Raw genomic sequence first — 230,686 nt, forward strand, 5'->3', positions numbered from 1 at the left:
CATCATCAATGCTGCATCAGCCGGTGTTGCAACTCCACCTGCAGCAAAGTTAACCACAGGCAACTTACCAAGCTTCTGAACCTCAACCAATAAATCATGGGCAACACCCAAATTTTTAGCTTCAGCGTACAGCTCATCTTTGGACATATTCTGAACTTTACGGATTTGACCATTGATATGACGCATATGTCTAACGGCTTCAACAATATTCCCTGTTCCTGGTTCACCCTTAGTACGGATCATAGAAGCACCCTCACCGATACGGCGTAAAGCTTCTCCGAGGTCCTTAGCACCACATACGAAAGGAACGGTGAAATCCCATTTATCAATATGGAACACTTCGTCAGCTGGTGTTAGCACTTCACTCTCATCAAGATAATCTACTCCAAGAGATTCCAAGATCTTCGCTTCAACAAAATGACCAATACGAGCTTTCGCCATAACTGGAATCGATACAACTTTCATAACTTCTTCCACAATGGTAGGATCCGCCATACGAGCCACACCACCGGCAGCACGAATATCAGAAGGAACTCGTTCCAAAGCCATGACAGCTGTTGCACCTGCTGCTTCTGCAATTTTAGCTTGTTCTGCATTCATGACGTCCATAATAACGCCACCCTTTTGCATTTCTGCCATACCTCTTTTTACACGCGATGTTCCTGTTTCCATGTTTTCGCCCCCTGAAATATATATGCTCATACCTATCCCTTCCCATACCTCTAATGACTTATGAAGGGATGGATGGTAAATCAATTAACTTCGAATACAAAAGACTATAGTTATTAAAACAAATTCATGATTCCGTCAAACAAATCGACAAACAACTGTTTAATTCCACGGAATAACAAGCGGAACCATCCGCCCTTTTCTACTTCTTCAGCTGTAACCAGATTCACAGTCTTTTCTTGAGCTTCGCTCATACCCTCAATCTTATAGGTATAAGTAATCGTTCCTACCTTCGTACCCTTGGCCAATGGAGCAACAAGTTCTTCAGCATCCATTAGAGTTACCTCAGAGGTAATCGTCGGATTTTGTGTGCCTTTAGGTACCATAAACTGAACATCTAAGTCCGTCACCACAGCAACAGAAGTCTCAACGCCCTTCTTAACAGGAACTGTTTCCGTACCTTCCACCGTTGTTTTAGGAGCAATCACTTGTTGGATCTCGAAGTTATTAAATCCGTAATCAAGGACTTTCTTCGTCTCAACAAAGCGAGCTGCATTTGTCTCTGCCCCCATGACGACACTGATTAAACGCATGCCATCTCGCTCAGCAGTACCTGCGAAACAATTCCCCGCAGCTTCCGTATGACCTGTCTTCAAACCATCTAGCCCTTCGTATGCATAAGCCTTAAAGTTCGTTATATCTTTATTGGCTTCCAACATCCAGTTATAGTTAATGATCGGATTAGTATCACGTTCACGGAATTGGTGCGATTGTATAGCCGTAAACCTTGAGAAATCCGGATGATCTTGAACAATGAACTTCGCAAGAATAGCTGTATCCATCGCTGACATGACCGTTTCCCGATCCTCACTTGGTCTAAATTTTTCTGGCATATCTGCACGACTAAGCCCAGTAGAATTAATAAAAAATGCTGTTGTCATACCCATACGTTCTGCAGTCTCATTCATCATATCGACAAAAGCTGCCTCAGACCCTGCTACTTGTTCAGCTAAAGCGACAGTAGCATCATTAGCTGATCCGACAGCCATTGCTATGTATAGTTCTTCAACGGTATGCTGATCTCCTTCCGCTAAGAATATACGTGATCCAATTGTAGCTGCTGCGTTCTCGCCCACCGTAATGACTTGATCCCAGCTCAACTTTCCTTGTTTCACTTGTTCTGCCACGATATACTCCGTCATCATCTTCGTCATACTCGCAGGTGGTAATGCAACATCACTATTAATAGATAACAGCACTTCACCTGTCGTAGGTTCAATTAATACGGCTGATTTCACCTGCAAACCTAAACTCGCTGCATCTGGAATCTTAATACCTGTAGTTGCAACCTCAGTTGTTGCTGAATTTGAATTTGTTGTTGTAGCTTCTGTTGTCGATATCTCCGCCTCTGCTAATACTACTAGAGGTAGTGACGATGTAATTAACATATTTAATAGTATAACCGAAGCTATACTTTTCTTGACCAATTGACGTTTACTAGATTTTACTGTCTTATGTTTCAATGAATATAAACTCCTCTCTGTCTATGAAAATAGCCCACTTATTCTATTCTAACACAGCGTATAGTTCAAAAAAAGACAGACAGAGCGAAAATCGCCCTGTCTATGTTGGTACATTGTCTTTAAAGTTGGTTATATTGACATTATACCGAATAATTTGGCGCTTCTTTGGTGATTTGTACGTCATGCGGATGGCTTTCTCGAAGCCCTGCACCTGTTATTCTGATGAATTGTGTATCATTACGAAGAACATCTAACGATTCAGCACCACAATACCCCATGCCTGAGCGAAGTCCTCCAACAAGTTGCATAATCGTATCTGAAAGTGGCCCTTTAAACGCTACACGACCTTCAATACCCTCAGGTACTAGCTTCTTATCGTCATCTTGGAAATATCTATCTTTACTTCCTTGCTTCATCGCACTAATAGAACCCATGCCACGGTATACTTTATATTTACGTCCTTGATAAATCTCAGATTCACCTGGACTTTCTTCAGTTCCTGCAAATAGACTTCCCAACATGACAGCATGTCCACCAGCTGCTATAGCCTTTGTAATTTCACCGGAGTATTTAATACCACCATCTGCGATGATAGGAATACCATATTCAGAAGCAACTAAGGCACAATCATAAATCGCAGTAATTTGTGGTACGCCAATACCAGCGATTACACGAGTTGTACAGATTGATCCAGGTCCAATCCCTACCTTAACGCAAGATGCACCAGCTTCAATCAAATCACGAGTAGCTTCGCCTGTCGCCACATTACCTGCAATAATAGTGAGTTCTGGATATAATCCCCGTAATTCACGAACTGCATCAATGATATTAATATGATGTCCATGAGCTGAGTCTATGGTAATAACATCTACGCCAGCTTTCACTAATGCCTCTGTGCGTTCTTTTGTATCTTTAGAAATACCAATCGCTGCACCAACCAAAAGGCGACCTTGCGAATCCTTAGCAGCGTTAGGAAATTGGATTGCTTTTTCAATATCCTTAATTGTGATAAGCCCTTTAAGAATGTCGTTAGAGTCTACCAAAGGTAATTTCTCAATCTTATGTTGTTGTAAAATAACTTCTGCTTGTTGAAGTGTTGTTCCTACTGGAGCAGTTACCAGGCTTTCCTGTGTCATAACTTCACTGATCTTAATGCTATAATCATGGATAAACCGCAAATCACGATTCGTCAAAATACCAACTAATTTCTTATATTCATTCACGATCGGCACACCAGAAATACGGAATTTCGCCATAACTGCTTCTGCATCAGATACTAGATGATCAGGTGTTAGTGAAAAAGGATTAGTAATTACCCCACTCTCAGACCGTTTCACACGATCTACTTCCTCAGCCTGTTGTTCTACCGACATATTCTTGTGAATGATACCTATTCCACCTTCTCTAGCTATCGCAATAGCTAAAGCAGCTTCAGTTACCGTATCCATACCCGCACTAATTAATGGAATATTCAACTTCACATGTTTACTTAGTCTTGTGGACACATCCACTTCCTTCGGCAGAACCTCAGATTTTCGGGGTACTAATAGTACATCATCGAATGTTAAACCCTCTTTACCAAACTTGTCTTCACGCACCTTGTGTAAACCTCCTCTTTTTCATAAATCCAATAAAAAAACCTTATAAATAAAGCAAAAAACGCGTGTTCTGAAAATATATTATTGTCATCTTAACAAAGGGGGTTAGGGCTGTCAAGAAATTCAGTCTGGTTTCCTTTGTATAATAAGATCTATTCTTCCAACCTATATTAATAAGAAAAGAATCGGCTGATACTATAGCAAATTATATCGGTAACTTTAGTAACTTCGTTAAACCAGCAAATCCAACAAATATAGAGCTTTAGTAACTCTGCTACATCCATTAGCTTCAGTTACTTAGGAATTTTGGTGACTCCCCAGTAATCTCGATCTCTCCTTTAATAGTTGCATAAAATACAAATAATCTCATCCATATTGGTTATTTGCTACTTTCAGTTGATAAACCTACATCTAATTTTATGAAATCACTCTATTTTCAGATATATCACGATTTTAAGTGTACAAAGATACAATTACTTATTCCCCACTTATATTTCTTCTACATTAAGTATACTCTGTGCATCTATTTTATGATTCTTCGGTCATTTGTACTCATTCTTCAACATAAAAAACACAAAGAAAAACCACCATTGATCGAAATCAATAGTGGTTCTTATGCTTGGCGACGTCCTACTCTCCCAGGACCCTGCGGTCCAAGTACCATCGGCGCTGGAGGGCTTAACGGTCGTGTTCGGGATGGGTACGTGTGGAACCCCTCCGCTATCGCCACCAAACGTGATTTTTCGAAGCTTACGCTTCTCGAAATCGCTGCGAGAAAATATCAGCCCTTAGAAAGGACATGCAGCTATCAGATGTTTGATCACCTGAAAACTAGATACGAACGAATCTGCATTGAAACACTTGTCTCCGTAGTTCTTCCTTCGATGCAAAGCGTAACGCTTCCGAAGTCAGTTTTCCTACGGAAAACTTTTAGGATAAGCCCTCGACCGATTAGTATTGGTCAGCTCCGTGCATTACTGCACTTCCACCTCCAACCTATCTACCTCGTAGTCTTCAAGGGGTCTTACTAATTGGGAAATCTCATCTTGAGGGGGGCTTCACGCTTAGATGCTTTCAGCGCTTATCCCGTCCGCACGTAGCTACCCAGCTATGCTCCTGGCGGAACAACTGGTACACCAGAGGTGCGTCCATCCCGGTCCTCTCGTACTAAGGACAGCTCCTCTCAAATTTCCTGCGCCCACGACAGATAGGGACCGAACTGTCTCACGACGTTCTGAACCCAGCTCGCGTACCGCTTTAATGGGCGAACAGCCCAACCCTTGGGACCTACTTCAGCCCCAGGATGCGATGAGCCGACATCGAGGTGCCAAACCTCCCCGTCGATGTGGACTCTTGGGGGAGATAAGCCTGTTATCCCCAGGGTAGCTTTTATCCGTTGAGCGATGGCCCTTCCATGCGGTACCACCGGATCACTAAGCCCGACTTTCGTCCCTGCTCGACTTGTAGGTCTCGCAGTCAAGCTCCCTTCTGCCTTTGCACTCTTCGAATGATTTCCAACCATTCTGAGGGAACCTTGGGGCGCCTCCGTTACTCTTTAGGAGGCGACCGCCCCAGTCAAACTGCCCACCTGACACTGTCCCCGAACCGGTTTACGGTCCTAGGTTAGAACCTAGATACGATCAGGGTGGTATCCCAACGGCGCCTCCATAGAAGCTTGCGCTCCTATTTCTCAGGCTCCCACCTATCCTGTACAAATCGTACCCAAATTCAATATCAAGCTGCAGTAAAGCTCCATGGGGTCTTTCCGTCTTGTCGCGGGTAACCTGCATCTTCACAGGTATTAAAATTTCACCGGATCTCTCGTTGAGACAGCGCCCAAATCGTTACGCCATTCGTGCGGGTCAGAATTTACCTGACAAGGAATTTCGCTACCTTAGGACCGTTATAGTTACGGCCGCCGTTTACTGGGGCTTCGGTTCATAGCTTCGGGTTTCCCCTAACCACTCCCCTTAACCTTCCAGCACCGGGCAGGCGTCAGCCCGTATACTTCGCCTTACGGCTTCGCACAGACCTGTGTTTTTGCTAAACAGTCGCTTGGGCCTTTTCACTGCGGCCCCCTCGTGCTATTCACACTACCGGGGCACCCCTTCTCCCGAAGTTACGGGGTCATTTTGCCGAGTTCCTTAACGAGAGTTCTTCCGCGCGCCTTAGAATTCTCTTCTCGCCTACCTGTGTCGGTTTGCGGTACGGGCACCTTCTCCTGGTTAGAGGCTTTTCTTGGCAGTGTGAGATCATGACCTTCGCTACTATAATTTTCGCTCCCCATCACAGCCCAGCCTATTAGTGTGCGGATTTGCCTACACACAAGCCTCACTGCTTAGACGGACTATTCCATCAGTCCGCGTCACTACCCTGCTGCGTCACCCCATTACTCATAACGGATTACGGTGGTACAGGAATTTCAACCTGTTGTCCATCCACTACGCCTTTCGGCCTCGCGTTAGGTCCCGACTTACCCTGAGAGGACGAGCCTTCCTCAGGAAACCTTGGGCTTTCGGCGGATCAGATTCTCACTGATCTTTTCGTTACTTATACCGGCATTCTCACTTGTATAGTGTCCAGCGCTCCTCACGGTACACCTTCAACCTCTATACAACGCTCCCCTACCCCAGATGCGATTAGCATCTAGCCATAGCTTCGGTGGTGTGTTTAGCCCCGTTACATTTTCGGCGCAGAGTCACTCGACCAGTGAGCTATTACGCACTCTTTCAATGGTGGCTGCTTCTAAGCCAACATCCTGGTTGTCTGTGCAACTCCACATCCTTTTCCACTCAACACACACTTGGGGACCTTAGCTGATGGTCTGGGCTGTTTCCCTTTCGACAATGGATCTTAGCACTCACTGTCTGACTCCCGGATATAAGTACATGGCATTCGGAGTTTGACTGAGCTTGGTAACCCTTGCGGGCCCCGCACCCAATCAGTGCTCTACCTCCACGACTCTTCATTCCGAGGCTAGCCCTAAAGCTATTTCGGGGAGAACCAGCTATCTCCGAGTTCGATTGGAATTTCTCCGCTACCCCCACCTCATCCCCGCATTTTTCAACATGCGTGGGTTCGGGCCTCCAGTGCGTGTTACCGCACCTTCACCCTGGACAGGGGTAGATCACTCGGTTTCGGGTCTACGTCCACGTACTATATGTCGCCCTATTCAGACTCGCTTTCGCTGCGGCTCCGGCTTCTCACCTTAACCTTGCACGGGAACGTAACTCGCCGGTTCATTCTACAAAAGGCACGCCATCACCCATAGATAGGGCTCTGACTTTTTGTAAGCACACGGTTTCAGGTTCTATTTCACTCCCCTTCCGGGGTGCTTTTCACCTTTCCCTCACGGTACTGTTTCACTATCGGTCGCTAGGGAGTATTTAGCCTTAGCAGATGGTCCTGCTGGATTCATACGGGGTTTCACGTGCCCCGCACTACTCGGGATACGTCTCGGAGGGAATACATTTTCAGCTACAGGGCTTTTACCTTCTATGCCGGGCCTTTCCAGACCTCTTCGCTTAATATATTCCTTTGTAACTCCATGTGAGACGTCCCACAACCCCAAGGAGCAAGCTCCTTGGTTTGGGCTAATCCGCGTTCGCTCGCCGCTACTGACGGAATCACTATTGTTTTCTCTTCCTCAGGGTACTTAGATGTTTCAGTTCCCCTGGTCTGTCTCTACCCACCCTATGTATTCAGGTGGGAGTGACTGCGTATTACCACAGCCGGGTTTCCCCATTCGGACACCCCCGGATCAAAGCTTGCTTACAGCTCCCCGAGGCAGTTTCGTTGTTCGCCACGTCCTTCATCGACTCCTAGCGCCTAGGCATCCTCCGTGTGCTCTTAGTAGCTTAACCTCAATTTTTCTCAAAGAGAAAATATTGTAGCTACTTTTACACTTTGTTTTGTTAACAAGTAACAAAACGTAAATATAAAAGAATGTTTCAACTTGCAAATTCGTTCGTTATCTAGTTTTCAAGGATCAAGTTCCTACCGCTTGTTCAGCGGAAGAATATCATATCATTTTCTTTCCTCACCAGTCACCCAGTAAGTATTGGAAAAGATATTACTTTGAAAGATTGCTCTTTCAAAACTGAACACGAGTGAGTGTCGACTTTGCATTGCAAAGTCTATTTACGCCGACTTACATCGGACGCTTTGAATGTTTCCGTTGCAGGAAACGATTCTCCATAGAAAGGAGGTGATCCAGCCGCACCTTCCGATACGGCTACCTTGTTACGACTTCACCCCAATCATCTACCCCACCTTCGGCGGCTGGCTCCCTTGCGGGTTACCCCACCGACTTCGGGTGTTGTAAACTCTCGTGGTGTGACGGGCGGTGTGTACAAGACCCGGGAACGTATTCACCGCGGCATGCTGATCCGCGATTACTAGCAATTCCGACTTCATGTAGGCGGGTTGCAGCCTACAATCCGAACTGAGACCAGCTTTGTTGGGATTGGCTCCACCTCGCGGTTTCGCAGCCCGTTGTACTGGCCATTGTAGTACGTGTGTAGCCCAGGTCATAAGGGGCATGATGATTTGACGTCATCCCCACCTTCCTCCGGTTTGTCACCGGCAGTCTGCTTAGAGTGCCCACCATAATGTGCTGGCAACTAAGCATAAGGGTTGCGCTCGTTGCGGGACTTAACCCAACATCTCACGACACGAGCTGACGACAACCATGCACCACCTGTCTCCTCTGTCCCGAAGGCCGCCACTATCTCTAGTGGATTCAGAGGGATGTCAAGACCTGGTAAGGTTCTTCGCGTTGCTTCGAATTAAACCACATACTCCACTGCTTGTGCGGGTCCCCGTCAATTCCTTTGAGTTTCAGTCTTGCGACCGTACTCCCCAGGCGGAGTGCTTAATGTGTTAACTTCGGCACCAAGGGTATCGAAACCCCTAACACCTAGCACTCATCGTTTACGGCGTGGACTACCAGGGTATCTAATCCTGTTTGCTCCCCACGCTTTCGCGCCTCAGCGTCAGTTACAGCCCAGAGAGTCGCCTTCGCCACTGGTGTTCCTCCACATATCTACGCATTTCACCGCTACACGTGGAATTCCACTCTCCTCTTCTGTACTCAAGTCACCCAGTTTTCAGTGCGACCCAGGGTTGAGCCCTGGAATTAAACACCAAACTTAAATGACCGCCTGCGCGCGCTTTACGCCCAATAATTCCGGACAACGCTTGCCCCCTACGTATTACCGCGGCTGCTGGCACGTAGTTAGCCGGGGCTTTCTTCTCAGGTACCGTCACCTTGAGAGCAGTTACTCTCCCAAGCGTTCTTCCCTGGCAACAGAGCTTTACGATCCGAAAACCTTCATCACTCACGCGGCGTTGCTCCGTCAGACTTTCGTCCATTGCGGAAGATTCCCTACTGCTGCCTCCCGTAGGAGTCTGGGCCGTGTCTCAGTCCCAGTGTGGCCGTTCACCCTCTCAGGTCGGCTACGCATCGTCGCCTTGGTGAGCCGTTACCTCACCAACTAGCTAATGCGCCGCAGGCCCATCTGTAAGTGGCAGATCACTCCGCCTTTCAGTGTCTCCCCAGGAGAGGAAACAAGTTATCCGGTATTAGCTACCGTTTCCGGTAGTTATCCCAGTCTTACAGGCAGGTTACCTACGTGTTACTCACCCGTCCGCCGCTAAGTGATTTGAAAGCAAGCTTTCAAATCACTCCGCTCGACTTGCATGTATTAGGCACGCCGCCAGCGTTCGTCCTGAGCCAGGATCAAACTCTCCATATAGGACCAAACGAAGTTTGGTTGACCGTCATTTAATTGATCCATCTCCTTGCAGAGAAGATAATTAAATGGCGATTTAATGAAAAGAGCGATTCGCTCATTTTGAAACAAACTGACGAGAAATTTCTTTCTCTATCAAATGATTTCTCATTTGTTTTGTTCTCACTTTCGTGAAAACCACTCACTCGTTGTTCAGTTTTCAAAGATCAATTTCTTTCGTTCTTCGCCGTTAGTTACTCTCGGCGACAACTTCTATATCATAACATGTCCGGTTCGTTTATGCAAGCTTTATTTTCGTTTAGTGTTTCGAACGAGTATTCCCTTGCCACATCATTTATATACTACTTAAATGACCGGAATAAGAATATACCATGAATAGACTACACAATGCAAGCCTTTTTAAAAAAATAATACCAACCCTCCTTCCTTATACAGAAAGATGAGTTGGTATTTATCGAGTATTACAGATTATTGTTCTTTCAAAGGACGCATATGAGGGAACAGAAGTACATCACGAATGGAAGCCGAATTAGTAAGCAACATTACCAAACGATCAATCCCGATCCCAAGCCCGCCTGTAGGAGGCATACCGTACTCTAGTGCACGAATGAAGTCATCATCCATTTCATGCGCTTCATCATTCCCTTGCTCACGCTCCAATAGTTGAGATTCGAAACGCTGACGCTGATCAATCGGATCATTCAATTCCGTAAAGGCATTAGCATGTTCTCTAGCCACAACAAATAGCTCGAAACGATCTGTAAAGCGTGGATCTTCTTCATTACGCTTAGCTAAAGGTGATATTTCCACAGGGTGACCTGTAATAAATGTTGGTTGAATCAATGTTTCTTCGACGAATTGCTCAAAGAATTCATTTACAATATGACCAAACTTGTTATGAGCTTCAACAGGTACCTTATGTTCTTTTGCCAGATTACGTGCCTCTTCATCTGTCATATGAACACTGAAATCTACACCTGTTACTTCTTTAACTGCATCAACCATAGATACTCGACGCCATGTCGGAGTTAGATCGATCGCTTGACCTTGATAATCTATAACTGTTGTACCCAAGACTTCCTGCGCGATATGAGCAACCATACTTTCCGTTAGATTCATAATATCGTGATAATCAGCGTATGCCTCATAAAGCTCAATCATGGTAAACTCCGGATTATGGCGAGTAGAGACACCCTCGTTACGGTATACACGTCCAATTTCATATACCTTTTCAAGCCCACCCACGATAAGACGCTTCAAATGAAGTTCGATTGCAATACGCATATACATATCCATATCAAGCGCGTTGTGATGCGTCATAAATGGTTTCGCAGCCGCACCACCTGCAATCGTGTGTAATGTTGGTGTTTCCACTTCCAAGTATCCGAGTGAATCCAAATACCGGCGCATGGATTGAATAATACGAGAGCGCATAACAAAAGTTTGCTGTACTTCAGGATTCATCATCAAGTCGACATAACGTTGACGGTAACGTAGTTCCACATCTTTAAGTCCATGGAATTTATCAGGCAATGGATATAAAGATTTAGACAGGATCTCTACATCCTCCACTTTAATTGTGGTCTCACCCGTTTTTGTTTTGAACATTTGACCCTTAACACCAATAATGTCACCAAGATCAAATAATCGGAACGCATTGAATTTCACTTCAGGAACCGAGTCTTGACGTACATATATCTGAATCTTTCCACTAAGATCCTGGATTTGAGCAAAAATAGCCTTACCCATGCCCCGTTTAGCCATAATACGGCCCGCAACACAGACATCTATTGCTTTTTCCTCTAATTCATCATGTGAGAATTGATCATATTCTGCGACCAATTCGCCAGCGTTGTGTGTTCTGTTGTATTTCTTACCAAATGGGTCAAGACCCATTCCTCTAAGCTCGTCCAATTTGTTGTGACGAATCTGTAGCATTTCACTAAGTTCGTTTTCCTGGTTGTTTAACTCTTCCGACATGCAACTTCATCTCCCTCATCTTCACTCAACACTTACCCATCACTTGCAGTAAACGGTTCATCAGCCGATCAAGTGAAACTTATACTTTTTTTATTTTTAAAAAAAAGCTTCCTTTTAGGAAGCCCTTTTAAACAAACCTCTTACATAACTCTTATTTTCTGATATCGACGATCTCATATTGTATAACGCCTGCTGGAACATTGACATCAACAACTGCACCTTTTTGTTTACCTAGAATTGCTTTACCAACTGGACTTTCATTCGATATCTTGTTGTTAAGAGGGTCCGACTCAGCGGTACCTACGATTAAATACTCTAACGTATCACCATATTCTAGATCTTTCACGACTACCGTAGCACCTACACCCACAGAATCCGTATTAATATCGTCATTATTGATGATTCGAGCATTCCGTAGCATTTTCTCAAGAGTAATAACTCTTCCTTCAATAAAGGCCTGTTCATTCTTAGCGTCTTCGTATTCCGAGTTCTCGCTAATATCACCATAACCAATAGCAACCTTTATTCGTTCAGCGATCTCACGACGTTTGACAGACTTAAGTTGCTCTAACTCATTCTCTAACCTCTTGAGACCTTCCTGTGTAAGAATGACTTCTTTATCGCTCATTAAACCGATTCTCCTGTCAATTAATAATTTAAAATGTCCGAGTCAATTTCATAATTACGCAAGGCGATTATGAAATTGACTCCCTTATACTTATAAATGATACTATATGCGGAATCTGAGGAGTCAGAACATCCTCTGCTGCCGTAATTAAGACTAAGTCGAATTTATACTGAAAAAGTATATGGTAACCATTTCAAAAAGTCAATGCAGTTTCACTGGCTAATACGTAAAGATTAATTTGTCTATGCTGTTACAGCTGATAAATCACCATTACTCTCATCTTGCTGATTCAAGGAGTTTACATAATCCTCCAGAATCTTCACCATTTCATCTCGTCTTGTTTCTTCCATAATCTCATCTTTAATTCGAGCTGAACCCTTTAGCCCTTTCAAATACCAAGCTAAGTGTTTACGCATTTCGAGAACTGCATGTTGTTCCCCTCTCATAGCGATCAAACGATCCATATGGAGAATGGCAATTTTAATCTTTTCTTCAGCCGTTGGATCTGCAACCAGTTCACCTGTCTGCAAATATTGAATGGTACTGTATAGCATCCATGGGTTACCAAGCGCTCCGCGACCGATCATAACACCATCACAACCCGTTAACTCCAACATCCGGCGAGCATCTTCAGGTGTTACAACATCCCCATTACCAATGACAGGAATAGATACAGATTGTTTTACTTCTTTAATGATATCCCAATTCGCATGGCCGGTGTATAGTTGTTCTCTCGTTCTTCCATGAACACTCACCGCTTTGCCTCCTGCACGTTCTACAGCTTGGGCATTCTGTACAGCATAGATATGTTCACTATCCCAACCCGTACGCATCTTTACAGTTACAGGTTTATTCACAGCAGCCACTACAGCGGATACCATCTCATAAATTTTATTTGGATCCAGAAGCCAACGCGCCCCTGCATCAATTTTAGTTACTTTTGGAGCAGGACAGCCCATATTAATATCAATAATATCAGCATTTGTCTCGCGATCTACGACTTTGGCTGCTTCAACGAGAGAATCACGGTCTCCCCCAAAAATCTGTAAACTCAATGGCTTTTCCCGTTCGTCTACAAAAAGCATATCATGTGTACGTTTGTTACCATGGACGATAGCCTTGCCACTCACCATCTCCGCACAGACGAGTCCCGCTCCAAATTCTTTAGCTATTAATCGAAAAGCAGGATTACATACACCCGCCATAGGCGCTAGCACGACTTGGTTCTTCATTTCAATATCGCCAATTTTCAGCATGTGATGATCACCCCAAAGTTTTTATTGTATTACTACTTGCGTTACTTCGATAAAAACTAGCTTCGGAAGCATTTACTTAGTTTTTTATTGTGTTACTACTTGCGTTACTTCGATAAAAACTTGCATCGGAAGCATTTACCTAGTTTTTATTGTTTGTGTTACTACTTGTATTACTTAACCAGAAACAATATGGGTAAGGTCTGGGATTGTAATTCCCAACGCATCTACAATTTTGTTTAAAATTTGATCTTCTATATGACGATTACCACGCTCAATTTCTCCTAAAATAACGAGAGACACACCCATTCTTGATGCTAGTTCTTGTTGGGTATATCCCTTTAATTTCCTGAAGGCGCGGATCCGGTTTCCCAATTGTACGTTCTCCATAATTGTATCCCTTCCTTTCCATCCAGTTTCTCGAGTGCTGTCTTAACAATCTTTTGTAGACCAGTGGTTTCTTCAGAGGGTACAATATCGTTCAGTGGTACAAGTACAAAAGCGCGCTCCTCCATACGAGGATGAGGCAGAATAAGGTCTGGTGTTGCTTCAACCCATCCCTGCATCCATAGAAGATCCAAATCTACCGTACGCGGACCCCAATGAATATGACGAACGCGACCTAATTCTTTTTCAATACCTTGCATAACCGTAAGTAGTGCATGAGGATCTAGTTCGGTCTCTATAGCAACCGCCATATTAAGAAAATAAGGTTGATCAACATATCCAACAGGTTCTGTCTCATAAAGATGCGAGGAGCGAAGGACGTTGATTTGATGATGATCGTGAAGACGTTCTACAGCTTCCATTAAAGTGCCCTCTCGGTCACCCAAATTCGCCCCTAAAGCAATATAAGCCTCTGATGGCTCAGAGGTAAAGTGTGGCTTCATGATGGTTTCTCACTTTCTTGTTCTGAACAGCTCCACCGTTACACCTTGAAAGTGAATATCGAACGGAGGATGCGGTTTGGTCACTTTGACCGTCAATGCATAGATACTAGTATAAGTGTCTAATAACGAGGATGCAATAACTTCTCCTAGAGCTTCAATTAATTTAAAAGATTTATTCTCTACAATATCCTTAACCAATTCATGTATCTCAGCATAATTTACTGTCTTGCTTAAGTCATCTTGTTCTCCCGCTTCTCGAAGATCCATCTCAAGTTCTAAATCGATGTAATAGCGTTGTCCAAGCTTTCTCTCTTCCGCAAAAACACCGTGATATCCGTAATACTCCATACGGTGCATAACCATTTTATCCATCTAGTCTATCCCTCCTATTACTATGCGTGAATAATCATCGATTCCGGTGATCCATATAACATCGCGTCACACATCTGAACGGTACGTTTGATCAATGCTACATCATGAACCCTCACAATCTGACATCCTTGCGCTATGCCGAAGGCTACTGTTGCAGCCGTGCCCTCCATAACATCATCTACGGGTAGATCTAAAGCAGTACGTATAAATTTCTTACGAGATGTAGCCAACAATACAGGATATCCTAGATCAGCTAAAGTATCCAGTCCCATCATCACTCGCATATTCTCGGAATAATCTTTTGCGAAACCAATACCAGGATCAAGAATAATATTATTCTGATGCACACCAGCTTTAAGAGCTAGATGGATACTTTCCTTCAAATCTTGAACAACATCCTCCATCAGATTCGTATAATTCCGATCATGGCGGTTATGCATTAGAATAATAGGTACCGAGAGTTCAGCCGCCGTTGCTAACATCTTCGGGTCACCGATTCCTCTCCAGATATCATTGATAATATGTGCTCCTGCTTGGATCGCTTGCCGAGCAACTTCTGCTTTATAGGTGTCTACTGAGAGCGGAATATGTGGTACTTCACGATGGATAGCCTCAATGACGGGGATAATACGTTCCAGTTCTTCTTCTGCCCCAACCTGAGCAGAGCCTGGTCGCGTGGATTCCCCACCTATATCAATAAGATCGGCTCCGTCTTCCATCATTTGTACTGCATGTTGAACAGCGATTTCCGTGTCTGTATATTGTCCACCGTCAGAGAATGAATCCGGCGTTACATTTAAAATACCCATCACAAGCGTGGATTTGCCTAGCTTTAATTCTGTTTCTCCGCAGGAATAAGTTCGATCATAGATTGTTGTCTTCATAGGTGATACCTGCTTTCTGGCGATATAAAGTAAGAAACCTTGTCGTTATTGGACCCACTGTACCGCTACCAATCGTTATACAGGAGCCATCCTCCTCAATAAGCGTTGTCACTGGCACCAACTCTTGAATAGAGTTCGTCATCCATATTTCATCGGCGGTCAACAAATCCGACCATGTATAATAACCTTCCTCATAAGCTAGGCCTTGTTCCATTGCCAACTCTAACACCACTTCTCTAGTAATTCCGGGCAATATTCCAGTATCCACATGGGGAGTATAGAGCATACCTAATCTGGCGAAAAAGATATTACTTACTATTCCCTCAGCCACAATATCCTGTGCATTCAACATCAGTCCTTCTGCTTGATAACTTTTAGCTATAGGATAGGTCGCTAGTTCTCGTTTTGCCAAAATATTATTCATATAATGCAGTGATTTCAGACGGACGGGACCCTCAGGTGTATTCCGGCGTGCATGTAACCTTTGTAATCCTTTCCCGTGAACATAAAGTCCTGGATTAGTCTTAGGTAGTTCCTTGACTGTTAGAATATGATTTGGGTAATTATAATTATCCGCGGGCAATCCTAATATATCCTCACCTGCACTAACCGTATAACGGATATAAGCCTCCCCTAGCCCATTGGCTTTCATTACGCTAAAAATCCATGTAGAGGTAGCTTCTATATCCACTTTATAAGGGATTCCCAGAACGTGGCATCCTGTAGAAAGTCTTTTTAAATGTCTCTCTAATAAAAAGGGAGTCCCTCCGTATGTCCGAAATGTCTCAAACAGTCCCATTCCATATAAGAAGCCATGGTCCATCACAGATACTTTCGCATCCTGTTCCTCAACAATACCGAAATTCATACCTATAAAGTTCATGCCTGTTGTGCTGTAGACTGTTCTAGGAAGTTACGTAGCATCTGATGTCCATAATCTGTGATAATCGATTCCGGATGAAATTGCACACCCTCGATTGCATATTCCTTGTGGCGAAGTCCCATAATCTCGCCTTCTGCCGTCTCCGCTGTGATCTCTAAACAATCTGGTAAGCTCTCACGTTCCACCAACAATGAATGGTATCGAGTTGCAGTAAAAGGCGAAGGTAGACCTTCAAATACAGAGGTGCCATGATGATGAATTGGTGATGTTTTACCATGCATTAAACGTTCTGCACGAACAACATTCCCCCCAAAAGCTTGTCCTATCGCTTGATGACCCAAGCACACACCGAAGATCGGAATTATCCCTTTGAAATTTTCTATCGTCTCTAGACTGATTCCTGCTTCAGTTGGGGTACAAGGACCTGGAGAAATCAAGATATGGTCAGGTGCAAGTTCCTTGATGCCTGCGATATCAATCTCATCATTGCGATATACCTTTACTTCCTGACCTAATTCTCCTAGATACTGAACCAAGTTGTACGTAAAAGAGTCATAGTTATCAAGCACCAATATCATGAAATTTCCTCCTATAAGTTCATTCTATTTACTTGCGGCCGTTTCTTCCTCACTACATAACACTGCCTTAATCATAGCTTTCGCTTTATTGTGGCATTCACGATATTCCCGATATGGATCGGAATCCACTACAATTCCGGCCCCAACTTGAATATATCCTTTACCCTCTATTGCTACCAATGTTCGTATAATAATATTTAATTCCATATTACCATTATAGTCAATCCATCCCATAGACCCCGTGTATGGACCACGACGGACAGGTTCAAGCTCATCAATAATTTCCATTGTCCGAATCTTAGGAGCTCCTGTTATCGTACCTCCCGGAAAAAGAGCTGCAATTACTTCATAAGCATCTTTTCCAGGAGCTAATTTCCCGTCAACTTGGGAGACTAAGTGCATCACATGTGAATAGTATTCGATTGTCATCAGTTCAGGAACATTCACGGATCCATATGCTGCTATACGGCCAATATCATTTCGTTCAAGATCAACTAACATGATATGTTCAGCGCGTTCCTTCTCATTGGATAATAGCTCCGAAGCCATTACTTCGTCTTCATCGTTCGTCTTCCCTCTTCGCCTCGTTCCTGCAATGGGGCGGGCACTTACCTTCTCATCATGTACCTTCACCAGCAATTCAGGTGATCCACTCACAAGAGAGAAGCCTGGTGATCGAAGTAACCCCATATATGGGGAAGGATTCAATATGCGAAGCCATTCATATATTTGCTCTGGTGTAGAATTCAATTCTAGCTCATGCCGAAGCGACAGATTAACTTGAAAGACATCCCCTTGCCGTATATATTCCTGGATACGTTGTACAGCTGTCTCAAAAGACTTCTGTGTAAATTGCGTTGTCATTCCTGGCCACAAGGTTGTAGAAGACTGATCTTTTTGTTGCCATTGATCCCGCTCTTCTAATTCCTCCAACTGGCACAAGCGACGATTACGTTCAGTCTCAGCATTAGAATCTTTATTAGCATCTGCTTCAGTCAACGAAATCCATAGTTGCATCATAGCCGAAGCTTTATCCTCAGCTTCCTTGTACATCGTCTCCAATTGAGAAGGATCTCTATTCTTACACTTATTTAATGGTGTATGGACAGCACAGTAGACGGTCTGATCCTCATGATCATAAATCCATATTTCATTCATTCTCATCCACATATAATCAGGCACTTGTAGCTTATCCTCCGCTATCGAGGGAAGTTTCTCTATAGAACGAACAACATCATAACCAAGGAAACCAACACATCCTCCTATAAAAGGTGGATAGTTCCCCCCCTCCTCGATTGGCATGTGGGGAGTACGATAATCGCTCATCCATTGTTCAATGAGTTCAAGAGGAGCACCACTTACTACATCCATCTCACCAGAAGGGAGTTCCGTAATACTTGCTTCGTCTCCTTTACCCGAAATAATAGAGACCGGATTAAGGGCTAGATAGGTATATCGCCCACCCTTCCCACTTTCCAGTACAACCGTATAAGGTGATGCAGCTTCCCACACACTTGTCCAAGCGAAGGGTAGAGTCTGATTCTTTAACCGCACAAGATAAGGCAGCATGCTCCACTCTTCAGTTGACCAACGTTTCCACTGAGCAAGTGGAGTCAACACATTTCCAACCACCTTATCACCTCTTAAAAGTTATTTAATAGCATTACTTCTTGATATACTTCGTTAAATAACTTGCATCGGAAGCATACGCTTAGTTATTTAATAGCGTTACTTCTTGATATACGCCATATACCGATACTTGAACTTGGTTGTCAGTATACTTTAGATAGAACCCATTTGAAAAGCTTTGATTTCAACAACTAGGAATAGGATATCAAGCGATACTTACGCTTCCCTATATTTCAATAGAAAACCCCCATTGCCAATACCAGCGCAATAGGGGTTTAGCTTATTCGTATATAGTAATAAAGCTCTATTATCCTTCGAAATTATATAGCGGTGTGCTAAGGTAACGTTCACCATTACTAGGAATAATAACGACGATACGTTTGCCTTTACCGAGTTGTTTAGCTACTTTTAGAGCAGCAGACACAGCAGCACCTGATGATATACCAGATAAGATACCTTCTTCTGTAGCTACACGACGTGCAACTTCAAAAGCATCATCATTCTCTATGTGAATGATCTCATCATAAATATCTTGATTGAGAATCTCAGGAATAAAGTTAGCACCAAGTCCTTGAATCTTATGCGGTCCTGGTTTGCCACCAGCTAAGATTGGTGATGATGCAGGCTCAACTGCATAAATCTTAATATCTGGATATTTCGCCTTTAATACTTCACCAGCACCTGAAATCGTTCCGCCTGTACCAATACCTGCAATAAATGCATCCAACGTCCCACCAATGGAATCAATAGCTTCCACGATTTCTGGTCCAGTTGTTTCACGATGGATTTTTACATTGGCTTGGTTCTTAAATTGCTCAGCCATGAAATATCCAGGGTTCTCTTTCACGATGGCTTCAGCCTTAGTAACCGCCCCATTCATACCTTCAGATCCTGGAGTTAGAATAAGTTCAGCACCGTAAGCACGTAATAAGTTACGACGCTCTAAGCTCATAGTTTCAGGCATTACGATAATTGCCTTATATCCTTTTGCAGCAGCTACCATAGCCAAGCCAATTCCTGTGTTACCACTAGTTGCTTCAACGATAGTTCCACCTGGTTTGAGGCTACCATCCTTAATCGCTTCATCTACAATGCTAATAGCGATACGGTCTTTAACACTTGAACCTGGGTTCTGATACTCTAATTTAAGATAGACTTCTGCACTATCTTCAGATACTAGACGATTCAAACGAACAAGTGGTGTTTCTCCGATTAATTCAGTTACATTGTTGACGACTTTTGCCATAAATAAAAACCTCCCTAGGATAATAGATCATAACTATAAAAGTATACTAATGACAGTAAATCTAGCTGTATGAAAAGGAACCAGCATCAGACTGAAGGCATCTTCATAATGAAATCATCTTTCATTCTCGCTTGCCTGGTCTGTACTACCCCTTATATATCCGACTAAACCGGTTGGTATTTCGTACCATCATATTATCAAACCTTTACTCCCCTTGTCAACATAGTATATACAAAAAGAATACTTCACTGACAGTTATCAATAACCGTACGATAAAGTATCCACAATTTAAATAGTATTCAGATCCTATATTTTTAGAAAATTCAAGCCGGAGGAATATAGACCATCAACCTCGCCTCATATTTATCTCTTAAGTTATTCTCCAATTGTGTCAATGGAATCGACTCATTAAGTGCAAGTTGCTTGCGGATAGTCATATGAATGTCTCGTATATCTTCCTGCTCTTCTACGACAATATCCGTCAACTGGATAATAACATAATCATGGTCCCATTCAAACGGACCTGCAATATCATTAATCTTTAGTGAATCCGCTGCGCTCAGCATCTTCTGGGGCAAGAATGGATCATTCCATTCCACTGCGCCAATTCTTCCACCTTTGTCGCGACTTGTAACGTCTGTTGAATACTCCTTGGCCATCTGAGTGAAATCCGCACCATCCTCAAGCTGATCAAGAATATCTTCAGCAGACGCTTGGCTAGCAACCTTAATGATCGATAATTGGAATTGTTTACGTGCTTCAAATTGGTCCTTATTCTCTTCGAAATAGTTATCAATTTCGGCTTCCGTAATATCGATCTCAGATATAGCAATTTCCTGTAGCGTTAATCTATAATGCATTTCTGTCGCAACATCTTCTGGGGAGAGACCCAATTGTGTCTCCATCTCGTAATAGTATGCTTCTTCGGAATCATACCCGATCATATCTCTTTTCAATTCGCTTGCTACTTCTTCGGGAGAGATATCAATAGATAGCGAACTTGCTTCTTCATATACAGCCTTACGGTTCAATATATGAACCAGTATTTCTTGTCCATGCTTTCGCTTAAGCTCTTGCACCCATTCACTTTCGGAAATTTGCTCATCTTGGAAATAAGCTACTATCTTTCTACCTTCTTCCGTCAGCAAAGGGGGATTCAATGGTTTAAGACCACGAAATAAAATCATTCCCCCCATAAAAAGGACGCTTATTACCAAAATTACATTGACTGCCCACAGGGTCCTTTTTCCACTTTCGATCCTCTTCATATCGTTATCTCTACTTTGAGAATTGTTCCATAAATTGTTGAAGCTCTACTTGGTCAAAAGAATAGGCCTCATTACAGAAGTGACATACCACTTCCGCCTTGCCATCTTCTTCAATAATCTGTTGAAGTTCACTTTCCCCAAGACTAATTAATGTTGTTTCCACCCGTTCCTTGGAGCATTGACATTGGAAACGGACATCCATTTCCTCTAGTACTTCAGCATCGGGTAACAACCGATGGAGCATTTCTTCCAATTCCAACCCTTGGTCCATTAGTGAAGTAACCGGAGGAAACGCATTGACAGCCTGCTCAACAGCAGCAATCTCATCATCACTAAGACCTGGCAAGAGCTGAATAATAAATCCGCCTGCTTCCATAACCGCGTTGTCTGTTCCCACCAATACGCCTAAGCCAACAGCCGAAGGTGTCTGTTCTGAAACTGCGAAGTAATAAGTCATATCTTCAGCAATTTCGCCTGAAACAATGGGTGAACTCCCTGTATAGAAGTCTTTCAGTCCTTGATCTTTGATTACATGGACGAATCCAGTCGTTCCAACAGCTCCCGCCACATCAAGCTTACCTTTACTGTTACTTGGCAGATGAACATGCGGATGTGTAACATATCCTCGCACATCCCCTACCGCATTAGACTCGGCAATGACTTGACCAATGGGACCATCACCCTTAATCTGTATGTTTATCTTCTCTTTCCCTTTAAGCATAGCACCCATCATAGCCGCTGCAGTTAGCGTTCTACCCATCGCTGCTGTAGCTGTTGGCCACGTATCATGTCTTTGGCGTAGTTCCTCTACTAAAGTTGTGGTCCGCACCACAAAGGCACGTACATGACCATTCATGGCTGTTCCTCGAATTAAGCGATCTTGTTTGTTGCTCATGTCCTAATGCCTCCTTTTTTTATTTCATTCACTGTCTTATCCATTCGCAATTCATCATTTCTAAGCCTAATATCGCTTATTGATTTCTTTCATAAATTAAACGTAATCCTTCAAGTGTAAGCATCGGATTAACCTCATCGATATATTTTGTCTCGCTCGCAATCAATTCAGCCATTCCACCTGTTGCAATCACTTTCAGTGTTGGAGCATCCATCTCAATCTTAATCCGTTCTACAATACCATCCACTTGCCCAGCGTATCCAAAAATAATACCTGCTTGCATCGCATGTACCGTGTTTCGGCCGATGACCTTTTTAGGTTTCTCCAGCTCAATACGTGGCAACTTAGATGCACGTTGATAAAGTGCTTCTGTAGCAATACCTATGCCAGGAACTATAGCGCCCCCTAGATAATTCCCCTCATGATCAATACAATCAAACGTAGTTGCAGTGCCGAAATCAACCACAACTAGTGGTCCTTTATATTGACTTACCGCAGCCACCGCATTAACGATACGATCCGCACCCACCTCACGTGGATTCTCGTAACGCAAGTTCAATCCCGTTTTGATTCCGGGTCCTACCACCAACGGTGTGATATGAATAAATTTAAGGCACATCTCCTCAAATACGTTCACTAGTGGCGGAACCACAGACGCAATGATAACACCTTCAATTTCATCTACAGCAATATTCGACATACGAAATAAGTTATAAATCATAACTCCGAACTCATCAATCGTTGATTGGCGAGCAGTACTTAGTCGAAAATGATGGGTCAGTTCGCTATTCTTGTAGATGCCAAGCACGATGTTGGTATTCCCTATGTCTACTACAAGAATCATAAAGCCTGACCCTCCTTTTTAGCGTTAAGGTCTAAACTAATATCTAAATTATCGAAGGAATATGTCAATTGTCCTACCGATATAATATCTACTCCACATACAGCAATTCCCCGAATCGTCTCCAAAGAGACGTTGCCAGATGCTTCTATTTTGACATGAGATGCCTTAGAACGGATCATTTCAACAGCCTCATGCATGAGACTATGACTCATATTATCAAGCATGATGATATCAGCCCCAGCTAGAATTGCCTCACTTACCTGCTCCAAGCTCTCCGTCTCCACTTCGATAGTCATCGTATGCGGAATATGCGCACGGGCACGACTAACCGCTTGTTCAATGCTACCTGCACCCTTAATATGATTATCCTTAATCATTACAGCATCATATAAGCCAAATCGATGATTACATCCGCCACCTACACGAACCGCATACTTCTCTAATAACCGATGTCCAGGAGTGGTCTTTCTTGTATCCACAAGTCGAGTAGGCAATCCTTGAAGAGCGACAACGAAAGCGTTCGTCTTCGTCGCGATGCCAGATAACCGCTGCACTAAATTAAGAGCTAATCTTTCACCGGTCAGAATACTATGTGTACTGCCCTCAACTTCTGCAAGAACCGTTCCTTTACTAACAGACTCCCCTTCCTTCACATATGACACAAAGGCTAGGGATGGATCAACAATTTCAAATACTAACTTCGCTAATGGAAGGCCTGCAATAACGCCGTCCGCTTTAGCATGTATAATCCCCTTCGATTGTTCTCCTATAGTAATTGTTGATATTGAAGTCATATCACCTGAACCTACATCTTCTCTCAACCATAGGCGAATCGATTCCACTAAATTTTCATTGTATTTATTAAACATCATCACTGAGTTCCTCCACTATCTCATGCTCACGTTGTTGTAAGAGATGCTTGCGCCAGTGCTGGTCATTCCGTTCTGGATAATCAGATCGATAGTGCGCACCACGACTCTCTTGTCGCGCCAATGCAGCATTCATAATTAGCAACGAACACGTCAGCATATTTGCAAATTCAAATTCTTCTTTCTTACACAATGCTGATTGAAAAATAGGCAACTGACGGCTTAGTTCCTCAATCCCCTTTGTCAACAGTTCTTCATTGCGCCAGAGACCTGCATTTCGAACCATAACCTTTTGTAGCTTCAAACGCCGCTCAATGATCGCCTGCATCGGAACTTCCACCCTTTTATAGTCTACCACGAGTGAACCTCTAGACCAATTCAACGGAGGTAATTCTCGAATTCGCTCCACGATCCGACGACCGAATACAATCGCCTCTGACAGTGAATTACTTGCCAATCGATTCGCACCATGGACGCCCGTTGAAGATGCTTCTCCGCATGCAAATAGCCTAGATAGACTACTTTCACCATTGAGATCCGTCTGTACTCCACCCATCATATAATGGGCGGCTGGAGCGACTGGTATCCAATCGCTCGTCATATCTAATCCATATAGCATACATGTCTCGAAGATCGTCGGGAAGCGATGTTTAATCAACTCTGTAGTCTCATGTGTAATATCCAAATATACAAAAGTAGATTTCGTTTCTTCCATCTCACTAACAATCGCCCGGGCTACGATATCACGAGGAGCCAGTTCAAGTAGCTCATGATATTTGTCCATAAACCGCTCACCCTTGATGTTACGCAGTATTGCACCTTCACCACGTACCGCCTCCGATACTAGAAATCTAGGAGCACCTGGGTAACATAGCGCTGTTGGATGGAACTGAAGGAACTCCATATCCCTAATTTTTGCCCCAGCACGATAAGCCATAGCAATCCCATCTGCCGTTGCCACCTCTGGATTGGTTGTATAGCGATATAATTGTCCAGATCCTCCAGAGCATAGGATAGTCGCATCTCCTTGGACAAAGATACGATTCCCTCCAGGGTCTTGGACAAGTACTCCAACACAGACGCCTTCATCTGTAATCATATCTAGTACAAAGTGATTTTCCCATAATTCAATATTGTCCTTTTTCTTCACTTGCTCAGATAACGCTCTAACTATCTCGAACCCCGTCGCGTCACCGTTTGCATGTAAAATACGTCTGTGACTATGTGCACCCTCCTGTGTAAGGGCTAACTCTCCATCATCTTCATCAAAGGTGGTACCAAGTCGAATAAGTTCCTTAACCCCGTTAGGTCCTTCGTTAACCAGGGCATCCACTGCCGTAGACGAACAAAGACCAGCCCCAGCGAGCAGCGTATCCTGTCGATGGTAGGCTGGTGAATCATCCTCTGAGATCACAGCGGCAATTCCACCTTGTGCATAACGTGTGTTACTCTCCAATAAAGCATTTTTTGTTATCATTAACACTTTACGATCTTTAGCAGCCTTAATTGCAGTAAATAATCCGGCAATACCGGACCCAATCACAATCACATCCGTTTTCACTTTCGGAAGAGCTTCAAGATCGAAGTCTACTAAATAACGTGGAATCATTACGTTGTTCACCTGTCTTAAGAGAAAGAGTAGCGCATGCTACTGGACTTGTAACATGCGCTCTAGGGAAATTCTAGCTTTATCAGCAATCGCCGGAGGAACGTATATTTGTGGCTTCATCGTTTCCAGACATTTCACAAGCTTTTTAAGATTATTAACCTTCATATTAGGGCATACTAAGAACTTAGTAGCGAAATGAAAAGTCTTATCTGGGCTGTCCTTGCGTAGCTGATATCCGGTTCCATCTTCGGTACCTACGATAAACTGTTTCACATCTGACTTTTTACAGTATTCCAGAATTGCTGTCGTACTTCCTACGAAATCTCCCAATTCAACAACTTCTGGTCGACATTCAGGGTGGACAACAAAAGGGGCATCTGGATACTTCGCCTTCATTTCATATACATCTTTAACCGTGAGCATGTCATGTGTATTACAATAACCTTCCCAGATTATCAGCTTCTTGTCTGTATGTTGTTGCACATAATGTCCCAGATTCTTATCGGGAACCCAGATGATTTCATCTGAATCAACAGACTGAATCACTCTAACTGCATTTGCTGAGGTGCAACAAATATCCGTCTCCGCCTTGATCTCTGCAGAAGAGTTAATATATGTAACGACCTTGGCATTGGGGTGTTGCGCTTTTAACTTGCGAAGGCCATCTACATTAACCATATCTGCCATCGGACAGCCTGCTCGTTCATCAGGGATCAATACCGTCTTATTCGGTGCGAGGATCTTTGCGCTTTCTCCCATGAAATGAACACCACAAAACACAATCACTTCAGCATCCGTTTGAGCAGCCTTTTGAGCAAGAAGAAAAGAGTCGCCTCGAAAATCAGCTACTTCTTGTACTTCATCACGTTGATAATAATGGGCTAAAATAATTGCATTACGTTCTTTCTTCAGCTTCATTAGCCGTTCGCGTAATTCTTTATTCTGTTCCGCTTTACGTTCCAATGCGAGAGCTTCCATCATTATTCCCCCTATATGTAACCTTATTTTTATACTTACACGATCATCTGGTTAACGAGTGATATTCTCTTTGTGAAATATCAAGCCGCTTCAGCGCCATCTACTGCTGTTTATCAATTAATTTACACAACGTTCATCACTCTGTCAATCAATCTGGTTGTCTGTCGGTGATTAAGTTACTTATAATATGAACTTAGATATAAAAAAAAGAAGTCCGTATTACACAGCTGTGTAATACGGACTTCTTTATATCGTTCTGGTAAATAATATTGCATTCATTCTCCTTATTTACTATCAGGAGGAGTTCCGCCCTCATTACCAGAATCACTTGGATCTCCCTCAGATGCATCAGGAGTTGTTGTCGTGTTAGGAATATCTCCAGATGGAGTTATATCCTGCTCATCATTCTTAGAAACAATACGAACTTTAACATCGCCAACCGTTTCAATGATTGGTGTGCTGTTCTCAGCCGGAGTTTCTGTCACTTCAGATTGAGTTGGCTTATCTTCTGGAAGGAAACCTACATCAATCAGTTGTTTAATTTGATCAATTTCTAATGTTTCTCTTTCCAATAACGTATTGGCAATGAGATGCATTTCCTTCGTATGTTTGATCAACAAATCTTTACAACGCTCATAGCAGTAGTTGGTGAAATTCTGCATTTCCTGATCAATTTCATAGGCAATAGAGTCGCTATAATTCTGCTCATGTCCGATATCTCTACCAAGGAACACTTGCCCTTGAGAAGTTCCGAACTGCATTGGTCCTAGCTTATCACTCATACCGTATTCCATGATCATGCTACGTACAATACCTGTTGCTTGTTGGAAGTCACTATACGCACCGGTACCAATTTCACCGATAAATATTTCTTCAGCTACCCGACCAGCAAGCAACCCTGTTACTCGATCAAATAATTCCTGTTTCGTAACAAGCATGCGATCTTCCTTCGGAAGCATTATGACATATCCTCCAGCACGTCCGCGAGGGATGATCGTCACTTTATGAACCATATCTGCATGTTCTAAGAAATAACCTGCAATGGTGTGACCCGCTTCATGATAAGCAACAATTCGTTTCTCGCGATCACTGATGACACGGCTACGTTTCTCCGTACCTACAATAACACGATCAATCGCTTCGTCTACTTCAGACATCGTAATATCTTTACGGTTACGACGTGCTGCAATCAGCGCAGATTCATTTAGAAGATTCTCCAAATCTGCACCTGTAAATCCAGTCGTACGTTTAGCTATAACATCTAATTTAACATCATCAGTTATTGGCTTGTTACGTGCATGGACTTTCAATACAGCCTCACGGCCTTTCACATCTGGGCGATCAACCGTAATTTGTCTGTCAAACCGTCCCGGACGTAACAATGCCGGGTCTAATATATCAGCACGGTTGGTTGCAGCAATCATAATGATGCCTTCGTTACCACCAAATCCGTCCATTTCTACGAGCAATTGGTTAAGTGTCTGTTCACGCTCATCATGTCCACCACCAAGACCTGCACCACGTTGACGACCTACAGCGTCAATCTCATCAATAAATATAATACATGGAGCATTCTTCTTCGCATTCTCGAACAAATCGCGAACACGCGAAGCACCAACCCCAACGAACATTTCTACAAAGTCAGAACCTGAGATACTGAAGAAAGGTACACCAGCTTCACCTGCAACTGCCTTAGCTAACAACGTTTTACCTGTACCTGGAGGACCTACTAATAGAACCCCTTTAGGAATACGTGCACCAACAGCAGCAAATTTGCGAGGATCCTTCAAAAAGTCAACAATTTCAACGAGCTCTTGCTTCTCTTCATCAGCACCTGCAACATCTTCAAATGTAACTTTTTTCTTCTCTTCGGTATACAATCGAGCTTTGCTCTTGCCAAAGTTCATCACTTTGCCGCCGCCACCCTGCGATTGATTGAAGATAAAGAAGAAGAGGACAAACATAAGAATCAATGGAATAAACGATGAAAGTAATGTCAGCCAAACACTTTGGCCTTTCATCGGTTCTACTTCAAGACTAAAGCCATTCTTTTCACTTGATTGGATAACTTCCTCCAATGCAAAATCAGTATCAGGAATATAAGTCGTAAAAGTATCAGACTTTTCGCTTGCAACTTCCCTATATTTACCAGTCACTAGATAGGCATAACCGTCAAATTGAGCCTTCATTTCAGCAATATTATTTTCTTTAATCTGCTGGCGTAACTCGTCATATCTAGGGGCGTCAGCAGCTTCCTGACTATTACTGAGGAATTGAACAATGCCCACCACGACTAAAAATAGAATCAAATAAAAACCAGAATTACGGATGAACCGATTCATCCCCTACCTCCTCTCAAGACACTTAAGTTATTTTACCATAGCCAATCAGTCGATCTCAATAGAGGCGAATTTATTAAAGACTATGCCATGGATTTACTGATTAATGAGAATAAATTTCCGGCTTCAATACGCCGACATAGGGTAGATTACGGTATTTCTCTGAGTAATCTAAACCATATCCGACGACGAATGCGTCGGGTATTATAAATCCTGCATAATCTGCCTGTAAATCTACCTTACGACCAGATGGTTTGTCAAATAATGTGACCACACGCGTAGATTTCGCATTCCGATTATTCAACATTTCAATTAGATGACTTAATGTAAGTCCGCTATCGATAATATCTTCTACAATTAATACATCCCGTCCTTCAACAGGAACGTCCAGGTCTTTAATAATTTTAACAACACCTGATGACTTGGTTGATGCACCATAACTAGATACTGCCATGAAGTCGATTTCTAATGGCACGTTGATGGACTTAACTAAATCCGCCATAAAAATAAATGCACCTTTCAGAACACATATAACTAAAGGATTGCGCCCAACGTATTCGGCACTTAATTTCTCTCCAAGTTCTGTAACTTTCTTCTTGATGTCTTCTTCGCTGATGAGTATTTCTAATATATCATTCTGCAACTAACTGAACCCCCTATGTTAAACTATAAGACTACTGCACCTACCCTAACTATTACCCAATTCGTATGCCTATGTATCTTCAAGAGATAAATGAAGAACAGAAGTTGTCTGTTGATGAATCGGAGCGTGGATAGAACGACGTATACCAGGTATCCAAATGATGACATTGTTTCCATCTAGAATCATGGGAATTTGAGTTCGTAAAGATGGTGGAATCTTATCATCGATGAAAATATTCTTCACCTTTTTACTACCATTTAACCCCATAACCTTAATGGTATCCCCATCCTGCCTGCATCGCACAGTCAAAGGAAATACAATTTGATCAGCATCAAACATCGCTTCATACTGTCCTACTTCCATTTTTGACCATGACATCTCAGTTCTTGACTCTATTGAAACTTTCAAGACCTTACCAATTTCACTCACCATATGTTCTGAAACAGCTGTACTCACTTGATATGTATAGCTTAATCGCTGCATATGTGATTTAGATTTAGGCTGAAGAGTCACAACATCATATTCGCGAATACATACATATCCTCCTCCTAGATCTCGACTCCAGGTTGTAGTGAGGCTACTTGTGATCGCTTCGCGAAGGGACTCGACCTTGTTGTAATCGATGATTTCTGAGTCCACTGACATGTAATTTAATATTAGTTTAATCAACCTCCGTTGTAAAGCAACATGTAACCCCAAAAAAGAAGGTACCCCAAAGGTGAACCTTCCGTCGCTTCTCTGCACAAGTTCGAGGAATTTCTCCTCAGCAGCTAGCTCTACATATTCATCCTCTGCTGTCATTACGTTAGATAATTGATTCAAAGACTGAGTAATCTGTCCATTATATTGCCCCAAGTAAGGCAGTATATCCAGACGAATCGCATTCCGTCTATGCTTGGTTTCTAGATTACTCTGGTCAATAACATATTGAAAATTTTCAGTTTCGCAGACTTCCATGAGGTCTGTTTTGTATATACGTAAAAGAGGTCGAATAAGTTCCATATTTTTTATAGTTCTTTTTAATTTCATCCCAACAAGTCCGGATGGCCCACTTCCACGCAACAGATGCAGAAGTACAGTTTCTGCTTGATCATCCGCATGATGAGCTAGTGCGATAGACCGAGAGCCGTACTCTGTAGCTGTTCTCATAAGGAATTCATATCTTTTTACCCGTGCCGCCTCTTCCACACCTTTACCGCTTTCTTTCATATAAGCAGGAACATCAATGGCCTCCATCACGAATGGAATACCCAATCCTTCTGCCATTCTCTGTACCATGACTGCTTCATCGTCCGACTCTATCCGAAGACCATGATGAATATGAGCACATATAAGGTTCAAAGGAGTATGTTTATAAGATATCTCGTGCATGACATGTAAAAGAGCTACAGAATCCGGCCCACCGGAGACTGCAACTATGATGGTATCATGAGGGTTCCATAGACTATTTTCTTTCGCAGTCTGAAGCACATGTTCTACTAAAATGTGCATGCTCATGTCTAGTTGCTCCTTTTCCCACTTTAATTCTTAAATCCGCTTATCTTATTATCGAAGTGCCAAGTAAACTACTCCACATAATAACAAGATAGAAAAGGTAAATGCAAATCTTAACCAATAGGGTGTCTTAATTGTAGGCTGATGTTGAAATGCGGGTTTATTTATTTGTTGTTTCCATAAATCTCGGGCTTGGGTTGATCCTTCAAATTCTCCTCGTATAGCCATCGCCAACCATGAAGCATAAGGTTTAAGCCTATGACTTCGTTGCACAAGTGACAATAGATCTGACTTACTCCGTGTCTGCGGTAAATGCTGAGTGGCGGCCGCTTTCAGTGCGTCCTTGTGAAGTAAGTGAATACAGAGCACGGCAAAAGCAAACAAGTCATAGCCTTCATCGCTAGCCCTAGATCCAGAATTCCAATATCCACGATCATACCACTCAGTAAATTGCTTCACACTGCGACCTATCGTGCTAACTCCACCATAATCTATAAGTTCAACCTCACCATACGCAGATACCATAACATTCTCAGGTTTCAAGTCACCAAATACGAACCCTGATTGATGTAAATCGCGAAGCTTATCTAAGAGTCTTAGACCCACAATTCCTAACCATTCATTGCCTCGCTTTTGGATAAACCAGTGAATAGGCATACCTTCAACATATCGCATAAGATAAAAGGGAATATCACGCGTCTGTGTTGCATAATCATCCACTTCTAACAAATATGGACGATGCGTTATACCTTCTTCTTTATCTTTTTGTTTACGCACTGTCTGCAATGCAGTCAATACATTAATCTCCGATTGTAACTCCAGTGTATCATTACCCATTTTTAGCGCATAATTATCGCGAAAACCATCCTTCTGAACAAGATAAACGGTTCCATTGGCGCCACTTCCGAGTATACGCTGAATCACAAAGCGATTATTCCGCCATTTCCCCTTGACCACCGTGCCCGGTGAGTATTCGGTATTAGACGACGTTGCCACCGATTATCCCTTCTTCCTCATCGGAGTTTCCTCGCCATGTTTGATGTTCATCTAGTGTACCATAACGAAAGAAATCAATCACCTTCATGATCGCAGGCCCTGTCGGTGTCGCTCCCCTCATCTGAATTCGATTAAACAATGACTTTAACTTCCCAAGATCAGAGGTCCAACTTGTATTCATAATGGCGTCCTCACTACTATGGCTTCCCGGATAGTGGAATACAGCTAACTCACTAAACCCTTCCCTAGCTTGTAAACTCAACATCAAATCCCGGATAGCCTCTTCTACAGCAGATAGTTTCGGTTTCATACTTGCACTAGCATCAATAAGCAGGGCTACTTGAAGTGGCGTAGTCTCAGTCAGTTCATCTACGACCTCAACCACTTGTGAACGGCGCATTGGTGACAAGTTCTCAAGCGATGAATCACCTAAAATATGTTGCAACTCTTTATTAACAGCTTGTTGGATACTCTGCATCACCGTTTTACGAGTCATCATTTGTATCGTCTGGGCTAATTTCTGAGTGCCAACAATACGACTAATTCCTCCACCGGCCTTCGCAATCTCAGAAATCTCCAGGCTACCAAAATCACCAATCGCTCCGTAATCTATGACTCCTGCCACATTCACTGTGATTCCTTCCTCCAATGCATGCGCTGCTGCTAGAATGGGGCTCACCCCCATATTGGAACAACCGTCTGTAATCAACATTATTTGCTTCATGTTTAATCACTCTCCCTATGCTTAGTTCCTTCTCTCTATCATTTCCAAGAATGAGAGAATTCAAACCAAGACTTCCAAGAGTATCATGTTATCCATGATCATAAGCGAGTCATATTCCAACTTCTAGCTAGCTTACTGTTCGTGGTCGTTCCATCCGTGTTAGTCCAGGAACATGAAGTGTGGCCCATTGCGGTTGATAACGCTCTACCTTTCCAATCACAACTGTCATATCATCCTGGATTTGATTCTGCTGATAACGAATAACCTTTTCCAATAGACTATCAGCAATATATTGCGGGTCATCACTATCAATCTCTTGAATAATCCTCTTCATCCATAGCTCCTTATTGACAGCATAACCTGGGGCATCATATAGTCCATCTGTCATCATAATAACAATGTCGCCAGCTTGTAATTGAATTGTAACTAAATCTACTTCAATTTCCTGAATAATACCTATCGGAAGATTACTTGCGGAGACAAGAATAACCTCATGGCCTCTTTTTATAAAACTAGGAGTAGAACCAATCTTCATAAATGTTGTTTCAGCCGTATACTGATCGATCAAAGCCATATCCACCGTTGCATATATTTCATCAGGTGATCTAAGAAGAAGAATCGAATTAACAGATTTTATCGCTAATTTCTCATCCATACCAGACTGAAGTAGTTGTTCTAATATATCTAGGGCCGTACTACTCTCTAGTCGTGCACGTTCACCATTGCCCATTCCATCACTTAAAGCGACTGCAAATGTGCCATTGCCTATTTCTACTGTACTAAAGCTGTCTCCTGAGAATATATCTCCACCTTTAGCAGCCCCCGCCACACCAGTTGTTATTTCGAATGTTTTGGCTGAACCGAACACAACAGTCGAAAGTCCATCTCTACTTGTCGATGACTCTTGCATCACAGCAATATGCTCATCTAGAATATTTGAGAGAAGTGGTGCAATAATCTTACGACACTCATCATAGCCCCTTGTATACGCATGTACGATCTCAATCTCTACATGCCCTGAATCGAGATTGACGATATCGATCCCATGAATAGACAATCCCATTCTTTCAAGGGCCTCTCTGATCTCTTCTTCCTGCCTATAGAGAGCTTGACCTCCCCGTTTGATCTCACGTGCCAAATCATCCATCACTTGGGATACTCCTGACAATTGTTCTGCCACTAGATGCCTGCTATCGTATATTTGACGCTTCCATTGCATATCATGTTGATAGAGCTGATACTGCTTCTTCATCACTTCGAGAACATCATTTGTCTTATGGCATATTCGATTCCACTCATGCGGTACCTTGTCTGATGAGAGATCAGGTGTATCTTCAACAGCGCTCATCATTTCTGTCATATATTTATAGGTCTGATAGAATTTCTTATCCCAACAATGTTGGTTCTTGAAACATCCCGCACAAGTCCCCTCTGTGACAGCATTCATGAAATGATCCATTTCTTCCGTACGCTTGCTTACTTCCTCTGTACCCGAGATTTGCCCAAAGCTTTGAGACAATTGCCTAAATACTTGTGAGAACTGTGTCACCCGATCTGCTGTTATATCACGTACCCGCTTGGCATATTCATGCTGAGACTTCGTATGATCCTGTGTCCCTGGTACGTATTTGGAGATTAACGCAATCGAAGCCTTAGGTGTAATCATGAACAGTATAATGGCTACACAAGTCTCCCAAGTAGAAGTCATGACATCTCCTGGCCCGATGAAATAAATTGAAAGAATCGATGAACCTAATAACATTCCGATGGCAACCATGGCACGGCGTCCCTCACGTAACATCCCAGCAAGCATACCGGAGAAAGCGAGCAGACTCATCTGATATATGGCGGATATATCCGCTAAACTTAGAATAAGGCCTGTTATTACTCCGACAGAAGCTCCAAGTGATGCTCCACCTACTAGCGCGAACAATAAAATAAGGTACCGCGAGAGAATATGCTCAATCGATAGAGAATAAACATTCCACCCCACTGCACCCGTCATAACTGATGCTAGTAGAATGATCAAACAAAGGACTTCTTCATTCTTCAACTGATAGTTCTTACTGCGATATGTAAATACAGGAATCGCTTGAATAAAGACCATCGTAAGCACAAAACTTAATACAGCATCAATTGTCACCATGAATAGTGTATACCAGGTAAGCGATGGACCTATAAGACCATGAAACAATTGAATGCAGAAAGTTGAAATGAATACCATCATAGGCGCATAAGATAACTCAGCATGTTCAAAAGCCTGAAGGCCTTTATGAATAAGATAGAAAACAATTATTTCTGCAACAATCAACAACGGTGTTGGAAATGGAGCAAATAGACTACCCGCAATGATCGCGACCGTTACGACAGGAAGATAATCCCTTCTCATGAATGCAATAACTGCAAAGAATGCTAATGCAAAGGGTGATAACTCATCCAAAATCATAGCCTTTCCCAATAAGAATCCCATCATTGCCAACACAATCATCCACTTCTTCGTTGCAATCATATTCATTGTCCCCCGTATAACACGCCCCTGTGTTATACGAGCAACCCACGGTTGGGGTTGGTAAGCTACCTTTGATCCTTCTGCTTTGTGAACACTAGGGAAATCTATTACATTTCTTTTATCCATGATAATAACACCGTCCTTATGAATGTTTGTTGGTACATTATAGAACGGTCTTCACGGATAAGTTTGTCAGAACAGCAGACAACCCTTTAAGAAATTTACGACAAAAAAGCCTCCCCTGCGGAATATCGGACAAGCACTTCAAACCTATAACACATAACGTTTCCGACTCCCATCTTAGATCACATGTGAAACTGAATCGTCAGAAATCTTCCATCATGACCTAGCGATTGAACATGAGAATACTGGAAATGAGTTGGAAGATGTCGCCAAGTTGTTTCAGGCGACAAAAAAACCGTAGAGGCTTTCGCCTACTACGGTCATCTTATATGTTTCACACTTTACATGCGTTTTGCGCCACGTCCACCACGTTTGGATTCCGTATTCTTCTTAATTGACGATGCCCGTTCTTCACTATCTTTTAGGAAGCGTGACACTTTATCCTCGAATGTAGCTTTGTTGACAGGAGGCTTGAATGAACGCCCGCCACGGTCACGATTGAAACCGCCACCGCCACCACCGCCGCCTTCTCTGCCGCCGCCACTAAATCGTTCTCCACCACCGCCACCTTCTCTGCCACCAGTACTACCGCTGCGTTCAGGTCTTGGACTTCTTGCTGGTCTCGATTCAACTGGCTTATCAACAGTTTGCTTGATGGATAGCCCGATCTTGCCGTCCTTGTCAACATTGATCACCTTTACGGTCACAACATCATGAATCTTCAAATGATCATTGACATCCTTAACGTAATTATCAGCGATCTCTGAGATGTGAACTAGACCCGTGACGCCTCCTGACAGATCCACAAACGCTCCAAAGTGCGTTATGCCTGTTACCTTACCTTCTAACTTGGTGCCTACTTCGATTGCCATAGAATAAAATGATCCTCCCTAAAAAAATATACAGCAAAATTCGAAAATCTTGGCTGTGGTGATTTGATTATACATAATGCGCAAAGCAAGGTCAATATTGTAATAACCTATATTTACGCTATATTACGGGCTTGAAATATCCGGACGAATGGGGGTTTCCTCAGGTCTATACAGACCATAATCCTTACGTGCCAGTTGCCCGATATATTCAGGGTCTTGTAACCGATTGACTTCGTATTCTAGTTGTAGAACTGTTTGGTCCGTTTCGGTCTTGGTTGTTTCCTTATTAATCAATTCCATGTTCATATCTGCAATTTGCGATCTTTGATTTATAAGCGTGTATCCCGCCCAACATAAAAAGAGAAGCATAAAGCATATCCACAGGATCAATCGTCTACGCCCGCCTGCATTTTTAATTGATTGTTGCTGACTTGATGCCTGCGAGGCATATTTGCCCATGAGTGAATCCTCCTTATGTCCAGCGATTCCATAAATCAACACAAATCCGCGTCCATTTTTTTATTCTATCTGGCACACCCAGTCTAGATAAGGTCGGTAGAGTAGCCCATTTCAATAGTTTCCAGAAGGGATATAAACATCGTAATACAATTCCTAGGATGAACATGACAATTGACCATATTATACCTAGTAAGCCTACTACCATACGATATAGACTTCTAATCGGTATCCACACCAAAACGATTAATAATCGCTTCAGCAAATACAATACATATTGAACTACCTTTATTAACATTACCACAAAACGCTGTGTAGTAACACTTAAGATTAAAAAATAGCTCCATATTCCTAAAAACAATCCAACAAATGCATAAAATCGCAGTTCTCCTTGGTTACTGATATAGAGCATTCGAAAAACAAATATAGCCATTGCACACCAATATATGAAATCCATTAGATGGATGGTCCATTTAGGAAAACGGAACTGGTTGGACAACACCCGGTAGCTGTCATATGCCAGTCCCATCGTTGTTCCTGAGAATAACATCCACAGTAGTGTTATCCATTGAGCATATGGATTCATTTAAATAACTTACCTAGCATTCCTTTGTTCTTACTATGACTGGATCCGGGATCCAAGTAGACTAAGGAATGTACGAGCCCTTCTATAGAGAGTAGCCCCTCCTCTAAACTAAGGTTCTTGATATGTAAATTCTGACCTTTTATGGTCAAATGTCCGAGATCAGTCTGTAACAGAAACTTCTCACTATCAAAGCTCTCCACATTCTGAACACCTGTCATATGAATCTGCCTACGGTTCTGCATATGAAGATCATGACTTTTCGCTTTACTTTGTTCAATCATGGCATGTACCCCTCCTTATACAGATATCTTATGGTAGGCATGGACACATTAGAACTGGACTTATAAATAAAAGAGCACCTTCTTCACTTAAGAAGAAGGTGCTCTTTTATTTATATTTATTGCCAATCTAGACCGTTATCTCTAACAATTGGCTCTTCCTTAACCAAGGTGTAGAGGCTTGTCGCCTCTTCTTTACGGGTACTCTCGGCGAGCCTTTCAACACGAACTGTAACCAGCTTTTGGCCAAATTGGACCGTAATCTCATCGCCCACTTTTACTGCGCTGCTAGGTTTAGACTCCCGACCATTGATGAGGACCCGACCTTGTTCCGATATATCCTTTGCTACCGTACGCCGTTTAATTAACCTTGATACTTTAAGGAATTTATCTATTCTCATACTTATTTTACGGCTTCTTTAAGTTTATTCCCTGCTTTGAATGCTGGTACAGTAGACTCAGGGATTTCAATTGTATTACCTGTTTGTGGGTTACGTCCTGTACGTCCAGCACGCTTACGAGTTTCGAATGTACCGAATCCGATTAATTGTACTTTATCGCCACTTGCCAATGCGTCTGTAACTTCACCTAGAAAGCCATTTAATACGGATTCAACATCTTTCTTAGTCAACCCGCTTTTTTCAGAAATGTTGTTAATAAGGTCTGTCTTGTTCATTTTTAATTTCCTCCTAAATATATCATTAAAAAGTTATTGGACATCCGTATGGCGGAGTCAGTATCAACGGATACAATCTTGCGCATATCGGAGTTGCACTATATGGGTATTCTTGATTAAGTTTCATATTCCTGCTTTTGCGCTGTAGTTTTTTATATTTTTAACCCGGATTTTGCTATTTATTGACGTTTTGTGACTTTGCCAATACCCAAATGTCTTCCATCTCTTCCAGATTTGCTTCTGTAATCGACCTTCCTCGCTCTTGTAAATATTCTTCAATAAAGTGGAATCTCTGGGTAAATTTCTGATTTGTTCTTGATAGTGCGTCCTCTGGATCGGCGTGAATGAATCGAGCAGCATTGGAGACAGCGAATAATAGATCACCTAACTCTAACACTTGCTCCTCCTGAGTTTGTCCCTGATCAATAGCTTCCCGTAATTCCACTAATTCTTCTTCTATTTTGGCAAACACACCATCGATATGGTCCCAATCGAATCCGACCTTGGCTGCTTTTTTCTGAATTTTATAGGCTTTCATCAATGCTGGTAAATCCCTTGGAATGCCATCTAGAACTGAAGCTTTCTCTGGATTTATTCCTTTGCGAAGTTTCTCTTCAGCTTTCATCTTCTCCCAATTATTCAAGGCAGATTCAGCGTCATTCGCAATGATATCACCAAATACATGCGGATGGCGGAAAATTAACTTATCATTGATACCTTGAATGACATCGTAGACGTTAAAGGTTCCGTTCTCTTCTTCCATCTGTGAATGAAGCAGGATTTGCAACAATAAGTCACCTAATTCTTCCTGCATATGCTCTGGATCATCCTCATCGATGGTCTCAAGCACTTCATATGTCTCTTCAATAAGGTTCTTACGTAATGAAGTATGGGTCTGTTCCCGATCCCATGGACATCCCTGAGGACTTCTTAGAATATCGACAATCTCATGCAGACGTGCAAAAGTACGTTGTCGAAGCTGATCATTGTCATCTCGAGGTATGTACACTAACGAAAGATTACCGAATCCCTCTACGCGATCTAATTCATATAATGGCACATGAACGATGTCCTCTTGCCCTTCTACACCCAAAGCATGTCCTACAGTAACGATATAATCATCCGGGTAGACCTCCATCAGGCTTAACTTCACTTCCGAGGCGGTAAAATGATCATATACTTGTCCGATCAACGTATGTAACTGCGGCTGGATCAACGTATGATTGAGTCCCGAGGCATCTAGTAACTGAAAACCTTCGATCGGATCAAATCCTAGTGCGGTAAAAGCTTCATCTAGGAAACTTTCTCCACCTAATATTTGTAACGTAATTCCATATTCGGGGCAGCGCTCCCGTAGAAGTTGTACCGTAGACTCTGCCACCATTGGATGACCGGGTACGGCATAGACGATCTCTGTTCCCGCTTCACCTTCGCTAGCCTTTTGAATTAATAAGTTGGCAATTGTATCATATACCTCTGGAAAAGAATCATAAGATTCATAGATTTCATCAAATGACTTCAATGTAACATGCCATTCTTCTAGTGTTGACATGACAGGATGATCCTTAGTTCTGACATACACTGTTGAAGCATTCTGTATTATCTTCATAATTCCTACGGTGAGCCGATCGGCATTTCCTGAACCCAGCCCTACAACCGTTAATATGGAGCTCATAACACATCCTCCGTTCTATCTTAATATACCCATATCACTTATTTCTATTGTAGCTTACATCCCTTAACGTAATACGTGTAACTTTTTAAGCCAATTGGCTAAGCCATTTCCAATCTTCGGCAGCATACGAAGTTCTTCTTCACTAATCAGCTTAGTCAGCACAATGAGCACAACAAACACGATGGCGCCTGCTAAGACGCCACTCAGGCTCTCAACCGTGGCGACAAGACGCCCCGGTGGGAGCCTCAGCGAAGCCAGCGCACCACCAGCCGCCCAGTAGGCGGCGCCTGCGGCGCTGGCCATGCCGGCGAGTGTCACCGCCGGCTTCGCAAGTGCAGCACCGGCGCTGGCGCGCAAGCCGGTGCTGCGGGCAAGCAGCGCCACATTGAGCACTGCAGCCAGGCAGTTCGCCACCACGGAAGAGATGGCGGCCCCTGTAATGCCAAACTGCGGCACCAGCAGCAGGTTGAGCACCGTCTTCGCTACGGCTCCGATGAGCAGATGCACCGCTGGTGCCTTCACGATGCCGATGCCTTGCAGCAACGCCGCAGTAATCAGACTCACCGTGCTGAAGACCGCCGTGAAGGCGACCCAACGCATCGTATCTGTGCCTACGGCATCCTGATATAGCATCACGTTGATCGGTTCGGCAAGCACGCATAGCCCAACTGACGCCGCAAGTCCAATAAGCCAGAACCAACGAAGCGATAATGTAATCTGACTCTTCATCAGCATGTGATTGCCTTGGATTCTTGCTTCAGCTAATGCTGGGATGAATAATACAGAAAGCGAGGTTGCAAGCATCGTTATTAATTGAACCAGTGGGATTCCTCGGTTGTAGACTCCGAACTGAACCATTGCCCCGGCATCATGATACCCTTCTGCTTTAAGTAGCCGCGGAAGCGTAAATGTATCGACAATATTCATTAATGGCACAGCCAGGGAAGCTAGGCAGATTGGAATAGCATACACCAACATTCTCTTCAAGAAACGCCAATCACTCTCTCGCTTAAGATCCACCACAGCGCTTGCCGTTGATAGGTTAGCCTCTGCTGTTATTGCTGATTCCTTCAGTAACTTTTGCTGCTTTCCCCTAACACGATACCTTCGCCAGTATATAATCATCACCAATAGCCCTGCAGCACCGCCTACGGACGATCCGAATAGTGCACCTGCTGCAATCTGTTCTGGCTCTGCTTGTATCATCGTCATGTACAAGAGAAGAAGAATCATCGTACCCACACGTACACTCTGTTCTACGATCTGTGAAACGGCCGTAGGGTACATATTCTGATGCCCTTGAAAGAAACCACGAAGTAACGACATTAAAGGAACGAATATAAAGGCTAAAGAGACATACCTAATTCCAGAAACGACATGAGAATTATCAATCCAATTTGCTAGCATTGGAGCACCTATATAGGTAAACACCCCAAATATGACACCTATCGAACCTATTAGTAACGAGGATAATCGAAGTGCTCGTCTACTTTCACTGTCTTGACCCATCACTTCATTCTCTGCTACGAATTTCGATATAGCGATGGGGAATCCAACCATAGCCAATGTAACGGCTAAATAATAAAACGGATAGATCGTATTGTATATACCAAACACAACATCCCCGCCTATATTCTGCAAGGGAATTTTCTGCAATGTACCTATCAATTTGGATAGGATACTTGCTACGCTTAAAATAAACGCTCCTTGTAACATTCTAGCAGCTGTATTGGTTTCCTTCATCCGTTATTCCCTACTTTATAACTTTATTTGAATATGGCTCATTCTATGAATCAATTTCATTATCGCCTATGCAACTTAAATAAGGACTATATATTAATCGGAACAAATTATTCCGTCAATATATAGTTACATCTAAAAGTTTAGCGTAATTATAAAATTGATTCTAGTATAAACGAAAATAGATAGAATGAATGAAAGCCCTGAGACTTACTTTCTATACAACTACACGCAAAAACTCCCGTTGCCACGTTCCATATTTAAGGAACGACAGTTAACGGGAATTCATGATTCATATGTGCTATTGTTCCATTTGTTTACCTAGAAAGGAAGCAGCCGTCTCAGCCATTTTCACTTCCATTTGACCCATCTTTAAAGATTCATCTTTATTCATAAGAATGACCGATCCGATTGGGTCCCCCCCAGATATAATGGGTGCTACCACATAGGATGAAAGTGTCTCCTGATAATCTTTACAGATTTCATAGCTACCTTGATTGGTTTCCAGCAACGTCTTGCGATTATCCATACAATTCTCAACCAGCATTCCAATTTGTTTATCAAGATACTCTTTCTTGGATCCGCCTGCCAACGTTATAAAGGTATCCCGGTCAGAGATGATGGTGGTATGCCCCGTTCCCTCAAATAATGACTCAGCATACTCTTTAGCGAAGTCACCAAGTTCCCCAATAGGTGAGTATTTCTTTAATATAACTTCTCCATCACGGTCAACAAAGATCTCGAGTGGATCACCTTCACGGATTCGCAATGTGCGTCTAATTTCTTTTGGAATAACAACTCTGCCTAGATCATCAATACGACGTACAATTCCAGTAGCTTTCATTTATCATGTTGCCCCACTTTCATAAGAAGATTTTTCGACTACTGTTTCATAGGGGAAAAGGTCAATCCCATTAATAAATGTGATATCTGACCATAGTATTCAACCATTCCCATCTCCTTATGCATGTACAAATTTATTATCATATTGTTGTCTTCAAATGTCATCATTGTTTAAGAAACTACTTGCCAGTATCAGCCGCTGGTGCTTCCTCGGTAGTGTTCGTACTGTCATCCGTTGTTGGTTCAGTCTGCGTATCATCTGTCGTTGTTGCATCCGTATCCGTTTCGGTTCCTGTAGAGTCTTGTCCATTCTCAGGCGTTGTTGTTTCTTCTTCAGTTGTAGCCTCTGGAGATGCTGGCAAATTCACAGATTTAATGAGATCCGGCAATTCATTCGTCATGAATTCATCAATCTTTTTTGACCCAAGTAAGCTTTTAATGGCATCCTTTTGCTCCTGTGTTAATCCGTCGAAAGCAGTCTCTGTACGAGATTCTACCTTCATCACATGATAACCAAAGTCGGTTTCAATGGGTTCACTAATCGTATTCAATGGAAGAGTCAACGCACTTTCTTTGAATGCATCTACCCACTTACCTGCTGGTGTATCCTTGTATAGTCCACCGGTATCTACAGAACCCGGATCATCAGAGTATTCCTTTGCGATCGTTGCGAAGTCAGCTCCACTATCTAACTTCGTCTTTACTTCCTTAGCAATCTTTAACGCATCTTCCATTGTACGTTCTTTACCTTCTGCATCTGTTGTTGAGATTAGGACATGTCTCACCGAAGCTACCGTATAATCCTGTTTCGTTGCCTCGTATTGCGCTTTTACATCCTCATCTTTTATTTTGAGAGTCATATCCTCCATAGAGATCATCACTTGATTCAGGTAGAGCCTCAGATCTTCCTCCGTCAGATTTTGCTCTTTTAACATCGTTTTAAATGGTTCTTCACCAACCATTGCTTTCATTTGTGCAAGCTGATCCTTAGCTGTCTTCTCACCAGTTGTCTTCGCTTCATCACTTGCATTTGCACTTAGATATTCAAACGCCACTTGTTGATTCACAAGATACGTCTTGAAATCCTCCATTTCTGCAAGTTGTGCATACTCTGGTGATAAGAAAACAAGAACATTCTTCTCTGTATTGTACTCCTCTAATGTGATTTCTCCACCCTTATAAGTGGCTACCACATCAGCATTGACCTCATCCTTACCACATGCAGACAACAAAGATAATGCCAATACCCCAACTAACGTCATGGACAATATTTTCCATGGTTTTTTATTTGATAACATCTTGAAGCTCCTCCTTTGATTTGAACGGCTCTCGGATGGCTTCAAGAAATTGTTCTAGAAGTTCCAATAGCTGCTTTTCTTCGAGTCCCTTACCTTTTACGCGAATAGTCATAACAGACTCTTGTTCAAATTGTACACGTCTTTCGAATGAATTTCCAATTCGTACAAGTTCAGATCTATTGACTGCCTTCTCCTGACCCGCATAAAATTTGAGTATTACGTCATCTCCACGCTTCATAATCGATTCGATTCCAAGCATTTTACCGAATAATTTCAACCTTGCCACGGCAAGTAAGCTAACAACAGCCTCCGGTAGTTCTCCGAATCGATCCACTAGCTCATCTTCTAGTTCTACGATCTCATCAAATGAAGTTGTGGCTGCTACCTTCTTATAAATTTCAATCTTTTGAATACTATCGTAAATATAATCCGCGGGCAAATAGGCATCTATTGAAATATCGATCAGTGTATTCCATGCCTTTTCTGGTGCAACTACTTCGCCTAACATCGTTACCTTACGTTTCTGAATTTCTTCAGCGAGCATTTGAGAATACAAATCAAAACCAACTGAAGCAATAAAGCCATGCTGCTCTGCTCCAAGTAAGTTACCCGCTCCACGGATAGATAGATCTCGCATAGCGATCTTGAATCCTGATCCAAGTTCAGTGAATTCTTTGATCGATTGTAGACGCTTCTCTGCTACTTCAGTTAATACCTTATCACGTTGGTAGGTGAAATAAGCATAGGCAATACGATTAGAACGCCCTACACGACCGCGTAGCTGATAGAGCTGGGACAAACCCATTTTGTCAGCGTCATGAACAATCAGTGTATTGACATTGGGAATGTCTACACCTGTCTCGATAATACTTGTACTCACCAAGACGTCAAACTCACCATCTAAGAAATCAAGGATCGTCTTCTCTAGCTCGGATTCATTCATTTGGCCATGTCCAACACCTACTCTGGCATCAGGAACAAGTGCTGTAATCTGGCTTGCAATTTCCTGAATCCCTTGAACTCGATTATAGAGGTAATATACTTGGCCACCCCGAGCAAGTTCCCGTTCTACAGCTTCACGTACAAGCGTGTGGCTATGCTCCACGACATAGGTCTGAACAGGGAATCGATTCTCCGGAGGTGTCTCTATAACTGATAAATCCCGAACTCCTAGCATGGACATATGAAGTGTCCGCGGAATTGGTGTCGCAGTTAACGTAAGCACATCCACATTCGTCTTCAACTTCTTCAATTTTTCCTTGTGGGTAACACCAAATCTTTGCTCTTCATCCACAATCAAAAGCCCCAGGTCCTTAAATATAAGGTCCTGTGATAACAATCGATGTGTGCCGATAATAACATCTACCGTTCCTGACCGAATCCCCTTAATTGCTTCATTCTGTTCCTTACGTGAGCGAAACCGGCTCAATACTTGGATGTTGATTGGATAGCCTGAGAATCTTTCTTTGAATGTCTCGAAATGCTGTTGGGCAAGGATTGTCGTCGGAACGAGTACAGCGACCTGTTTACCCTCAATAGCCGATTTGAAAGCAGCGCGAATAGCGACTTCTGTCTTTCCATATCCAACATCTCCGCAGAGTAGTCTGTCCATTGGCCGCGCTTGTTCCATGTCCTTCTTGATCTCTTCAATTGCTCTCATCTGATCTCGCGTCTCATCATATGGGAACATTTCTTCAAATTCCTGTTGTTCCGCTGCATCCTTCTCAAAAGCATAACCTTGTGTAGATTGTCGCTCTGCATATAATTTGATCAAATCGTCTGCGATATCCTGCACCGTAGAGCGAACTTTGTTCTTAACCCTTACCCAGTCGTTACCGCCAAGCTTATATATCTTTGGTTCCTTATCTTCTGAGCCAACATATTTCTGAATAAGGTCGACCTGCTCGATCGGAACAGATAGCTTATCTCCACCAGCATAAAGAATATGCAAATAATCCTTATGGATGCCGTTGATATCCAAGGTGCCAATGCCCATATATTTACCTATACCGTGATTCTGATGCACAACATAATCGCCAACTTTAAGCTCAGTATAGCTCTTGATGCGCTCAGCATTATCAATATTTTTAGTTAGTTTGCGAACTTTGCGTTGCTTCTGGGAGAACATTTCTCCCTCTGTAATAACAGCTAATTGAATCGATGGTAACTCAAACCCTGTCTGCAAGTTACCTTGTAGCATGATAGGTTCATCAATACCATAATCCAGTAATACGCGACGCATACGCTCCATTCGTTCCTCATTACTGGCTAGCATCATGACACGTACGCCGGACTTTTGCCAACGCTCCATTTCAGATTTAAGAACATTCATCTGACCATGGAAATCCTGCATGCCACGACTGGTAATATTCAGAATGTTCTGAGGCTGGGTATGAGGTACTTGCCGCAGAAAGATAGAGAGGAACAACGTTTGATAGCGACGTTTATATAAAACTTCATCATTATCAATGGATAGATGTAATTGCGGCAACATTTTACCATTCTGCATGAGATGTAAATTCCATTCGGATTCATCCCGTTCAAGTTGCTTGGCCGTTTCTAGCAATCTCGTAGGTTCGTCAAGAACCAGAATCGTATCAACTGGAAGATAATCGAATAGGTGGCATTTCTCCGGGTAGAGTAATGCAATATATTTATAGATTTCTGGGAAATATATATGCTCACGTAACATACTTATCTCGCGCTTCATTTCCTCTTGAAGACGAAGTTTAGCCTGACGATCTGTCATTTTATCAAGTTGTGTATCCAGCAATCCTTCCAATGCCACTGCAGCTTGCTCAAGTCGCATATGATCTGCAATAATCTCCTTGCAAGGCATAATAACTACTTTATTAACTTTATCAATGGATCGTTGATCGGCTGGATCGAATGTCCGGATCGAATCGACCTCATCATCGAATAACTCTACTCGATAAGCGAGTAACGATGTCATCGGATAGAAATCTATAATCCCGCCACGAACACTCATCTCACCTTTGTTCTCCACGCGTTCAACGCGTTCATATCCCAACTCAACCATACGCATAAGCAAAGAATCCAGTTGTATTGTTGCTCCATACTGGATCATTATCTGTGCATTAGCCATCACTTCTGGAGCAGGAAGAAGTCTACGTACACCCGCAAAGGGTGCTACCACAATCCCTGTAAACCCTTGCGCACATTTCATCAAGACATCAATACGTTGTGCAAGCGTCTCTGGACTAGATACAGCTGATTCTGCTGCAACCAGCTCATTTGCTGAATACAGAAGTACCTGATCTGGTGAGAGCGCTTCCTGTAAATCATCCGCCATTTTTTGGGCCGAGAACATATTATGCGTTACGATTAACATTGGACGTTTAACTTCATCATACAGTGAGGCCATCATAATCTGCCTTGCTGATCCAGATAATCCCGAAATGAGTTGTTCTTTCATTCCTATGGATATACCAGAAGTTATGGATTTCAAATCAGGGTCTTTAGCAAACGAATCTATAAGTGCTTGTAACAAAGGTGGCACCTCTCTTATACTTACTTGTGATCTGTTATTTCGTAATATTAAATCTATCTTATCGTCAAAAGAAGCCTCAGCAAACTGCTAAGGCCCTGTAACAACATGAATACATCGCCAATAAGGTCAACGTTAGTCTTACTCTTCACGTTCTCACTGAAGTGGACTACTTAATAAGCTTAATTCGGGGTGGGTTGAGATTGCCTCAGTGCAATAATCACAAGTGACTCTAACCACTACCTCGCCGCTTAAATCATACGTAATTATATCCTGACGTTCTGAAGGGGTCAAGGAATGGAAGCCTAGTTGGAATTCGGATACCATTGATGAATCAATGACTCCTAGCACTGTTTGGCAGTGTCGACAGATGTACTTAATAGCCATTTTATGCCTCCTGAAGTTCAAATATACCCTCAGTATGCCCCGTCGTCATCTCATTTAGCCTCTTACAGGTTATCCATTCTCATGCTCCCATTCATTGAACCGTCTTACCCATTGAACTTGGCCATCGTTTGTTCAAACGAATGAACAAGACTGTATTCAAGCGCATCACAGCTACTATCAATCATCTTAAGCACGTATTCTTTTTCTTTCTTGGGGAAAGTAGACAGCACATAATCTACAATTGCAAAGCCAGGTTCTGGGCGAGAAATCCCCATCCGGATGCGATTGAACGTCTGTGTACCTGTATGTTGAATAATGGATTTAATCCCATTATGTCCTCCTGCACTCCCTTGATATCTCAGTCGGATTTTACCTACTGTCGTATCCAAGTCATCGTACACGACCACCAAATCCTCTAATGCCGCTTTATAATAACTCATAAATGATTGCACCGATTCACCAGAAAGATTCATAAAAGTTAATGGTTTAATAAGGACAACCTTTGTTCCAGCAATGTTTCCCTCGCCGATTAATGCTTTACATTTACTTGGTCCAAACTTAATCCCATGCCTTGCCGCTAAAGCATCTATTGCCATAAAGCCAATATTATGACGCGTCTTATCGTAAGCCGAACCAGGATTCCCAAGTCCTACAATCCATTTCATTGCGTAAGTTATCCTCCATCAGACTTTATTGATATTGCAAAACAATGCACGATAAGGGTTATATTTCCTCGCCCGAGGAGATATAACCCTTTATTTATGCTTAATCTTTACTCTATCTCGAAAAGTTTACTAATCGACAATTCTTCATGAACACGAATGATAGCTTCACCCATCAACGGAGCTACAGACAATACCTTAATTTTGTTGCTCGGGTTCGAATGTGTAATTGGAATCGTATCTGTTACAATAACTTCCTTCAGTGGAGAATTCTCAAGTCGTTCCATTGCTGGTCCTGATAGTACAGCATGTGTACAGCAGGCATAGACTTCCTTCACTCCACCTTCCATCAGAGCATTTGCACCAAGAACAATTGTTCCTGCGGTATCAATGATATCATCGATTAATATCGCCGTCTTACCTTCAATATGACCGATAATATTCATGACCTCACTGACATTCGGCTCAGGACGGCGCTTATCAATTATAGCAAGCGGTGCATTAAGGAAATCAGCTAATTTTCTTGCGCGAACAACTCCACCATGGTCTGGAGAGACCACAACAGGGTTCTCAATCTGCATTGACCGGAAGTATTGGGCTATGATAGGCACACCTAACATATGATCCACAGGGATATCGAAGAATCCTTGGATCTGCATAGCATGTAAATCCATCGTAATTACACGATGGGCCCCAGCCTTCTCAATAAGATTCGCTACAAGTTTCGCTGTAATAGGGTCACGAGAACGAGCCTTACGATCTTGACGTGCGTATCCGTAGTATGGAATAACAACATTGATACTCTTGGCCGAAGCGCGTTTCAATGCGTCAACCATAACCAACAACTCCATCAGATTATCATTCACTGGACCACAAGTAGACTGTACAATGTAGACATGACAGCCTCGAACACTTTCATTCAATTTGACTTGAATTTCTCCATCGCTAAAGCTCGTTGTATGGGAATCCCCCATAGGAATACCGATATAATCGGCAATTTGATTCGCCAGCTTTGGATTAGAATTACAAGTAAATATTTTGAGTTTGGAATCACAATAAGTCATAAAGTAAAAACCCTCCGTGCGGATTCATTGAATTCATGTTAACTAATGATCATTGATCTATTCTTCAACTAGCTGATCTTGTAATCCACTAGGTCCTACAATTGTTTGTTCTTCTTAGCAATAGCCTGATTGCGAATTTTCTCTGCATAACCAGGTTTATTCACCTGACGTTCTCTTCCGATCGCCATTTCATTCTCACCAACAGAATGTGTAATTGTGGAACCCGCTACAATAAAAGCACCCTTACCTACTTTGACAGGAGCAATCAGATTAACATTACTACCAATAAAGGCATCATCTTCAATCTCTGTCACGGATTTATTATACCCATCGTAGTTAACAGTTATTGCACCACAGCCTACATTGACATTCTTCCCGACAGTAGCATCCCCAATGTAACTCAAATGAGACACTTTGGAACCATTATTAATGGTAGCGTTCTTCACTTCGACGAAATCGCCAATCTTCACGTCTTCTCCAAGTATAGACCCTGGGCGCAAATAAGCAAATGGACCAACTGTAGTTCGCTGACCTACTTCAGCATGATCTAGAACCGAATGCTTAACTATTGCATTATTGGAAATAATAGATGAATTAATGTCACTATTAGGTCCGATGACACATTCCTCGCCTATTACGGTACTCCCCTTAATCATTGTACCTGGATACAAAATCGTGTCTGAACCAATTGTAACATCTGCGCCAATAACTGTCGAAGATGGATCTATAATAGTCACACCATTCAACATATGTCGCTTTGCAATTCTTTCTCTCATAAATTGTTCGGCCTCAGAAAGCGCTAATCGATCATTAACACCAATGGATTCGGCTACATCATTCGTAACATATCCGAGAACTGTATCGTTAGCGTTCACCAGAATCCCAATGACATCGGTCAAATAGTATTCTTGTTGTGCATTCTGATTCGTAACTTTCTCAAGTGCAGCAAACAATTTAGCATTATCGAAACAATACGTCCCTGTATTAATCTCGTGTACTGCATCTTCCTCTAGTGTACAATCCTTCTGCTCCACAATCCGTAGCACATTACCATCTTCACCACGAATAACGCGGCCGTATCCCTTAGGATTGTCCATAAGGGCGGTTAATACAGTCGCTGCCGCATGTTGGCTCTCATGTAACTTCACGAGTCCTTCTAGCGTCTCTGGCGTAACTAAGGGCGTATCACCACAGATGACAATGGTAGAGCCCACTTCATTACCAAGTAATGGGGAAGCCTGCTTAACGGCATGACCGGTACCTAATTGCTGTTCTTGAAGAACATATTCAGCAGCGTCACCTAGATAGGATTTTACTGTTTCCGCACCATGGCCAACGATTACAATCACACGTTCACTGTTGACTTGTTGTACGGTATCGAGAACATGTCCCACCATCGGTTTTCCACAAACAGGATGAAGCACTTTGTATAATTTTGATTTCATTCTTTTTCCCTGACCTGCAGCAAGAACTATAGCCATTCTTTTCAAGGGTCTTAACCTCCTGCTCATAAACTCACTACTGAATATATCTCATTCTACGAAAAAAGAAAAGGGAGCCATAGACATGGCTCCCTTTTCTTCAAACCCAATATCAAAACTTAAGCGCCTTCTTCAATCACTTCTTCTTCCTCTTCATTAGCTGCACTTTCATATTCTGCTAATACAGCAGACTGAATCTTCTCCCGAGTACCAGAAGAGATTGGGTGAGCAATGTCTCGGAATTCTCCATCAGGAGTACGTTTGCTTGGCATTGCAACAAACATTCCGTTATTTCCATCAATAACCCGAATGTCATGAACAACAAATTCGTTATCAATGGTAATGGATGCGATTGCTTTCATTCTACCTTCGGAATTTACCCGACGAAGTCTGACATCCGTAATTTGCATGTGTGTGTTCACCACCTTTTTCCATCAGAGACTTGGTGTATAATTCCACACAGCAAACGAAAATCCTTTATTTTTTCAAAGAAAATATCCTAAAATCAGGAATTTTATTAATATTAATATATTTCGACAGACTTCTTCTTTTTTCATTCAGAATTAAACCTAATTTAGTTTAATAATCGACAAAAACTACAGTCTCATCGTAAGTCAGCTTTAATCAAGTAGAAACGGCTATGCCGTCCTTTTTCAAAGACGGCATCCGTTTCAGCGGAAATATAAGGATTCAAGTGAAACTTATATTTCCTTATATTTCAAAAAAATTACCCGGTGTAACAATAATTTGTTTACTCTTGAAATCCACAGTTGTCAATTTAGCAATGGATATATAATCATGGAGTAAGCGTTCTTCATTATCAACAGCTCCCGATTCTACCAATACACCGACTCCCGCTACCTCTGCATCAAATTCAGCTAATAAGTCTACCATACCTTGAATGGTACCGCCCGCCTTCATAAAGTCATCTACAATAAGCACTTTAGATTTATCCTTCAGAGCACGCCGTGACAAAGACATCGTATGAATACTTTTGTGTGAACCTGAAACGTAATTAATGCTTACCGCAGACCCCTCTGTCACTTGATGATCACGACGGACGAGCACTACTGGTAAATTAAGCTGTGCTCCTGTGGCATAAGCTAAAGGAATACCTTTCGTCTCTACAGTCATCACACAATCAATCTCTTTATCAGCAAAAGTCGTTGCAAAAATTTTACCCGCTTCATTCATAAGCGATGGCTCACCCAGTAAATCGGACATATATAAATATCCTCCAGGCAAAATCCGGTCTTTCTGCTCTAGTCGAGCACATAGTTCCTCAGCGAAATGAAGTGCCTTCTCCTTAGTCATCTTAGGAATAAATCTCACTCCACCGGTTGCTCCTGCGAATGTTAGAAGTTCTCCCATGCCTTCGCTCTCAAATACTTCTTTAATAATTGCTAGATCCTCACTTATAGAAGATTTAGCTGCCCCATATCGATCTGCAAACGCCGTTAGAGGAATTAATGTATGTGGTCTGTTTAACAGATATTGCGTCATCTCTACTAATCGTGCACTTCGCTTTAATTTTTTCACAAAATACTCCTCGCCAAATCCGAATATTATACATAAAATATAACATTATTATACGTGTTTACACAAGGGTTGTGAAAATTAGGTCAATAGTCTTACGGCATATACCTCACGACAGAATCCCCGTAATCCATTATATATTCTTGGCACTTTTGATTCTTTTGATACAAGACCGAACACTGTTGGTCCACTTCCTGACATTAACGTACCATCCGCACCTAATCTCATCATTGCTTCCTTCAATTGTTGGACTTCAGGGTGCAACTTCAAGGTAACGTCCTCAAGTACATTACCAAGTTGTTCGCAGACTTCCTGAAAGCTTCCTGATTGGATAGCGGCAATCATATCTGCGGCTGATGGATGCTTCGAGATCTGATCACTCCTCAATCTCGTATACACTTCTTGTGTTGACACATTAATAGGTGGTTTAGCTAATACAACCCAACATTGTGGAGGATTACATATAGAATGTAACACTTCTCCTCTTCCTGTAGCGAGTGCAGTCCCACCAGTTACGCAGAAAGGCACGTCAGAGCCAAGTTCGGCCCCCAACTCTTGTAACTCTATCATCGGAATATTAAGACCCCAGAGACGATTCAGACCCCTAAGGGTGGCTGCTGCATCGCTACTTCCCCCAGCCAATCCTGCTGCTACCGGAATTTTTTTGTCCAAATGAATATGGACACCTCGTTTTACATCATATCGATCCTTAATAAGTCTAGCCGCTTGGAATGCCAGATTCTTCTCATCCAAAGGAATATACCCAACTTGGCTCGATATAATAATTGTATCTCTTGGTAATTCTACCATTTCTAAACGGTCTGCCAGATCAACCATAGTCATCACCATTTCGACCTCGTGATAACCATCCGGACGTTTATGTAATACATCCAGCATCAAGTTTATTTTAGCCGGTGCTTTCTCATAGGTTTTCAAGGCGTTCACCCACCCTTAATTTTTCGCTCATCATAACTTCAAACATTATATCAAACTGTTTCATCCAAGTCATTTAAAAAGGAGACTAACCCCGTTGGGGTTAATCTCCTTTTGATATTCATTATAAATTTGGGTTCCTAGCTGCTGCCTTCTCTGCAAGTTCAATCGCTCGTTTCACCATATTCCCTGCGTCCTTAGCTCTAATTCCACCCCAGCCCTCTTTTTCAACCGTGTCATAGAAACCTAAGTCCTTAGCAAGCTCATTCTTGAGATCCTCTGACATTACACTACGTCGCTTACGGCTCATGATGGCCCTCCTTCTCACAAATGGGGATGAATGACCTTTATAGTATGTACAATTCATCTCTTCTCATTCATCAACAGCTCACGACCATCGCCAGCAGTATTTGTAAAAATAAGGGATAAGCTTCACTTACTCTAAATTCTTATATATAAACAAAAGAACCCTCAATTAAGAAGGGTTCCACTTGTCTTTATAAGATTAATTTATACTTTGATATACTCAAGCTGCATTTCATTGTTATTCTCACAAATCGTAACTTCTACAGCAGAAGTTAGGATATCAGCATAACTGTATGAAACACGTTTAAAAGTTTCTTGTTCTTGATCAAGCTTTACAATAAAAACAGATGGGTACGTCTCTTCCAAAATACCGGTCCGCTCAACAGTCTTGCGGCGACCACCATTGGCACGTAACATAATTTTCTGACCTACATGAGCATCGAGACTATACTTGATCTCTAACAGTGCATTTTTAGCCATGTTTAACGACCACCTCTTTCCTTGTCCAGTATAACGGACTTTTCGGTGATTGTCAAACAAAACATCAATTATATCAGCACCAAAAATATATTGTCAACGATTTTTTTTCGGATTAGTACAAGCCCACAAGATTTCAACAAAAGAAGACCCAGAATCCAAGTAGAAACGGCTATGACGCCCTTTTTCAAAGACGGCATCCGTTTCAGCGGAAATATAAGAAAGTATCAAAAATCATTTTCATAATTACGCAAATCGATTTAGATGCATCGGTGATTATGAAATTGATTCAAGTGAAACTTATACTTTCTTATATTTTGAAAAATAGACTCCGGGCTGTTGCTATTACATCGCAGAAGGTGTTACTTTCAGAGTAGAAAGATCATTCAGACGGGGTAAGCCCATTCGATAACTTCCACGAGACTCAACTCCACCCACACCCTGGCTACCACTAATTGTATTGCTCAACACATCATTCATGTTAATCGTCTCTCGAACGGATGTGAATGCAGCTTTAGCTGCTACGTATACAGGATCCAGCGCATGGATAAGAATTCGACCTGGTGAACTAGCAAAATTAGCTCCCGACTGAAGCAACGCTTCAAAATGAGACTGACAAGCACCTGCTACAATGGTCAAAGAATCCAAATGACGTTCATACTTTCGCGCCACCTGAATGGCAGATACAAAGTTCTGAGAATTCTTATAGCTGCTCAAGCTATGCAGGTCTCGGTTCTGCCTATGCTTTAATACGCCATCATGACCTGTGATTACGACAATATCAGGTTGGACCTGTGGTAATAGACGATATAAGGCATCCGCCATGCCAGACTCCCTAACATAATGTCCCTCTGCAGGCACACGTAGTTGCTCATAGATTCGAAGGCTTTTTTGCAAATAATTGTGATCTCCATCCAAATGAAGTACTTTACCTGGTATTTCAAAGAATGAGACTTCCTGCGCTAGATCTCTTCCTCCGCTTAATTGAGCTTGATGGAGAGCTGACTGCTCCTTGCGTTGCCTTTGAAGCGACGATAAAGACTCGCTGGCTCTTGCTTGCGCCTGCTGGATCTTTTCGCTTACAGGTACAGTTGGTGCTCTCATTAAGTCTTTAAGCGGAGAATCCGCCAATAGTCGGAACTCTGTGCCTTTCAGGATAGCGTAGTCTTGCTGCAATTCTTCAATACGGAACGCTATATCTCCGCCATATGAGCGGCGGACAACCAAGTCGCCCAAATTCATTAGAACATCACCCCTACCTCATGGTATGGGCAATGATCTCTATTGGTTCATATTTTCTTCATATTTAAGCCGTTGGATTACTACTCTACACTTCTCTAAACAATACCCGCTTCATATAACACGTTACTAAGTGTCGCGAATTCCTGTAAGCTAAGTGTCTCTCCGCGTCTTGAAGGTTCTATTCCAGCTTGCACTAACATGGCATCAATTCGCTCGCGTCCTTCGGGAAGCGTATATCTACTCTTCAGGTTATTCGAAATCGTCTTCCGTCTCTGAGTAAATGAGGATCGTACCACATCGAAGAAATGCGCTTCATCCTTTGTCTCAACTGGTGGTTGTTCACGAACAGTTAGACGAATAACTGCTGAATCTACATTTGGCTGAGGAATAAAGACCGTATGTGGTACAGTACAAATCAACTTCGGCACACTGTAATATTGAACCGCAATACTGAGACTTCCATACTCCTTACCACCCGGTGATGCAGCCATACGTTCAGCAACTTCCTTCTGAATCATGACAACAATATGCTCCAATGGAAGCTTCTCTTCCAATAACTTCATCAGAATAGGTGTCGTAACATAATACGGTAGATTAGCTACAACACTTACCTTAGACACATCCTTGAAATTAGATTCAAACAACGCTGGTAAGTCTACATCAAGCACATCTGCTTGTTGGACATGTACATGCGGATATGGCTCCAATACTTCTTCAAGTATAGGAATAAGACGTTTATCAATCTCCACCGCAGTCACAGTACCCGCACTTTGTGCTAGCCTTTCTGTAAGTGCACCAATCCCTGGACCAATTTCTAAAGCCCCTTTGGTGGGATCTAACTCTGCAGCTTCAACAATTTTATTCAGAATATTCTGATCGATGAGGAAGTTCTGACCCAAGCTCTTCTTAAAAGAGAAACCATGGCGTCTAATGATATCCTTCGTTCGTCCTGGTGTAGCAATATTATCTAATTGATTCATCTATTCTTTACCTCCCTCTTCAACTTGGGCGAGGGCACTAATGAATTCATCACGCGTAATTTGAAATATGGCGAGACGTTTCAGAAATTGCTTGCCGTTACAATACCCTATTCCAAGAATATTACCCATTTCCATTCTCCGAGCAGCTGCATTCGGGTGAACTATAAGACCTGCTCCAACAAGATCCTCCATGTCAATTAAACTCTCTGCACCCTCGTAGGATGTATGTACTCGAGCTAAAGCATGTCTTATCGCATCAGGAGATGCATTCTCCACACCAATATCCCCTTTACGAGTCGCATCGGCTTCTGGTATGAAAGCATGCTTACATCCTGGTACTTTATTAGCTATTATTTTGCGAATGCGTTCGCCTGCATGGTCAGGGTCAGTAAAAATAATAACCCCCCTGCGCTTCTGTGCTAATGCAATTCGCTGTATTATTCGTGCATTAATAGCGGAACCGCCTGTCTCAATGGTATCCGCCTCTACCGCCCTCTTAATAGCTGTTGTATCATCGCGACCCTCCACGACAATAATTTCCTTAATCATAACGATTCTTCCCTCCAGAGCGAATATAACAAAAAGAAGAGGATTAATCCTCTTCTTAGCATGACTTCCATATGACCTTAATAGTATAGGAATATAAAGCTATTGTAAAACAGATTTAGTTCAGTTCAGGCTTAACAGGTCCTATCACATATACTGTTTTACCATTCTTGCGTCCGAAGTTACGGGCATTCTGTATGGAGTCATAATATACATCAACCTTATTCCCCTTGATTGCTCCACCTGTATCTTCTGCACGACGGAAGCCAATACCTTCAATGTACACCCACCATCCCATAGGAATAACGCTAGTGTCCACTGCAATCGTACGACCTTCTGTTACTCGTGTGCCTGATGCAGTCCGCGTTCCAATACCGTCTTCTTCGGCAGAGTATGCCGTCATGGATACGTTATTAAGCACTTTTTTATAAGTGAAATCGACGCCAGCTTTACTGACTCGATTATTCTTTGAGTTTACATTCTTAGTGCTAACAGTAGTTGTTGCTACAACAGCCTTAGGTTTCTCCACCTTCGTACCCACAGCAACGACCTTGTCCTTAGCTTCCACTACTTCTTTTCCTACCAAACTCATCGTTACAAATTGTCCATCTTGATATATTTTCTCGATTTGTTGAACCAGTGTTCCAGACTGTCCATTCTGAACCACCTTGACATTACCTTTCACAATCGTTGGGTCGGATGTCTTGATGACACGGAAGGGGAGTTCCTCCACACGTTCAACAATCTGCTTATTAATTCGAATAACTTTAATCTCCAAATTATCTGTTATCTCTGTCGTCAACTCAGGAAATACTTTATCGTCTTCATCCAAAGTAATACCTATATCTTGAATAACATCTTGTACTGTCTTTTGTGATGTAAACCTAGTTATAGATTCACCGTCGGCTGTTAAATTAACTTCAACTGCACGTTGAATATGGACTTTATCCCCATCTTCAAGCGAACTATTAAGTGAAACGGATACCTTATCTTCTGGTCTTAGAACAATCGCTTGTTCTTCCAACATTTGATCTAGCATAGCATGTTGCGTTTCGATGGCACTCACTTGTCCATCAATGACCAAATACACCTGTTTACGCCCATGAATGCTACTGAACAAAAGAACAGTCAAGGTAATCGCTATTAGGGCAATAGCTGCTACTGAGATCTTACTTAAATTTTCAACCTTCCAACGCGGTGCGTAAGTCATGCTGGATGATGATGAATCATGGGTTTCTTCTTTGAAAATGCCCACTTTCCGATCCTCCTTCATAGCCTCGCCGTCTAAAATAAAACCTAATTGCCTTTGACGCGACTATTATTAAATTTTTACAGGATAGTAGAATAAATTCTAACCTGCATCATGTACCGGTCTGCTCGTCATGATTGTCACCTCCTATTTACAAGAGTATGATGACAAAATTGTCTTTATTCTAAAACAAAAAAAGCCATTAGAAAGAGTTAGAGGAACTCTTTCGTGGCTTTCCGATAGTCTGAATAACGGAAATACATGCACGAGGTTGCCTCTCTTCATTGCGCTTACGAGGTTAGCTGTCGGGTTTGGACGAAAGAGAGCCGCCCGATCTTAGGTCAACCGCTCATGGCGGATGCCCTTGAATTCACCCCAAAGACCCAATAAAAGAAATCAGATATGCCTGTGTCTATCAATAATCAGTATCAGTCATATTGGTTCCCCCGTTCTCCAATAGTTAGGAGATTTAGCGAGACTGGTTCAAGAAAATAATAAGCTATCAAATTCGATCAGCTTTTATCACTGAAAAGATGATATCGTGTTTCTATGCATGTTGTAAAGCACGTTTCAACCACGAAATTCTGAATAAATGGTTAAAATTTTGTAATATTCTCTCTTTTAGAGATGAGTAGATATAAATAAGTCTCGAATTCTCTATTTTTCATCCATTTTACTCCCGTTTTCACATAATCCCAAATAAACCCAGTGAATTTTTGGTGGTTATTTGGGCAATTTCCTCTAAATCCATCCCTTTTATTTGAGCCGCTGCTTCTGCTACTAACCTAACATGAGCACTCTCGTTTCTCTTTCCACGAAATGGATGTGGTGTAAGATATGGGGAATCAGTTTCGAGTAATAATCGATCCATGGGCACCTGTGCTAATACTTCTTTTGGTTGTTTAGCATTCTTAAATGTGATCGGACCTCCAAACGACAAATGGAATCCCATATCAAGGCATATTTTAGCAGTTTCCCAACTACCAGAGTAAGAATGCATAATCCCTCCTACGTCTTTGGCCTTCTCTTCTCTTAGAATTCTAACTACATCCTCATGGGCATCTCGGTTATGAATCACAATTGGCATTTTTAATTCCCGGGCTAGTCCAATCTGTTGGCGAAACACTTGTTGTTGTATATCTTTAGGAGAAGTATCCCAATGATAATCCAACCCGATCTCACCAATGGCTACAACCTTATCATGTTGGCAAAGGGATGCAATCCATTCTAAGTCGTCCTTCTTCATTGTGATCGCATCCACTGGGTGCCAACCAACAGCAGCATAGATAAAGTCATATTTCTCAGCGAGTGCCATCGTTGTCGGAATCGTCTCTCTGTTAAATCCTATATTAACCATCCTACTAACTCCGCCTTCAACAGCGCGTGCAATTACCTCATCACGATCTTCGTCGAATTGTGGAGCATCCAGATGTGTATGTGTGTCGAACAAGTCCATTATAAAAACTCCTTTCAAATCATAATTCTATGGTGTGAAAATGTGTGCAATTGCCATAGGGAACGATGATATTACTGCATTGATTTTCTCTTCAGGGTAATATAACCGGAACTTCCCATGTTGTAGCCCGCTTATCGAACGTACAATTTCCGATACTTCTGATATTTCCATTAGTCTTTCTTGTCGATCTAACAATAATATTTGCTTCTGACTTACTTCATCTCCCGAATGAAATACATCATACGGAAGATCACTTGGAGAATCAATCGCGACATCATAATCTGGATTCAATCCACATTGACGGAACACCTGAATGATCTCATGTACCATTTCCAATTCTAGTGGTTCTAATTCTACATATTTATACAATCTACGATGCATAAATCGACTGCAAAGTTCGCTAAGTATAGGGTCTTTCTCTGAGATCCATTGCATAAATACAGTCTGAATAAGTGCTTCATCCAATTTTAAATATTGCTCTACAGTCACCTTGTCCTCGAACAGACTAACCAATGGCGCTATCATAAATTCAAACGTATACCCGTTGTTATATAAATCTTTTGCTCGCTTAAAAATTAGTTTTAAAACAATTTCTGAACTACGAGTCACAGGATGGAAGTACACTTGCCAGTACATTTGATATCTTGCCATGAGATAATCCTCAACCGCATGCATTCCAGACTCCTTCACAACGATTCGACCTTGATGGGGTCTTAGCACCCGTATAATCCGGTCGATATCTATTGTGCCGTAATTTACACCTGTATAATATGCATCTCGTAATAAATAATCCATCCGATCAGCATCAAGTGCACTGGACACAAGATTGACAACAATTGGTTTATGATAGGTTCTTGCAATGACAGAAGCAACCTTGTCTGCAAACCCGTAACTAACCTCACTTAGAATGTCATGTATTTGAGTATTACCTAATAAGATCCGAATGGTCCAATCTTCATGATTCATATCAAAAGCTTCTTCTATAGAATGTGAAAACGGTCCATGCCCTAAATCATGAAGTAGTGCAGCACAAAGTGTCAGTAATTTCTCTTCTTTCGGCCAATCAGAATAATGGTTTCTTTCAAATAAGGATATAATTTGTCTAGTAATCTCATAAACACCCAATGAATGTGAGAAACGACTATGCTCTGCACCATGAAAGGTTAAGTAAGATGTTCCTAACTGACGAATACGACGTAAACGCTGAAATTCATTTGTATTAATCAGTCTCCAAATGGTCATATCTTGTACATGGATATAATTATGAACCGGATCTTTAAAGACCTTTTCTTCATTTAAAAGATTCATCATCTTTTTTTCAACTCCTTTTATATCATTTCATACAAAAAAACCCATTGATTAGTGTCGTAAAATGTCGAACAAAGTAATGTTTTGTGACATCAAATGCCCATTTTATTCCTGCAGACATTAATTTTTAATCCTTATGTAATATCTTCAATACAATAATATGATATAAAAAACTGAACTTTACTGCTATAATTTTGTTGACTAATATGGTAATGCTTGGTACTATATATAATATAGAAAAAACGAAAATTGTCGAATTTTGACAAATATTAATTTGTGTTTGAGAGAGGAAGTATTTTAGATGATGAAATCAACTGGTATTGTAAGAAAAGTCGATGAACTAGGCCGGGTTGTTATTCCAATTGAATTGCGCCGTACATTAGGTATTGGTGAGAAAGATGCTCTAGAAATCTACGTTGATGGTGAACGTATTATTTTAAAGAAATATGAACCTGCATGTATTTTCTGTGGAAACGCAGAGAATGTTATATATTTCAAAGGGAAAATTGTTTGTAACGAATGTGTATCAGAAATCCCAACACCTGTGACAAACTGAGAAAAATAGGGTATACTAAGATTATTCAAATTGTTAATTCAAACCTTTATTATAACTCCTTGATATCCTCTGTTAGCTTTGTATCATTGCTAACAGAGGATCTTTTTTTTGCAAACCACCCAATTACTCATAACAATGCGTTATAAACATCCCTTTTTGAAACACCGCGATCGATAGCCGTTTTTTTCATAGCATCTTTCCTATTCTCGCCATCATTCTCATACCGTGTCACATGTTCTTCGAGAGATAACTCTTGCCACCAAGCATCCTTCTGCTTCTGTTCCTCTTCCTGACTTGCACCTTCAAGCACCAATACATATTCACCGATAGGGGGATGATCACCCATCCACTCTAAACAATCTTCTATACTCCCACGAACCATTTCTTCATATCTTTTTGTTAATTCACGCGCAAGTACAATTCTACGATTCCCGAGAAATTCTAATAGAAATCCCAACGTCTTAATAATACGATGAGGTGACTCATACATTAATAATGTCCCTTGTGCATACTGAACAGAAGATAACACCGACTGAACATCTTTACGATCACGAGGCAAAAAGCCAATGAAGGTGAACCGCTCTGTCGAAAGTCCAGATACGATTAATGCAGACAGTGCTGCATTAGGACCGGGGATAGGAATCACTGGAATTCCTTCAGCAATAGCTAATTGAACCAGATCCGATCCTGGATCAGAAATGGCGGGTAGACCGGCATCACTTACAAGTGCTAAATTTTTTCCTTCTATTATATATCGAATTAATTCAGGCCCACTTGCTGCCTTATTATGCTCGTGATAACTAAATAAAAGTTGTGGTGTGATTTCAAAATGAGTTAACAATTTACGAGTCTGACGTGTATCTTCAGCTGCGATAATATCACACTCTTTTAGTATTCTTACCGCACGAAACGTCATATCCTCTAAATTACCAATGGGTGTGCCTACTAGATATAAGGAACCCCCGCTCCGTGTTGATTCTCCCTGAAAGCTGCTTTGCTTGGTTATATTCATATTTCACCTTCTTTTTTTCCGTAGTAGATTTCTAACAATTCTGGGCAGTATTGATTTTGCTCATTATATACGATTAACGGTGGAAGAATCCTTACCTCAGGTTTCCCATCACGCAAAGCCTCGATCAGTACCATATTCGCCTCTACATTGGCACGAGGATGAACGAATCGTATCCGTTTCGGCTCTAGACGATATTGCCGCATCAACGCGATCAGGTCACCTAAACGTTGTGGTTTGTGCACCATGTTGATCTTACCACCCGGACGCACTAATCTTGAGCTAGCCTGTAATACATCCTCCAAAGTACAATGGATCTCATGCCTTGCAATAGCCTGATGGGAATTAAGCTTAAGGTCACTTCCATTCAGTGGCATATAAGGTGGGTTCACCGTAATCGCATCATACACACCATGTCCTGTTTCCTTATATAATTCACGTAGGTCACCTTCTCGAATCACAATACGATCTTCAAGCCCATTCATTCTCACACTCCGACGCGCCATATCAGCAAGCCTTGGTTGAATTTCAATCCCTTCAATTGTAGCCTTACTCCGTGTAGTTAATAGTAATGGAATAACCCCATTGCCAGTACACAAGTCCAATATACGCCCTTTTGGAGGAACGCTTGCGAATCGAGCTAATAATACCGCATCCATTGAGAAACTGAATACTTCATCGCTTTGAATGATCGTTAGATCATGTGTCAATAAATCATCTATTCTTTCTGATTCTTGCAGAGTAACATCTTCTTTTTTCATATACCCTATCCTTCTTACCTAGTTATTATGTGTCAACCATTATATTTCCAAAAAAACCGTAGGTAAACTCCCCTACGGTTCGTTATTACTATTTATTCAGGAAAGACAGGCAGAATAGACAATCGCCTTCCGTTCGTAAGTGTCCATAATAGACATTACAAATATGAAAGCCCTCATGATATAACCTAGCAAGATTATCATATCCCTCACCCACCACATCTTCAGGAATGACATGAGGATGGTTTGTTGGTGATGGATCTCCATCTTCCTGTAGTTGAGCTTCTCTCTTCAAAATAATTCGAAGTCGCTCATTCTCTAAAGCTAAACGATTGTTCTCTTCTAATAACTCTTTTACGAGTAACTTTAAATCACCCAAATCACTGTGCAGATGCTCCATCTGAGCTTCCATTTCCTGCATGCGTAGAAATACATTTCTCTTTTCCATGTTTGCACCCCGAACAGTAACCTCTATGGTCTACTTGATGACAACGTCATCTATTGGAAGTTCCTTTACTTTCCCTATCTCAAACAATTGCACATGAACAGTACGGCTGCCAGCATTAATCCCCACTACTTTACCATCCCCTAGTGAGGTAACCACCATTTTACCTACGGAAGGCAGTTCTTCCCTTACACTTTCATAGTTATCATGCTCAAATTTAAGGCAACACATGAGTCTTCCACATAAACCTGAGATCTTGGTTGGGTTCAATGACAAGCGTTGATCCTTCGCCATCTTAATGGATACTGGTTCGAAATCTCCAAGCCATGATGAGCAACATAGAATTCGTCCACATGGGCCAATCCCACCTAACATTTTGGCTTCATCACGCACACCAATCTGTCTTAACTCAATCCTAGTTCTAAAGATACTAGCCAAGTCCTTAACCAACTCGCGGAAATCCACTCTTCCTTCAGCTGTGAAATAGAATATAATTTTGTTTCGATCAAAAGTAAATTCTACATCTACAAGCTTCATTTTGAGTTCATGATCGCGAATTTTATTTAAACAGGTGACAAATGCATCTTTTGCTGCCTGTTGGTTCTCTTCAACTATGCTTGCGTCGGAATCACTGGCGATACGAATAACTCTCTTCAGTGGTAGTACCACATCAGATTCGTCCACCTCTTTTTTACCAACGACAACCTTTCCGTACTCGATCCCTCGCGCTGTCTCAACGATCACGTGATGGTCCTTTGTAATAGGAAAGTCCAATGGATCAAAATAATATATTTTGCCCGCTTTTTTAAACCGGACACCCACTACATTGTACAAAAACTAACCCCCCTACCCCTTACACCTTAATCTTTCTAAAATCACTGGAACACCAGTCATCATTGCCCCAGACCAATTAGGAATTGCTCCAGACAGAGTTGTCCATTTACATTATAGCGTAACTTCTTCTTTCCTTCAGCAGCCAGATCCATATAAGAGACCCATTGTGACTGACTACGTAAAGAAGCATTATTGGACAAGAACTCTAACTGATCTATAAAAACGATACTTTCATGTCTTCCGTATTGCACATGCAGCATATCTTTGAACCATAAATGAAAAAGGTTAAAAATAAGTTCTAGATGTTCTGAGAGTCCTGTCTTGAACAATTTCGTTCCAGCAGTAATAAGCGAGGTACTCCCTCTGCTCATAGACTCCTTCCCTAATTGTAACACTAGGTTTCTAATTTCTGCAAACCAATTCTGCTCCAACAGTTCTCTGCATCCTTCCAATCCAGAAGATAGATGAACGGCACAACGAACTAATGGTGAAGGATACCCTTCATTAATTAGAATTTGCAGCATGGTTGAGGGATTCAATGGCATAAATGGAACCCGCTGCGATCTAGATTGAATCGTTGGAAGCATGGCTTGTACATTCGATGAAATTAGAATAGCCACGGCGGGAATTGGTGGTTCTTCCAGAAATTTAAGTAAACTATTAGCGGCTTGATTAGTCATCGTATCCGCCTGATCAATAATATAGACTTTCGGATTGTTAGATTCCGAACGATAGGAAAAGACCCGCTGTAATCCGCGGATCTGATCAATTTTAATTGATGCCCCATCCGGAACGATTAGATGTAGATCGGAATGGTTACCGTGATCAACTTTTCGACATTCTAGACAATGTCCACATGCGTCATCTTTACTTTCAGTACAAAATATAGCTTTCGCAAAAGTAAGTGCCGTCTTCATCTGACCACATCCCGTCGGTCCGTTAAACAAATAGGCATGGCTCACAGCATCTTGACGGAGGCCATTCTGCAGCATTTGCAATGCTACATCCTGCCCTACAATATCATTAAAAGACATACTTCCTCTTTTCTTAAAGTATAAGAAGGTATACTATACCTTCTTATACTCTCGTGGATACTAAAAGCGATACGAAGTATCGCTACTTCGAAAGCATAATCTTAAGCGATACGAAGTATCACTAGCTTCCCTATTTATTAGTCGATCAACATCATGTCATGCGTAGCTTCTGAATCAGAAACTTAGATTGATCAGCATGCCACGAATTTCTCCCATTTGCTCGAGAAGAGCTATCTTGCCCTCTTCGCTTTCTAATAATTCATCAGCCATAGCCAGTAAAGCTGCATCCAGCTCATCAATTAATTTATATCGTTTCCCACGACCTCTTCGATCCCAGCCTCTGGTCTCCTTCATTGTTACACCACGACGAACAGTATCTTCAAGGAATCGTTTGATCATCATCCGATATGTCTTCAATTCACGAATCGTCATTGATCTCGCCAAACGATCCCCTTGCATTTGAATTTCTTTAACCCGTCGGCCAAGTTCTTCTTGTGATGCATGGTGTCCTTGCTGTTGAATAACATCAGAGAAAGATTTTTGCTGAATAGGTTTCGCGTTCGTATCTGTAATGGGAATTTCGCTTTTAATGGGCCTATAACCCGGATTTATTTTCATAGGATTCGCCTGCCTTCATGATAGATTCCTCTACCATCTAACTTATTAAAAATGTTCGAATCGATCAACTGGCATTACAAATACAGTTGCTCCACCCACTTGAACTTCTACCGGAAGTGGTAAATACGAGTCCGTCGTACCACTCATTGGGGTAACTGGCGTAACCAGTTGTTCACGAACCTTGCAACTTTTATTAATTACAGCCATAACGGCTTCAACTTGACTATCATCTACACCAATCATAAATGTAGTATTCCCTGCACGCAAGAACCCACCTGTACTCGCTAGTTTGGTTGCACGAAAATTTGATTTCACAAGTTCACCTGATAGACGGTTACTGTCTTTATCCTGTACGATCGCAATGATTAATTTCATCTTGCATTCCTCCTCATGATTAATAGAGTGTTTACAGAATCAATTTCATAATTATGCAAAGGCGATTATGAAATTGATTTTACATAGACTGATATTGTCGAAAATCTGATGGGTATACGAGATATGATTAAGATTCATTACGAATCAATTTCATAATTACAAAAACCGATTATAAAATTGATTTTATTAAACTATATTATTTGACAAAGAGGCCCTAATATCCTTTAAAACCCTCTTTTCCATTTCAAAAATCAGCTGATTTACGACTTCAATAGATGTTTGCTCAGCATTAATCGTAATGATTCGACACGGATATTGCTCGGCCAGGAGTTGATAAGCTTCTCTAACTTTATGATGGAATTCAATCTTTTCCAGATCAAGTCGGTTCACTTCCCGCTCCTGACTAGCCGCAATACGCGATAATCCCACCTGCGGGTCAACATCTAGATAAAATGTCATCTCCGGCATAAGGGAATCGATAGCAAATTGGTTAATATTCCATACTTCATCCATTCCAAGCCCTCGCGCATATCCTTGATAAGCGAGACTACTATCTACGAAGCGATCACAAAGTACAATAACTCCTGCATCGAGAGCTGGCTTAACCTTTTCTACTAAATGCTGACGGCGAGCAGCCGCGTAGAGTAGTGCTTCGGTTCGAGCATCCATCGCTGTATGTTGAGTGTCCAGAATGATTCCCCTGATCTTCTCAGAGATTTCGATCCCCCCCGGTTCTCTTGTAATCATATAAGAGATGGATTGGCTATCTAGATAAGAGCCTAGTTCACGAAGAGCAGTTGTTTTTCCTGAACCCTCTCCTCCCTCGAAAGTTATAAATTTACCTCTTAGATTCATAAATTTTCCTGCTTTCTGTCATTCTTGAAGACCATGATATGATGCAATTCGGGATCTTTCGTCCCATGGCACTTCACTCTCGCAGATTCTAGAACGAGTAGTCTTTCATATGTTTGTATAGTAATATTCTCACCAGAATATAAGATTGGAATCCCTGGTGGATAGGGAATGATCATCTCAGCGGCTACTCTGCCTGCACACTGTGCTAAAGGGATACATTCGATATCTTTCAGCGATACTGGCTTCATACTAAAGGCAACGGGTGTCGAAATAGCCTCCTGCGAAATGTTCCACGTGGAAAATTCGACAGCATCTCTCATGGGTAACACAGATTGCTCTTTATCATAGGTATCTATCTCTAATAACGATATATGCTGAAGAGCATCTAAAAGGTGATTAGTATCTTCTATCGTAGACCCTAAACTGAATAGTAAGACGACGAACACATCGTCGCTCATCTCTGGTATGCAGCCGTGCTCTTCTAGCAAGCGCTGCAGTTCGTACCCACCTAGCACCCCGGTATCGTCATAAATGACGACTTTAAAGGGGTCTTGGGTGGTATAAGGAGCCGCCAGCTGCGCGTCTGGCGGCTCCTCGCTGTCCGCCGAGGCTACGCCTGCGGACAGGCCCCCGGGCTGCTGCGGTGGAAGCAGCAGCCCGTAGCGCGGGAGCTTCGCGAGCCCGCGCTTGAAAGCACTCACAGCGGCGAGCCCCGCTGTGAAGGTGCTCTCGCCGCCCATGTGCAACTGGCGGCGGGCCAGGTCGAGCGAAGCCATCACGGGGTATGATGGGCTAGAGCTCTGAACCATCGTTAAGCGCTGGCGAAGCAGCTCGCGGTCAATCCTTGATCCCTGCACATGCAGCATGGCACCCATCGTAAGTGCGGATAACATCTTATGTGTCGACTGGACGACACCATCTGCACCACAGGATAGCGCGCTAGACGGTAGCGCAGGATGCTGTCCATAATGAGCACCATGTGCTTCATCCACCAGCAGAGGCACAGCATAATGGTGACATACTTCGGCCAAAGGCCTAAGATCGACACCCATGCCATGATAATTCGGCATCGTCAGCAATACCCCTTTGGCATGAGGATAAGCATCTAACGTTGCGCTTATCGTTGCAGCTGTAGGTGCTATTGGCAATCCACTAATCGGATCAATCTGTGGATGTAAGAATATCGCCTTCGCACCCGCTAGCATTAGACCATGTAATACCGATTTATGCACATTCCGCTGCACAAGTAACATATCCCCTGGTGATGTACACACCGTAAGGATCAACGATAAATTACCGGCTGTGCTCCCTCCTACTAGAAAGAAACTCTCCTCAGCCCCGAAACAATCTGCGGCAAGATTTTGTGCCTCTTGAATAACGCCCTCAGGATGATGAAGATCATCGGTACCTGTAATCTCTGTAACGTCAATCTCCATCACTTCGCTCAGTAACTGCGCACTTCCATCGGATGCAAAAGCTTGTCCATTCTTGTGACCTGGAACATGAAAAGAAATATTCTTTTTTCTTCTGTATTCAATTAATTCCTCATATAGCGGTGCCCTTGATTTGTCCAACCCATTCTTAAGAGTACCCATCTGATTTTTTTTCAATGAATTGTTTGGTATAGGCATGAATCTTTTGATCCCTTCCCCGGTCATTTATCTATCTATTTTATCTTAATATAGTCTTATCTGAATCAATTTCATAATTACGCAAACCTATTTAGATATAACTATATATTGACAGAATGGGTCGTTCTGATCAATCTATAGTCCTTATTTAAGCTGCATAAGCGAATATGATATTGATTCATCGACTATTCATATTCCTCAATACCCTTACAATTCTTGCTTGAACCTTTACCTATTTTCTATTATCTCATAAATTTTCATTTAGAAACCAAAAACTCCTATAGAATACACTAATGTGCACCACAGAAGTTTCCACTACACTCTTATGATCTATCTCATGGTTAACCCTAACCATACAGATCTTGTTCATCAATTACTCTAATATTATTATCGAATCCTACTTGTACCACATAACTTAAACAGAGGCTACTGTGAACCGCTCTTTACGATGCTTCGGCTGTTCAATCTCATCTAACACAGCGACAGCATAGTCCTCCATACTAATATAACTTCTCCCTTCCGTATTCACGAGCAGATGATCTTTTCCTGATTGGTATTGGCCACTACGTGTTCCAGGTTCAATCTCCGCCGCTGGGCTTAGAAACGTCCAATCAATAACCTGGTCTGCTAGGTATAGCGTAAGAGCTTCTCCTTGATTCTTTGCCGTTGGTAGAGCAAAATCAGGGAATCCCGGTGTATCTAGAACACGGGTACCTTGATCATCTACCAATAGACTTCCTGCACCTCCTACAACAATGAGACGAGTATTTGGAGCTTCATGTAATAACTCAATCAATTTATTATTTGCATCGATATGTAGATGCTCTTCCCCGAACTTCGTTCCATAAGCACTCACGACAACTTCAAAGGCTTGCAATTCATTCGTAATCTCAAAAATATCTTTTTCAATAACTGCAATATCATTAAATTGTTCAACCTTCTTTGAATCTCTTACTACCGCTGTAACATGATGCCCTCTACTTAATGCTTCACCCACAATTCGACTTCCAATCCGCCCACTTGCTCCAACGACTGCAATATTCAATAGAAACACTCCTTCATTTTCATGATAGAATCAATTTAATTTGTTTTCGATATTCTTGTAACCATTATAGTTACAGGTATGAGCGATGTCAATTCTAATCTGTTTTGAAATTTTACCTAAAACTCATTATGCTATAATGTAACTACATTTATTTCATCATGAAGGGAGGATTTAGTAATGGCCATCAGTAGCCGCTTTTCTGTCGCTGTTCACATCTTATCTTTATTAGAAATTTCAAAAAATGAACGATTAACCTCAGAGATAATCGCAAGTAGTGTGAATACCAATTCTGTCGTAGTACGTCGTATTATGGGTATGCTGAATAAGGCTGGCATTATCATTACATCCCCTGGAGTAGCCGGTGCTAGAATCTCCCGTCCCATCTCAACGATCACCTTATTGGATGTGTATCTAGCCGTTGAGGTAGAACAGCAAGATCATTTATTTACGATCCATGACAAAGCTAATCCACAATGCCTTGTCGGTAAGAATATTCAACACACACTTGAACAACGATTTATTCAGGCTCAACGAGCCATGGAGATGGAATTATCTCAAGTTACCATCGAACAAATTGTCGCAGATCTTTTGATACAAGACTCTGACATTTCTACGTATCCCTTTAAATAAAAAAAAGAACAGCTATAAGCCGCCCCTTTCCTTCATATCATAAATCGTGAGTTTCGGTCTAAGCATGTACCTGCATACTTATTTTTCTCATTTGATGAATAAAATACCGATATTTCGCTTCCTCTGTATTCGTATGCACCATTTCCGACTCGCAAGTCTCGCAGATAAATTGAGATATAATCCATATCCCTTCTTCTTTCCCTTGCCCGCAAATAATACAGACGTGTTCCGCATGATCATTCATCATCCATCCCACCTTGTCCTTTTCCTATCAGTATGATACAGTTTCTACTATTTTAAACCTTTTCATAGAAGATTTATAATATTCTGATGACTCTGTATATGTATTCAAACTCAGACCCACTGGTGTCTGTACATTTAAAAACATCTTTATAAATTGTATATGATAACCGATATATTATTATAGATAACCTCAAGGAGGATTGTTGACTTTATGATAGAAGAAAAAGAATCAAGCGCTACTTTTTATCAATATAAGCTTATCAAAAAAGTTCCCCATCCTAAAAGAATGAACATCGTCTATTGGGCCGTTCCCTGTATAGTAGGAATATTGATGATGACTCTAATCACTTGGTCTAGTATATTTTACTTTTTATTAGCTTCTCCTGTTGTTCTGTGGATTCATTATGTTATATCCCGTTCAGTTTTATTGGTTGCAGGTTCCAACTATCACAAACGTTGGTCCTTCTCCATTAAATCTCCTTGGATCGGATACATGCCCAACCAATATATTAGCTATTCTTTATTCCGCAAAGTAACTTCATTTGCGATGTGGATTAGCTTATGTGTATTCCTTATTCTACTTTTTTGGTCACCCTTATCGTTTATTACAGGGCTTATCTTCTGGCATCTATGGTTTTTACTTCCACGCCTATACACATTCATGAGCTTATCTGGTCAGCGAAAAGATGGCATGATCAAAATTAACCCAGATGACATATCCTACTATAAGCAGTAATCATCGTTATAATACATAGTAAAAGAAGACCTTCCACTTATATGGGAAAAGGTCTTCTTCTATTTAATCTCCAAACTTTTCATCAGAGATTTATCATTTGCTTTAGGCATCATAATGACCAAATACCCATCATGTATAGTAACCTGTACCATTTTATTATTCTTTATAAATACACGATCAGCATCCTGCTGATTTTCCTGTTCCTCTTGCCATCCCCATTCACGAATCGCTTCCAAATAAACTATGGGGAATATATCGTCTTTCTTAAGCCCTGGCAAAGAGTAAGTTACAACATCCATTTCTGTATTGCTTGCAGGTTGAGCCTTCTGATTGGCTTCTTTAGGAACAGGGAAACTCTTCTCGTTTGCTGCACCTTCAAAAGATTCCCAAGAAGGATCCGAACTTCCACATCCAACAAGAAGAATGGTTATCGTACACAATAGAATGAGAGCACGCAGCCATGTTATTCCACGCATGAATGTCCTCCTAACTCCAATTCGCGAACTAACCGAAAGTATCATATTCTGCTCTATATTTACTATTTATGATGGAGATAAATCATGTTCATTCTTTTTTACACTTTATTATTATACTTGCAAGACTATAACCTTCGGTGACAAAACTGTCACATCTATTATATAACTGACCGCATTCATTGTAGCAAAATATGAATTAATCCTTTCAAAATGAAGAGCCAACACAACAATTTCAAGTATTACTTACTCCATAAGGTAGTAGCAGTACCTGTGTAAACTACTCTCCTCTTTTGTTGCTGATTCTGGATTTATACTAGGTCATATAGACAATAACCCACCTAAAATTATTATTAATTTCACTAATATTCTTTTATAATTACCACTTTCATCTCATTATTCTGAAGTACGTGAAGTTATACTATAAATTCTTTATTAATAGGATGCGTACTAAATACTAGTACTTAAAAATAATATGTTTTGACAGATCACTAATACTAAATAAGACACAATTATTCATTATGCAATTTCGCCAGATTCATTATTCTAAAGTTATCCCCAAATATTATTTGTACAAAATTATATGTTAACTCTAGTTGTCGCGATTGTTATACACAGTGGATAAGTACATTCTATAGTCTAATCATCTTTATAGTAGTGCTATATGATCTAAAGATTTTACCTGCAAGTTAAGCATCCTTTTCCAGTCATGCGTATTACTAAAGTCCTCAAACCCCTCATACACCATTTTAACTGGATCATATATCACACCGATGTAATTGAACGAACTGATAGACAAGACTTGCCTAGGTACTATTGTCTCATGGTGTGTCTCTACTAATGCTTTTATATGATATTGTATAGCGAACTCTTGTACTTGAGCTAGGTAACCTGTTGCCGAAGCAAATAGCTCACTATATGGTTAACACCCTATCTATAAGCAGGGACACCTATTCGAATCATAGATACCTCCAAACAAACGGGGCTGCCTCTTCCATCGCATCATGGGGTATAGATTTAATATCCATGCTGGTCCTTCGATTCTACTAAGCCCAATTCTCGTGGTGTCAGATCAGGGATGGACACTGTATATACGGATAGTTTCATTTCACTCATCTCCATATTTTGAATATTTAAAGTTCACCTAGATCTAACAACTCTCTATTTAAATACTCCAGAAACACCTTATATCCTTTAAAAAACCACTAAAAAACACAAAGAAAAACCACCATTGATCGAAATCAATAGTGGTTCTTATGCTTGGCGACGTCCTACTCTCCCAGGACCCTGCGGTCCAAGTACCATCGGCGCTGGAGGGCTTAACGGTCGTGTTCGGGATGGGTACGTGTGGAACCCCTCCGCTATCGCCACCAAACGTGATTTTTCGAAGCTTACGCTTCTCGAAATCGCTGCGTGAAAATATCAGCCCTTAGAAAGGACATGCAGCTATCAGATGTTTGATCACCTGAAAACTAGATACGAACGAATCTGCATTGAAACACTTGTCTCCGTAGTTTTTCCTTCGATGCAAAGCGTAATGCTTCCGAAGTTATTTTTCCTACGGAAAACTTTTAGGATAAGCCCTCGACCGATTAGTATTGGTCAGCTCCGTGCATTACTGCACTTCCACCTCCAACCTATCTACCTCGTAGTCTTCAAGGGGTCTTACTAATTGGGAAATCTCATCTTGAGGGGGGCTTCACGCTTAGATGCTTTCAGCGCTTATCCCGTCCGCACGTAGCTACCCAGCTATGCTCCTGGCGGAACAACTGGTACACCAGAGGTGCGTCCATCCCGGTCCTCTCGTACTAAGGACAGCTCCTCTCAAATTTCCTGCGCCCACGACAGATAGGGACCGAACTGTCTCACGACGTTCTGAACCCAGCTCGCGTACCGCTTTAATGGGCGAACAGCCCAACCCTTGGGACCTACTTCAGCCCCAGGATGCGATGAGCCGACATCGAGGTGCCAAACCTCCCCGTCGATGTGGACTCTTGGGGGAGATAAGCCTGTTATCCCCAGGGTAGCTTTTATCCGTTGAGCGATGGCCCTTCCATGCGGTACCACCGGATCACTAAGCCCGACTTTCGTCCCTGCTCGACTTGTAGGTCTCGCAGTCAAGCTCCCTTCTGCCTTTGCACTCTTCGAATGATTTCCAACCATTCTGAGGGAACCTTGGGGCGCCTCCGTTACTCTTTAGGAGGCGACCGCCCCAGTCAAACTGCCCACCTGACACTGTCCCCGAACCGGTTTACGGTCCTAGGTTAGAACCTAGATACGATCAGGGTGGTATCCCAACGGCGCCTCCATAGAAGCTTGCGCTCCTATTTCTCAGGCTCCCACCTATCCTGTACAAATCGTACCCAAATTCAATATCAAGCTGCAGTAAAGCTCCATGGGGTCTTTCCGTCTTGTCGCGGGTAACCTGCATCTTCACAGGTATTAAAATTTCACCGGATCTCTCGTTGAGACAGCGCCCAAATCGTTACGCCATTCGTGCGGGTCAGAATTTACCTGACAAGGAATTTCGCTACCTTAGGACCGTTATAGTTACGGCCGCCGTTTACTGGGGCTTCGGTTCATAGCTTCGGGTTTCCCCTAACCACTCCCCTTAACCTTCCAGCACCGGGCAGGCGTCAGCCCGTATACTTCGCCTTACGGCTTCGCACAGACCTGTGTTTTTGCTAAACAGTCGCTTGGGCCTTTTCACTGCGGCCCCCTCGTGCTATTCACACTACCGGGGCACCCCTTCTCCCGAAGTTACGGGGTCATTTTGCCGAGTTCCTTAACGAGAGTTCTTCCGCGCGCCTTAGAATTCTCTTCTCGCCTACCTGTGTCGGTTTGCGGTACGGGCACCTTCTCCTGGTTAGAGGCTTTTCTTGGCAGTGTGAGATCATGACCTTCGCTACTATAATTTTCGCTCCCCATCACAGCCCAGCCTATTAGTGTGCGGATTTGCCTACACACAAGCCTCACTGCTTAGACGGACTATTCCATCAGTCCGCGTCACTACCCTGCTGCGTCACCCCATTACTCATAACGGATTACGGTGGTACAGGAATTTCAACCTGTTGTCCATCCACTACGCCTTTCGGCCTCGCGTTAGGTCCCGACTTACCCTGAGAGGACGAGCCTTCCTCAGGAAACCTTGGGCTTTCGGCGGATCAGATTCTCACTGATCTTTTCGTTACTTATACCGGCATTCTCACTTGTATAGTGTCCAGCGCTCCTCACGGTACACCTTCAACCCCTATACAACGCTCCCCTACCCCAGATGCGATTTGCATCTAGCCATAGCTTCGGTGGTGTGTTTAGCCCCGTTACATTTTCGGCGCAGAGTCACTCGACCAGTGAGCTATTACGCACTCTTTCAATGGTGGCTGCTTCTAAGCCAACATCCTGGTTGTCTGTGCAACTCCACATCCTTTTCCACTCAACACACACTTGGGGACCTTAGCTGATGGTCTGGGCTGTTTCCCTTTCGACAATGGATCTTAGCACTCACTGTCTGACTCCCGGATATAAGTACATGGCATTCGGAGTTTGACTGAGCTTGGTAACCCTTGCGGGCCCCGCACCCAATCAGTGCTCTACCTCCACGACTCTTCATCCGAGGCTAGCCCTAAAGCTATTTCGGGGAGAACCAGCTATCTCCGAGTTCGATTGGAATTTCTCCGCTACCCCCACCTCATCCCCGCATTTTTCAACATGCGTGGGTTCGGGCCTCCAGTGCGTGTTACCGCACCTTCACCCTGGACAGGGGTAGATCACTCGGTTTCGGGTCTACGTCCACGTACTATATGTCGCCCTATTCAGACTCGCTTTCGCTGCGGCTCCGCCTTCTCAGCTTAACCTTGCACGGGAACGTAACTCGCCGGTTCATTCTACAAAAGGCACGCCATCACCCATTAATAGGGCTCTGACTTTTTGTAAGCACACGGTTTCAGGTTCTATTTCACTCCCCTTCCGGGGTGCTTTTCACCTTTCCCTCACGGTACTGTTTCACTATCGGTCGCTAGGGAGTATTTAGCCTTAGCAGATGGTCCTGCTGGATTCATACGGGGTTTCACGTGCCCCGCACTACTCGGGATACGTCTCGGAGGGAATACACTTTCAGCTACAGGGCTTTTACCTTCTATGCCGGGCCTTTCCAGACCTCTTCGCTTAATATATTCCTTTGTAACTCCATGTGAGACGTCCCACAACCCCAAGGAGCAAGCTCCTTGGTTTGGGCTAATCCGCGTTCGCTCGCCGCTACTGACGGAATCACTATTGTTTTCTCTTCCTCAGGGTACTTAGATGTTTCAGTTCCCCTGGTCTGTCTCTACCCACCCTATGTATTCAGGTGGGAGTGACTGCGTATTACCACAGCCGGGTTTCCCCATTCGGACACCCCCGGATCAAAGCTTGCTTACAGCTCCCCGAGGCAGTTTCGTTGTTCGCCACGTCCTTCATCGACTCCTAGCGCCTAGGCATCCTCCGTGTGCTCTTAGTAGCTTAACCTCAATTTTTCTCAAAGAGAAAATATTGTAGCTACTTTTACACTTTGTTTTGTTAACAAGTAACAAAACGTAAATATAAAAGAATGTTTCAACTTGCAAATTCGTTCGTTATCTAGTTTTCAAGGATCAAGTTCCTACCGCTTGTTCAGCGGAAGAATATCATATCATTTCTTTCCTCACCAGTCACCCGGTAAGTATTGGAAAAGATATTACTTTGAAAGATTGCTCTTTCAAAACTGAACACGAGTGAGTGTCGACTTTACATTGCAAAGTCTATTTACGCCGACTTACATCGGACGCTTTGAATGTTTCCGTTGCAGGAAACGATTCTCCATAGAAAGGAGGTGATCCAGCCGCACCTTCCGATACGGCTACCTTGTTACGACTTCACCCCAATCATCTACCCCACCTTCGGCGGCTGGCTCCCTTGCGGGTTACCCCACCGACTTCGGGTGTTGTAAACTCTCGTGGTGTGACGGGCGGTGTGTACAAGACCCGGGAACGTATTCACCGCGGCATGCTGATCCGCGATTACTAGCAATTCCGACTTCATGTAGGCGGGTTGCAGCCTACAATCCGAACTGAGACCAGCTTTGTTGGGATTGGCTCCACCTCGCGGTTTCGCAGCCCGTTGTACTGGCCATTGTAGTACGTGTGTAGCCCAGGTCATAAGGGGCATGATGATTTGACGTCATCCCCACCTTCCTCCGGTTTGTCACCGGCAGTCTGCTTAGAGTGCCCACCATAATGTGCTGGCAACTAAGCATAAGGGTTGCGCTCGTTGCGGGACTTAACCCAACATCTCACGACACGAGCTGACGACAACCATGCACCACCTGTCTCCTCTGTCCCGAAGGCCGCCACTATCTCTAGTGGATTCAGAGGGATGTCAAGACCTGGTAAGGTTCTTCGCGTTGCTTCGAATTAAACCACATACTCCACTGCTTGTGCGGGTCCCCGTCAATTCCTTTGAGTTTCAGTCTTGCGACCGTACTCCCCAGGCGGAGTGCTTAATGTGTTAACTTCGGCACCAAGGGTATCGAAACCCCTAACACCTAGCACTCATCGTTTACGGCGTGGACTACCAGGGTATCTAATCCTGTTTGCTCCCCACGCTTTCGCGCCTCAGCGTCAGTTACAGCCCAGAGAGTCGCCTTCGCCACTGGTGTTCCTCCACATATCTACGCATTTCACCGCTACACGTGGAATTCCACTCTCCTCTTCTGTACTCAAGTCACCCAGTTTTCAGTGCGACCCAGGGTTGAGCCCTGGAATTAAACACCAAACTTAAATGACCGCCTGCGCGCGCTTTACGCCCAATAATTCCGGACAACGCTTGCCCCCTACGTATTACCGCGGCTGCTGGCACGTAGTTAGCCGGGGCTTTCTTCTCAGGTACCGTCACCTTGAGAGCAGTTACTCTCCCAAGCGTTCTTCCCTGGCAACAGAGCTTTACGATCCGAAAACCTTCATCACTCACGCGGCGTTGCTCCGTCAGACTTTCGTCCATTGCGGAAGATTCCCTACTGCTGCCTCCCGTAGGAGTCTGGGCCGTGTCTCAGTCCCAGTGTGGCCGTTCACCCTCTCAGGTCGGCTACGCATCGTCGCCTTGGTGAGCCGTTACCTCACCAACTAGCTAATGCGCCGCAGGCCCATCTGTAAGTGGCAGATTACTCCGCCTTTCAGTGTCTCCCCAGGAGAGGAAACAAGTTATCCGGTATTAGCTACCGTTTCCGGTAGTTATCCCAGTCTTACAGGCAGGTTACCTACGTGTTACTCACCCGTCCGCCGCTAAGTGATTTGAAAGCAAGCTTTCAAATCACTCCGCTCGACTTGCATGTATTAGGCACGCCGCCAGCGTTCGTCCTGAGCCAGGATCAAACTCTCCATATAAGACCAAACGAAGTTTGGTTGACCGTCATTTAATTGATCCATCTCCTTGCAGAGAAGATAATTAAATGGCGATTTAATGAAAAGAGCGATTCGCTCATTTTGAAACAAACTGACGAGAAATTTCTTTCTCTATCAAATGATTTCTCATTTGTTTTGTTCTCACTTTCGTGAAAACCACTCACTCGTTGTTCAGTTTTCAAAGATCAATTTCTTTCATTCTTCGCCGTTAGTTACTCTCGGCGACAACTTCTATATCATAACATGTCCGGTTCGTTTATGCAAGCTTTATTTTACTCATTATTTTGTAAGAAGTAATGCTTGCTTATTCATTCAAAGGTTGTTCGAATGACCGGACTAATAATATATCATGTATGAATATTGAATGCAAGCTTTTTTATTTATTAAAGTTTACAATATCCATGCAATCTAAACAGCCGTAATTTCCTATACCATTAGAAAACACGGCTGCATCTATTTGTACGCTATTTTTTATTTTTATAGTTGTCCATCGGTGTCTACAATTTCCTCTATGTACAGATGGCGGCTTTGTTCTAAATTAATAATATCACCATTAATAGAAACCATAGGCCGAGTTGGATTATTACTATTCGAAAATACGATTTCTCCAATTTGATCACTACTTAGACGTACGACGGTTCCATTATGGAATTCCGTCACTCTTTTAATAAACACTTGTACTAATTCCGGATCTAATTTACCGAAAGATTCTGCATGGATTTGTTCCAACACTAAATATGGAGATTGACCCAATCGATAAACTTTATTCAGAGTCATCGCATGAAATATATCTACTATCCCAACCATTTTGGCGTAAATATGAATTTTGCTACTCTCGACATTCATTGGATACCCAGTGCCATCAACTTTCTCATGATGTTGCAATGCAGATAAACGTACACCCTCATTGATCCCAGTAACATTTTTCAAAATCTGATATCCATATTTCGTATGTTGTCGCATTTCTTTAATTTCATCTGTCGTTAATGTCGAAGGCTTATACAATACAGCTGGATCTACCTTTATTTTACCGATATCATGAAATAATCCAGCAAATGCAGCCTGCAACCAATCCTTCTGTGGAAGACCACACCATTGAGCAAGTTTATAAGAGGATAAAGCACACAAAACGGCATTGTGATAAATATAATCATAATCATTTAATATACATGGAGTAAAGGAAAGTATATGGTACTCCTTTATGTGACTGACCATTCTCTCCAATTGATTACGAATCTCATAAATGGGAATTCCCGCTGCTAGAACAGAAGAATAACCATTCTTAGTAAGGTTAACCATCCTTTCATACTCTTTAACGAAAGAAGATCGTTCATTCTCAGAAATACTAGGAGCATTAACCACTAATTTGTCAGCTGTTAACGTAGTATCTTTATTAGCTAGTATATCCTTTGCTTGGATCCCCTTATCGCCTACTTCCTGGATTTCTACATAATCTACAAGAAATGCCCTTAGAATATCTAAATCTCGAGCAAGCAATATCGTCTCTTTATGAAAAAGAAGTGCACCTAATGGCGTGAATACATCTTTTGTTAATTTGGACCCTGGTTTCACATTTAACACGGACACATTATACATAGATTGATAGCACCTCTACTTCACCATTGTTATTCATAACCTGAGTATTCCAATTAGTTTTTAGATTTGCGTAATTATGAAATTGATTCTTATTATATTATTTATTGGTTGACGTAACAATCATTATAATACAATTTCAATACATTATTCTAAAATAGATGAATAAATGTTTACCTTCTACTTTCTTATATTTAAAAATGACCCCGGTACAAGTACCGAGGTCATTTAAATATGCAATTCTAAAACTTTATCTTGTGATCATATTAATCTTTGAAGAATAACTTCTACTCTTCTTCTGTCGATTCATCTTCCATATCCACTAGCGAATCGGCATCTTCTACAGAAGTTTCTATAACTTCTGTTTGTTCTTCAACGATGCCAGAGTTCACACTTACCTCACTGTATTCTTCGTCATCTTCAGGCAAGTCTTCTGTTTCTTCTGTTTTATCTACACGACATACAGTAGAAACAGCATCATCTTCATGTACATTAATCAACTTAACACCTTGAGTATAGCGGCCCATGGTCGATATTCCTTCCATACTCATACGGATTAGGATCCCAAGTGTAGTAATAATCATCAAGTCTTCGTCATTCTTAACTACCTTCAATGCAATAACCGCACCATTCTTCTCGGTCACATTAATGGTCTTAATACCTTTACCACCACGACTTTGTGAACGATAATCACTAGCTGGTGTTCTCTTGCCGTATCCATTGGCCGTAACAATTAAGATGTCTAAGTCCTTATCAATGACATCCATACCAATGACAAGGTCATCATCTCCTAAGCGGATACCCCTTACGCCTGTTGCACTTCGACCCATGGAACGGACATCATTCTCAGAGAAGCGAATAGACATCCCTTGAGATGTACCCATAATCACTTCTTGTTCGCTCGTAACAAGTTTCACTCCGATCAGAGCATCATCATCACGAAGATTAATTGCAATCAGACCGCCCTTACGAATATTGGTATAGTCTTCAAGTGGCGTTTTCTTCACAACACCTTGTTGAGTCGCAAAGAATAGATAATCTTCACTCTCGAATTTCTCTACTGGAATTACGGCGTTAACAGTCTCACCTTGTTCGATCTGAATCAAGTTGATTATCGCCGTTCCACGCGCTGTGCGGCTCAAATCAGGAATTTCATAAGCCTTGAGACGATATACCTTTCCTCGATCTGTAAAGAACAAGAGATAATGATGCGTATTCGTTGCGAATAGATGTTCAACGAAATCTTGATCTTTCGTATCCATACCCATTACGCCACGGCCACCACGCTTCTGACTACGATAGGTAGTTGCAGGCAGACGTTTAATATATCCTGAATGACTGATGGTGATGATTACTTCTTCTTGTGGAATAAGATCCTCATCAAGGATGCTCTCTTCACCAACTGTGATTTCAGTTCTACGTTCATCATTGAAACGTTCTTTAATTTCATTCAGTTCTTCACTAACGATTTGTAATATTAGTGATTCATTAGCTAATATTTCACGATATTCTGCAATCTTCTTCATGAGTTCTTGGAACTCATTCTCAATTTTATCACGTTCCAACCCTGTAAGGCGTTGTAGACGCATCTCCATAATAGCTTGCGCCTGCTCAAGACTTAGATCAAATTTAGACATAAGTCCATCACGTGCAATATCTGAGGTTTGTGAACTACGGATCAGTGCGATAACTTCATCTAAATGATCAAGTGCTATACGCAATCCTTCCAAGATATGTGCTCGTGCTTCCGCCTTTTTCAGTTCAAATTCTGTGCGACGACGGATGACAACTTTTTGATGTTCGAGATAATGATATAACATTTCATACAAGCTTAGAGTTTTCGGTTCATTATTAACAATAGCTAACATGTTCATCCCAAAAGTGGACTGCATCGGTGTCTGTTTGTATAAATTATTCAGTACAACATTGGGATTCACATCGCGACGTAGTTCCACAACTACACGCATACCATTACGGTCTGATTCATCTCTTAAATCTGTAATACCATCTATGTTCTTATCACGAACAAGTTCAGCAATCTTCTCAACAAGTCGTGCTTTGTTAACTTGGTATGGAAGCTCATATACAACGATACGTGCTTTATTATTATATTCTTCAATATTAGCCTTAGCTCGCATCGTTACAGAACCACGTCCGGTCTGATAAGCTTGTCGGATACCATGGCGTCCTAAGATGTAACCGGCAGTTGGGAAATCGGGTCCCTTGATATATTCCATTAACTCAAGTGAGCTAATTTCTGGATTTCTAATCAAAGCCTGAACACCATCAATGACTTCACCTAGGTTATGTGGTGGAATATTAGTTGCCATACCTACGGCAATCCCTGATACACCATTCACCAACAAGTTAGGGAAACGTGATGGTAGAACCATAGGTTCTTGTTCTTCACCATCATAGTTAGGTTGAAAATCAACTGTATCCTTGTTGATATCTCTTAACATTTCCATTGCAATTTTAGATAGGCGCGCTTCCGTATAACGCATCGCTGCAGCCATATCACCATCAACAGAACCAAAGTTACCATGACCCTCTACGAGCATATAACGCATTGAGAAATCCTGTGCCATCCGTACCATGGTATGATATACCGCTGTATCTCCGTGTGGGTGATACTTACCAATAACGTCACCGACAATTCTGGCTGATTTCTTAAATGGTTTATCTGGGGTCATCCCCAAGTCATTCATTGCATACAAAATACGACGATGCACGGGCTTCAATCCATCTCTTACATCTGGCAAAGCTCGGCTTACGATAATACTCATCGCATAGTCCATAAATGACTCACGCATTTCTACTCCGATGTCCCTGTCTTTAATCTCTTCCGGCATGCTGTACCTCCTCCAATTCCTATCAACCATCAATAAAATACGATATATGTAAATAGAAATAGTAATCTTAATTATATTACTTTCTTAAAAGGCAAACAATTAAACGTCAAATCTGACAAAGGGGCAAAATCACCCTTTTTTATACATTCTTATATTTTAAAAAATAGGGATATGCCCTGCCTTCTTATACTGCTCATTCATACAATGTTGAATAAATCCCTAACTCTTAGTATACCATTCTTTTACTGCCTTGTCTTAATTTTCGCCTTATCAATATGTCCATAATAAATGTTGAAAGGATGAATACTCTTGGCTATTCAGCGCATCTCAAGCAAATGGTCTAAAACCAAAGTGCTTCTGCGAGATGAGCATATCTCAACACATATCCCTGTTACCTGTAAATACTCCCCGGATGCTCTAGCTAGGCTATTAAGTGAATTTAACGTCGTCTTTTTGAAGCCTGATATAGGTACTTATGGGCGTGGTGTATTGTCTATTGAACAATTGAACCAAGAGAATCTAGACTCAGACGTTAATATCCAGACTAATCCCTATCTTTATCGACTTCGCTATGCTACGAAAACTCTGATGTTCTCATCTCTTGAGGAACTGGATCTTGGACTGCAGCCATACATCCACGATTGCACCTATTTAATTCAACAAGGCATTCACTTATTGAATTACAATAATCGTCCTTTCGATTTACGAGTCCTCACCCAAAAGGGTCCTAATCAACAATGGTTCTCCACTGGTATCATAGGACGTGTAGCAGCACCAAATAAGGTCATTACCAATCATCGTAGTGGGGGAAAATGCCAAACGTTAGAAACGTTACTGTCACCGTATATGAATGCCATGGAAATATTGAATCAACAGCGAACACTGAAAAAGTTAGGTGTTGCCGTTGCTCAGCAGCTTCAAAAGAAATATCCCAATATTAAAGAACTCGGGCTTGATATCGCTATTGATGATCATTATTCGCCTTGGATATTAGAAGTAAATACCCTTCCTGCCTTATTTCCTTTCAAAAAATACATTGATGACAAGGAAATCTATCGTCGTATCCATCGTTATGCTGTATCCTATGGGAGATTTTCCGCAAGCTGAAACGGCTAAGCCGTCCTTTTTAAGGACGGTATCCGTCTCTGCCGAAATATAAGAGTATAAAGTATGAAGAATCAATTTCATAATTACGCAACCCGATTCATGTGCATCGGCGATTATGAAATTGATTCAAGTGAAACTTATATTTTCTTATATTTAGAAAGAAAAAGAGAAGATGCTCCGTTAGCACCTTCTCTTTTCTCTGCAAAAATTGGTTTTAAACATCCAAGTTCTTAACTGACTTCGCATGTTCATAAATAAAATCACGTCGCGGTTCTACATTGTCGCCCATTAGTGTATCAAATAAACTATCTGCTAACATGGCATCATCAATCGTCACTTGAAGCATTGAGCGGCATTCTGGATCCATCGTAGTTTCCCATAATTGGCCTGCATTCATTTCTCCAAGTCCTTTATATCGTTGAACATTATATTTAACATTAGCTCCAAATTCACTAATGATTTGATCTCTTTCCTTCTCCGAGTTTGCATAACGGATCACCTTATTGCGTTCCACTTTAAACAAAGGCGGTTGTGCAATATAGACATATCCAGCATCAAGGAGTTTTCTCATATAGCGGTAAAAGAAAGTCAACATTAGCGTACGAATATGCGCTCCATCAACATCGGCATCTGTCATAATGATTACCTTGTGGTAACGAGCTTTACTGATGTCGAAATCCTCACCAACGCCAGTTCCCATTGCAGTAATCATATTACGAATTTCAGCATTAGAGAGAATACGGTCTAATCTAGCCTTCTCAACATTTAGTATTTTACCACGTAGAGGGAGAATGGCTTGGAAATGTCGATCTCTACCTTGCTTGGCAGAACCCCCCGCAGAGTCCCCTTCGACGATGTAAAGCTCACTGATCGATGCATCTTTGGAGGAACAATCCGCTAGTTTACCGGGCAATGAACCGACTTCTAACGCACTCTTGCGTCTTGTTAACTCACGAGCCTTACGAGCTGCCTCTCTAGCTCTTGAAGCCTGTAGACCCTTTTCTAGAATACGACGAGATACTGCTGGATTCTCTTCAAGGAACTCCTGTAGCTTCTCAGCAAACAATGATTCCACGATCCCGCGAACTTCACTGTTTCCAAGCTTTGTTTTGGTTTGGCCTTCGAACTGTGGCTCTGGAATTTTCACAGAGATAATCGCAGTTAATCCTTCACGGACATCATCACCTGTGAGATTCGAGTTATTGTCTTTAATCATACCAGACTTACGAGCATAATCATTGATAATACGTGTTAACGCACTCTTAAATCCAGATTCATGTGTCCCGCCTTCATGCGTATTAATATTATTACAGAACGAATATATATTCTCTGTATAGCTATCGTTATACTGCAAGGCAACTTCCACCTGCATCATATCACGCGAACCTTCTACGTAAATAGGTTCCTCATGAAGAGCTTCTCTTTTTTCATTTAGGTATTTCACATATTCTTTAATTCCGCCTTCATACATGAAATGGTTCGATAGTTCCGTTCTTTCATCCGTTAATGTTAGAGCTATCCCTTTATTCAAAAATGCAATTTCACGAACACGTGACAAGAGCGTTGGGTAATCAAACTCAGTTGTCTCCGTAAAAATCTCTGGATCTGGATGGAAAGTTACAGTTGTACCATGTTCATCTGAATCACCTATGATTTTCACATCATATTGAGGCACACCGCGGCGATATTCTTGCTGATAGATATGTCCTTCACGTTTAACCGTTACAACAACTTTCTCAGATAAGGCATTTACAACAGATACACCAACACCGTGCAAACCACCAGAGACTTTATATCCGCCACCGCCAAATTTACCACCTGCATGGAGTACGGTCATAACCACTTCTAAAGCCGGACGTTTCATCTTTGCGTGTTCCCCTACGGGAATACCGCGTCCGTTATCTACTACAGTCACGCTATTATCTTTATGAATTGTAACTTCAATGTGATCACATATACCGGCCATTGCTTCGTCGATACTATTGTCCACAACTTCCCAGACTAAATGATGCAAGCCCTTTACACTAGTTGATCCTATATACATACCCGGACGCTTACGAACAGCTTCTAGGCCTTCTAGTACCTGAATCTGACTCTCATCATACATTGGTTCATTCATAGACATGCCTTCACCTACTTCTATATATTCTGGATCCTATTATTCTAAATATTTGTATAGAACACGTTTACTCTCTTTTTAAGAGTTACAGAAGAAATCGGCGAATAATAAACTGTATCTTTTGTCACAACAATAGATTTAGGTTCTTCTTCCCCAATATTGACTAATGTCTTTTCCTCTTTAACGTGATTTACAAATTTTTTGGAAATTTTGGATGACTTCTCAATGGATATGTCAAAAATAGCAATGAGCTCTGAAGAACGAATAATTCTTTCTCCGCCCAAATGTATATACATCGTGACCCTCCACTCTTTTATGAACCCACCTGACCAGAATGCACATGAAAGATATTTGCATTCTTTAACTTATCCGTATTCAGACTCTCAACACCCGTTGCAGTGATGAACGTCTGGACTTTACTCTGAAATGTTTCAATGAGCTGTGTCTGACGATATGGATCAAGTTCAGATAATACATCATCGAGTAATAGGACCGGATACTCACCAATTTCTTCCTTGATCAATTCAATCTCAGCCAATTTAAGTGATAGGGCAGTTGTCCGCTGTTGCCCTTGAGACCCATAGGTGTGTACTTCTTTACCGTTTATGTAAAAGGTCATATCATCACGGTGAGGCCCCGCAAGTGTCATGCCGCGCCTAATTTCTTGATCCTTTAGTTGTCTTAACTTTATCATAAATTGCTCAAATAAAACAGCTTCATCTTCCTCAGTGACTTCTCCGAACGATGGAACATAACGTAATTGGAGATCTTCACTCCCATTAGTTATCCCATGATGAATGGCCTCAGCCCACTTCTGCAACTTAATTATAAATTGTTTCCTTTTTTTTATAATTTTAACACCATGCTCCACAAGTTGTTCATTCCAGATGTCCAACAAACCTTCTTGAGTATCCACTTTGCCCCATAATTGCTTTAGGTAATTGTTACGCTGAACTAATATCTTTTGATACTGTTGCAAATGATATAGGTAGCTAGGCTGTACCTGACCAATCTCCATATCAAGAAAACGACGACGAATTCCTGGAGTACCTTTAACAATTTCCAAATCTTCTGGTGCGAACATAACGACATTGAGTGAACCTATGAACGCACTTAGTTTTCGTTGTTCAAGCCCATTAATCTTCGCTTTCTTCCCCTGAGCGGATAACCTCAGTTCTAATAAAACATCTCCATATTTCTTCTCAACCGTTGCTGATACATGTGCACTTGTTTGTTCAAATGCTATAAGTTCACGATCCTTCGACGTACGGTGACTCTTGGTAAGTGCTAATACAAATATGGCTTCAAGTAGATTGGTCTTGCCTTGAGCATTCGGACCTATCAACAGGTTGACATCCCCGAAGGAATTCAGCTGTAACTGTTCATAATTACGATATTGCTGCAAGTTGATGTTTCTTACAAACACATGTAACCCTCCTCATTTTCCATCCCTGTAACGAAGTTATGGGCTTTGAGGTGGTCGATCACGATTCCTTTGTGACCTCAAATGTACCTTCATCCGTGACCTTTACAATATCACCAGGATATAGTTTGCGACCACGGCGTTCTTCTAATTCTCCATTTACGGAGATCATTCCTTCTTGAATGAGTGCCTTAGCCATTCCACCTGTAGATACACAATTAGACAATTTCAAGAATGTATCCAGTTTGATATATTCACTGTGGATAATAATTTTATTCATTTTCTTTTCCTTTCTGGTTCAATACCCTGTTGTTTAGTTATTGGTTCGATAAGGCAAAATGACGAATAAACTTTGGCTATCATCCATAGGTTTGAGCACGATCGGACTCATTATACCGGTGAAAGCAATCATTAACTGTTCACTTTCAACTATTTTTAGAACATCTAACATATATTTAGAGTTAAAGGAGATGCGTAATGGCTCACCTTTGAAATCAATTAAATCAAGTTCCTCTCGTACTTTACCTAATTCCGTTGAACTAGAAGATATTTCAATTCCGCCTTCTTCCAAAGTTTGCAACCGCACAATATTGGTTTTTTCTTCTCTCGACAACAAATAAGCACGATCGATTGATTCACTTAATTTTTTTGTTTCAACAATTAGTTCTGTTTTATAGGTTGACGGAATAATTCTAGAAGTATCCGGATAAATTCCTTCCAGAATTCTTGAATAGAAGAGAACATGATCTATTTTGAATAATACTTGATTATCTGACACGACAATATCAACTAACGTATTCTGATCGGGAATAATCTTGCTTAATTCATTTAATGTTTTACCAGCAATTACGACGTTGTTGAATTTAATATCTGTAGCGTTCAAATAAGCTGAACGTGTAGCTAATCGATGGCGATCAGTCGCAGTAAATTTCAACTCATTATTCTCTAAATTCCATAGAACCCCTGTAAGAATAGGTGTTGTCTCATGTGTAGATATCGAGAATCCTGTTTGTTTAATCATATTTTTCAATAAATCACCTGGAACAGATACCGTTTCGTTCCCCTCTATAGCAGGCAGAATAGGGAATTCTTCAGGATCAAGGCCAACCATTTGGATTTCTGTAGCACCTGATGAAATATAGGTGTGAAATTGTTCCTTTACCTCCATTTTAATTTCCTGTGAAGGCAATTTCTTAATGATTTCTACAAAGAATTTAGCAGGCAGAACGACACTACCCGTTTCCTCAATTTGGACAATCGTATGTTTATCATCTTCAACTGGAATAAAGGATTGAATAGAAATATCTGTATCACTTGCCGTAAGTGTTACACCTTGATGATTTACATCTAATTTAATCCCACTAAGAATAGGGATCGTTGTACGGCTTGAAATAGCTTTATACACTTGTTGAATGGATTCGTTTAAATAGTCTTTTAGAATAATGATTTTCATTATTTCACTCCTTGGGAAATTCGGAAAAAGGGTTAGAATGGACGACCTTTTTCACACTCTTTATAGATGATTATTCTTTATATATTTTATTAGTAATAGTAATAGGCGCGGTGGATATGTGGATAACCCTAATTCGTTTAATAAAATCAAGCCTATCCACATGTGTATAGATTGTGTATAGGCTTTAACTTGTTCAGGTAGGATTTTTGATCTTTTCTATGAGATTATTTACAACTTTAAATAGATCCTGATCAACTTTGAGCAATTGCGATATCTTCTCATGAGCATGGATTACGGTTGTATGATCTCTTCCACCGAATGCTTCGCCTATTTTAGGTAAAGAATAGTCAGTTAATTCTCGTGAAAGATACATAGCAATTTGCCTTGGGAATGCAATAGCCTTCGTTCGTTTCCGTGCCTTAAAATCATCCATACGCAGGTTGTAGTATTCTCCTACTTTTTGTTGAATATCCTGCATCGTGATCATTTTGGGACGGCTTGATGGAATAATATCCTTTAATGCTTCAGCAGCTAAATGAGTAGTTACATCTTGATTCGTCAGTGATGAATAAGCTACTACACGGATTAATGCACCTTCTAATTCACGTATGTTCGTGTCAATTTGATTCGCTATATACATCATAGCCTCATTGGGAATATCCAAGTTTTCAGCTTTCGCCTTTTTGCGCAAAATGGCAGTTCTCGTCTCGAGATCTGGTGGTTGGATATCCGTAATCAAGCCCCATTCAAACCGTGATCTTAAACGTTCTTCTAACGTCGGAATCTCCTTAGGCGGCCTATCACTAGAAATAATTATTTGTTTAACTTCTTCGTGAAGGGCATTGAATGTATGGAAGAATTCTTCTTGGGTGGACTCTTTGCCTGCAATGAATTGAATATCATCTACGAGAAGAATGTCGACACTACGATATTTATTGCGGAAACTTTCCGTTCGATTATCCCGAATGGAGTTAATAAATTCGTTCGTAAACTTCTCGGAAGATAGATAAACAACCTTACTATTTGGATTATGTTCCAGAACGTAATGGCCAATGGCATGCATTAAATGTGTTTTTCCTAGTCCTACACCACCATATAAAAAGAGCGGGTTATAGGCTTTGGCTGGAGCTTCTGCAACTGCCAAAGAAGCTGCATGAGCGAATCGGTTACCTGACCCAATAACGAAAGTATCAAAGGTATACTTCGGATTAAGCATGTGTGTCATGGATTCTTCATGAGAAATTTGAGGTTGTGAAGAAGTAAAGGTAGGAATCGTATCCTCAATCTTTGCCTCTTCAATAACAAATTTAACTTCAAGTTGCTTGCCGATCACTTCAAAAAGAGTAGAACCCACTAATTTTGTATAGCGACTCTCAAGCCATTCCACAGCAAATGTAGTCGGGGCTGAAATTACAATGGATTGTTCATTCATTGTGGTAGCCTTAGTTGCCTTAAACCAAGTATCGAAACTGGGCTTACTTAGCTTGGACTGAATTATAGATAAGATTTGTTGCCATAGTTCGGAAGTATGGCTTTCCACAGATATTGTCACTCCTTTAAATCTCCAAATCAGGCTTGAGCCATGAGGACTTTTGTCGAATAAAAATGAAATATGGTTCATTTATCCCCAGAACCCTCTAATGAGCAAACATAAAAAAATGGATAAATTGAACTTGTTCACAACTTTATCCACAGGTTGTTGATAATATTGAGCTATTTTATAACTATTCACATTAAAAAGTATTACTATCATAGCAAAAGAACCGCCTTATTTCAATGATTGCTGCCATTTTATCCACAAACTCAATAACTTGTGTATAATTTTTATGAACACCACAAGATATTGTTTATAATTTGTTAAATATTCGACAGCATCTTGTAAAATATAAAAAAACTTATGCACAGCTTGTGCAGTAATTCATCGAAAATGATAATTTTATGAACAAGTGGATAAGTTTATTTTTAAGTCATAAATTTAAAACAGCTGTGGAAAACTTTTTTTTGGATATATTAATTGAGGTAAAAGAGGAATCGTATGGATTGTTGACTTTCATACGACTACATGGTTATAATATAAAAAGGCATTTTCTATGGTTATGGAAATGATTAAATTATGATAGTAATTCCTGTTAGGGGGTGCAATACATGGGACCAACTTTCAAACCGAACGTGAGCAAACGAGCAAAGGTTCATGGTTTCCGTAAAAGAATGAGCACGAAAAACGGCCGTAAAGTGCTGGCTGCTCGTCGCTTAAAAGGCAGAAAAATATTGAGTGCGTAATGTGAGCATGCATGAAGACCACTGCGGTGGTCTTTTTTTCTATTAATAATTGAAGTAACTATTCTGTTATGAAATATTTCATGATTTTATATTGGTTTATGGGTTCTGAAGAGTGCCTATACTATATGTAACAAGCAGAAATTATAAATTGAAGTGAAATTGGGAGAGACTCGTGCAAAAAAGATTACGTTTACGAAACCGCGCTGACTTCAGTCGCGTATATCGTCATGGAAAGTCATTTGCAAATCGTCAATTTGTGACCTATTGGTTCACGAAGAAAGAAGTTGAGCAATTCAGAGTTGGTATTTCAGTTAGTAAAAAGGTAGGGAATGCAGTTGTTCGTAATCGGTTGAGGAGAATGGTGAAGGAAATTGTACGTCATCATCAATCGGAATTAATAGAGCATATAGATCTCGTATTTATTGTTCGAAATGGTGCTCTGGACATGCCTTATAAAGATATGGAAAAGAGTATTCTGCATGTGTTACGTAAAGCGTCACTTCTGAAGTCTTGCAAGCGATGAAGTGATGTTTATTTGTCCCTATGATTATGTTATGATTTACTATGAAATGTAGCATGTAGAGAGGGGTTATCGAGTGTCACGATTGAATACTAAACTGGGTAGGAAATGGATCCTCCTCAGCATGATGATGATTACAGTAATGACCGTACTATCAGGATGTGGAACGAATGCAGCTCCAACCAAAACTCTAGATGAATTGGCAGAAGGCGGTTTTTGGCAGAGTAATGTAGTATATTGGTTCGCCAAAGCACTTGATACGTTCGCAGGTTGGTTTGGTGGAGAATATGGACTTGCCGTATTACTCATGGTGATTATTGTTCGTACAATCATTCTACCATTAACCATTAAACAGGTTAGAAGTTCTAGAGCAATGCAAGCAATACAACCCGAACTAGCAAAAATTAAAGAGAAATACAAGGATAACCCTGAGCAACAACAACAAGAAACGATGAAGTTATTCCAAGAGAATAAAGTGAATCCTATGGCAGGCTGTCTACCATTAATTGTGCAGATGCCAATATTTATCGCTCTTTATAACTCTATATATGGTAATGAATTATTACGTCATGGTGAATTCCTATGGTTACAACTAGGAGAGCCTGACAAAACATTTATTCTTCCTCTTTTAGCTGCACTAACAACATTCTTGCAGACGAAGATGATGATGAAGATGAACCCGACGCCACAACAAGGTATGATGCAGTTCATGATGTTTGTTTACCCAGTATTGATCTTCTTCATGTCTTACAATTTCCCAGCAGCGTTACCTTTATACTGGTTCTTCAGTAACTTGTATACATTGGTACAGAACTTCTTCCTATATCGTAAAAAGGGAGATGTAGCTACTACTTCAGGAGTTGTCGCAGCAGGTAATAGTAAATCGAATATTAAAGGAAGCCAAGGCAAGGGCCAAGGCAACCATAATCATTCAAGCAAGAAGAAAAAGGGGGCAAAAAGGTCTAAATGAGCAACGTCATCGCGTCAGGAAAAACCGTTGAAGAAGCTGTGAATAAAGGACTTTCCCAACTTGGGGTTAGCCAAGACCGTGTAACGGTTAATATACTTTGTCAGCCGTCAAAAGGATTCCTGGGACTGATCGGTGTCAAAGAAGCTAAAGTAGAACTTACTTTACTTGAAAAACGAACACCAGATCCAGTAATTGAGACGGTGAAGCTTCAATCTAATTCTAGCAATCTAGATGTAGTTGAGGGAGACCCTTATGCTGTAGCAGTACAATTCATTATTAATGTTGGAACAAGCATGGGATTAGAAGTAAAGGTAAATGTTCAACATGGAAAAGATGCCACAACACTTCATATCAGTGGGCCAGATTTAGGACTTATGATTGGTAGAAGAGGTCAAACCCTTGATTCTCTTCAATATTTAGCTAATATCGTAGCCAATCGTGTATCAAATAGTTTCATTAGGATCATTCTAGATGCAGAGAATTTCCGTGAACGACGTAAGAAGACACTTGAGGAACTAGCGGATCGTTTGGCGGATCGAGTCATTCGTTCACATAAAGATGTAGTTCTTGAGCCAATGTCTCCGCAAGAACGAAAGGTTATTCATGCTAAGCTTCAGGATCATAAGCAGGTGAAGACCTATAGTAAAGGCGAAGAGCCGAACAGGCGTGTAGTCATTTCGTTGAAATAAATGGGATTCTATATAGATGCAATGACTCTCTGAAAGGGATAGGGATTCATTGCATTTTTATGTTTTATATGAAAGGGTGAGTTCTTTGATTAGTGATACTATTGCAGCAATTGCCACAGCTGTTGGAGAAGCTGGAATAGCAGTCATCCGCGTGAGTGGACCAGAAGCTATTCTAGAAGTGGAGCGGATATTTAAAAGCCGCATCAAACTAACAGAAGCAGATTCACATACAGTTCATTACGGACATATTATCAATCCTCATACAGGTGAGGAGATTGAAGAGGTCCTGACCACAGTAATGAGAGCACCGCGTTCTTTTACAATGGAGAATGTGGTTGAGATTAGTGCACATGGTGGCGTTATTTCAGTTACAAGAGTGATGGACATTCTATTGCAACAGAATATTAGACTGGCTGAACCAGGAGAATTTACGAAACGTGCATTCTTGAATGGACGGATTGACTTATCCCAAGCTGAGGCTGTTATTGATCTTATTCGCTCAAAATCCGATCGTGCTTTTTCAATTGCATTGAAACAGGTAAAAGGTGATCTATCTCAGCAAATTAAAAATCAAAGACATACATTGATTGAGACTATGGCTCATATTGAAGTGAATATCGATTATCCTGAGCATGATGTGGAATCGATGACCTCTTCTTTCATCAAAGATAAATGTAGCGAGGTTATGACTGGGATCGATAAGTTGCTAAAGACAGCAGAAGAAGGGAAGATCTTGCGAGAAGGGATTACAACAGCTATTGTTGGACGCCCTAATGTAGGTAAATCTTCTTTGTTAAACACGTTAGCGCATGATAACAAAGCGATTGTGACAGATATCCCAGGAACTACCCGTGATGTGATTGAGGAGTTCGTAACGATTAATAATATACCTCTTAAGTTGCTAGATACAGCGGGCATACGTGAGACGCTTGATGTTGTTGAGAAAATTGGGGTAGAGCGTTCAAAGAATGCAGTGAATGAAGCAGATCTTATTCTGCTTGTATTAGATGCCAGTCAACCTATTCATGAGGATGAATTGGTATTAATGGAACAAATCCGTGGTAGACAATGTATTGTGATTATGAATAAAATAGACTTACCATCCGTGGTAGACATGGATGTGGTAACGCGTTACATTGATAAGGATCTCATTGTTCAAATGTCCGTAAAGCAGCAAGAAGGTATTGATGCATTGGAAAATGCGATATCAAAGTTGTTCTTTAGTGGGCAATTGGAGTCCAATGATTTAACTTATGTAAGTAATGTTCGCCATATTGCTTTATTAAAGAAGGCGAAGCAATCGCTACAAGATGCTTATGATGCTGCAGAGCAGCTTATTCCTATAGATATGATTCAGATTGATGTTAGATTGGCTTGGGAGCAACTTGGAGAAATCATTGGGGATACAGCAGGGGATTCGTTGCTCGATCAGATTTTCTCACAGTTCTGTTTAGGTAAATAAATGGTTGAATGAATATATATTCAAATGAAGGAGGTAAGGGCATGAGTTATGTTGGAGGAAATTATGATGTTATTGTCATCGGTGCAGGTCATGCGGGTGTTGAAGCGGCATTAGCTTCTGCTCGAATGGGTTGTTCAACATTGATCATAACAATCAATTTAGATATGGTTGCTTTTATGCCATGTAATCCATCTATCGGTGGACCGGCTAAGGGGCATGTAGTTCGCGAAATTGATGCACTAGGTGGCGAAATGGGTCGAAATACTGATCGGACATTTATTCAAATGCGGATGTTAAATACCGGTAAGGGACCAGCTGTTCATGCATTACGGGCGCAAGCAGATAAATTCTCTTATCAGCACACAATGAAGGAAACGTTGGAGAAAGAACCTAAGTTAACCCTACGCCAGGGAATGGTTGAGGAATTGATTGTCGAAGATGGACATTGTGTGGGTGTTATTACGAAGACAGGCACGGAATATCGAGGTAAATCGATTGTACTCACAACTGGAACTTATTTACGAGGTAAAGTTATTATGGGTGAGTTGATGTACGAAAGTGGCCCGAACAATCAACAACCATCAGTAAAATTAGCGGAGAACCTTCGTGAACATGGATTCGATCTTGTCCGGTTCAAGACAGGTACTCCACCACGTGTGCATAAGGATACGATTGATTTCAGCAAGACTGAAATTCAACCAGGAGATGATAAACCTAAATTCTTCTCATATGACACTGTTTCTTCAACCAATGAGCAACTACCTTGTTGGTTAACTTATACATCAGTTGAGACACAAAAGATTATTACGGATAATCTCCATCGTGCTCCGATGTTCTCTGGCTTAATTGAAGGAACTGGGCCACGTTATTGTCCATCGATCGAGGATAAGATCGTTCGTTTTAGCGATAAAACAAGACATCAAATTTTCTTAGAACCAGAAGGCAAGAACACATCAGAATATTATGTACAAGGCTTATCAACTAGTATGCCAGAAGATGTACAGCTATCCATGTTACGTTCAATTGAGGGCTTGGAAAAAGTAGAAATGATGCGAAATGGTTATGCTATTGAATATGATGCGATGGTGCCAACACAATTATTGCCGTCACTAGAAACTAAAAAAATGCCTGGATTGTTCACAGCAGGCCAGATTAATGGTACATCAGGTTATGAAGAAGCTGCAGGTCAGGGAGTTATGGCAGGAATTAATGCGGCGCGTAAGGTACAAGGTAAAGAGGCTGTTGTTCTTAGTCGCTCCCAAGGTTATATTGGGGTTCTTATTGACGACCTAGTGACCAAGGGAACGAACGAACCGTACCGTTTGTTAACTTCACGTGCTGAATACCGTCTGTTACTTCGTCATGACAACGCAGATCTACGTCTAACACAGATTGGGCATGATATTGGCCTGATCACTGATGAGAGATATGCAAGATTTCTATTTAAAAAGGAAACTGTAGAGATGGAGATCGAACGTCTGCGTGAAGAAAAGGCTAAACCCAAGGCAGTGAATACTCTCTTAGAAGCTTCTGATTCATCGCAAATTCAAGATGGAAGTAACATGTTGGTTCTTCTTCGTAGACCTGAGATTAACTATAGCCACATTGAACAACTTTCTCCTTCTCCGTATAATCTTACGGATGAAATGAAGGAACAAGTGGAAATTCAAATTAAATATGCAGGTTATATTGAGAAGCAAATGGCACATGTTCAAAAGTTACAGAAGATGGAGAAGAAGAAGATGCCTGATTCAATTGACTATACAGAAATCAATGGTTTGGCTATAGAAGCACGTCAGAAATTAGAGAAAATTCGTCCAATTTCTATTGGGCAAGCGTCACGTATTTCGGGAGTTACACCTGCGGATATTTCTGTGTTGCTAGTATATCTCGAACATTATAATCGTGTAACAGCAGCAAGGGGCTAGATCATGGACTCTATACAACAATTATTTGCTGATCGTCTACAAGAACATGGAATCATATTAAATGAATTACAATTAGAGCAATTTGAAACGTATTTCAAAGAATTGGTCAATTGGAATGAAAAGATGAATTTAACAGGAATTACGGAGCGGGATCAGGTATACACGAAGCATTTCTACGATTCCGTTTCACTTTCTTTCTATATGGAGATGGAACATATAAAGACGTTGGCTGATATTGGTTCAGGCGCAGGTTTTCCCGGCATCCCATTGAAGATTTGTTTCCCAGAGATTCAATTGACTATTATAGACTCACTTAATAAGAGAATCACCTTTCTCAAGAACATCGTAGAAAAGTTAAATCTTGCTGGTGTTGAACTTATTCATGGAAGAGCAGAAGATTGGGGACATAAACAAGGATATCGAGATCATTATGATTTAGTCACGGCTAGAGCTGTAGCAAAGTTAGCTTTGCTGAATGAATTCTGCTTACCCTTTGTACGTGTTGATGGTATTTTTGCTGCAATGAAGGGTAGTGATCCAACTGAGGAAATTAAAGAAGCTTCTTATAGTCTTAAACAACTAAAGGGGAAACTTAACAAGGTTGAGAAGTTCACACTTCCAGTAGAAGATGCAGAGCGTCACATTATAATTGTTCAAAAAAGAACCGCAACACCCCAAAAATATCCGAGAAGTCCGGGAGTTGCAGCTAAGTCGCCACTTATATAGTTAAAGAAACATTGTTTCACGTGAAACAATATGATCAATATAAAAGTTACCTTCCTTCATATAAGGAGAGGTAACTTTTTTTTGAAAGGATATGAAAGTATAAGTTTCACTTGAATCAATTTCATAATCGTCGATGCATCTAAATCGATTTGCGTAATTATGAAATTGATTCTTGATACTCTGCTTATTACAAATACAATTCTCGATAAATGAGCAATAATAAATAGAAAAAATGAGTCTGATAGAATAGGATTATATCAGAAAAAGTGATAGAATAGGTTAGACAGGCACTTCTTACGATATTAAGCGGAAGATTGACCCTTACAAACAGTAGAATGTCCATAAATATACAAAGTTCAGTGAACCCGTTTATGCTTTGTATCATGTTTAGAAGGTGCTGTAATCCTTGCGGAGTATGATTCTCAGATAATCCAAGATTGATTCAGTACTATTATGAAACTAGGTGGTAATATACGGAATGAAAGAACAATTTTCTAAGTTATTTGGACTAACCGAACGGAATAATGGAGATGAAGTGAAACAAATTCCGGTTGAGGACATTGTCTCAAGTCCTTATCAACCGCGAACTATCTTTGACGATAGTAAGATAGACGAGCTGTGTCAGACGATTAAAACTCTTGGAGTTATTCAACCCATTGTTGTTCGTTTCCGTAATGACAAGTACGAGCTTGTCGCTGGAGAACGAAGATGGCGAGCTGTTAAAAAGCTTGGGCTTGAGACTATACCTGCTATCATCCGTGATTTCAACGATTCACAGGCAGCGTCTATCGCGCTAATTGAGAATTTGCAACGTGAAGGGTTAACATCAATCGAAGAGGCTGTTGCTTATCAGAATCTTATTGATTTACATCAATTAACACAAGAGAGCTTGGCCCAAAGACTTGGTAAGAGTCAATCGACGATTGCGAATAAAATCCGACTACTACATCTTCCTGAACAAGTAAAACTAGCATTGATGGAACGAAAAATCACAGAACGGCATGCACGTGCACTATTATCACTTCCAACTGAAGAATTACAACTTAAATTATTGTCAGAAGTGATCGCTAAAGAATTAAATGTCAAACAAACAGAAGCTAGAGTTGCTTATTATAAAGAGTCTACCCATACTAAGAAGGCAAAGCGTATTTCATATTCCAAAGATGTCCGCCTTGCATTGAATACGATTAGACAGTCTATTGATATGGTGTCTGGATCGGGTATGTCGATTAAGACTACAGAGAGTGATCATGAAGATCATTATGAAATTGTAATCCAGATTCCTAAAAGATCATGAGTAAGTGGAATAGGAACGGCAGGGTTAATCGATTATATCTCTGTGAAGAAGAGATATAGTTCCGGTTCTGATTAAATGATGAAGTTATGGTCGTATGGAATGAGCAGTGGTTAAACACATATCTCACAACCTACACGAAGAGTCAATTATACATTGAGGTGAAATGAGTGTCTAAAATTATCGCCATAGCTAATCAAAAGGGCGGGGTAGGAAAAACTACGACTTCCGTGAACTTAGGAGCTAGTTTGGCTACTTTAGGAAAAAGAGTACTTCTCGTTGATATTGATCCACAAGGGAATACAACTAGTGGCGTTGGTATAAACAAAGCTGATGTAGAAAACTGCATTTATGATATTATCATTAATGAGATTCATCCCAATGATGCAATTACTCCTACACAGGTAGAAGGGTTACATATTATTCCTGCTACTATTCAATTGGCTGGAGCGGAAATCGAGTTAGTTCCAACGATATCAAGAGAACTCCGGTTGAAAAGAGCTTTGCATTTAGTTAAAGATAAATACGATTATATTCTGATAGATTGCCCACCATCATTAGGTATATTGACGATCAATTCACTTACAGCTGCAGATTCAGTGTTAATACCGATTCAATGTGAATATTATGCATTGGAGGGTCTAAGCCAACTGTTGAATACGATCCGTCTGGTACAGAAACAACTGAATACGTCACTACAAATTGAAGGTGTATTGTTAACGATGTTTGATGCACGGACCAATTTGGGAATCCAAGTGATAGAGGAAGTTAAGAAGTATTTTCAAGACAAAGTATACCGTACGGTTATCCCGAGAAATGTTCGTCTAAGCGAAGCTCCCTCACATGGTCAATCCATTATTACGTATGATTCACGCTCTAAAGGAGCGGAATTCTATATAGAGTTGGCGAAGGAAGTGATTTCTTATGAGTAAGCGTTTAGGAAAGGGATTAGATGCTTTAATACCATCACTTTCCATTAACGATGATGATAAAATTATTGAAATTCCATTAAGTCAGCTGCGTGCTAACCCATATCAGCCACGGAAGGAATTTAAAGAGGAAGCTATTCAAGAATTAGCGGAATCTATTCGTCAACACGGTGTTATACAACCTATTATCGTCCGTAGCGTGCTTAAGGGATATGAGATTATCGCAGGGGAAAGACGCTTCAGAGCTTCTCAATACTGTGGAAAGGCTACTGTTCCAGCAGTTGTTCGCAACTTTAGTGATCAACAGGTTATGGAAATTGCATTGATCGAGAACTTACAACGCGAGAACTTAAATGCAATGGAAGTAGCGGTTGCCTACCAAGGGATTATGGATCAGTATTCTTTAACGCAAGAAGAACTCTCGCTCAAGGTGGGCAAATCCAGATCTCATATCGCAAATTTCCTACGTTTACTAGCACTACCTGAAGAAGTGAAAGAATATGTTTCACGTGGAACATTATCAATGGGTCATGCCAGAGCAATCGTGGGGATCAAAGATCCTGTAGTTATTAAACAGTTAGCTAAACAATGTGTTGATCATGAATGGAGTGTAAGAGAATTGGAGGAAACGGTAAAACATTTAGACCGTAAGCCTGTTGAAACTCAGAAACCTTCAGCGAAGAAAAGTGATCCATATATTGATCATCTAGAAGAATCATTACGTGATCGTTTTAGAACAACTGTAAAGATAAAGCACAATAAAGATAAAGGTAAAATCGAGCTCAACTATTACAGTAAACAAGACTTGGAAAGACTGTTGGAATTGTTGCAACAAGAATCAATTTCATAATTAATCAAACCGATTTAAATGTAACTATATATAGGTAGGATGAACCGTTCTGATCGTTATATAGTATTCATTTAAGTTGCATAGGCGAGTATGAAATTGATTCAACAAGTTTAAAAATATTGTAGTTGAAGAAGGACATATCTAGTTTGTTTTCCATTATTGGAAAGGGATATGTCTTTCTACATTTCAGGGGGGATTCTCATCATATATTTAGATCATGCCGCTACCTCGTGGCCTAAGCCTCCTGCTGTGAATCAGGCAATGCAGTTAGCAATGGAGGAATCGGCTGCTAATCCTGGAAGAGGAAGCCATGTTATGGCTGTTAAAGCTAGTCGCGTGATATTTGAATGTAGAATGCAATTGGCTAAATTATTCAATGTGAATAATGCAAATGATCTTGCCTTTACTCATAACACAACTGTTGCACTAAATATGGCGATTAAGGGGATATTACAAGAGGGTGACCATGTTGTTGCAACGATGGTGGAACATAACTCTGTGCGCCGACCTTTAGAATATTTGAAAAGGACTCTTGGGATTACAGTTGATTATGTAAAGGTTAATGGGAAAGGTGAATTGAACCTGAGAGATGTAGAAAAAGCTCTAAGACAATCCACACGATTACTAGTATGTACTCATAGTTCCAATTTATTGGGTAGCATATTGCCGATTGCAGAGATGGGTAGATTAGCACATGAGCATGGGGCACTTTTCTTGGTTGATGCAGCGCAAAGCGCTGGTATCCTAGATATTGATATAGAACGTATGAATGTCGATATGATGGCCTTTCCAGGCCATAAGGGATTGTTAGGTCCTCAAGGGACTGGAGGGCTTTATATAGGGCCTCACGTTGATCTAGAGCCGTTAATCCATGGAGGGACGGGTAGTCAATCGGAGGAGAAGGAACAACCGTCTGTTCGACCTGATCGTTATGAAGCAGGGACACCAAATACAGTGGGATTAGCAGGGTTGACTGTTGGGGTGAAAAAAGTGATTGAACTTACGCCTAAGTGGATATATAGTCATGAGTGGAGTCTTACTCAACGGATGATGGAAGGGTTGATGGCGATCCCCCAACTTACACTATTAGGTCCAGATCAGGGACAACCACGAACAGGTATTGTTTCTTTTGTCCATGATAAATATGATTCATCAGAAATTGCTTTTCGCTTAGATCGTGAGTATGGCATTGCCGTAAGAGCTGGATTCCATTGTACTCCACTAGCGCATTATGCCATACATACGGAGAAGAGTGGTGCTGTACGTGTTAGCGTAGGGTTGAGTACAACAGAAGCTGAAGTGGATGAATTGGCTAGAGCGATAAAGCAAATATGTAGTTCATAAAGTCCAAGTTTCAAGAAAAGGAATGAATCATCAATGTCAGAACTAAACGATTTAGTCATGGAAAACTTAGCCTTATATATCGGAATTATCATGTTGATTGTATTTGTATTACTGGCTTTAATGTTCACGCAGCTATCTAAGTTAAATAAATTACGCCGTAGATATGAACAGATGATGGCTGGAACAGGGGTGAATAATTTAGAAAGTCTTCTCATCGATTTAAAAATACAACTTGATCGTTTGGAAGATGAACATGGGAAACAAAAAGGGACGTTAGAGAATACAATGGAAAAATTACAATCTGTCAAAGGACATGTTGGACTTGTCAGATATAATGCATTTGGTGAACGCGGAAGTGATCTTAGTTTCTCCGTCGCAATGATTGATGATCAATCCGATGGGGTTGTTCTTACTTCCATCTATAATCGAGATAATTCTTATATTTATGCGAAACCACTCCAACAAGGTGATTCATCCTATTCACTATCTAATGAAGAGAAGGAAGCCATTAATCTCGCAAAGCAAAAAATGTAGACGGAGTCTTCCATTCCTTAATTGCGGCATATAAGCTGAGTGCGATCGTATCAGATAGTTGCATGACTAGATTTAATCGTGTGTTTTGTAATACAAAGTATTCCATGAAGCCGCCTACGTTGACGATGCCAGTTATATGGATATCACCGACGGGCGGTAATTGTTTTTTTACCCCTGCACCAGGCAGTAAAGGTCCTTCATTAATCTGGATGCATCCGATACTAGAGGATTGACCTAAACAAGCATCTATACCGATGATATAAGGCTGCTGATAGCTATCATAAATCATAGATAACTTATCTTGCAGATTGACAGCGTGGACAGGTTCCTCTAGAGTTCCATAGATATGGAATAGATGGCTTTTATAACGAGTTAATGCCGTGCCCACGAGTGGACCAAGGCAATCTCCAGTAGAACGATCCGTTCCCACGCAGACGACGATTAGGGGTTGCCAATCCTTCACTTGGGATAGATGGAAGAGTAATCGATGAGTGAGTGCTGAATGGATTTCAGGGTCGGTATGTGGTATTTTTAAGCAAGCGGGTTGTTGATTGGAGAATGGATTAGATGGAGAACTCATAGGATCTTCCTTTCATCGACAGTATAGTAGTATCTAGTATATGGTTGAAAGAGGAAATTTATACGCTATTGATGATCTGAACGTGAGAAACCCTTATACAACACTATTAATAAAAGAATGTACATATAATAGAGGTAGTAATGGATTGGAAGATTGGAGGGTTATGTGATGGATGATTGGCTACTCATCGCATTTGATTCAACACAGCAAGCATTGAGAGCGGAAATGCTATTAGAATATGCAGAAATTGAGATAGACTTGTTCCCAACACCTAAGGATGTGACAGCAGGTTGTGCTTTATCTATTCTTTTTCCCGGAAGCGAGTTATCTGTTGTTCAGAATATAATTGAACAGGAGAAAGTTGAAATTCGCGGGATATTTAAAAAGAACAACTTGGATCATTATGAAATCATCGAGAGGTAGGGGGAGCATAAGCTGGTGAATAACTTACTTGAGATTGAGAACACAGGAGAAGCCATTGAAGAGGCTTTGAAATTTAAAGATAAGATATGGAACTGGTTCACAGATGTTGATATGTGGATGTCAGTCCTTGTTGCTGGTATTCGGATTGTTATTATTTTCTTACTGAGTCAATTGATTATTAAGATTGTATATAAAGTGATTGATCGTACTTTGGCACATCAGGAGAATAGTAAACTACGAATGAATCCACGTCGGCTTATGACAGTCGGTGGACTCTTAAAGAATGTAACTTCAGTGGCATGTAATTTCATCATGATTCTGATCGTGTTATCTGAATTTAACTTTCAATTAGCACCCCTGCTTGCAGGAGCGGGAGTTCTTGGTTTAGCTATTGGATTTGGTGCTCAAAGTCTGGTGAAAGATGTGATCACAGGATTCTTTATCATATTAGAAGATCAATTTGCTGTTGGCGACGTTATCCAGACAGGTGCCTTCAGGGGTACGGTGGAGTTAATCGGTCTTCGCACTACACGTATTGTTAGTCATACAGGTGAAGTATATATTTTACCTAATGGTGGGATTTTGACAGTAACCAATTTCACTTTATCTAACGCAATGGCTATAGTAGATATTCCTATGAAGAATGAACGCAATCTAGAGGATTCAATTCAACTGATACAGGAAGCGATGGAGCATATAAATGAATATAGTCCACAAATGATTGGCAAACCCGATGTGCTTGGCGTTCAATCACTGAGTACAAGCGAATACGTGATTCGTATCGTGACGGATTGTCTACCTAATACGCGTGATGAAGTAGAGCGTCAGATCCATGCGGGAATTAAGAAGGCTATTGAGGAAGATGAATCTTTACAATTGGCTAAGGCTGATCAACTAACTATAGATACAGTAGGTGGAGAGGGGTAAGAGAATGGAGCGTAAAGTATTTCAATTGGGAGACATTGTACAGATGAAGAAGCAGCATCCATGTGGGAGTAATGAAATGGAAGTTATTCGGATGGGAATGGATATTCGAATTAAATGTGTAGGCTGCCAACATAGTGTACTTATTCCTCGTATGAAGTTTGAAAAAAACATGAAGAAGGTTCTCCGTTCGACAATTCCAACAGCAGAGACGGATACCTTAAATTGATACGAAGTATCACTAAGCTCGGAAGGATAAACTCCTTGAAGAAGGACGGCATAGCCGTTTCTGCTTGTTGCTTTTTTAGGTCTATTCCAGTATAATCAATCATGCTGCGGAAAGGTACCCAAGAGGTCTAAGGGGGCTGACTCGAAATCAGTTAGGCGTCGCAAGGCGTGCGTGGGTTCGACTCCCACTCTTTCCGCCATTACTATTATCATTACCAACCCTCTGTGGAACGTCACAGAGGGTTTTTAGGTAATATATACAAAGGTGTTATTATACAAGCCAAAGAAGGACCCGTTAGGATCCTTCTTGTGACAGCGGTGCTGACGATTAGGAATTCTTCATTCACATGAACAGTGAAACATTAGATTTCCGGTGATTTGTTCGAAATACAAGAAAACATAAGCTTTACCCTATTTTCTTACTTATATTCCTCACAGAAATCGATACTAACCATATATAGGGTCAGTGTCTGAATCTGCTTGACTTATCAAGTCCAACGGAACCACACCTCTCTCATGCACCGCTTGATAATATTATGGCCAGATTGCTAAAGCTTATACATGAACGGCAAAAAAATTATTTATCATAATGATTATGCGATTTTCCCTTATTCACCTTTTTCCATTTACGGTTCTGATTACTTGTGTTAGGGAAACGATCTCCCTTACGCAATGTAACATGTTTAGGGTCAACGATAGGTGTGTCTAAACTTTCTCCAAATTCCATGTAATGACCATTATTGGGGGCTCTGTCTCCAACTCTAAATTCAGTTTTTTCACCCATTCATCATTCCTCCTAGAAGTAAAAAATGAATTACGTTATTAGTGTGTACCATATGATAAGAATCATGTGTCCAACAATTTGGACAAGTTGAAGATTAACTTGCATTGAACCCGGTAATTTGGTATATTAATCAGGTGCGAGTTAACGCTCGTTCCTTGCTCCTGACGATAGATCAGGGGCCGTGAGTCCATGAGGAGGTGAAATAATATGCGCAAATATGAAGTGATGTACATTATTCGTCCTGATATTGAACAAGATGTTGTTCAGGCTACAGTCGAAAAATTCCAAGGCATCATCTCCAACGGTGGAGAAATTACAAAGCATGACGTAATGGGTAAACGCCGTCTTGCGTATGAGATCAAGAAATTCAATGATGGTACTTTCGTTCTAGTTAACTTCAACGGTACACCAGAAGTTATTAATGAACTTGAGCGTCTTATGAAGATTTCTGACGAAGTAATTCGTTATCTCATTACCAATGACGTAGCTTAATTCATTTTCGGTTTTGTAGTTAAATCGCTTGAGGGAGGGGACTTACATTGTTGAATCGTGTCATTTTGATCGGCCGATTAACGAAGGATCCAGAATTACGTTACACGCCTTCAGGGGTAGCAGTAACGCAATTTACGCTTGCTGTAGATCGTCAATTTACAGCACAAGGCGGAGAACGCGAAGCGGATTTCATTCCAATCGTAACCTGGAGACAACTTGCAGAGACTTGCGCCAATTATTTGCGTAAAGGCCGCTTAACAGCAGTTGAAGGACGCATTCAAGTTCGGAATTACGAGAATAATGAAGGTAAACGTGTATACGTTACTGAGATTATTGCCGATAATGTTCGTTTCTTGGAGTCATCAAACCGCGAAGGCGGAAGTGGTGGGAATAGTAGTGCAACGCGTGAAGAGTCTTCTTATGGAGGCGAAGGACGTGGAAACCAGGTCTCACGCAGTAACAACAACAATAATCAAGATCCTTTTTCCGATGACGGAAAACCGATAGATATTTCGGATGATGATTTGCCATTTTAAATATGGAAAGGACTGACTAGCATGGCTTTTAAACCAAGAGAATCTGCCGATAACGATAAGAGACCGGCACGCCGTGGTGGACGTAATAAACGTAAGAAAGTTTGTTTCTTTACTGCCAACAAAATTACTCACATTGATTATAAAGATATAGATTTGCTCAAGAAATTTATTAGCGAACGTGGTAAGATTTTGCCGCGTCGTGTAACAGGTACTAGTGCAAAATATCAACGTGCATTGACGATTGCAATCAAACGCTCACGTCAAATCGCTTTGTTGCCATACACTACTGAATAGTAGAGTATAAATAGAAGAGACAGTTGCTTATGCAGCTGTCTCTTTTTGTCGTTTCAAAAAGAAGTTTATTCATTAACCAATGTCAGGTAATATAACATTTATGTGATGGTTTATTACGAAGATGATCATGGTGATGTTAGATATAAATTAATAAAAACTGGGATTTATGAAATTATACTGAAATTAAATGAAATTTTGTGAAATAATAATGATAATACATAGATGAATTGCAAAATAATTGAAAATAAATACTTTCGTAAAAAATAGATTGACGTGAGTTATTATAACATTGTATGATTTACATTAATTTAAGAGGGAATAATTTCCTGATAACTATTATTGACCATAGGTATATTACACGGTGAAGCTTTAATGCACTATTGCAGCGTTGTAACTATTGTCAATAAGAGTAGTAATAATCTACCAACATGAATATCATCTATGAGGAATGGTTACAGATTTTCAAAATAATCCTAGGAGGGTGATTGATTAGCATTTTGGTTATTTCCTATGTACAAAAGATTGAGCCTAGTTAATTAATCTAAAGGGGGATTTACTTTGAAGAAGAAATTATCAAGTATGATGCTAATTCTTTTGGTTATGATCACCATTCTGTCAGCATGTGCAGGAAATAATACGGTAGCACCAGCTGAGGAAACTCCCCCAGCAACTGTTACGGAAACGGTAGAGCCAGCAGAGACCGAGCCAACGGAAGTGGTTGAAACAGAAGCGGGTAAGAATGATGGGATATTCCCTGCTAGTGATCTATCCCTTAATCCAGCTCCAGCTGTAAATCGTACAGACACACTCATTGTTGGTATGACAGCACCCAATGGTACATTCAGTCCATTCTTCTGGTCTACAGTATATGATAAATATGTTGTAGAAACTGTATTTGATTCATTCTTAGAAGTTCAAGGAGATGGGACGTTCAAAGAAAGTCTTGCAGAGAGCGTTGAGGTATCAGAAGACGGCTTGAAATATACATTTAAATTAAAACCAGGTGTTAAGTATAGTGATGGAACACCTGTCACAGTGAATGATTACTTGTTCGCATTGAAAGTATATCTCGACCCAACATATGATGGTGAATCAGACATCCTGTCATTAAATATTGCAGGTGCAAAGGAATTCCAGGATGGCAAATCTAAAGACATTTCCGGCGTAACCATCATTGACGACAACACCATCGAAATTAATGTTACTGAAATTACAGCTACAACAAAAGATTCATTAGGTATTATTGAATTCGTACCTGAAGCTTACTATGGTAAAGGTTATGCCTTTGGTAAATTAGATTCCATTAAAGAATTAAATGACAAACCCATTGGTACTGGTAAATATATTCTTAAGAGCTATGCGGCAGGGCAAGAAGTTGTATTTGAAGCAAATCCAGATTACTTCAATGGTGCTCCTAAAATTAAGAATTTGATCTATAAGGTGACAACTGATGATACGAAGCTTGCGATGTTACAAGCGGGTGAGATCGATATGGATATGGTTACAGTTAATGAAGATAATGTAGAAGAATTGCAATTATTAGGATTCCTAGATGTGAATATATATCCGACGAATGGTTATGGATATGTTGCCTTTAATCATGAATTAGCTAAATTCTCAGATGTAAAAGTCCGCCAGGCTCTTACCATCGGTCTTAATCGTGCGGATATTGTAGAAGGTGTCTATGGAATCTTTGCAGATGTTATCAACGTTCCTGAATCCAAAGTAGGCTGGGCTTATACAGATGAAGGTGTTGAGACTTATGATTTCGATATCGAAAAGGCGAAAACACTCTTAGATGAAGCCGGATGGGTTGTTGGATCCGATGGTATTCGCGAGAAGGATGGAGAGAAATTCAAGATTGATTTCTCTGCTACAGCAGAGAATCCGGTTGTAGATGCCTTGCTTCCAATTATGACGAAGAATTATAAGGAATTAGGTCTTGATTTTTCTCCTGAAACACTTGATTTCAATGCGATCATGGCTAAAAAGGATGAAGGAGATTTTGATATGTACTTCGCAGCTTGGGGGTTAACTCCAGATCCAGACAACACCGTGTATATTACGGATGGAGCACAAAACGATATCGGTTATTCCAATGCTAAAGTGGATGAGTTGATGAAAAAGGGTAAAGTTGAACTAGATCAAGCAAAACGTAAAGAAATCTACAAAGAGATGTATCAAGAATTAAATGCAGATCTTCCTTACATCTACATGTATCAAAGAAGAGATATGTGGGCTATTAACGGAAGAATTAAAGGATTCGATCTCACCCCATATAAACACTTTACTTTTAGCCTTAACCAAGTAGAAGTTGCCCAATAGTATACTAGTAAACAATAGAATAAAGGATATATGCTCAGTCCATAAGGGCTGAGCATATCCTATTATGAAGCTAGGAGGAATACTATGAGGCAGTACATATTTCGTAGACTGCTGCAAATGATCCCAACGCTAATAGGTATTACTATTATTGTATTTGGAATTTCCCGAATGGTTCCAGGTGATTATATTACGGCGAAGGCCTCACCTAATATGACGGCAGAGAAAGAGGTACAGCTTCGTGAAATATACGGTCTAGATAAGCCGATCGGCAAGGCCTATATTGACTGGGTAGGGAATATGGCTGTAGGTGATATGGGTGATTCAATGCAGCATAAGAAACCTGTTACTAAGGTCATTAATACGTATGTATGGAATTCAGTTATTATTGCCTTTACAAGTCTAGTGTTAAGTTGGATTATTGCCATATTTGCTGGGGTCTTCTCAGCTAAATTTCAACACTCATTTTTAGATAAAATCATTACACTACTCATCTTTATTTCGATGTCACTACCCTCGTTCTTCATAGGACTTCTACTTATATTAATCGTTAGTCTAAATCTGGGAATTACTCCTGTGGGGGGAATGACGACGGCTGGACTTGGGGCTACTGGATGGGAATATATCATGGATGTAGCTCATCACATGTTACTACCTACCCTAGTATTAACTATGATTAGTACGGGTAGCCTTACGCGTTATTTCCGAAGCTCGATGTTGGAAGTGATCCGTCAGGATTATATTCGGACAGCCCGTGCGAAAGGGTTGAAGGAACGAACGGTTATTTTTAAACATGCCCTACGTAATGCGATGATTCCAGCGATTACTTTACTCGGATTTGAACTACCTGCATTGTTCGGTGGCGCAATTATACTGGAGAAGGTATTCATATGGCCAGGGATTGGTCAGATATATTTAGGATCAATCAGTATGCGTGACTATCCGTTTATGCTCGGATTCACGATATTCCTTGCGGCACTAACTTTGCTGGGGAATCTGCTCTCTGATGTACTATATGGTGTGGCAGATCCAAGAATTCGCTTGAAGTAGGAGGAGATTAATGTGTCCGTAGACGTAACACTTTTAGAGATGAATGCACAGGCTCCTGTAAAGGCACCAGCTTCTCCTTGGAGATTGGCGATGCGTCGCTTTGTAAACAATCGGTTAGCATTCATGGGGCTTATTATACTCATATTTATGTTTTTACTTAGCTTTGTAGGACCGCTGTTATCTCCCTATAGCTTAGATGATATCACCATTGCTGATAAGAATTTGGCACCTAATAAGGATCATTGGTTAGGTACAGATAAACTAGGTCGAGATATTCTATTGAGAGTCATGCTTGCGGGTCAAATTTCTTTAAGGGTTGGGATCATAGCGACATCAATATCGGTAACGATTGGAGTAGTCTTAGGTGCTCTTGCTGGATTCTACCGTAAAGCAGTTGATACCATTATTATGCGTATCGCTGATATATTCATGTCACTACCAACACTACCCATTCTAATCATTCTAGGTGCCGTGTTATCGGATCTTAAAGTGGATTCCGGCGATCGGATTTATTTCCTGATGTTGATCATTGGGGTCTTGGGTTGGACGGGTGTCTCACGACTTGTACGGGGGCAGATCCTATCTCTGCGGGAGACGGAATTTATGCAAGCTACAGAAGCTCTAGGATTACGAGATCGTCGTAAAATCTTTCGTCATCTACTCCCTAATGTGGTTCCTATTATTATTGTTTGGGCAACGTTGGGAGTAGCAGGAGCTATTCTTTATGAATCAGCGCTGAGTTACTTAGGAATTGGTGTAGTTCCTCCAACCCCATCATGGGGTAATATGATTTCAGCTGCTAACAATATGATCGATTTCCGTAAAAGACCATGGTTATGGATTCCGCCAGGGATGTGTATTCTTATAACGGTTGTTGCAATCAACTTGATTGGTGAGGGCCTTCGTGATGCCCTGGATCCCAAAATGAAGAAATAGGGCACCCGGATGCTGAAGATAGGAGATGCGATATGGCTAAAAATGTAGTGGAATTCCGTAATTTAAAGACGCATTTTCATACATCAGATGGGATTGTTAAAGCGGTTGATGATGTTAGCTTTTCAATTCGTGAGGGTGAGACATTATGTGTCGTGGGGGAATCTGGATGTGGTAAAAGCGTTACAGCGATGTCATTGATGCGGTTGATTGAGACACCTCCGGGTAAGATTGCTGGCGGAGAAATACTGTTTGAAGGCAAAGATATTCTGAAGATGAGTAAGCGTGATATGAGTCTTATTCGTGGGAATGAAATCTCAATTATTTTCCAAGAGCCGATGTCTTCACTTAACCCGGTATTGACGATTGGGGAACAGATCACTGAACCAATTATTCTTCATCTGCTGATGAATCGTAAAGAGGCGCGACTCAAGGCGATTGAATTAATAAATCTTGTAGGAATTCCGCGTGCGGAGAAAATATACGATTCATTCCCTCATGAATTAAGTGGAGGAATGCGTCAACGAATTATGATCGCCATTGCACTTAGTTGCAATCCGAAGCTACTCATTGCTGATGAACCAACAACAGCTTTAGATGTAACTATACAGGCACAGATACTAGACTTAATGCGTGAGATTAAGAATAAAATGAACACTTCTATAATGCTTATTACTCATGACTTGGGTGTCGTAGCTGAGATGGCTGATTATGTTGTCGTTATGTATGCTGGAAAAGTGATTGAAGAGGCTCCTGTATTAGAATTGTTTAAAGAACCTAAACATCCTTATACGCAAGGACTTCTGAAAGCTAAACCAATTATTAATCAAGAAAAAGACCGATTATATTCGATTCCCGGACAGGTTCCTAACCCTGTGGATTTGGAAGACAATTGCCACTTTCATGCACGCTGCGAGTTCTGTATGGATATTTGTAAAGCGAAACAACCCCCATTTCGTTCACTTGCGAATGGCGAACATAAAGTAGCCTGCTGGTTATATGAAGAGGAGAGGGAAGTACAATGAATCAACCATTGTTAGAAGTTCAGAACCTTAAGAAGTACTTTCCAATTACGGGTGGTATATTCTCACGGACTGTAGGCCATGTCAAGGCGGTTGAGGATGTTTCTTTTCAAATTAATAAGGGTGAATCTCTGGGTCTTGTGGGTGAGTCTGGTTGTGGTAAAAGCACGATTGGTCGTACGATCCTCCGATTGCAAGAGAAGACCTCAGGTAATGTATTCTTCAAGGGGCAAGATATCTATAAGCTTCCCAAAGATAAATTGCGTAAAATTCGACCGAAGCTACAGATTGTATTTCAGGATCCATATAGCTCACTAAACCCAAAAGTTAAGGTGGGTGATGCGATTGGTGAAGCATTGCTAGATCATGGATTAGTTCATCCAAGGGAGCTCAAGGAACGTGTGATAGAGACGATGAATATTTGTGGATTAGCTAGTTATCAATACCAGCGTTATCCTCATGAATTCTCAGGTGGACAAAGACAACGTATCGGTATCGCACGTGCATTGATTTTGAATCCTGAATTCATTGTAGCCGACGAACCTGTATCAGCACTGGATGTATCTATACAAGCACAGATCATCAATCTTCTGAGCGATCTGCAGCAAGATAAAGGTCTGACGTACTTGTTCATCTCTCATGATCTGAGCGTGGTTGAGCATCTATGTGACCGAGTTGGGGTGATGTATCTAGGATCTATGGTGGAGATGGCACCGAAAAGAGAATTATTCCGAAACCCATTACACCCGTATACCAAAGCTCTAATGTCAGCTATACCTATTCCAGATCCAACGATTAAGCGGGAGCGGATTGTTCTACAAGGGGATATTCCTAGCCCGGCCAATCCACCATCTGGATGCAAGTTTCATACACGTTGCCCAATCGCCTCTGATATTTGTAAGCAACGGAATCCAGAATATCGAAATGTAGGAAATGATCATTTTGTAGCTTGTCATTTTGTATAGGATATTAGAAACATCTTCTAAATAAATAGGTCCACTCATATGGTTATATGGGAAACGTAAGCGATGGAGAGTTTTCTCTGTCGCTTTTTTTAAAATATAAGAAAGTATAAGTTTTACGCTATACTTTATAGCTTATATTTCTCGCTTAAACACTTACCGTCCTTATAAGGACGCCGAAGGCGTTTATGCTTGTTAGCATTGTATGTATTTTTCAGTTTCCTTTTAGAGATTTAACGTTTACAATAGTTTGGTATGATCACTCACTTATTTTAACTCTATTCCACATATAAGAAGGAACGACACAAATATGAAGACTAAAACAAAAAGTTTCACAATCGTTGCTATCGTATTGGTATTAATATTGGCAGGAGGCTATATTTTTCGCAAATCATTGGCAGTGCTCGCATTTGATATTTTTCTAGCTGATCAGGTAGAGAATACGTTGCAAGAGAAGTCATACAAGCCGCTTGAGGAAGATATAGCTACTCGAACACCAAAGGCAGAGCCCATTGCAGTTCAGAGTAAGCCGTTCTCAATCTTGCTACTAGGCACTGATCAACGTGAGGATGAGCCAGCTCGTTCAGATACGATGATCTATGCAGTCATGCGCCCGAAGGAGTCAAAGGTATTGTTGGTATCCATTCCACGTGACACCTACACAGAGATTGTGGGAAAGGGGAAGAAGGATAAGATTAATCACGCCTTCGCTTTCGGCGGCGAACAGATGGCTGTAGATACGATGGAGAAATTGCTCGATCATAGCTTAGATTATTATGCTACGATTAATTTCGTGGGATTGAAAGATGCGGTCGACGCGATTGGTGGTATAGAGCTCCCGATCCAAAAGGATATCGTTAACAAGGGTGCCGATCATGAGAAATTCACAGTAAAAGCCAATCAATTAACCTACAATGGTACAGACGCCTTGAACTATGTGAGATATCGTGAGGACAGTGATTTCAATCGTACGAAGAGACAGCAAGTTTTCTTGGATCAGGTAGCTAAGAAGATGATGAATGTGAACCAAGTATCTAATATTCCACAGTTGTTAGATATTATGGGGACTAATTTTCAGACGAATATGCAACCCAAGTTTATTCTTGATCTTGCTAAACAGATATTAACTGGTAGTGAAGTACAAATTACAAGTTATACTGTTATGGGTGAGAACATTCGATTGGATGGTATATCTTATGAGGAAGCTGATGAAGAAGATCTTCAATTTGCTCAAGACTTAATAGATAATTGGATGAACAGCACTACATCAACTTATCAGTTACTGATGCCGGATGATCAGAATACAACTATGAAAGACACTTCTGTCAGCAGCCCAATCGAGTAGGGCTGCTGATTTAGATTCTATTGGAACATTTAGGTGTTATAAACGTATGAAGCTAGAGGACTTTGTAACAAGATTAGGAGGATCATGTCATATGAATATTGCTTTTTTTCTACTTCCCAAGCAGGAAGTGGTATGCTTGACGTTGGAATCAACGTTAAGACAGACATTGGAGAAGATGGAGTTCCATAGGTATACATCTGTACCTATGTTGGATAATGATGGTCAATATGCGGGTACAATCACTGAAGGTGATTTATTATGGTATATGAAAAATTCTGAAGGGAAAGTTACTTTTGAGAATGCCACGAAATTTCTGATTAAGGATATCCCCATTAAGATGAGTAATAAGCCTGTTTCAATTAATGCGAATATGGAGGATCTGATAAATCTCGCTAAGGTTCAGAACTTTGTGCCTGTCGTTGATGATATGAACCGATTCATAGGTATTGTTCGGAGAAGTCAGATTATTGAATATTGTGAAAAATTCGTATCTAAAGAGTCGGTAGAAGGTGGCTCGAAATCATATTAGTTATCTCTGTAGTGTAGGCATAGGTTATGATATAATCAAGAATAAAGCTTTTTTGGGGAGGTTAACGTGTCCAACATGCCTAAGGATTTGGATGTAGCCAAACGTGCTAAAGTGATTGAATGGCTGAAAACTGAAGTGGTCGATCATGTATCCCGTTTATTCAAAGCACTATGGGAAGGTAGTACAGCTCGTGTTAGCGACAGTCTTGCTAGCTTGATCATGAGTTCATACATCTTAGGGCGAAGGCTAGGCGTGTCTTACCGTGAAATTGACGAGTTGTTAATTGACAAATTAAAAAAACATAAGCAAGAAGGACATCAATTGGAGGAATGGTACCAGGATATTTCCTCACTTGAAGAACATTTACGTAAGAGGTGAAACTATTGAAATCGAGCTGGAAGTCGTTAGCTTGGACTGGGATTTATATAATCCTCATTCTATCATTGCTAACTAATTTATCGCTGATCACGGCATTGTTGTTGATTGTGCCGGTAATTGTATTGTTTAACATATTAGATACTAAAGGATTTATGATTCATGTCATTCCAGTATGGATCGTTGCATTTCTGATCCATCCCATTTATTTGTTGATGGCATTGTATTTTGCTGTCCCAGCCATCTTCATGGGAAGATGTTATAAGAGACGGGCAACCGCCCTACGGACTATTGTTGTTGGAGCAGCTACAATTCTAGTGGAGATGCTCCTGCTACTCTTTATTGGAACGGTCTTGTTCCAATTCGATCTTTCACAATATATGCAGGATATCGTTAACATCACGATGAAGCCACTGCAGGATATGGTAGCTAGTAACGGCCTTTCAACAGATTTGCTACCGTCGACAGAGGACATGAGTTTATTGGTGGATATGACAATTCAAAGAATACCTTATGCATTGATTGTTAGCTCGTTCTTGATGGCTATAATCTCACATGTCATTGTCCGCCCTATTCTATCGGGTATGGGCTACAGTGTGCCGAAGCTTATACCAGCAAGGGAATGGAGATTCCCCAGATCATTAATATGGTATTACTTAATTGGTGTTGTCATTGATATGATTGCATACAACTCAGATAGTGGTTATTTAAATATGATTTCTGCGAATCTGGTTCCTATATTGAACGTATTCTTCGCAATTCAGGCCATAGGGTTCTTCTTTTACCTAGCGTATATTCGTAAATGGCATAGCATTATACCGTTCTTAATAGCCATTCCTGTATTATTATTTCCACCCATGGCTATTATCGGTATTCTAGATATCGCATTCCCATTGCGTCAGCTAATGACTAAACCAAAACGATAGGATGGAGAGTCATGCCTAAATTTCTACAGAGACGCTGGCACGGCTATCAAAGCGTATGGGCGTTTATGCTTTTATTGCTGCTCGTGATCTTTGTATCGTGGTACAATTGGCCACTTGGAATCATCTGTCTGTGTATTGTAGCTGTTCTCAGTTATATAATGTTAAAGACGGAAATGGCATTCCGAAAAGATCTACTTGAATATATCAATGGGCTTTCATTCCGTATTAAACGGGTAGAAAGCGAAGCGATAAGTATGCTTCCCTTTGGTATTGTACTATATAGTGAAGATCGTAATATCGAATGGAATAATCATTATGTTAGCAATATGTTTAAGCGTAAGTCACTGATCGGAACCGCTTTACAGGATGTATTCCCACCGTTAATTACAGCGATTAGTGATAAGAAAGAGGCTAAGGATCACTCTCATCCACATAAAGAGCATCGTGTTGAGATGCAACATGAGGATCGCTACTATGAGTTAATCGTCATTCCGGATGAGCGACTTGTGTATTTACATGATATTACTGATCTCGCCATCCTAAAAAATCAATATAATGATGAGAAATTAGCATTGGGTATGATCTCTTTAGATAATCTCGATGAAGCTTCACAAGGGATGGATGATCAACAGCGGACGGCGCTTATTGCGAAGGCTGCGAACGTGATTACTCTCTGGGCAAAAGCATATGGTGTATACTTACGTCGTCTTTCTTCAGATCGATACCTCATGATGTTGAGTCATGAATCGCTGCAAGAGTTGGAGAAAAGTCGCTTTGTTATTCTAGACGAAGTACGGGAAATGACGGCTGATCTTAAGGTTCCAATGACATTGAGTGTTGGACTAGCTTTTGGCCCCAATGATATTTCTGAATTAGGAGAGCTTGCACAATCAAGCCTTGATATGGCGCTTGGGCGTGGTGGAGATCAGGCTGCAGTGAAGGACGGACAGCGATTATCTTTTTATGGAGGAAAATCGAATGCGGTAGAGAAACGGACGCGAGTTCGCGCTAGAGTGATCGCACATGCTCTTCGAGATCTCATGCAAGAGAGCGATAAGGTATTCATTATGGGACATCGAATGCCGGATATGGATGTTATCGGTGCTTCCATTGGATTACTCAAAGCAGCACAGATGTATAATGTAGAGGCTTATATTGTATTATCGGGTAATAATCCTTCGATTGAACGTATGTTAATACAGGTAGAGAAAGATGAGAAATTAGTAGAACGATTTATAACACCAGAACAAGCCTTACAAATGCTCACTGGACATAGTCTATTAGTAGTTGTAGATACGCATAAAGCTTCTATGACTATGGAGCCTAAATTAGTACACAATGCTACCCGAATTGTCGTGGTGGACCATCACCGACGTAGTGAAGAGTTCATTAATGATGCTGTACTTGTCTATATGGAGCCTTACGCTTCATCAGCTTGTGAGTTAGTTACAGAGTTACTACAATATATTCACGAAAAAATACAACTGACGCAGATCGAAGCCACGATGTTGTTGGCAGGGATTATTGTGGACACGAAGCATTTTGCGCTTCATACGGGTTCTAGAACTTTTGAGGCTGCAGGATTCTTACGACGAAGTGGTGCGGATACAGTTATGATTCAACGGATGTTAAAAGAGGATCTTCAGGAATACTTAGCCAAGGCGGAAATCATCAAGAACGCGAAGATGATTCATCAACACATCGCTTTAGCGGTAACGGAGCAGGGAGTCGTTATTTCACAACTGTTGATTGCGCAGGTAGCAGATACACTTCTGACGATGACAGATGTCGTATCCTCTTTTGTAATAAGTGAACGTCCGGATGGGATGGTAGGTATTAGTGCTCGCTCGCTAGGACGTATGAATGTGCAGGTTGTGATGGAAATGTTAGGCGGAGGTGGACATTTAACCAATGCAGCTGTACAACTAAAGTGTACGGTAACAGAAGCCGAAGCTAAATTAATAGAGGTATTGCAACAAATTGAGGAGAAAGAGGGTCTATTCGAATGAAAGTTATTTTTATAAAGGATATGAAGGGCCAAGCTAAAAAAGGTGATGTAAAAGAAGTATCGGAAGGGTATGCAGCGAATTTTCTGTTCCCTCGTGGATTAGCACGTGCAGCAACGGATGGCAATATGAAGACGCTTGAGAATCAAGTATCAGCAGAACAAAAACGTAAACAACAAGAAAAAGATGAGGCCATCGTTCTAGGTAAAAAACTTGAGGAATTGACGATAGAACTTGCTACTAAAGCGGGTGAAGGCGGCCGATTGTTCGGAGCTATTACAAGTAAGCAAATTGCCGAAGCACTAGCAGCTAAAGGTGTAAAAATAGATAAACGTAAGATTGAATTAAGTGAACCGATTCGGCACTTGGGTGTAACTCAGGTTCCAGTTAAGCTACATCCTGAAGTGAAGGCAACGCTTAAGGTTCAAGTAACGGAGGGTTAAAATGGGTGGAGAGTTGTTCTTTGATCGGATTCCACCACAGAATTTAGAGGCGGAACAGGCTGTCATTGGTGCGATATTATTGCAGGATGAAGCTTTAATTACTGCAATGGAGCGTATCAACACGGATGATTTCTATGATAAACCACATCAATTAATTTTTGAGGCGATGTTACAACTAGGTGAAGGTAATCAACCGATTGATCTAGTGACATTGACTTCTTTATTGCAGGACCGTGGACAACTGGAGGAAATCGGTGGTGTCAGTTATTTAGCGAGATTGGCACATTCCGTGCCAACAGCTGCAAACGTAGATTATTACGCGCAGATTATTGAAGAGAAGTCTATGTTGCGCCGCCTTATTCGCACAGCTACACAAATTGTTAGTGAAGGATATACCGGTGGTGAAGATGTATCAGGTATGCTTGGGGATGCCGAGCGTAAAATTCTGGAGATCTCCAATCGTCGTAGTGGGAGCGGGTTTGTTCTAATCCGTGATGTCTTGATGGAGGTATTCGATCGTGTAGAAATGCTACATGAGAATAAAGGTGGTACGTCAGGTATTCCAACAGGATTCGTGGATCTAGATAAAATGACCAATGGATTCCAACGTAACGACCTTATCATCGTAGCAGCCCGACCTTCTGTAGGTAAAACGGCATTTGCATTGAATATAGCTCAGAATGTTGCCGTCCGTGCCAATGAAACAGTAGCTATCTTCAGTCTGGAAATGTCAGCACCCCAGCTTGTACAACGTATGATCTGTGCCGAAGCGAATCTAGACGCCAATGTGATGCGAACTGGGGATTTCAAAGATGATGATTGGGCCAAGCTTACGATGGGAATCTCATCATTATCCGAAGCAGATATCTATATCGATGATACGCCAGGTGTAACGGTAGCTGATATTCGTTCAAAATGTCGCCGGCTGAAGAAAGAGAATGGTCTTGGGATGATTGTGATCGATTATCTTCAGTTGATTCAAGGTCGTGGCAAGGCCGGAGAAAATCGTCAGCAGGAAGTATCTGAAATCTCCCGTACTCTGAAGCAGATTGCTCGTGAGCTTGAAGTGCCTGTCGTAGCCTTGTCTCAGTTAAGCCGTGGGGTAGAGCAACGTCAAGACAAACGGCCGATGATGAGTGACTTGCGTGAGTCTGGATCTATTGAGCAAGATGCTGATATCGTTTCTTTCTTATACCGTGATGATTACTACAATGCGGATACGGAGAAGAAGAATATTATTGAAATTATTATTGCTAAGCAACGTAATGGTCCAGTTGGAACAGTTGAGTTGGTCTTCCTAAAAAACTTTAATAAATTCGTTAATTATGAGCATGCACATTCCGACCCATTTGCAGGATGATAAAGCAAAATTTATCCTTGATCACCGCAAATTATATTCTATATCCGAACAATCACACTTTTTATATAGTGATTGTTCGTTTTTTGTTTGACATTAAAAAAGGGGACTGATAAACTATTATTGCTGCTTTAGTGTAGGATAGTATCGTGTATGGTTTAGAAATGTGAACCATATACTAAGATACTGATTATGATTTCAATAATAGGTGTATTAGCACCAAAAGGGGAATGAATATGTCAACAGTAGTCGTTGTGGGAACACAATGGGGAGACGAAGGCAAAGGGAAAATCACAGACTTTCTCGCAGAGAGCGCCGATGTGGTGGCCCGGTATCAGGGCGGTAACAATGCCGGCCATACCATTCTGATTGACGATAAGAAGTTTAAGTTAAGCCTTATTCCATCTGGCGTATTCTACGAAAATAAAGTATGCGTTATTGGTAATGGAATGGTTATTAACCCAGCTGCACTCATCGAAGAAATAAATTATATCCATGACAATGGATTTACTACTAATAATTTAGTTATAAGCGACCGTGCACATGTCATTATGCCGTATCACATGGTGCTTGATGCACTTGAAGAAGATCGTAAAGGTGCTAATAAGATTGGTACGACTCGTAAGGGGATTGGCCCTTGTTATATGGATAAAGCTGCACGTAACGGTATTCGTATCTCAGATCTTATGGATGCGGAGGAATTTGAATCTAGACTTCGTCAAATGATGCAAGAGAAGAATCACGTACTTGAACAGGTATATGGTGTGGAGCCAATTGATGTAGAAGAGACTCTAAAGCAATATCTGGAATATGCTGAGATTATTCGCCATTATGTAACGGATACATCCGTTGTTTTGAATGATGCTATTGATGAGAACCGTAAAGTGTTGTTCGAAGGAGCTCAAGGTGTGATGTTAGACATCGACCAAGGAACCTATCCTTATGTTACTTCATCGAACCCTTCGGCGGGTGGAGTTTGTATCGGTTCGGGTGTAGGTCCATCCAAAATCCAGCAAGTTATCGGAGTGGCTAAATCTTATACAACTCGTGTCGGGGATGGTCCATTCCCAACAGAATTGAACGATGAAGTCGGTGACTATATTCGCGAGACAGGCCATGAATATGGTACTGTTACTGGACGTGCACGTCGTGTAGGTTGGTTCGATAGTGTTGTAGTACGACATGCTCGTCGTGTTAGTGGGATAACAGGATTATCTTTGAACTCATTGGATGTCCTGTCAGGTCTTAAAACGGTTAAAATTTGTACGGGTTATATGTATCGTGGAGAGTTGATCACGACATATCCAGCTAGCCTGAAGATGCTTGCAGAATGTGAAGCGGTATATGAAGAATTACCAGGTTGGAGTGAAGATATTACAGGTGCGAAGACGCTAGCTGATCTTCCAGAGAACACACGTAACTATGTGAACCGAGTATCCGAATTGACAGGTATTCCGATTGCAATCTTCTCCGTAGGACGTAATCGTGATCAGACAAATCAGGTTCTTCCAATCTATAAATAGCATGTAGCTTTCCAAAGGGATGTTGAATAAAGCTTGTCTGTCACTACTGTGGCGGGCAGGCTTTTTTTAAATATAAGGAAATATAAGTTTCATTTGATAATCTAATCCTTATATTTCCGCTGAAACGGCTATGCCGTCTTTGAAAAAGGACGGCATAGCCGTTTCTGCTTGTATAGTTACGTAATCATTCAACGGATTAAACGGACATCTTCTGGGCAATACTGTGCATCATAGGGAACATAGTGATCGGATCATGGGATGTTAAGGAGGATATACGATGAAGTTCGTAGGTTGGTTTTGTAAGGTTGCCCTAATGGTGATGTTGGTGAGCTCATTAACCGTTGCTACTACAGGTTGGGTTGTAAATGCTTATCTAAAGTCCATATTAGCAAGTTATAATGTACAACTACCTGGTGAACCTTTGACCTTTGGAAGTATGTTGCAAGGAATGATGGGACTAGGCGCAAAGGATACCAAAGATGCTGACATCCCATTAGTGAAAGATGAAGTACCCGTAGAGACGAAGAGCAATCCAACTTCCACTGTTGAAGAGGAAGAGCCTGTTGAGGATGCGTTGCCTGTCATGGGGGGGGACTATAAAGAGGATGCTGCTGGAGTCGGACAACAAGAGCAGTTACAGATAGAGCAGGATCAACAAGTTGTTATTTCACCAGATGAGTTAGTTCAGAAGAAAGATGAAATGATTGACAGCGACAAGGAAGAGATATTTAACATATTAATGACAAAACTTCCCCAAGAGCGCGTGCAAGAAATTACCGTTGCTATGGAGAACGGCTTAACTGAACAAGAACTTGTACAAGTAGAGAGTATTCTATCTGAATATCTGAATGATGAGGAATATGATAAGCTACTAACGTTACTTAGACCGTGATTAGATGAGTAATGTCACTTATTTGTCATTTATTATAAGTTAACAAATAAATGGAAAAATCTGAAAACCCATATAACAATGGGTTTTTTTGATGTTTGGTAAAGGTTGAAATGAATCTAAATGTTATGGTAAAGTAAACAAGGAACATAAAAGGTTAAAATTTTGATACTTTTTAAACAATTCTCTATTCATCGATGACTCTCCCTGAAGTAAGGTAGAATCATCTAATTTTCGAAAGAATCGACTTAAAATTAAAATAATGGGAAGTATAAGCATTTGGAGACGGGTGATTGTTAATTTAGTTTATCACTCGAAGATGCGGGTACCGTACTTATAGGAATCAATTTCATAATCGCTTATGTAATTTGATTCAGTGGTAAACCGATTCTTCTTTAATTGGTTATAAAGGAGCTCAATGATGAAAGGTAGCAATGACGTATCATGGATAAAGAATATCCAGAAGAGCATAACGAGATTCATCCATCCTAATGAGCATGAGGATGAGGATGACAATAATAGTAAGGGATCACGGTTCATCCGTTCTATATGGAGCCAAGTTCAAACTAAGAATAAAGGTAAGAAATGGTGGCTTGTAACAACTACTGGGATTGTGATAACAATAGGTCTTGTGTTTGCAGGTAATGAGTATGTAAATGCCAACAAAATTGCCTACTATAACGTATATGTCGGGGATGAAGTGATCGGAAGTATCGACAACCCTAATCAAATCGAACAATTATATAGCCGGAAACGACAGGAATATCAGAATAAATATCCGAATGTGGAAATGACTCTATATACAGAGAACATTACTACGGAAGCTGAGGTAGCTTTTAAGGCAGAGGTCAATAGCGAAGCTACTCTTAAGAGACTCGATGGGATGCTAAGTGCAGAAGCCGAAGGCGTAGAATTAAAGGTTGATGGTAAGGTTATTGGGATTGTTAAAGATCAAGAAACGGTAGATGATATTCTAGAACAACTAGCACAACAGTATTTACCTGAGGGAGCCAAACAGCAACTACAAGTTAAACAAATGAGTAGTTCGGTAACAGCATCTACAGTGAGTACAGCGCAAGCTCCAGAATCATCTGTTAAGTCGGTTAAAATTGTCGAAGAAGTTGCAGTTACACCAACTACAGTAGATCCTGAGCAGGTACTTAGTGTAGAGGATGTAACAGCACTTCTGTCTAAGAGTAATGAAGCCCCCATCGTCTATACGATTAAAGAAGGGGATACATTAGGTTCTATCGTACAAAAATATGGAATTACCGAGAAGCAGGTATATCTAAACAATCCTGATATTAAGGAGAAATATCTACAAATAGGAGATACTTTAACGCTTACTGTACCGAAGCTTCCAATCACAGTTACCACGGTTGAACAAGTGGCTGAAGAGATTGTGACAGCTCCGCAGATCGAGATTAGAAAAACAGAAGAACTCGAAGCAGGGAAATCCAAAGTGGTTCGTCCTGGTCAGGAAGGACTCAAAGTCATGGAATATATCGTGACTAAAGAGAATGGTCAAGTCATTGATGAACAATGGCTGGGTCAGGAAGTGATCAAAGAGTCAGTTACCGAGGTTGTACTGCAAGGAACCAAGATTGCCGGGCAAGGTTCAGGACAATTTGCATGGCCTGTAAGTGGAGCAACCATATCTAGTACATATGGCTCTCGCTGGGGAAGATCACATAAAGGTATCGATATTGTATCGGGGAATCGTACGATTATGGCCTCTGATGAGGGAGTAGTTACCTTCACAGGAAACATTAGTGGTTATGGAAAGGCCGTTGTTATAGATCATAGCAATGGGTATACAACGCTTTATGGTCACTTAAGTAGTATCTCGGTCAATCAAGGACAGACGATCGAGAAGGGAAGTAGCATTGGTGTGATGGGGAATACAGGACGCTCGACGGGCACTCATTTACATTTTGAAATAAAGAAAAATGATGTCGCTCAGAATCCTATGAAATACTTAAACTAGAATTTTGTTCAAGATAGAAGAGCATGACCCATAGAGGTCTGCTCTTTTGTGCTATATAAGATGTTATTAAGGTGTGGACAATAATCAGGTGTGCTAAAATATAAAGAGGTCTTACATTCGATGTCTTGAAATATAAGGTGGGATATATTCATGCAAGGAACCATTCTAGTTGTTGATGATGAACAGCCCATTACAGATATATTGAAATTCAACTTAGAAAAAGAGGGGTACGATGTTATCTGTGCATTGGATGGCATTACTGCTGTTGAATTAGCGTTATCTAAGAAGCCTGATCTTATGCTACTTGATCTGATGTTACCCGGTAAAGATGGAATGGACGTATGCCGTGAAATACGAGCTGCGCAACTTCATTTTCCTATCATTATGTTAACAGCAAAAGATGGGGAAATTGACAAGGTACTGGGATTAGAGATGGGTGCAGATGATTATGTGACGAAGCCCTTTAGCACAAGGGAGCTACTAGCTCGGGTTAAGGCACATATGAGAAGAGTGACGAAGAAGGAAACACCTTCAGAAGAAATTATAGATGATGAAAAGCAAGGAATACCTTTCTTCGACTTGTTTATTGATACCGATATGTATTTGGTATATAAGAATGGCGAAGCACTTGATTTGACGCATCGGGAGTATGAATTACTATTCTATCTTGTGAAACATGCAGGTAAAGTGATGACGCGTGAGCACCTGCTGCAAGCTGTATGGGGATTTGAGTATTTCGGTGATGTGCGTACGGTGGATGTGACTATTCGTAGGCTTCGTGAAAAAATAGAGGAGAACCCTAGCAAACCAGAATATATTCTAACACGCAGGGGGCTTGGTTATGTGATGAGAAGCCTTAAAAACGGAGGGCTGTAATGAAACCCGCCTCTTTTTTTCGTACCGTTCAAGCAAAGCTTATTATTGTATATATGCTGTTGATTCTTATTGCGATGCAACTCATCGGGGTCTATTTCGTGAGTGCAATGAAGAATTCACTTACTAGTAATTTCACCAATGATTTGCAAGAGCAAGCAGAGCTACTCTCTGTGATGGCGGCAGATAAATTAGGTGACGATATCGAAGAGGGAAAGAACTCGGTTGAAAGCTTAGGAGTAATCGTCAATAATCTATTCAATCTGAGTGGCGTAGAAATTCAGGTGCTGGACGCCAGTGGGAAGGTACTAATTACCTCCCTATCTTCCCATGCTGATTATGTGGGACGTAAGAATACACAGACGGTTGTGAGCCGTGCTCTCCAAGGGATTAGCGATAACGAGGAGTACGTAATTGACGAGGATAATGAGCGTAAACGAGTGGTTGCGAAGCCCATCATTAATAATAGCAAAATTGTGGGTGCCATCTATATTGTCGCTTCGATGACGGAGTTGCATGATACGATTGGACGAGTTAATAATATCTTTATCTCTGGTATGTTACTAGCATTAGGATTAACGGCCATTCTTGGCGTTATTCTAGCACATACAATTACACAGCCTATCAAAGAAATGACACGCCATGCGACCGCAGTGGCAGAAGGAAACTTCGAACAGCGGATGCCGGTATTCGGTAATGATGAAATTGGGCAATTAAGTGAAGCCTTTAACTATATGACCAGTCGTCTAAGTGATGCACTCTTACAGAATGAAGAGGAGAAGGAGAAGTTAGCTTCGATTCTAACGAATATGAGTGATGGCGTCATTGCCACGGATGAAGCGGGACATGTTATTCTTATGAATCGTCGAGCGAGCGCGATGTTAAGTCTAGACGAGGATGAATCAGATCAGAAGGACATCGTACAGCTACTCGGACTTGATTCTGAACAAGCTCATGCCGTGGCAGATGGGTCTATGAACAGTGCATTACTGGAGATGAGTATTCCAGGAGTAGATACCGCATATAAGGTACGAGTTACTTTCACATCGATTCATCGACGAGAATTCGGGATTGCCGGGACAATTGTTGTGTTACAGGATGTAACAGAACAAGAGAAGTTGGAGGCATCGCGGCGTGAATTCGTAGCTAATGTATCGCATGAGTTGCGGACACCACTTACAACCATTAAGAGCTATACTGAGGCTTTGGATGATGGAGCTATTGAGGATACACAGCTAGCCCAACGCTTCGTCGGCGTTATTCAGAATGAGACGGAACGAATGATTCGACTTGTAACGGATCTTCTTCACTTATCCAGACTGGATAATAAAGAGTCTTCTTTACGTAAAGAACCAACGGATGTACTGGAGATGTTGGAGGATGTAACGGACCGGTTTTCTTTTCAAATGCAACAGAAGCATATTAAATCGAACATTATAGTGCAAGAGGGTATTGAAAGTGTGTTATTTGATCGTGATCAAATTGACCAGGTACTTGATAATTTAGTATCCAATTCGCTTAAATATACACCAGATGGTGGTCTAGTTACGCTTGAAGCTAGGTTGACGGATGACTATCAGCTTGCTATTTCAGTACAGGATACAGGAATTGGTATTCCAAAGAAAGATATAGATCACATATTTGACCGATTCTATCGTGTGGACAAGGCACGTTCGCGTAATATGGGAGGGACGGGTCTAGGCCTTTCGATTGCCCGGGAAATTGTAAACGCACATGGAGGGATAATGACACTCCAATCTGAACTTGAACAAGGTACGAAAGTTAGCTTCATACTTCCAATAGTTGAGGATGGGGGTGTGATGGTATGAAAGAAAAGCTGAAGTCCATAGTACTCGTCTTGTTAGTCGTAGGTAGTTTAGTTGAGAGTTATTATCTCATGTATCGTCTTCCAGGAAGTGACTCCGTCATTAAGTCGGCAACGAGCTATATTAAGACAGAATATATGGGCCCGGAATCTGATGTAGAGAGTCTTATTTATCCGAATAAAATGATTATTCATATGGGTGAGGATAAACATACGATATTCTATCCGAATTCTACGTTCTATAATTTGATCTTCTCACGCCTTGAGGGGCGGAGCTTCGATAGCTTTCAGCGTCGCTCTTTGCAAGACATCAATATGGCAGAAATTCGCACCCAGAATCCAGGAATTGAATTAAGTTTTGGTGAGGGCGTACCAGTGTCATTGCTGCAACGTGTGATGCAGATCCAACCAGATTCTTTATTTCAAGCTGAGCAAATTAATCGAATCTGGATTTATAATGTAAGTAGTGAGTCTAAAGCACGTGCTTTATTCTTTAGTACAGAAGGTGACGTTGTATATGAGGCTGGAAAAGCTGACCTTACAGCACAGGATGTACAACAACATGTGGATTTCGGACAATCGTGGATACCTTATTCGTCTGTGAATGGAAGCTACTATATTCCAGAAACCGAAGTGGAAATGGTAGCAGCTACAATAGGTGTCGATGCCTATACCTCAGAACAAATGCAGCGTAGTTTATTCTTCGATCCCAGCATTACTCGTAATATCAAGGAGAAGGATGGCTCGGAAATTTATACGGATAGTAAGCGTAGTTTACAAGTAAGACAGGAACAGAAATGGATGAGTTATAGCGATCCTGCCGCTTTGCCTGATGGAGAAGACGACATAGCCAAAGAAGTGTTAGCCGCTGTCGATTTCGTCAACCAGCACGGAGGCTGGAATGGTGATTATCGGCTAAGCCTTGCTGGCGGAGGTATAGACCAGAATGAGGTGGAGTTCCAGCAGTATTACGGCACCTATCCTATTCTGGAAACACCACAGTTCCAATATGGGTTGATCAAGCTTAACTTACACCAAGGAACCGTATCGACCTACGAGAGATCGCTCATTTATATACAACCCGAGGAAGCGAAGAAGGAAATGAAGACGTTATCTGGTGGAGATGATCTAAGGTATAAATTGAAGAGCATAAGTCAGCAATCAGAAATCGTCGATTTATATCCGGCTTACTTACCTACAAGGACAGACAAAGGTCTACAATTAAAACCTGTGTGGGCGGTTAATCTTAAATCTGGTGCAGTCATCGTGCTGGATTGATAAATTGAGATCATAGAAATGATTGAGAACAGGGGGGATGGGAATGGATTGGGGAAGGGCTAAGAATGTTTTGATCTATGCTTTCTTATTATTAAATCTCGTGCTAGGCTATCAATTGTGGAATGATGTAAGTGAACAAGTAACAAGTAGTCTGGATTATACATCACTAGATGAGAATACTCAGATCATCATGCAAGAGAAGAATATTCAGATCCTATGCCTTATTCCTGCGGGAACCCCAGTACTTCCTAAGATTAACTATCACTATATAAATGATGAATCGGTGGAACCTGTCGAACTGGATGAACCAGTGGATAGTAAGTTAGTTTTCATGGGTGATGACTTAGTCAAAGCACTGGAGGATCAGATTCCTAGATTCGAAGAGTATCGTTATGATTCTATGGAAAGTGAGAATGGGGTCTTTGTATTTCATCCTTTGGTAGAATCGGAATGGCCACTTTTTAATGATCAGTTGAAGCTAAAGTTACATTATACTGACCGTAAAATAACTTCATATCAATTGTCCGAGATAAAGATTGTTTCGTCCAATGAAGAAGAACAACAAAAGGTACTAACTGCCGTTGATGCATTAGCTACTTTAATCAATAAATATATTGCGCCTAATTCTGTTGTGAAGGATATACAGTTAGGTTATTATGGCGAGATGTTTAATTCGGAGAATCAAGTGGCTGCACCTGCGTGGCGCTTCACACTTGAGAATGAAGTGTATTATGTACAAGGCATCAGTGGGGACGTTATTAGTTCCAAGACAGAAAAAGTGAAGGAGTAGAGTGTGAGTTATGGGAATATCTTTTACAGTATTGTCTAGTGGGTCGACAGGGAACGCAACAGTAGTCACGAACGGTGAGACAACGCTATTGATTGACGCTGGATTCAGTGCACGTCGGGTGGATGAGTTATTAAAGGAGCGGGATCTGAATGGTGGGGATATCGATGGTATTCTAGTGACGCATGAGCATTCTGATCATATTAAGGGACTAGGTCCAGTGGCTCGTAAATATAATCTTCCTATTTATGCGAATGAGAAGACATGGGATGCTATGGATAAATCGATAGGTAAAATTGCAGAAGAGAATCGGATTGTTATGGATAGTGGTGAGGCGAAGGACTTCGGCACATTACGTGTGGAATCATTTGGGATTTCGCATGACGCGGCAGAACCCGTAGGATATAACTTCTATGAGGATGATGAGAAACTTAGTGTAGCTACGGATCTGGGTTATGTTAGTGATAAAGTAAAGCAAGCTCTCTCGAATGCAGATGTATTGGTTCTGGAAGCTAATCACGATATAGAATTATTACGAATGGGGCGTTATCCATGGAATACGAAACGACGTATTCTTGGTGATATGGGCCATCTCTCTAATGTTGCTTCTGGAGAAGCGATGAGTGAACTTCTTACAGGCGATACGAAACGTACGTATCTAGCACATTTAAGTCGAGATCACAATATGATGGATTTGGCTAAAATGACAGTACGCGATGCAATGGAAGAACGCGGATGTTTCTATAAAGAGACGGAATTCCAATTGTGTGATACTTTCTATGATCGTCCTACACCATGGGATAAGGTGAGCAAGAGATCAATTGATCCAGTTCATCAGCCTTCGTAGCCAATTCGTCTCGTGTTAGTATGCCCTTGTCTACTAGAAGTTCAATCATGGTACTCAGGGCAAGGGTATTTCGATAATGCTCATCCTTCATATCTCCAAGTTTGGCCATCATATGTACGATATCCTGCGATATACTTCTCTGTTCCATTTAGTAATCACCACTCTCCTATTAATGTGTAAAGCCCGTTATTAACCACAATATGGCTGGGTAAAAAGGTTATATACTAGTATCACGTATGATACAATGAACACAACAGAATGTAATCTATGAAGTGACTTCACAACGATACTAGTCATGATATTAGTGTAGTCTGTTTGACTCCAGATTATTCCTACGGATTGAGAATTTGAATTTTATTTTCAAAATATAAGAAAGTATAAGTTTCACTTGAATCAATTTCATTATCGCCGATGCATCTAAATCGATTTGCGTAATTATGAAATTGATTCTTAATACTCTAGTTCTTATATTTCGGCAGAGACGGATTCTGTCCTTGAAAGAGGACATCATGGCCGTTTCTGCTAGTAGAATTGGTATTTTGATGTTCAAAAATACATTATTTGGTGATATAAAAAATAAGATGGCGCAGAATAGCAACTTTTATGCTCTGACAACTGTTATATATATATGAGGTTTTTCTAAGAGAAAATGGACACTCGCTAACCTGTTGTTGATGGTGTCATTATGTTCTAGATAATTAAGAGGGTAATCATAAGGGAGAGGATTTACTATGGGTTTGTTCGAAGATGATTTCTATTCGCCCAAAGTATCAAGACAGAGAAAAGAGCATACCAAAGTAAAGTCCGCTGCTGGAAATTGGTCCAAAGTTCGCCGTCCAGGGATGTCGACATTGCAAATCTCGGTAATTAGTTCGGTGATCAGTGCTTTACTCGCTGTAGTCTTATTCAGCCTGATTACAGGATTGCCGTCTTCGACTCCAGAAGCAGCTGCTGTGAGTGCAGTACCATTGAAGATGGAGACTGATCCTTATGAACGATTAATACAAGCAGCAGCCAAAGTACGTCCTGCAGTTGTAAGCATTTCTAATTATCAGGATCTGAATAGCGATATCATAGACTTGGATGAATCGGGTCTGGGATCAGGTGTTATTTTTAAAGAGGAGAATGGGCTAGCCTATATCATTACGAATAATCATGTGATATCGGAAGCGGATGAATTGGAAGTGACGACAGTTGACGGCGATCAAATTTCAGCTACATTAGTAGGAACGGATATCGTTAGTGACATTGCGGTTCTATCGATCAATGGAGATAAGATTGATACCGTTGCTAAGATTGGGAATTCTAAGGAAATTCGCTTAGGTGAAACAGTCATTGCCCTCGGTAACCCTTTAGGACTTGGAGATACACTTACCTCTGGTATTGTGAGCCATACCAAGCGCGACATTCCTGTCTCCTTAAATAAGGATGGAATATATGATTGGGAGCAGGAAGTGATCCAGACAGACGCAGCTATTAATGAGGGTAATAGTGGTGGTGCTCTAGTTAATCTGGATGGTGAATTGATCGGGATTAATACGATGAAAATATCCGATATGGGCGTAGAGGGAATTGGCTTTGCGATTCCAACGGATTCAGTCATGCGCATCGTGGATGAATTGATGTTAACCGGGACTATAACTAGACCATATATCGGTGTGTATACCGTAGATTTGAATAATAGATTTACACCATTCGATGCGGAAGAACGGAAGAATCTGAAGTTGCCAAGTAGTGTAGAGGATGGCATCATCGTCTTAGATGCGGTTGGCCCTGCATTAGTGGCAGGATTGAAATTAAATGACGTTATCACGAAGCTGGATAGTGAGCCGATTAGTTCAACCTTGGAGCTTCGCAAGTTCCTCTATGATCAGCGCAAAGTTGGCGATGTTCTAGAAGTTACGTTCTATCGCGATGGTGAATTGAAGGTAGTGAAATTAACGCTTGAAGATAAGCCGGTGGAGTAGGATGAAATAAAAGGGTAGCGGGTTCAATGTAGATTATGGATGTGTTATGGGCGAATTCGGGTTATAATAGATAGATAATCAGCAGAGTGTTGGACAGAAAGGATGCTTTCATTCATGTACGTGGTATGCAAAGATCATGTAGAGCTTGCAATCGACAAATTCGTTGATGAATATGAAGATGCACCAGATATTGTAGACTTGAAGGAGACCGAATTCTCCGACTGGGACCCGCCAGTGAAATGCATTGAATGTGAAGAAGCTGCGGAGTATTTGGTGGTATGAGTGAAGGGGCGTGAAAGTTGCGCCCTTTTTGTATGCAATCATAGGTGACTATGAGGATAGCTTCGATAACGATAATAGCTGCGAAGTCAGATGCGAGGACAGCTACGATAACGGATTGTACTTCCGATCGCTGTTATCCCTGGATTTCTTGATTGGATACCGCCTAAGCGGTAGAAATCCAAGGATAAAGGCGAACGCTCCGCTTCTCCACTACAATTCCGTTCTCTTCGCTGAAGCTCATGTGTATGGGTGCGAGTGCAATCGAAGGGGGCGCTACTTTCACGTATAGTGGGTAGTAGAGGGATGTGGGAAGACTTATTTATATTAGTCTTCTTAGGTAAGGGCAAGTGCAAGGGCTTAAGGGCAAGTGAAAAATGTAAAATGATAGAGAAAAGTGATAAAGAATAGTGCGGGTGTGAGTACTGAAGATTAGTACGTGAAATAGGAGTTAATAAGTTTAAGAAAAGGTAAGTGCTATGGGTGAGTACTAACTCTGGGATTTAGGATAATGGCACGGGGCAGGGATTAGGACTAAGGTACTTGGGAGAATAGAGAATAGAGAATAGAGAATAGAGAATAGAGAATAGAGAATAGAGAATAGATTATAGAGTAAGAAAAATAGAAGGGTAGTTAGGGCAAGTGTTGTGAAGCAGGATACATATATATGAGGGTGAGGGATTTAGGTGTTTATACAGATTATTGGTGTGGGGAAGTTGAAAGAGAAGTATTTGGTGTTGGGCATTCAGGAATATGCCAAGCGGCTTAATCCATACATCAAATTTCAGATGGTTGAGGTGGCGGACGAGAAGGCACCCGACACCTTGAGCGAAGCAGAGGTGTCTATTGTTAAAGAGCGCGAGGGCGAACGCATCCTCGCGCATATTAAGAGCGAGGCGCATGTTGTTGCGCTCGCTATCGGTGGCCAGCTATGGAGCTCGGAAGAGCTGGCCGCTGAGATCGACAAGCTCGGCACCTACGGGACGAGCCATGTCGTATTCGTCATCGGAGGAAGCCACGGGCTCTCCGATGCAGTACTCCGTCGCGCCCAACAGAAGCTCAGCTTCGGGCGCATGACGCTGCCGCATCAACTGATGCGGCTGGTACTGACCGAGCAGGTATATCGCGCGGTGAAGATTAATCGGGGGGAACCGTATCACAAATAAACCAGTTACTAATAACATTAACATCGGACTGAACATTGCCTTAAAACCGTTCATCAAAAACAACTCTTCATCATTTAAATTATACCGAAGCGATGGTACATGCTTGTATACTCTAGCCCAATATAACCGCCGCCGATGATCGCTAATGATTTTGGTAGTTTTTGTTGATTGAATAATGTCTTACTCGTATACACACCTTGTAATTGAACACCATCAATTGGCGGAATGCTCGTTATTGCACCCGTGTTAATGAAAATAGGCAGAGCAGTGAGTTGTATGGTTTCATTCTCTGAATCAACAGCAATTACATTGTTCTCAACAAACTTCGTGAAGCTGTTAATAATGGTTTTGCTATGGTTATGGTGGCGGCTCCGGTCGACTTATCATTCTTCCGACGTAGCGAGCCCCACAAGATAACTTCCAATTTCATAGCTTAATCTCAGCGCAGTGCCTAACACTTCATCTGGAAGTTTATTCGTGTAGTTGTGAGCTTCGAAAGAAAACACACCCTGATAGTTAATATCTCTAAGAGCCTTCATGATCGGCTTCCAATTAATTTGGCCAAACAGAGGCATAATATGAGGATGCTTCCAACCATAATGATCCGACACATGGGTCGCTTTGAGAAGCTTGCCAATATAACGAATTTCTTGTGGTTGATCAGCTTGCATAAGATCACCATGCTCGAAGTCCCAGCAAATTCCAATCCTTGGTTCATTGAGTAAGGTAATGAATTCAACCAGTTCTTCAGCACTGGTTCCATATTTTCTTTTTGGTGCTATATCCACATCCCACTGATTCTCAATCGATATATCATAATTAAATTTCCTTGTTCTCTCGAGATACTTTTTGAAATATTCATGATTTGCTGCCTTAGATGCTTCTCTTGGTCTTGGTGTATCTAATTGAGTGCTTAAGTGTGTAACGACGACCTTAGACCCTAAAATATAAGCGCATTTCAAGGATCGGTCCACAAGCCTCTCATGCATTACAATTTGTTCAGTAGTTAAATTTGGCCTCAAGAAGTCGTAGGAATAGGCATGTGCTTGGCTAAGCTTAACCCCGTAGGCTTCTGCTTTCTCCGCAACTGAGTGAATCCATGCTTCCCAATCGTCGTCGAGTAATTTCGCCCCTTCCAAGGACCAATCATAGCTATTAAAGTCAAGTTCCTTAAATCCCGCTTCAGAGCCTAATCGTAGTGTATCTTCTAAAGGTAATCGTGTTCCGTTGGGTCTGATGTAAACGATATTCGTTGATGTACCCAGTCTCATGTCTGTCCCGCCTTAAATGAAAGATAGGGTATTGGAGGGCACTGTCTCCTCTCCAATACCACACAGTATACGAAATCTATTGAATTGGATTGGCTTTATAATAGTTATCTAAAGCATCATTGCTTCTCGTAACCATCTCTTTCGTCGCTTCATCGATAGTTAGTTTTTGTTCCACGAAATCAATAATCACTTCTTTGAGTATAGCTGATAACTCAACTGGAACCGGATCAAATGGTTCTTGAACCTTTACATTAGATGCCAAGAGACTATCGATCGGCACATTGAAAGCTGGTTTTTCTTCAAGATGCTTATTCATGGTGTCAAGTTCATAAGTTTGCATGTTTACAGGGATATATCCTGTAGATTCATGCCATGTAAATTGTACTTCAGCAGATGCTACATAATTAATGAAGTCCCATGACGCCTTAATGCTTTCTTGATTCCCACGATCAAACGTATATAAGGATCCTCCACCAATCGCAATGCCGCCGTTTGAAGTGGCATCAACTAATGGAAGCGGAGCTACACCCAGCTCGAACTTATCTTTAGAGCTAGCTGTAAATTCATTGATTCTTGAAGAAGATTGAACAATCATCGCATGTTTGCCCGCAATGAATTCTTCCCTTTGGTTATTATCGATATGTTGTAAACCGCCAGATTTAACAAGCTTGTCATATTCCGTAAGGAATCGTGTCATCGTACCTTCAACACCGAACACAGCCTCTGTGAATTTCCCTGACCGGCCAGACTCGTTATTGCCTATGAAGCTGCCGCCATCCATCATACCGATCCAGTTCGAGATATGCCAGCGATCCGGAACGAGAACTAAACCATGACGTGTGATTTGATCTCCGTCTTTAACTGTAAGCTTTGCAGCATAATCGGCTAATTCGGTAATCGTTTCTGGTGACTTCTCAGGATCTAGATTGGCTTCTCGGAACATATCCTTGTTATAGTAGAGCAGGATCGCCGAATTGGAAAATGGAACTCCCATTAATCTATCTTGATAAGATACCATTTCGATGGAATTTGGAAACAAATCTTTCTTTTGAATGCCATCTGGATTTTCTTGCATGAGATCCTCTGCCCATTTCAGGTAGGATAGCTCACTCATATACGTCAAATCGAAGCCCTGTACTAGCGCAATATCTGGCATGTTTTTAGTATCATCTACCTGTACGACTGTTTTGATTTTTGGCATAAGCTCCGTGCCTTGATAGACTGAGGTGACATGAATGCCACGATCTTTACCTACGGTATTATTATATTGTTCGACAATGGCGTCTAGTGATTCGCCGTTAGCCCCACCCATGACGTGCCAGAACGTAACTTCTGTAGGAGCAGCTTGTTGAGGTGAAGCGGCTTGGGATGCGGTCGGGCTCTCTTTTTCGTTCCCAGATTGAATAGCATTATTGCCTGAGTTACTACAGCCGACTAACATTGCGATTAGAAGAATGAAGAATGTTACTCTAACGGTATTCTTTTTCATTTGTTTCTCTCCTCTATTCATTTTTTATATATTCTAATTAGTACTTGTATACTAATTAAAATTCACAGTAAAAGCTGACTAGCCCTTAAGCGCCCCAGCGGAAATGTCTCCCATTAGTTGCTTACGGAAGATCAGGAATATAAAGATAGAAGGGATTAGCACAATAATGGTTGCTGCCATTGTAGGGCCATACATCACACCTTCCGCATAATTCAGCAGTGTGATTCCTACTTGCACCGGTCTCATCTCATCTCGATTAGTTACGAGCAGTGGCCACATATATTGGTTCCACATATTGATGAACGAAGATATGAACACAACAGCGAGCACCGGCTTCGATAAGGGCATCAATATCTTATAGAAGAAAGTAAAGTTTCCAACCCCATCTACATATGCTGCATCTCTTAATTCATGGGATACAGTCATGAAGTACTGGCGCATCATAAAGATATTAAAGGCTGAAACCAGGAAAATGATGACCATACCTGAATATGTATTTACAAGCCCCATTCTTGAAACCGTCAAATAGTTAGTCACGATAACCGTATCAGGATGAATCATCATTGTTCCAAGGACTATAAAAAACAGAAACTGTTTACCCTTGAAGTTGAAAAACGCAAATGCATACGCAGCTAAGCTACCAATAACGATCCTGAAAAAGCTGGCGACTACAGCGATGATCAAGGAGTTTAGGATGAATCGCAACAACTGGGTCATTTGCAAGGCATCATAATAATTCTGCATATAGATATAATTAGGAAATAATCGAGGTGGATAAGTCAGAATGTCAGCTGGCTTCAAAAAGGATGTGAAAAAAGCATAAATGATAGGCAAACTAACGACGATACCAAGGGCTACATACAAAAGCTGTATCGCAATTGATTTATAACGAGCAGCCTTCCGCGCTTTTATCATTGGTAATGAACCCCCCTTCTCTCGTAAATAAAGCTGGCCAGTAAAATTCCGAAAGCTAGAATAAATCCGACGATCGCTGAGGCGTATGCATTACTGTAATTAAAGGCTACGAATCCTTGGTGATACATGTAATAAATAATAGATTGGGTCGCTCCTCTAGGCCCGCCATCGGTCAATATAATGATGGTTGATGACAGCAGTACAGAGCTTACAATATTAGTGCATAGTAGAAAAAACAATGTCGGTGATATTAAGGGCAAGATAATATATCTGACTCTCATCCATCGACCTGCTCCTTCCATTTGACTGCTCTCGAGCAGCTCCTTGGGAACATTGCGAATAGCAGAAAGCATAAATAGAAAGTTGATTCCTAAGCTTAGCCAAATCTCCAATGAAGAAACGGTGAACATGGCCACTCGCTTATCCGTAAACCACTTCGTATCTAAGCCAAATAGATAATTAAATATACCAAGGGATGGATTGAGAAGAAATTTATAAACTAATGCGGTTGTAGCTACAGACATGGCCATGGGTATGGCATACATTGTTTCGTAAAGCTTGCTAAGCATTCTTCTTTGATTGGCTGCAAGCGCAAGGAATAAGCTGATGATCATAACGCTTGGAACGATATACACAACGTACAGGAGTGTGTTTATAACAGCCATTCTGAAATTGGAATCTGTGAAAATGTTCGTATAATTTCTAATTCCCGCAAACGACGAAATATGGCCTGAAGCATTGATATAAAAAAAGCTATCATAGACGGTCTTAAAAAAGGGGTAATAGGTGAATAAAACCAACAGCGCAATAGTAGGAAACACATAAATATAGGGTTCCAAATTTCGGGTAGATTTCATGTTAGTTACTCTCCCAATTGTTCTGATTATTGGCAATATAGATTAACTGCTTCTAGTACACCATAGGCCAAGGGTTTTTCGGTAACATAATTTGCAGCTTGCTTCACTTCGTCCGGAGCTGTTCCGATTGCAACACCTATTCCGGCGGAGGTTATCATTTCTAAATCGTTGTAATGGTCTCCGATTGCCATAATCTCGGATAACTCGATTTGTAGCAGTTCGGCGATTTGCCTAATGCCAGTTCCTTTATTGATACCTACTGGTGCAATTTCTACACAGCTGCTATCGTACTTTGTAATTGCATATTTCCTACTAAATCGTTGAAATAGTGAATCTGTAATTCTCTCAATTTGATGGGTTTTATCCCAAATTGTAATTTTGGACAGCTTTAATAGCTCCCATTCGTTTATCATAGGCATATATTCCTGAAGATAACGTCCAAATAATTGGTTTTGTTTTACAATCCATGGTGTCTTCTGAAGTACAGTATCATGCTTGTCTCCTGCGAAGATAACAGACATGTCGTAACTCACGGCATTCTCTATAAGAGACTGGAGGGGCCACACCCTGAAACTGTGCTTTACGATTACATTTGATTGTTGGACGATTACAGCGCCGTTTGTAAGCACGCAGGGGTCTTCGATCTCAAGTCTACTAATGATGCTATTAGACAACTCAGGGGTTCTTCCTGTCGCGATAATAAATCGAATATCTCTCGCGTTCAATTCATGTATCATTCTGGGAATGAATGACTCGATTACTTCGTCTTTTCCAATTAACGTTCCGTCCATATCACACACTACAAGTTTAATAGTCATAGAATAACTCCCTGCTGCTCATATATGCTCAGTCGATAATCATGCTGATTTTCCTCGCTAAACCAGTGATATCGTACCCGTTAACTTCTTCTAATTGAGCTAAGTAATCATCGGGGAAAGAAGAATAGCCATTCAGCGCACCTACGATTGCTCCTGCCATTGAAGCCATCGTATCTGTATCCGATCCTGCATTAACAGCGGTAATAATAGTTCGCATCGAGTGGCCTTGAGCTGCAACAATAAAGCCGAATACTGCAGGTACGGATTCATAGATCGGCAATCCCGTACCTACAAGATCAGCAATGTCAGTCATTGCTTGCTCCAAGGATGAGGCCTTCAATGCTAATTCAATGGCTAAATGTATTCTTTTGACAACAGATGGGCCGGCCAATAGGCTTACTGTTCCTCTGCTATTCTCTAGTCCAAGTGTGGCTCCGTCCAATCCGGCTTGCACGATCGAGTAGACATCAGAGGTATCTTTCATTGCTTCGCTCACAGCCGCCGCGATCGCACATGCTCCAGAGATAGAAAGCTGATTAGGGTGGGTTGGCATGCTAAGGCATATGGCATCTATAACCGCTTTTTCCCTATTACCTGGATTGAATAGACCTGCAGGTGAAATCTTCATCGCTGCGCCGTTCGACCCCTTTGTATTATCGCAAACGATAAAGTCATACGGATTAGGTAAGGTGACGCCTCTTAAGCGTTGAACCGCCGCCTTTGTAGTTGGTCCTGCAAATTTCTCGAAAAAAGCCTCATCATCTGACCAACGTAATAATGCCTCAACTGCAACGCTCTCGTCGATAACACCGCCATGATCAGCGATTGCCAGTGCCGTATGATAAGTAAGACTGAAATCGTCTGTCACACTGCCTGCTTGCCTACCTCTAGCAAAGGTATCCTGTGGCGGAGTAATAAATCGATCTACGTACCCGCCAAATTTTTCAATAATAAGTTCAGTAGGCCTTAATTCTGTCACAGCACCCATTGCATCACCAGTTGCAGCTCCTAATAAACTTCCAAGCACTTTGTCGTATTTATCCATCATATCTTCCTTTCATAATTCTAGTTAACCGTTAAACTTAGGCGATAAGGCTATTCTAATATGAAGCGGAAGCAATTAGCAAGACAAAAACGAGCTAATTGGGAAATTTAACATTGTCATTACAATCCGATTATAATCTTTACGTAATTCTATCTTTGCCTTTAGAAGTCTCTATTGCTAATATAAAGAAAACAAGCGTAGGGAGCTCGAACTCAAATGGCTAAACCAACGATTAAAAATATTGCAGAGCTTGCTGGCGTATCCACAGCCACTGTCTCCTATGTACTTAACAATAACTATTCCAAAGTTGGAGAACAAACTCGTAATCGTATACTTGACCTCATATCAGAATTAGATTACAAACCCAGTGCAATCGCGAGAGGCTTGAACAATGGTAGAAGTCATATGATCGGATTGATTGTACCCGATATTTCCAAGTCTCATTTTTCCGTATTAGTATCTGGGATAGAAGCCGCATTTAACAAAGCGAATTATGGAATTCTAATCTGCAATGCCTACAACAGCCTAACGAAGGAACAAGAATACTATAATCGGTTATCTGAGAAAAACGTAGATGGGATTATTATCGCAGCGGGAGCCATTCATGGACGTTACGAGGATGTTGATTTCGATAGTTCTTTGATTCCATTAGTCATGATTGATAGGTATATTGAAGGATTGGAGAATCAATACGGAGTATATTCAGACAACTACCATGGTACATATCTGGGCACGAAATATTTGCTTGAACAAGGACATACAAAGATTGGTTGCATTACAGGGCCCTTAGAATCAGCCAATACGACGGAGCGAATTCGAGGGTATAGACACGCTCTTGAGGAACAAGGAGTGGTCGCTTTCGAGGAGTGGATCTATTCTGGAAGTCATAGCTTGGAAACCGGGGCTACGGGATTGGAGAGTATGATGAAGTCTAACACTCCCACCGCAATACTCGCAGGAGGAGACTTATTAGCCTACGGTGTATATCAAGCAGCAAGATCTCTCAACATTTCCATTCCCGAGGAGCTATCTGTGATCGGCATTGATGACAACATTTTCTCGGAATTGATTACGCCGAAATTATCAGTGCTGCGGCCGCCGCTTTATAAAATTGGGACAAAGGCTGCAACTATGCTGCAGCAATTAATTGATAATAAAAAGCTTCGTAAACGGAAGATTGTATATTCCCCCGAGTTAGTCATCCGGGAGAGCACCAGAAGATTACCTTGAGGTGCTCGAGGGTTGGGCTGTGCTCTCTCTTATTATAAAATTTGTTTGATAACTGAACGTTTTTTGATTCCATGTTTTATGGTCAAGTAAACCAAATAACAATTCCGTCGCTTGTATACCCATCTCTAAAATCGGTAGACGTACCGTTGTTAACGGAGGCGTGATGATTTCTGAAAATGAGATGTCGCTGAAACCGATTACAGATAAATCAAGAGGAATATGGAGCTTTAGTTCGGATGCCTTTCGGTATACTCCATAGGCCAGAATATCATTGCATGTCATAATTGCGGTCACCTTACTTTTAAGCAGGACATCTGTTGCTGTAGCACCCATCTCCAAGCTATCATTTCCCGTATGTACCCACGACGACTCAATAGGCAGTTTCTGATCAAGCATGGCTTCGTTATATCCTCTTAACCGTTCGGATGAGTTTAACGTTGTCAGTGTACCTACAATACATCCGATTCTACGATGACCCTTCTCGATTAAATGTTGTACCGCTGTGTAGCTTCCCTTGAAATCATCTGATATGACGCTGTAAACATCCTCTTCGTCTCTAATAAGACGGTCCATTATAACAACAGGAAAAGATTCGCGCGCCAGAGTATTATAATAATCGGTGTTATTTATCGTGCTGGAGGCCACAATTAATCCATCCACACAGTTTTCTTTCATAATTCGAATATAGTTCAATTCTAGCCCCATATTATTATGGGTATTACATAGAAACACACCATAACCTGCTTGATTCGCGGCATCCTCCACCACCCTGATAAGTGTTGAATAAAATGGATTTGATACATTGGGAATCAGCAATCCTATGATCTTCGACTTTCCGATAACAAGATTTCGGGCAAACATGTTGGGTTTATAGTTATGTTTATGAATTAATTCAAGTATAGTATTCCGTGTCATTTCGCTTGTTTTCGTTTCACGGTTATGGATAACATTAGATACCGTCATAGCAGATACCCCTGCCATCTTGGCAATATCCTTAATAGTGACCATCGATTCGCCATCTCCTACATTCTAACAATTCAAGCTTGTCTGTATTGTTATTCTATCCTAACATAGGAACAACCCTTTATGCTTCTCTCAAGTACTTTATATTTGATTTTGCCAGCTTGCACATATGGTGTCTGATATTGTTAGGCGTCGTAAAATGATCAGATTAACGCAATAGATAAAGGGCATCCAACCGGATGCCTTTTAAATTTCTCGTTTAAGATGATACGGTGAATCGAATCACTAATAGCATCTGCCTCTTCAAACAATCCAATGTCCCAAGGAATGGAATCTGCTTATTATGCAAGACCGTCCAGCGAATGATGCTATAGCGGCAACAAAAATCGACTGTGGTACTGATGTCAGCTTTGGCGCTTTAACGCGCATGTTGTTTGACCACTTAAAGAGTAAAAACGTCGATATAAAATACAAACATAGTGTTGATAATATTAAACGTACTAGTGACGGCTCATGGGAATTGAAAGTGAAGAATGCGTGTCACTAATGGAAAACCTAGAGCTGCTGCACGAAGTTCATACTTCAACAGCGCAAACGCTTGGTCTAAGCATAAAGAAGCCGGTCTATAGTTAATATGTACTTAGGAAGTAAAGAGGGGTTCCCCTTCTTTGCTTCCTATGACCGTGCCCATAACCACAAACCAGCTCCAACGCCCGATCTTAAATTTAAGGAATTGATATAGGGCCCACAAAAACATCACCAACACGCCAATCATCATAGAAATCATAATAATATGAGGAAATATCAATAATCCCGACATCCAAGTATCATTCCAATTCGCTTCAATATAAGCTGAATTCAGGTATAATCAACAGTCCAGACATCACATATAACATCAATATTTTTATGGCATTTAAAATTAGAGGGTAAGCAAATTTATAATAAGTATGGAATTGATTTGTTTAAAGATTTGAAATCCTTTATTAAATTTGAAGAAAATTTTGATTTATATAATTTGATTTATATAAAGGGTTATTTATTGAAGCTAAAGAAAGTATATTTAAAAATAAAATTAATGGGTATGACTTATCGATGCTTTTTTTTGTTTGTAGGAATGTAAGTTTATTAACTTGTTTTAAAATGGGGAAACCAAATTTCGGGAGATATTCAGCTTATCAAAGTATTGTTACATATTTAAGATTTTCACCAATAGAATGGAATAATTATTTGCTTTTAGCAGATTGGAGGCTGGATTATACTAGGGGGGTAAATATGGATTTAGAGTATCCATCTATAAAAAAGATGAGTGATATTCTTTTAGAAGTTGAATGTTTTTTAAATTGTTGTAAAAAAATTATATATGAAGAGGTATAAAAATGCGCAATGTAGAAAAGTTAAACGCTTTCTTAGAAGAAGTTGAGAATGAAAAATCCGTGATATTTGATTACAAAAAAGTTAGTAGTTTTGAAAGAGAAATCTATATGTCCATCCATAATCTATTAAATAAAAATTATAGTTATGAATTAAAAGGAATGTCTACAGTGCATTATGATAGTCTAAGAGAAGAAGTTCCATTAGAGGAAAAGGATGTAGAAATAATTGAAACAGGGTTTCAGTTAAGTTCGATGATAACTTCAAGGACCACTAGCTTTGGTTATGGTAGCCACACAGCTAAAACAATTAAAAATTATAAGCTTGATTTATTTATTGAAGTTTTAAAAAAATTTATTGCTTTAAATAGTTAAACCTCTCTAACCTTCATTACGGAGAACCGTACCATAAGTAGGGTTGAATTTTCATATGTTGTTCCGCTTAATTATGTATGGACTGAGGGGAAGTTCTATTTCCACGGTGCTGGAGATGGAAGACGTAATCAGGTGATGAAGGAAAATCTGGAGGTATGTTTACGGTATGTGAGGAATATGTGAGGAATTTGATCCTGTACCTGCCAAAATGGATACGGCTTATATAAGCGTAATGATATTTGGACGAAGCCACTCATGTAGTTCAGGAATTGATGAATAAATATGTACCTGGCTATTATAAACACCCCTTATCCAAGCAGCATGTGGACAAGTATAGGTCGGCTGTATTTGGCGGATCGGTTCAAGTATGACGGGTAATTCCAAATTATGTGACGGCAAAAGGAAGTTCCGTTGAAGCAGAAAAAATGTATAGAACGGAGATGAAGCTAGGACCAGAGAAATAATGATAAGATATCATTCGACACGCACTACGCCGATTCCGCTCTTGGGCATCACACGCAGTCTCTAATTACCTAGCCCTGCTGAAAGATCTTCCCAAATGTGGACTCTGCTCCAATCGGATGATATGGCGGGTATAGTGGCATAGGTGGGAACTATTTGATGTTTAAATTGAGAGTGAATGCCCTAAGACTATAAAATATAGTTTTTAGGGATTTTTTGAGTGCTAATTTTAATTATTTTGCTTGAGTTCTATAGGTGGATATTTAAGAAAAGCCCAATTTCGCTTTATAAGTGTTACGCTGAACCTTATCATAAATAGGGCGAAATTTTTCGTGGTACCTGCTTGCTGGGAGCGGAAAAGTGCTTTGGACGGGAATGTGTGGAGTCATTAATGGCTAGTGACGAAGAGTGGTATGCTATATGTTGATACCTTTTTTAGTGAGTGTGAACTATTAAATTGAACAAGTGGGGTGAAATAATTGGATGCCCGCCAAATAAAAATATTGGTTGTTGAAGATGATAATGAAATTAATCAATTATTGTGCGAAATTATTACGGGTATTGGATATGATCCACAACCGGTATTTTCCGGGACGGAAGCTCTGTTGTATTTGGCACGAAAGCAAGAGTGGAGTATGATGCTGCTGGATTTGATGCTTCCTGGTCTTAGCGGTGAAGAAATTTTACAACAGTTAGGAGAGGAACGTCAGTTTCCCGTAATCATTATATCTGCCAAAGGAGAACAGCAAACTAAAGTGTCGATTTTACGCATGGGTGCCGACGACTTTATTACGAAGCCCTTTGACATTGAAGAAGTTTCCGCCAGAATAGACGCCCATCTTAGAAGATATAGACGTACCCTTACAAAGGATCCAATTGGGCAAATTACGTATAAAGACATTCATTTGAACTTAGATACGAAAATGGTATTGGTAAACGGCGCTGATGTGATCTTGACCGCGAGAGAATTTACAGTATTGGAGCTCTTAATGTCTTATCCGAAGAAAGTATTCACAAAGCCGAATCTATTCGAAGCGGTTTGGGGAGATGCTTACTTAGGTGATGACAACACGATTACTGTACATATGAGCAACTTAAGAAGAAAACTGGCACAGGCAAACCCGGAAGCCGAGTATATTGAAACCCTTTGGGGTATGGGGTACCGATTGAAATAATGAATTAATGTTTTCTTAAGGTTCTGATTAATCTTCTATTATGATCTCATGATTACAATGAAATTCATTAGATCAGATAGGAGAATGTGAAATGAGAAAACTATTTATAATGGTTATGACGATAGCGCTCATAACCCCGGTTCTTTATTTGCCTTTAACGACTCATGCTGCACCTGTATTCGGCAAGGAAGCAATAGATGAATATGTTGAACGTTATTTGGAACGAAATGGGCTGCCGGGTGCATCGATTGTAATCGTTAAGGATGGCGAGATCGTCCATTCGAAAGGATATGGGCATGATTCCGAAGGAAGCCCCATTACGGAACATTCTTTAATGAGAATTGCTTCTGTATCTAAATCATTTACCGCATTCGCAGTACTGCAACTTATAGACGAAGGAGCAATCAAGCTGGACGATCCGGTAGTCCGGCATTTACCAGAGCTAACGATGGACGACCACAGATTTGGGCAAGTTACCATACGTCATCTGTTGAGCCATACTTCCGGGATTCCCAATCCAACCATTGTGCCTAAGGCTGATACCGTGGAACAAGGCATTAAGCGTCTACATCGGTGGCAGCTCCAATCCAATCCAGGGGATCGATATTCGTATAGTAATGCGAATTATTGGATCTTATCATGGCTGGTGGAGAACGTAAGCGGTATGGAGCTCGCTGCGTATCTAGACACGAAGGTGTTCTCTCCGCTCCGCATGGGCGACTCACTCTCAGCTGTGAACTCCGGCGATGAGATTCCCGAGTTACCTCGAGGGTATGTAACTGCCTATGGGACGGCAATCCCAATAACGGGGATGGAGCAAATGTTCAGTGGTTCAGGGGGAATCGTTACTACAGCATCTGACATGGGAAAATGGCTCTCCATGCATACCAATGACGGAGTAAGCCCATCAGGAGAAAGATTATTGTCCACATCTTTATTGGAGGAATCGTATTCCCCTCAGCCTAGCAGTGAGAACTACGGTCTTGGCTGGTCGCTGAGTTCTTCACGTGTAGAGCCGCAACGTATATCTCATAGCGGGTCATTATCAAGCTTTCAGGCTCAACAAGACATAATCCCAAGCAGCGGCTATGCAATAGCTGTAATGCTCAATAGTTTTAGCACCACCTTCGAGCATTCTTATGAGATGAGCTCAGGGATTATCAAACTAACTGAGGGACAAGAACCCGCAATGAAGGCGCCGGTACCTACAATTATAGATTTATCACTCGGATTGCTTACATTGTTAGTTCTGGGCTTTGGAATCAGAGGAATCAAACGAAGCTCGAATTGGTCGCACAAACGCCAACAACATTCAGCCTTGCGATACTATCTTCGGTTAATCCCTCAGTTGATTTCAATTGCAGGTATAGGGTGGTTGATGTTTATTGTTCCAAATTTGCAGGACAATAGTGCGACATTCCAAGATATTTTTCGTCTATGGCCGGCTTTTGCTGTCTTATTAACGGTGATCTTCTTATATGCGGCATTCGTTACAGGGATGCGGATTTATTATCGAATAAGAGGGGGTGAATCCTAAGATGGATGAATCAGTTCTAACAACAAACGATTTGACGAAGAAGTATAAGGATCAAATCGCCCTCGACCATGTAAATCTAACAGTAAGAAAGGGAGATATATACGGTTTTATCGGGCAGAATGGGGCAGGAAAAAGCACATTGCTACGAGTAGTGACCTCACTCGCCCGCCCGACGAGCGGTGCCGTCAGCCTGTTCGGAGAAAGCAGCGGAGCGAATCTGATCGAGGCCAGGAAGCGCGTAGGGGCGATTATTGAAAATCCTACTTTATTTCCTGACATGACGGCGCGCGATAATCTTGAAGTACACCGATTGCAAAGAGGCATTCCCGGAAGGTCTTGTATTTCAAAGACGCTTGAGCTTGTCGGGCTTCAGGATACAGGGAATAAGAAGGCGAAGAACTTCTCTCTCGGTATGAAACAACGATTGGGTTTAGCGCTCGCTTTACTGGGTGACCCGGAGCTGCTCATATTGGACGAACCGACGAATGGTCTTGACCCTATGGGGATCGTTGAGCTTAGAGAACTTATCAAGAGGCTGAATCGTGAGAAGGGATTAACGATTCTGATCTCTAGCCATATCTTAAGTGAGCTTCATCAGTTAGCCACTACTTACGGTATAATCCATAAAGGCAAACTGTTGGAGCAAATAACACATGAACAATTAAACGTGAAGTGCAAGCAACATCTTCGTATTCGAGTAGATGAAGCAAGCAAAGCTGCAACTGTGCTAGAGATGGAATTGGAAACCAAAGATTATGATGTTCTTCAGGATGGTACGATCAAGCTTTACAGTCTCCTTGACGATGTGAGTAGGGTATCCAAGGCTTTGACCAGCAGCGGTTTGGTCATTGAGTATTTCGCGCCTGGAGGCGAGGACTTGGAAAGCTACTTTACCAAACTAGTCGGGGGGCAGGTTTCATGATTAATTTACTACGTGCGGAGCTGTTCAAACTCATAAAGAATAAAGTATTCTGGACACTGACCATCATCGTGACGGTTGTCTTCGCTCTCCTACACTATCTAATAACCATAGGTTGGTGGAAGGTGAGTAACAGCTTTGTTGATTCGGGCCTGGAACTGTTCACTTCATTTGCACTTGCTATAACCCCGTTTTACTTTATGCTATTCTTAAGCACGCTTGCAGGATTTTTCGTTGCAAATGACTTTATGATAGGTGTAGTTAAGCTCTTCGTGATGGGTGGACATCGCAGAAGTCACATATTCTTAGCTAAGCTGCTTATATTTGCACTGGGATCAATTATTCTGACTGTGGTATGTCCGCTTTTTGTAACCTTTGGTGGGAAGCTATTGTTTGGATTCGGCGAAATGACAGACCCAGCAGCAATAGGCTATTTTGCAAGATCGCTTGGTTTGTTCCTCCTTCATTTAATGGGATTCGTTACCTTATTGATACTGATCGCGCTGCTCGTTGAAGATAGCGGGAAAACCATCATTATTTCCATCGTACTCGCAGTACTGATTTCCGTGGCAGATGTTATGCGACCTTTACCTGGATTTCTGGAGACTTTGTATCAATATTCAATATTTCATCATCTTACCGATTCCTTCAGAGTCACGATGACCCATTCCGATGTTATAGAATCATTACTGGTTGCTTTGTGTACAATTCTAATCTTGGTATTCTGCGGAAATGCTGTGTTCCAGAGAAAAGAAGTTAAATAATTAAAGGAGAAGGGGGAGAATGAATGATCTATGCAGTGATTGCTTTAGTCCTACTTGTGCTTATTCTTCTCCTTCGACTCGTATTGATAAAGAAGGAATTGAGAAGCTTATCTTACCAGATGGAAAGATTTCATCAAGGCTTGACTGGGAAGAAAATAGATATTTCTTTACTGGACAAGGATCTCGAAGACCTTGCCGGGAATATCAATCAATTAATCGATCTAACTGTACAGTCGAATAGGAATAGAATACGTAATGACCGGGAATTAAGACAAGCTATTGCTAATATGTCCCATGATTTGAGAACACCTCTGACATCAATAAGGGGATATATCCAACTGTTGGAAGTGAATAATGCTTCAGTCGAGAAACGTCAGAAGTATATTTCCATTGCCCACACCACAACAAAACGGTTACATTCGTTACTCGATGATTTCTTTGAGTTGTCGACAGTACAATCTAACGATTATCACCTTAAATTCGAACCTCTTCAATTGAATTCGCTGTTATGGGAAATAATGGCCAGTTTTTATGATCGATTTAATGAGAGGCAATTGGAGCCAAAGTTTCATGTGACTGATGAAGTTGTTATCATCCATGCGGATGAATCAGCGGTCAAACGAGTATTAGAGAATATAATTAGTAATGTGGTAAAGCATGCAACAGGTGAAGTATCCATTTGCCTTAAGAAATTGAGCGGAAAGATTGTGCTTGTCGTAAGCAATGAAGCTGGCAATCTAAACGATCATGACATAGGGCGACTATTCGATCGTTTCTACACAGCAGATCAGTCAAGGTCAGGCAGAAGATCAGGCTTAGGTTTATCCATTGCCCATAGCCTCATGTTGAAGATGAACGGCCGGTTGACTGCCGAGTTAAATGACGGTTATTTAGAGATGAAATGCGAATGGAATCAATGACATATTCGCCTCTAGAGTGATACGCTGAACCGTACAGCGCTTGCCCTATTTATCATATTATCTCAGAAATAACACGGGCCTTACACTTCGAATCGCAACAGTCTGTATAATAGATGATGTGAATTCTCTAGGTGCCGCCAAATAGTTTACACCGGCGGCAGCTGTAAGATTCATCCGCATTGACCTTGCTAAGGAGTGATTACACATGGGCGCAAGTATCAAAGATGTAGCCAAACGAGCCGGAGTCTCTGTCACCAGTGTGTCTCGTGTTCTGAATAGTGAGAAATATATTAGCCAACGTATTCTTGAGAAGGTGAACCAGGCGATCGAGGAATTGAACTACTCCCCAAGCCAGATTGCCCGCAGTTTAAAAAAACAGAAAACCAGTACAATTGGTATCATCGTTCCCGATCTCACGAATTATTTCTGCTCAACTATATTAAGCAGTATTGAGGAAAGTGCCAGCGAGTATGGCTATAATCTGATCGTCTGCAATATCGCAGAGAATCTGGAAAAGGAATTGAAATACCTGCATGCTGTCCAGGAGATGCGGGTAGACGGAATCATTATCATGCACCAGAAGGTGAACCAACGTATCCTTTCTTTTATAGAAAGCGCTTCTATGCCAATCCTGTTCTCTTGTGTCCGCTCCCCGCTGCCAGGCAGGTTCTCTGTGCTGATTAATGACTATCAGGCGGCACTGGATGCTACCGAATATCTGATTGGCCTCGGTCATCGCCGGATTGCCTTCCTGGGTGGGGATCTGGGGGATGTAACGGCAGGTTACAGTCGCTATCAAGGTTATTTAGATGCCTTACACAAATCCGGTATTCCGCTGAATCATGATTTCATCAAGTTCGGCAACTATAAGCTGGAGAGCGGCCGAGTAATGATGCAGGAAATTCTGGAGCAAGGAGAGTGCCCTACCGTTGTTTTTGCCGCCAGTGACGATATGGCAGTAGGCGCCATGAACTGTATACTTGATTATGGACTCAGTGTTCCTGAAGATATCTCTGTCATGGGATTTGACGATAGTCTGATTGCCAAGGCAGTCAGGCCAATGCTTACTACTATGCAGCAGCCTGTCCGAGAGCTCGGGCGGATTTCGCTTGAATATCTGCACACTTTGATTGAAGATCCGGATCAGCCGGACTGCAGAGACATTTATCTGCCGCACCGGATCATGGAGCGAGCAAGCTGTCGAAGATTATAATATGAGACACCGTACATGCAGGTCCATCCAGGTTGAAGGACCTGCTTTATTTTGTATAAAAGGGGGTGTCCCAAAAGTGATATGATATGCTCCCCATACGGTAGACAGGTGAAATAATAAAAACCTGTTACTGTATGGGGAGTATTTTTATGCATAAAAGGAAGCATACAGCTGCAGAGAAGTTCACTATCATTCAGGAGATTGAGAGCGGTCATATCGGAGTTAAAGCTGCAACTCAAAAGTTTGGCGTCACCAAAACAACGCTTGCCAAGCCCTTAGAGGCGCTTGCTTGTAACATGCCCTTATAGGTCTAATGGAAGCCACCGGCTTAGCCAGTGGTTATGAATTGTGTTCCTTCAGGTTGGGGGTAAAATCAACAAATTTTAATATAAATCGACAGAAAAGCTGCTTTTCTTTTAACAAAAAATGATTATGCTATGGAAGGAAGTATTTCCGGTATCGATAACATATAGGCGATTACAGTGCGAAAGGGATACAGATAATGCATAAGGATATTATCGCGGTTGAAGGAAAGCTCACTCCGTGTAGTTCTAAAACACATATTACTTACCAGTTTCACTTGGATCACCCCTTGTCTTCACTGGAGATCGAATTCAGGTATGCTCCCAAACAATTTTTAGACAGGGAAGCATCACAGCCACTTATTATAGAAGCTATCGGGACATACTCCGATCCGGCTTGGGTGGAATTGCACAAGAAACAATGGAATGATTTCTACCCCCTGCAGAATTTAATGACATTATCTCTGGATAGCCCCAAGGGCTTCCGCGGCTCTGCACATCGGCATGCTCCAGAGCAGCAGCATATGATCTGTCCGGATGGGAGCAAGACTTCTCCTGGATTCATCGCCGGGGATGTTCCTTCCGGAGTATGGAAGGTAACAATCAGCGTGCATTGTGTTGTTACACCGGAGTGCCGCTATGAATTATTCGTGAGGGGGACTGACAGATGAGATGGATTCCATTCGAGCTTCATACCCATACGATTCATAGTGATGGGACACATTCTCTGCTGGAGATGTGCCGGGCAGCCGCAGAGCTTGGGCTCGGAGGCATTGCTCTTACAGACCATAACACCGTATCGGGACTGGCAGATGCCGAAGCTGTCAGCGGGCAGACAGGAATTACCATCATTCCCGGAATGGAGTGGACGACATTCTACGGTCATATGCTGACCCTTGGCGCTCCTTATTGCGAATGGAGGGATCTCGGTCCCTACGATATTCATAAGGGCATCGCACGTGTTCATGAGAAGGAAGGCATTGTGGGTATCGCTCATCCCTACAGCTTCGGCAGTCCAATCTGTACAGGCTGCCACTGGGATTACACCGTAAGCGACTGGAATCAGATTGATTATATGGAGGTATGGCATGAGACGATGCCTTCCATGAAGAATCATAATGTGCCTGCCTTCAGACAATGGACCGAGCTACTGAACGAGGGGTACCAGATATCCGCTACAGCTGGCCGGGATTGGCATAGATCCGATCCGGCTGACAATCTGGCGGCTTACACGTATATCGGCCTTCCAGATGCACCATTTCCGCATTCATTAACTTCCATCATTGCCGCAATCAGGAAGGGACAGATCTGCTTGAGCATGGGGCCGCTTCTGGAAGTCAGTCTCGCTCTTGGAGCTGACCAATATGGACTTGGAGACGAGGTTTCCTTAGCCATCAGGGAGACTCATCCTTTTGCCGAGCTGACTGTGCAGATCACACGATCAACCCAGCCTGAGCGTTCATGGGGAGCAGACGAGGGCAGCCTAATCATCGTAGATTCTAATCTGGGGGAGCTGGCAAAAGTACCGGCTTCCAAGTATGTCGGATTGCCTATTATGCTGACAACCGCAGGATTGGTATGGCTGCGTGTGCGGCTGTTCGGCACGTTCGACGGAATCCTGACAACCATTGCTTGCACCAATGCGATTTATTTCGTAAACGGGCAGCGGGACGAAGAATAATTGTAAAAGAGGGATAGAGATGCAATATCCGAAGCTGATCGCCCATACAGGCTGCGAGGGAACGAGCTACAATTCGCTTGAATCCTGTGAAGCCGGAATGAAGGCGGGTGCTCCTATTTTAGAAGTGGATGTCAGAGCAACTAAGGATAAAGTGGCTGTTCTCCAGCACGATGAAGAACCTTACGTCAACCTTTTGAATTATGGGCAACTGATGGAGACAGGGCAGAATCCGGAGACGCTGAACCGGGTATTAACACGGTTCAGTCAGCTACCCGTCGGCTTCAATCTGGATCTCAAGACAGAAGAAGCGGCAGTGGCGGCCATAGCTGATGTAACAGCCACAGCTACCTGGAGCCAAGTATGGTTCACCGGGGCAACACGGCTGATAGAAAATTCCGGATATTCCAGACATGTAATGTGGAACTTACCGAAGGAGCTCTGTGAGTTGGACGAAGTAAGCTATCGGCAGCAAGCGGCAGAGCTATGCCAGCGAGCGGCTGAATCAAAGTTCGGCGGTGTGAATCTCCACTATGAAAGCTGTCGGCCTTATCTGGTTGAGCAGGCACATCTTCACAGGCTGCAGGTGTGGATCTATACATTACCCGATGATCAGAACTTGTTCTTCAATTATATGCACATGGGCGTAGATGCAGTGTCTGTCTATGAGGTGAAGAAATTTGCAGCACTGAGAGCTATTATGCCTGAGGACGGACGGGCATGAAGGGCAGCCCTACCCCCTTCACCCTACTAGGATTGGCCGGGCCGCTGTTTCTGAGCCAACTGGTGCAGACGGTTATCTTCACAATCGATACCTTGATGCTTAGCAATTATTCTGATCTTGCCGTTGCCGCCGTAGGCACGGTCTCGCAATTGCTTTCTACCGTCAATCTGCTGTTCGGATTCGCCACTGTGGGGACTGGAATCGTCATGAGTCAATTGAACGGCTCGGGGAAACGGGCCGAGGCGACCGGTATCGCCCAGACCGCATTAATAGCGAATTTGCTGCTCGGCGGTATAGCTAGCATTGTGTTGTTTTTGTTCCCTGAACCGATTCTGCGCGCCATCTCCTTGCCGGAAGAATTAATACAATACGGGACAGCTTTTCTATCGGTTACAGGACTTGCCTCCTTTGCCACGGCCTTTATTATGACTGCGGAAATGACCTTGCGCATGAACGGCATGGTTAAGCGGATGCTCCTGCTGTCCTTCACGATGGTCGCTCTCAATACGGTTGGCAATTATATGGTGCTGTATGAACCGTTCGGTCTGGCTTCCTATGGTGTTGAAGGAGTGGCATGGGTAACCTTCGGGAGCAAGCTGGTTGGCGTAGCTTTGGCAGTTGTCCTGTTGATCCGCGCCATGGGTCATACTCTGTTCAGCGTCAAAGGCATCTCACTCCGTTTAGCTGATTTACGGGAGATCTTCAAGCTGGGCATTCCCTCAGCAGGTGAGAATCTCTCCTATTCTGCTTCACAGGTTGTCATTATGATGATCGCGACGCTCCTTGGGACTACGGCTATCACCACCAAGATATACACACAGACGCTTACCGGATATATCTTCCTGGTGTCTGTGTCTATCGGTCAGGCGACCTCAATTATGATTGGGCATCTGATTGGAGCTGGAGATCCGGAGAAAGCGAGAGCCACCGGGCTCAGGCATCTGAAGATCGGACTCTTCCTGAGTGTCTCCGTCAGCCTGGTGCTGTATCTGGTATCCAAGCCACTGATGGGTCTGTTCACAGATGACATTAATGTGATTAACATGTCTGCCAATCTGATCCTGCTGTCCGTTCTGCTGGAAGCTGCCCGTGCTTGCAATGTCATTATGATCGCTTCGCTGAATGCGAGCGGTGAAGTGAAGTATCCTGTTATGATGGGCCTAATTTTGATGTGGGGAGTAAGCATCCCTGCGGCTTATCTGTTCGGGATCGTATGGGGCCATGGGATATATGGTATTTGGCTAGCTTTTATTATTGATGAATGGATCAGAGCCTACTTCATGATCCGGCGCTGGAGATCAGGGAAGTGGCGGCAGATCCGCTTGTCTGCTGTCAATACCAATCGCACAAGCACAGAATTGCAGCGCGATGTTGGTACAATTTAACGTTAACTTTACACAATATAATTAAGCCCTAACATTACAGATTTACAATAAAAATAAAGGGATAGTAAAGCATGGCTGAAACTGGTAACGATATCATATTGCCTTTTCAAAATCTCTGAAACTAATAGGAGGGAGGGACAGTTCTTTTGTCCAACCAAATGTCAAAGGCTACACCGCTCGGCGTCCTAGATCAACGCATGCTGCGTAAACGCAACAAAATGCTCCGGAGGCAGCCTACGCTTGCCTGGTACCTGTTTCTTCTGCCCACCTTACTTGGTATTGCGGTGTTCATGATCTACCCGCTGGCCGAGTCGCTGCGGCTTAGCTTCACCAAGGGGGCTGATGAGCGGTTCGTTGGACTGCAGAATTACGTAAGTGTGCTAGAGTCAGGCACCTTCTGGTATTCCGTGTACAACACGCTCTACATTACCGTCTTCCAGCTTCTGATTGCCATTCCACTTGGTTTCATCATTGCTTGTCTAATCAACAATTTACGGCGTGGATCAAACTTCTTCAAGGTGCTGTTCTACCTGCCCAACGTTACTTCCATTGTTGCGGCTGCTACTGTCTTTCTGGCGCTTCTTCACCCGGATGGGCCACTCAACTATGTGGTGCAATTGTTGGGCTTCGAGAAGCTGGTCTGGCTGTCACAGCCCCTCTCTGCCAGGTGGGGTGCGATCATTCTCTCAGTTTGGCATTGGCTGGGCTTCGTCATCATTATTAATCTGGCCAATTTGCAGGCAATATCAAGCGACTACTATGAAGCGGCTTCCATAGATGGGGCTTCAGGCTTCAAACAGTGGCTGTACATCACCCTGCCGAATATGGTTGGAAGTCTGACGGTCCTGTTTGTAATTGGCTGGATCGGCGGCTTGCAGCGGTTCTCCGATGCTTATATGCTCGGCGGCTTGCAGGGAAGTCCAGCGCGTTCCTTGCATACGGTTGTCGGGTTTATATTCGAGAGAGGGTTCGGTGGCTATGAATATGGTCTGGCCTCTGCGGCGTCATATATTCTATTCTTCTTTATTCTTGCTTTCACTTATGTCAATACCAAGGTTACGAAAATGAAAATATAAGGAGGAGACTAGTAACATGTTGAGCGCAACAGGAAAAGGGAAATTGATTAGCGGAGTGCTGTTCCTGCTCCTGCTTGGATTGGGTGTGCTGATGTTGTACCCCTTTCTCTGGATGATAAGCGTCAGCTTGGAAAGAACCAGCAACATAGCCGTTCCGTTCCCACCGCGGCTAATTCCTGAACAGTTTTCCTTCTTCAATTATAAGCTGGTATTCGAGAATGGGGTTCTGTTCAAGACCTATGCCAATTCAGCAATCATCTCATTGTTCAGTGTCATACTCAGCGTGTCTTCAGCCCTGCTGGCCGGATATGCCTTCTCCAGGGGGGAATTCAGAGGCAAGAAATTACTATTCTTCGCAGTCCTGGCTACCATGATGATTCCGTTCGAGGCCAGACTGATTCCGATGTTCAGTATGTTCAATGATCTCGGGATGATTAATACGAAATACCCTCTGATATTTCCTGCTATTATTAATGCGCTTGGCATTGTGCTGGTGAAGCAGTATTTTGACCGTCTTCCTGAAGGGTTGCGTGAATCAGCAAAAATTGATGGAGCCAATGAGTTCACGATCTTTTTCCGTATTTTTGCTCCCCTGAGCGGGCCGATTACAGCAACGCTGGCGATCCTGGCCTTCCAGGACAGTTGGAATTCCTTCCTGTGGCCGCTCGTTGTCATCAACGATCAGGATATGAAGACCGTACCGTTATTTCTGTCCAGCTTCTCTTCAGAGAATGGTAGCCGGTGGGTGGGGGTTACGATGGCTACAGCGGCAATGAGTATTCTGCCGATCGTGATTGTATTTCTATTTTTACAAAAATATATTATTCGCAGTATTGCCCTTAGCGGCTTGAAGGGAGAGTGATAGCCGAAGATTACTAGGTCACCTTAAAGAGGCGGGAATGGTAAGCAGGTAAGTGGCAATTTATAAAAAATATATTGGAGTTGGGAGAGCTAATCATGTTTAATAAATTGACTTTGAAGTTGATAGGAACGCTGCTGGCATCCACTATGATTCTAAGTGCATGTGGGACAAACGGTAATTCGAACGGGGCAGTGAAGACCAACAGTGAGCCGGCAGCAACTGAAAGCACCAGTAATGCAGCGGTGACGAATGAAGCGCCGACAGGAAAACTGAAAGTGCAGCTTGTAGGCGATTTCTCGCTGGAGGATAAGACCGATCCAGTCTCAGGCAAAACCTCCAAGGGTGTTAAGGTGCTGAAAGAGGAGTTTGAGAAGCAGTATCCTAACACAGAAGTCGAGTTTGTACTTATGGGCTGGGATAACTATAACGAGAAGACTCAAACTATGCTTCAGTCCGGAGCAGCCGATGTATATCAGGTGCCGGGGATTGCCGCTCTTGTCGAGCAAGGACTGCTGGAGCCGTTGCAGCCATACATCGATAAAGACAGTTATGATCTGGGAAGCTATCTGGCTGGGCAGGTGGATGGCTGGAAGGCCTTGGGACCGGATGATCAGGAGTTGCAGATTTATGGCCTGCCCTTTATCGGTGATGCGCGGGTAATTGTATACGACCGTCAATTGTTCGATGATTGGGGCTTGGAATATCTCTCCGAGTCTCCGACGATCGAGGAAGTCCTGGAGAAAGCCGCCAAGATGACAGGCAAAAACCCCAAGACGGGCGAACAGAACTATGGTCTGACCTTCAAGGGAGCCGATGCTGCCGATACTGTGATGAATATTAATGAATCGCTGGGTGGACAATGGGGCAACGGGTTCTTGTGGAAGGATATGAAGCTGGACTTCGATAGCAAGACCATGGTGCAATCGATGGATTTGATGAAAGAAGTGCTCAAGTATGCTCCAGAGGGCATAATGGCCGGACAAGGCGCAGAAAATTTCCTGACGGAAAAAAACAACATTGCGATCAACTTGCGTGAATCTCCGGGATTCATCAATAGTCTGGCCAATTTTAGGCTGGAAGACCGCTACCAGGCAGCCTTGCTGTTCAAAAATCAGACAACAGGTATGGGCGGCATGTTCGCCGGAAGTCCGTTCGCAATCGGAGCATCCAGCAGCAATAAAGACCTGGCTTGGGAATGGTTGAAATTCAGCGGCAGCGAGTTCTTCCAGCAATATATGTGGGAAGAACAGCGTTCGCAGAGTATGCCGGTCATCAAGGCAGCTGAGGAATGGCCTTCTGTGCAGGAGATTGGACAAATGGATATTATTCTGAAGCAAATGAGCCAGCTGTGGACACCTCGTTATCCATATCGCTCCGGTCAACCGCGCTATATTCTGTCAGAAAATGTGGAACGTGTCCTGTTAGATGAACTAAGTGCGGCCGAAGGAATGAAGAAGGCCCAGGAAGAAGGTACCAAATGGTTGGCTGATCAGCAATAATGCTGTGATGTAAGCTATATAGAAGTCTGGCCCGGCCTCATACCCCCTAGTTCGATTGTGAAGGACGCCCAATCAGGGTGTCCTTCATTTCGCACTATCGATGTTACGCTGAACCGTATCATAAGTAGGGCGAAATTTTTCGGTGAGAAGAGCGTAACGACACGGAAGGAGGCTGAGTTGAGTAGAAGTAGTGCATGGAATAGAAGAAGAGGCCCGATTAGCTTGGTTGCAGCTAATACGGGCCTTCTTATTACGAATAATGACAAGCTTTGCGGCAGAATGTAATCAAGTTCCAGTATTCTATGAATGTCTATGCCTGTTCAATTAGCTGGAGTAATCTTGACAACGTACTGGAGTAAATCGAGTCCCGCCGATGCACAAAGGTAAAATTGGATATCCTTAACTAAAAATGCCCTCTCGAAGTTAAGGGTGTTAAGTGTTTAATAAAATATTTCATAACAGTTGCATTAAACTGCCAGTTCGTAAGTGAGACTACTCCCAATAAAGTTTTTTATGGCAATATCTAAAGTGATTCTACACAATAACATCATGGCTTTCTGGCACCGAAATATTCAAATTACTTAAGCAATGTAAGTATCACTTCTAGAGTATTATCAACAAATGATCGTTCCGGACGAGACTTCATCATCACGGTTAGTCCAATTAATGATACAACAAGTGCCTGTGCACAAGCCTTGGCGTTCACTCCGATTTCAAATTCACCTGATTGTATACCTCGTTCAATTGTTTCCTGGAATATGACCGAAAGGTACATCTGATGTTCCCTTGTAAGGATTTCAAACTTTTCATCATGAGGCGCAAGTTCGACCATCGTATTGATGCAAAAACATCCTCGGCTGGAACTCTCTTTATACTCGTCTGCAACTACACCTTCGAAAAAGGCGCGAAATGCTTCTTTTGCAGATGGATTGTTTTGAAGTCTGTTTCGGACATAGGAAGCATGGAGCTTCGTATATTTGCGAAGCGCAGCTTCGAACAATTCCTTTTTGTCTCCAAAAGCTGAATATATACTTGGTCGTTGAATTCCCATTCTGGAAGTTAAATCACTTAATGAGGTAGATTCATATCCCTTCTCCCAAAATAGTTGCATAGCTGCATCTAATGCTTTTTCAACGTCAAATTCACGGGTTCGTGCCATATCCAATACCTCTTTTCATATCATGCAGATTTTTATCATTCCGATCTCATCTCATAGCACGTTCAATGCTTCTGTGGAATTTATCAAGCACTGAAGTTATAAAATCATTTTTGATTCTTTTTTAGTTGTTCAATCAATCCGAATCTGTCTATTTCAATCCAATATTCCACTATTTTTTGATTCTCTAATCGGTATACAGCACTAGCTATTTCAACAACCTCTTTACCAGTTGGCAGATAGCCCTCATATTCACCAATGTGTTTCCCTGTCTGCTTCCATCTGATATATACTTTTTGGTTTTGTGATATTATCTCTTCAATTTCTATCATATAATCCCCGAAGTATTCTTTCATTTCTTTTACATGATCTGCATAATTCTTTGGAGTTCGTATTATAGACATCCTATTTTCTGAATTCATTTGATGCGCGGTTATCTCATTTGCCATAAATAACTCTGCTTGTCCGGGATCGTATCCAGATCTGACAACTTCAATAAATTTCTTTATAACTTGTTCGTTTGTCAGTGATGAATGGTTTTGCAATCGTTGTGTAACTCTTGGAGATGTCGAAACGCTCAATGATGTCTCTCTGTGCCCCTTTTTCTCAGATGGTAGCTTCATTGTGGATAACGCCCTCTCCTTATAAAATTGCCGTTGCAGTACCATGTACAACCTCCCATACATAAAATACCGATCAGTACTTTATTATTCTATTATTTGAAGTTATCCTTGTCAAATGCTTGTTACTTTTATAAAGATTCAATCCTTTATTATAACAACAAAAAGGGTTCGTAATTAGATATATCCAAACGAATTTGTCTAAATTATCTTGACAGAAAGAGTTTTCACGAGTTACATTCATTAAAAACTATATTATACCGATCAGTATTTTATAATTCTCAATATGCAAATAAAATTAAAGAAGACGAGGTGTGTAAAGATTGGACAAGATCAAAGAAAAAGTAGCAGTCAATGCTGATATAGAAGCGAATCCGGTACAGGGTATCCCATCCGATTCAGCTCCCGTTTCTTCCATATCTCGATATGTGACACTATTGTTTGCAGTTGCCTGCGGGATATCTGTTGCCAACATCTATTTCGCTCAACCGTTACTTGACACTCTGTCAAGAGAGTTCGGTATTGATTATTCAACCATTGGCATTGTCATTACTATTACTCAGATTTTTTATGCATTGGGGCTGTTGTTGCTAGTGCCACTTGGGGACTTGCTGAATCAGCGTCGGCTGATCATCGGTCAGATGCTATTATCCGTGATAGCTCTATTAATAGTTGGCACTGCCTCCTCCAGCACGGTACTTTTTGCAGGCATGGCTGTGATAGGACTACTTGCCGTTGTGACACAGACGCTAGTGGCTTTTGCAGCGATGATGGCTGCCCCGGCTGAACGTGGGCGTGTACTCGGATTGGTAACAAGCGGAGTCGTGATCGGCATACTTCTTGCGAGATCCATTGCAGGAATATTAACGGATCTTGCTGGTTGGCGTTCAGTCTATCTGGTCTCTGCCGCGTTGATGCTTCTTATGGTTTGTGCATTATTTCGGGCGTTGCCAAATTTTGAGCGTGAGAAGGAACTGCTGTCCTATCCGCAGCTACTTAAGTCGTTGCTCTTGCTGTTCGCACAAGAACGGATATTGCGCATCCGGGCTACACTGTGTCTGCTGATTTTTACTTCCTTCAGTATTCTGTGGACTTCACTAGTCCTACCTCTTAGCGCACCGCCGTTATCTCTTTCTCATACTGCAATTGGAGCTTTTGGTCTTGCGGGAGTGGCCGGAGCATTAGCGGCAGCACGAGCGGGGCGGCTAGCCGATCGGGGTTTAGGACAGAGAACGACAGGCGTAGCATTGATCCTATTGTTGATATCATGGTTATTAATCGGCTATACCGAACACTCGCTTCTCGCATTGGTCGTTGGCATTGTCCTCCTTGACTTAGCGGTGCAAGCCGTGCATGTCACCAATCAAAGTATGATCCTAACTTTACGTCCTGAGGCGCGCAGTCGGCTCACCGCCGGTTACATGGTTTTCTACTCCATTGGCAGTGCTACTGGTTCAATTACTTCGACCTATATATACGCATATTTTGGCTGGAACGGGGTATGTTTGTTAGGTGCCTCTGTTAGCGCTTTAGCCCTTCTGTTTTGGGCGATGACCCGATGACTTACGGTTACCGCTTTAAAATAAAACAATTATTCACTACTTGGTTTAATTGCTTTTGAATGAAGTCTATCTTAGAACGGTTCATTCTTTGGCCATGTGTAAATATTTAGAAAATAAACAGATATGATATAAATGAATACACAAGTGTTCATATTTAATGTCTAATGGAAGGAGGCGCTCCAATGCGCCCAAGCACTTTCTCCGCGAATGCATATCATATGATGATTATGCCTACTCATTGAAAGGAGCGATCACATATGGGATTTTTTCCAGCGCCGGGAGCCGGCGGAGGATTTCCAGGTTTCCCGGGAGGACCTGGCGTGCCGGGAGGATCAGGAGGATCAGGAGGACCAGGGTTTCCAGGTGGATCTCCCGGACAATTTCCGGGGGGAGCACCGGGAGGCGTTCAAGCGCCGACGGCTCCTCCACCGCAATTTGTACCGCAAATGTCGGCTACCACATTTGCCATCGACCCCGGGGGGATCAGACACTGCCTGTTCCGCAACACATACATTTGGCTGAACAACGGCGAGCAATTCTGGTTTTTCCCGGTATTCGTCGGGCGTAATTCTATTGCAGGGTTCAGATGGTTCGGTTTCTTCTGGGCGTACTTCGGCATTGATTTGAATCGGATTCGCTCGTTCACCTGCTTCTAAGGCAGACAGAGAAAGAGAATAGCCTGCTGGCTGTTCTCTTTGTTATGCGACTTTTTGTGTTGGCCGCACGTCACGAAAGATCAACGATTATAGACCGTGTTAATGCAGGAATGAAAAAAGAGTTGAAAACGGTTACTGGAATGGCCCTTCAACTCCGCTCAGCCGCTACAGTCGTAAGGTTAAAAAATACGTTGTAAAAATTCGTGCTCGTAAATCATATTAATCCTTTCCAAAACGTTCCGCGCTTGATCTTTAAATTTTATTTCCGTAACCTGACCTTTCAGTAAAAATACGCCGGTCTCATTACGGTATTCCCCGAGAGCACCCTCATACAGCTTGCCCGCGCCATGGGTAGGAGGTGAGAAAAATAACTTCATCAACGGTTTAACAAATATGGGCAGTCCAGATTTTTTCCCTTTTCTTAACGTATTATTGCTACCCGGGTCAACACTGCGGATCTTGATGTCGTCCTTGGCAAGTTGCGACGCGATGGCCTGAGTCCACAGCGATAGCGCTAGCTTTGAAGTGGCGTAAGGACCAAGCAATTTGCGGAAGGTTTTGGGTTGCTCTAGAATTTCAATATTAAACTCTTTCGTAAATTTTAGCGCTGAAGATGAGGTATTGATCACCGTTTTTAAGCGACCACTTATTATGAGTTCCTTCAATTCCATGAGAATGATATACGGAACGACCGTCAATAGCTCATAATGCTTTTCGCGTCCTTGTTTCGAATAGCTTAGCTCAGAAAAGGACCCGCCGGCGTTGTTGAACAAAATATCGATCCGCTGTTCCTTTTCTTTTATCTCTTCCAAAGGCCGTCTCAGGCTGGCATAATCGGTAAGATCAGCCGTTTTATAAATTCGAAGCCACCCACTCTTGACGGCTTCTTGGATTCTCAAATCGTCCGTCGGAAAGTCGGAACGGTTCAAAGCAATCACCTGCCAGTCCTCCGACAGCAATTTGCGGGTTAATTCCAACCCAATCCCAGCGCTTGCGCCCGTAATCAATGCTATATTTTCACGTTGGTTCTTGTTCAAAGTACGTCTCCTCCTAATATTGGCATATACCTGATAGCGCATATTCTATAACTTGGAGTCGACTCCAAGTCAAGGGTCGAAAAAAGTTTTGTTCAAATATAAGAAAATATGAGTTTCACTGGATACTCTATTCCTTATATTTCCCCTGGAACGGGTGCCGTCTTTGAAGAAAGGACGGCATTGCCGGTTCTACTTGTAAGGATAAGAGACTTGACTTGGAGCCAGTACCAAGATGTATAATGCACAAAAAAACAATTTCCGGGAGGGAACAGGATGAAGGAAGAGCAAACTTTTACGATAAAGCAAACCGCTGTGCAAACCGGAATTTCCGAGGATACGATCCGTTATTACGAAAAAATCGCGCTGCTGCCCCGTGCTGACCGGAAGGATAACGGGCATCGCGTCTACCGGCAGGAGAACATCAATACGATTCTGCTGATATCTTGCCTGAAAAAAACGGGAATGCCGCTAGAGGAAATTCGGCCTTTTTTGGCGGTTTCCGCCGATGCCGATCCCGCGGAATATCCCGAACTGGTGGAACACTTAAGGAGCCACCGGGAAGATATCGTCAGCCAAATAGCCTCGTTGCAGCAGGTCGTCGATTTTATTGACATGAAGTTGGAGGAGGGGAGATACCGACGGGATTGCTCGGATGAAAGTCAGGTCGGTGTGTCAGAGAAAATGATGGAAGAACCGAAACAAAAATCTGTCTCAACCGTTGAGATGAGTTATTTTTCCGTATCGGCCAAAGCGGGCAAGTTATCGTCTTCCGCAAGATAAGCTCGTAATAACAAGGGGGAGTACAGCAAGGCTGATCACTTTCGGTTGGATTCAACAACTAATGAAAGATCAAGGACTTCAGGAAAGTATTTAAAATTTACCAGTCTAATAGTGTATTGTTTAGAAGATTAAGAGGCACCCATTAATGGGTGCCTCTTAATTTAGCCGTTATAGTGTATAAGGTGAACCGTACCACAAGTAGGGCGAAATTTTTGTGTAAATGCATTTTTTGAGAAAATATCGTATTTATATAGCATGTAAAATTATTGTATCTAAGACGAAGCTGTCGGCACAAAGGTGGCTTTTTCCCGTATATGGAGGTTTTCAGCCGATCCTTGTCACAGTCATATGAAACTGCTAACGGCAGCGAATGTCGTCATGGCCTAAACAATTTTACCAAATAAAGGTCCTTGAATATTGATAAGCATTCATTATATTATATTCATATCGAAAAACTAGGGATTAAAGGAGGGACAGGTTTTGTTACAAATGATTATTACAGGTATTATCTGTGGTGCCTTACTCGGATTTGTGATGCAACGCGGTCGTTTCTGCTTAACTGGTGGGTTCCGAGATATGTATATAGCGAAAGACAATCGCATATTTTATGCCCTTCTTATTGCAATTGCTGTGCAGAGTGTTGGTGTATTTGCTCTAATCGGTGCTGGTGTATTTGAATATTCGGCAAGTCAATTGCCATTATTTTCAGTCGTTATTGGTGCTTTTATTTTCGGAATTGGAATTATTTTATCAGGCGGCTGTGCGACTGGAACTTGGTATCGTGCAGGTGAAGGGTTAATCGGAAGCTGGATCGCGTTAGCCATGTATATGTTAATGGCAGCTATAATGAAATCAGGTCCATTAGCTAGTTTTACAACAGCAGTGCGTGAGCCAGTCGTTGGAACAGATTCCATAGCGGATACATTCGGCATTAACGTTTGGTTTTTAGTGATTCCATTTGTTGCTCTAGTGGCGTTTATTATTTACCGTGAGCTGAAAAAGCCAAAAGTGAAAATTCCACAATTAAAGTCAAAGAAAACAGGTTTAGCGCATATTTTATTTGAAAAACGTTGGAACCCATTTGTTACAGCAGTTCTAATCGGGTTGATTGCAACATTAGCTTGGCCGTATATTTGGATTAGGCATTACAACACCATCGGCGAACATTTTACAATACTTAGTATCAGGGAATATTGATTTCCTCAATTGGGGTGTATTTTTAGTACTTGGTATTTTCTTAGGTTCATTATTTGGTGCAAAAATGAGCGGCGAATTCCGCATACGTATACCTGATGCGAAAACGTGCGTACGTAGTGCATCAGGTGGTATATTAATGGGCTTCGGTGCCAGCTTAGCAGGCGGATGCTCAATCGGTAATGGATTAGTTATGACTGCGATGATGACATGGTCAGGGTGGATCGCATTATTGTTTATGATTTTGGGTACTTGGACAGCATCTTACTTTGTGTTTGTTCGTCCAGCAAAACAACGCGCAGCAACGTCAATAGCTGTAAATGCATAAAAAGGAGATTTTATCATGAAAAAGACATTAGAAGTGTTGGGCATGGTATGCCCATTTCCATTAATCGAAGCAAAAGAAGCAATGAAACTATTAAACTCGGGTGATGAGTTAGAAGTACAATTCGATTGCACACAAGGTACAGAATCAATTCCTCGCTGGGCAGCTGAAGAAGGTCACGAAGTAGTTACGTATGAACAATTAGGTGAAGCTTCTTGGACGATTACAGTAAAGAAAAAATAATGTTCATCACTCACCCGTAGAAATGCGGGTGAGTTTTTTATATTGGGCTTCCCGAGAATGGGCATAACGGAGGAGGGGCAGAAGGCCAAGGATTTTACACATATGAATGCTTTGGGAGAAACGGTTAACCTTTATGATGAACTGTCCAAAGGACCTGTTATCCTGACTTTCTACCGGTGCGGATGGTGCCCGTTTTGCAACACTCAACTTAAGGCATATCAGAAGCTGCTGCCGGAAATCGAAGCCCTTGGGGGCAGTTGATCGCGGTCAGCCCGCAAAGCCCGGACAATACGCTTTCCCAACGGGAGAAAGAAGAACTGACTTTCCAAGTGCTTAGCGACACAAACGGTCTCGTGGCCGCTTTCTATAACATCCTTTATGACGTTCCAGTTTACATCCAAGACATTATGAAACCAATCGGCATGGATCTAATGGAATACAACGCGACGAACCGCGGGATACTGCCGATTCCTTCCACCTTTATGATCGACGAATCCGGCATTATCCGTTCGGCCTACGTGAATCCGGACTTTATGCAGCGCTTCGATCCGATGAATATTCTGCATGAATTGAGAAAGCTGTAATTATTGATTGTTCTGAATGGCGGAGCAGCCGTATGTACGGCGATTAGGTAGAATTTCATTATAGTTGATACACCGAACCGTACCATAAGTAGGGCAAAAGTAGTTACAAACCTAGTTGCATCTGTCGCTATGCTGACTTAAGTGAAGAATGATTAAATGACGATTTTTATAATCTGTTTCATCTCTGGGGATTTCCTGTTTAGCAGGAAATCCCCTTCTGTCGTGTTGTTAGCAGAAGGGGTTACGCTTAAAAAATGTGTTCCGACCGATTATATATATGTTTTATTTGTTTGAACAGCAGAAATGTGGGCTATAGATTAACCCCTCAGTTCCGCGCCATCGCATTCGAAAGTACATCAGGAAAGTATTTCCCTGCAAAGCGCAAAAATTTGGAGAAGCCCGGAACGACCCTCTTTTTATTTTGCTCTATCCCTCGGATCCCATGCTTTACGAGCGTATCCAGGGTCATATTGGGAATACCACCGCCGCTTTGCTTGTCAGGTGCAAGATTGGTTTCCGCAACGAGGGGTGGTACAAGTTCCATAACGTGAATATTTTTTTTCGATTTCTTGAGTTGGACTCGCAGCGCATCGGTAAACATATGCACTCCCGCCTTTGTAGCGGAATAAACAGGATGAACAGGTGAAGTAACGTAGGAAAGACCGGAGCTTACGGTTACGATCATGGCTTCGTTTTGTTGGGCCAATTGTGGGAGTAGCGCTTCCGTCATCCAAATGGTCCCGGTTAAGTTCGTTTCAACCTCTGCGGTAGTCCGCTCCAAGTCGAGGTTTTCATCCATTAATTCGAATGCGCGCATAATACCTGCCGAGTTGAATAGGATTGAGACTTCTGGATAGCGGTCACGAATGAATGCGGCCATTTCGCGAACCGAGTTTGCATTGGAGACGTCGCCTTGCAGCCCAATGAGCCCTTTATGTTTGTTCGTCACTTGATCGAGGGTTGCTTGATTCCGTCCGATAACGATGACCTTACTACCGCGATTTAACAATTCCAATGCGAATGCAAGACCGATGCCCGATGTGCCGCCTGTAACGACGATTGTACGATTTGAAAGCTTCATAAACGACTCTCCTTTTTGAGTTACGAATTTTGATTTTTGTAACTTGTGAACGGCCTAAGCATACAATGGAGAGTTACAAAAGTCAACAGTTGTAACTTACAATGTCAATCTATATAATAAAACCATGAAAACTTTAAGCAGAGAACTAATATTGGAAACCGCACATCGAATGGTTGTTGAACACGGGATGGAGAAAGTCAATCTGTCAAAAGTCGGTTCTGAATTGGGGACGACACACGCTGCGATCTACAAGTATTTTTCCGGTAAGGAAGAGTTATGGACCGAGCTTTCCTTGTCTTGGCTGGACCATGAACTGGCGCGGCTTTTTCCATTTGACACGGACAAGTACTCGTCTAAGAAGGAGATCGTGCACGAATGGCTATGGGTATTAAGTCAATCGAAATACGAAGCTTATGAGAGCAAGCTTGAAATGTTTAAGCTGTATACTGCCTATATTGATCGAAATCCGGCGGCACTCACTCGGCACATCGGCGATTTGGTGGGCAGCTTAAAGGAAGCGAGCGGCATTGAGGACATTGGGCGGCTGTCTGCTATTTTACTAGCTTTTTCTTATTTTTCCGCGCCAGCTTATGCAGACAACTGGAAGTATATGGATTTTAAATCGGAGTTCGAAGCAGTATGGAAGCTGATCGAAGCGGGAATTGAGGGTTAGTCGTACGAATTAGTGGGGTACAGCGAAGGTAAAGGGTGTTTGCTGATATGATTCCCTCATGGCAAACAGGTTTTATTATTTGATCTATCTACCAAATGGGAGCATACCACCTGCCGCATGGGTCTAGGATGGGGATGAGGCATCTATGACTGGTGGATCATGTATTTTCCACAAGCTGAGACGAACGAAAGAGAAATAAATTTCGCCGTTAGAACGATTCGGAGAACCTTATCATAAGTAGGGGCAAGTTACTCTTAGGTAACCCAGCAAAACTGTGCAAGAGTTGTCGGATGGATACCGACGAAACTTGCTATATTGTTAGTGAAGGGAGGTCATTCGAATGGATTTGCTTGCAAATCTGAACAGGGCTCTACAATACATTGAAGAAAATCTTGCTGATGATATAGACCTGAAGGAAGCGGCGAGGCTGGCTCGTTGTTCCGAATATCATTTTTCTAGAATGTTCTCATTCCTTGCAGGCATCCCGCTATCGGAATACATCCGCCGGAGACGCCTAACATCTGCGGCATTTGAGCTTCAAACTGGAGAATTAAGAGTTATGGATGTGGCGGTGAAATACGGATATAGCTCAGCAGACGCATTTTCTAGAGCTTTCCAAGGCTTGCATGGTATTCCGCCGTCTTCAGTAAAGTTGCATGGCCCATCATTAAAAGCCTATCCGCGCTTGACCTTTCAATTAACCATTCAAGGGGGAAGTGCAATGAATTATCGTATCATTGAAAAGGAGCCATTCTGTATCGCAGGCATCACGAGAAGGGTGCCTATCCAATTTAATGGCGTAAATCAGGAAATCGTATCTATGTGGAAAAGCTTAACTAGCGACGACATCGACCAGCTGAAAAAGCTCTCGAATGTCGAACCTCAGGGACTGATTCAAGCATCGATGAATTTTTCTGAGGGGAGAATGGAAGAAGAGGGGGAGCTTGACCATTATGTTGGCGTGGCTACGACCAAGGAATGCCCCGAACATTTAACAAAACTAGATGTCCCTGCAGCAACATGGGCTGTATTCGAAGCCGTCGGGCCATTTCCCGATACATTGCAAAATGTCTGGGGACGCATCTATTCTGAGTGGTTCCCTACCGCTAATTATGAGTTAGCAATAGGCCCAGAGATTTTATGGAATGAGAGTAAGGATATATCTTCACCAACTTTCAGAAGTGAGGTTTGGATACCGGTTTTGAAAAAATAATAAGCGGTGATTACTACTACCGTTGTTTTCTCGGTTTTCTATTTGATTAACTGTGCCCCTCTTTAACCATGAGAGGGCTTTTCTATGCATTTTTAACTAAATTCAGGATCTCCACCGCATCATGTGGCAATGATAAAAATTGTTTTTCCCTTCTATGATCCTAAGTGCTGCACGCCGAGCATCTCGGCGTTATACATAGATAGAATTGAATCTGGTATACAATAGAGACAAAGCTGCTACAGTGGCAGCCAAACGTCGACGAATAAAGGAGAGTGGATTCATCCATGCGTGAACACTCGTATCAATTGTACGAATACCATGTTTGGGCATATGTACTTGTTCGAACAGCTCTATATGTCCGTGCTCGCAGAAGTTCAGAACGAGGATATTTTTTTATTTGATGGGCATGAAACAACGTGTTTAAACAGTTAGCTAAGATTTTATATTATAAGCAGTGAACGGCACTCAATTCGGGTGCCATTTTTTTGATCGAAGTCTTTCACACTACTTTCTCGTACACAATCCATTAAGATTTCATTAAGATATGGCGCTGAGTTCTCCTTTAAAATAGTAATTGATAAGGTTTAACGAATTGAAGCATAAGAGGGAACAGAGCAAGAGGTATTTAAATTTGGGAAGACAGGTGGGGTTTGAGCATGAGCAAGAAAATATTAATTTGGTTTACGGTGCTGACAATGGGTTTGACATCCGCAGCATGGATTGGCGGCGGTGTAAGTGAGGCGAAGAGTTCGGCGGATTTCAGCGATTTGAAGGATTTGGATGCGGCAACGAAGGCCAAATTAGATGCAATGTTTTCTGCGGGAATCTTTGAAGGAGTCTCTGATAGTAGTTTCGGTCTGGATGACAACATGAATCGCGCTCAGTTCGCGAAGGTAGCAGCACTTATTTTTGACCTTAAGATTGATGAAGATCTAAAGAAATCTTCCTTCATTGATGTAAAGGCAGATGATGCAGCAACCGGTTATGCGCTACCTTATATTGAAGCTGTCATGGCAGCAGGAATAACGGACGGCGTAGGCGACGGAGCATTTAACCCTGCGGGGGAAGTGACTAAAGAGCAATTAGCTACATTTCTCGTTCGAGGTTTAGGTCAGGAGGCGCGAGCACAGTCGGCTCCAGGTGTTGGCGATAATACCGTTTCCGATTGGGCGCAAGGATATGTCCAGTTAGCTCTTGAGCAAAAGTTGCTAGGTAACTCTCCAAGCGGTACATTTGGCGGTACAGCACAGGCGAGTCGTGGGTTACTTGCTACTGGTTCCTTTGAAAGTGCTAAAGAGTTCGAAACTGCTAAACCCCTTGAAGTGTCGGGAGCGAACTTTGTTGCGGGGAATAAGCTTGAATTGATGCTGACGGTAGCGATCTCTCAAAACTCCATTGATCTATCCAAGATTATGATTAACAGTGTGCCGCTTGATCCGAAACTAGATAGCTTTGTGTTGTCCGAGGACAAGAAGACGATCATAATAAAGCTTCGTGAAGGCTTTAAACTGGATACTTCTAAGACACCTGTTATTGTAGTGGACGGCTTGAAGACATTATTCGATAACGAGGTGAATAATGAGAAGAGTAAACCAATACCGATTAAGGTAACGGTTCCACCGGTGATACCGCCAGCAGTCACGTATACACCATCGCCAACGCCATCAACGCCACCATCAACACCAACGCCGACCCCAGTGCCTGATGTGACGCTGACAATCGATGACGTGAACGGAGTAATAACGCAAACGACGGCTTCTTATCGTGTTACAGGATCTGTTACTGGAACCGTGTATTACTCCGTGTTACCTACCGATTCCCTAGCTCCGAGCTTGGACGGAATTAAATTAGGAACGAATGCTATTGTGTATGGTTCGGTCGAATTGCAAGGAACGAATGGGAACTTATACTTGAGTGAATTAGCTGCGAATACCTCCTATGTGTTGTATGCTTATGAACTTGCTAATGATAAGACATCTAAGATCTCCTCTGTACGTTTCCAAACGTTACCTGGAGAGCAGGAAATTCCTACAGTTACCTTTAACATCTCGGGTACAAGTAGAATCATGGGAATCAATAGTGTAGTCGAGGGGTTCACTTTCAATCGAACGGATTTAAATATCGACACTTATTATTAAATTCGCTGATATATTTAATTCCAGGGCAATACTAGTGTACAAAATCGTTTATCGAGGGCACCTAATCAGGTGTCCTTTTTTCGCATTAAGAGCGATTCGGTGAACCGTATCTTAAATAGTGGTGATGGAGTGCTACTGTTTACGTTGATGATTTGGTAGCTGGATTTCGAACACTGTCTTTTCATGAGGGACACTCGTCAAGGTAATTGATCCGCCATGGCCGATAATGATTTCTTTAACAATGGATAATCCGATACCAAGTCCTTCGCCTTTTCTGCTGCTATCAACACGGTAGAACCGCTCAAAAACATGTTCTTGATTCTGTAAAGGAATGCCACGACCTTTATCGATAACCGTCATGCATATCGCATCATCTTTTTCCAAAAGCCCGATCTCAAGATAATGGCCTTCTGATCCGTAACGGATCGCATTGTCGAGCAGGTTGCGCAATGCACGTTCGATTAGGGATGAATCAATCCAAGCTTCGATATCTTTGTCAGGGATATTTACTTCAACAGTGAAATTTTGCCCCTCTAAGAACATCAGGTAGTCTGCAGCAATTTTCCTCACTATTTCAGATAGATTATCCATGGTAACATACATCTCTAAATTGTCTTCATCCTGCCGAGTAATATCTAACAATTGATCCAATAACTTATCCATATACCGAGAGCGCTGCAGCAAAACCTTGGCACTGGCTTGTAACTCCTTCTCATCCTTATACAGTCCTGCGCGAATCGTTTCTGCGTAGCCTAAAATCATCGTTAGTGGGGTTCGTAGATCATGGGAAAGATTAGACATTAGCAGCTTGCGTCTGTTATCAAATTGCTTGATTTGTTCGGCTTGATTTTGGATACGGTGAGCCATAGCGTTATAATGCGCAGTAAGTTGGCCAATTTCATCTTTTTTCGTGTCTTCTAGTACAGTGATTTCACTTTGGAGGTTAAGTTGTCCCATAGCATGATTGAGCTTATTGATGCGTCTGTTCATAGAAGAGAAAAACCTTAGAGATAATAGATAGGGAATTATGAAAGCAACAATTAACGGTAACATAAAAATAGACAAGGCTTTAAAGGTACGCATGAAAAAATAAAATTGGCCTTCTTTCATGGCGTCACTGGACAATCCCATGAGTAGATAATAGGGTTGATCCTCTTGGCTAATAGAAAAAGTAAGCGTAATCGGATCATCGATGCCCCATAGGGTCTCGGGCATATGAAGCATACGATCTGCAAGCTGTTGAAAATTATAATTTTTCTTTTCCCCGAAGGTATCATAAATGGTCGATCCATCTGCTGCAATCCACTCAAAACGAATATCAGGATGGTTTCTATGAGCATTATCTAGTATTGGCGTTATGTCTGCGGTATGAAAAGCTCGATGTTCTTCAATCGTATCGAGGATTTCTTGCGAGATGGTGTTCAGGCTTTTTAGATCATATCCCTGATTTCCTATATTCCCAATAACAATGCTAAGTGGAATAAACAAAAGAATACTGATGGTTGCACTAATGAGCATAAGCATCCAAAGCTTTGTTTGATTCTTCATTGTCCATCACCTGAGAACTTATACCCGATTCCACGTATGCTATGAAGGTAATGAGGGGAACCCTCCGTTGGTTCAAGAATGTTACGTAGTTTGCTTATAAAAACACTCAAATTGTTGCCATCAAAGTTTTCATGATTCCACACTTGCTTGTAAATTTCTCTTTTGGTTAAAACACGGTCTGGATTCTGCATGAACAATGCTAAAAGTTTGCATTCTACTGGGGTTACAGGAAATGACTTTCCATCATTTCGCAAAACATAATTGTCGATATCCAGCACTAATTTATTTAAACGCAGAACCTTAGCAGGATAAGAAGATTGAGGGCGATGTCTTCTTAACTGTGCTTGCACGCGAGCAACTAATTCCATCGGGCTAAAGGGTTTAGTGACATAATCATCTGCACCTAATCCGAGTGTTAAGATTTTGTCTTGCACTTCTCGCCTTGCACTAAGGGCAATAACTAATGGCCCAGCATTTATCTCACGTAAATAGTGCAGCACCTCAAACCCGTTGCCATCCTCCATCATGAGGTCCAGTATCACTAATTCTATGGCATGATTCTGTAAGTATTGAATAGCTTGTCGTCCTGACCCAACTTCGATAACTGATAAGTCTGATTGTTCTAAATGCATTCGGATTAACTGCCGAATTTCAGGCTCATCATCTACAATTAAGATCTGATTAATGGTGAATCAGTCCTCCTACTTTAATGACTTGAAACCAATGTTGTTTAAGATCAAATCAAATCATAACAATAATAAATAGAAAAATATATATTTTATACATGCAATCATTCGAATAGACATTGGAAGTGTGCCACTTTCTTACAATCGGAGCTTACCGATATTATTTCGAAGCTGATCTAAAAATTTATTTGCAGCATTAGAAAATACTTGATGTTTTTTCCAGATAATATTTAAATTAGCCTCTAATTTGGGGTTTAAAGGTTTAAAGCAAAGCTTGCTATCTCCCGAGGTATTAATAAGTTTATCCAAGCATAATGCATATCCAATATTTCCTTCGACCATTCGTGCTGCATTGTAAAGAAGATTATAGGTTGCGACAATATTGAAATCCTCAATATTCTTTCCAAACCATCCTGTGAATTCGTTACTGACGGCAGTTTGACGTGAAATCAACAGTGGTTTATCTATTAAATCTATTGGTTGAATGAACTGCTTGTACGCTAAAGGACTATCTTTGCGCATTAAAACTCCCCAAACATCAGTAGCCGGTAATTTTATGTAATCGTATTTTTGTTTATCTGTTGGTTCTATGACAATGCCAAAATCTAATAATCCACTGTCTAACCTGCTAGTAATATCGTCAGCATTACCACTATATAAATGAAATCGAATACTTGGATAATGTTCAAGTAATTCTTTTGATGCTCTGGCAATAAAATTCATAGCTTCTGTTTCACCACCACCAATGTAAATTTCACCGCTAATCATTTCTTTTGATTCTTTAAAATTAGCTTCGGTTTTATCTACTAACTCAACGATTTCTTTCGCTTTTTTAAATAAGTATCGCCCTTTATCTGTTAAAGTGATTTTTCGATTTCCTCTTTCAAATAAAGCTGCTCCTAAATTTATTTCAAGGTCTTTTAATTGTCTTGATAATGTAGGTTGAGACAAATGTAGCTGTTTTGCGGCAGCCGAAATATTCTCTTCATTCGCTACAGCAATGAAATAGCGTAACACTCGAATTTCCATAACAGTCTCCTTATTATACGCATGCCCAAAAGGCATGAGAGTGTATTTGATATAAGTATTAGATATTTGAATCGTATCAATTTATGATGTGATTGAAAAGGTTAAACTATTAAGAAAATGCTTTCGATACGAGCTTTTTGTTTACTCGGAAGCAAATCATTGGGCTAACAAAAAACCTTTTAGGAGGATTTATAAATGACTATTAAAGGAGAATTTATAAAACAATTAGTGATAAGAAAGTTTCTGAAGAACTTCACAAAGCCCAAATAGAGTGGGGACTATCTCCAGAGGATATTGCGTCAGCTGTAGTTTTTGCGATTGATACTCCTGATCGTATGACAATTAGCGATATGATCATTCGTCCAACTACTCAGGAAATTTAAAATTTATGAATCGAATTAGGGTGATTAATAAAAATGGACATGAAAGATTTTATAGATTTTTGTAAGAAAGGCAATCCAATTTCGGGTGAGGATAAAGAATTACATGGACTATTAACTCAATGTAGTTATCAAGCTCAAAAGACCACAATGGAATTGAATACATCCTATCATTCAAGAGAAGAAATAGTGGAGATTTTTAGTGAACTAACAGGAAACAAGGTTGATTCTTCTTTTATGTGTTTTCCGCCTTTTTATACAGACTTTGGGAAGAATATAATGATAGGAAAGAATGTGTTTCTCAACACAGGTTGTTCCTTCCAAGATAGAGGTGGAATTAGTGTAGGAGACGGTACAATGATTGGTATGAATGTCACGATTGCTACACTTAATCATGGGTTACCTTTGGAAACGAGAAATGTAACCTACCCTTCTCCAGTTATCATTGGCGAAAATGTATGGATTGGGTCAAACGCAACAATACTGCCTGGCGTGACGATTGGGGACAACTCTGTTGTTGCGGCAGGAGCAGTTGTCACTAAAGATGTTCCAGAGAATACTGTCGTTGCAGGAGTACCAGCAAAAGAGCTGAAAAAAATTAATAATAATTTTGAGTGATTTTGGTTTTATTAAGGCAGATTGGAGAGGTAATCATGGGAAATACGGATAAGTTTGAAATGATAGCTAATATATATGACACTTCTGAAAGAATTCAAATTGCAAAGGAATCATCAGATGTCATTCGAGAATATTTAGTTGACACTAATAGTAAGAATGCTATTGATTTTGGGTATGGAACTGGTCTTGTCGGAATAATGTAGATACATTATGCTTTGATTTTGAAAATGTAGGTCAATTGGATTTACATGCTGACTATATTTTTATGGCTCAGGTTCTACTCCATATTAATGATGTTGAGTTAGTTTTATCTAGATTATTTGATGTTCTAAATGAAGGAGGACATTTACTAATCGTAGATTTTAATAAAAATGAAAAAGTAGTTTCAGATATAGTTCATAATGGATTTAATCAAGTAAAGCTAACTGACATTATGACTAAAATAGGGTACAGGAATATTCAATCCAAAACTATCCCGTTACAGACTACGCGGTGAACCTTATCACAAGTAGGGCGAATTTTTTTTGCCTTACTCGCTCATGGGTCACGGAAACTTCCCCCGAGGGGGAGGATGAAGGTGAGTCTATTTGTGGTGAATATCCTCCAGAATCCTTGTTGTCCGCTAAACTAATTATGCAGTACCTTGATCTATATGCATCTGCAATTGTGATATTTGAAATAGTAGAAAACTGTTTGATGTTTGCATTCATTCATGGTCTAGTTGAATTAAATGCTGCAGGTCATTCCGAAGCGGAAAAGGGCCTGCAGCATTTAATTTAACTTATCGACTTATTTCTAGATCTGATATTTATTTAGAGGGAGTAGGTCTGCCGCTTACTTTGATTCAGGAAGGTTCCCAACCCCAACTCCTCGATTCCGTGCAGTCCCAATTAGCATAGGAATGGAGATCAGAAGACTGAGCGCAACCGGAACAATAGAGCCCTCAAGTCCAAAATCGCCACCTGTGAGGAGTGCGGCACCGTTCACCTTTACAGTAAACAGACCGCTTGCTGCGTGTCCAGAAACGGGAATCCCAAGCAGACCCTCAATTGCATTCCAGGAAAAATGTAGTCCCATGGCAAACCACAGGTTCCGTCGCCACAAGAATGCGGCTCCGAGTAGAACCCCTGCTTCTAAGGTGATAGCGAACCCACTCCATAGCGTTGCTCCTGGATTTCCAAGATGGGCAACTCCAAAGAATAGTGAGGTCACAGCCAGTGCAATCCAGCTGTTCCCCAATTTCTGAATAGCTTGAAACATAAGCCCGCGAAAGATAAGTTCCTCAACAATGGCTGCCCCTAGAGCTGCTGTAATAGAAGGAATTATAACTGAGCCTGCATCCGCAGCACCCGCCCATTGAAGGGAATAACCTCCTGCAGCAACAATAATTAAAGTAGACACGATCATAAAGATTGCTCCGATTAGTAATCCCATGCCAGCTTCAATTCCTGCGCGTTTTCTTGATATCTCAGGAACTGATCGACGGGCAATGTATTTCATTGTTAGCCAATAGATGATGATGGCCACAACCCCAGCCGTTAGTGTTAAAAGAAGGGAGGCAAATCCCGCTGTTTGCTCTGCTAATGGCCGAAATAGTGCATCCACGAGAATAATGCCGATCGTCCCCACAATCATCCAGATGATTGGAAAGCTCATTATTGAACGCCATATACTTAATTTCTCACCAATTTGCTGCTTTTCTTTGTATACAGTCATTTTCTTCATGTCTTGCTTCAGCTCCTCTATCGCTTGATAGTTATGAGTATAGGCTGAAAAAGTCATATAGAGAGAGTGCGCTTTTGTCATGATTTAATCATATGACCATGCCAAAAGAAGCCGGCATCTATACTAAGTGCCAGCCTCTTGGATATTGACTTATTAGTGATCCATGATTCCTGAATCTCGGGCTTTACGGGCGGCCTCCCGTCTCCCCCTCACATTAAGCTTCGAATAAATCGTCGAGATGTAATTTTTAACTGTTCCTTCGCTAAGAAACAGCGCCTCAGCTATATCTTGATTGCGCAAGCCAGAAGCCAGCTTATGTAGTACTTCTATTTCACGGGCGCTGAGTCCATATTCATTACTTTTTGTGGTGGTGGTATTGTTCATGTTTTTGATCATTTTACTTGCCATTTCCTGCGTGATTAAAGTCCCTCCCGCATGTACCACCCGTATGCCTGCAGCCAGATCCTTGGGATGGATGGCTTTGAGCAGATAACCTTCTGCTCCATGGCTTAGTGCTGCTAACACATATTCTACTTCCCGGTAGGAGGTCAGCATGATAACTTTGATTAAAGGTATCCGTTCTTTAATGATGGCCGTTGCTGCAACCCCATCCATGACTGGCATATTAATATCCATCAGCACAATATCGGGCTGAAACTGCTCACAGCCTTCGATTGCTTCTTCCCCATTTTTGGCTAACCCGACAATTTCTAAATCCTCTTCCATGGACAGTACGATATGTAGACTCTCCAGAATTAATTCTTGGTCATCGGCAAGCAGCACTTTAATTTTTGCCATGCAGCATCGCTCCTTTCAGCGGAATTTCACATCTGACTTCGGTGATCGCTGCAGTTCCCACCATGGATGATACAAACAGGCGACCTCCCAGCCGCTCAACCCGATGTTTCATAGAGGTCAAGCCGAAGCCATATTCCAGCCTATCAATCGGTTTGCCATTATTTTGAATGGATAATTGCAGCATCGACTCGGAGAATTGAAACTCCAAATGCAGTTGAGACGCTTTCCCATGCTTTAATGCATTTGTAAAAGACTCCTGGATGACCCGAAGGATCGTTTGTCGCACTTCAAAACTAATCGGTTGTGCTGCCCCAAATGTATTCAAAGTCAGGACTGTTGCAGTGTGCTCCTGGAAACTAGCCATAAGCGCCTCAACCTGTTGCATAAGAGTAGATTCTTCATCTTCTTCTCCCATTTCGTGTACGATATTTCTCATTTCGTCCAGATTTTGCTCAGCCAATGTTCTTAAACGAATTAACCGATCTTTGACCTCGGCAGGTTTGCGATCCATAAGGGCTATGGAAGCATCAAGGCTCATAATGAGTGAGATAAAGGAGTGACCCAGTGTATCATGAAGCTCCTTAGACATGCGGTTGCGCTCTTCAAGTAAAGTCATCTTCTCAATCTCAGCAGCGTAGTGGGTTAACAGTTTATTTTGCTGTTCCACTTCGGCTACCAGTTCATTTTTCTGATAATACGCATTGGCTACGAAGCTTGCCCATATACCGATGAAGCAGAATAACAGATTGTCTGCTCCGATACTAAGCGTTTGTTCCCAAGGTGATTTTAAGTGAGACTGAAAGGTAAAAGGAATTAAAGTAACTGCGGGAATAATCCATAGCGTCTGCTTAGTCAATAAGTATCCCATTGTAAGACTAGGCAACAAGTAGTCTGCTCTTGAAGTCAGATCTGGATGGAAGACAGTATTCACATAATAAGAGCCACCTAGCAATAGCTCCAGTATGCAAAACCAGGCTTTGTTCATCCGCCGCCCAGGAAACCAGAACAGCAAAGGGACGACAAGGGCTATGCTCAGCCAGATCACGTTTAATAACGTTCGGTTTGAAAACTCACTTACTGCCAGAACCCGGGACAACATCAAAATATAATGGTATAAACGAAGAGCGAATATACCCCAATCCATGAACGATAATATTTTTTTCATATCATCATCTTACAGGAAATCTAAATACTTGGGTGAAGAATAAAAGGAAGAGTATTGAAGTTATGATTAAGATTGAAACCATCGGTACAGTTTTAGAAGTAGCCAATGTCATCCAAGAGTTAAACTAAATCATATAAATATGACAGTTACCATATTGGTTTTCCGCAGGAGAATGAAGAACAAGTAAACAGTATCACGCCTGGAGGATTTACAGTTGAAGTTTTATGTTAATAAAATGTGACAAAGAAGTAAGGCACTCAGATACGAGTGCCTTTTTCGCACAATGGCTTATTGATCGCAGAAAGTTACCTATCAATGTACTAGATACCTCCAAAGGTGAAGGCGTATATATCGTGAATCGGGATTTGTTATCGGTAAATTTAAAATCCTACTTCAAAAATCGTCTCCGTTTTATTTAATTTCGACAACTCCACACTAGCCTTCCATAACTGTTTCCTATTCTCATGGTTATACGAGAGTTCGGAGGATTTTATTTCTTTAGTACCTTCGAAATATTTCCCTGTTGTTTGATTATGCTTGCTATCAGTTACTAGAGAAGCCAAAGCTCTCCCGGACTGACGTACAGTATTCACATTCGGGTAAAATAACGTTAAAGCAGGTAGAACGTACTTCCAAACAAATTTCATAAATGGGGTGTAGCTTTGAGCAAGTCCCGTGCCTGGCATCATTCCCGGATCGAAAGCATTTACTGTAATATTTGTTTCTGTTTGTTGATTTATAAGATTTGCCAACTCGTAGGTGAAATATAAATTACATAACTTTGAAGTCGTGTAGTGGCGTCTGCCCATTAAAGACATATTTTCGTTTGAGTTCGTTTGGTCAGGGTAGGCTATCATTTGAGGATCCACAAAAGCTGGTGCAGGCATTCCTGTCTTTTTCAATGGATCATGAGTTCCGCTGCTGACTAACACGATTCTGCCTGACTGAGTGATTTGTCCAAGCAACCTATTGGCCAAGAGGAAATGCCCAAGATGATTGACTCCAAAAGTAGCTTCAAACCCATCTTTTGTATAATGCGTTTTATCGATAAACTGTACTCCTGCGTTGCATACAAGTGCATATAAAGGCGGATAATCCATTTGTGAATACTTGCTTACAAAATCTCTTATAGATTCCAAAGATGAAAGGTCAAGCTCCAAGGAGGTTATGTTGATATTATTAGTTTCTTGGATTAACGAGTCCACTGCTATTTTGGCTTTAGTTGCGTTGCGGCAAGCTATCACCACATGATAATTTTTTTCATGTTTAGCAATTTGTTTAGCGCATTCATATCCCAATCCCGAGTTCCCGCCTGTAATGATAACCGTTTGTTTCTGCAAATTCATTCAACATCCACTCTCCTTCAGATTAACTGCCCTTGTATGAAAATAAGGAAGTTATTTATGTTGACACTGTCAACATAAAGTGATTATATACCCGTAAAGTTGACTGTGTCAACGTCGTGCTATAAAATTAGTCATAATTAATATCAATCCCTTTATGCAGAGGCGAGTTATGAAAAATAATAATGACACAAAACAAAAGCTGATTTACACCACAAGAGAAATGATTGAGCTACAAGGAATTGATGCCCTTAATATGCGCGACTTGGGTAAAAAAATGAATTTATCCCGAAGTGCGGTGTACAGGCATTTTAAAGGCAAAGAGGATCTGCTGGCGGTTATCGTAGGTGAGAATTTTAAGCTGCTAAACAACAATATGCGCGAATTAATCGGTAACATAAATGATCCTCGAAGACTAATGAATGCCATTTTGTGCACTTATTATGATTATGGAATAACAAACAAAGAGTATTATAAATTGATGTTCCAAAAGCAATGGGATAAAGAGCTATATCCCGACCTTTACAATTCTGCCTTTATTATATTTGAGGTGGTAGAAAACTGTCTGGAAAAGGCGGGGAATATCCGCAAATCGCCGAATCAATCAACTGCAATCATGTTCGCATTTATTCACGGTTTGGTTGAATTAAATGCTGCCGAGCATTCCGAAGCTGAAAAGGGGTTAGATAATCCAATCAACCTTATCCAATCTTTTCTGGATCTGATTTTTATTTAGGGAACTCATTTTCGCGAGGAAAGAAGGTACCCCCGATGGAGAAATTGGATAACATGCTGTCCATGCTTTGGATATTGCGATCCGGGAGGAAGCTTACCGCTGAGCAGATCGCGGACAGTCTGGAGATCAGCAGTCGCACCGTGTACCGGTATATCGACGCATTATGGCCAGCGGTGTGCTGAATTTTGTATTGAGGAGCGAGGATTACCTTATCCCAATCTTACTATTGGACATGGTTTCCTATATTCTTTATAAAATCAGAGTATAATGCCCTAGATTTCAACATTGTCTTCGATGGATTTTAGTTATATTGGATTATGCATTATAACTGGATTGATTCTGATTCAAAGGTAATGCCGCGTGGGTTTGTGTATGAAGGAACGATCGTAAGTAATGGAGACCTATGGATTAATGGCCGAAGCTCGGATAAAGATGAAACTAATTACACCGGGAACAATCATGGCAGCATTGTCCAGGTTGGAGATCAATGGTATGTGTTCTATCACAGGCAAACCAATCGCCATCATTACTCCAGACAGGGGCTAGCGGAACCAATCGAGATAAGAGAAGATGGGACGATTCCTCAGGTAGAGATGACCAGTTGTGGACTTAATAATGGCCCTTTATTAGGCAGAGGAGAGTATGAATCGCATATTTCCATACAGATGTCAATAATATGGAACCGGGAAATCAGGCACTATATTTTACTTACGAAGGCTCCGGATTGTTGGATTTTCGATCTTTTCTTTTAAAGTAACGGGGTGCGTAGATCATATAATTGTTGCTCAACGCAAAACAAGGGATCGATTGTTACCAGAGTCTGCCCCTTGTTTGATACGTTGTGGCAAAACAAACTACGATCTGAACTCGTTCTGGACGGTGGTTAACGCCTCTCCGATCACTTGATGCATATCATAGTACTTATACGAAGCTAACCTGCCACCGAAAATTACATTTGATTCCTTGTCGGCCAGCTCTTTATATTTCTTGATAATTTGGTTGTTTTTGTCGTCATTGATAGGGTAATAAGGCTCAAGTCCCGGTTTCCATTCCATCGGGTACTCTTCAGTTACGACCGTCTTTGTTTGGGTGCCGAACTCGAAGTGTTTATGTTCGATGATTCGCGTATAGGGCGTTTTTGCGTCCGTAAAATTGACAACGGCATTCCCTTGGTAGTTATCTGTATCCATAACCTTGGTTTCAAATTTCAAACTCCTATATTCTAAGACCCCGTATTTGAATTCGTAATATTGATCGATCATTCCTGTGAAAACAACCTTTTTTGCCGATGTCGTGAGCTGTTCGCGGTCCTCAAAGAAATCAATGTTCAATCTGACATCAATGCCATCTAACATGTTCTGAATGATCGCATGGTAACCACCGATCGGTATGCCTTGATACCGGTCATTAAAATAATTATTGTCATAGGTAAATCTAACCGGCAGACGATTAATGATAAAACTGGGTAAATCCTTGGCGGACCTTCCCCATTGCTTTTCGGTGTAGCCCTTGATCAGTTTTTCATAAATATCGGTACCTACCAATGAAATCGCCTGCTCCTCAAGATTTCTGGGCTCTGTGACCCCGGCGGCTTTCTTTTGGTTCTCAATGATTTGTTTCGCTTCATCGGGCTTGACGACCCCCCATAATTTCTGGAAGGTATTCATGTTGAAAGGCAAATTATAAATCTCTCCTTGATAATTCGCCAACGGAGAGTTCGTATATCGGTTAAAGTCCGCAAAACGGTTTACATAATCCCATATCTTCTTATTGTTGGTGTGGAAGATATGTGCGCCGTATTTATGGACGTTGATCCCTTCCATCTCTTCGGTATATACGTTGCCGCCGATATGGTCTCTTTTGTCGATAACAAGACAACGTTTGCCTCTTTGTTTCGCCTCGTAAGCGAATACGGCTCCGAACAAACCTGCACCCACGATTAAGTAATCATACATAAGGGTCTCCTCCTGCATTTGCAATAAATATGTCCATTCGTTTAGAAAAGGATAAATAGAATGATACTATTATGCCCGCAAATGTAGAAAGGAAGCAACTAATGAATCAAGAGGCATTCGTTTTTCTTACACTAAACCAAAAGTTACCCCCCCCTAACTTTTCGTTGATTTTGCATTCGACATCGATACGTTATGCTTACTTTGCAATCGAAAAAGCGCGCTAACCTTACATTGTAAAAAAATGAAAGCGATTTAAAATCAAATATTGGGGGGCAAAAAGATATGGCAGGAAAAAGAAAGAAAAAATTCCGTATTATTATGAGTTCATTGTTATCCATCTTACTAATCATCGGTGTTGGGGGTAATGTCGCACTGTCTTATTACTCTGATGTCATTACAGCGTATTTCACCAAGATCGACATCACGACACCGGAAGCGAAGGATGCTCGTGCGCATTCAGAAGAGGTGTCACAGCAGATCACGGATGAAGGACTTGTCCTTCTTCAGAACAATGACAACATGCTGCCGATAACGACAAACAAGAAAGTGAACGTGTTCGGATGGAGCTTTACGGCGCCTGTATACTTGGGGTCGGGATCCGGTGCGGCGGACGCATCGACGGCTGTAACGCCGAGAGCTGGCTTAGAAGCGGCTGGGTTCGAGGTGAACGAGCAGTTATATAATGATTACATCGCTACTGGAATCGAAAGACCGGTATCAGGAATCGAGGGATATGATTGGACGATTCCAGAACCTGTGGCGTCCGAGTTCTACACTGAGGAGAGAATGAAGCAGGCAACTGAGTTCTCGGATACCGCTGTTATCTTCCTTGCCCGTGCAGGTGGCGAAGGTAAAGACCTTCCGGCTGTATTAGACGGCCCTGACACCTATGATCCGAATGGAAGTACAATGGGTCCAAGCGGGGAACGATTCGGTAATTCGGACGATTTAGACCCGAACAAGCATTACCTGGAGTTAAGTAATCGTGAACTAGGTATGATCGATGCCGTTACGAAGCAATTCGACAAGATTCTACTGATTGTAAACGGATCAAATACATTCGAACTGGAATGGGTCAACGATTACAGCCAAATTAAGAGTATCGTGACGGTTGCAGGACCAGGTCAGACAGGATTCGCTTCGCTTGGTAAAGTATTGTCCGGTGAGCTTAATCCATCCGGAAAAACGGTTGATCTGTTTGCGACGGATGTTCTGGACGCACCGGCTATGCAGAACTTCGGGGATTTTAGATACGTCATCGACAACGGCGATGGTTCCTACTCTGCAGCTGTCGACAAAAATAATGTTCCACTAACGTATGTTAATTACGCCGAGGGGATTTTTGTAGGCTACCGTTATTATGAGACCGCTGCTTCTGAGGGCGCAATCAACTATGACGAGAAAGTTCACTTCCCATTCGGTCACGGTTTAAGCTATACAACGTTCGCACAAGAAGTGGTGCCGAACAGCTTGACTTGGAACGAAACTGATATCTCGGTCGACGTTAAAGTGACGAACACCGGCTCGGTTGACGGAAAGGAAGTCGTTCAGCTTTATTATTCCGCTCCATTCACTGGGCAAATTGAGAAGTCTTCCATTGAGCTTGCCGCATTCACAAAAACAGACTCGTTGAAACCGGGCGAATCGGAGACAGTGAAGCTTACGTTCAAGGTTGAAGATATGGCATCTTACGATGACAACAAAGTATACAGCAGCACAGGTTCTTATGTGCTTGAGCAAGGCGAATATCAGTTAATGCTTATGAAAAATTCACATGACAAAATTGCTGATGCTGGCTCCAAGACGCTGGCTCAGGTCGTATACGACTCCACCGGTCGCTCTAGCGATCAACAGGCATCCGTCAACCAATTTGACGATTTAGTAACTGGCCAAGGAAGTATTGAGGCTTACTTATCACGGGCAAACGGCTTTGCTAATATGGATGTCCTGAATACGAGTGATACCTATACGGTGAATGCTGCTGAGGGCGCGACGGAACAAGTAAGAGGTAAGGTTGTAGACGCTGCATTCGTGGATTACATCAACAGTAAGCGATATGACATTCCTGCCGACGAGCAGGAGAATGCGCCAACAACGGGTGTAGCTAACGGGAAGATGTTAAGCGACTACGTCGGCGTTGATTACAACGACGAGAGCTGGAATGAAATGCTTGACCAATTAACAGTGCAAGAACTCGTTTCGCTCGGAACATTAGGCGGCTATCGGACGCTTGAATTGGCATCCGTAGGTAAACCGGCTACAGTTGATTACGATGGACCTGCAGGCATCAGCGCGCTTCTGTCTAAGGATCCAATGTCAGGGGTTGCTTTCCCTTCAGAGACAATGCTTGCTCAAACTTGGAACATTGAGCTTGGAGAGGCAATGGGCGATGCGGTAGGAGCTGAGGCTGTAGCATATAATGTGAGCGGCTGGTATGCGCCAGGCGTTAACATCCACCGTTCCGCTTTCGGCGGTAGAAACTTCGAGTATTACTCTGAAGACGGTCTACTCTCAGGAAAGTTTGCTGCCGAAGTTACGAAGGGCTATCAAAGCCATGGCGGATTCGCCTACATGAAGCACTTTGCACTCAATGATCAAGAAATTAACCGAGTGAAGGGCGTTCTGACCTGGAGCAATGAGCAAGCGATCCGCGAAATCTACCTGAAAGGGTTCGAGTATGCGGTGAAAGAAGGCGGCGCTCAAGGAGCTATGTCTGGATTCAACAGTATCGGTAATACTTGGGCTGGCGCAAGCCCAGCTCTGCTGAAAGAAGTGCTTCGTAATGAGTGGGGCTTTAAAGGAATTGTAAATACAGACTTCTTTATTAACGTTTCTTATCCTTACATGATCGCTGATCTTGCTTTCCGGGCAGGGAATGATATTCTGCTTACTGGTGTTGCGCCGTTCGGCGTACCAGAAATCAACGCAGACAGCAATGATACATTATGGGCGATGAGAGACAATGCGCATAATGTACTGTACACCGTGGCCAACAGTAACGGTATGGAGAACGGGATCAGTACGGATATGCCTCAATGGGTTGTCATCACGATCATCGTTGACGTTCTTCTGGCACTAGGGATTATTACAGGCTTCTACTTTATCTTCCGGAAGCGTAAACCTGACGCACAAGAAGTGGCGTAAGGACTGAACCGAACTCTATAAAAATAAATTTGGCGGTACTCCGTAGGGGTACCGCCAAAATAAAAATGAGGACCATACGATGAAATACAATGAATTGATCAATAAAATGACGTTAGAGGAAAAGGCATCATTAATGTCAGGGAAGGATTTCTGGCAAACAGAAGATATTCAGCGCTTTGGCATTAACAACATTTTTCTTGCGGACGGACCGCATGGCATACGAAAACAAGCGGAAGCAGCAGACCATCTCGGTCTGAATGAGAGCCTTCCAGCGACATGTTTTCCGACAGCCGCTACGGTAGCCAATAGCTGGAATCAACAGCTGATGGAAACCATGGGGGAATATCTAGGAATTGAAGCTGTTGCTCAGAAGGTAAATGTGCTGCTGGGCCCCGGAATCAATATGAAGAGAAGCCCGCTAGCCGGCAGAAACTTCGAGTATTTCAGTGAAGATCCATACCTTGCTGGGAAAATGGCGGCAGGGATGATCCGCGGAATTCAGTCGCATGGTATATCTGCGTGTGTGAAGCATTTTGCCGTAAACAATCAGGAAGAAAGACGGATGGTGATTGATACCATCGTCGATGAAAGAACGCTACGGGAAATTTATCTCACGGCATTCGAAATTGCGATCAAAGAAGGAAATTCGAAGACGGTTATGTCCGCTTACAATATGTTGAACGGCGTCCATACCAATGAAAATATACATCTTATGCAGGAAATCCTGCGCGAAGAGTGGAATTATCAAGGCGTTGTCGTGACGGATTGGGGCGGAAGCAATGATCGTGTTGCAGGGCTGTTAGCTGGCAATGAACTTGAGATGCCAACAACGGCAGGGGAGACGGATCAGGAAATTATCGAGGCCGTCAAAAGTGGAAAGATCAAGGAAGAAGTGTTGGATGTAAGCGTAGATAGACTGCTTGACCTTATATTTACGACAGAACAAGTATACTCGAAGCCGTATAAACAAGAGTTCGATATTGAAGAACATCACCGCGTAGCGCAGAAGGTTGCGGAAGAATCTATTGTACTACTTAAGAATGAAAGTCATATTTTACCGCTGAAGAAAGGCGTTAAAGCTGCTATTATCGGCGATTTCGCCAAGAATGCGCGATATCAAGGCGCTGGTTCCTCGATCGTTAATCCGACCAAATTAGATCAAACGCTAGATGTGTTAGGGGAGTCAGGATTTGCCATCGTAGGTTACGAACCTGGTTATGAACGTTACGGTAAACAAAATAGGAAAAAAGTAGAGGAAGCATGCGAGCTGGCCAAAAAGTCCGAAGTGATTCTACTATATATAGGTTTAGACGAGGCGACTGAAGCGGAAGGATTAGATCGGCCCAATGCGATGATTCCTCAGAATCAAATACATTTGTTAGATGCCCTACACCGTGTGAATCCGAATATTATTGCGATCCTCTCCTGCGGATCAGTTGTCGAAATGCCTTGGATCGATAAAGTAAAAGGATTGCTGCATGCCTATTTGAGTGGCCAAGCAGGAGCGAAGGCAGTGCTTCGCATATTGTCCGGTGAGACGAATCCTTCGGGAAAACTGGCCGAGACGTACCCTCTTCGTTACGAAGATACACCTGCTTATCGGTATTTCCCGGGGAAGGAAGTCAGTGTAGAGTATCGGGAAGGGTTGTTTATTGGGTATCGCTATTATGACACCGCAAATATAAACGTTCGTTTTCCTTTCGGATATGGTCTTAGTTATACAACATTCGAATACTCCGATCTTGAGGTTGGTAAGGATGGTGTAAGCTTTTCCATAACGAATACGGGAAATAGGGATGGATCGGAAATTGCGCAACTGTACGTCGGATGCCAATCCGGTTCGATTTTTAGACCGAACAAGGAATTGAAGGGTTTTGTAAAGGTGTTCTTGTGTGAAGGCGAAAAGAAAGTTGTGAATATTCCTTTTGACGACAAAACGTTCCGTTATTTCAATGTGCAGACGAACAAGTGGGAAGTTGAAGAAGCAGACTATTCAGTGATGATCGGAGCATCCATCACGGACATTAAATTGAAAGAACCCTTGTTCGTGAAAGGGACGGGAGCACCGCTTCCTTATGAGGAGGAGAAACTGCAGACATATTATTCGGGAAAAATCAATCAGGTGGGCATAGATGAATTTGAAGCTTTGATCGGCCGTAAAGTGCCAGTATCCACTTGGGATCGTACGAAGTTGCTCGGGTACAACGATACGATAGCTCAATGCCAGTATGCAAAAGGTGGATTGGCAAGATTGGCCTTCCGGCTGCTTTCTTTTTCCTATTGGTTGTTGAAAAAAATCGGTAAGCGCGAACTGGCGAATCTGATTATGATGTCCGTCTATCATATGCCCTTCAGAGGTGTAGCTCGAATGACGGGCGGCGCTATCAATATGCCGATGCTGGATGGGATCCTAATGATTGTAAACGGACAATTCCTAAAGGGTGTACGTCATCTCGTTAAGGAAAGAAAGAAGCTGGCACGGAGAACCAAAGGTAAGAAGTAACACTAGATCCCGCGGCAAGAGGAGGGTAATATGAGTAACATAAACGCAAGTTTTAAAAGAATGATTTCAGGACCGGTAGGACTCTGGACAAGATACAAGGAGAAGCATCCGAATATAGCACAATTTCTTGTTTTTTTCATGCTAAGCAACGGAATCACCGTATTGCAGCTGGTGTTGATGCCTGCATTTAAGAAGATGTTTGAGCAGACTTTGCTGATAGATACTAGTTTTCAAATTTTACGACTCGGACAAAATTTCGATGAAAGTCCTTATTATGTATTCGATTATGCTTCAGGTGCTATATCCGCCAGTGGAGGAGGAGGACTTGCCTACTTCCTCGCGGTTCAAATCACGATCGGGATTGCTCAGGTCATTAATTTCTTTGCACAGCGAAGCATTACGTTCAAGTCTGGCGGAAACGTCTGGAAGGCGGCCTTTTGGTATCTCATTGCGTATCTGCTGATTACCATTGGTGCTGCTGCTGCTCAAGGATTCTACAAAGCTCCGATCTACGACTTATTCATGAACACATGGGGGATGGGTTCCGTTGGTGAAACGACTGCAGACCTCATCACAATGATTATTAATAGTGCGATTTCCTTCTGGATTTTCTTCCCGATTCTAAAAATTATATTCAAGCAAAAGTAGTGAATACAAGCAAAGGTTGTGTAAGTATGAAATTATTATCAGTAGTCATTCCTTGCTATAATTCTCAAGAATATATGAGAGTTTGTATCGAGTCTCTCTTACCCGGAAGTGAAGAAGTCGAGCTTCTAATCATTAACGATGGGTCTGTTGATGAAACGGCGGAAATTGCCGATGATTATGCCAGAAAATTTCCGACGATCGTGAAAGTGATCCATCAGAAGAACGGTGGACATGGAGAAGCTGTGAATGCAGGCATTCGAAATGCAACCGGGATGTTCTTTAAGGTGGTTGATAGCGACGACTGGGTGGACATTAAAGCCTATGAACAAGTGCTACGAACTTTACGAGGCTTCGTCGAGGAGAACAACCCCGTTGACATGATTATCAGCAATTTTGTGTACGAGAAAGAAGGCACAAAGTACAAGAAAGTAATGAAGTATGAAGATGTTCTACCGGAGAATGTCATATTCAGTTGGGATGATACGGAGTATTTCGGCAAAGGTCAGTATCTAATGATGCATTCCATTATATATAGAACGCAGTTGTTGAGGGATTGCCGGTTAGAGCTTCCGAAGCACACATTCTATGTAGATAACTTATATGTATATAAACCGCTTGCGTATGTCGAGAAGATCTATTATCTGAACGTCGATTTCTATCGTTATTTTATCGGCAGAGAGGATCAGTCGGTGAACGAGAGCGTGATGATCGCTCGTATCGATCAACAAGTAAAAGTAAACAAGCTCATGATCGAGGAAGTACGGCACGAAGAGATCGGAAACGCTAAGCTGAGAAGGTACCTACTTCATCATTTGGAAATCGTCACCGTCATATCTGCGATTTTATTAATTCGCTCTGGAACCAAGGGAAATCTACAGAAGAAAAAAGAATTATTGCAATATATCAAAGAAAGAGACTCGGTATTGTATCATCAACTAAGATATGGCTTACTAGGAAATCTTATTCATCTACCGGGACGATTCGGTCGTAGCATTTCAATAGGTGCATACAAGGTATCACAAAAAATTATCGGATTTAATTAATATAACCCACGATAGATTTATATCGTTATTTTTTGTACAATAACAGTAAATTATAAGTGGTTTCGGCGGTACTCCTTTAGGGGTACCGTTTAAATTATAAAAAGAGGAATCGAAGATGAAATATAAAGATTTAATTAAAGAATTGACTTTAGAAGAGAAAGCTTCTTTAATGTCAGGCAAAGATTACTGGCAAACGCAAAACATAGATCGGCTTGGAATCAGCAGTATGTTTCTTGCTGATGGTCCCCATGGAATTAGAAAGCAGGCGGTAGCGTCAGATAAGTTGGGTCTTAATGCAGGTATTCCAGCAACTTGTTTTCCAACAGCTGCTACCGTAGCGAATAGCTGGAATGTAGAACTAGGAGAAAAAATTGGAGAGTATCTTGGGGAAGAGGCTGTCGCACAGAAAGTTAATGTTCTCTTGGGACCTGGTGTGAACATGAAGAGAAACCCCCTATGCGGAAGAAACTTCGAGTATTTCAGCGAAGATCCATATCTTGCTGGTAAAATGGCTGCTGGTTATATCAGAGGGGTTCAATCCCATGGGATTTCAGCTTGTGTGAAGCATTTTGCTGTGAATAATCAGGAAGAAAGACGGATGTCGATTGATACAATCGTTGATGAAAGGACGCTTCGGGAAATCTATCTGACTGCTTTTGAAATTGCAGTTAAGGAAGGTAATACGATGACGATCATGACTTCCTATAATAAATTGAACGGGACTTACACCAATGAAAACATGCATTTGATGCAAGATATCTTACGTCGTGAATGGGATTATAAAGGGGTTGTGGTCACAGATTGGGGCGGAAGCAATGATCGTGTGGCTGGGTTGCTAGCTGGGAATGAGTTAGAAATGCCGACAACTGCCGGAGAGACGGATCGAGAAATTATTGAGGCCATTCATAGTGGCAAAATCAAAGAAGAAGTATTAGATGCATGTGTAGATCGATTACTTGAACTTATATTTACAACAGAGGAAGCTTATAAGAAACATCATGTAGAGTTTGATATAGAGAAGCATCATAGAGTAGCACAGAAGGCAGCAGAAGAGTCCATCGTCCTTCTCAAAAATGAAGACAATATATTGCCGCTTCGATTCGGGAAAAAAGTGGCTGTCATAGGCGATTTTGCTAAAGACGCACGATACCAAGGTGCGGGATCTTCCATTGTTAACCCAACCATTCTGGATCATACTTTGAATTGTTTTGAAGAATCAGGAATTATCAGCATAGGGTATGAGCCTGGTTTTGAACGTTATGGAAAGAACAATGGGGAAAAAGTAAATCATGCATGTGCATTAGCAGAAAAAGCAGATGTCGTTCTATTATATATTGGTCTGGATGAAGTGACAGAGGCAGACGGACTCGATAGGCAAAGTATGAAAATTCCCAAGAACCAAATTGATTTATTAAACGCCTTGTATAAAGTGAATCCTAATATTGTGGCGATTCTTTCTTGTGGTACCGCAGTAGAAATGCCATGGATTGATAAAGTAAAAGGGTTAGTACATGGATATTTAGGTGGACAGGCAGGAGCAAGATCGATCCTTAGAGTTTTGTCAGGTGATGTAAACCCTTCAGGTAAATTAGCAGAAACATACCCTGTTCGTTATGAGGATACACCCTCTTTTCTCCATTTTTCAGGTAAGGAAGCCAGTGTAGAGTATAGAGAAAGTATTTATATTGGCTATCGTTATTACGATACTGCGAATATTGATGTGCTTTTCCCATTTGGATATGGGCTTAGTTATACAACTTTCGAATACTCGGATATCCAAGTGACGAGGGACGGAGTAACGCTGAAGTTAACAAATTCAGGAAGAGTTGCAGGGATGGAAATTTCACAGCTATACATTGGATGTAAATCTGATAAGATTTTCAGACCGAAAAGGGAATTAAAAGGATTCGTAAAGGTATTTATCAATGCGGGTGAAACCAAGACGGTTACGATCCCTTTTGACGATAAGACATTTCGTTATTTCAATGTGAAGACAAACAGTTGGGAAATAGAAGAAGCGGAATATAATGTGATGGTTGGTTCTTCTAGTGTGGATATCAGATTGATGGATACCATCTTGGTGAAAGGTACAGGAGCACCACTTCCATATGATAAGTCTAAACTTCCATCCTATTATTCTGGAAAGACAAACGATGTTACTGTAGAAGAATTCGAAAACTTAATTGGATATAAAGTGCCTGTTCCTACATGGGATCGAACCAAACCACTTGGTTACAACGATACAATCGCTCAATGCCAGTATGCAAAGGGGGGATTTGCAAGAATATCCTATCATGTCGTAGTTTTTGCCCATTGGTATTTAAGAAAAATTGGAAAAAGGGAAACTGCTAATCTGATTATGATGTCAATCTATCATATGCCGTTCAGGGGTATTGCAAGAATGACAGGCGGCGTTGCGAATATGGCTATGTTAGATGGGATTCTGATGATGGTCAATGGTCATTTCTTCAAAGGCTTGAGACATGTGTTAAAGGAAAGAAGCAAGATGCTTATGGATCGCAAGAATGTAAAGAAACTAGCAATGTTAGTAGGAAAAAAGTATGAATAAAGACGGATTAGAATGCTTCATCAAAGTGTATGAAAAGAAAAGTGTTACTTCGGCAGCCAAAGACTTATTTATTACTCCACAAGGTTTAAGTAAGACTATAAAACAGCTGGAAATGGACTTGGAAGCAGAATTATTCTCCAGAGGTCCACATGGAATGGAAGCTACCGCCTGTGGAGAGTTACTATATGCCCGAGCCAAACATATCTGTTATCTAATGGATGACATCAAAAAAGAAATTGATATTATGAGCGGGGGCAAAGGTACTTTAAGTGTGATGACAACTTTTTCGACAACATCTACAGTACCTCCAGACATGTTGTTTAGATTCACAAGTATATATTCCGAATTCCAGATGAAACTAAGAGAATTTCCGGATGAGTATCCTCTGGGTAGAATATTTCAAGAAGAATTTGATATTGGGATTGTATTGGGTGAGCAAGAAATTGATAACTGTGAATATGAGCTGATTCAGCCCGGTGAAGTTGTGATCGTAGTGTCTAAAAAGCATCCATTAGCAGCTAAAGATGAAATTTCGATCAAAGAATTAAAAAATGAACAATTGGTCATCAAATCTGTGGAAAAAGGTAAAGAACATAATTTGGTGGATAAGTGCCTAGACTATGGATTCACACCTCATATTGTTCATGAATTTGGAAATATATCAACGGCACACATCCTATGTGAAGAGAATGGATATGTTGCTATTTCAGTAGATCTTGTTGAAAAGTCATATCACAATGAAAAGTTAAAAACCATAAGATTAATAGAGAAAATCCCTCAAAATATTTACTTGATCAGCAGAAAAAGAGATATTCAGTCTAAGGCAGTTTCGTTATTCCGAAGTTACGTGAAAGAATATATTCTTGAAAAAAAATAAGTCGTTTTGATGTCAATAACTCCATCAAAATGGCTTTTTTCTATGCGTTAAACGAATAGTTACCCCCTCTAACTATTTCGTTGATGGAGAATTTGTGTGATAGGGGTTAGATTTAGATTACTGCAAACATGTACTTGCAAATGAAAGCGTAGACAGAATTTACATCAGTTGAGAATAAAACAAAAAGAGGAATCTAAGATGAAATATAAAGATCTCATTGGAAAAATGACTTTAGAAGAGAAGGCGTCTTTCATGTCAGGGAAAGATTTCTGGCAAACGCAAAACATAGAGCGGCTTGGAATCCGCAGCATGTTTCTTTCAGATGGACCCCATGGAATTAGAAAACAGGCGGAAGCAGCAGACCATCTGGGTCTGAATGCGAGTATACCAGCGACCTGTTTCCCAACAGCTGCAACCATAGCTAATAGCTGGAGTGTAGAACTAGGAGAACAAATAGGAGATTATCTTGGGAAAGAGGCTGTTGTGCAGAAGGTCGACGTTCTCTTAGGACCGGGCATTAATATGAAGAGAAACCCACTATGCGGAAGAAACTTCGAATATTTCAGCGAAGATCCCTATCTCGCTGGTAAAATGGCTGCTGGTTATATTCGAGGCATCCAATCCCATGGAATTGCTGCTTGTGTGAAGCATTTTGCGGTGAACAATCAGGAAGAAAGACGTATGTCGATAGATACCATTGTCGATGAAAGAACGCTTCGAGAAATTTATCTGACTGCATTTGAAATTGCTATTAAGGAAGGGAAGACGAAGACGGTGATGTCTTCCTATAATCAGTTAAATGGAAGTTACACCAATGAAAACATCCATTTGATGAAGGAAATTCTACGTGATGAATGGGATTTCGATGGGGTTGTTGTTACGGATTGGGGCGGAAGTAATGATCGTGTAGCAGGCTTAGTCGCGGGTAACGAATTGGAAATGCCAACAACCGCTGGTGAGACCAATGAAGAAATTATTCAGGCTATTCAAAGTGGGAAAATCAAAGAAGATGTGTTGGATGAGTGTGTAGATCGATTACTTGAGCTTATATTTGCAACAGAGGAAGTTCATACGAATTCTCAACAAGAGTTTGATATGGAGGAGCATCACAAGGTAGCACAGCGTGCTGCTGAAGAGTCCATCGTCCTTCTTAAAAATGAAGGCAATATATTACCCCTTAATAAGGGTGTGAAAGTTGCTGTAATTGGAGATTTTGCTAAGGAACCACGGTACCAAGGAGCTGGGTCCTCGATTGTAAATCCAACAAAATTGGATAATGTATTAGATGGTTTCGACCAATCGGGAATAATTAATATTGGATATGAGCCCGGTTTTGAACGTTACGGTAAGAAAAATACGACAAAAATGGATAAAGCATGCACGCTTGCAAAAGAGTCAGATGTTGTTCTTTTCTATATGGGTTTAGATGAAGTTACAGAAGCTGAAGGACTAGATCGACCAAGCTTGAAGATTCCTGATAATCAGATTCAACTATTAAACTCTTTGTATAAAGTGAATCCGAATATTGTGGCGATTCTCTCTTGTGGTTCCGTAGTAGAAATGCCTTGGTTGGATAAGGTGAAAGGATTAGTCCATGGATATTTAGCGGGACAGGCAGGAGCAAGCGCCATTCTTCGCGTCTTGACGGGTGAAGTGAATCCTTCAGGAAAATTGGCCGAGACCTATCCGTTGCAGTACGAGGATACACCTTCCTATCACCATTTTCCGGGTAAAGAGGTTAGCGTAGAATATCGAGAAAGTATTTATATTGGTTATCGCTATTATGATACAACAAATAAAGATGTTCTTTTCCCGTTTGGATATGGACTCAGTTATACCACTTTTGAGTACTCAGACATTCAAGTTACGAAGGATGAAGTCACATTTAAATTGACCAATACCGGGAATGTTGCCGGAATGGAGATTGCACAGTTGTACGTAGGTTGTAAATCCGATGATATTTTCAGAGCTAAGAAGGAGTTAAAAGGATTTGCTAAGGTATTTATAAATGCGGGTGAAACGAAGACGTTAACGATTGCTTTTGACGATAAGACGTTCCGTTATTTCAATGTGAAGAGTAATCAATGGGAAATAGAAGAAGCTGAATATGAAATCATCTTGGGTGCATCAAGTGCGGATATCCGATTGATAGATACGATTGTTGTTGAAGGTACTGGGGCGCCACTTCCATATGATAAAGACCAACTTCCAACTTATTACTCCGGTAAAGCAAACGATGTTGCGGTAGAAGAATTTGAAAGCCTAATTGGATATAAAGTACTTGTAGCCAAATGGGATCGATCCATACCACTTGGCTACAACGACACGATTGCCCAGTGCCGATATGCCAAGGGAGGATCTGCAAGATTGGCCTATTATGTCATGGTTTTTGCACACTGGTTCTTAATAAAGATAGGAAAGAGAAGCACAGCTAATATCATCATGATGTCTGTCTATCATATGCCATTTAGGGGAATTGCAAGAATGACAGGTGGTGTTCTGAATATGCCGATGTTAGATGGGATCTTGATGATGGTCAATAGTCATTTCTTCAAAGGTTTGAATCATGTATTGAAGGAAAGAAGTAACAAGGTGAAAGTAGCCAAGGTAATAAAGACTAAAGCGGTAGCGACAAAGGAGATATAGAATAGAATGAGTGATTTAAATATCAACTATGAGAAAAAAGCTGCAGGGAAATTAGGTTTTTGGAATAACTACAAGGAGAAACATCCTAATATTGCACAATTCATCGTATTCTTTCTGCTGAGTACTGGAATGACGATATTACAACTTATTTTAATGCCTTTACTTAAACTCTTATTCGCACAAACAGCTTTAGTAAATACAAGTCTTCAAGTTCTCCAATTCGGGCATAACTTTGATGGAAGTGTGTATTATCTATTCGATTATGTAGCAGGTTCACTGGCATCCGGGGGCGGAGGTGGGCTGGCCTATTTCCTCGCCGTGCAAATAACGATTGGATTCGCACAGATTATTAATTTTTTCGCACAGAGAAATATTACATTTAAATCAAACAGTAACATTTGGCTGGCTGCTTTTTGGTATGTACTTGCTTATATTGTAATAACCATCGGTGCTGCCGCTGCTCAAGGATTCTATAAAGCCCCTGTATATAACTTACTAATGAATACATGGGAAATGGGTTCAACTGGTGAAGCATTAGCAGACGTTATTACAATGATGATCAATGCTATGATTTCCTTCTGGGTATTCTATCCGATATTTAAAATCATTTTCAAACAAGAGCCAGCCAAATAACAATTACCTCGATGAGACATGCTGACTTGAGCGTATGTGAAAAGATATATCTTCATACATTCTACAACCCGGGATGGAAGGACTATGCAATAAGGATTTATGATTATGGTAATATTGTAATGAAGTTTCGCAAGTTTCAAGGAGGGTTCATTATGATAAATGAAAAGTTATCACCAGAACAACATGAAGAACTACTCAGAGCATTGAAAACTCGTTTTGAGAAAAATATGAACCGCCATAAAGGTTTTGATTGGGCTAAAGTACAAGCTAGGCTGGAAGATAATACTGAAAAACTGTGGTCGCTCCATGAAATGGAAATAACCAGCGGTGAACCGGATGTTGTTGGTCATGATGAAGAGACAGGTGAATACATTTTTTATGACTGTTCAGCGGAAAGTCCTAAAGGCCGCAGAAGTGTTTGTTACGACGGTGAAGCCCTGAAGTCAAGGAAAGAACATAAACCGAAAAATAGCGCTATTGATATGGCGGATACCATGGGCATTGAGCTTTTAACGGAAGAACAATATCGCGAGTTGCAGAAGCTTGGAAATTTCGATACGAAAACATCGAGTTGGGTGAAAACACCTTCTGAGATTAGAAAACTCGGTGGTGCTATCTTTGCTGATTTCCGCTACGGTAATGTCTTCGTGTATCATAACGGTGCGGAATCTTACTATGGCGCCAGGGGGTTCCGTGGCTCGCTGAGGGTCTAAATTTTGGATAGGCAGGGAGGTGTATTGACTAATATTAGCGCGGTGCAAGGTGGGTTTAACGACTTGCCCAAATCCTTTGCATGAGCATAAATTAATGAAGCATCTCAAGCAGGAATTATCATCTTAGAAAATTAATAATAGCCAAATAGCCCTCATCTGATTAGGTAGATGAGGGCTTTTGATGGTATGGGACAGCCCTTTTTTTGAAATACATACACTTTCATCTTCCAAAAAGACAAAAAAGGCAGTACTATATAACTAGGTACAAACAACTATATTTCACAAAATTAGCCAGATGAGGACTGAAATCATTAACTCAAATCAAAGTTGGTGAAATGGTCGAATGAGGTTGCATATTTCAGAAGTTCGTGATGGAGATGTATTAGCTAATGATACATTCAACTCCTATGGTGTTGTTGTCATTTCCGCAGGAGCTACGATGACTTCAAATATTTTGGATGATCTAAACAAACATAAAATAGACTACATTGATATAATGGAGAGTAATTCATAGAGTTAGTTTTACAGAGTTAGATGCAACAATAGCCCACACTTTCATACTAAATATGATTCCTAATTTTATTGGTAAAAAGGTCCTCTTTAAGGATAGACAAGTCGGCAAAATAATAATGACTAATCCGAGTGATTATTTCCGTCCACTTGTGCAGATTGGAGATCAGTTTATAGACTTATCATCTCCTAAGCAGTCATTAGAGATTGAAGATATTTTTATATAGTGGACTCTTGCTAAGCCGTATCGTGCCGTGCAGATCCCAGAAGAGACTAGGAAAATTATGACACCAATTGATTGGATGCGATCATGCTGACACAAGAACAAGAACTGCTTGAAGATGTAGGGAAATGGCAAAGAAAGATTCTGAACGGCTATTGGATTGTTGTCTTGATTTCCTTAGTAGCAGAGAGTGTCGCCCTCTTTATTAAGATGAAACTGAATCCGGAAACTGTGCAACATTTCTTGATTTATACGATGGCTATTCCTACCTGTGTACAAGTTACGCTCGTCTCGGCGATTGAACTGATGGAGCGCTACTATAGGAAATCGCGTCCCTACACAATTATCTTAACGGGCATCTTGATTGGTGCTGTTCTGATTTATGGGAATAAGACGCTAATCGGCATGCAGTATGTTATGATGATTCCGATGTTGGTCGCAGCCTTCCATTTTACAAAAAGACACCTAACATTCGCCTTTTTGATGGTAATCTCCATGCTGGGGACTATGTATATCCTGTTCCCATTGATTTGGGATCATATGACGATTTATGAACGGTTTGCCCTGTTCTATATTCTGAGTGGCGAATATTTGATTCTTGTGCAACTGCTCCACAGAGGAAATGACATGATGGAGAGACTGATCAAGACTTCACGCTCTGAACGTGATTTGCTGATCAAGAACATCATCATGGAACGGTTAAGCAAAACCGACGCTTTGACAGATCTATACAATCACAGGACATTTCAGGAATATCTTGATCATACGATCGAACATTGCGAGACGAACAAGATGCCGCTCCAAATCGCGGTTATCGATATCGATAATTTCAAATCCATCAACGATACTTACGGGCATGCGGTCGGAGACGTCATCTTGAAGAGAGTGGCCGACATTCTGCAGCAGTCGTTTACTTCGGATGAGATTATCGCCCGATACGGTGGAGAAGAATTCGCCATCATTTTTCCCGCAAAGACCTTGGAGCAAGCTTTCGATGTATGTGAACATACTAGAGAAACGATCTGTCATCTCAATCACCCGGAAATGGAAGGCCGTCGAGTCACGGTCAGCATCGGACTGTCCGGATACGTTCATGGTATGGGTAAATCACGTTTTTTCAGTGACGCGGATTCCTTGCTCTATCAAGCCAAAAAGACCGGCAAAAACAAAACTGTCTATTCGTCATGACAAAAGAACTTCCACTGCACATCTCAAGAGATGTGTTTTTTTTCGTTACTTATACAAACACAACCACTACATAAATCTCCATCCTCAGGCGGATAAATTATCCATCTGAAGCCGGGTAAATAAATTGAGAACCTAAAATATAATAAATATATCAATGGAATCACTTTTGATACTTTTTATATCGTACGGAGAGGATGGTTATAGGGTGGAGAAGATGATAGAAGTACGGGGTATTAGCAAGGTGTATGGGAAAAGAAAAACGAAAGAGAAGATCCATGCCGTTCGTGATGTTTCTTTTCATGTGAATCGTGGAGAGGTTCTCGGTTTATTAGGACCCAATGGTGCTGGGAAAACATCAACGATCAAGATGCTCTGTGGTTTGTTAAAATCGGATGCTGGTTCTATATCCATTAATGGATTAGATATTGGTAAGAAGAGACTCAAAGCTCTAGAGCATATTAGTGCTGTATTAGAGGGGAACCGAAATTTATATTGGCGTCTTACTGTCCGGGAAAACCTAGAATATTTCGCGGGTAACCGGGGTTACTCTCGGAAGCAAGTGGCCTATCAAGCGGATAAATTATTAGAGCAATTCAACCTTAAGGAAAAGGAGAATGAGCTGGTCAATGGATTATCCCGGGGGATGCAACAAAAGCTAGCAATCGCTGTAGCACTATTAGCTAATACGGATGTCATCTTGCTGGATGAGCCCACTCTCGGTTTGGATGTTGAGGTTAGTTATGAATTGCGTAATATTCTAAACAGAATCGTTAAGGAAGAAAAACGCACGATTATTATAAGTTCACATGATATGCCCGTCGTTCAGGAGTTGTGTGACCGTGTGATTATCATTAATAAAGGTGAAGTTGTGATTGACGATAGGGTGGAGAATTTACTTAAGTTATTTGATACAAGGGCGTATTCCATTAAGTTGGGTGAGAAATTAAGCGTAGAACAGGAGAATAAACTGTTGAGTACATTCCCTTTAAGTACTTATAAAGCAAGCTCCCATGAAAACATCGTGGAAGTGAATTTAGAGCATGGTCAAGACATTTACGAGTTGCTCGATCTTCTGAAAGAGGAAGGAACGATGGTGGAAAGTATTGATCGTATAACCATCGATTTTGAACAAGTGTTTATTCAGATTGTAAAGGGAGGGAAGACCCATGAAATGGCTCCATTTATTGAATGTTAATTTTCGTAAGGAATATATTGAGATGAAACGTTATCTACCGAACACCTTTGCGTTAGTATTCACTTTTTATATTATATTTCTAGCTGCGTTTTTTGGAATTATGTTCATCGGGGATCCATCCAGTTTTGATATGAATGTTCAATATTCAATTGTAAGTGTGGTCTTTTGGAGTTTAACGATGATGACGATGAACTTTATTGGTTTTGCGGTGATAACAGAAGCGACGCGTGGGACGTTAGAACAGTTATACATGTCTCCCATGGGTGTATGGAAAATTATGCTCACGCGGATCATCAGTCAATTGGGCTTACAGTCTGTTATTATGATTCTCTTGCTTTTTGGTGCAATGCTAACCTCCGGACAGTGGTTGAGTCTTAACCCCATGACAACGATCCCGATTATAGTAGTAACTATGATAAGTATGGTAGGTGTCAGTTTCATGATTGCTGGTTTAGCTATTATCGTGAAACAAATTCAAGCATTTTTGCAGATTTTCCAATTTGTTTTGATGGGGCTTGTATTTGTTCCGTTGACTGTAGCTCCGTTTCTAGCATTCGCCCCATTCGTCAAAGGAGTGAATATGGTCAGAACAGTGATGTTAGAGGATCTGACGTTGACACAATTACCCTTGTCAGATTATGGGGTCTTAATATTAAACTCGCTGGTATATTTGATTTTAGGGCTCGTTGTTTTTCAACGCTGCGAGAAAATAGCCATGAAGAAAGGTCTTCTAGGGCAATATTAGCGTATAAAATCAATCATGTGAAAAGGTTTTACTTTGTTCTCAATAATTAGAAGAGGCTATTCCATGGTCATTCGCATGACTTCTGGGAAGCCTCTTCTGCTTATATTAGAAATCCTTATTGTCACTTTAGGAGTATTTATCTCGCGGGAATGTATTCCTGATCAAGAAATTGCAACACAGCATGGAAGACCTGAAGTCTGTTCTTCTCAAGCATGACCATATGTGTTCCTTCTCCGATCTCGACCCAACTCTTATAGGGAGCGCCTGTTATTCCGGAGAATAACGCCTTTGCCGAATCGATCGGAACATCGATGTCCCATTCTGCATGAACCAAGAGGACAGGAACTGATAACTCTTTAGGCTCATAGAGCTTTTTCCCTAAAGTCCAATATTCTCGGACGTCTTGTATCGGACCATTAGTGGCCCGAATACTCGGAGGTGTATGCGTCTGACTGGAGGGGTCGGAAGCAATCGTCGCGTCCGCCCATTTCTCGAACCAACCTTCTGGAAGAAGATCAGTCCTCTTATCTTCTGGAGCAGCGTTCAACCATCTTGTCTTCATAGCTTCGATCGGAACGAGACGGTATGATCCAATCTGACCACCAGGATCGAGCGGAATCGGCTTCGAACTCACCCATTGCGGTGCTACCAGCACAAGCTTATTCACCCTGTCATTATTTCTGCTAGTGTACGCCCCTGCCACGGTTCCGCCCCAAGACATCCCGAACACATTGATGTTGGACAAATTATTTCGTTTCAAGATAAAATCAACCGCAGTACCAAAATCCTGAACACCCGTTTCAGTTCGGACAAGCGGTGGATGGTGATCAGCAGGCTGTTCCATCTCGGGTGGGCGAGTCGACCCACCATATCCGCGCACGTTCACGGCATACACATCATAGCCATGACTGGCCATGAAATCCAAAAAGCTAAAGCCGTCAAGTTCGACATCGAATAGACTTTCGAGTGGAAAGGTTGCACCGTGTACCATCAATATCGTCCGCTCTGCAGAAAAGTTTTCACTGGATGATAGGCGTTTATTTCTAACCATAAGTTCAATGCCAGGTGTATCGCTGGCAATCCAGAAATCTTCTGTCTTAATGGTCCGATTACTCATAGCGCCACTTGAAGCCATCTCCATCACGACTCACATAACCTGCCGAACTGCCAGGAAAATGCGTGCCGAAATATAGGGTGTTGCGATCCGCTGCATAGGCAAGCGCCCACAGCCGCGATTCACGTGCTTGTTCGTCAAATTCGCAGAAACAAGAATTCCATTCCGGACGATATACCTGGATTGGATGATGCATGACATCGGAGGCGAAGAAGGCTTCTTCCCCACGTGATGTCAAACTGATCGACATTTGACCGATGCTGTGCCCTGGTGATGGGATGAATTTGATTCCTTCTAAATATTCTCCACCCTCGGGTCCGATGTATTCGGCTAATCCCGCCTGAATAATCGGTAGAACACTTTCCTCGTAGGAATTAAAACTCACCTTATTCGCTTCGTTATGGCTATCCGAACTAGCGTAGTATTTATCCTCTGATTGCGGGAAAACGTATTTGGCATTCGGGAAAGTCGGAACCCATTTGCCGTCAACTTGTTTTGTGTTCCAGCCGACATGATCATAATGGAGATGCGTCAGCAAGACGTAGTCCACGTCTTCGGGGGTTACGCCGGCGTCTTCCAACCATTGGATATAGGGTAGTTGAAGATTGGACAGACCCGGATTATAGGGCAGGTTTTTATTATTTCCGGTAGACGTATCTATCAAAATCGTATGCTTGGGAGTTCTCACGATCCAAGTTCCGATCGTAATGATGACATGTTCCAGATCATCTTCCATGCTTCCTTGCACCAACCAATCTTTATGCTGTTCTAAGAAGGACGGATCCCAATCTGGAAGCAAGTCCTTCGCTGTATATGCGTTTGTTTCCAATTCATGTAATCGTCTGACTGTGATGTCTCCCACCTGATAGATCTTTGAGCCTAGTGCCATAATTGTTTCTCCTCCACTATTGTTTATTTGTCGGATATTATGCCTATGCATGATGAGACTTGAAGCATGTTCTACTCTCTAGAGCGAAAATTACGCTAGTAACGAATACTATCCAGATAGCTCCACATCAACCTTGATATAAATACTAATGCAACCATGGTTACAAATCAACGTTTTTAGAACGTAATCCAATACCCGTTCAAATGCTTGTTAAAGCACGAATTGAGGTATATAATAATCTCATTATTTCGCTGTCAGCGTAAAATTAGTGAAGGGGGGAGATCATATGAATTCAATGGGTGATTCCATCCGTAAAGCAAGAAAAGTGAAAAAATTAACACTCCATGACTTATCCGAAGCAGCCTCAATCTCGCTGTCGTTTCTTAGTGAGATTGAACGGGATAAAGCTAATCCCTCCATGAGCGTGCTAAAACGGATCGGTAATGCATTACAAATCAACTTCAGAGATTTATTGGCAGATGATGAACGAAGCCTTGTCATTAGAAAAAATGAAAGAAAGCCTCTCGTACAATCTGAAGGCTCCAGGATTTCCTGGTATGCGCTTAGTCAGGGAAACGGTAACAAAATGGGTCCGCTTTGGGGAGTGCTTGAAGAAGGTGGCTCTTCTGGAGAAATCGGTGTGGGTCACAGCGAAGGGGAAGAATTTACGTTAGTAGTATCAGGCAAATTGGAAATTGTTGTTGGTAATGATCGCTATGTTCTAGAAGAAGGGGATAGCATTTACTATGACGCTACTATCCCACATCGCTATAAGAATATCTGGAAAGGCGAAACCATACTGCTGTCCGTTGCGACACCTCCGTTTTGATTAACTGTATCGTCTTATCTCCAACATTTATTTGCATCATATTGTAAATATATCCGATTATCGTAGTAACGAATATTAGGCGTGTTCCGGATGCGCCATAGACGCCATAGACGCAGGAGGAGAGCTATATGAAGACGATCACCGCTCAAAGCCTTACGAAAGTGTTCCAATTGGAAGTGCTTGCGGGAGCCAGCCGAATGGATCGTGTGATAACCCGTCCACGAACGCATAGACCAGGGCTTGAGTTTGTCGGGTATTTTGATTTTTTTCCTATGGAGCGTGTGCAAGTGCTCGGCCGCAAGGAGATAACCTATTTATTGACGCTTAGTATTGAGGAGCGCATGTTGCATATCGAGAACATTGTCAAGTATCATCCACCGTGTTTTATTGTGACGTCAGGACAGCAGGAGATTCCTTATCTGACCTTGTTCTGCGATCAGGAGGGCATACCACTACTGCGGACGCCAGAGACAACAACAGAATTTATTGGCAAGTTGGACAGTTATCTGGTGAAGGCCTTAGCGCCAGAGATTTCGATTCATGGGGTGTGCGTGAATGTCTCGGGAATTGGCATCTTGCTCAGAGGCAAATCTGGCATTGGCAAAAGCGAGACAGCACATACGCTCATCAGAAGAGGCCATCGGTTCGTTGCAGATGATATTGTTGTTCTCAAGAAGCTGGGCCCATCGACACTTCTCGGAACACATAATGAGACAACACGCGAGTTCCTCGCGCTCCGTAGCATCGGACTGATCAATGTCGTACGCCAATATGGACGTAAAGCATTTCAGGACGAGACGCGAATCGTGCTCGACATTGAGTTATCCCAATGGCGCGAAGATTCTCTGAACAATGAGCTGGAGGTGGTACCTCAGTTCACAGAATATCTCGGTGTCCAAATTCCGCATATCGAAGTCCAGCTTCAGCCGGGACGTGATGTAGCAGGGTTGATCGAGGCGGCAGCGAACAATTGGTATCTCAAGCAGCTTGGTTATAGCGCTGCGGAGGAGTTCATGAAGCGAATAGATAGTGAGATGCAGTCGTAAGCGGATGATATTCATTTTATCAGGAGAACAAAATAGTTGAATCAAAAAGAGCCTCTAGAATGGCTTCTGAGGCTCTTTTCGTGTCTCGGGATACGTAAGTTTGATCCCCTAATGATGATGTTTTTTCAAAACAATACTTCTGCAGGGCCCTCTAATGTGTTCCCGGGCCATGTCCTACTTGGGCAATAATGAGGAGTATTGCTTGCGCAGCGCATGAAGCTGTTTGAGCTTATTCATTGCCACATCTCCACGTCGGCCTGCCAGTGATACGGATAGACTTTCGACGATTGACATTGGAGCGATGAGGGAGTGGAATTCATCTGCATCGCCGCGGTCGACTTGAAGGACGATATCGCTGTCATCGATCATGTCTGAGAGCAGAAGATCCGTAATGAGTATTGTCTTATAACCAGATTCAGAAGCCTGGTCCAATATCACGGTGGCTTCAGGTGACTTGCGGACGAATCCAAAATAAAGAACGACGTCTTTCGGACCTGCGTGGACGAGGCTTTCTAACAATTCGTGCCCGCTCTGGGCCATAATACTAACATTTATTCCAATCCGATTCAGGCGAAAACGCAATAAATCAGTCAGACATGAGGTGGCGCCTGGTCCGTGGACATATATTGTATCAGACTCATTTAGTGCATCAACGGATTGTTCGAATGCTTGATACGAAATTCTCCTTGCTGTTTCCTCTAGATTAATAGCAGCTGAAGTAACCATTTGCACGACGACTTCACCTTCGGTTTTTGCCAGGACATGTTGCATTTTACGTGCGGGGGTAGAGTGCTGAGTTTCTTGCAGATTTTTCTTGAACGATTTCAAATTGTCATAACCAATCGATCTCCAAAATCGGGATACCGTGGCAATGCTTACGCCTGTCTTGGTCGCAATGTCTTCTTCGGTGTAAAATGGAATTCGTTCGGTCGACTTAAGAATGAAATCGGCTATTTTTTTCTGGCTTTTGGACATTTGATTAAATGGAATTTCGAATTCAAGTTTGTTCATGGGCACCTCCCACAGAGTAAATAATTAGCCATGATGATTGCGAAGGGAATACCCTCATATTGTAACTTCAAAATCTTGATTTTTCTATCCGTATTATTGCACAGCGACCTTCCCGGCTTGTTTCAGTAGCTTTTTTACTAAGTTAGCAGACTTTACTTTCGTCTCTAGACAGGGAGATATTTCAATTTGGTATCGTCCCTCCTGTAGACATGATGAAATATCGGCGACCTTGTCATAATCAGAATCCAGGTGGTTCATGATGCTTCCGAACTGAAGCGGGTGATGCGTATCGCTACCCGCCACCATCGGTATACCTATCGTTTGAGCCAAATCCATGACAGTATCTCTCATTCCCGGACCGTAGGTGAATAAATCCTTGCCGTTTAGATCGAATGCATGTAGCCGCTTAAGAATTGCAACGTCATGCTGGGTTAGGGAGTTACTCTCCCTGAATGGATGTGCTCCGATTCTCAGCAACGATAATTCATCACACCAATCGAGGAGCTGTCCGAATTCTACAAAATGTTCAGCATCGGTATGTGGTTCGAGTTTTGAGCGTAGCTCCAATATAGACGTCCTAGTACCGATGACAAGGATATGGCCGCCGAATTTTACATCGATCTCCATTCCAGGGAATACCTTAAACCCATCCACGTCGTAGTAATCCGCTTTGTAACTATAATGTTGGTCCAAATGCTCATAAATATCATGAAAGTGAAAGGTGTTGAAATGCTCAGTCATGGCGATGGCATCAAGTCCATTCGCTTTTGCCTCTTGGATAGATTCCCGGAAATATTCAATGGTAAATACCGTTTTTTTAGTTAATTTAATATGTGAATGAAGATCGATTATCATCATTAGATTCTCCTGTCGTTATCATTTAAAATTGATTTCCCAACCAGAATAAACAAGCTACATAGATAGAGGATACACCAAGGAATATATAATCTCGTGGTAGAACTTTCATATAGGCTAGTTTGATTTTTTTAACTTTCGGATCCTTAATGGCATAAGTAAAACCTTTCACTTCCAATGCTTCGACTGTTGTCCGTGTGCGTTTGGCTGTATTGAGTATGAGCGGATAAAAGGCTAGAACTGATAATTTGCCCATATAGACTAGTGATCGCCAACCTAACCATCCTTTGCGAAGCGGTGCACGTCCCCGAAGCCTGAAGGAATAAAGTAGATTATTATACTCTTCGATGAGGATGGGGAGCATTCGATAGCCGTACGCTACACCGAAGCTGAATTGTGCAGGCATTCCGAGACTGAGTAACGCATCGCTGAGTTTCTCGGGATCCATACTGGAGAATACGGCGATGCTAGCGAGTGCAATGACAAGTAGCTTAAGGGTGAGCGTGGAAAGTGCCCAGGCAGCAGAGAGTCCACCACCGAAGGCTAAGGAGACGATTAGCATATAGGCTGCGTCGGAGATAAGTCCTAATGCCAGAACGATTAGCACCAGCACGCTTGGCTTTGAAGTATAGGTAAGAATAGCGATAGCGAGTAGCATGCCAAAGAGCACCAACTTGTCATTTATGAACCAAGGAGCAATCGCAAAGAATGAGTACCATCCGATGAGTATTCGGGGGTCGAATCTTGAGAGGAATGTCAAGGAGTGACCGTAAGCTGTCCTTAGTAGCTCAACCTTAATTCGCTCTACACTCAGCTTTTCCCAGAGTGTCTGTTTATGTGTCTGTTCAACTAATTCCATAGGTGGTAACCTCCTCATTCACTACACGTTGTATATGCGCTACAAATTCCTTCACGGATAAGCAGGTGGGTACAATTCCTAGACGATCGCTTAATTGAACGATCTGGGGGGCAATCAATGCAGCCTTATTGAGAATGTCTGAATGTTGGAACACGGTGCGGCTATCTGTGTCTAGAAGAATATGTCCTTCATTCATAACAATCACCCGAGTGGCCCAATCTGCCACAAGCTGCATATCATGTGTAGCTACAACAACAGCTTTGACATGGTCATGGAGCTGATCAAACAGCAAGGTCATTTCTTTTCTACTTGCAATATCAAGACTTGCGGTGGGCTCATCGAGTAACATAATGGTCGGACGCATGGCCATCCCGATGGCAAGCGTAGCACGGCGTTGTTGACCACCGCTCAGAAGTCGCCCATCACGTTCTTGCAAATCAGTCAGTTTAAACCTGCTTAACACATCGTCCACGAATTCATCCATACCTTGTTGTTTTCTAGCTTTCAGGAAGAATGCTACATCTTCGCGAATATTATCAGCTATGAACATTTCTTCAGGATTCTGAAAGAGGAATGCCACAAGGTCGGACAATTGTTCTGGAGTCGTCTTACGTGTATCTTTTCCACAGACGGTGACTTTGCCTTCCCAAGGACGACGAAGTCCTGAGATCAATCGCAATAAGGTCGATTTGCCGGCTCCATTATTTCCGATTAATGCAATGCGGTCACCATGATAGATGTTTAAGTCGACACCACGAATAATGGGTTTGTTCTTCCGATCTATACTCTGATAACCGCTTGTCACTCCTTCAAAAGTTACTATAGGCATACGAGTTGATGGCAAAGTAGGTCCGTGATTCATATCTAATGATAACGAAGTATTTACTCCGAGATGCGAGAGATGAGCTACGGCTTCATCAATGGTTATGGGATACGCGGTTCCTTGTTGAATGTCTATATCACTGCGAAGGGCGTGGAATGCCTGCGTTACTTGCGGTGGTTGAATGTTCATCTCTGTCAGTTCAGAGACGGCAGATAACCCCTCAGATACGGATTTCACCCAACGCACTTTACCACCTGTCTCCATCAGAACGATCTTACGGCAGTAATCGGCTATGAATTCGGTATGATGTTCAATGACAATGATCGTTTTTCCATACTTTTCATTTAACAATTTGAGCTTCTCATAAATAATCCGCGCATGGGCAGGATCAAGCTGAGCTACAGGTTCATCAACGACGATAACATCTGGATTGAGTGCTAATGCTGCCGCCAATGCAACCATATGTTTCTGACCGCCACTTAATTGCCATATCCAATCACGTTGCAAATGCTCAATTTCAAGCATTTGCAGTGCACGCATGCCACGCTCTTTGTAATCTTCGTACCCGAAGTTAAGTGGTGAGAAGCATACCTCGTCGTATACGGTAGAGCGTACTAACTGGTTCTCGAAGTCTTGAAATACATAGGCGACAAGCTTAGAGAGCTCAGCCACACTTCGATCTGATGTAAGATGTCCGTCAATCATAACCGTGCCTTCCATATCACCGGAATAATAAGTGGGGATCAGACCATTAAAACATTTGCAGAGTGTGGATTTGCCACTCCCGTTGCTTCCAGCGATTGCGATGAAATCACCGCGATTAAAGGTTAGACTAACCTGATCAAGCGAATTAGATTGTGCACCTGGGTAACGGAAGCTTACGTTGTTGAGTTGGATAATGGGCTGTTCTTCCGTTGATTGGTTCGTCATTAGATTGCTGCTCCCTTACGTTTACTTGCTTTTCTATTCAAGGCCCATATTAACGTTGTGATGAATATAATTGCCGCTATGCCCAAACTGATCCATACCGCTCCACTGCCCATATTACTTATAAACTCCCATTCCCATTCAAAGAAGTTCATGTCCGCTTCTGACATGAATTCCGCCGCGCCTGCTATTACAACCAATACGATACCTAGAAGGATTAGTCTTGGTGTAACAAAGTCGCCGATGGATGAGGATGCACGTCCATCACGGGGTTTCATACCAAGCAGTGGTTCAACCTTACCGTAAAGACGTGGGACCAGATATAACGTTGGAAGTAACGCGAATAATGTTCCGGAGATGACCATGGCATTCAGAAATGAAAAGCCTTCAATGGCAAGGATACTCTCGGGAAGCCCAGGGACGGCTTCGAGATCTTCGATTCCAACATAAACTTTTCCGATATCAATGAGGGTTCCGAGCAGTTGGTCGATCCCGATAGAGACATATGCCGCAATGGCTAATTGACGTTTGTTTCTTGGATCTGTAACGAGCATACCAGCGATAAATATGGCGAGTGAAAATTCAATGAATTTCTCTAACTCACTCAGACCGCCAAATTGACCTAGCAATAGCTCGCCGAAAATAATTTCTCCTACGCAAGCTCCTAGCGCAGCATAAAGAGGGTTAAACAGAATAGCGAATAGAAGTGGAATAAAAATGAAATATTCAACTTTAAGTTCAACGGGACCGACCTTGAACTCGGGTAAAAGTTCCGTAATCATGTTTGAGATTCCGTACAAAGACATAGACAAAATAAATATCATCAGTTTTTGCTGTGAGGTTAGCTCCCAGCGTTTCATTGTTGATCTAGCATTCATTTTCGTTCCCCCTAATTGTTTTTGATGAGCGAGAGTCGCATAAGTCTTCTCTAACAGAATAGGGTGGATTTGTTTTCAAAACGTTAACTTAATGTTATTTTTGCGTTAAATTTTTTCAAATCCATATAAATGATAATAAATTTTCATTATAATGTGCATATCATCATAAAAGGGGCGATAATGAGTGAGAATTGACTTGCATACGCATGCCAAGTGGTCTAAGAATACGGATTTTTCCTATGAATATTTCCGTAATATGATGCAGGTGGCCTACAAAAACCAGTTAGATGCCATAGCATTAACTGAACATTTCAATACACGTCAGTTTGGCGATATTTACGATACCTTAGATCGTCATTATCAATATGAGAAGGATTATTATATGGTTGAAGGAGTGAAAGTGTTTCCTGGAATGGAAGTTGATGTGCAAGAGAACGGCCATATACTATTGATCGGAGCGAGGGAGAACATCATTACGGTGCGTTCAAAGCTGGAAAACCACACGACAGAAGGTCATTATATTGAAATGGCACACTTACTTGATCTGTCTGACGAGCATTCCTGTCTGAGTATCGGGGCTCATCCGTTTCGTGAATTGAACCCTCTATCCCATGTGAAGCCAGAACTGTTAACCCGATTGAATGCGTTCGATTTGAACGGTAGAGATTTGCACCATGTTGGACAGCAAATGGAGGAGAAGGTAAACCGTCTGGCGGAATTGATCGGATTGCCGGTCGTTGGGGGTAGTGATACACATCAGCTGTTACAGTTCGGTAGTGTGTATAACCAGTTTGAACAAGATTGTGACACGATTGATCAGTTACGTGATGCTATACGGTTAGGAACTTACAAATATCAAATTTCGCAACATCTTGATTCAAAGGTACAATTGGCCGAAGCTGAACAGGCTAGGTATAAGAAGAATATGAAAAGTGTTGGCTGAGAATTTAGACGCTGCACCTGGAAGAAGAATCAATCTCACGAGTTAGATTCGGATCAACAATACGGGCGATTAGATTGGTTAAAGAAAAATATATGGTAGTTAGAAAATACAAATACCTTGACTTATAATAAATAGGTGGATATAGTGGACTTATAATGTCTCTAATTGAGGGGAACAATAAAGATGAAATATTCAAAAGCGACGAATTATGCACTTCATACGATGTTATTTCTAGCAGTTGCTACTCCTAAGAAACATGTGGGTGTGCATCAGCTCGCTGAAAATCAAGAGGTTTCAACTACGTATTTGTCCAAAATATTGACTAAGCTTGTTAAGGCAGGAATGGTAGAATCAATTTCTGGTGCTAATGGTGGGTATAAGTTAAAACCTGATTGGGAGAGTATTTCCTTTTTAGATATTATTCAGGCAATTGAAGGTCCTACATCCTTATTTGACTATTGTATAGATCATAATCTTGAATGTTTGATACAAAAGGTCATGATCTCTGCGGAAGAAAAGATGTTGAATGAATTAAAACATCAAAAAATAGTTGATATAGCTAAACAAATGGCAGTGGCTCCATAAGCCACGATTTTTTTACCCTCATTATAGACATTAAAGAGTATTAAAGTCTTTTATTAGTCGATAACAATTAAAAAGTAAAGGATGGAGAGATATGAATATTTATGATTGTCTTATTATTGGAGCAGGTCCAGCTGGATTAAGCTCAAGTTTAACTTTAGGCAGAGCTAGAAGGAAAATTGCTGTAGTTGACAATAGTACAAATAGGAATAGAGTTACACATGAGTCACATGGATTTATTACTCGAGATGGTATTAAACCACAAGAGTTTAAAGAGATCGGATTAAATGAACTGAAAAATTATCCATCTGTATCTTACTTTAATACAACAGTTACTGGAATAACCAAAGATTTTGGTAATGAACTATTTATCGCCAAAACAACGGATGGCCAGGAATTTGTTACAGAAAAGATTATATTAGCTACTGGAATTCAAGAGGTATTTTCTATTCAAAATGTAAGGGATTATTATGGGAAAAGCCTTTTTAGCTGCCCATATTGTGATGGCTGGGAGCTAAGGGATAAGCCATTAATTGTAATGGCAGAAAAAGAAGATCAAGTACTGCATATGGCTAAATTATTATATAACTGGTCGAAGGATTTAGTTATCATAACAAATGGAGTTGAACTATCTAAAGAAGGAGTTCAAGAGTTACACAAACGTAGTATCCAAATAAAATCGGATCCGATAAAAAACTTTATAGGTGATGACGGTTATCTACAAAAAATTGAATTTGTATCAGGAGAAACGATCATTAGATCAGGTGGGTTTGTTGTTCCATCTTTTTATCGCCCGAATCAATTTGCTGAGAACCTTGGATGTGAAGTACAAGAAAATGGAACAGTTGTAACAGATGGCGTTGGTAGAACAACACAAAAAAATATATATATTGCGGGAGAAACTGAAAAGTCCGGACCCTCCTCATTAATCATTTCTGCTGCCGATGGTAATAAAGCTGCAGTTTCCGTAAATACTGACTTAACTATGGAGCGTTTTTGATTACGGTAATAATAGACCTTTCTTATTGAGGTGATAGAGCAGAATAGTTCTATAAATAAGTTGATGAAAGTTATTTTTTGTATGAACTCTTAATGTGGAGGAACAACATTGAAGAATAATGAAAATTTAATGGTACATACATTAGCTGATATCGACAAAACTGAATTTAATTATTCTGGTTTTTTGTTCCCCCACTTACATAACCCTTCCATAATGGGTAATAGTGTTTTCGCTTTATCTGTGAGACTGTACTCGACTTTTGGAGGAATTTGAGGATACTCTTTCCGATTCACCATACCATCTGCCTGCACATACGGACTAACTCAGCCATCTCAGCCATCTCGGTCGGCGCAGCGCCAAGTATGCGTAATATGTAGGCGAGGATTATTTTGCGCTAACATGAATAAAGATCAAATTGCCTGGCGCGATGAACACAATATGAAAAAGGACAATCATCAAGGGGTTGTCCTTTTCTTGTATCCATAAATGACAAATTTTGCATACCTGCTGTGGTACGATCAAGATCGGAATGGGTATAAGTTATAGACTTACGAAAAATCAAATTGGAGGCGATAAGAATGGCAAAGGTTACAGTAGGGAATGAGAATGATGCGCCAATTCAGCTTTATTATGAGGATCATGGGGTAGGTAAGCCGGTTATTCTTATCCATGGCTGGCCACTCAGCGGACGTTCTTGGGAAAAACAGGTTCCCGCTTTAGTAGAAGCCGGTTATCGAGTGATCACGTATGACCGTCGAGGATTCGGGCAGTCCTCTCAGCCTTGGAATGGCTATGAATATGATACGCTTGCAGCCGACTTGCATGAATTGATTATGCATCTCGATCTACGTGACATCACACTTGTCGGCTTCTCCATGGGTGGTGGTGAGGTTGCGAGATATATTGGTACATACGGTAACGAGCGGGTACAGAAGGCGGTACTTGCTGCGGCGATTCCGCCATACCTCTATAAATCCGAGGATAACATGGATGGAGGGTTCGAGGATTCAGCAATCAAGGGACTTCAAGATGGAGTGAAGTCAGATCGCTTGGCGTTCCTGGATACGTTCACGAAAGAATTTTTTGCTTCAGGAGACAGAACCGATTTGGTAAGCGAGGAATTCCGTCTTTATAATCGCGACATCGCCGCCTTTGCCTCGCCGAAGGGGACTCTCGATTGCATCGCGGCGTTCAGCTATACGGACTTCCGCGCCGATTTGGAGAAATTTAAGTTACCGACTCTGATTATCCACGGCGATTCGGATGCTATCGTCCCGGTCGAAATCAGCGGTCAAAGAGCCCATGAGCGTATTGCCGGAAGTCAGCTTGTGGTGGTGAAAGGCGGCCCGCATGGATTGAATGCGACGCATGCAGAGGATTTCAATGAGGCTTTGCTTCAGTTTTTGAAAGACTAATTTTAAGTCACTGCGTACCTTAGGAACGGCCGTATACCGATTGTACGGTGGTATAAGGGACTACGCCATTATTGGGTTCGAATGTCAAAAACATTGGACAAGATTATAAAAAAACATAGGAGAAAGGCCTTGTGGTCCCAAATATGGGGCTAACAAGGCCTTTTTTTACGGAAATATAAGGAAGTATAAGTTTCACTTGTTTCTATCTGCATAGACAGTCATTGCATCGCGCATGAATACGGCTAAGCCTTCGCCAAATTGATCGATATTTTTTGTGAACCGTACGTCCTCTACGTACATTTGACCTAAGCCTTTGAAGGCTTCAAGTGAATAGTTCCCAATTGTATTCAAGAGCACGAACCACTCTTTAATTGCTGCTTGAGCCTCTTTTGAATCAGGTAAGAGGTGACGAAGAGTAGCAAGGTTTCGATAAATTTCATTGAATTTTTCTTGATCGGGTTTAGACATGCTTTTCGCTTTTTCGTTTGCTTCATCAACTGCATGGTCTCCCCATTTTTCTCGTGCCTCTTGTTCATATGGATTATGGCTAAAATCAAAGCCTTCGAATTTTTCTTGATTTGACATGTGTATTTCTCCTTTCGAATGCTGAATTGTTTTTTCGATTGTCCCAATCATTTTATTCAGTCGGCTTCTTTTTTCAAGCAGCATTTTACGCTGCATTTCAAGAGCTTCTTCCCGATCGAATGATGGTCTAGTAAGAATTTCATTAATTTTCTTTAAAGGGAAGCCAAGCTCTTTAAAAAATAAGATTTGTTGAAGAGTCTCGAGATTCTCGTCAGAATATACTCGATAACCTGATTCGGTGGTTTCCTCTGGGTTTAATAATCCTATTTCATCATAATGATGCAGTGTGCGCACACTAACCCCAACTAGATCAGCAACTTCCTTGACTTTCATCTTGTTTCGCTCCCTTCACTAAGTACTATAAAGTATCCCGTAACGTGAGAGTCAATATGAATATAAAAAAGGTTTAGAGATAATAAAATATCTCCAGAATGTATTACTTTCTATGGGACAGCAATTCACTTAAATTACGGAGGAATATGTGTTCGGATGTGTGCGGGGCGGCTGTTAAATTGATCGTTAGGTCTATTCCGACGGCTATTCGGTATCCGTACAGGACGAACGCTTCGGGTTCATAGATCATAACGCAAAGACGAATACGACCCGGTCACGAAGGAGAGTAAATACGGTCTGATCAACAAAGCCGGAGCCATCCTGACACCGCTGGAATATGATCGGTACGATACAACTGCCGATCCTGTGACGGGCAAGGCGCAGTGGGTTTTAACAAAGAATGACCCTACGACAGAGGGGTCAAATGGGTCGGACACTGAATAGTAGGACCAGTACGGAGTAGCAATCACTCGTTGATCTTGGGTAATTGCTTCTTTTTGTGCTATTACTTGTGATACGGTGATGCGTATCGCGCATACTGGTACAGCGAAGAGTTGAGTTAAAAGTTGAAGCAGCAATGCTAAAAGTGACAGTAGGTGCGTAGGTCACAGCACTCGACTCATGTGGAGTGCGAATTATAGATGGAATGGAGGGGCGAGCCTAATTAAAGGCTACGTCCCTGTTTTAGTGGGTTTTGGAAGTTGTAACTGATTTCAATTGAACCGTCATCATGAACATCAATTCGGTTAATCATCTTGTGAATCATATCTCGCAGTAGTTCCTCATTGCTTACGTCAAGCGCGGCGAATTTTAATAGTTCAGCCTTAAACACTGTAACTCGTGACTCTGTATCATGTTCATGGGTGATTTCAGTTTGTAAATGCACTGTTTTTTCCTCTAATACTTGTCGTTCGTTCTTGACCGCCCTAAAACAAGCATTGAACATATCCTTATCAATATCGCCGCTAGTCCATTTCCTCGTAGGTTGAACGATTTGCTATCCAGTTTGCTGATTTCAAAACAGGCTTTGCACCGGCTGCTGGGCAGGACTGCAAATTCACCCTTGCATAGTTTTTTACCCATTTAGCCCAAATAGTCATTGACAGTCTATTTGGGCTAATCTTTGATTGTAGTCGCACAGTTTGGGATTTGCATTTGGCGTAGGAAATACCCATGCCACTTTGTAGCTTTTTTTATTCGCTACATAGCTATTTATTTCAAATGTCTATTTTTAATTTTCCTTTGTCAGGTAATGACTGGAAAAGAAAATCAGTTTTCTATTTTTCGTTTGCGTGTAAAAAGTAGTAAACCTATCAAGAACAAAATTGTAAATATGATAAGATAGCTTGTTAAACCAGTTATTGTGGCCATTGTAGGATTATCATAGTATGAAGTATTATCCACAAAATACATACATAAGCGATATGCAAAGGCACCGGGAATAAAGTAGCCTTGCGATGCTCCAATAAAGAAAACAGATACAAAGCCATAAATCACACCTAGTACGCTGGTTACAACAATATTTCTTGACAGATTGATAACTATTGCTCCAGCTACAATGGTAATTGGCACTAGCAGTAGGACTTCAAGGAAAAATCCTTTTGAAATATCAATAAAACTTGTGGAGCTAGTTGTAATCTTCTCCATGCCCATGAGAATGGGGAAGAAAGCTACAAGAAACAGGTACATAAGCCCAGCAAATGCAAAGGCAATGATCATTCCAACAATAACTTTTGAAAAATACAGCTTTGTTTTTGAATAACCATAAGTAATCCAGTTGATATAGGTTTGGTTCTTATATTCCATATAGAACAAAGAGCCAATCAATATAAATACTACCATAGGGAAGAACATTGAAAATTGATTGTTGATGAAAAAAAACAGATCATCAAGAGGCTTTCCGCTTCCATTTAGGAACAGTCCCAAACTGCCAGTTAGTACTGGAATAAGTGTAAGCAGAAGCAACATAAGCAAAAACCATTCTCTTTTGAGTTTGCGAAATTCATTTATGATTAAGATTTTCATTATTCGTTCTCCTTTTGATAGGAGGTCATAATATCTTCATACAGCTTTTCTAAATCCTGTTCATTATCAAAACTATTCTGCATGGTTTTGATAATTTGCCCGCCACGAATAAAAATCAATTCGTCAGCAATCGCTGCTATTTCAGTAAGATTGTGACTTGATACCAAAATACAATGTTGGGGGGATTTCAGCCTATCTTTAAGCAAGATGCGAATCTCTTTAATCCCCAACGGATCCAGTCCATTGGTCGGCTCGTCAAGAAGCAGATATTTAGGCGTGTCCAGAAAAGCGCGGGCAATACCTAAACGCTGCTTCATACCAAGTGAGAGCTGGGAGAATTTCTTTTTTCTCGCACCCCATAAATCTACTTGTTCCAGTGCACTTTGAATATCTGGCTGTTGCAGTCTCAGGTATTGTGAATGAAGCTGTAAGTTCTCCATGACAGTCAGATTGTTGTAAAAAGCAGGGTATTCAATCAGGCTTCCAAAATCACAGCTTGATAATAGTTGGTTATCCGAAGTGATTTTTCCAGAATAGGCAGTTAGACCAAGCATAGACTTGAATAAGGTTGTTTTCCCGGCACCATTCGGACCAAGAAGCCCATATATTTTCCCTTCATTCAATTGTAAATTGATGTTGTCCAACAATGTATATGCCCCTATAGTCAGGCTAACGTTTTCAATATTCAACATGAAATGACTCCTCTTTTCTCTTATTGTGCAAACAGAAAAATGGCAAAGGTGATAACATAAATCACTAATGAAATACCTACCCATTTCGCATTGCTCTTCAGCCCTTTTAACCCATCTTTTAATAAACCGCTAACAGCAGCCAGTAGCATAGAGCCTAAAGCTAACATGGCAATCACCAAACAAATGTTGCTCAACATATTCTCATCTCCTTTCCTATTACTTTTATCGTATCTAAAAAGATTATGAACTTTTTAGGGAAAGTCTAAGGAAAGTGTAAGGATTAAAAAAAGAGCTGCATTTTCGCAGCTCTAAATGAAAGTATGAAGTTTTACAATTACCATATAGAGGATTCTTTCGAAAAAAGTATAGTTATTGAAAAAGTTTTGTCCTCTAATGAAGCTGTTATATTGCCACCCGTCTTTTCAATCAGTCTTTTTGCAATTGCTAAACCTAGTCCGGTTGTTTTTTTACTTCTGGATTTATCGGTTGTATAAAATCGGTCAAAAATATGTGCAATATCCTCTGCCACAACCGTATTGGAAAGATTGGAAAATGAAATATAATATCCTTGGTTTCCCTGTTTAGAGCTGATGACATAATTACCTTCACCATAAAGTAAAGCATTATATATGACATTAGAAAACACTCGTATAATTGCTTCCTTGTCGCCCAAAATAATAAATGGTTCATTAGGGATACTAATATTTGGAATAACATTTTTCTTTTCAAAATCTCCGTAATAAGTGGCAAGCGTATCACGTAGAATATTGTTTAAATTGACTGGCTCATTGTTTAATTCCAACTCATCGGCTTCAATTCGTGCAAATTCAAAAAGCTGGTCAAGTAACTTTTTCACAGCAGAAATACGTTCTTGGGTTATCTGGACATACTCCAATTGTTCTACAGACAAATCCAGTTCTAAAAGCAACTGAATGTATCCGTTGGCAGTGGTGAGAGGGGTGCGTAGATCGTGCGATAAACTGGTGATGGTCTCACGAAAAGCATTGTTTTTATTTTCTATTTTGAGCCCCGTGTTTCTGTATTTAGCTAACAACGCGTTGAGGCTTTCGATGAAAGCAATCATTTCATTATCGGATGTGCCTAAAGTGATTTCCTTTTGAGTATTTCGTTGCTCCAAATAAACCAGTTGCTTTCTTACTTCTTTAATCTGCCGCCTTCGTAGTATCAGTGCAGAAAGTAAGTAGACAGAAACAATAGTTGCAATAATCGAATAGATTATAAGTATCATAACTTGCCCTTTTCCGAATTTTTAATATCAAAATGACAGAAAGTAGTTCTTGTCACTGCAATAGGAATTATAAAATACAAAGTAATTGTAACAATGATGCGGCCAATATTGTGTGGGATTTGTTCTATTTGTAGACCGTTTGAAAGCCCTACAATCCAATATTGATATAAAGGATATGACATATCCAAAGCGATTCCAATCTTTGTCAAATATAACCATAGTACTGCAATTAGAAGATAATTAACAAAAAAACTTGTCGTGCGATTGCGCAACAAATAGCAGATCATCAAAACAAAAGTAGTATAAGCACCAAAGGATAAAAACTGTATGGAAAGATATGTTCCTATCTCAAAAACAGGAATGTTGACCCCGGAAATATTAGCCCACATAGTAAAAATCACAGCATAGGCAAAGACAATGCATATTACAAGATAAAGCATCATTGCACACAAGCAAGACAAGAGTTTACCCCAAAATATTGCTGTTCTTTTTATACCCTTTGACAGCAATACAGGGTATAATTCTTGCTTAAAGTCACTTGTTATATGAACAATCAAAAATAATAATAAAGGGGAAATCATACTGTAGTCTGAAAATAAGTATTCTGTAAAGTCTGCAAGGGAGGGGAAAACGAGGCTTCCTGCTTTTTCTGGTACTCGAACATAATCATAATTGTAAGATATGGCCAACGCTAAGACAAAAAATATTGCGAGAGATAAACAAACAATAAATGTTTTGCTCTTGCGAACACGATATAGCTCGCTTTGGAAAACAGCAATCATCCCTTTTTCCCTCCCATCAAATTTGTAATGTACATTCCTTCATCTTCCCCAGTAATAGAAATTTCATCAACTGTTATACCAGCTGATACCAAACTGGTATTTATAAAACCAGATCTATCCATAACCCCAAATACACGAATTTCATCATCTGAAAGAATTTCGTATTCAGGACAAATTTTTTCTAAAATAGATGTTGCTTTTATCGTTTGTTTAGTGCGGATTTTCACACATCGATTGCAGCGTTCTGAAAGCGCTACTGTCGTGAATTCGTCAATAATCGTTTCATTATTGATAATTCCATAGCGAGTAGATATTTTGGAAACTTCTTCATAGTTTTGTCCTGTCAAAAAAATTGTGAGATTTTCTCTTTTGGATAAGCGAAGTAGAAAGTTTAAAATAAAACTTTTTTCAATTGCGTCCAGTCCTCTTAAGGGTTCATCTAGTAGCAACAAATCTGGTTTTCCTAATAGTGCAACAGCAATACTTAATTTGCGTTGAATCCCAAAGGGAAGCCTCTTCACTTTTTTTCTTTCAGTTATATCTATATCTACTGACTTTGACAGTGAAGTTATAGAGGAAGTAGACACAATTCCAAACGCTTTTGCATAGTACTCCAAATTCTCTGCAATGGTGAAATTCATATTAAGGGCTGGCACTTGTGGAACATAACCTATTCGGGCATATTCGCTTTGAACATCTGTATTATCAAAGAATGTAAAATTACCAAAGGTCGAGGCGATAGAACCGGTCAATACTTTTAATAGGGTGGATTTTCCCGAACCGTCGCGACCTAACAAAGCGTAAATATCCCCAGCCATAACTTGCAATGATACATCCCTAATGCCAGCAGATTGTGCAAAAATCTTTGACAATGAATTTGTTTGTAGTACGGTAGGCATCACTTAACTCCTTTCAGTCTACTGCATTTTAAAACCCAATCCCCATACTGTTTGAATATAGGGTTCATCAGGGATGACTTTGCTGAATTTTTTTCTTAAATTACCGATATGGACATTGATGGCATTTTCTTCTCCTTCAAAATTCTCATTCCACACACTTTCGTAAATAATATTCTTTGTAAATACTCTGTCGGGGTTAGTCATAAGCAGCTTTAAAATTAAAAATTCATAACGCGTAAGGGAAATTTGCTCATTTTTAATTTTAACTTCTAAGGTTGTACTGTTTAAAGTTAAATCTTTGAAACGCAAGATTTCTTCTGGTGCTGAATTTCCTTTTTGATATCTTCGTAACACGGCTTCAATTCTTACAAGTAATTCTTTATTATCGAAGGGTTTCGTTAGATAGTCATCAGCTCCACGACGAATAAGATTGATCTTACTTTCGGTATCTGTTTTTGAAGAAACACCGATAACAGGTGTATCCACAGACTCTTTTATCTTTTCCAAAACAGCTTCTCCAGACATACCGGGTAGCATTAAGTCGAGCAGAATTAAATCAAAGCTCTTTTGATTCAATAAGAGAATGGCTTCTGTTCCTGAATATGCTGTTGTCGTGCTATAACCATTTTGAAACAGCAATTTCTTAATCATGTCGCTAATCAGCGTATCATCTTCTACAATTAAAATATGTGTCATTCTTTCAACGCCTGTCTTTGCTATTTTGTTCTACAGTCTGCCAATTTCTTAGTGTCATTGGGCACAAGTTACAACTTCCCCTTTTTAATAGCCAATTTAAGACGACCAGCTTCACAATAGGGGGATCAATATCTATATACACTTAGTTTTCCCTTTGTACATAAGAAATGTAGCTTTTGTAACACTACTTATATAGATCTATAAATCTTAGACTATCAACGTTGAAAAGGTTTCACAAGGCTGCTACTTACGTGGCCTCATATAGCACTTTTTCTAATAACTCACTTGTTCTCTTTATTCATCTGGTAGACCATGCAAACTTAGTCGAATCATTTCTTGGTTCATTCTACTAGCCCTAAAGTTATCTGTCCAACTTACTGTAGCCGATCCAATATTTATTAGACATTAAGGTAAATAATTCACTCATCATCCAATACAGCAGATATTAAACTACCTTAGGGTAGTGGATGAATTAAGCGTCAAACAGCCCTCAACTTGAAGACAAGGTGGGGCTGTTTGACGCTTAATTCCAATTGGAGATTGAACGTTTTACTCAACTGGAAATCTTAGATGAGGAAATCCTTCGAGAAGTACTTCATCGCTTGATTGACAGGGTAGAAGTAGCTGAGATTGGCAGTATCGACATCCATTATGATTTCAAAAATCCGTGTTTAATGGGGGCTTAAATTGCCCCATCCCTATTATTGATGATTCGAAATTAGTATTGAGATGTGGCAAACGTTTGATGATAGTTGTAGAAATTGTGTAGAGTGCTTGTAGCGGTAATGAATATGTAATAATTGAAATCCAGATGAACCCAATTTAATAAGATTTCTAGCTCAAGCGACAATATCGCTTGGGTTTATTTTTTTTTTTTGTAGTAAATCAAACATCTTTATGAAATCTGCTGTACCAGTGAGCGATGTGCGGAGAACCGTATCATAAATAAGGGCAAGTTTTTAGGCGCGTTTCCAGCAACAAAGAACAAATCTCACTGTCACATCAGCAAGATTTGTTCTTTATATGTCAATGCCAAGTCAGAGTAACTGTAAAATCGATTTCGTCTGATACAGCTTTTCCTTGTATACTTCTATTTCGTGTATTTTAGCTGTTGAAGTAGTGACCTTGTTCGAGGTCTGGGATCAGAGCGGGGTGCACAGGCTTCCATCCCAAGTGTTTCTGGGTTAGTGTGCTCGACGACGGGTTATCAGTCGACGCGGCAAAGGAGATCCACCCGAAGTGAGCGTCTGCCTCTTCGCGGGCAATGCTAAGCACCGGCAGGTTCAGATGGCGACCGATGACGCCGGCGATATCCCGGAAGGGAACGCCCTCGTCAGCGACCCCGTGATAAATGGCTCCCGCGCCCCCCTTCTCAAGCGCCAGTCTGAAGAGACTTGCTGCGTCTAGCTGGTGCACTGCCGGCCACCGGTTGAGTCCATCCCCCACATATGCCGAAACTCCTTTTTCACGCGCGATGCCGATAAGGGTCGGAACAAAGCCCTGCTCGCCCTCGCCATGCACGCTCGGCGTGAGACGGATGATCGATGATCGTACTCCGCGCTCAGCCAGCGCAAGCGCGGCTTCCTCGGAGCGCCGCGGCGTAGTTTGGCTAGACGCATCTTTTTCGGTCCCGAGGGTCCCCGGCGTGAGCATCAACGTTCCCGAGGTGGCCACGAGCGGTTTCCCGGTGCCCTCAAGCGCCACTCCCATCGCCTCGATCGCCAAACTGTCGGCCACGGCAGCTGCCGCAAAGTCAGCGAAGTCGTGTTTGAAGGCAAGGTGAATGACGCCGTCCGCCGACGCAGCACCGTCTCGCAGGCTGTCAAGGTCATCGAGGCCGCCGCGATGCACCTCGGCGCCGGCTGCCATCAACGCTGTGGCAGCCTTGTCTGAGCGGGCGAGTCCAACAACCTGATGCCCGGCTTCGATAAGTTCGCGAACGACGGCAGAACCGATAAAGCCCGTCGCGCCAGTTACGAATACACGCATATTTTTCATCTTTTCATTGCTCCTTCTTTTTTTAGGGTATGGGATACAGGGTGATTATACAACTGTCAGTTAATAAAGTAAACTAAAATAATAAAATTAGTAAAGTTATTAAAATAAGTTAACAAAGTTTGTGGTGATAGCAATTTTGTTATACTATTATGGATAAGTATCAAAGGAGGCTTTGGTTGTGAGAAAACCCGTGAGTGCAGATCACTATATTAATAAAATCAAGCCAGTAATTAGAAAAACAAAATTTAGCCAGTTGAAAATAGACGATATCGCAAAATATATGGATATAAGCAAAGTAACGCTTTATAAGCACTTTTCATCTAAAGATGATATCATCGAGCAAGTTGTAGAATATGAAATTGAGTATTTGCAGCAGGCTGATACCGTTGTAAACGATGATTCTCTCTCTTTTATTGAGCGCTTTCAAAAAACATTTCTTCAATCATTGCTATGCGTTATTTTTATATCCGATTTGTTTCTGCAAGATCTTAAGGAATTCTATCCGCGGCTTTCTGAAAAGCTTGTCGTTGCCCAACAAAATCGAAATAAAAATTTACAAGCTTTTTTTGAAACCGGGATGGAGCAGAAGATTTTCAACAGAATGAACGCTGTGCTGTCCTTGGTTCAAGATGATGCTACGCTGCGGCGCATTATGGAACCGACATTTAGTATTCAATGGTATGATCTCACCCTGAAACAAGCAATTATCGAATTTTATAAGATGAAACAGTATCAAATGATTAGATCTGAACATCTGGATACGGTGGTCGATTCCGACTTTGAAAGTCAGGTTGGGGAGATTTTGCAAACTATTTCTTGAACGCGATCGCCTCCACGAACTGCTCTTATTGATGCTGTCGTCCCGTGATCGGAGTAAAGAGCATCAGGAAGCGAAGACTCCAAAGAAAGGCTCGACTATAGCGACGTCGGGCCTTTCTCTTTGTGGAAAATAATGATTGGAAATGGAATGAGAGGTTTTTTAAAGTAAACAAGACACTGAAAAGAGGTGTCTTGTTTGGGATCACAAGCTTATGTTCTAAAACCACAAGGTACCGTGAAGAATTATTATATGATTAGATTAAGGGAGGGTTATTATTCTAGAAGAGATTCTAGGTTAATTAATGGGTGTCAAAAGACATTTGCCTTTGAAGACAAGACTATATTAGAGTAAGATACTATTGACAAAAAGAACCTTGCTCATTATGATTTATTTATTAATCAATAAATAAAAGATAAAAGGATGGTTGAATTGGCAGTTCGGGAAGATAAAAGAGAACTTATTATCGAAAATGCTGTAAGTGTTTTCGCTAAGACGGGGTATTATAAATCAACGACTGCGATGGTGGCAAAGGCTGCAGGAGTTACGCAGCCCTATGTGTTTCATTTTTTTGAAAACAAGGAAGAATTGTTCAAGGCGGTTCTTGAGCATGCTTTTAGTCGCATATATGACACATTTTCAGAAGTTGAAGCACCTGCTGATCAGTTAATCGAAACGATGGGTCATGGGTTTAGTCAGATTATCCAAACTCATCGTGATGAGGTGTTGATGGTTATGCAAGCATATACCGTTTCAGAGGTCAGTATTCGAGAACATGTTCGAAAGTTGTACCTTAACATTTTTGAATCTCTTGCTTTGAAAATGGAAAAAGCGGGAGTTCCTAATGCAAAAGGGACAGCATCTCATTTTATTGCCACAGGTTTACTTATTACGCTTGCAGAGGTACTGAATTTACCAGAATTACTTTGTTGAGTCGATCATGTGGATTGAGAGGTTTAAAAAAAGAGGAAGCAAAGATAATTTGCTTTTTTTTACCCAGATATTTATTGATTGATAAATAAATAATCGGAAGAAGGTATTATTCATGTCAAATTTTATGAAAGCTGTTCGAACTGATATTGTGGAACCCTTAATCAAGGTAGTTGAAAAAGAAAAAGGGCTTGTAGCCACAGGTATTTTCGGATTTATCCTCTCAGCAGGAATTGCACTTTATATCTTTTTTCAAGGTAAGATAATTTTACCTGAAGGCAATATGGGCGATGCTTTCTCATTTAATGCAGGAATCGGCATGTTTATCCTTTCCATCGCTGTAATTTTACCTTTTGCAAAGCTTGGAACTCGGAAAAGGAAAACGATGCGGTGGTTTTATATCACAGCAGCCTTATATTCTTATGCCATTGAAACGGTTCAAAACTTCCGAGGTTTGAATCCAAGATTTTCTCGTGAAGGAACAATCATCGATATGATCGGAGGAATTCTATTTGGAGCTGTTTCTTTAGTGCTTGTCTCCTTAGCCGTCATTCTTATGATACAGTTTTTTAGAATGAAACCTCCTTATGAACGGCCATTTCTACTAATGGGGATTCGTTATGCCTTTCTATCGATCCTACTAGCCAATCTTGCTGGTATATGGATGATTTTGCTCCAAAACCGTTCTACAGGGGCTGACGGAAATCTAATCGTCCTACATGGAATTGGATTTCATGCTTTACAAACCTTAATCCTACCAGGGTTGCTTTTTGAAAAAACTCAAGTAAATGAACGTTTTAAAAAATTGTTGATCCATTATGGCAGTATCGCTTGGATGCTATCGATACTATTGATCGGTTTCCAAACGGCATTAGGGCGCACTGTCTTTGAACTAACGGCATTACCCATCCTAGCGAGCCTACTGATGCTCGTGTGGTTTGGAACAGCAATTACTGCTGCTGCACTTTTCATAAGGAAAAAGAGAACATATCATTCATTTTCTTATAGTAAAAAATTAGGGAACTGACCTTTTGACAATAAACGGCATCAGCATTGAGCTTAAAGTCCAAATTATTAGGAGATGTTACAATTTGATTTTCATAGTATTTTCACTTTGTTAATAACGGGTTTCACTGCTTCCTTCTCTTGCTCTTTGTCGCATACCAAGTCGACAAGCGGATCAAGACCATCGTTTGTCAAGATAAGACCAGTATTATATTGTTCTAATATGTCCACGATATTAAGCAGATGTGATAATTTTCGAGTTTGGCGACTTAACTTCCATACAAGAACCTTATAAATATCACTATCTTTTGAAATATCATGTAACATGTTTTGGAAGTCAATTCGTTCTTCCACGCTCACTTGTTATGAAAAGGCGGGTTTTACCAAAGAGGGATTACTAAGGGATTCAAGAAAAAAATGATGATGAATATTGGAACTTGTATGAAATGAGTATTATAGAAGATGAATGGTTAGAAATAAGAAATCTTTAGTATTATTGAACTAAAGCGGCAGGTTAGTTGAGGATTTGTTGTAGCTGTCAATAGACAATTGAAAGATACGTTTTTCTTGAATGAATTAATAAACCTCTATAAGTTCCTCTTAAATAAGGAATTTCACGAGAGGTTTATTTTATATGCCGCTTTTCGAAAAATATTTTCGAGTATCTTCACGTATTTGTTCGGGTAAGACACGAACAAGCTCTTCAAGGATATAAATATATAGCGAATGTTTGAATTATCCTACTCACTAATTTTATTTATTGTAAAATAAAGAAAAAGGAGGAGTGTCATGATGACTTACTGGTTATGGCTCTTATTTAACGTCATCATTTGGCTATTTTCCCTTATTTATTTCAACCAAAGTATAGAGGAAATGGCAGTAGTCTTGTTTGGGACGGCACTGTACTTTGCAATTTTCTTCTTCCTACCGTTAGTCAAACGTAAACCCAAAATGACACTATCACTACTATGTATAAATGCAATTATCGCAATCGCTACATTTTTCCCTGATGTTAATAGAGGATTTAACCCCTATATTATTCTCATATTAACGCTGCTGATTGGAGAAGGGCTATATCGCTTGTCATTACGTTACAGCTTGGTGCTGGGGGGAATCATTGCTACAGGGTTAATCACAGCTAATTTAAGATCGGATTTGTTACCAATCATTCAAATATGTATTGTTATCTATATGAGCATCCTGTTTACTGCAATGGTTTATTATAAAAAAACAAAGGATCATACAGATGATCTCGAAGTTAGATATGATACGCTTCTGAATGAATATCGAAATATGAAGAGACGTATTGTTTCAGAGGAAGCCTTAACGAGACAAGAGGAGCGCATGTTAATTGCCCACGAAATACATGATTCTGTAGGTCATAAGCTTACTGCTTTGCTTATGCAGTTGGAAGTATTTCGTATCCATGCTTCCGAACAAGACAAATCTCAAGTTCAATCGTTGAAGGAGCTAGCAAGCGCCAGCTTGGAAGAGACAAGAAGTGCAGTGAGATCCATAAAAACGAATGAACCGGGTGGGCTGCCAGGAATTTTGCGGTTAATACGTAAATTGGAAATGGAAAATTATATGCGTATTCACTTTTCTGTAAAACATGGTGCTTTTACAGCACCGCTGACGGGTGAACAGTCTTTCGTCATCTACCGATCTGTACAAGAGGCTTTAACGAATATAATGAAGCATAGTCATACAAGGGAAGCAGAGATTATGTTCGAAGCACCAGGAGGAAGCATTTTCCGTTTTGAAATAAGTAATCCAGTGACAGATAACAATCGATATCAGGAAGGGTTTGGGCTTACTTCTATGCGGGAGCGGTTAGAGAAATTAGGCGGGAATTTGGATGTTTATAAAACAGAGGAGCAATTTATTGTAAGTGGCTTTTTAAGAATTGGGTATGGGGGATTAGGATGATTCGGATATTACTGGCTGAAGACCAGGTGATGGTCAGGCAAGGATTAAAGCTGATGATTGAGTCGGATAAGGAAATGAAGGTGGCAGGGGAAGCGGACAATGGCAAGGAAGCGATCCTTCTTTGTGAAAAACAAGCGTTTGATGTTGTCATCTTGGATATTCGCATGCCTGTCATGGACGGAATTGAAGCTGCTAAAGTCATTCAATCCCGCTGGCCGAGAATGAAAATAATCATATTAACGACGTTTGATGATAATCAATATGTACTTGAGACGTTAAGAATAGGAGTCAGTGGGTACATTTTGAAAACCGGAGATACAGATGCCTTGCTCCGCTCCATCCGAAGCGCTTTAACTGGAGGATTGTCGATTGAGGATCATGTGGCTGCGAAGGTGATACCCATCTTAATGAAACAAGGGGAAAAGAATGAGGCTGACCCTTCGTTAACTCCAAGGGAAAAGGAAATATTGACATGTATTGGAGAAGGTCTCAGCAATGGAGAAATCGCAGAAAGATTAGCCATATCGGTTGGAACCGTAAAAAATAACACGAGTCAAATTTTGAATAAATTAGATTTAAGGGATCGGACACAGTTGGCAATCTATGCGATTCGTCATGATCTAGTATAAAGGTATAAAGAAATGATTGAAGTAATGGATAAAACCGAACTTCGTGACTGAGGACAGTGGCAACGCTGTTCCTTTTTTTGTACATTAACAACAGATAAATATTCAAATGAAGGAAGGTGAAATCATGCTCGAAACGATAAAATTGAGTAAAGTATATAAGGAAAAAAGAGTGGTTGATGAGATTGATTTCTATTTAGACGAGGGTGAGTCTGTTGGATTGCTTGGGCCCAATGGAGCTGGGAAATCAACGACTATTTCCATGATCTCGTCTTTGCTAAAACCAACATCAGGTGATGTGAAGCTTAATGGGAAAAGCATCATACAAGATCCATCTGAAATCAGAAAGGTTCTGGGTGTTGTTCCACAGGAAATTGCCTTATATGAGGAGCTTTCGGCATATGAAAATCTGGCGTTTTTCGGGAAAATTTACAAGGTTAAAAAGCAGGTATTAGAGAAACAAATCCAAGAAGTGCTTGAAATGGTGGGATTGAGAGATCGGCAGAAGGAGCTTGTTAAAACATTTTCCGGCGGCATGAAGAGAAGAGTGAACATTGCAGCAGCATTATTGCATCAACCCAAGATCCTCATTCTTGATGAACCAACTGTCGGCATTGATCCACAATCAAGAAATCATATTCTAGAAACCGTTCGCAACTTAAATAAGGAATACGGAACAACTATTCTTTATACAAGCCACTATATGGAGGAAGTAGAGCAACTATGTAATCGTGTCTACATCATGGACCATGGCAAGGTGATAGCATCTGGCAGTAAATCTGAGCTACTAAGTATTTTATCT

At 41.5% G+C, this 230,686-nt stretch carries 211 protein-coding genes, 1 tRNA gene, 6 rRNA genes, 9 pseudogenes and 1 riboswitch (2 of these 228 only partly in view); of the genes and pseudogenes, 105 read left to right on the plus strand and 122 right to left on the minus strand.

Annotated features, from left to right (window positions below; translation table 11 throughout):
- The 55 genes from pdxS to LPB68_RS11820 form a co-directional block, all read right to left on the minus strand.
- Positions 1 to 672 carry the 5' portion of a pyridoxal 5'-phosphate synthase lyase subunit PdxS gene (gene pdxS / locus LPB68_RS11555; RefSeq protein WP_068658914.1) on the minus strand. 210 nt of this gene lie to the left of the window's left edge, so 672 of the gene's 882 nt are visible here — the first part of the coding sequence; it begins with the start codon at positions 670 to 672; the stop codon falls past the left edge of the window.
- 113 nt (positions 673 to 785) lie between these two features.
- Positions 786 to 2,192, minus strand: a complete 1,407-nt coding sequence (locus tag LPB68_RS11560) for a D-alanyl-D-alanine carboxypeptidase family protein (protein WP_068658912.1) — start codon at positions 2,190 to 2,192, stop codon at positions 786 to 788.
- Positions 2,193 to 2,332: 140 nt separating this feature from the next.
- A complete protein-coding gene (gene guaB / locus LPB68_RS11565; protein ID WP_068658910.1) occupies positions 2,333 to 3,790 on the minus strand; it encodes an IMP dehydrogenase in 1,458 nt (485 codons plus the stop codon).
- A gap of 617 nt (positions 3,791 to 4,407) precedes the next feature.
- Positions 4,408 to 4,524, minus strand: a 5S ribosomal RNA gene (gene rrf, locus LPB68_RS11570).
- A 197-nt stretch (positions 4,525 to 4,721) separates the two neighbouring features.
- Positions 4,722 to 7,653 (minus strand): 23S ribosomal RNA (locus LPB68_RS11575).
- A gap of 337 nt (positions 7,654 to 7,990) precedes the next feature.
- A 16S ribosomal RNA gene (locus tag LPB68_RS11580) occupies positions 7,991 to 9,546 on the minus strand.
- The 16S, 23S and 5S rRNA genes sit together here, the layout of an rRNA operon.
- Positions 9,547 to 10,011: 465 nt before the next feature.
- On the minus strand, positions 10,012 to 11,523 hold the full coding sequence (gene lysS / locus LPB68_RS11585) for a lysine--tRNA ligase (RefSeq protein ID WP_068661252.1): 1,512 nt from the start codon (positions 11,521 to 11,523) through the stop codon (positions 10,012 to 10,014).
- Positions 11,524 to 11,674: 151 nt separating this feature from the next.
- Complete coding sequence (greA, locus tag LPB68_RS11590) at positions 11,675 to 12,151, minus strand: transcription elongation factor GreA (RefSeq protein ID WP_068661253.1); 477 nt, start codon at positions 12,149 to 12,151, stop codon at positions 11,675 to 11,677.
- Between the two features lie 242 nt (positions 12,152 to 12,393).
- Positions 12,394 to 13,407: a tRNA dihydrouridine synthase DusB gene (dusB, locus tag LPB68_RS11595; protein ID WP_068661254.1), complete on the minus strand. Its 1,014-nt coding sequence runs from the start codon at positions 13,405 to 13,407 to the stop codon at positions 12,394 to 12,396.
- Between the two features lie 174 nt (positions 13,408 to 13,581).
- On the minus strand, positions 13,582 to 13,794 hold the full coding sequence (locus LPB68_RS11600; protein ID WP_068661255.1) for a helix-turn-helix domain-containing protein: 213 nt from the start codon (positions 13,792 to 13,794) through the stop codon (positions 13,582 to 13,584).
- Complete coding sequence (folK, locus tag LPB68_RS11605) at positions 13,746 to 14,294, minus strand: 2-amino-4-hydroxy-6-hydroxymethyldihydropteridine diphosphokinase (RefSeq protein WP_068661256.1); 549 nt, start codon at positions 14,292 to 14,294, stop codon at positions 13,746 to 13,748. The genes LPB68_RS11600 and folK overlap by 49 nt, the downstream gene beginning before the upstream one ends.
- A 9-nt stretch (positions 14,295 to 14,303) precedes the next feature.
- The gene (gene folB, locus LPB68_RS11610; RefSeq protein ID WP_068661257.1) at positions 14,304 to 14,666 is read right to left on the minus strand and encodes a dihydroneopterin aldolase; all 363 of its coding nucleotides are present in this window, start codon (positions 14,664 to 14,666) and stop codon (positions 14,304 to 14,306) included.
- A 20-nt stretch (positions 14,667 to 14,686) separates the two neighbouring features.
- Positions 14,687 to 15,550, minus strand: a complete 864-nt coding sequence (gene folP / locus LPB68_RS11615; RefSeq protein WP_068661258.1) for a dihydropteroate synthase — start codon at positions 15,548 to 15,550, stop codon at positions 14,687 to 14,689.
- A complete protein-coding gene (locus LPB68_RS11620) occupies positions 15,531 to 16,433 on the minus strand; it encodes an aminotransferase class IV (RefSeq protein ID WP_068661259.1) in 903 nt (300 codons plus the stop codon). The genes folP and LPB68_RS11620 overlap by 20 nt, the downstream gene beginning before the upstream one ends.
- On the minus strand, positions 16,430 to 17,011 hold the full coding sequence (pabA, locus tag LPB68_RS11625; protein ID WP_068661260.1) for an aminodeoxychorismate/anthranilate synthase component II: 582 nt from the start codon (positions 17,009 to 17,011) through the stop codon (positions 16,430 to 16,432). Before pabA ends, LPB68_RS11620 begins: the two co-directional genes overlap by 4 nt.
- 24 nt (positions 17,012 to 17,035) lie before the next feature.
- Positions 17,036 to 18,580, minus strand: a complete 1,545-nt coding sequence (locus LPB68_RS11630) for an anthranilate synthase component I family protein (RefSeq protein ID WP_082865854.1) — start codon at positions 18,578 to 18,580, stop codon at positions 17,036 to 17,038.
- 367 nt (positions 18,581 to 18,947) lie between these two features.
- On the minus strand, positions 18,948 to 19,886 hold the full coding sequence (cysK, locus tag LPB68_RS11635; RefSeq protein ID WP_068661262.1) for a cysteine synthase A: 939 nt from the start codon (positions 19,884 to 19,886) through the stop codon (positions 18,948 to 18,950).
- A gap of 323 nt (positions 19,887 to 20,209) precedes the next feature.
- A complete protein-coding gene (locus LPB68_RS11640; protein ID WP_157891915.1) occupies positions 20,210 to 21,073 on the minus strand; it encodes a peptidyl-prolyl cis-trans isomerase in 864 nt (287 codons plus the stop codon).
- 91 nt (positions 21,074 to 21,164) lie between these two features.
- Positions 21,165 to 22,049 (minus strand): Hsp33 family molecular chaperone HslO, encoded by an 885-nt coding sequence (gene hslO, locus LPB68_RS11645; RefSeq protein WP_068661264.1) that lies wholly within the window; start codon positions 22,047 to 22,049, stop codon positions 21,165 to 21,167.
- Between the two features lie 76 nt (positions 22,050 to 22,125).
- Positions 22,126 to 22,893: a type III pantothenate kinase gene (locus LPB68_RS11650; RefSeq protein WP_068661265.1), complete on the minus strand. Its 768-nt coding sequence runs from the start codon at positions 22,891 to 22,893 to the stop codon at positions 22,126 to 22,128.
- Complete coding sequence (gene nadC, locus LPB68_RS11655) at positions 22,890 to 23,765, minus strand: carboxylating nicotinate-nucleotide diphosphorylase (protein ID WP_068661266.1); 876 nt, start codon at positions 23,763 to 23,765, stop codon at positions 22,890 to 22,892. The genes LPB68_RS11650 and nadC overlap by 4 nt, the downstream gene beginning before the upstream one ends.
- Positions 23,755 to 25,371, minus strand: coding sequence for an L-aspartate oxidase (locus LPB68_RS11660; RefSeq protein ID WP_068661267.1), 1,617 nt, complete (start codon positions 25,369 to 25,371; stop codon positions 23,755 to 23,757). Before LPB68_RS11660 ends, nadC begins: the two co-directional genes overlap by 11 nt.
- A 39-nt stretch (positions 25,372 to 25,410) precedes the next feature.
- A complete protein-coding gene (nadA, locus tag LPB68_RS11665) occupies positions 25,411 to 26,349 on the minus strand; it encodes a quinolinate synthase NadA (RefSeq protein ID WP_068661268.1) in 939 nt (312 codons plus the stop codon).
- A gap of 284 nt (positions 26,350 to 26,633) precedes the next feature.
- Positions 26,634 to 28,691 carry an ATP-dependent zinc metalloprotease FtsH gene (gene ftsH, locus LPB68_RS11670; RefSeq protein ID WP_068661269.1) on the minus strand — a complete coding sequence of 686 codons (2,058 nt, stop codon included), beginning with the start codon at positions 28,689 to 28,691 and terminating at the stop codon, positions 26,634 to 26,636.
- Positions 28,692 to 28,791: 100 nt separating this feature from the next.
- Positions 28,792 to 29,331 carry a hypoxanthine phosphoribosyltransferase gene (gene hpt, locus LPB68_RS11675; RefSeq protein WP_068661270.1) on the minus strand — a complete coding sequence of 180 codons (540 nt, stop codon included), beginning with the start codon at positions 29,329 to 29,331 and terminating at the stop codon, positions 28,792 to 28,794.
- A 69-nt stretch (positions 29,332 to 29,400) separates the two neighbouring features.
- Positions 29,401 to 30,828, minus strand: a complete 1,428-nt coding sequence (gene tilS / locus LPB68_RS11680) for a tRNA lysidine(34) synthetase TilS (protein WP_068661271.1) — start codon at positions 30,826 to 30,828, stop codon at positions 29,401 to 29,403.
- Positions 30,829 to 30,876: 48 nt separating this feature from the next.
- Positions 30,877 to 31,821, minus strand: a complete 945-nt coding sequence (locus LPB68_RS11685; protein WP_068661272.1) for a protein kinase domain-containing protein — start codon at positions 31,819 to 31,821, stop codon at positions 30,877 to 30,879.
- Complete coding sequence (locus LPB68_RS11690; RefSeq protein ID WP_068661273.1) at positions 31,805 to 32,545, minus strand: vWA domain-containing protein; 741 nt, start codon at positions 32,543 to 32,545, stop codon at positions 31,805 to 31,807. Before LPB68_RS11690 ends, LPB68_RS11685 begins: the two co-directional genes overlap by 17 nt.
- 127 nt (positions 32,546 to 32,672) lie before the next feature.
- Positions 32,673 to 35,180 (minus strand): stage II sporulation protein E, encoded by a 2,508-nt coding sequence (gene spoIIE, locus LPB68_RS11695; RefSeq protein ID WP_068661274.1) that lies wholly within the window; start codon positions 35,178 to 35,180, stop codon positions 32,673 to 32,675.
- 338 nt (positions 35,181 to 35,518) lie between these two features.
- Positions 35,519 to 36,049, minus strand: coding sequence for a S1 domain-containing RNA-binding protein (locus LPB68_RS11700; protein WP_068661275.1), 531 nt, complete (start codon positions 36,047 to 36,049; stop codon positions 35,519 to 35,521).
- A gap of 123 nt (positions 36,050 to 36,172) precedes the next feature.
- Entirely contained in the window at positions 36,173 to 36,508 is a 336-nt protein-coding gene (locus LPB68_RS11705; protein ID WP_068661276.1) for an FtsB family cell division protein, read from the minus strand.
- A gap of 13 nt (positions 36,509 to 36,521) precedes the next feature.
- Positions 36,522 to 37,091 (minus strand): spore cortex biosynthesis protein YabQ, encoded by a 570-nt coding sequence (yabQ, locus tag LPB68_RS11710; protein ID WP_068661277.1) that lies wholly within the window; start codon positions 37,089 to 37,091, stop codon positions 36,522 to 36,524.
- Entirely contained in the window at positions 37,088 to 37,372 is a 285-nt protein-coding gene (gene yabP / locus LPB68_RS11715; protein ID WP_068661278.1) for a sporulation protein YabP, read from the minus strand. The genes yabQ and yabP overlap by 4 nt, the downstream gene beginning before the upstream one ends.
- Positions 37,373 to 37,488: 116 nt before the next feature.
- On the minus strand, positions 37,489 to 37,770 hold the full coding sequence (locus LPB68_RS11720) for an RNA-binding S4 domain-containing protein (RefSeq protein WP_068661279.1): 282 nt from the start codon (positions 37,768 to 37,770) through the stop codon (positions 37,489 to 37,491).
- A 2-nt stretch (positions 37,771 to 37,772) separates the two neighbouring features.
- Positions 37,773 to 38,045, minus strand: a complete 273-nt coding sequence (locus tag LPB68_RS11725) for an HU family DNA-binding protein (RefSeq protein WP_068661280.1) — start codon at positions 38,043 to 38,045, stop codon at positions 37,773 to 37,775.
- Between the two features lie 175 nt (positions 38,046 to 38,220).
- Positions 38,221 to 39,720, minus strand: a complete 1,500-nt coding sequence (gene yabN / locus LPB68_RS11730) for a bifunctional methyltransferase/pyrophosphohydrolase YabN (RefSeq protein WP_068661281.1) — start codon at positions 39,718 to 39,720, stop codon at positions 38,221 to 38,223.
- A gap of 63 nt (positions 39,721 to 39,783) precedes the next feature.
- Entirely contained in the window at positions 39,784 to 41,463 is a 1,680-nt protein-coding gene (locus LPB68_RS11735) for a putative polysaccharide biosynthesis protein (RefSeq protein ID WP_068661282.1), read from the minus strand.
- 298 nt (positions 41,464 to 41,761) lie between these two features.
- Positions 41,762 to 42,304: a stage V sporulation protein T gene (gene spoVT / locus LPB68_RS11740; protein WP_068661283.1), complete on the minus strand. Its 543-nt coding sequence runs from the start codon at positions 42,302 to 42,304 to the stop codon at positions 41,762 to 41,764.
- Between the two features lie 178 nt (positions 42,305 to 42,482).
- Positions 42,483 to 43,601, minus strand: a complete 1,119-nt coding sequence (locus LPB68_RS11745) for a peptidylprolyl isomerase (protein WP_068661284.1) — start codon at positions 43,599 to 43,601, stop codon at positions 42,483 to 42,485.
- Positions 43,588 to 47,112, minus strand: coding sequence for a transcription-repair coupling factor (mfd, locus tag LPB68_RS11750; protein ID WP_068661285.1), 3,525 nt, complete (start codon positions 47,110 to 47,112; stop codon positions 43,588 to 43,590). Before mfd ends, LPB68_RS11745 begins: the two co-directional genes overlap by 14 nt.
- Positions 47,113 to 47,265: 153 nt before the next feature.
- The gene (locus LPB68_RS22295; protein WP_082865855.1) at positions 47,266 to 47,496 is read right to left on the minus strand and encodes an anti-sigma-F factor Fin family protein; all 231 of its coding nucleotides are present in this window, start codon (positions 47,494 to 47,496) and stop codon (positions 47,266 to 47,268) included.
- Between the two features lie 104 nt (positions 47,497 to 47,600).
- A complete protein-coding gene (gene pth / locus LPB68_RS11755; protein ID WP_068661286.1) occupies positions 47,601 to 48,161 on the minus strand; it encodes an aminoacyl-tRNA hydrolase in 561 nt (186 codons plus the stop codon).
- Positions 48,162 to 48,268: 107 nt separating this feature from the next.
- Positions 48,269 to 49,222, minus strand: coding sequence for a ribose-phosphate diphosphokinase (locus tag LPB68_RS11760; RefSeq protein WP_068661287.1), 954 nt, complete (start codon positions 49,220 to 49,222; stop codon positions 48,269 to 48,271).
- Positions 49,223 to 49,317: 95 nt separating this feature from the next.
- On the minus strand, positions 49,318 to 50,712 hold the full coding sequence (gene glmU, locus LPB68_RS11765; protein WP_068661288.1) for a bifunctional UDP-N-acetylglucosamine diphosphorylase/glucosamine-1-phosphate N-acetyltransferase GlmU: 1,395 nt from the start codon (positions 50,710 to 50,712) through the stop codon (positions 49,318 to 49,320).
- A gap of 110 nt (positions 50,713 to 50,822) precedes the next feature.
- The gene (spoVG, locus tag LPB68_RS11770) at positions 50,823 to 51,113 is read right to left on the minus strand and encodes a septation regulator SpoVG (RefSeq protein WP_068661289.1); all 291 of its coding nucleotides are present in this window, start codon (positions 51,111 to 51,113) and stop codon (positions 50,823 to 50,825) included.
- A gap of 301 nt (positions 51,114 to 51,414) precedes the next feature.
- The gene (gene purR / locus LPB68_RS11775) at positions 51,415 to 52,242 is read right to left on the minus strand and encodes a pur operon repressor (protein WP_068661290.1); all 828 of its coding nucleotides are present in this window, start codon (positions 52,240 to 52,242) and stop codon (positions 51,415 to 51,417) included.
- 78 nt (positions 52,243 to 52,320) lie between these two features.
- The gene (ispE, locus tag LPB68_RS11780) at positions 52,321 to 53,175 is read right to left on the minus strand and encodes a 4-(cytidine 5'-diphospho)-2-C-methyl-D-erythritol kinase (protein ID WP_068661291.1); all 855 of its coding nucleotides are present in this window, start codon (positions 53,173 to 53,175) and stop codon (positions 52,321 to 52,323) included.
- A gap of 121 nt (positions 53,176 to 53,296) precedes the next feature.
- Positions 53,297 to 53,482 carry an alpha/beta-type small acid-soluble spore protein gene (locus LPB68_RS11785; protein ID WP_068661292.1) on the minus strand — a complete coding sequence of 62 codons (186 nt, stop codon included), beginning with the start codon at positions 53,480 to 53,482 and terminating at the stop codon, positions 53,297 to 53,299.
- Positions 53,483 to 53,682: 200 nt separating this feature from the next.
- Entirely contained in the window at positions 53,683 to 53,958 is a 276-nt protein-coding gene (gene veg, locus LPB68_RS11790; protein WP_068661293.1) for a biofilm formation stimulator Veg, read from the minus strand.
- Positions 53,959 to 54,300: 342 nt separating this feature from the next.
- The gene (gene yabG / locus LPB68_RS11795; RefSeq protein ID WP_068661294.1) at positions 54,301 to 55,197 is read right to left on the minus strand and encodes a sporulation peptidase YabG; all 897 of its coding nucleotides are present in this window, start codon (positions 55,195 to 55,197) and stop codon (positions 54,301 to 54,303) included.
- Between the two features lie 95 nt (positions 55,198 to 55,292).
- The gene (rsmA, locus tag LPB68_RS11800) at positions 55,293 to 56,177 is read right to left on the minus strand and encodes a 16S rRNA (adenine(1518)-N(6)/adenine(1519)-N(6))-dimethyltransferase RsmA (protein WP_068661295.1); all 885 of its coding nucleotides are present in this window, start codon (positions 56,175 to 56,177) and stop codon (positions 55,293 to 55,295) included.
- Positions 56,178 to 56,726, minus strand: coding sequence for a ribonuclease M5 (rnmV, locus tag LPB68_RS11805; protein ID WP_068661296.1), 549 nt, complete (start codon positions 56,724 to 56,726; stop codon positions 56,178 to 56,180).
- A 115-nt stretch (positions 56,727 to 56,841) separates the two neighbouring features.
- A complete protein-coding gene (locus LPB68_RS11810) occupies positions 56,842 to 57,978 on the minus strand; it encodes a resuscitation-promoting factor (RefSeq protein WP_068661297.1) in 1,137 nt (378 codons plus the stop codon).
- 266 nt (positions 57,979 to 58,244) lie between these two features.
- A riboswitch (cyclic di-AMP (ydaO/yuaA leader) is annotated at positions 58,245 to 58,457 on the minus strand.
- Positions 58,458 to 58,657: 200 nt separating this feature from the next.
- Complete coding sequence (locus LPB68_RS11815) at positions 58,658 to 59,428, minus strand: TatD family hydrolase (RefSeq protein WP_068661298.1); 771 nt, start codon at positions 59,426 to 59,428, stop codon at positions 58,658 to 58,660.
- Positions 59,429 to 59,455: 27 nt separating this feature from the next.
- Positions 59,456 to 60,739, minus strand: coding sequence for an HD domain-containing protein (locus tag LPB68_RS11820; protein ID WP_068661299.1), 1,284 nt, complete (start codon positions 60,737 to 60,739; stop codon positions 59,456 to 59,458).
- A gap of 298 nt (positions 60,740 to 61,037) precedes the next feature.
- Between LPB68_RS11820 and LPB68_RS11825 the strand changes: the two genes are divergently transcribed.
- A complete protein-coding gene (locus LPB68_RS11825; RefSeq protein ID WP_068661300.1) occupies positions 61,038 to 61,292 on the plus strand; it encodes an AbrB/MazE/SpoVT family DNA-binding domain-containing protein in 255 nt (84 codons plus the stop codon).
- 127 nt (positions 61,293 to 61,419) lie between these two features.
- On the opposite strand, the gene rsmI is transcribed toward LPB68_RS11825, so the two are convergent.
- The 10 genes from rsmI to LPB68_RS11875 all read right to left on the minus strand — a co-directional run bounded on the left by rsmI (position 61,420) and on the right by LPB68_RS11875 (position 69,896).
- On the minus strand, positions 61,420 to 62,304 hold the full coding sequence (gene rsmI / locus LPB68_RS11830) for a 16S rRNA (cytidine(1402)-2'-O)-methyltransferase (RefSeq protein ID WP_068661301.1): 885 nt from the start codon (positions 62,302 to 62,304) through the stop codon (positions 61,420 to 61,422).
- The gene (locus tag LPB68_RS11835) at positions 62,301 to 63,062 is read right to left on the minus strand and encodes a tRNA1(Val) (adenine(37)-N6)-methyltransferase (RefSeq protein WP_068661302.1); all 762 of its coding nucleotides are present in this window, start codon (positions 63,060 to 63,062) and stop codon (positions 62,301 to 62,303) included. Before LPB68_RS11835 ends, rsmI begins: the two co-directional genes overlap by 4 nt.
- 88 nt (positions 63,063 to 63,150) lie before the next feature.
- Positions 63,151 to 63,507: a DNA replication initiation control protein YabA gene (gene yabA, locus LPB68_RS11840; protein WP_068661303.1), complete on the minus strand. Its 357-nt coding sequence runs from the start codon at positions 63,505 to 63,507 to the stop codon at positions 63,151 to 63,153.
- Between the two features lie 30 nt (positions 63,508 to 63,537).
- Positions 63,538 to 64,338, minus strand: a complete 801-nt coding sequence (locus LPB68_RS11845; RefSeq protein ID WP_068661304.1) for a PSP1 domain-containing protein — start codon at positions 64,336 to 64,338, stop codon at positions 63,538 to 63,540.
- A gap of 59 nt (positions 64,339 to 64,397) precedes the next feature.
- Entirely contained in the window at positions 64,398 to 65,372 is a 975-nt protein-coding gene (gene holB, locus LPB68_RS11850) for a DNA polymerase III subunit delta' (protein ID WP_068661305.1), read from the minus strand.
- Between the two features lie 174 nt (positions 65,373 to 65,546).
- Complete coding sequence (locus LPB68_RS11855) at positions 65,547 to 65,990, minus strand: YaaR family protein (RefSeq protein ID WP_068661306.1); 444 nt, start codon at positions 65,988 to 65,990, stop codon at positions 65,547 to 65,549.
- Positions 65,991 to 66,035: 45 nt separating this feature from the next.
- Entirely contained in the window at positions 66,036 to 66,365 is a 330-nt protein-coding gene (locus LPB68_RS11860; protein WP_068661307.1) for a cyclic-di-AMP receptor, read from the minus strand.
- 186 nt (positions 66,366 to 66,551) lie between these two features.
- Positions 66,552 to 67,220: a dTMP kinase gene (tmk, locus tag LPB68_RS11865; RefSeq protein WP_068661308.1), complete on the minus strand. Its 669-nt coding sequence runs from the start codon at positions 67,218 to 67,220 to the stop codon at positions 66,552 to 66,554.
- On the minus strand, positions 67,217 to 68,815 hold the full coding sequence (locus tag LPB68_RS11870; protein WP_068661314.1) for an aminotransferase class I/II-fold pyridoxal phosphate-dependent enzyme: 1,599 nt from the start codon (positions 68,813 to 68,815) through the stop codon (positions 67,217 to 67,219). The genes tmk and LPB68_RS11870 overlap by 4 nt, the downstream gene beginning before the upstream one ends.
- A gap of 451 nt (positions 68,816 to 69,266) precedes the next feature.
- Positions 69,267 to 69,896: an NAD(P)-dependent oxidoreductase gene (locus tag LPB68_RS11875; protein WP_068661309.1), complete on the minus strand. Its 630-nt coding sequence runs from the start codon at positions 69,894 to 69,896 to the stop codon at positions 69,267 to 69,269.
- A gap of 177 nt (positions 69,897 to 70,073) precedes the next feature.
- On the opposite strand from LPB68_RS11875, the gene LPB68_RS11880 reads away from it, so the two are divergent.
- Positions 70,074 to 70,526 carry an Rrf2 family transcriptional regulator gene (locus tag LPB68_RS11880; RefSeq protein ID WP_068661310.1) on the plus strand — a complete coding sequence of 151 codons (453 nt, stop codon included), beginning with the start codon at positions 70,074 to 70,076 and terminating at the stop codon, positions 70,524 to 70,526.
- A gap of 58 nt (positions 70,527 to 70,584) precedes the next feature.
- Here LPB68_RS11880 and LPB68_RS11885 read toward each other — a convergent pair whose 3' ends face one another.
- Positions 70,585 to 70,773, minus strand: coding sequence for a sigma factor G inhibitor Gin (locus LPB68_RS11885; RefSeq protein ID WP_418303803.1), 189 nt, complete (start codon positions 70,771 to 70,773; stop codon positions 70,585 to 70,587).
- Between the two features lie 207 nt (positions 70,774 to 70,980).
- On the opposite strand from LPB68_RS11885, the gene LPB68_RS11890 reads away from it, so the two are divergent.
- Entirely contained in the window at positions 70,981 to 71,505 is a 525-nt protein-coding gene (locus LPB68_RS11890; protein ID WP_068661312.1) for a hypothetical protein, read from the plus strand.
- A 59-nt stretch (positions 71,506 to 71,564) separates the two neighbouring features.
- Here the strand turns inward: LPB68_RS11890 and LPB68_RS11895 are convergent, their stop codons facing one another.
- From LPB68_RS11895 to gyrA, 6 genes are all read right to left on the minus strand, one after another.
- A complete protein-coding gene (locus LPB68_RS11895; RefSeq protein WP_068661313.1) occupies positions 71,565 to 71,981 on the minus strand; it encodes a hypothetical protein in 417 nt (138 codons plus the stop codon).
- Between the two features lie 1,255 nt (positions 71,982 to 73,236).
- Positions 73,237 to 73,353: ribosomal RNA gene (rrf, locus tag LPB68_RS11900) — 5S ribosomal RNA — on the minus strand.
- A 197-nt stretch (positions 73,354 to 73,550) separates the two neighbouring features.
- Positions 73,551 to 76,481: ribosomal RNA gene (locus LPB68_RS11905) — 23S ribosomal RNA — on the minus strand.
- 336 nt (positions 76,482 to 76,817) lie between these two features.
- A 16S ribosomal RNA gene (locus tag LPB68_RS11910) occupies positions 76,818 to 78,373 on the minus strand.
- 495 nt (positions 78,374 to 78,868) lie between these two features.
- Positions 78,869 to 79,987: an HD-GYP domain-containing protein gene (locus LPB68_RS11915; RefSeq protein WP_068660913.1), complete on the minus strand. Its 1,119-nt coding sequence runs from the start codon at positions 79,985 to 79,987 to the stop codon at positions 78,869 to 78,871.
- A gap of 284 nt (positions 79,988 to 80,271) precedes the next feature.
- Entirely contained in the window at positions 80,272 to 82,836 is a 2,565-nt protein-coding gene (gene gyrA / locus LPB68_RS11920; RefSeq protein WP_099458718.1) for a DNA gyrase subunit A, read from the minus strand.
- A 309-nt stretch (positions 82,837 to 83,145) separates the two neighbouring features.
- On the opposite strand from gyrA, the gene LPB68_RS11925 reads away from it, so the two are divergent.
- The gene (locus LPB68_RS11925) at positions 83,146 to 83,943 is read left to right on the plus strand and encodes a YheC/YheD family protein (RefSeq protein WP_068660909.1); all 798 of its coding nucleotides are present in this window, start codon (positions 83,146 to 83,148) and stop codon (positions 83,941 to 83,943) included.
- A 214-nt stretch (positions 83,944 to 84,157) separates the two neighbouring features.
- Here LPB68_RS11925 and gyrB read toward each other — a convergent pair whose 3' ends face one another.
- The 6 genes from gyrB to dnaA all read right to left on the minus strand — a co-directional run bounded on the left by gyrB (position 84,158) and on the right by dnaA (position 90,478).
- On the minus strand, positions 84,158 to 86,068 hold the full coding sequence (gene gyrB, locus LPB68_RS11930; protein ID WP_068660907.1) for a DNA topoisomerase (ATP-hydrolyzing) subunit B: 1,911 nt from the start codon (positions 86,066 to 86,068) through the stop codon (positions 84,158 to 84,160).
- A 38-nt stretch (positions 86,069 to 86,106) separates the two neighbouring features.
- Positions 86,107 to 86,358, minus strand: a complete 252-nt coding sequence (gene remB, locus LPB68_RS11935; protein WP_068660905.1) for an extracellular matrix regulator RemB — start codon at positions 86,356 to 86,358, stop codon at positions 86,107 to 86,109.
- A 17-nt stretch (positions 86,359 to 86,375) separates the two neighbouring features.
- Positions 86,376 to 87,488 carry a DNA replication/repair protein RecF gene (gene recF / locus LPB68_RS11940; RefSeq protein ID WP_068660903.1) on the minus strand — a complete coding sequence of 371 codons (1,113 nt, stop codon included), beginning with the start codon at positions 87,486 to 87,488 and terminating at the stop codon, positions 86,376 to 86,378.
- A gap of 58 nt (positions 87,489 to 87,546) precedes the next feature.
- Positions 87,547 to 87,765 (minus strand): S4 domain-containing protein YaaA, encoded by a 219-nt coding sequence (gene yaaA / locus LPB68_RS11945; protein WP_068660901.1) that lies wholly within the window; start codon positions 87,763 to 87,765, stop codon positions 87,547 to 87,549.
- A gap of 33 nt (positions 87,766 to 87,798) precedes the next feature.
- Positions 87,799 to 88,938, minus strand: a complete 1,140-nt coding sequence (gene dnaN, locus LPB68_RS11950) for a DNA polymerase III subunit beta (protein WP_068660899.1) — start codon at positions 88,936 to 88,938, stop codon at positions 87,799 to 87,801.
- Between the two features lie 193 nt (positions 88,939 to 89,131).
- Positions 89,132 to 90,478 (minus strand): chromosomal replication initiator protein DnaA, encoded by a 1,347-nt coding sequence (gene dnaA, locus LPB68_RS11955; protein ID WP_068660897.1) that lies wholly within the window; start codon positions 90,476 to 90,478, stop codon positions 89,132 to 89,134.
- A 605-nt stretch (positions 90,479 to 91,083) separates the two neighbouring features.
- On the opposite strand from dnaA, the gene rpmH reads away from it, so the two are divergent.
- From rpmH to LPB68_RS12015, 12 genes are all read left to right on the plus strand, one after another.
- Entirely contained in the window at positions 91,084 to 91,218 is a 135-nt protein-coding gene (rpmH, locus tag LPB68_RS11960) for a 50S ribosomal protein L34 (RefSeq protein WP_068660895.1), read from the plus strand.
- Between the two features lie 172 nt (positions 91,219 to 91,390).
- On the plus strand, positions 91,391 to 91,741 hold the full coding sequence (gene rnpA / locus LPB68_RS11965; RefSeq protein WP_068660893.1) for a ribonuclease P protein component: 351 nt from the start codon (positions 91,391 to 91,393) through the stop codon (positions 91,739 to 91,741).
- Positions 91,742 to 91,814: 73 nt separating this feature from the next.
- Positions 91,815 to 92,708, plus strand: coding sequence for a YidC/Oxa1 family membrane protein insertase (locus LPB68_RS11970; protein WP_068660891.1), 894 nt, complete (start codon positions 91,815 to 91,817; stop codon positions 92,706 to 92,708).
- Positions 92,705 to 93,397: an RNA-binding cell elongation regulator Jag/EloR gene (jag, locus tag LPB68_RS11975; RefSeq protein ID WP_068660889.1), complete on the plus strand. Its 693-nt coding sequence runs from the start codon at positions 92,705 to 92,707 to the stop codon at positions 93,395 to 93,397. Before LPB68_RS11970 ends, jag begins: the two co-directional genes overlap by 4 nt.
- Before the next feature lie 85 nt (positions 93,398 to 93,482).
- Entirely contained in the window at positions 93,483 to 94,859 is a 1,377-nt protein-coding gene (mnmE, locus tag LPB68_RS11980) for a tRNA uridine-5-carboxymethylaminomethyl(34) synthesis GTPase MnmE (RefSeq protein ID WP_068660887.1), read from the plus strand.
- Positions 94,860 to 94,900: 41 nt separating this feature from the next.
- Complete coding sequence (gene mnmG / locus LPB68_RS11985) at positions 94,901 to 96,787, plus strand: tRNA uridine-5-carboxymethylaminomethyl(34) synthesis enzyme MnmG (protein ID WP_068660885.1); 1,887 nt, start codon at positions 94,901 to 94,903, stop codon at positions 96,785 to 96,787.
- 3 nt (positions 96,788 to 96,790) lie between these two features.
- Positions 96,791 to 97,513: a 16S rRNA (guanine(527)-N(7))-methyltransferase RsmG gene (rsmG, locus tag LPB68_RS11990; RefSeq protein WP_068660883.1), complete on the plus strand. Its 723-nt coding sequence runs from the start codon at positions 96,791 to 96,793 to the stop codon at positions 97,511 to 97,513.
- A 478-nt stretch (positions 97,514 to 97,991) separates the two neighbouring features.
- On the plus strand, positions 97,992 to 98,810 hold the full coding sequence (gene noc, locus LPB68_RS11995; protein WP_068660881.1) for a nucleoid occlusion protein: 819 nt from the start codon (positions 97,992 to 97,994) through the stop codon (positions 98,808 to 98,810).
- A 167-nt stretch (positions 98,811 to 98,977) separates the two neighbouring features.
- Positions 98,978 to 99,739 carry a ParA family protein gene (locus LPB68_RS12000; protein ID WP_068660879.1) on the plus strand — a complete coding sequence of 254 codons (762 nt, stop codon included), beginning with the start codon at positions 98,978 to 98,980 and terminating at the stop codon, positions 99,737 to 99,739.
- Positions 99,732 to 100,586: a ParB/RepB/Spo0J family partition protein gene (locus LPB68_RS12005; protein ID WP_068660877.1), complete on the plus strand. Its 855-nt coding sequence runs from the start codon at positions 99,732 to 99,734 to the stop codon at positions 100,584 to 100,586. The genes LPB68_RS12000 and LPB68_RS12005 overlap by 8 nt, the downstream gene beginning before the upstream one ends.
- Positions 100,587 to 100,757: 171 nt before the next feature.
- Positions 100,758 to 101,930 (plus strand): aminotransferase class V-fold PLP-dependent enzyme, encoded by a 1,173-nt coding sequence (locus LPB68_RS12010; RefSeq protein ID WP_068660875.1) that lies wholly within the window; start codon positions 100,758 to 100,760, stop codon positions 101,928 to 101,930.
- Positions 101,931 to 101,963: 33 nt separating this feature from the next.
- On the plus strand, positions 101,964 to 102,464 hold the full coding sequence (locus LPB68_RS12015; RefSeq protein ID WP_068660873.1) for a DUF4446 family protein: 501 nt from the start codon (positions 101,964 to 101,966) through the stop codon (positions 102,462 to 102,464).
- Here the strand turns inward: LPB68_RS12015 and yyaC are convergent.
- Positions 102,439 to 103,044: a spore protease YyaC gene (yyaC, locus tag LPB68_RS12020; protein WP_068660872.1), complete on the minus strand. Its 606-nt coding sequence runs from the start codon at positions 103,042 to 103,044 to the stop codon at positions 102,439 to 102,441. The two genes, LPB68_RS12015 and yyaC, sit on opposite strands and share 26 nt — an antisense overlap.
- A gap of 168 nt (positions 103,045 to 103,212) precedes the next feature.
- Here yyaC and LPB68_RS12025 point away from each other — a divergent pair, with 168 nt between their 5' ends.
- The 4 genes from LPB68_RS12025 to LPB68_RS12040 all read left to right on the plus strand — a co-directional run bounded on the left by LPB68_RS12025 (position 103,213) and on the right by LPB68_RS12040 (position 104,819).
- Complete coding sequence (locus tag LPB68_RS12025) at positions 103,213 to 103,467, plus strand: putative Se/S carrier protein (RefSeq protein ID WP_068660869.1); 255 nt, start codon at positions 103,213 to 103,215, stop codon at positions 103,465 to 103,467.
- 15 nt (positions 103,468 to 103,482) lie between these two features.
- Positions 103,483 to 104,394 (plus strand): mechanosensitive ion channel family protein, encoded by a 912-nt coding sequence (locus LPB68_RS12030; RefSeq protein WP_232510301.1) that lies wholly within the window; start codon positions 103,483 to 103,485, stop codon positions 104,392 to 104,394.
- A 4-nt stretch (positions 104,395 to 104,398) separates the two neighbouring features.
- A complete protein-coding gene (locus tag LPB68_RS12035; protein WP_068660865.1) occupies positions 104,399 to 104,620 on the plus strand; it encodes a DUF951 domain-containing protein in 222 nt (73 codons plus the stop codon).
- Positions 104,621 to 104,728: 108 nt separating this feature from the next.
- Positions 104,729 to 104,819 (plus strand) — tRNA-Ser (locus LPB68_RS12040).
- Positions 104,820 to 105,196: 377 nt separating this feature from the next.
- On the opposite strand, the gene LPB68_RS12045 is transcribed toward LPB68_RS12040, so the two are convergent.
- Complete coding sequence (locus tag LPB68_RS12045; RefSeq protein WP_068660863.1) at positions 105,197 to 105,403, minus strand: YjzC family protein; 207 nt, start codon at positions 105,401 to 105,403, stop codon at positions 105,197 to 105,199.
- A gap of 207 nt (positions 105,404 to 105,610) precedes the next feature.
- Between LPB68_RS12045 and rpsF the strand changes: the two genes are divergently transcribed.
- From rpsF to LPB68_RS12160, 23 genes are all read left to right on the plus strand, one after another.
- On the plus strand, positions 105,611 to 105,895 hold the full coding sequence (rpsF, locus tag LPB68_RS12050; RefSeq protein WP_068533934.1) for a 30S ribosomal protein S6: 285 nt from the start codon (positions 105,611 to 105,613) through the stop codon (positions 105,893 to 105,895).
- 47 nt (positions 105,896 to 105,942) lie between these two features.
- Positions 105,943 to 106,431: a single-stranded DNA-binding protein gene (ssb, locus tag LPB68_RS12055; protein ID WP_068660861.1), complete on the plus strand. Its 489-nt coding sequence runs from the start codon at positions 105,943 to 105,945 to the stop codon at positions 106,429 to 106,431.
- Between the two features lie 21 nt (positions 106,432 to 106,452).
- Positions 106,453 to 106,725: a 30S ribosomal protein S18 gene (rpsR, locus tag LPB68_RS12060; RefSeq protein ID WP_068660859.1), complete on the plus strand. Its 273-nt coding sequence runs from the start codon at positions 106,453 to 106,455 to the stop codon at positions 106,723 to 106,725.
- A gap of 558 nt (positions 106,726 to 107,283) precedes the next feature.
- The gene (locus tag LPB68_RS12065) at positions 107,284 to 109,050 is read left to right on the plus strand and encodes an ABC transporter substrate-binding protein (RefSeq protein WP_068660857.1); all 1,767 of its coding nucleotides are present in this window, start codon (positions 107,284 to 107,286) and stop codon (positions 109,048 to 109,050) included.
- 84 nt (positions 109,051 to 109,134) lie between these two features.
- Positions 109,135 to 110,097, plus strand: a complete 963-nt coding sequence (locus tag LPB68_RS12070) for an ABC transporter permease (protein WP_068660855.1) — start codon at positions 109,135 to 109,137, stop codon at positions 110,095 to 110,097.
- 39 nt (positions 110,098 to 110,136) lie between these two features.
- Entirely contained in the window at positions 110,137 to 111,033 is an 897-nt protein-coding gene (gene opp4C, locus LPB68_RS12075; protein WP_099458727.1) for an oligopeptide ABC transporter permease, read from the plus strand.
- Between the two features lie 32 nt (positions 111,034 to 111,065).
- Positions 111,066 to 112,055 carry an ABC transporter ATP-binding protein gene (locus LPB68_RS12080; RefSeq protein WP_068660851.1) on the plus strand — a complete coding sequence of 330 codons (990 nt, stop codon included), beginning with the start codon at positions 111,066 to 111,068 and terminating at the stop codon, positions 112,053 to 112,055.
- Positions 112,052 to 113,017, plus strand: coding sequence for an ABC transporter ATP-binding protein (locus tag LPB68_RS12085; RefSeq protein WP_068660849.1), 966 nt, complete (start codon positions 112,052 to 112,054; stop codon positions 113,015 to 113,017). The genes LPB68_RS12080 and LPB68_RS12085 overlap by 4 nt, the downstream gene beginning before the upstream one ends.
- 307 nt (positions 113,018 to 113,324) lie before the next feature.
- A complete protein-coding gene (locus LPB68_RS12090; RefSeq protein WP_068660847.1) occupies positions 113,325 to 114,359 on the plus strand; it encodes an LCP family protein in 1,035 nt (344 codons plus the stop codon).
- A gap of 91 nt (positions 114,360 to 114,450) precedes the next feature.
- Complete coding sequence (locus tag LPB68_RS12095; protein ID WP_068660845.1) at positions 114,451 to 114,888, plus strand: CBS domain-containing protein; 438 nt, start codon at positions 114,451 to 114,453, stop codon at positions 114,886 to 114,888.
- 75 nt (positions 114,889 to 114,963) lie between these two features.
- Complete coding sequence (locus LPB68_RS12100; protein WP_068660843.1) at positions 114,964 to 115,266, plus strand: MazG-like family protein; 303 nt, start codon at positions 114,964 to 114,966, stop codon at positions 115,264 to 115,266.
- The gene (locus LPB68_RS12105) at positions 115,263 to 116,189 is read left to right on the plus strand and encodes a DUF2232 domain-containing protein (protein ID WP_237087889.1); all 927 of its coding nucleotides are present in this window, start codon (positions 115,263 to 115,265) and stop codon (positions 116,187 to 116,189) included. Before LPB68_RS12100 ends, LPB68_RS12105 begins: the two co-directional genes overlap by 4 nt.
- Before the next feature lie 11 nt (positions 116,190 to 116,200).
- A complete protein-coding gene (locus LPB68_RS12110; RefSeq protein ID WP_068660838.1) occupies positions 116,201 to 118,198 on the plus strand; it encodes a DHH family phosphoesterase in 1,998 nt (665 codons plus the stop codon).
- Positions 118,195 to 118,638 (plus strand): 50S ribosomal protein L9, encoded by a 444-nt coding sequence (rplI, locus tag LPB68_RS12115; RefSeq protein ID WP_068660836.1) that lies wholly within the window; start codon positions 118,195 to 118,197, stop codon positions 118,636 to 118,638. Before LPB68_RS12110 ends, rplI begins: the two co-directional genes overlap by 4 nt.
- Before the next feature lies 1 nt (position 118,639).
- Positions 118,640 to 119,998 carry a replicative DNA helicase gene (gene dnaB / locus LPB68_RS12120; protein WP_068660834.1) on the plus strand — a complete coding sequence of 453 codons (1,359 nt, stop codon included), beginning with the start codon at positions 118,640 to 118,642 and terminating at the stop codon, positions 119,996 to 119,998.
- 233 nt (positions 119,999 to 120,231) lie between these two features.
- Positions 120,232 to 121,518: an adenylosuccinate synthase gene (locus tag LPB68_RS12125; RefSeq protein WP_068660831.1), complete on the plus strand. Its 1,287-nt coding sequence runs from the start codon at positions 120,232 to 120,234 to the stop codon at positions 121,516 to 121,518.
- 277 nt (positions 121,519 to 121,795) lie between these two features.
- Entirely contained in the window at positions 121,796 to 122,410 is a 615-nt protein-coding gene (locus LPB68_RS12130; RefSeq protein ID WP_068660829.1) for a hypothetical protein, read from the plus strand.
- Between the two features lie 415 nt (positions 122,411 to 122,825).
- Positions 122,826 to 124,394: a M23 family metallopeptidase gene (locus LPB68_RS12135; RefSeq protein WP_082865817.1), complete on the plus strand. Its 1,569-nt coding sequence runs from the start codon at positions 122,826 to 122,828 to the stop codon at positions 124,392 to 124,394.
- Between the two features lie 150 nt (positions 124,395 to 124,544).
- Entirely contained in the window at positions 124,545 to 125,270 is a 726-nt protein-coding gene (gene yycF / locus LPB68_RS12140; protein ID WP_068660825.1) for a response regulator YycF, read from the plus strand.
- Positions 125,270 to 127,096 (plus strand): cell wall metabolism sensor histidine kinase WalK, encoded by a 1,827-nt coding sequence (gene walK / locus LPB68_RS12145; RefSeq protein ID WP_068660823.1) that lies wholly within the window; start codon positions 125,270 to 125,272, stop codon positions 127,094 to 127,096. The genes yycF and walK overlap by 1 nt, the downstream gene beginning before the upstream one ends.
- Positions 127,093 to 128,370: a YycH family regulatory protein gene (locus LPB68_RS12150; RefSeq protein ID WP_068660821.1), complete on the plus strand. Its 1,278-nt coding sequence runs from the start codon at positions 127,093 to 127,095 to the stop codon at positions 128,368 to 128,370. Before walK ends, LPB68_RS12150 begins: the two co-directional genes overlap by 4 nt.
- Positions 128,371 to 128,413: 43 nt before the next feature.
- A complete protein-coding gene (gene yycI / locus LPB68_RS12155) occupies positions 128,414 to 129,160 on the plus strand; it encodes a two-component system regulatory protein YycI (RefSeq protein WP_068660819.1) in 747 nt (248 codons plus the stop codon).
- Between the two features lie 10 nt (positions 129,161 to 129,170).
- Complete coding sequence (locus LPB68_RS12160) at positions 129,171 to 130,004, plus strand: MBL fold metallo-hydrolase (protein ID WP_068660817.1); 834 nt, start codon at positions 129,171 to 129,173, stop codon at positions 130,002 to 130,004.
- Here LPB68_RS12160 and LPB68_RS22300 read toward each other — a convergent pair.
- Positions 129,946 to 130,152 carry a hypothetical protein gene (locus LPB68_RS22300; protein WP_082865816.1) on the minus strand — a complete coding sequence of 69 codons (207 nt, stop codon included), beginning with the start codon at positions 130,150 to 130,152 and terminating at the stop codon, positions 129,946 to 129,948. The genes LPB68_RS12160 and LPB68_RS22300 overlap by 59 nt on opposite strands.
- Positions 130,153 to 130,735: 583 nt before the next feature.
- Between LPB68_RS22300 and LPB68_RS12165 the strand changes: the two genes are divergently transcribed.
- The 3 genes from LPB68_RS12165 to rlmH all read left to right on the plus strand — a co-directional run bounded on the left by LPB68_RS12165 (position 130,736) and on the right by rlmH (position 133,416).
- Entirely contained in the window at positions 130,736 to 131,971 is a 1,236-nt protein-coding gene (locus LPB68_RS12165) for a S1C family serine protease (RefSeq protein WP_068660815.1), read from the plus strand.
- A gap of 114 nt (positions 131,972 to 132,085) precedes the next feature.
- The gene (locus LPB68_RS12170) at positions 132,086 to 132,253 is read left to right on the plus strand and encodes a CxxH/CxxC protein (protein ID WP_068660813.1); all 168 of its coding nucleotides are present in this window, start codon (positions 132,086 to 132,088) and stop codon (positions 132,251 to 132,253) included.
- Between the two features lie 683 nt (positions 132,254 to 132,936).
- Positions 132,937 to 133,416, plus strand: coding sequence for a 23S rRNA (pseudouridine(1915)-N(3))-methyltransferase RlmH (gene rlmH, locus LPB68_RS12175; RefSeq protein ID WP_068660811.1), 480 nt, complete (start codon positions 132,937 to 132,939; stop codon positions 133,414 to 133,416).
- A gap of 74 nt (positions 133,417 to 133,490) precedes the next feature.
- Here the strand turns inward: rlmH and LPB68_RS23870 are convergent, their stop codons facing one another.
- From LPB68_RS23870 to LPB68_RS12205, 7 genes are all read right to left on the minus strand, one after another.
- The gene (locus LPB68_RS23870) at positions 133,491 to 133,760 is read right to left on the minus strand and encodes an FAD-dependent oxidoreductase (RefSeq protein WP_082865815.1); all 270 of its coding nucleotides are present in this window, start codon (positions 133,758 to 133,760) and stop codon (positions 133,491 to 133,493) included.
- Between the two features lie 39 nt (positions 133,761 to 133,799).
- On the minus strand, positions 133,800 to 134,687 hold the full coding sequence (locus LPB68_RS12180; protein ID WP_068660809.1) for a sugar phosphate isomerase/epimerase family protein: 888 nt from the start codon (positions 134,685 to 134,687) through the stop codon (positions 133,800 to 133,802).
- A gap of 76 nt (positions 134,688 to 134,763) precedes the next feature.
- Positions 134,764 to 136,176, minus strand: a complete 1,413-nt coding sequence (locus LPB68_RS12185; RefSeq protein ID WP_068660807.1) for an ABC transporter substrate-binding protein — start codon at positions 136,174 to 136,176, stop codon at positions 134,764 to 134,766.
- 78 nt (positions 136,177 to 136,254) lie between these two features.
- Positions 136,255 to 137,091 carry a carbohydrate ABC transporter permease gene (locus LPB68_RS12190; RefSeq protein WP_068660805.1) on the minus strand — a complete coding sequence of 279 codons (837 nt, stop codon included), beginning with the start codon at positions 137,089 to 137,091 and terminating at the stop codon, positions 136,255 to 136,257.
- Positions 137,088 to 137,948 (minus strand): carbohydrate ABC transporter permease, encoded by an 861-nt coding sequence (locus LPB68_RS12195; RefSeq protein WP_068660803.1) that lies wholly within the window; start codon positions 137,946 to 137,948, stop codon positions 137,088 to 137,090. Before LPB68_RS12195 ends, LPB68_RS12190 begins: the two co-directional genes overlap by 4 nt.
- Before the next feature lie 26 nt (positions 137,949 to 137,974).
- Positions 137,975 to 138,766 carry an HAD family hydrolase gene (locus tag LPB68_RS12200; RefSeq protein WP_068660800.1) on the minus strand — a complete coding sequence of 264 codons (792 nt, stop codon included), beginning with the start codon at positions 138,764 to 138,766 and terminating at the stop codon, positions 137,975 to 137,977.
- A gap of 28 nt (positions 138,767 to 138,794) precedes the next feature.
- Complete coding sequence (locus tag LPB68_RS12205) at positions 138,795 to 139,814, minus strand: ADP-ribosylglycohydrolase family protein (RefSeq protein WP_068660798.1); 1,020 nt, start codon at positions 139,812 to 139,814, stop codon at positions 138,795 to 138,797.
- A 213-nt stretch (positions 139,815 to 140,027) separates the two neighbouring features.
- On the opposite strand from LPB68_RS12205, the gene LPB68_RS12210 reads away from it, so the two are divergent.
- Positions 140,028 to 141,041: a substrate-binding domain-containing protein gene (locus LPB68_RS12210; RefSeq protein ID WP_068660796.1), complete on the plus strand. Its 1,014-nt coding sequence runs from the start codon at positions 140,028 to 140,030 to the stop codon at positions 141,039 to 141,041.
- On the opposite strand, the gene LPB68_RS12215 is transcribed toward LPB68_RS12210, so the two are convergent.
- Entirely contained in the window at positions 141,033 to 142,049 is a 1,017-nt protein-coding gene (locus LPB68_RS12215) for a substrate-binding domain-containing protein (protein ID WP_068660794.1), read from the minus strand. The genes LPB68_RS12210 and LPB68_RS12215 overlap by 9 nt on opposite strands.
- 277 nt (positions 142,050 to 142,326) lie before the next feature.
- On the opposite strand from LPB68_RS12215, the pseudogene LPB68_RS12220 reads away from it, so the two are divergent.
- The 17 genes and pseudogenes from LPB68_RS12220 to LPB68_RS12290 all read left to right on the plus strand — a co-directional run.
- Positions 142,327 to 142,539, plus strand: a pseudogene (locus tag LPB68_RS12220) (malate:quinone oxidoreductase); the annotation flags it as partial.
- Between the two features lie 841 nt (positions 142,540 to 143,380).
- Positions 143,381 to 143,749: a hypothetical protein gene (locus LPB68_RS12225; protein ID WP_068660788.1), complete on the plus strand. Its 369-nt coding sequence runs from the start codon at positions 143,381 to 143,383 to the stop codon at positions 143,747 to 143,749.
- A gap of 54 nt (positions 143,750 to 143,803) precedes the next feature.
- Positions 143,804 to 144,213, plus strand: a pseudogene (locus LPB68_RS23400) (pyridoxamine 5'-phosphate oxidase family protein); the annotation flags it as partial.
- Between the two features lie 477 nt (positions 144,214 to 144,690).
- Entirely contained in the window at positions 144,691 to 145,386 is a 696-nt protein-coding gene (locus LPB68_RS12230) for a response regulator transcription factor (RefSeq protein WP_068660786.1), read from the plus strand.
- A 91-nt stretch (positions 145,387 to 145,477) separates the two neighbouring features.
- Complete coding sequence (locus tag LPB68_RS12235) at positions 145,478 to 146,923, plus strand: serine hydrolase domain-containing protein (protein ID WP_068660785.1); 1,446 nt, start codon at positions 145,478 to 145,480, stop codon at positions 146,921 to 146,923.
- 1 nt (position 146,924) lies between these two features.
- Entirely contained in the window at positions 146,925 to 147,845 is a 921-nt protein-coding gene (locus LPB68_RS12240) for an ATP-binding cassette domain-containing protein (RefSeq protein WP_068660783.1), read from the plus strand.
- The gene (locus tag LPB68_RS12245; RefSeq protein WP_068660781.1) at positions 147,842 to 148,606 is read left to right on the plus strand and encodes an ABC transporter permease; all 765 of its coding nucleotides are present in this window, start codon (positions 147,842 to 147,844) and stop codon (positions 148,604 to 148,606) included. Before LPB68_RS12240 ends, LPB68_RS12245 begins: the two co-directional genes overlap by 4 nt.
- Before the next feature lie 23 nt (positions 148,607 to 148,629).
- Entirely contained in the window at positions 148,630 to 149,526 is an 897-nt protein-coding gene (locus tag LPB68_RS12250; RefSeq protein ID WP_068660779.1) for a sensor histidine kinase, read from the plus strand.
- Between the two features lie 205 nt (positions 149,527 to 149,731).
- Complete coding sequence (locus LPB68_RS12255; RefSeq protein ID WP_068660777.1) at positions 149,732 to 150,739, plus strand: LacI family DNA-binding transcriptional regulator; 1,008 nt, start codon at positions 149,732 to 149,734, stop codon at positions 150,737 to 150,739.
- A gap of 149 nt (positions 150,740 to 150,888) precedes the next feature.
- Complete coding sequence (locus tag LPB68_RS22785) at positions 150,889 to 151,047, plus strand: hypothetical protein (RefSeq protein ID WP_157756235.1); 159 nt, start codon at positions 150,889 to 150,891, stop codon at positions 151,045 to 151,047.
- Between the two features lie 284 nt (positions 151,048 to 151,331).
- A complete protein-coding gene (locus tag LPB68_RS12260) occupies positions 151,332 to 151,712 on the plus strand; it encodes a hypothetical protein (RefSeq protein ID WP_237087890.1) in 381 nt (126 codons plus the stop codon).
- Entirely contained in the window at positions 151,709 to 152,722 is a 1,014-nt protein-coding gene (locus LPB68_RS12265) for a CehA/McbA family metallohydrolase (RefSeq protein ID WP_068660773.1), read from the plus strand. The genes LPB68_RS12260 and LPB68_RS12265 overlap by 4 nt, the downstream gene beginning before the upstream one ends.
- A gap of 19 nt (positions 152,723 to 152,741) precedes the next feature.
- Positions 152,742 to 153,443, plus strand: a complete 702-nt coding sequence (locus tag LPB68_RS12270; RefSeq protein WP_068660771.1) for a glycerophosphodiester phosphodiesterase — start codon at positions 152,742 to 152,744, stop codon at positions 153,441 to 153,443.
- Positions 153,440 to 154,828: an MATE family efflux transporter gene (locus LPB68_RS12275; RefSeq protein WP_068660769.1), complete on the plus strand. Its 1,389-nt coding sequence runs from the start codon at positions 153,440 to 153,442 to the stop codon at positions 154,826 to 154,828. Before LPB68_RS12270 ends, LPB68_RS12275 begins: the two co-directional genes overlap by 4 nt.
- 146 nt (positions 154,829 to 154,974) lie before the next feature.
- Positions 154,975 to 155,904 (plus strand): carbohydrate ABC transporter permease, encoded by a 930-nt coding sequence (locus LPB68_RS12280; RefSeq protein ID WP_237087891.1) that lies wholly within the window; start codon positions 154,975 to 154,977, stop codon positions 155,902 to 155,904.
- Positions 155,905 to 155,920: 16 nt separating this feature from the next.
- Positions 155,921 to 156,766: a carbohydrate ABC transporter permease gene (locus LPB68_RS12285; protein ID WP_068660766.1), complete on the plus strand. Its 846-nt coding sequence runs from the start codon at positions 155,921 to 155,923 to the stop codon at positions 156,764 to 156,766.
- 95 nt (positions 156,767 to 156,861) lie between these two features.
- On the plus strand, positions 156,862 to 158,265 hold the full coding sequence (locus LPB68_RS12290) for an extracellular solute-binding protein (RefSeq protein ID WP_068660764.1): 1,404 nt from the start codon (positions 156,862 to 156,864) through the stop codon (positions 158,263 to 158,265).
- A 577-nt stretch (positions 158,266 to 158,842) separates the two neighbouring features.
- Here the strand turns inward: LPB68_RS12290 and LPB68_RS12295 are convergent.
- A complete protein-coding gene (locus LPB68_RS12295; protein ID WP_068660762.1) occupies positions 158,843 to 159,424 on the minus strand; it encodes a TetR/AcrR family transcriptional regulator in 582 nt (193 codons plus the stop codon).
- A 104-nt stretch (positions 159,425 to 159,528) separates the two neighbouring features.
- Positions 159,529 to 159,948 (minus strand): ester cyclase, encoded by a 420-nt coding sequence (locus LPB68_RS12300; RefSeq protein ID WP_068660998.1) that lies wholly within the window; start codon positions 159,946 to 159,948, stop codon positions 159,529 to 159,531.
- Between the two features lie 455 nt (positions 159,949 to 160,403).
- Between LPB68_RS12300 and LPB68_RS12305 the strand changes: the two genes are divergently transcribed.
- Positions 160,404 to 161,603 carry an MFS transporter gene (locus LPB68_RS12305; RefSeq protein WP_068660997.1) on the plus strand — a complete coding sequence of 400 codons (1,200 nt, stop codon included), beginning with the start codon at positions 160,404 to 160,406 and terminating at the stop codon, positions 161,601 to 161,603.
- Positions 161,604 to 161,860: 257 nt separating this feature from the next.
- Positions 161,861 to 162,259, plus strand: coding sequence for a transporter (locus LPB68_RS23405; protein ID WP_068660760.1), 399 nt, complete (start codon positions 161,861 to 161,863; stop codon positions 162,257 to 162,259).
- A gap of 179 nt (positions 162,260 to 162,438) precedes the next feature.
- On the opposite strand, the gene LPB68_RS12315 is transcribed toward LPB68_RS23405, so the two are convergent.
- Positions 162,439 to 163,296, minus strand: coding sequence for an SDR family NAD(P)-dependent oxidoreductase (locus LPB68_RS12315; RefSeq protein ID WP_068660758.1), 858 nt, complete (start codon positions 163,294 to 163,296; stop codon positions 162,439 to 162,441).
- 273 nt (positions 163,297 to 163,569) lie between these two features.
- Between LPB68_RS12315 and LPB68_RS12320 the strand changes: the two genes are divergently transcribed.
- The 5 genes and pseudogenes from LPB68_RS12320 (at position 163,570) to LPB68_RS22315 (ending at position 166,422) form a co-directional block, all read left to right on the plus strand.
- Positions 163,570 to 164,076 carry a MerR family transcriptional regulator gene (locus LPB68_RS12320; protein ID WP_068660756.1) on the plus strand — a complete coding sequence of 169 codons (507 nt, stop codon included), beginning with the start codon at positions 163,570 to 163,572 and terminating at the stop codon, positions 164,074 to 164,076.
- A gap of 480 nt (positions 164,077 to 164,556) precedes the next feature.
- A pseudogene (locus LPB68_RS12325) lies at positions 164,557 to 165,598 on the plus strand (YeeE/YedE family protein).
- Between the two features lie 15 nt (positions 165,599 to 165,613).
- Positions 165,614 to 165,838 (plus strand): sulfurtransferase TusA family protein, encoded by a 225-nt coding sequence (locus LPB68_RS12330; protein ID WP_068660754.1) that lies wholly within the window; start codon positions 165,614 to 165,616, stop codon positions 165,836 to 165,838.
- 102 nt (positions 165,839 to 165,940) lie between these two features.
- On the plus strand, positions 165,941 to 166,099 hold the full coding sequence (locus LPB68_RS23620; RefSeq protein ID WP_250637631.1) for a redoxin domain-containing protein: 159 nt from the start codon (positions 165,941 to 165,943) through the stop codon (positions 166,097 to 166,099).
- Positions 166,096 to 166,422: a redoxin domain-containing protein gene (locus LPB68_RS22315; protein ID WP_068660751.1), complete on the plus strand. Its 327-nt coding sequence runs from the start codon at positions 166,096 to 166,098 to the stop codon at positions 166,420 to 166,422. Before LPB68_RS23620 ends, LPB68_RS22315 begins: the two co-directional genes overlap by 4 nt.
- A gap of 325 nt (positions 166,423 to 166,747) precedes the next feature.
- Here the strand turns inward: LPB68_RS22315 and LPB68_RS12345 are convergent, their stop codons facing one another.
- The gene (locus LPB68_RS12345) at positions 166,748 to 167,503 is read right to left on the minus strand and encodes an SDR family oxidoreductase (protein WP_068660749.1); all 756 of its coding nucleotides are present in this window, start codon (positions 167,501 to 167,503) and stop codon (positions 166,748 to 166,750) included.
- 151 nt (positions 167,504 to 167,654) lie between these two features.
- On the opposite strand from LPB68_RS12345, the gene LPB68_RS12350 reads away from it, so the two are divergent.
- The 3 genes from LPB68_RS12350 to LPB68_RS12360 all read left to right on the plus strand — a co-directional run bounded on the left by LPB68_RS12350 (position 167,655) and on the right by LPB68_RS12360 (position 171,527).
- Entirely contained in the window at positions 167,655 to 168,176 is a 522-nt protein-coding gene (locus tag LPB68_RS12350) for a TetR/AcrR family transcriptional regulator (RefSeq protein WP_082865811.1), read from the plus strand.
- A 340-nt stretch (positions 168,177 to 168,516) separates the two neighbouring features.
- Complete coding sequence (locus LPB68_RS12355; RefSeq protein ID WP_068660745.1) at positions 168,517 to 169,389, plus strand: AraC family transcriptional regulator; 873 nt, start codon at positions 168,517 to 168,519, stop codon at positions 169,387 to 169,389.
- A gap of 656 nt (positions 169,390 to 170,045) precedes the next feature.
- Positions 170,046 to 171,527 carry an S-layer homology domain-containing protein gene (locus LPB68_RS12360; protein ID WP_068660743.1) on the plus strand — a complete coding sequence of 494 codons (1,482 nt, stop codon included), beginning with the start codon at positions 170,046 to 170,048 and terminating at the stop codon, positions 171,525 to 171,527.
- 132 nt (positions 171,528 to 171,659) lie between these two features.
- Here LPB68_RS12360 and LPB68_RS12365 read toward each other — a convergent pair whose 3' ends face one another.
- From LPB68_RS12365 to LPB68_RS12375, 5 genes and pseudogenes are all read right to left on the minus strand, one after another.
- Positions 171,660 to 173,075 carry a sensor histidine kinase gene (locus tag LPB68_RS12365; RefSeq protein WP_068660741.1) on the minus strand — a complete coding sequence of 472 codons (1,416 nt, stop codon included), beginning with the start codon at positions 173,073 to 173,075 and terminating at the stop codon, positions 171,660 to 171,662.
- A complete protein-coding gene (locus LPB68_RS23875) occupies positions 173,072 to 173,425 on the minus strand; it encodes a winged helix-turn-helix domain-containing protein (RefSeq protein WP_418303834.1) in 354 nt (117 codons plus the stop codon). The genes LPB68_RS12365 and LPB68_RS23875 overlap by 4 nt, the downstream gene beginning before the upstream one ends.
- Positions 173,398 to 173,503 (minus strand): annotated as a pseudogene (locus tag LPB68_RS23880) (DNA-binding response regulator); the annotation flags it as partial. The gene LPB68_RS23875 and the pseudogene LPB68_RS23880, both read right to left, overlap by 28 nt.
- A pseudogene (locus tag LPB68_RS23885) lies at positions 173,480 to 173,707 on the minus strand (response regulator); the annotation flags it as partial. The pseudogenes LPB68_RS23880 and LPB68_RS23885, both read right to left, overlap by 24 nt.
- A gap of 192 nt (positions 173,708 to 173,899) precedes the next feature.
- The gene (locus tag LPB68_RS12375; RefSeq protein WP_068660736.1) at positions 173,900 to 174,790 is read right to left on the minus strand and encodes a LysR family transcriptional regulator; all 891 of its coding nucleotides are present in this window, start codon (positions 174,788 to 174,790) and stop codon (positions 173,900 to 173,902) included.
- A gap of 416 nt (positions 174,791 to 175,206) precedes the next feature.
- Between LPB68_RS12375 and LPB68_RS12380 the strand changes: the two genes are divergently transcribed.
- Positions 175,207 to 175,788, plus strand: a complete 582-nt coding sequence (locus LPB68_RS12380) for a sugar O-acetyltransferase (protein WP_068660734.1) — start codon at positions 175,207 to 175,209, stop codon at positions 175,786 to 175,788.
- A gap of 35 nt (positions 175,789 to 175,823) precedes the next feature.
- Positions 175,824 to 176,260, plus strand: a pseudogene (locus LPB68_RS23890) (class I SAM-dependent methyltransferase); the annotation flags it as partial.
- 362 nt (positions 176,261 to 176,622) lie between these two features.
- On the opposite strand, the gene LPB68_RS12390 reads toward LPB68_RS23890, so the two are convergent.
- From LPB68_RS12390 to LPB68_RS12405, 4 genes are all read right to left on the minus strand, one after another.
- On the minus strand, positions 176,623 to 177,513 hold the full coding sequence (locus tag LPB68_RS12390) for a CPBP family intramembrane glutamic endopeptidase (RefSeq protein ID WP_082865809.1): 891 nt from the start codon (positions 177,511 to 177,513) through the stop codon (positions 176,623 to 176,625).
- Positions 177,514 to 177,666: 153 nt separating this feature from the next.
- The gene (locus LPB68_RS12395; RefSeq protein ID WP_068660732.1) at positions 177,667 to 178,311 is read right to left on the minus strand and encodes a response regulator transcription factor; all 645 of its coding nucleotides are present in this window, start codon (positions 178,309 to 178,311) and stop codon (positions 177,667 to 177,669) included.
- Entirely contained in the window at positions 178,298 to 179,242 is a 945-nt protein-coding gene (locus LPB68_RS12400; protein ID WP_232510295.1) for a sensor histidine kinase, read from the minus strand. The genes LPB68_RS12395 and LPB68_RS12400 overlap by 14 nt, the downstream gene beginning before the upstream one ends.
- Before the next feature lie 614 nt (positions 179,243 to 179,856).
- Complete coding sequence (locus tag LPB68_RS12405) at positions 179,857 to 180,822, minus strand: SDR family NAD(P)-dependent oxidoreductase (RefSeq protein WP_068660728.1); 966 nt, start codon at positions 180,820 to 180,822, stop codon at positions 179,857 to 179,859.
- Between the two features lie 169 nt (positions 180,823 to 180,991).
- Between LPB68_RS12405 and LPB68_RS12410 the strand changes: the two genes are divergently transcribed.
- The 3 genes and pseudogenes from LPB68_RS12410 (at position 180,992) to LPB68_RS12415 (ending at position 182,307) form a co-directional block, all read left to right on the plus strand.
- Positions 180,992 to 181,555 (plus strand): TetR/AcrR family transcriptional regulator, encoded by a 564-nt coding sequence (locus LPB68_RS12410; RefSeq protein ID WP_068660726.1) that lies wholly within the window; start codon positions 180,992 to 180,994, stop codon positions 181,553 to 181,555.
- Between the two features lie 35 nt (positions 181,556 to 181,590).
- Positions 181,591 to 181,719: pseudogene (locus tag LPB68_RS22325) on the plus strand (HTH domain-containing protein); the annotation flags it as partial.
- Between the two features lie 153 nt (positions 181,720 to 181,872).
- Positions 181,873 to 182,307: a glycoside hydrolase family protein gene (locus LPB68_RS12415; protein ID WP_068660724.1), complete on the plus strand. Its 435-nt coding sequence runs from the start codon at positions 181,873 to 181,875 to the stop codon at positions 182,305 to 182,307.
- Positions 182,308 to 182,409: 102 nt separating this feature from the next.
- Here the strand turns inward: LPB68_RS12415 and glf are convergent, their stop codons facing one another.
- Complete coding sequence (gene glf, locus LPB68_RS12420) at positions 182,410 to 183,510, minus strand: UDP-galactopyranose mutase (RefSeq protein ID WP_068660722.1); 1,101 nt, start codon at positions 183,508 to 183,510, stop codon at positions 182,410 to 182,412.
- Positions 183,511 to 183,792: 282 nt separating this feature from the next.
- On the opposite strand from glf, the gene LPB68_RS12425 reads away from it, so the two are divergent.
- The 13 genes from LPB68_RS12425 to LPB68_RS12480 all read left to right on the plus strand — a co-directional run bounded on the left by LPB68_RS12425 (position 183,793) and on the right by LPB68_RS12480 (position 202,147).
- Positions 183,793 to 186,654 carry a glycoside hydrolase family 3 N-terminal domain-containing protein gene (locus LPB68_RS12425; RefSeq protein ID WP_068660719.1) on the plus strand — a complete coding sequence of 954 codons (2,862 nt, stop codon included), beginning with the start codon at positions 183,793 to 183,795 and terminating at the stop codon, positions 186,652 to 186,654.
- A 79-nt stretch (positions 186,655 to 186,733) separates the two neighbouring features.
- Positions 186,734 to 189,157: a beta-glucosidase gene (locus LPB68_RS12430; protein WP_068660717.1), complete on the plus strand. Its 2,424-nt coding sequence runs from the start codon at positions 186,734 to 186,736 to the stop codon at positions 189,155 to 189,157.
- A gap of 30 nt (positions 189,158 to 189,187) precedes the next feature.
- Positions 189,188 to 189,805, plus strand: a complete 618-nt coding sequence (locus tag LPB68_RS12435; protein ID WP_232510294.1) for a hypothetical protein — start codon at positions 189,188 to 189,190, stop codon at positions 189,803 to 189,805.
- 26 nt (positions 189,806 to 189,831) lie between these two features.
- The gene (locus tag LPB68_RS12440) at positions 189,832 to 190,848 is read left to right on the plus strand and encodes a glycosyltransferase family 2 protein (RefSeq protein ID WP_068660715.1); all 1,017 of its coding nucleotides are present in this window, start codon (positions 189,832 to 189,834) and stop codon (positions 190,846 to 190,848) included.
- A gap of 115 nt (positions 190,849 to 190,963) precedes the next feature.
- A complete protein-coding gene (locus LPB68_RS12445) occupies positions 190,964 to 193,417 on the plus strand; it encodes a beta-glucosidase family protein (RefSeq protein WP_068660713.1) in 2,454 nt (817 codons plus the stop codon).
- Complete coding sequence (locus LPB68_RS12450) at positions 193,410 to 194,294, plus strand: LysR family transcriptional regulator (RefSeq protein WP_068660711.1); 885 nt, start codon at positions 193,410 to 193,412, stop codon at positions 194,292 to 194,294. Before LPB68_RS12445 ends, LPB68_RS12450 begins: the two co-directional genes overlap by 8 nt.
- 168 nt (positions 194,295 to 194,462) lie before the next feature.
- Positions 194,463 to 196,940 carry a beta-glucosidase family protein gene (locus LPB68_RS12455; RefSeq protein WP_418303804.1) on the plus strand — a complete coding sequence of 826 codons (2,478 nt, stop codon included), beginning with the start codon at positions 194,463 to 194,465 and terminating at the stop codon, positions 196,938 to 196,940.
- A 6-nt stretch (positions 196,941 to 196,946) separates the two neighbouring features.
- Positions 196,947 to 197,573, plus strand: coding sequence for a hypothetical protein (locus tag LPB68_RS12460; protein ID WP_068660707.1), 627 nt, complete (start codon positions 196,947 to 196,949; stop codon positions 197,571 to 197,573).
- Positions 197,574 to 197,725: 152 nt separating this feature from the next.
- Positions 197,726 to 198,286, plus strand: a complete 561-nt coding sequence (locus LPB68_RS12465) for a DUF4256 domain-containing protein (protein ID WP_068660705.1) — start codon at positions 197,726 to 197,728, stop codon at positions 198,284 to 198,286.
- 343 nt (positions 198,287 to 198,629) lie between these two features.
- On the plus strand, positions 198,630 to 198,800 hold the full coding sequence (locus LPB68_RS22800; RefSeq protein ID WP_157756231.1) for a hypothetical protein: 171 nt from the start codon (positions 198,630 to 198,632) through the stop codon (positions 198,798 to 198,800).
- A gap of 306 nt (positions 198,801 to 199,106) precedes the next feature.
- Complete coding sequence (locus LPB68_RS12470) at positions 199,107 to 200,207, plus strand: GGDEF domain-containing protein (RefSeq protein WP_068660703.1); 1,101 nt, start codon at positions 199,107 to 199,109, stop codon at positions 200,205 to 200,207.
- A gap of 205 nt (positions 200,208 to 200,412) precedes the next feature.
- Positions 200,413 to 201,402 (plus strand): ABC transporter ATP-binding protein, encoded by a 990-nt coding sequence (locus LPB68_RS12475; protein ID WP_068660701.1) that lies wholly within the window; start codon positions 200,413 to 200,415, stop codon positions 201,400 to 201,402.
- The gene (locus LPB68_RS12480) at positions 201,374 to 202,147 is read left to right on the plus strand and encodes an ABC transporter permease (protein ID WP_068660699.1); all 774 of its coding nucleotides are present in this window, start codon (positions 201,374 to 201,376) and stop codon (positions 202,145 to 202,147) included. The genes LPB68_RS12475 and LPB68_RS12480 overlap by 29 nt, the downstream gene beginning before the upstream one ends.
- Before the next feature lie 136 nt (positions 202,148 to 202,283).
- Here LPB68_RS12480 and LPB68_RS12485 read toward each other — a convergent pair whose 3' ends face one another.
- Both LPB68_RS12485 and LPB68_RS12490 read right to left on the minus strand, forming a co-directional pair.
- Positions 202,284 to 203,288 carry an alpha/beta hydrolase gene (locus LPB68_RS12485; protein ID WP_099458717.1) on the minus strand — a complete coding sequence of 335 codons (1,005 nt, stop codon included), beginning with the start codon at positions 203,286 to 203,288 and terminating at the stop codon, positions 202,284 to 202,286.
- On the minus strand, positions 203,257 to 204,150 hold the full coding sequence (locus tag LPB68_RS12490) for an MBL fold metallo-hydrolase (RefSeq protein WP_068660697.1): 894 nt from the start codon (positions 204,148 to 204,150) through the stop codon (positions 203,257 to 203,259). The genes LPB68_RS12485 and LPB68_RS12490 overlap by 32 nt, the downstream gene beginning before the upstream one ends.
- A gap of 286 nt (positions 204,151 to 204,436) precedes the next feature.
- Here LPB68_RS12490 and LPB68_RS12495 point away from each other — a divergent pair, with 286 nt between their 5' ends.
- Positions 204,437 to 204,979, plus strand: coding sequence for a helix-turn-helix domain-containing protein (locus LPB68_RS12495; protein ID WP_068660695.1), 543 nt, complete (start codon positions 204,437 to 204,439; stop codon positions 204,977 to 204,979).
- Between the two features lie 128 nt (positions 204,980 to 205,107).
- Positions 205,108 to 206,025 (plus strand): HPr(Ser) kinase/phosphatase, encoded by a 918-nt coding sequence (hprK, locus tag LPB68_RS12500; protein ID WP_068660693.1) that lies wholly within the window; start codon positions 205,108 to 205,110, stop codon positions 206,023 to 206,025.
- A gap of 174 nt (positions 206,026 to 206,199) precedes the next feature.
- On the opposite strand, the gene LPB68_RS12505 is transcribed toward hprK, so the two are convergent.
- From LPB68_RS12505 to LPB68_RS12525, 5 genes are all read right to left on the minus strand, one after another.
- Positions 206,200 to 207,036 (minus strand): MurR/RpiR family transcriptional regulator, encoded by an 837-nt coding sequence (locus tag LPB68_RS12505; RefSeq protein WP_068660692.1) that lies wholly within the window; start codon positions 207,034 to 207,036, stop codon positions 206,200 to 206,202.
- A 93-nt stretch (positions 207,037 to 207,129) separates the two neighbouring features.
- Positions 207,130 to 207,894, minus strand: coding sequence for a PHP domain-containing protein (locus tag LPB68_RS12510; RefSeq protein ID WP_232510293.1), 765 nt, complete (start codon positions 207,892 to 207,894; stop codon positions 207,130 to 207,132).
- 22 nt (positions 207,895 to 207,916) lie between these two features.
- On the minus strand, positions 207,917 to 208,750 hold the full coding sequence (locus LPB68_RS12515) for an energy-coupling factor transporter transmembrane component T family protein (protein ID WP_068660690.1): 834 nt from the start codon (positions 208,748 to 208,750) through the stop codon (positions 207,917 to 207,919).
- Positions 208,737 to 210,503, minus strand: a complete 1,767-nt coding sequence (locus tag LPB68_RS12520) for an ABC transporter ATP-binding protein (RefSeq protein WP_099458716.1) — start codon at positions 210,501 to 210,503, stop codon at positions 208,737 to 208,739. The genes LPB68_RS12515 and LPB68_RS12520 overlap by 14 nt, the downstream gene beginning before the upstream one ends.
- Positions 210,503 to 211,378: a DUF8171 family membrane protein gene (locus LPB68_RS12525; RefSeq protein WP_099458715.1), complete on the minus strand. Its 876-nt coding sequence runs from the start codon at positions 211,376 to 211,378 to the stop codon at positions 210,503 to 210,505. The genes LPB68_RS12520 and LPB68_RS12525 overlap by 1 nt, the downstream gene beginning before the upstream one ends.
- A gap of 184 nt (positions 211,379 to 211,562) precedes the next feature.
- Here LPB68_RS12525 and LPB68_RS12530 point away from each other — a divergent pair, with 184 nt between their 5' ends.
- From LPB68_RS12530 to LPB68_RS12540, 3 genes are all read left to right on the plus strand, one after another.
- Positions 211,563 to 212,321 (plus strand): PHP-associated domain-containing protein, encoded by a 759-nt coding sequence (locus LPB68_RS12530; protein ID WP_068660689.1) that lies wholly within the window; start codon positions 211,563 to 211,565, stop codon positions 212,319 to 212,321.
- Positions 212,322 to 212,504: 183 nt separating this feature from the next.
- Positions 212,505 to 212,906 (plus strand): Rrf2 family transcriptional regulator, encoded by a 402-nt coding sequence (locus LPB68_RS12535; protein WP_068660688.1) that lies wholly within the window; start codon positions 212,505 to 212,507, stop codon positions 212,904 to 212,906.
- A gap of 91 nt (positions 212,907 to 212,997) precedes the next feature.
- The gene (locus tag LPB68_RS12540) at positions 212,998 to 213,903 is read left to right on the plus strand and encodes an NAD(P)/FAD-dependent oxidoreductase (RefSeq protein ID WP_068660686.1); all 906 of its coding nucleotides are present in this window, start codon (positions 212,998 to 213,000) and stop codon (positions 213,901 to 213,903) included.
- A 170-nt stretch (positions 213,904 to 214,073) separates the two neighbouring features.
- On the opposite strand, the pseudogene LPB68_RS22330 reads toward LPB68_RS12540, so the two are convergent.
- A pseudogene (locus tag LPB68_RS22330) lies at positions 214,074 to 214,214 on the minus strand (winged helix-turn-helix transcriptional regulator); the annotation flags it as partial.
- 267 nt (positions 214,215 to 214,481) lie between these two features.
- On the opposite strand from LPB68_RS22330, the gene LPB68_RS12545 reads away from it, so the two are divergent.
- The gene (locus LPB68_RS12545; protein WP_068660684.1) at positions 214,482 to 215,318 is read left to right on the plus strand and encodes an alpha/beta fold hydrolase; all 837 of its coding nucleotides are present in this window, start codon (positions 214,482 to 214,484) and stop codon (positions 215,316 to 215,318) included.
- 192 nt (positions 215,319 to 215,510) lie between these two features.
- Here the strand turns inward: LPB68_RS12545 and LPB68_RS12550 are convergent, their stop codons facing one another.
- The 10 genes from LPB68_RS12550 to LPB68_RS12595 form a co-directional block, all read right to left on the minus strand.
- Positions 215,511 to 216,236 (minus strand): MerR family transcriptional regulator, encoded by a 726-nt coding sequence (locus tag LPB68_RS12550; RefSeq protein WP_068660682.1) that lies wholly within the window; start codon positions 216,234 to 216,236, stop codon positions 215,511 to 215,513.
- A gap of 664 nt (positions 216,237 to 216,900) precedes the next feature.
- Positions 216,901 to 217,122, minus strand: a complete 222-nt coding sequence (locus LPB68_RS12555; RefSeq protein WP_157756229.1) for a hypothetical protein — start codon at positions 217,120 to 217,122, stop codon at positions 216,901 to 216,903.
- A 383-nt stretch (positions 217,123 to 217,505) separates the two neighbouring features.
- Positions 217,506 to 218,261 carry an ABC transporter permease gene (locus LPB68_RS12560; protein ID WP_068660678.1) on the minus strand — a complete coding sequence of 252 codons (756 nt, stop codon included), beginning with the start codon at positions 218,259 to 218,261 and terminating at the stop codon, positions 217,506 to 217,508.
- Entirely contained in the window at positions 218,261 to 218,953 is a 693-nt protein-coding gene (locus LPB68_RS12565) for an ABC transporter ATP-binding protein (protein WP_068660676.1), read from the minus strand. The genes LPB68_RS12560 and LPB68_RS12565 overlap by 1 nt, the downstream gene beginning before the upstream one ends.
- A 20-nt stretch (positions 218,954 to 218,973) precedes the next feature.
- Positions 218,974 to 219,150 carry a receptor gene (locus LPB68_RS12570; protein WP_068660674.1) on the minus strand — a complete coding sequence of 59 codons (177 nt, stop codon included), beginning with the start codon at positions 219,148 to 219,150 and terminating at the stop codon, positions 218,974 to 218,976.
- Positions 219,151 to 219,287: 137 nt separating this feature from the next.
- Positions 219,288 to 220,202, minus strand: a complete 915-nt coding sequence (locus tag LPB68_RS12575; RefSeq protein ID WP_068660672.1) for a sensor histidine kinase — start codon at positions 220,200 to 220,202, stop codon at positions 219,288 to 219,290.
- Entirely contained in the window at positions 220,199 to 220,984 is a 786-nt protein-coding gene (locus LPB68_RS12580; RefSeq protein WP_068660670.1) for an ABC transporter permease, read from the minus strand. Before LPB68_RS12580 ends, LPB68_RS12575 begins: the two co-directional genes overlap by 4 nt.
- Entirely contained in the window at positions 220,981 to 221,883 is a 903-nt protein-coding gene (locus tag LPB68_RS12585) for an ATP-binding cassette domain-containing protein (protein ID WP_068660668.1), read from the minus strand. Before LPB68_RS12585 ends, LPB68_RS12580 begins: the two co-directional genes overlap by 4 nt.
- 18 nt (positions 221,884 to 221,901) lie before the next feature.
- The gene (locus LPB68_RS12590; RefSeq protein ID WP_068660666.1) at positions 221,902 to 222,579 is read right to left on the minus strand and encodes a response regulator transcription factor; all 678 of its coding nucleotides are present in this window, start codon (positions 222,577 to 222,579) and stop codon (positions 221,902 to 221,904) included.
- 1,104 nt (positions 222,580 to 223,683) lie between these two features.
- On the minus strand, positions 223,684 to 224,568 hold the full coding sequence (locus LPB68_RS12595) for an SDR family oxidoreductase (RefSeq protein WP_068660982.1): 885 nt from the start codon (positions 224,566 to 224,568) through the stop codon (positions 223,684 to 223,686).
- A 187-nt stretch (positions 224,569 to 224,755) separates the two neighbouring features.
- Between LPB68_RS12595 and LPB68_RS12600 the strand changes: the two genes are divergently transcribed.
- From LPB68_RS12600 to LPB68_RS12610, 3 genes are all read left to right on the plus strand, one after another.
- Entirely contained in the window at positions 224,756 to 225,397 is a 642-nt protein-coding gene (locus tag LPB68_RS12600) for a TetR/AcrR family transcriptional regulator (RefSeq protein WP_068660664.1), read from the plus strand.
- A gap of 429 nt (positions 225,398 to 225,826) precedes the next feature.
- Complete coding sequence (locus tag LPB68_RS12605) at positions 225,827 to 226,327, plus strand: TetR/AcrR family transcriptional regulator (RefSeq protein ID WP_068660981.1); 501 nt, start codon at positions 225,827 to 225,829, stop codon at positions 226,325 to 226,327.
- A gap of 112 nt (positions 226,328 to 226,439) precedes the next feature.
- Complete coding sequence (locus LPB68_RS12610; protein ID WP_232510292.1) at positions 226,440 to 227,351, plus strand: hypothetical protein; 912 nt, start codon at positions 226,440 to 226,442, stop codon at positions 227,349 to 227,351.
- A gap of 71 nt (positions 227,352 to 227,422) precedes the next feature.
- On the opposite strand, the gene LPB68_RS12615 is transcribed toward LPB68_RS12610, so the two are convergent.
- The gene (locus LPB68_RS12615) at positions 227,423 to 227,656 is read right to left on the minus strand and encodes a recombinase family protein (protein WP_068660662.1); all 234 of its coding nucleotides are present in this window, start codon (positions 227,654 to 227,656) and stop codon (positions 227,423 to 227,425) included.
- Positions 227,657 to 227,675: 19 nt separating this feature from the next.
- Here LPB68_RS12615 and LPB68_RS23420 point away from each other — a divergent pair.
- From LPB68_RS23420 to LPB68_RS12630, 4 genes and pseudogenes are all read left to right on the plus strand, one after another.
- Positions 227,676 to 227,820 (plus strand): annotated as a pseudogene (locus LPB68_RS23420) (GNAT family N-acetyltransferase); the annotation flags it as partial.
- Between the two features lie 298 nt (positions 227,821 to 228,118).
- The gene (locus LPB68_RS12620) at positions 228,119 to 229,258 is read left to right on the plus strand and encodes a sensor histidine kinase (protein ID WP_068660660.1); all 1,140 of its coding nucleotides are present in this window, start codon (positions 228,119 to 228,121) and stop codon (positions 229,256 to 229,258) included.
- On the plus strand, positions 229,255 to 229,887 hold the full coding sequence (locus LPB68_RS12625) for a response regulator transcription factor (RefSeq protein WP_068660658.1): 633 nt from the start codon (positions 229,255 to 229,257) through the stop codon (positions 229,885 to 229,887). Before LPB68_RS12620 ends, LPB68_RS12625 begins: the two co-directional genes overlap by 4 nt.
- A 124-nt stretch (positions 229,888 to 230,011) precedes the next feature.
- Positions 230,012 to 230,686, plus strand: partial view of an ABC transporter ATP-binding protein gene (locus tag LPB68_RS12630; RefSeq protein ID WP_068660656.1) — the 5' portion only. Its footprint extends 258 nt past the window's final position; only the first 675 of its 933 coding nucleotides appear in the window; the start codon lies at positions 230,012 to 230,014; its stop codon lies off the right edge, out of view.

Source organism: Paenibacillus crassostreae (assembly GCF_001857945.1).
Classification (GTDB): Bacteria; Bacillota; Bacilli; order Paenibacillales; family Paenibacillaceae; genus Paenibacillus_AQ; species Paenibacillus_AQ crassostreae.

Bases quoted from the DNA above. Each gene is read 5' to 3' on its own strand.
- nadA (WP_068661268.1), bottom strand. From the start codon at position 26,349: ATGGAAGCTCTCGCATTGGAACGTAAAGCGGAACAGAATAAAGAATTA.
- LPB68_RS11860 (WP_068661307.1), bottom strand. From the start codon at position 66,365: ATGAAATTAATCATTGCGATCGTACAGGATAAAGACAGTAACCGTCTA.
- ftsH (WP_068661269.1), bottom strand. From the start codon at position 28,691: ATGAATCGGTTCATCCGTAATTCTGGTTTTTATTTGATTCTATTTTTA.
- LPB68_RS12225 (WP_068660788.1), top strand. From the start codon at position 143,381: ATGCGCAATGTAGAAAAGTTAAACGCTTTCTTAGAAGAAGTTGAGAAT.
- LPB68_RS11660 (WP_068661267.1), bottom strand. From the start codon at position 25,371: ATGATTCCACGTTATTTAGTAGACTTCGATCTTGAAGCTCTTCCGAAA.
- LPB68_RS12565 (WP_068660676.1), bottom strand. From the start codon at position 218,953: ATGTTGAATATTGAAAACGTTAGCCTGACTATAGGGGCATATACATTG.
- LPB68_RS11855 (WP_068661306.1), bottom strand. From the start codon at position 65,990: ATGAAAATAAATCCGGGTTATAGGCCCATTAAAAGCGAAATTCCCATT.
- LPB68_RS12470 (WP_068660703.1), top strand. From the start codon at position 199,107: ATGCTGACACAAGAACAAGAACTGCTTGAAGATGTAGGGAAATGGCAA.
- yabP (WP_068661278.1), bottom strand. From the start codon at position 37,372: ATGATTGAACAAAGTAAAGCGAAAAGTCATGATCTTCATATGCAGAAC.
- LPB68_RS12165 (WP_068660815.1), top strand. From the start codon at position 130,736: ATGGGTTTGTTCGAAGATGATTTCTATTCGCCCAAAGTATCAAGACAG.
- LPB68_RS12465 (WP_068660705.1), top strand. From the start codon at position 197,726: ATGATAAATGAAAAGTTATCACCAGAACAACATGAAGAACTACTCAGA.
- rsmG (WP_068660883.1), top strand. From the start codon at position 96,791: ATGGACTCTATACAACAATTATTTGCTGATCGTCTACAAGAACATGGA.
- LPB68_RS12450 (WP_068660711.1), top strand. From the start codon at position 193,410: ATGAATAAAGACGGATTAGAATGCTTCATCAAAGTGTATGAAAAGAAA.
- LPB68_RS11835 (WP_068661302.1), bottom strand. From the start codon at position 63,062: ATGAAAAAAGAAGATGTTACTCTGCAAGAATCAGAAAGAATAGATGAT.
- LPB68_RS12255 (WP_068660777.1), top strand. From the start codon at position 149,732: ATGGGCGCAAGTATCAAAGATGTAGCCAAACGAGCCGGAGTCTCTGTC.
- LPB68_RS12295 (WP_068660762.1), bottom strand. From the start codon at position 159,424: ATGGCACGAACCCGTGAATTTGACGTTGAAAAAGCATTAGATGCAGCT.
- LPB68_RS12575 (WP_068660672.1), bottom strand. From the start codon at position 220,202: ATGATACTTATAATCTATTCGATTATTGCAACTATTGTTTCTGTCTAC.
- opp4C (WP_099458727.1), top strand. From the start codon at position 110,137: ATGAATGCACAGGCTCCTGTAAAGGCACCAGCTTCTCCTTGGAGATTG.
- LPB68_RS12495 (WP_068660695.1), top strand. From the start codon at position 204,437: ATGAATTCAATGGGTGATTCCATCCGTAAAGCAAGAAAAGTGAAAAAA.
- LPB68_RS12110 (WP_068660838.1), top strand. From the start codon at position 116,201: ATGCCTAAATTTCTACAGAGACGCTGGCACGGCTATCAAAGCGTATGG.
- LPB68_RS12285 (WP_068660766.1), top strand. From the start codon at position 155,921: ATGTTGAGCGCAACAGGAAAAGGGAAATTGATTAGCGGAGTGCTGTTC.
- LPB68_RS12505 (WP_068660692.1), bottom strand. From the start codon at position 207,036: ATGAACAAACTTGAATTCGAAATTCCATTTAATCAAATGTCCAAAAGC.
- LPB68_RS12415 (WP_068660724.1), top strand. From the start codon at position 181,873: ATGCATTATAACTGGATTGATTCTGATTCAAAGGTAATGCCGCGTGGG.
- LPB68_RS12590 (WP_068660666.1), bottom strand. From the start codon at position 222,579: ATGACACATATTTTAATTGTAGAAGATGATACGCTGATTAGCGACATG.
- LPB68_RS11870 (WP_068661314.1), bottom strand. From the start codon at position 68,815: ATGGGTACTCTTAAGAATGGGTTGGACAAATCAAGGGCACCGCTATAT.
- rplI (WP_068660836.1), top strand. From the start codon at position 118,195: ATGAAAGTTATTTTTATAAAGGATATGAAGGGCCAAGCTAAAAAAGGT.
- rpsR (WP_068660859.1), top strand. From the start codon at position 106,453: ATGGCTTTTAAACCAAGAGAATCTGCCGATAACGATAAGAGACCGGCA.
- LPB68_RS11895 (WP_068661313.1), bottom strand. From the start codon at position 71,981: ATGCGTGGAATAACATGGCTGCGTGCTCTCATTCTATTGTGTACGATA.
- LPB68_RS11760 (WP_068661287.1), bottom strand. From the start codon at position 49,222: ATGACTTATTGTGATTCCAAACTCAAAATATTTACTTGTAATTCTAAT.
- spoVT (WP_068661283.1), bottom strand. From the start codon at position 42,304: ATGAAAGCTACTGGAATTGTACGTCGTATTGATGATCTAGGCAGAGTT.
- LPB68_RS12095 (WP_068660845.1), top strand. From the start codon at position 114,451: ATGAATATTGCTTTTTTTCTACTTCCCAAGCAGGAAGTGGTATGCTTG.
- gyrB (WP_068660907.1), bottom strand. From the start codon at position 86,068: ATGTCTATGAATGAACCAATGTATGATGAGAGTCAGATTCAGGTACTA.
- LPB68_RS11885 (WP_418303803.1), bottom strand. From the start codon at position 70,773: ATGATGAATGATCATGCGGAACACGTCTGTATTATTTGCGGGCAAGGG.
- LPB68_RS11890 (WP_068661312.1), top strand. From the start codon at position 70,981: ATGATAGAAGAAAAAGAATCAAGCGCTACTTTTTATCAATATAAGCTT.
- LPB68_RS12425 (WP_068660719.1), top strand. From the start codon at position 183,793: ATGGCAGGAAAAAGAAAGAAAAAATTCCGTATTATTATGAGTTCATTG.
- LPB68_RS11820 (WP_068661299.1), bottom strand. From the start codon at position 60,739: ATGATGAATCTTTTAAATGAAGAAAAGGTCTTTAAAGATCCGGTTCAT.
- LPB68_RS12180 (WP_068660809.1), bottom strand. From the start codon at position 134,687: ATGAGACTGGGTACATCAACGAATATCGTTTACATCAGACCCAACGGA.
- mnmG (WP_068660885.1), top strand. From the start codon at position 94,901: ATGAGTTATGTTGGAGGAAATTATGATGTTATTGTCATCGGTGCAGGT.
- LPB68_RS12190 (WP_068660805.1), bottom strand. From the start codon at position 137,091: ATGATAAAAGCGCGGAAGGCTGCTCGTTATAAATCAATTGCGATACAG.
- LPB68_RS23620 (WP_250637631.1), top strand. From the start codon at position 165,941: ATGAATGCTTTGGGAGAAACGGTTAACCTTTATGATGAACTGTCCAAA.
- LPB68_RS12275 (WP_068660769.1), top strand. From the start codon at position 153,440: ATGAAGGGCAGCCCTACCCCCTTCACCCTACTAGGATTGGCCGGGCCG.
- veg (WP_068661293.1), bottom strand. From the start codon at position 53,958: ATGGCTAAAAATGCACTGTTAGAGATCAAGTATAGTCTCGATGCTCAT.
- LPB68_RS12440 (WP_068660715.1), top strand. From the start codon at position 189,832: ATGAAATTATTATCAGTAGTCATTCCTTGCTATAATTCTCAAGAATAT.
- jag (WP_068660889.1), top strand. From the start codon at position 92,705: ATGAGCAACGTCATCGCGTCAGGAAAAACCGTTGAAGAAGCTGTGAAT.
- folB (WP_068661257.1), bottom strand. From the start codon at position 14,666: ATGGATAAAATGGTTATGCACCGTATGGAGTATTACGGATATCACGGT.
- LPB68_RS12200 (WP_068660800.1), bottom strand. From the start codon at position 138,766: ATGACTATTAAACTTGTAGTGTGTGATATGGACGGAACGTTAATTGGA.
- LPB68_RS12410 (WP_068660726.1), top strand. From the start codon at position 180,992: ATGAAAAATAATAATGACACAAAACAAAAGCTGATTTACACCACAAGA.
- pth (WP_068661286.1), bottom strand. From the start codon at position 48,161: ATGAAATGGATTGTAGGACTTGGGAATCCTGGTTCGGCTTACGATAAG.
- yabA (WP_068661303.1), bottom strand. From the start codon at position 63,507: ATGGAAAAGAGAAATGTATTTCTACGCATGCAGGAAATGGAAGCTCAG.
- LPB68_RS12360 (WP_068660743.1), top strand. From the start codon at position 170,046: ATGAGCAAGAAAATATTAATTTGGTTTACGGTGCTGACAATGGGTTTG.
- LPB68_RS12215 (WP_068660794.1), bottom strand. From the start codon at position 142,049: ATGGTCACTATTAAGGATATTGCCAAGATGGCAGGGGTATCTGCTATG.
- LPB68_RS12150 (WP_068660821.1), top strand. From the start codon at position 127,093: ATGAAAGAAAAGCTGAAGTCCATAGTACTCGTCTTGTTAGTCGTAGGT.
- LPB68_RS12015 (WP_068660873.1), top strand. From the start codon at position 101,964: ATGTCAGAACTAAACGATTTAGTCATGGAAAACTTAGCCTTATATATC.
- rsmA (WP_068661295.1), bottom strand. From the start codon at position 56,177: ATGAATCAATTAGATAATATTGCTACACCAGGACGAACGAAGGATATC.
- LPB68_RS12445 (WP_068660713.1), top strand. From the start codon at position 190,964: ATGAAATATAAAGATTTAATTAAAGAATTGACTTTAGAAGAGAAAGCT.
- hprK (WP_068660693.1), top strand. From the start codon at position 205,108: ATGAAGACGATCACCGCTCAAAGCCTTACGAAAGTGTTCCAATTGGAA.
- LPB68_RS12490 (WP_068660697.1), bottom strand. From the start codon at position 204,150: ATGGCACTAGGCTCAAAGATCTATCAGGTGGGAGACATCACAGTCAGA.
- LPB68_RS12345 (WP_068660749.1), bottom strand. From the start codon at position 167,503: ATGAAGCTTTCAAATCGTACAATCGTCGTTACAGGCGGCACATCGGGC.
- LPB68_RS12515 (WP_068660690.1), bottom strand. From the start codon at position 208,750: ATGGAATTAGTTGAACAGACACATAAACAGACACTCTGGGAAAAGCTG.
- LPB68_RS12235 (WP_068660785.1), top strand. From the start codon at position 145,478: ATGAGAAAACTATTTATAATGGTTATGACGATAGCGCTCATAACCCCG.
- LPB68_RS12405 (WP_068660728.1), bottom strand. From the start codon at position 180,822: ATGAATTTGCAGAAACAAACGGTTATCATTACAGGCGGGAACTCGGGA.
- tilS (WP_068661271.1), bottom strand. From the start codon at position 30,828: ATGAGCATGCACATTTTAGTAGAACATGTGCTTCAGACTGCGAAAGAA.
- LPB68_RS12330 (WP_068660754.1), top strand. From the start codon at position 165,614: ATGAAAAAGACATTAGAAGTGTTGGGCATGGTATGCCCATTTCCATTA.
- LPB68_RS12615 (WP_068660662.1), bottom strand. From the start codon at position 227,656: ATGTTACATGATATTTCAAAAGATAGTGATATTTATAAGGTTCTTGTA.
- LPB68_RS12380 (WP_068660734.1), top strand. From the start codon at position 175,207: ATGGACATGAAAGATTTTATAGATTTTTGTAAGAAAGGCAATCCAATT.
- LPB68_RS11720 (WP_068661279.1), bottom strand. From the start codon at position 37,770: ATGAGAATAGATAAATTCCTTAAAGTATCAAGGTTAATTAAACGGCGT.
- LPB68_RS12510 (WP_232510293.1), bottom strand. From the start codon at position 207,894: ATGATGATAATCGATCTTCATTCACATATTAAATTAACTAAAAAAACG.
- LPB68_RS12160 (WP_068660817.1), top strand. From the start codon at position 129,171: ATGGGAATATCTTTTACAGTATTGTCTAGTGGGTCGACAGGGAACGCA.
- LPB68_RS12520 (WP_099458716.1), bottom strand. From the start codon at position 210,503: ATGACGAACCAATCAACGGAAGAACAGCCCATTATCCAACTCAACAAC.
- LPB68_RS12535 (WP_068660688.1), top strand. From the start codon at position 212,505: ATGAAATATTCAAAAGCGACGAATTATGCACTTCATACGATGTTATTT.
- lysS (WP_068661252.1), bottom strand. From the start codon at position 11,523: ATGTCGGAAGAGTTAAACAACCAGGAAAACGAACTTAGTGAAATGCTA.
- rpmH (WP_068660895.1), top strand. From the start codon at position 91,084: ATGGGACCAACTTTCAAACCGAACGTGAGCAAACGAGCAAAGGTTCAT.
- LPB68_RS12010 (WP_068660875.1), top strand. From the start codon at position 100,758: ATGTCTTTCTACATTTCAGGGGGGATTCTCATCATATATTTAGATCAT.
- LPB68_RS22295 (WP_082865855.1), bottom strand. From the start codon at position 47,496: ATGGCTATTAAGTACATCTGTCGACACTGCCAAACAGTGCTAGGAGTC.
- LPB68_RS12525 (WP_099458715.1), bottom strand. From the start codon at position 211,378: ATGAATGCTAGATCAACAATGAAACGCTGGGAGCTAACCTCACAGCAA.
- LPB68_RS11880 (WP_068661310.1), top strand. From the start codon at position 70,074: ATGGCCATCAGTAGCCGCTTTTCTGTCGCTGTTCACATCTTATCTTTA.
- folK (WP_068661256.1), bottom strand. From the start codon at position 14,294: ATGAAGCCACACTTTACCTCTGAGCCATCAGAGGCTTATATTGCTTTA.
- LPB68_RS22800 (WP_157756231.1), top strand. From the start codon at position 198,630: ATGAGGTTGCATATTTCAGAAGTTCGTGATGGAGATGTATTAGCTAAT.
- yyaC (WP_068660872.1), bottom strand. From the start codon at position 103,044: ATGAGTTCTCCATCTAATCCATTCTCCAATCAACAACCCGCTTGCTTA.
- LPB68_RS11725 (WP_068661280.1), bottom strand. From the start codon at position 38,045: ATGAACAAGACAGACCTTATTAACAACATTTCTGAAAAAAGCGGGTTG.
- noc (WP_068660881.1), top strand. From the start codon at position 97,992: ATGAAAGAACAATTTTCTAAGTTATTTGGACTAACCGAACGGAATAAT.
- rpsF (WP_068533934.1), top strand. From the start codon at position 105,611: ATGCGCAAATATGAAGTGATGTACATTATTCGTCCTGATATTGAACAA.
- LPB68_RS12570 (WP_068660674.1), bottom strand. From the start codon at position 219,150: ATGTTGAGCAACATTTGTTTGGTGATTGCCATGTTAGCTTTAGGCTCT.
- LPB68_RS22785 (WP_157756235.1), top strand. From the start codon at position 150,889: ATGCATAAAAGGAAGCATACAGCTGCAGAGAAGTTCACTATCATTCAG.
- yycF (WP_068660825.1), top strand. From the start codon at position 124,545: ATGCAAGGAACCATTCTAGTTGTTGATGATGAACAGCCCATTACAGAT.
- LPB68_RS11640 (WP_157891915.1), bottom strand. From the start codon at position 21,073: ATGATTTTATTTCGTGGTCTTAAACCATTGAATCCCCCTTTGCTGACG.
- LPB68_RS12480 (WP_068660699.1), top strand. From the start codon at position 201,374: ATGAAATGGCTCCATTTATTGAATGTTAATTTTCGTAAGGAATATATT.
- greA (WP_068661253.1), bottom strand. From the start codon at position 12,151: ATGAGCGATAAAGAAGTCATTCTTACACAGGAAGGTCTCAAGAGGTTA.
- LPB68_RS23405 (WP_068660760.1), top strand. From the start codon at position 161,861: ATGGGATTTTTTCCAGCGCCGGGAGCCGGCGGAGGATTTCCAGGTTTC.
- LPB68_RS12005 (WP_068660877.1), top strand. From the start codon at position 99,732: ATGAGTAAGCGTTTAGGAAAGGGATTAGATGCTTTAATACCATCACTT.
- LPB68_RS11690 (WP_068661273.1), bottom strand. From the start codon at position 32,545: ATGAAGCAAATAATGTTGATTACAGACGGTTGTTCCAATATGGGGGTG.
- LPB68_RS12135 (WP_082865817.1), top strand. From the start codon at position 122,826: ATGATGAAAGGTAGCAATGACGTATCATGGATAAAGAATATCCAGAAG.
- glf (WP_068660722.1), bottom strand. From the start codon at position 183,510: ATGTATGATTACTTAATCGTGGGTGCAGGTTTGTTCGGAGCCGTATTC.
- LPB68_RS11825 (WP_068661300.1), top strand. From the start codon at position 61,038: ATGATGAAATCAACTGGTATTGTAAGAAAAGTCGATGAACTAGGCCGG.
- LPB68_RS12195 (WP_068660803.1), bottom strand. From the start codon at position 137,948: ATGAAATCTACCCGAAATTTGGAACCCTATATTTATGTGTTTCCTACT.
- LPB68_RS12375 (WP_068660736.1), bottom strand. From the start codon at position 174,790: ATGGAAATTCGAGTGTTACGCTATTTCATTGCTGTAGCGAATGAAGAG.
- LPB68_RS12035 (WP_068660865.1), top strand. From the start codon at position 104,399: ATGGAGCGTAAAGTATTTCAATTGGGAGACATTGTACAGATGAAGAAG.
- LPB68_RS11815 (WP_068661298.1), bottom strand. From the start codon at position 59,428: ATGGACTTGTTCGACACACATACACATCTGGATGCTCCACAATTCGAC.
- LPB68_RS12355 (WP_068660745.1), top strand. From the start codon at position 168,517: ATGGATTTGCTTGCAAATCTGAACAGGGCTCTACAATACATTGAAGAA.
- LPB68_RS12130 (WP_068660829.1), top strand. From the start codon at position 121,796: ATGAAGTTCGTAGGTTGGTTTTGTAAGGTTGCCCTAATGGTGATGTTG.
- dnaN (WP_068660899.1), bottom strand. From the start codon at position 88,938: ATGAAAATCATTATTCTAAAAGACTATTTAAACGAATCCATTCAACAA.
- LPB68_RS11700 (WP_068661275.1), bottom strand. From the start codon at position 36,049: ATGGCAATCGAAGTAGGCACCAAGTTAGAAGGTAAGGTAACAGGCATA.
- LPB68_RS11785 (WP_068661292.1), bottom strand. From the start codon at position 53,482: ATGAGCCGTAAGCGACGTAGTGTAATGTCAGAGGATCTCAAGAATGAG.
- LPB68_RS12365 (WP_068660741.1), bottom strand. From the start codon at position 173,075: ATGAAGAATCAAACAAAGCTTTGGATGCTTATGCTCATTAGTGCAACC.
- LPB68_RS12395 (WP_068660732.1), bottom strand. From the start codon at position 178,311: ATGGCAAAAATTAAAGTGCTGCTTGCCGATGACCAAGAATTAATTCTG.
- LPB68_RS12185 (WP_068660807.1), bottom strand. From the start codon at position 136,176: ATGAAAAAGAATACCGTTAGAGTAACATTCTTCATTCTTCTAATCGCA.
- LPB68_RS12245 (WP_068660781.1), top strand. From the start codon at position 147,842: ATGATTAATTTACTACGTGCGGAGCTGTTCAAACTCATAAAGAATAAA.
- LPB68_RS12290 (WP_068660764.1), top strand. From the start codon at position 156,862: ATGTTTAATAAATTGACTTTGAAGTTGATAGGAACGCTGCTGGCATCC.
- hslO (WP_068661264.1), bottom strand. From the start codon at position 22,049: ATGAGCAACAAACAAGATCGCTTAATTCGAGGAACAGCCATGAATGGT.
- LPB68_RS12560 (WP_068660678.1), bottom strand. From the start codon at position 218,261: ATGAAAATCTTAATCATAAATGAATTTCGCAAACTCAAAAGAGAATGG.
- LPB68_RS11735 (WP_068661282.1), bottom strand. From the start codon at position 41,463: ATGAAGGAAACCAATACAGCTGCTAGAATGTTACAAGGAGCGTTTATT.
- LPB68_RS12320 (WP_068660756.1), top strand. From the start codon at position 163,570: ATGAAGGAAGAGCAAACTTTTACGATAAAGCAAACCGCTGTGCAAACC.
- rsmI (WP_068661301.1), bottom strand. From the start codon at position 62,304: ATGAATATAACCAAGCAAAGCAGCTTTCAGGGAGAATCAACACGGAGC.
- walK (WP_068660823.1), top strand. From the start codon at position 125,270: ATGAAACCCGCCTCTTTTTTTCGTACCGTTCAAGCAAAGCTTATTATT.
- cysK (WP_068661262.1), bottom strand. From the start codon at position 19,886: ATGGCAAAAGTCGTCAACAATGTAACTGAATTAATCGGAGAAACACCA.
- rnmV (WP_068661296.1), bottom strand. From the start codon at position 56,726: ATGATTAAGGAAATTATTGTCGTGGAGGGTCGCGATGATACAACAGCT.
- spoIIE (WP_068661274.1), bottom strand. From the start codon at position 35,180: ATGGATAAAAGAAATGTAATAGATTTCCCTAGTGTTCACAAAGCAGAA.
- LPB68_RS12085 (WP_068660849.1), top strand. From the start codon at position 112,052: ATGAATCAACCATTGTTAGAAGTTCAGAACCTTAAGAAGTACTTTCCA.
- LPB68_RS12585 (WP_068660668.1), bottom strand. From the start codon at position 221,883: ATGCCTACCGTACTACAAACAAATTCATTGTCAAAGATTTTTGCACAA.
- LPB68_RS12210 (WP_068660796.1), top strand. From the start codon at position 140,028: ATGGCTAAACCAACGATTAAAAATATTGCAGAGCTTGCTGGCGTATCC.
- LPB68_RS12125 (WP_068660831.1), top strand. From the start codon at position 120,232: ATGTCAACAGTAGTCGTTGTGGGAACACAATGGGGAGACGAAGGCAAA.
- LPB68_RS12625 (WP_068660658.1), top strand. From the start codon at position 229,255: ATGATTCGGATATTACTGGCTGAAGACCAGGTGATGGTCAGGCAAGGA.
- LPB68_RS12250 (WP_068660779.1), top strand. From the start codon at position 148,630: ATGATCTATGCAGTGATTGCTTTAGTCCTACTTGTGCTTATTCTTCTC.
- LPB68_RS12240 (WP_068660783.1), top strand. From the start codon at position 146,925: ATGGATGAATCAGTTCTAACAACAAACGATTTGACGAAGAAGTATAAG.
- LPB68_RS11620 (WP_068661259.1), bottom strand. From the start codon at position 16,433: ATGAACTTTATAGGTATGAATTTCGGTATTGTTGAGGAACAGGATGCG.
- LPB68_RS12430 (WP_068660717.1), top strand. From the start codon at position 186,734: ATGAAATACAATGAATTGATCAATAAAATGACGTTAGAGGAAAAGGCA.
- LPB68_RS11915 (WP_068660913.1), bottom strand. From the start codon at position 79,987: ATGTATAATGTGTCCGTGTTAAATGTGAAACCAGGGTCCAAATTAACA.
- LPB68_RS12540 (WP_068660686.1), top strand. From the start codon at position 212,998: ATGAATATTTATGATTGTCTTATTATTGGAGCAGGTCCAGCTGGATTA.
- LPB68_RS12610 (WP_232510292.1), top strand. From the start codon at position 226,440: ATGTCAAATTTTATGAAAGCTGTTCGAACTGATATTGTGGAACCCTTA.
- LPB68_RS12205 (WP_068660798.1), bottom strand. From the start codon at position 139,814: ATGATGGATAAATACGACAAAGTGCTTGGAAGTTTATTAGGAGCTGCA.
- yycI (WP_068660819.1), top strand. From the start codon at position 128,414: ATGGATTGGGGAAGGGCTAAGAATGTTTTGATCTATGCTTTCTTATTA.
- remB (WP_068660905.1), bottom strand. From the start codon at position 86,358: ATGTATATACATTTGGGCGGAGAAAGAATTATTCGTTCTTCAGAGCTC.
- LPB68_RS11745 (WP_068661284.1), bottom strand. From the start codon at position 43,601: ATGTTATCAAATAAAAAACCATGGAAAATATTGTCCATGACGTTAGTT.
- LPB68_RS11650 (WP_068661265.1), bottom strand. From the start codon at position 22,893: ATGATTCTTGTAGTAGACATAGGGAATACCAACATCGTGCTTGGCATC.
- yabG (WP_068661294.1), bottom strand. From the start codon at position 55,197: ATGAATTTGGGCGACTTGGTTGTCCGCCGCTCATATGGCGGAGATATA.
- LPB68_RS12620 (WP_068660660.1), top strand. From the start codon at position 228,119: ATGATGACTTACTGGTTATGGCTCTTATTTAACGTCATCATTTGGCTA.
- LPB68_RS12025 (WP_068660869.1), top strand. From the start codon at position 103,213: ATGGATGATTGGCTACTCATCGCATTTGATTCAACACAGCAAGCATTG.
- LPB68_RS12080 (WP_068660851.1), top strand. From the start codon at position 111,066: ATGGCTAAAAATGTAGTGGAATTCCGTAATTTAAAGACGCATTTTCAT.
- yaaA (WP_068660901.1), bottom strand. From the start codon at position 87,765: ATGAATAAAATTATTATCCACAGTGAATATATCAAACTGGATACATTC.
- folP (WP_068661258.1), bottom strand. From the start codon at position 15,550: ATGAAGACAACAATCTATGATCGAACTTATTCCTGCGGAGAAACAGAA.
- nadC (WP_068661266.1), bottom strand. From the start codon at position 23,765: ATGATGTTTAATAAATACAATGAAAATTTAGTGGAATCGATTCGCCTA.
- LPB68_RS12545 (WP_068660684.1), top strand. From the start codon at position 214,482: ATGGCAAAGGTTACAGTAGGGAATGAGAATGATGCGCCAATTCAGCTT.
- LPB68_RS12270 (WP_068660771.1), top strand. From the start codon at position 152,742: ATGCAATATCCGAAGCTGATCGCCCATACAGGCTGCGAGGGAACGAGC.
- LPB68_RS11600 (WP_068661255.1), bottom strand. From the start codon at position 13,794: ATGGAGAACGTACAATTGGGAAACCGGATCCGCGCCTTCAGGAAATTA.
- LPB68_RS12435 (WP_232510294.1), top strand. From the start codon at position 189,188: ATGAGTAACATAAACGCAAGTTTTAAAAGAATGATTTCAGGACCGGTA.
- LPB68_RS11630 (WP_082865854.1), bottom strand. From the start codon at position 18,580: ATGCTGCCTTATCTTGTGCGGTTAAAGAATCAGACTCTACCCTTCGCT.
- dusB (WP_068661254.1), bottom strand. From the start codon at position 13,407: ATGCTGAAAATTGGCGATATTGAAATGAAGAACCAAGTCGTGCTAGCG.
- LPB68_RS12460 (WP_068660707.1), top strand. From the start codon at position 196,947: ATGAGTGATTTAAATATCAACTATGAGAAAAAAGCTGCAGGGAAATTA.
- spoVG (WP_068661289.1), bottom strand. From the start codon at position 51,113: ATGCAAATTACGGATGTCAGACTTCGTCGGGTAAATTCCGAAGGTAGA.
- pabA (WP_068661260.1), bottom strand. From the start codon at position 17,011: ATGATATTGGTGCTTGATAACTATGACTCTTTTACGTACAACTTGGTT.
- LPB68_RS12485 (WP_099458717.1), bottom strand. From the start codon at position 203,288: ATGGAGATGGCTTCAAGTGGCGCTATGAGTAATCGGACCATTAAGACA.
- LPB68_RS12265 (WP_068660773.1), top strand. From the start codon at position 151,709: ATGAGATGGATTCCATTCGAGCTTCATACCCATACGATTCATAGTGAT.
- LPB68_RS12580 (WP_068660670.1), bottom strand. From the start codon at position 220,984: ATGATTGCTGTTTTCCAAAGCGAGCTATATCGTGTTCGCAAGAGCAAA.
- LPB68_RS22300 (WP_082865816.1), bottom strand. From the start codon at position 130,152: ATGGAACAGAGAAGTATATCGCAGGATATCGTACATATGATGGCCAAA.
- LPB68_RS12090 (WP_068660847.1), top strand. From the start codon at position 113,325: ATGAAGACTAAAACAAAAAGTTTCACAATCGTTGCTATCGTATTGGTA.
- LPB68_RS12100 (WP_068660843.1), top strand. From the start codon at position 114,964: ATGCCTAAGGATTTGGATGTAGCCAAACGTGCTAAAGTGATTGAATGG.
- LPB68_RS12170 (WP_068660813.1), top strand. From the start codon at position 132,086: ATGTACGTGGTATGCAAAGATCATGTAGAGCTTGCAATCGACAAATTC.
- LPB68_RS12595 (WP_068660982.1), bottom strand. From the start codon at position 224,568: ATGCGTGTATTCGTAACTGGCGCGACGGGCTTTATCGGTTCTGCCGTC.
- LPB68_RS12070 (WP_068660855.1), top strand. From the start codon at position 109,135: ATGAGGCAGTACATATTTCGTAGACTGCTGCAAATGATCCCAACGCTA.
- tmk (WP_068661308.1), bottom strand. From the start codon at position 67,220: ATGAATCTAAGAGGTAAATTTATAACTTTCGAGGGAGGAGAGGGTTCA.
- LPB68_RS12390 (WP_082865809.1), bottom strand. From the start codon at position 177,513: ATGAAGAAAATGACTGTATACAAAGAAAAGCAGCAAATTGGTGAGAAA.
- LPB68_RS12550 (WP_068660682.1), bottom strand. From the start codon at position 216,236: ATGAAAGTCAAGGAAGTTGCTGATCTAGTTGGGGTTAGTGTGCGCACA.
- holB (WP_068661305.1), bottom strand. From the start codon at position 65,372: ATGTCTTTTAATGATATTGTAGGGCAGGATGTAGCATTGCAAATGCTG.
- LPB68_RS11705 (WP_068661276.1), bottom strand. From the start codon at position 36,508: ATGGGCAAATATGCCTCGCAGGCATCAAGTCAGCAACAATCAATTAAA.
- dnaB (WP_068660834.1), top strand. From the start codon at position 118,640: ATGGGTGGAGAGTTGTTCTTTGATCGGATTCCACCACAGAATTTAGAG.
- yabQ (WP_068661277.1), bottom strand. From the start codon at position 37,091: ATGAATCCATATGCTCAATGGATAACACTACTGTGGATGTTATTCTCA.
- yabN (WP_068661281.1), bottom strand. From the start codon at position 39,720: ATGAGCTCCATATTAACGGTTGTAGGGCTGGGTTCAGGAAATGCCGAT.
- LPB68_RS12045 (WP_068660863.1), bottom strand. From the start codon at position 105,403: ATGGGTGAAAAAACTGAATTTAGAGTTGGAGACAGAGCCCCCAATAAT.
- gyrA (WP_099458718.1), bottom strand. From the start codon at position 82,836: ATGCCGGAAGAGATTAAAGACAGGGACATCGGAGTAGAAATGCGTGAG.